Annotated in this window: 177 protein-coding genes and 1 tRNA gene (2 of these 178 running past the window's edge); 76 read left to right on the top strand and 102 right to left on the bottom strand. The window is 33.4% G+C overall.

The features are described 5' to 3' along the window. Both D1818_RS12980 and D1818_RS12975 read right to left on the bottom strand, forming a co-directional pair. Nucleotides 1-141: the 5' portion of an NAD(P)H-binding protein gene (locus tag D1818_RS12980; protein ID WP_118459432.1), read on the bottom strand. 528 nt of this gene lie to the left of the window's left edge; 141 of the gene's 669 nt are visible here — the first part of the coding sequence; it begins with the start codon at nucleotides 139-141; its stop codon lies off the left edge, out of view. A gap of 145 nt (nucleotides 142-286) precedes the next feature. Next, entirely contained in the window at nucleotides 287-799 is a 513-nt protein-coding gene (locus D1818_RS12975; protein ID WP_118459431.1) for a hypothetical protein, read from the bottom strand. Between the two features lie 215 nt (nucleotides 800-1,014). On the opposite strand from D1818_RS12975, the gene dinB reads away from it, so the two are divergent. Further along, nucleotides 1,015-2,112, top strand: a complete 1,098-nt coding sequence (dinB, locus tag D1818_RS12970; protein ID WP_118459430.1) for a DNA polymerase IV — start codon at nucleotides 1,015-1,017, stop codon at nucleotides 2,110-2,112. A gap of 60 nt (nucleotides 2,113-2,172) precedes the next feature. Then, complete coding sequence (locus D1818_RS12965; RefSeq protein WP_120752396.1) at nucleotides 2,173-2,916, top strand: hypothetical protein; 744 nt, start codon at nucleotides 2,173-2,175, stop codon at nucleotides 2,914-2,916. 6 nt (nucleotides 2,917-2,922) lie between these two features. Here D1818_RS12965 and D1818_RS12960 read toward each other — a convergent pair whose 3' ends face one another. The 3 genes from D1818_RS12960 to D1818_RS12950 all read right to left on the bottom strand — a co-directional run bounded on the left by D1818_RS12960 (nucleotide 2,923) and on the right by D1818_RS12950 (nucleotide 6,558). Beyond that, on the bottom strand, nucleotides 2,923-4,068 hold the full coding sequence (locus D1818_RS12960) for a methionine aminotransferase (protein ID WP_118459428.1): 1,146 nt from the start codon (nucleotides 4,066-4,068) through the stop codon (nucleotides 2,923-2,925). Between the two features lie 454 nt (nucleotides 4,069-4,522). Continuing rightward, on the bottom strand, nucleotides 4,523-4,681 hold the full coding sequence (locus D1818_RS25335) for a hypothetical protein (protein ID WP_158596908.1): 159 nt from the start codon (nucleotides 4,679-4,681) through the stop codon (nucleotides 4,523-4,525). Between the two features lie 182 nt (nucleotides 4,682-4,863). Beyond that, the gene (locus D1818_RS12950) at nucleotides 4,864-6,558 is read right to left on the bottom strand and encodes a tetratricopeptide repeat protein (protein ID WP_118459426.1); all 1,695 of its coding nucleotides are present in this window, start codon (nucleotides 6,556-6,558) and stop codon (nucleotides 4,864-4,866) included. Between the two features lie 383 nt (nucleotides 6,559-6,941). Here D1818_RS12950 and D1818_RS12945 point away from each other — a divergent pair, with 383 nt between their 5' ends. The 3 genes from D1818_RS12945 to D1818_RS12935 are packed head-to-tail and all read left to right on the top strand — an operon-like array spanning nucleotide 6,942 to nucleotide 10,385. Then, nucleotides 6,942-7,607: a succinate dehydrogenase cytochrome b subunit gene (locus D1818_RS12945; protein ID WP_118459425.1), complete on the top strand. Its 666-nt coding sequence runs from the start codon at nucleotides 6,942-6,944 to the stop codon at nucleotides 7,605-7,607. 10 nt (nucleotides 7,608-7,617) lie between these two features. Then, nucleotides 7,618-9,633: a fumarate reductase/succinate dehydrogenase flavoprotein subunit gene (locus D1818_RS12940; protein ID WP_118459424.1), complete on the top strand. Its 2,016-nt coding sequence runs from the start codon at nucleotides 7,618-7,620 to the stop codon at nucleotides 9,631-9,633. Between the two features lie 5 nt (nucleotides 9,634-9,638). Continuing rightward, a complete protein-coding gene (locus tag D1818_RS12935; RefSeq protein WP_118459423.1) occupies nucleotides 9,639-10,385 on the top strand; it encodes a succinate dehydrogenase/fumarate reductase iron-sulfur subunit in 747 nt (248 codons plus the stop codon). Nucleotides 10,386-10,464: 79 nt separating this feature from the next. Here the strand turns inward: D1818_RS12935 and D1818_RS12930 are convergent, their stop codons facing one another. From D1818_RS12930 to D1818_RS12920, 3 genes are all read right to left on the bottom strand, one after another. Then, on the bottom strand, nucleotides 10,465-12,657 hold the full coding sequence (locus D1818_RS12930; protein WP_118459422.1) for a T9SS type A sorting domain-containing protein: 2,193 nt from the start codon (nucleotides 12,655-12,657) through the stop codon (nucleotides 10,465-10,467). 344 nt (nucleotides 12,658-13,001) lie between these two features. After that, nucleotides 13,002-13,826 carry an NAD(P)H-binding protein gene (locus D1818_RS12925; protein WP_118459421.1) on the bottom strand — a complete coding sequence of 275 codons (825 nt, stop codon included), beginning with the start codon at nucleotides 13,824-13,826 and terminating at the stop codon, nucleotides 13,002-13,004. Further along, on the bottom strand, nucleotides 13,810-16,212 hold the full coding sequence (locus D1818_RS12920) for a M28 family peptidase (RefSeq protein ID WP_118459420.1): 2,403 nt from the start codon (nucleotides 16,210-16,212) through the stop codon (nucleotides 13,810-13,812). Before D1818_RS12920 ends, D1818_RS12925 begins: the two co-directional genes overlap by 17 nt. A 310-nt stretch (nucleotides 16,213-16,522) precedes the next feature. Here D1818_RS12920 and D1818_RS12915 point away from each other — a divergent pair, with 310 nt between their 5' ends. Further along, nucleotides 16,523-16,993 (top strand): CBS domain-containing protein, encoded by a 471-nt coding sequence (locus D1818_RS12915; protein WP_118459419.1) that lies wholly within the window; start codon nucleotides 16,523-16,525, stop codon nucleotides 16,991-16,993. A gap of 3 nt (nucleotides 16,994-16,996) precedes the next feature. Here D1818_RS12915 and D1818_RS12910 read toward each other — a convergent pair whose 3' ends face one another. The 6 genes from D1818_RS12910 to D1818_RS12885 form a co-directional block, all read right to left on the bottom strand. Further along, nucleotides 16,997-17,710 carry a GIDE domain-containing protein gene (locus tag D1818_RS12910; protein WP_118459418.1) on the bottom strand — a complete coding sequence of 238 codons (714 nt, stop codon included), beginning with the start codon at nucleotides 17,708-17,710 and terminating at the stop codon, nucleotides 16,997-16,999. A 1-nt stretch (nucleotide 17,711) separates the two neighbouring features. Next, entirely contained in the window at nucleotides 17,712-18,062 is a 351-nt protein-coding gene (locus tag D1818_RS12905) for a hypothetical protein (protein ID WP_118459417.1), read from the bottom strand. A gap of 148 nt (nucleotides 18,063-18,210) precedes the next feature. Then, nucleotides 18,211-19,710 (bottom strand): cellulase family glycosylhydrolase, encoded by a 1,500-nt coding sequence (locus D1818_RS12900; protein ID WP_118459416.1) that lies wholly within the window; start codon nucleotides 19,708-19,710, stop codon nucleotides 18,211-18,213. Nucleotides 19,711-19,978: 268 nt separating this feature from the next. Next, entirely contained in the window at nucleotides 19,979-20,881 is a 903-nt protein-coding gene (locus D1818_RS12895) for a histone deacetylase (protein ID WP_118459415.1), read from the bottom strand. Nucleotides 20,882-21,189: 308 nt separating this feature from the next. After that, nucleotides 21,190-21,744: a hypothetical protein gene (locus tag D1818_RS12890; RefSeq protein ID WP_118459414.1), complete on the bottom strand. Its 555-nt coding sequence runs from the start codon at nucleotides 21,742-21,744 to the stop codon at nucleotides 21,190-21,192. A gap of 205 nt (nucleotides 21,745-21,949) precedes the next feature. Then, nucleotides 21,950-23,446, bottom strand: a complete 1,497-nt coding sequence (locus D1818_RS12885) for a hypothetical protein (protein WP_118459413.1) — start codon at nucleotides 23,444-23,446, stop codon at nucleotides 21,950-21,952. 190 nt (nucleotides 23,447-23,636) lie between these two features. On the opposite strand from D1818_RS12885, the gene D1818_RS12880 reads away from it, so the two are divergent. Continuing rightward, the gene (locus D1818_RS12880; RefSeq protein ID WP_118459412.1) at nucleotides 23,637-24,893 is read left to right on the top strand and encodes an MFS transporter; all 1,257 of its coding nucleotides are present in this window, start codon (nucleotides 23,637-23,639) and stop codon (nucleotides 24,891-24,893) included. Between the two features lie 22 nt (nucleotides 24,894-24,915). Here D1818_RS12880 and metG read toward each other — a convergent pair whose 3' ends face one another. The 5 genes from metG to D1818_RS12855 all read right to left on the bottom strand — a co-directional run bounded on the left by metG (nucleotide 24,916) and on the right by D1818_RS12855 (nucleotide 33,829). Next, nucleotides 24,916-26,982: a methionine--tRNA ligase gene (metG, locus tag D1818_RS12875; RefSeq protein ID WP_118459411.1), complete on the bottom strand. Its 2,067-nt coding sequence runs from the start codon at nucleotides 26,980-26,982 to the stop codon at nucleotides 24,916-24,918. Between the two features lie 191 nt (nucleotides 26,983-27,173). Next, complete coding sequence (locus D1818_RS12870; RefSeq protein WP_118459410.1) at nucleotides 27,174-28,787, bottom strand: DUF1501 domain-containing protein; 1,614 nt, start codon at nucleotides 28,785-28,787, stop codon at nucleotides 27,174-27,176. 7 nt (nucleotides 28,788-28,794) lie between these two features. Beyond that, entirely contained in the window at nucleotides 28,795-30,255 is a 1,461-nt protein-coding gene (locus tag D1818_RS12865; protein WP_233558598.1) for a DUF1800 family protein, read from the bottom strand. Between the two features lie 387 nt (nucleotides 30,256-30,642). Further along, on the bottom strand, nucleotides 30,643-32,277 hold the full coding sequence (locus D1818_RS12860) for a DUF1501 domain-containing protein (RefSeq protein WP_118459408.1): 1,635 nt from the start codon (nucleotides 32,275-32,277) through the stop codon (nucleotides 30,643-30,645). 7 nt (nucleotides 32,278-32,284) lie between these two features. Continuing rightward, nucleotides 32,285-33,829 carry a DUF1800 family protein gene (locus tag D1818_RS12855; RefSeq protein ID WP_162897280.1) on the bottom strand — a complete coding sequence of 515 codons (1,545 nt, stop codon included), beginning with the start codon at nucleotides 33,827-33,829 and terminating at the stop codon, nucleotides 32,285-32,287. 102 nt (nucleotides 33,830-33,931) lie between these two features. On the opposite strand from D1818_RS12855, the gene D1818_RS12850 reads away from it, so the two are divergent. The 12 genes from D1818_RS12850 (at nucleotide 33,932) to D1818_RS25330 (ending at nucleotide 44,694) form a co-directional block, all read left to right on the top strand. Continuing rightward, entirely contained in the window at nucleotides 33,932-34,828 is an 897-nt protein-coding gene (locus D1818_RS12850; protein WP_118459406.1) for an LD-carboxypeptidase, read from the top strand. Nucleotide 34,829: 1 nt separating this feature from the next. Further along, nucleotides 34,830-35,189: a YraN family protein gene (locus D1818_RS12845; RefSeq protein WP_118459405.1), complete on the top strand. Its 360-nt coding sequence runs from the start codon at nucleotides 34,830-34,832 to the stop codon at nucleotides 35,187-35,189. A 28-nt stretch (nucleotides 35,190-35,217) separates the two neighbouring features. Then, entirely contained in the window at nucleotides 35,218-36,114 is an 897-nt protein-coding gene (locus D1818_RS12840) for an aldo/keto reductase (protein WP_118459404.1), read from the top strand. 139 nt (nucleotides 36,115-36,253) lie between these two features. After that, nucleotides 36,254-37,378: an AraC family transcriptional regulator gene (locus D1818_RS12835; protein ID WP_118459403.1), complete on the top strand. Its 1,125-nt coding sequence runs from the start codon at nucleotides 36,254-36,256 to the stop codon at nucleotides 37,376-37,378. Between the two features lie 135 nt (nucleotides 37,379-37,513). After that, nucleotides 37,514-37,912 (top strand): DUF4440 domain-containing protein, encoded by a 399-nt coding sequence (locus tag D1818_RS12830; protein WP_118459402.1) that lies wholly within the window; start codon nucleotides 37,514-37,516, stop codon nucleotides 37,910-37,912. Continuing rightward, on the top strand, nucleotides 37,893-39,239 hold the full coding sequence (locus D1818_RS12825) for a serine hydrolase (RefSeq protein ID WP_118459401.1): 1,347 nt from the start codon (nucleotides 37,893-37,895) through the stop codon (nucleotides 39,237-39,239). Before D1818_RS12830 ends, D1818_RS12825 begins: the two co-directional genes overlap by 20 nt. Before the next feature lie 201 nt (nucleotides 39,240-39,440). After that, nucleotides 39,441-40,364 carry a hypothetical protein gene (locus D1818_RS12820; RefSeq protein WP_118459400.1) on the top strand — a complete coding sequence of 308 codons (924 nt, stop codon included), beginning with the start codon at nucleotides 39,441-39,443 and terminating at the stop codon, nucleotides 40,362-40,364. Nucleotides 40,365-40,603: 239 nt separating this feature from the next. Beyond that, nucleotides 40,604-40,813: a hypothetical protein gene (locus D1818_RS12815; protein WP_118459399.1), complete on the top strand. Its 210-nt coding sequence runs from the start codon at nucleotides 40,604-40,606 to the stop codon at nucleotides 40,811-40,813. A gap of 273 nt (nucleotides 40,814-41,086) precedes the next feature. Continuing rightward, entirely contained in the window at nucleotides 41,087-42,205 is a 1,119-nt protein-coding gene (locus tag D1818_RS12810; RefSeq protein WP_118459398.1) for an AraC family transcriptional regulator, read from the top strand. Between the two features lie 85 nt (nucleotides 42,206-42,290). Further along, complete coding sequence (locus tag D1818_RS12805) at nucleotides 42,291-43,406, top strand: T9SS type A sorting domain-containing protein (RefSeq protein ID WP_158597051.1); 1,116 nt, start codon at nucleotides 42,291-42,293, stop codon at nucleotides 43,404-43,406. A 107-nt stretch (nucleotides 43,407-43,513) separates the two neighbouring features. Next, nucleotides 43,514-44,434 carry a hypothetical protein gene (locus tag D1818_RS12800; RefSeq protein WP_118459396.1) on the top strand — a complete coding sequence of 307 codons (921 nt, stop codon included), beginning with the start codon at nucleotides 43,514-43,516 and terminating at the stop codon, nucleotides 44,432-44,434. Between the two features lie 89 nt (nucleotides 44,435-44,523). Then, entirely contained in the window at nucleotides 44,524-44,694 is a 171-nt protein-coding gene (locus D1818_RS25330; RefSeq protein ID WP_158597050.1) for a hypothetical protein, read from the top strand. 160 nt (nucleotides 44,695-44,854) lie between these two features. Here D1818_RS25330 and D1818_RS12795 read toward each other — a convergent pair whose 3' ends face one another. Together D1818_RS12795 and D1818_RS12790 are read right to left on the bottom strand one after the other, a co-directional pair. Further along, nucleotides 44,855-46,051 (bottom strand): serine hydrolase, encoded by a 1,197-nt coding sequence (locus D1818_RS12795; RefSeq protein WP_118459395.1) that lies wholly within the window; start codon nucleotides 46,049-46,051, stop codon nucleotides 44,855-44,857. Nucleotides 46,052-46,138: 87 nt separating this feature from the next. Then, a complete protein-coding gene (locus D1818_RS12790; protein ID WP_118459394.1) occupies nucleotides 46,139-47,050 on the bottom strand; it encodes a helix-turn-helix domain-containing protein in 912 nt (303 codons plus the stop codon). 291 nt (nucleotides 47,051-47,341) lie between these two features. Between D1818_RS12790 and D1818_RS12785 the strand changes: the two genes are divergently transcribed. After that, entirely contained in the window at nucleotides 47,342-48,394 is a 1,053-nt protein-coding gene (locus D1818_RS12785; protein ID WP_118459393.1) for a hypothetical protein, read from the top strand. Between the two features lie 338 nt (nucleotides 48,395-48,732). Here D1818_RS12785 and D1818_RS12780 read toward each other — a convergent pair whose 3' ends face one another. The 9 genes from D1818_RS12780 to D1818_RS12740 all read right to left on the bottom strand — a co-directional run bounded on the left by D1818_RS12780 (nucleotide 48,733) and on the right by D1818_RS12740 (nucleotide 63,412). Further along, entirely contained in the window at nucleotides 48,733-49,011 is a 279-nt protein-coding gene (locus D1818_RS12780; RefSeq protein WP_118459392.1) for a hypothetical protein, read from the bottom strand. Between the two features lie 220 nt (nucleotides 49,012-49,231). Continuing rightward, nucleotides 49,232-51,757 carry a T9SS type A sorting domain-containing protein gene (locus D1818_RS12775; RefSeq protein ID WP_118459391.1) on the bottom strand — a complete coding sequence of 842 codons (2,526 nt, stop codon included), beginning with the start codon at nucleotides 51,755-51,757 and terminating at the stop codon, nucleotides 49,232-49,234. A gap of 289 nt (nucleotides 51,758-52,046) precedes the next feature. Beyond that, a complete protein-coding gene (gene mfd, locus D1818_RS12770) occupies nucleotides 52,047-55,406 on the bottom strand; it encodes a transcription-repair coupling factor (protein WP_118459390.1) in 3,360 nt (1,119 codons plus the stop codon). A 180-nt stretch (nucleotides 55,407-55,586) separates the two neighbouring features. Further along, nucleotides 55,587-56,381 carry a tryptophan-rich sensory protein gene (locus tag D1818_RS12765; protein ID WP_118459389.1) on the bottom strand — a complete coding sequence of 265 codons (795 nt, stop codon included), beginning with the start codon at nucleotides 56,379-56,381 and terminating at the stop codon, nucleotides 55,587-55,589. Nucleotides 56,382-56,489: 108 nt separating this feature from the next. After that, the gene (locus tag D1818_RS12760; RefSeq protein WP_118459388.1) at nucleotides 56,490-57,632 is read right to left on the bottom strand and encodes an aminotransferase class V-fold PLP-dependent enzyme; all 1,143 of its coding nucleotides are present in this window, start codon (nucleotides 57,630-57,632) and stop codon (nucleotides 56,490-56,492) included. A gap of 9 nt (nucleotides 57,633-57,641) precedes the next feature. Then, complete coding sequence (gene pdeM / locus D1818_RS12755; protein ID WP_255424755.1) at nucleotides 57,642-58,283, bottom strand: ligase-associated DNA damage response endonuclease PdeM; 642 nt, start codon at nucleotides 58,281-58,283, stop codon at nucleotides 57,642-57,644. A 7-nt stretch (nucleotides 58,284-58,290) separates the two neighbouring features. Beyond that, complete coding sequence (locus D1818_RS12750; RefSeq protein ID WP_118459387.1) at nucleotides 58,291-60,759, bottom strand: ligase-associated DNA damage response DEXH box helicase; 2,469 nt, start codon at nucleotides 60,757-60,759, stop codon at nucleotides 58,291-58,293. After that, complete coding sequence (locus D1818_RS12745; RefSeq protein ID WP_118459386.1) at nucleotides 60,756-62,387, bottom strand: ATP-dependent DNA ligase; 1,632 nt, start codon at nucleotides 62,385-62,387, stop codon at nucleotides 60,756-60,758. Before D1818_RS12745 ends, D1818_RS12750 begins: the two co-directional genes overlap by 4 nt. Next, nucleotides 62,384-63,412 (bottom strand): ligase-associated DNA damage response exonuclease, encoded by a 1,029-nt coding sequence (locus D1818_RS12740; protein WP_118459385.1) that lies wholly within the window; start codon nucleotides 63,410-63,412, stop codon nucleotides 62,384-62,386. The genes D1818_RS12745 and D1818_RS12740 overlap by 4 nt, the downstream gene beginning before the upstream one ends. 268 nt (nucleotides 63,413-63,680) lie before the next feature. On the opposite strand from D1818_RS12740, the gene D1818_RS12735 reads away from it, so the two are divergent. Beyond that, nucleotides 63,681-64,112: a TerB family tellurite resistance protein gene (locus tag D1818_RS12735; protein ID WP_118459384.1), complete on the top strand. Its 432-nt coding sequence runs from the start codon at nucleotides 63,681-63,683 to the stop codon at nucleotides 64,110-64,112. 40 nt (nucleotides 64,113-64,152) lie between these two features. Here the strand turns inward: D1818_RS12735 and D1818_RS12730 are convergent, their stop codons facing one another. From D1818_RS12730 to fbp, 5 genes are all read right to left on the bottom strand, one after another. After that, nucleotides 64,153-65,691 carry an ATP-binding protein gene (locus tag D1818_RS12730; protein WP_118459383.1) on the bottom strand — a complete coding sequence of 513 codons (1,539 nt, stop codon included), beginning with the start codon at nucleotides 65,689-65,691 and terminating at the stop codon, nucleotides 64,153-64,155. Nucleotides 65,692-65,695: 4 nt separating this feature from the next. Next, the gene (locus tag D1818_RS12725; protein WP_118459382.1) at nucleotides 65,696-66,187 is read right to left on the bottom strand and encodes a Rab family GTPase; all 492 of its coding nucleotides are present in this window, start codon (nucleotides 66,185-66,187) and stop codon (nucleotides 65,696-65,698) included. Then, nucleotides 66,174-66,998, bottom strand: a complete 825-nt coding sequence (locus D1818_RS12720; RefSeq protein WP_118459381.1) for a cell envelope biogenesis protein OmpA — start codon at nucleotides 66,996-66,998, stop codon at nucleotides 66,174-66,176. The genes D1818_RS12725 and D1818_RS12720 overlap by 14 nt, the downstream gene beginning before the upstream one ends. A gap of 17 nt (nucleotides 66,999-67,015) precedes the next feature. Next, complete coding sequence (locus D1818_RS12715) at nucleotides 67,016-67,369, bottom strand: fructose 1,6-bisphosphatase (RefSeq protein WP_118459380.1); 354 nt, start codon at nucleotides 67,367-67,369, stop codon at nucleotides 67,016-67,018. A gap of 312 nt (nucleotides 67,370-67,681) precedes the next feature. Then, entirely contained in the window at nucleotides 67,682-68,689 is a 1,008-nt protein-coding gene (gene fbp, locus D1818_RS12710; protein ID WP_118459379.1) for a class 1 fructose-bisphosphatase, read from the bottom strand. 176 nt (nucleotides 68,690-68,865) lie between these two features. Between fbp and D1818_RS12705 the strand changes: the two genes are divergently transcribed. The 4 genes from D1818_RS12705 (at nucleotide 68,866) to D1818_RS12690 (ending at nucleotide 73,829) form a co-directional block, all read left to right on the top strand. Further along, on the top strand, nucleotides 68,866-69,345 hold the full coding sequence (locus D1818_RS12705; RefSeq protein WP_118459378.1) for a GNAT family N-acetyltransferase: 480 nt from the start codon (nucleotides 68,866-68,868) through the stop codon (nucleotides 69,343-69,345). Nucleotides 69,346-69,389: 44 nt separating this feature from the next. Continuing rightward, nucleotides 69,390-70,643 carry an aspartate kinase gene (locus D1818_RS12700; RefSeq protein WP_118459377.1) on the top strand — a complete coding sequence of 418 codons (1,254 nt, stop codon included), beginning with the start codon at nucleotides 69,390-69,392 and terminating at the stop codon, nucleotides 70,641-70,643. Between the two features lie 53 nt (nucleotides 70,644-70,696). Next, on the top strand, nucleotides 70,697-72,505 hold the full coding sequence (locus D1818_RS12695) for a lysophospholipid acyltransferase family protein (RefSeq protein WP_118459376.1): 1,809 nt from the start codon (nucleotides 70,697-70,699) through the stop codon (nucleotides 72,503-72,505). A 367-nt stretch (nucleotides 72,506-72,872) separates the two neighbouring features. Further along, nucleotides 72,873-73,829, top strand: a complete 957-nt coding sequence (locus D1818_RS12690) for a mechanosensitive ion channel family protein (RefSeq protein WP_162897279.1) — start codon at nucleotides 72,873-72,875, stop codon at nucleotides 73,827-73,829. A gap of 22 nt (nucleotides 73,830-73,851) precedes the next feature. On the opposite strand, the gene D1818_RS12685 is transcribed toward D1818_RS12690, so the two are convergent. From D1818_RS12685 to D1818_RS12660, 6 genes are all read right to left on the bottom strand, one after another. Beyond that, on the bottom strand, nucleotides 73,852-74,274 hold the full coding sequence (locus tag D1818_RS12685) for an arsenate reductase ArsC (protein WP_162897278.1): 423 nt from the start codon (nucleotides 74,272-74,274) through the stop codon (nucleotides 73,852-73,854). An 18-nt stretch (nucleotides 74,275-74,292) separates the two neighbouring features. Next, nucleotides 74,293-74,790: a GNAT family N-acetyltransferase gene (locus D1818_RS12680; RefSeq protein WP_118459373.1), complete on the bottom strand. Its 498-nt coding sequence runs from the start codon at nucleotides 74,788-74,790 to the stop codon at nucleotides 74,293-74,295. Beyond that, nucleotides 74,791-75,276, bottom strand: a complete 486-nt coding sequence (locus tag D1818_RS12675) for a DUF6428 family protein (RefSeq protein WP_118459372.1) — start codon at nucleotides 75,274-75,276, stop codon at nucleotides 74,791-74,793. 33 nt (nucleotides 75,277-75,309) lie between these two features. Next, the gene (locus D1818_RS12670; RefSeq protein WP_118459371.1) at nucleotides 75,310-75,633 is read right to left on the bottom strand and encodes a helix-turn-helix transcriptional regulator; all 324 of its coding nucleotides are present in this window, start codon (nucleotides 75,631-75,633) and stop codon (nucleotides 75,310-75,312) included. A gap of 88 nt (nucleotides 75,634-75,721) precedes the next feature. After that, complete coding sequence (locus tag D1818_RS12665; protein ID WP_118459370.1) at nucleotides 75,722-76,168, bottom strand: TM2 domain-containing protein; 447 nt, start codon at nucleotides 76,166-76,168, stop codon at nucleotides 75,722-75,724. 152 nt (nucleotides 76,169-76,320) lie between these two features. After that, nucleotides 76,321-76,821 carry a MarR family winged helix-turn-helix transcriptional regulator gene (locus D1818_RS12660; RefSeq protein WP_118459369.1) on the bottom strand — a complete coding sequence of 167 codons (501 nt, stop codon included), beginning with the start codon at nucleotides 76,819-76,821 and terminating at the stop codon, nucleotides 76,321-76,323. 118 nt (nucleotides 76,822-76,939) lie between these two features. Between D1818_RS12660 and D1818_RS12655 the strand changes: the two genes are divergently transcribed. Continuing rightward, the gene (locus D1818_RS12655; RefSeq protein WP_120752401.1) at nucleotides 76,940-77,893 is read left to right on the top strand and encodes a hypothetical protein; all 954 of its coding nucleotides are present in this window, start codon (nucleotides 76,940-76,942) and stop codon (nucleotides 77,891-77,893) included. Here the strand turns inward: D1818_RS12655 and D1818_RS12650 are convergent. The 8 genes from D1818_RS12650 to D1818_RS12615 form a co-directional block, all read right to left on the bottom strand. Then, complete coding sequence (locus tag D1818_RS12650; protein WP_118459367.1) at nucleotides 77,888-78,271, bottom strand: VOC family protein; 384 nt, start codon at nucleotides 78,269-78,271, stop codon at nucleotides 77,888-77,890. The two genes, D1818_RS12655 and D1818_RS12650, sit on opposite strands and share 6 nt — an antisense overlap. 48 nt (nucleotides 78,272-78,319) lie before the next feature. After that, nucleotides 78,320-78,778 carry a DUF1801 domain-containing protein gene (locus tag D1818_RS12645; protein WP_118459366.1) on the bottom strand — a complete coding sequence of 153 codons (459 nt, stop codon included), beginning with the start codon at nucleotides 78,776-78,778 and terminating at the stop codon, nucleotides 78,320-78,322. A gap of 11 nt (nucleotides 78,779-78,789) precedes the next feature. Then, a complete protein-coding gene (locus D1818_RS12640) occupies nucleotides 78,790-79,311 on the bottom strand; it encodes a DUF4199 domain-containing protein (protein WP_118459365.1) in 522 nt (173 codons plus the stop codon). 148 nt (nucleotides 79,312-79,459) lie between these two features. After that, nucleotides 79,460-79,876 (bottom strand): response regulator transcription factor, encoded by a 417-nt coding sequence (locus tag D1818_RS25850; protein WP_118459364.1) that lies wholly within the window; start codon nucleotides 79,874-79,876, stop codon nucleotides 79,460-79,462. Nucleotides 79,877-79,901: 25 nt separating this feature from the next. Next, nucleotides 79,902-80,480: a hypothetical protein gene (locus D1818_RS12630; protein ID WP_118459363.1), complete on the bottom strand. Its 579-nt coding sequence runs from the start codon at nucleotides 80,478-80,480 to the stop codon at nucleotides 79,902-79,904. A gap of 35 nt (nucleotides 80,481-80,515) precedes the next feature. Continuing rightward, nucleotides 80,516-81,457: a 2-hydroxyacid dehydrogenase gene (locus tag D1818_RS12625; RefSeq protein WP_118459362.1), complete on the bottom strand. Its 942-nt coding sequence runs from the start codon at nucleotides 81,455-81,457 to the stop codon at nucleotides 80,516-80,518. 64 nt (nucleotides 81,458-81,521) lie between these two features. Continuing rightward, entirely contained in the window at nucleotides 81,522-82,139 is a 618-nt protein-coding gene (locus D1818_RS12620) for a glycoside hydrolase family 19 protein (RefSeq protein ID WP_118459361.1), read from the bottom strand. Then, nucleotides 82,136-82,918, bottom strand: a complete 783-nt coding sequence (locus D1818_RS12615) for a hypothetical protein (RefSeq protein ID WP_118459360.1) — start codon at nucleotides 82,916-82,918, stop codon at nucleotides 82,136-82,138. Before D1818_RS12615 ends, D1818_RS12620 begins: the two co-directional genes overlap by 4 nt. Nucleotides 82,919-83,335: 417 nt before the next feature. Between D1818_RS12615 and D1818_RS12610 the strand changes: the two genes are divergently transcribed. Beyond that, on the top strand, nucleotides 83,336-83,770 hold the full coding sequence (locus D1818_RS12610) for a hypothetical protein (RefSeq protein ID WP_118459359.1): 435 nt from the start codon (nucleotides 83,336-83,338) through the stop codon (nucleotides 83,768-83,770). Between the two features lie 69 nt (nucleotides 83,771-83,839). Here D1818_RS12610 and D1818_RS12605 read toward each other — a convergent pair whose 3' ends face one another. From D1818_RS12605 to serS, 12 genes are all read right to left on the bottom strand, one after another. Then, nucleotides 83,840-84,928, bottom strand: coding sequence for a Gfo/Idh/MocA family protein (locus D1818_RS12605; RefSeq protein ID WP_118459358.1), 1,089 nt, complete (start codon nucleotides 84,926-84,928; stop codon nucleotides 83,840-83,842). Between the two features lie 155 nt (nucleotides 84,929-85,083). Further along, on the bottom strand, nucleotides 85,084-85,449 hold the full coding sequence (locus D1818_RS12600; RefSeq protein WP_118459357.1) for a cupin domain-containing protein: 366 nt from the start codon (nucleotides 85,447-85,449) through the stop codon (nucleotides 85,084-85,086). 15 nt (nucleotides 85,450-85,464) lie between these two features. Further along, the gene (locus tag D1818_RS12595; protein ID WP_118459356.1) at nucleotides 85,465-85,860 is read right to left on the bottom strand and encodes a thioesterase family protein; all 396 of its coding nucleotides are present in this window, start codon (nucleotides 85,858-85,860) and stop codon (nucleotides 85,465-85,467) included. A 62-nt stretch (nucleotides 85,861-85,922) separates the two neighbouring features. Then, nucleotides 85,923-87,278: a magnesium transporter gene (mgtE, locus tag D1818_RS12590; RefSeq protein ID WP_118459355.1), complete on the bottom strand. Its 1,356-nt coding sequence runs from the start codon at nucleotides 87,276-87,278 to the stop codon at nucleotides 85,923-85,925. Between the two features lie 86 nt (nucleotides 87,279-87,364). Further along, a complete protein-coding gene (gene rsmA / locus D1818_RS12585; RefSeq protein WP_118459354.1) occupies nucleotides 87,365-88,231 on the bottom strand; it encodes a 16S rRNA (adenine(1518)-N(6)/adenine(1519)-N(6))-dimethyltransferase RsmA in 867 nt (288 codons plus the stop codon). Nucleotide 88,232: 1 nt separating this feature from the next. Further along, nucleotides 88,233-88,661: a hypothetical protein gene (locus D1818_RS12580; RefSeq protein WP_118459353.1), complete on the bottom strand. Its 429-nt coding sequence runs from the start codon at nucleotides 88,659-88,661 to the stop codon at nucleotides 88,233-88,235. Nucleotides 88,662-88,663: 2 nt separating this feature from the next. Beyond that, nucleotides 88,664-88,972 carry a DUF4286 family protein gene (locus D1818_RS12575; RefSeq protein WP_118459352.1) on the bottom strand — a complete coding sequence of 103 codons (309 nt, stop codon included), beginning with the start codon at nucleotides 88,970-88,972 and terminating at the stop codon, nucleotides 88,664-88,666. Nucleotides 88,973-89,295: 323 nt separating this feature from the next. Further along, complete coding sequence (locus tag D1818_RS25610) at nucleotides 89,296-89,544, bottom strand: AraC family transcriptional regulator (protein ID WP_233558513.1); 249 nt, start codon at nucleotides 89,542-89,544, stop codon at nucleotides 89,296-89,298. 2 nt (nucleotides 89,545-89,546) lie between these two features. Next, a complete protein-coding gene (locus D1818_RS12570) occupies nucleotides 89,547-90,167 on the bottom strand; it encodes an AraC family ligand binding domain-containing protein (protein WP_199726266.1) in 621 nt (206 codons plus the stop codon). A gap of 67 nt (nucleotides 90,168-90,234) precedes the next feature. Further along, on the bottom strand, nucleotides 90,235-90,537 hold the full coding sequence (locus tag D1818_RS12565; RefSeq protein ID WP_118459351.1) for a putative quinol monooxygenase: 303 nt from the start codon (nucleotides 90,535-90,537) through the stop codon (nucleotides 90,235-90,237). Between the two features lie 353 nt (nucleotides 90,538-90,890). Then, on the bottom strand, nucleotides 90,891-92,678 hold the full coding sequence (locus D1818_RS12560; RefSeq protein ID WP_118459350.1) for a tetratricopeptide repeat protein: 1,788 nt from the start codon (nucleotides 92,676-92,678) through the stop codon (nucleotides 90,891-90,893). Between the two features lie 83 nt (nucleotides 92,679-92,761). Further along, nucleotides 92,762-94,033 carry a serine--tRNA ligase gene (gene serS, locus D1818_RS12555; RefSeq protein ID WP_118459349.1) on the bottom strand — a complete coding sequence of 424 codons (1,272 nt, stop codon included), beginning with the start codon at nucleotides 94,031-94,033 and terminating at the stop codon, nucleotides 92,762-92,764. 311 nt (nucleotides 94,034-94,344) lie between these two features. Here serS and D1818_RS12550 point away from each other — a divergent pair, with 311 nt between their 5' ends. Further along, nucleotides 94,345-97,488, top strand: coding sequence for a CHAT domain-containing protein (locus tag D1818_RS12550; RefSeq protein ID WP_118459348.1), 3,144 nt, complete (start codon nucleotides 94,345-94,347; stop codon nucleotides 97,486-97,488). On the opposite strand, the gene D1818_RS12545 is transcribed toward D1818_RS12550, so the two are convergent. Together D1818_RS12545 and D1818_RS12540 are read right to left on the bottom strand one after the other, a co-directional pair. Then, nucleotides 97,468-98,220, bottom strand: coding sequence for a tol-pal system YbgF family protein (locus D1818_RS12545; protein ID WP_118459347.1), 753 nt, complete (start codon nucleotides 98,218-98,220; stop codon nucleotides 97,468-97,470). The genes D1818_RS12550 and D1818_RS12545 overlap by 21 nt on opposite strands. 1 nt (nucleotide 98,221) lies before the next feature. Beyond that, on the bottom strand, nucleotides 98,222-98,818 hold the full coding sequence (locus D1818_RS12540; RefSeq protein WP_118459346.1) for an RNA polymerase sigma factor: 597 nt from the start codon (nucleotides 98,816-98,818) through the stop codon (nucleotides 98,222-98,224). A 294-nt stretch (nucleotides 98,819-99,112) separates the two neighbouring features. On the opposite strand from D1818_RS12540, the gene D1818_RS12535 reads away from it, so the two are divergent. The 3 genes from D1818_RS12535 (at nucleotide 99,113) to D1818_RS12530 (ending at nucleotide 100,220) form a co-directional block, all read left to right on the top strand. Further along, nucleotides 99,113-99,355, top strand: a complete 243-nt coding sequence (locus tag D1818_RS12535; RefSeq protein ID WP_118459345.1) for a hypothetical protein — start codon at nucleotides 99,113-99,115, stop codon at nucleotides 99,353-99,355. Between the two features lie 26 nt (nucleotides 99,356-99,381). Continuing rightward, nucleotides 99,382-99,540: a hypothetical protein gene (locus D1818_RS25325; RefSeq protein WP_158596912.1), complete on the top strand. Its 159-nt coding sequence runs from the start codon at nucleotides 99,382-99,384 to the stop codon at nucleotides 99,538-99,540. Between the two features lie 98 nt (nucleotides 99,541-99,638). Next, on the top strand, nucleotides 99,639-100,220 hold the full coding sequence (locus D1818_RS12530; RefSeq protein ID WP_118459344.1) for a M23 family metallopeptidase: 582 nt from the start codon (nucleotides 99,639-99,641) through the stop codon (nucleotides 100,218-100,220). 442 nt (nucleotides 100,221-100,662) lie between these two features. Here D1818_RS12530 and D1818_RS12525 read toward each other — a convergent pair whose 3' ends face one another. The 6 genes from D1818_RS12525 to D1818_RS12500 all read right to left on the bottom strand — a co-directional run bounded on the left by D1818_RS12525 (nucleotide 100,663) and on the right by D1818_RS12500 (nucleotide 107,440). Next, nucleotides 100,663-102,561 carry a histidine kinase gene (locus D1818_RS12525; RefSeq protein ID WP_118459343.1) on the bottom strand — a complete coding sequence of 633 codons (1,899 nt, stop codon included), beginning with the start codon at nucleotides 102,559-102,561 and terminating at the stop codon, nucleotides 100,663-100,665. Continuing rightward, nucleotides 102,548-103,867 (bottom strand): HTTM domain-containing protein, encoded by a 1,320-nt coding sequence (locus D1818_RS12520; protein ID WP_118459342.1) that lies wholly within the window; start codon nucleotides 103,865-103,867, stop codon nucleotides 102,548-102,550. Before D1818_RS12520 ends, D1818_RS12525 begins: the two co-directional genes overlap by 14 nt. Beyond that, nucleotides 103,864-104,796, bottom strand: a complete 933-nt coding sequence (locus D1818_RS12515; protein WP_118459341.1) for a bifunctional riboflavin kinase/FAD synthetase — start codon at nucleotides 104,794-104,796, stop codon at nucleotides 103,864-103,866. Before D1818_RS12515 ends, D1818_RS12520 begins: the two co-directional genes overlap by 4 nt. 209 nt (nucleotides 104,797-105,005) lie before the next feature. Continuing rightward, nucleotides 105,006-105,638 (bottom strand): aminoacyl-tRNA hydrolase, encoded by a 633-nt coding sequence (pth, locus tag D1818_RS12510; RefSeq protein WP_118459340.1) that lies wholly within the window; start codon nucleotides 105,636-105,638, stop codon nucleotides 105,006-105,008. A gap of 210 nt (nucleotides 105,639-105,848) precedes the next feature. Next, nucleotides 105,849-106,472 carry a 50S ribosomal protein L25/general stress protein Ctc gene (locus D1818_RS12505; protein WP_118459339.1) on the bottom strand — a complete coding sequence of 208 codons (624 nt, stop codon included), beginning with the start codon at nucleotides 106,470-106,472 and terminating at the stop codon, nucleotides 105,849-105,851. Between the two features lie 26 nt (nucleotides 106,473-106,498). Then, on the bottom strand, nucleotides 106,499-107,440 hold the full coding sequence (locus tag D1818_RS12500) for a ribose-phosphate pyrophosphokinase (protein ID WP_118459338.1): 942 nt from the start codon (nucleotides 107,438-107,440) through the stop codon (nucleotides 106,499-106,501). A gap of 156 nt (nucleotides 107,441-107,596) precedes the next feature. Between D1818_RS12500 and D1818_RS12495 the strand changes: the two genes are divergently transcribed. Next, a tRNA-Leu gene (locus D1818_RS12495) sits at nucleotides 107,597-107,678 on the top strand. Between the two features lie 87 nt (nucleotides 107,679-107,765). On the opposite strand, the gene D1818_RS12490 is transcribed toward D1818_RS12495, so the two are convergent. The 4 genes from D1818_RS12490 to D1818_RS12475 form a co-directional block, all read right to left on the bottom strand. After that, a complete protein-coding gene (locus D1818_RS12490) occupies nucleotides 107,766-108,545 on the bottom strand; it encodes a prohibitin family protein (RefSeq protein WP_118459337.1) in 780 nt (259 codons plus the stop codon). 41 nt (nucleotides 108,546-108,586) lie between these two features. Then, the gene (locus tag D1818_RS12485; RefSeq protein ID WP_118459336.1) at nucleotides 108,587-109,027 is read right to left on the bottom strand and encodes a hypothetical protein; all 441 of its coding nucleotides are present in this window, start codon (nucleotides 109,025-109,027) and stop codon (nucleotides 108,587-108,589) included. Nucleotides 109,028-109,484: 457 nt separating this feature from the next. Beyond that, nucleotides 109,485-109,676: a hypothetical protein gene (locus tag D1818_RS12480; RefSeq protein ID WP_118459335.1), complete on the bottom strand. Its 192-nt coding sequence runs from the start codon at nucleotides 109,674-109,676 to the stop codon at nucleotides 109,485-109,487. Between the two features lie 197 nt (nucleotides 109,677-109,873). Further along, nucleotides 109,874-111,388 (bottom strand): NADP-dependent isocitrate dehydrogenase, encoded by a 1,515-nt coding sequence (locus tag D1818_RS12475; protein ID WP_118459334.1) that lies wholly within the window; start codon nucleotides 111,386-111,388, stop codon nucleotides 109,874-109,876. A gap of 367 nt (nucleotides 111,389-111,755) precedes the next feature. Between D1818_RS12475 and D1818_RS12470 the strand changes: the two genes are divergently transcribed. The 11 genes from D1818_RS12470 (at nucleotide 111,756) to D1818_RS12420 (ending at nucleotide 147,752) form a co-directional block, all read left to right on the top strand. Next, entirely contained in the window at nucleotides 111,756-113,381 is a 1,626-nt protein-coding gene (locus D1818_RS12470) for an AraC family transcriptional regulator (RefSeq protein WP_118459333.1), read from the top strand. Between the two features lie 213 nt (nucleotides 113,382-113,594). After that, nucleotides 113,595-121,295, top strand: coding sequence for a BspA family leucine-rich repeat surface protein (locus D1818_RS12465; protein WP_118459332.1), 7,701 nt, complete (start codon nucleotides 113,595-113,597; stop codon nucleotides 121,293-121,295). 4 nt (nucleotides 121,296-121,299) lie between these two features. Then, the gene (locus D1818_RS12460; RefSeq protein WP_118459331.1) at nucleotides 121,300-122,214 is read left to right on the top strand and encodes a PorP/SprF family type IX secretion system membrane protein; all 915 of its coding nucleotides are present in this window, start codon (nucleotides 121,300-121,302) and stop codon (nucleotides 122,212-122,214) included. 869 nt (nucleotides 122,215-123,083) lie between these two features. Continuing rightward, entirely contained in the window at nucleotides 123,084-126,446 is a 3,363-nt protein-coding gene (locus D1818_RS12455; RefSeq protein ID WP_118459330.1) for a cellulase family glycosylhydrolase, read from the top strand. A gap of 78 nt (nucleotides 126,447-126,524) precedes the next feature. Continuing rightward, nucleotides 126,525-128,366 (top strand): polysaccharide lyase, encoded by a 1,842-nt coding sequence (locus tag D1818_RS12450; RefSeq protein ID WP_118459329.1) that lies wholly within the window; start codon nucleotides 126,525-126,527, stop codon nucleotides 128,364-128,366. Between the two features lie 43 nt (nucleotides 128,367-128,409). After that, complete coding sequence (locus D1818_RS12445; protein ID WP_118459328.1) at nucleotides 128,410-130,641, top strand: polysaccharide lyase; 2,232 nt, start codon at nucleotides 128,410-128,412, stop codon at nucleotides 130,639-130,641. Nucleotides 130,642-130,730: 89 nt separating this feature from the next. Beyond that, nucleotides 130,731-132,872, top strand: a complete 2,142-nt coding sequence (locus D1818_RS12440) for an Ig-like domain-containing protein (RefSeq protein ID WP_118459327.1) — start codon at nucleotides 130,731-130,733, stop codon at nucleotides 132,870-132,872. 186 nt (nucleotides 132,873-133,058) lie between these two features. After that, nucleotides 133,059-135,728, top strand: coding sequence for an Ig-like domain-containing protein (locus D1818_RS12435; RefSeq protein WP_158596988.1), 2,670 nt, complete (start codon nucleotides 133,059-133,061; stop codon nucleotides 135,726-135,728). 32 nt (nucleotides 135,729-135,760) lie between these two features. After that, complete coding sequence (locus D1818_RS12430; RefSeq protein ID WP_118459325.1) at nucleotides 135,761-140,107, top strand: Ig-like domain-containing protein; 4,347 nt, start codon at nucleotides 135,761-135,763, stop codon at nucleotides 140,105-140,107. 81 nt (nucleotides 140,108-140,188) lie between these two features. Continuing rightward, the gene (locus D1818_RS12425; protein WP_118459324.1) at nucleotides 140,189-142,387 is read left to right on the top strand and encodes an Ig-like domain-containing protein; all 2,199 of its coding nucleotides are present in this window, start codon (nucleotides 140,189-140,191) and stop codon (nucleotides 142,385-142,387) included. 769 nt (nucleotides 142,388-143,156) lie between these two features. Beyond that, nucleotides 143,157-147,752, top strand: coding sequence for a carbohydrate-binding protein (locus tag D1818_RS12420; protein ID WP_118459323.1), 4,596 nt, complete (start codon nucleotides 143,157-143,159; stop codon nucleotides 147,750-147,752). Nucleotides 147,753-147,943: 191 nt separating this feature from the next. On the opposite strand, the gene D1818_RS12415 is transcribed toward D1818_RS12420, so the two are convergent. From D1818_RS12415 to D1818_RS12370, 10 genes are read right to left on the bottom strand one after another with little or no spacing between them, the layout of a single operon-like run. After that, complete coding sequence (locus tag D1818_RS12415; RefSeq protein ID WP_118459322.1) at nucleotides 147,944-149,239, bottom strand: TRAP transporter large permease; 1,296 nt, start codon at nucleotides 149,237-149,239, stop codon at nucleotides 147,944-147,946. 10 nt (nucleotides 149,240-149,249) lie between these two features. Beyond that, nucleotides 149,250-149,711 carry a TRAP transporter small permease gene (locus D1818_RS12410; protein WP_233558615.1) on the bottom strand — a complete coding sequence of 154 codons (462 nt, stop codon included), beginning with the start codon at nucleotides 149,709-149,711 and terminating at the stop codon, nucleotides 149,250-149,252. Continuing rightward, nucleotides 149,708-150,688 (bottom strand): TRAP transporter substrate-binding protein, encoded by a 981-nt coding sequence (locus D1818_RS12405; protein ID WP_118459321.1) that lies wholly within the window; start codon nucleotides 150,686-150,688, stop codon nucleotides 149,708-149,710. The genes D1818_RS12410 and D1818_RS12405 overlap by 4 nt, the downstream gene beginning before the upstream one ends. Before the next feature lie 4 nt (nucleotides 150,689-150,692). Then, nucleotides 150,693-151,358 (bottom strand): bifunctional 4-hydroxy-2-oxoglutarate aldolase/2-dehydro-3-deoxy-phosphogluconate aldolase, encoded by a 666-nt coding sequence (locus D1818_RS12400; RefSeq protein WP_118459320.1) that lies wholly within the window; start codon nucleotides 151,356-151,358, stop codon nucleotides 150,693-150,695. A gap of 25 nt (nucleotides 151,359-151,383) precedes the next feature. Then, nucleotides 151,384-151,647: a hypothetical protein gene (locus tag D1818_RS12395; protein ID WP_118459319.1), complete on the bottom strand. Its 264-nt coding sequence runs from the start codon at nucleotides 151,645-151,647 to the stop codon at nucleotides 151,384-151,386. A 1-nt stretch (nucleotide 151,648) separates the two neighbouring features. After that, complete coding sequence (locus D1818_RS12390) at nucleotides 151,649-152,893, bottom strand: DUF4861 domain-containing protein (RefSeq protein WP_118459318.1); 1,245 nt, start codon at nucleotides 152,891-152,893, stop codon at nucleotides 151,649-151,651. After that, on the bottom strand, nucleotides 152,893-153,687 hold the full coding sequence (locus tag D1818_RS12385) for a gluconate 5-dehydrogenase (protein ID WP_118459317.1): 795 nt from the start codon (nucleotides 153,685-153,687) through the stop codon (nucleotides 152,893-152,895). The genes D1818_RS12390 and D1818_RS12385 overlap by 1 nt, the downstream gene beginning before the upstream one ends. A gap of 8 nt (nucleotides 153,688-153,695) precedes the next feature. After that, the gene (gene kduI, locus D1818_RS12380; protein ID WP_118459316.1) at nucleotides 153,696-154,535 is read right to left on the bottom strand and encodes a 5-dehydro-4-deoxy-D-glucuronate isomerase; all 840 of its coding nucleotides are present in this window, start codon (nucleotides 154,533-154,535) and stop codon (nucleotides 153,696-153,698) included. Nucleotides 154,536-154,557: 22 nt separating this feature from the next. Next, the gene (uxuA, locus tag D1818_RS12375) at nucleotides 154,558-155,739 is read right to left on the bottom strand and encodes a mannonate dehydratase (protein ID WP_118459315.1); all 1,182 of its coding nucleotides are present in this window, start codon (nucleotides 155,737-155,739) and stop codon (nucleotides 154,558-154,560) included. Between the two features lie 11 nt (nucleotides 155,740-155,750). Continuing rightward, nucleotides 155,751-156,581, bottom strand: coding sequence for an SDR family oxidoreductase (locus D1818_RS12370; RefSeq protein WP_199726296.1), 831 nt, complete (start codon nucleotides 156,579-156,581; stop codon nucleotides 155,751-155,753). Nucleotides 156,582-157,168: 587 nt separating this feature from the next. On the opposite strand from D1818_RS12370, the gene D1818_RS12365 reads away from it, so the two are divergent. From D1818_RS12365 to D1818_RS12345, 5 genes are all read left to right on the top strand, one after another. Next, nucleotides 157,169-161,272 carry a two-component regulator propeller domain-containing protein gene (locus D1818_RS12365; RefSeq protein ID WP_118459313.1) on the top strand — a complete coding sequence of 1,368 codons (4,104 nt, stop codon included), beginning with the start codon at nucleotides 157,169-157,171 and terminating at the stop codon, nucleotides 161,270-161,272. Nucleotides 161,273-161,506: 234 nt separating this feature from the next. Next, nucleotides 161,507-164,548, top strand: coding sequence for a TonB-dependent receptor (locus D1818_RS12360; protein ID WP_233558506.1), 3,042 nt, complete (start codon nucleotides 161,507-161,509; stop codon nucleotides 164,546-164,548). 22 nt (nucleotides 164,549-164,570) lie between these two features. After that, nucleotides 164,571-166,118, top strand: a complete 1,548-nt coding sequence (locus D1818_RS12355; RefSeq protein WP_118459311.1) for a RagB/SusD family nutrient uptake outer membrane protein — start codon at nucleotides 164,571-164,573, stop codon at nucleotides 166,116-166,118. Between the two features lie 14 nt (nucleotides 166,119-166,132). Then, nucleotides 166,133-167,332 carry a glycoside hydrolase family 88 protein gene (locus D1818_RS12350; protein WP_118459310.1) on the top strand — a complete coding sequence of 400 codons (1,200 nt, stop codon included), beginning with the start codon at nucleotides 166,133-166,135 and terminating at the stop codon, nucleotides 167,330-167,332. Nucleotides 167,333-167,346: 14 nt separating this feature from the next. Further along, nucleotides 167,347-169,764 carry a glycoside hydrolase family 2 TIM barrel-domain containing protein gene (locus D1818_RS12345; RefSeq protein WP_118459309.1) on the top strand — a complete coding sequence of 806 codons (2,418 nt, stop codon included), beginning with the start codon at nucleotides 167,347-167,349 and terminating at the stop codon, nucleotides 169,762-169,764. Nucleotides 169,765-169,838: 74 nt separating this feature from the next. Here the strand turns inward: D1818_RS12345 and uxaC are convergent, their stop codons facing one another. Next, nucleotides 169,839-171,248 (bottom strand): glucuronate isomerase, encoded by a 1,410-nt coding sequence (gene uxaC / locus D1818_RS12340; RefSeq protein ID WP_118459308.1) that lies wholly within the window; start codon nucleotides 171,246-171,248, stop codon nucleotides 169,839-169,841. Between the two features lie 202 nt (nucleotides 171,249-171,450). After that, entirely contained in the window at nucleotides 171,451-172,266 is an 816-nt protein-coding gene (locus D1818_RS12335) for a mechanosensitive ion channel family protein (protein WP_118459307.1), read from the bottom strand. Nucleotides 172,267-172,483: 217 nt separating this feature from the next. Here D1818_RS12335 and D1818_RS12330 point away from each other — a divergent pair, with 217 nt between their 5' ends. From D1818_RS12330 to D1818_RS12310, 5 genes are all read left to right on the top strand, one after another. Beyond that, the gene (locus tag D1818_RS12330) at nucleotides 172,484-173,068 is read left to right on the top strand and encodes a HupE/UreJ family protein (RefSeq protein WP_118459306.1); all 585 of its coding nucleotides are present in this window, start codon (nucleotides 172,484-172,486) and stop codon (nucleotides 173,066-173,068) included. Between the two features lie 83 nt (nucleotides 173,069-173,151). Then, the gene (locus D1818_RS12325) at nucleotides 173,152-173,583 is read left to right on the top strand and encodes a dCMP deaminase family protein (RefSeq protein WP_118459305.1); all 432 of its coding nucleotides are present in this window, start codon (nucleotides 173,152-173,154) and stop codon (nucleotides 173,581-173,583) included. Nucleotides 173,584-173,603: 20 nt separating this feature from the next. Next, nucleotides 173,604-175,166 (top strand): S41 family peptidase, encoded by a 1,563-nt coding sequence (locus D1818_RS12320; protein ID WP_367183226.1) that lies wholly within the window; start codon nucleotides 173,604-173,606, stop codon nucleotides 175,164-175,166. Nucleotides 175,167-175,181: 15 nt separating this feature from the next. Next, nucleotides 175,182-175,400, top strand: coding sequence for a hypothetical protein (locus tag D1818_RS12315; protein ID WP_118459303.1), 219 nt, complete (start codon nucleotides 175,182-175,184; stop codon nucleotides 175,398-175,400). A 135-nt stretch (nucleotides 175,401-175,535) separates the two neighbouring features. Continuing rightward, nucleotides 175,536-175,850: a hypothetical protein gene (locus D1818_RS12310; protein WP_118459302.1), complete on the top strand. Its 315-nt coding sequence runs from the start codon at nucleotides 175,536-175,538 to the stop codon at nucleotides 175,848-175,850. 14 nt (nucleotides 175,851-175,864) lie between these two features. On the opposite strand, the gene D1818_RS12305 is transcribed toward D1818_RS12310, so the two are convergent. After that, on the bottom strand, nucleotides 175,865-176,065 hold the full coding sequence (locus tag D1818_RS12305; RefSeq protein ID WP_118459301.1) for a hypothetical protein: 201 nt from the start codon (nucleotides 176,063-176,065) through the stop codon (nucleotides 175,865-175,867). Then, nucleotides 176,066-176,638, bottom strand: coding sequence for a MarC family protein (locus D1818_RS12300; protein WP_118459300.1), 573 nt, complete (start codon nucleotides 176,636-176,638; stop codon nucleotides 176,066-176,068). It lies immediately after the preceding gene. 113 nt (nucleotides 176,639-176,751) lie between these two features. Here D1818_RS12300 and D1818_RS12295 point away from each other — a divergent pair, with 113 nt between their 5' ends. From D1818_RS12295 to D1818_RS12285, 3 genes are all read left to right on the top strand, one after another. After that, nucleotides 176,752-177,321: a DUF3109 family protein gene (locus tag D1818_RS12295; RefSeq protein WP_118459299.1), complete on the top strand. Its 570-nt coding sequence runs from the start codon at nucleotides 176,752-176,754 to the stop codon at nucleotides 177,319-177,321. Nucleotides 177,322-177,401: 80 nt separating this feature from the next. After that, nucleotides 177,402-178,028 carry a hypothetical protein gene (locus D1818_RS12290; RefSeq protein ID WP_118459298.1) on the top strand — a complete coding sequence of 209 codons (627 nt, stop codon included), beginning with the start codon at nucleotides 177,402-177,404 and terminating at the stop codon, nucleotides 178,026-178,028. A gap of 179 nt (nucleotides 178,029-178,207) precedes the next feature. Beyond that, nucleotides 178,208-180,943, top strand: a complete 2,736-nt coding sequence (locus tag D1818_RS12285; RefSeq protein ID WP_158596906.1) for a CHAT domain-containing protein — start codon at nucleotides 178,208-178,210, stop codon at nucleotides 180,941-180,943. Between the two features lie 8 nt (nucleotides 180,944-180,951). On the opposite strand, the gene D1818_RS12280 is transcribed toward D1818_RS12285, so the two are convergent. Both D1818_RS12280 and D1818_RS12275 read right to left on the bottom strand, forming a co-directional pair. Beyond that, nucleotides 180,952-181,686 carry a hypothetical protein gene (locus D1818_RS12280; protein WP_118459296.1) on the bottom strand — a complete coding sequence of 245 codons (735 nt, stop codon included), beginning with the start codon at nucleotides 181,684-181,686 and terminating at the stop codon, nucleotides 180,952-180,954. After that, nucleotides 181,687-182,229: an RNA polymerase sigma factor gene (locus D1818_RS12275; protein ID WP_118459295.1), complete on the bottom strand. Its 543-nt coding sequence runs from the start codon at nucleotides 182,227-182,229 to the stop codon at nucleotides 181,687-181,689. It abuts the gene before it with no gap. A 107-nt stretch (nucleotides 182,230-182,336) separates the two neighbouring features. Here D1818_RS12275 and D1818_RS12270 point away from each other — a divergent pair, with 107 nt between their 5' ends. The 6 genes from D1818_RS12270 (at nucleotide 182,337) to D1818_RS12245 (ending at nucleotide 193,500) form a co-directional block, all read left to right on the top strand. After that, on the top strand, nucleotides 182,337-183,692 hold the full coding sequence (locus tag D1818_RS12270) for an OmpA family protein (RefSeq protein ID WP_118459294.1): 1,356 nt from the start codon (nucleotides 182,337-182,339) through the stop codon (nucleotides 183,690-183,692). 90 nt (nucleotides 183,693-183,782) lie between these two features. Next, nucleotides 183,783-184,517: a hypothetical protein gene (locus tag D1818_RS12265; protein WP_118459293.1), complete on the top strand. Its 735-nt coding sequence runs from the start codon at nucleotides 183,783-183,785 to the stop codon at nucleotides 184,515-184,517. Nucleotides 184,518-184,953: 436 nt separating this feature from the next. Beyond that, nucleotides 184,954-185,931, top strand: a complete 978-nt coding sequence (locus D1818_RS12260) for a ribonucleotide-diphosphate reductase subunit beta (RefSeq protein WP_118459292.1) — start codon at nucleotides 184,954-184,956, stop codon at nucleotides 185,929-185,931. A gap of 380 nt (nucleotides 185,932-186,311) precedes the next feature. Continuing rightward, nucleotides 186,312-188,783 (top strand): ribonucleoside-diphosphate reductase subunit alpha, encoded by a 2,472-nt coding sequence (locus D1818_RS12255; protein WP_118459291.1) that lies wholly within the window; start codon nucleotides 186,312-186,314, stop codon nucleotides 188,781-188,783. 273 nt (nucleotides 188,784-189,056) lie between these two features. Next, complete coding sequence (locus D1818_RS12250; protein WP_118463700.1) at nucleotides 189,057-190,400, top strand: deoxyguanosinetriphosphate triphosphohydrolase; 1,344 nt, start codon at nucleotides 189,057-189,059, stop codon at nucleotides 190,398-190,400. Between the two features lie 439 nt (nucleotides 190,401-190,839). Then, entirely contained in the window at nucleotides 190,840-193,500 is a 2,661-nt protein-coding gene (locus D1818_RS12245; RefSeq protein ID WP_118459290.1) for a T9SS-dependent M36 family metallopeptidase, read from the top strand. 168 nt (nucleotides 193,501-193,668) lie between these two features. Here the strand turns inward: D1818_RS12245 and D1818_RS12240 are convergent, their stop codons facing one another. Then, complete coding sequence (locus tag D1818_RS12240; RefSeq protein ID WP_118459289.1) at nucleotides 193,669-195,438, bottom strand: 1-deoxy-D-xylulose-5-phosphate synthase; 1,770 nt, start codon at nucleotides 195,436-195,438, stop codon at nucleotides 193,669-193,671. 189 nt (nucleotides 195,439-195,627) lie between these two features. On the opposite strand from D1818_RS12240, the gene D1818_RS12235 reads away from it, so the two are divergent. The 5 genes from D1818_RS12235 to D1818_RS12215 all read left to right on the top strand — a co-directional run bounded on the left by D1818_RS12235 (nucleotide 195,628) and on the right by D1818_RS12215 (nucleotide 200,369). Continuing rightward, entirely contained in the window at nucleotides 195,628-196,077 is a 450-nt protein-coding gene (locus D1818_RS12235; RefSeq protein WP_118459288.1) for a nucleoside deaminase, read from the top strand. A 45-nt stretch (nucleotides 196,078-196,122) separates the two neighbouring features. Further along, nucleotides 196,123-198,042, top strand: coding sequence for a DUF294 nucleotidyltransferase-like domain-containing protein (locus tag D1818_RS12230; protein ID WP_118459287.1), 1,920 nt, complete (start codon nucleotides 196,123-196,125; stop codon nucleotides 198,040-198,042). Continuing rightward, nucleotides 198,043-198,705, top strand: coding sequence for a PolC-type DNA polymerase III (locus tag D1818_RS12225; protein ID WP_118459286.1), 663 nt, complete (start codon nucleotides 198,043-198,045; stop codon nucleotides 198,703-198,705). It begins immediately after the preceding gene. A gap of 70 nt (nucleotides 198,706-198,775) precedes the next feature. Next, the gene (locus tag D1818_RS12220; RefSeq protein ID WP_118459285.1) at nucleotides 198,776-199,555 is read left to right on the top strand and encodes a hypothetical protein; all 780 of its coding nucleotides are present in this window, start codon (nucleotides 198,776-198,778) and stop codon (nucleotides 199,553-199,555) included. A 34-nt stretch (nucleotides 199,556-199,589) separates the two neighbouring features. Continuing rightward, on the top strand, nucleotides 199,590-200,369 hold the full coding sequence (locus D1818_RS12215) for a hypothetical protein (RefSeq protein ID WP_118459284.1): 780 nt from the start codon (nucleotides 199,590-199,592) through the stop codon (nucleotides 200,367-200,369). Nucleotides 200,370-200,414: 45 nt separating this feature from the next. Here the strand turns inward: D1818_RS12215 and D1818_RS12210 are convergent, their stop codons facing one another. Together D1818_RS12210 and D1818_RS12205 are read right to left on the bottom strand one after the other, a co-directional pair. Further along, complete coding sequence (locus D1818_RS12210; protein ID WP_118459283.1) at nucleotides 200,415-200,612, bottom strand: cold-shock protein; 198 nt, start codon at nucleotides 200,610-200,612, stop codon at nucleotides 200,415-200,417. Between the two features lie 83 nt (nucleotides 200,613-200,695). Beyond that, entirely contained in the window at nucleotides 200,696-200,953 is a 258-nt protein-coding gene (locus D1818_RS12205; protein ID WP_118459282.1) for a hypothetical protein, read from the bottom strand. A gap of 177 nt (nucleotides 200,954-201,130) precedes the next feature. On the opposite strand from D1818_RS12205, the gene D1818_RS12200 reads away from it, so the two are divergent. Beyond that, complete coding sequence (locus tag D1818_RS12200) at nucleotides 201,131-203,080, top strand: alpha-amylase family glycosyl hydrolase (RefSeq protein WP_118459281.1); 1,950 nt, start codon at nucleotides 201,131-201,133, stop codon at nucleotides 203,078-203,080. Between the two features lie 97 nt (nucleotides 203,081-203,177). Here D1818_RS12200 and D1818_RS12195 read toward each other — a convergent pair whose 3' ends face one another. Together D1818_RS12195 and aspS are read right to left on the bottom strand one after the other, a co-directional pair. Beyond that, on the bottom strand, nucleotides 203,178-204,962 hold the full coding sequence (locus tag D1818_RS12195) for a chloride channel protein (protein ID WP_118459280.1): 1,785 nt from the start codon (nucleotides 204,960-204,962) through the stop codon (nucleotides 203,178-203,180). A 66-nt stretch (nucleotides 204,963-205,028) separates the two neighbouring features. Next, complete coding sequence (gene aspS / locus D1818_RS12190; protein ID WP_118459279.1) at nucleotides 205,029-206,777, bottom strand: aspartate--tRNA ligase; 1,749 nt, start codon at nucleotides 206,775-206,777, stop codon at nucleotides 205,029-205,031. Between the two features lie 244 nt (nucleotides 206,778-207,021). On the opposite strand from aspS, the gene D1818_RS12185 reads away from it, so the two are divergent. Both D1818_RS12185 and D1818_RS12180 read left to right on the top strand, forming a co-directional pair. Continuing rightward, nucleotides 207,022-209,952: a SusC/RagA family TonB-linked outer membrane protein gene (locus tag D1818_RS12185; protein ID WP_118459278.1), complete on the top strand. Its 2,931-nt coding sequence runs from the start codon at nucleotides 207,022-207,024 to the stop codon at nucleotides 209,950-209,952. Between the two features lie 10 nt (nucleotides 209,953-209,962). Next, nucleotides 209,963-211,303: a RagB/SusD family nutrient uptake outer membrane protein gene (locus D1818_RS12180; RefSeq protein ID WP_162897277.1), complete on the top strand. Its 1,341-nt coding sequence runs from the start codon at nucleotides 209,963-209,965 to the stop codon at nucleotides 211,301-211,303. Nucleotides 211,304-211,377: 74 nt separating this feature from the next. Here the strand turns inward: D1818_RS12180 and D1818_RS12175 are convergent, their stop codons facing one another. From D1818_RS12175 to D1818_RS12160, 4 genes are read right to left on the bottom strand one after another with little or no spacing between them, the layout of a single operon-like run. Further along, entirely contained in the window at nucleotides 211,378-214,920 is a 3,543-nt protein-coding gene (locus D1818_RS12175) for an efflux RND transporter permease subunit (RefSeq protein ID WP_118459276.1), read from the bottom strand. A 6-nt stretch (nucleotides 214,921-214,926) separates the two neighbouring features. After that, nucleotides 214,927-216,093, bottom strand: a complete 1,167-nt coding sequence (locus tag D1818_RS12170) for an efflux RND transporter periplasmic adaptor subunit (RefSeq protein WP_118459275.1) — start codon at nucleotides 216,091-216,093, stop codon at nucleotides 214,927-214,929. 9 nt (nucleotides 216,094-216,102) lie between these two features. Beyond that, nucleotides 216,103-217,467 (bottom strand): TolC family protein, encoded by a 1,365-nt coding sequence (locus D1818_RS12165; RefSeq protein WP_118459274.1) that lies wholly within the window; start codon nucleotides 217,465-217,467, stop codon nucleotides 216,103-216,105. Between the two features lie 3 nt (nucleotides 217,468-217,470). Continuing rightward, the gene (locus D1818_RS12160; RefSeq protein ID WP_118459273.1) at nucleotides 217,471-218,070 is read right to left on the bottom strand and encodes a TetR/AcrR family transcriptional regulator; all 600 of its coding nucleotides are present in this window, start codon (nucleotides 218,068-218,070) and stop codon (nucleotides 217,471-217,473) included. Nucleotides 218,071-218,252: 182 nt separating this feature from the next. On the opposite strand from D1818_RS12160, the gene D1818_RS12155 reads away from it, so the two are divergent. From D1818_RS12155 to D1818_RS12145, 3 genes are read left to right on the top strand one after another with little or no spacing between them, the layout of a single operon-like run. Next, nucleotides 218,253-219,227 (top strand): polyprenyl synthetase family protein, encoded by a 975-nt coding sequence (locus D1818_RS12155; RefSeq protein WP_118459272.1) that lies wholly within the window; start codon nucleotides 218,253-218,255, stop codon nucleotides 219,225-219,227. After that, nucleotides 219,220-219,576 carry a hypothetical protein gene (locus D1818_RS12150; protein WP_120752391.1) on the top strand — a complete coding sequence of 119 codons (357 nt, stop codon included), beginning with the start codon at nucleotides 219,220-219,222 and terminating at the stop codon, nucleotides 219,574-219,576. Before D1818_RS12155 ends, D1818_RS12150 begins: the two co-directional genes overlap by 8 nt. Nucleotides 219,577-219,591: 15 nt before the next feature. Then, nucleotides 219,592-220,218, top strand: a complete 627-nt coding sequence (locus D1818_RS12145; protein WP_118459270.1) for a hypothetical protein — start codon at nucleotides 219,592-219,594, stop codon at nucleotides 220,216-220,218. A 14-nt stretch (nucleotides 220,219-220,232) separates the two neighbouring features. On the opposite strand, the gene D1818_RS12140 is transcribed toward D1818_RS12145, so the two are convergent. Both D1818_RS12140 and D1818_RS12135 read right to left on the bottom strand, forming a co-directional pair. Continuing rightward, complete coding sequence (locus D1818_RS12140) at nucleotides 220,233-220,604, bottom strand: hypothetical protein (RefSeq protein WP_118459269.1); 372 nt, start codon at nucleotides 220,602-220,604, stop codon at nucleotides 220,233-220,235. Nucleotides 220,605-220,745: 141 nt separating this feature from the next. Beyond that, nucleotides 220,746-221,267 (bottom strand): alpha-ketoglutarate decarboxylase, encoded by a 522-nt coding sequence (locus D1818_RS12135; RefSeq protein ID WP_233558507.1) that lies wholly within the window; start codon nucleotides 221,265-221,267, stop codon nucleotides 220,746-220,748. 114 nt (nucleotides 221,268-221,381) lie between these two features. Between D1818_RS12135 and D1818_RS12130 the strand changes: the two genes are divergently transcribed. From D1818_RS12130 to lpxD, 3 genes are all read left to right on the top strand, one after another. After that, entirely contained in the window at nucleotides 221,382-224,165 is a 2,784-nt protein-coding gene (locus D1818_RS12130) for a 2-oxoglutarate dehydrogenase E1 component (protein ID WP_118459268.1), read from the top strand. A 64-nt stretch (nucleotides 224,166-224,229) separates the two neighbouring features. Further along, the gene (gene odhB / locus D1818_RS12125; protein WP_118459267.1) at nucleotides 224,230-225,447 is read left to right on the top strand and encodes a 2-oxoglutarate dehydrogenase complex dihydrolipoyllysine-residue succinyltransferase; all 1,218 of its coding nucleotides are present in this window, start codon (nucleotides 224,230-224,232) and stop codon (nucleotides 225,445-225,447) included. 343 nt (nucleotides 225,448-225,790) lie between these two features. Further along, nucleotides 225,791-226,780, top strand: a complete 990-nt coding sequence (gene lpxD, locus D1818_RS12120; protein ID WP_118459266.1) for a UDP-3-O-(3-hydroxymyristoyl)glucosamine N-acyltransferase — start codon at nucleotides 225,791-225,793, stop codon at nucleotides 226,778-226,780. 115 nt (nucleotides 226,781-226,895) lie between these two features. Here the strand turns inward: lpxD and D1818_RS12115 are convergent, their stop codons facing one another. Together D1818_RS12115 and D1818_RS12110 are read right to left on the bottom strand one after the other, a co-directional pair. Next, nucleotides 226,896-229,424, bottom strand: coding sequence for a glycoside hydrolase family 9 protein (locus D1818_RS12115; protein WP_118459265.1), 2,529 nt, complete (start codon nucleotides 229,422-229,424; stop codon nucleotides 226,896-226,898). Nucleotides 229,425-229,893: 469 nt separating this feature from the next. Then, nucleotides 229,894-230,686 carry the 3' portion of a GYDIA family GHMP kinase gene (locus D1818_RS12110; RefSeq protein ID WP_118459264.1) on the bottom strand. The gene runs 152 nt beyond the window's last position, so 793 of the gene's 945 nt are visible here — the last part of the coding sequence; the start codon falls outside the window, past its right edge — the gene reads right to left on this strand; the stop codon is at nucleotides 229,894-229,896.

Below are 230,686 nucleotides of genomic sequence, written 5' to 3'. Positions count from 1 at the left end.
TTCAATTTTGGGATGAGAGATCCCTATAGTTTTTCTAGAGAATAACTTAATTTTAGAATAGCGATTATCATCTAGTAAAGAGTCTAAAAGAATTCTTCCTGTTAATCCTGTTGCTCCTAATATGATTGCTGTTTTTGCCATTTTACAAATTAAACAAGAAGAATCATAGGTATTATGGGATGGTTAATACCTATCTCATATATCCTTTATACAATGTACATACTAAGAGCCTAAAAAGAAATTCGTAACTTATTTTTTTATTGTAGTAATAAAAATGATGTTAATGCTAATTTTGAGCTACCATTACTATACTGCTTGGTTTGCAGCCTTCATTTTCACCATCCTCAGTAAGAGATAGATTAACAGCAGCTTTATCTTTGTTTGCCGAATCTATATGTAAAACAATTTTATAACCTTGTTTGTTTTCTTGATATTTTTTGACTTCGAAAGAAGCTCCCTTATAACTATTCATAAAAGGTTCTTTACCGGGTTTTAATGCCGTAGCTTTTCCACCTATCGTAGTTTTTTTACAGTATTGATTCTCAAACACAAGTGTGTATTGTATAGTGTCTTCTGATAACCAGGAAACAGATAACTTCTGGGTGAAATCACCATTCTTATCTTTTTGTGTAGCTGCGTATGTTTTTTGGGTAAGAACTATTATGCTCTCTTCTTCATTTACGCTATCGACCGTTTCTACAGGGTCAGTTTCGCTTAATCCATTAAGGTTGTTAGAAGGTTTACTTTCTGATTTACAACATATAAAAGCAAAAAGTAGGAGTAGGGTGTAATTTTTCATTTTTTAAATATAATTAAGTTCAAATTGATTGGGATCAATAAAGCAAGATATTATTTTTATCTGATAAAATCCTTACAAATATAAGAATATCATTTTTTAGAAGTATTTAATACTTGAATATTTACTTATATGAGTTTGGTTACAACGATTTAAAGTTGATCTATTATGAGTTCCTTTGAATAGTTTATATCCACTATTTTTGTAAGAGACAAAGAATGAAAAGTCAGAGAAAAATCATACACGTAGATATGGACGCATTTTATGCGTCTGTGGAGCAAATGGACAATCCAGAGCTTAAGGGAAAACCTCTGGCGGTAGGTGGAGGAGGAAAGCGTGGAGTGGTTAGTGCTGCGAGCTACGAAGCACGTAAATTTGGTGTTCGTTCTGCAATGCCTGGGTTTACAGCTAGGAAGTTATGTCCTGATTTACTCTTTGTGAGACCAAGATTTGATCGCTATCAAGAGATTTCCAAACAAATCCGTAAAATATTTTTTGACTATACAGATCTGGTAGAACCTTTATCACTCGATGAGGCATATCTGGATGTAACCGAAAATAAAAAAGGAAACCCTAGTGCATCTTTGATCGCTCAGGAAATCAGACAACGAATTTTTGATGAAGTTGGGTTGACTGCTTCGGCGGGAATATCTATTAATAAATTTATTGCTAAAGTTGCTAGCGATTATAACAAGCCTAATGGTCAGAAAACTGTAAATCCAGAAGAAGTAATCGAATTCTTAGAAGATCTGGATGTTAAAAAATTCTACGGGGTAGGAAAAGTGACACAAGCTAAAATGTATCAATTAGGTATTTATACCGGAAAGGACTTAAAAACGAAATCGGAAGAGTTCCTAATCCAACATTTTGGCAAATCTGGAGGGCATTATTATAATATTGTTAGAGGTATTCATTTAAGCGAAGTGAAACCAAATCGAGAACGAAAATCTCTTGCTGCAGAAAGAACTTTTAGCGAGAATATTTCTTCTGAAATATATATGTTGGAGCGACTAGAAAATATTGCAGAGGAATTACAAAAGCGTTTAAAAAGAAGCAAAGTAGCAGGAAGAACATTGACGCTAAAGATTAAGTATAGTGATTTCACTCTTCAAACTAGAAGTAAGACATTACCTTACTTTGTAAGTGATGCTGATATACTTTTGGAAACAGCAAAGGAGCTTTTATATCAATCAGAAATGAAGAACTCAGTGCGATTGTTAGGAATTTCACTTTCTAACTTAAATACAACGAAGAAAGATCAAAAGAAAATAGAGAAAGAAGAAGTGGAGATCATTCAATTAAGATTTGATTTTTAAAAACCATAATTAGATGAGTAAGAGTTTCTAATTAAACTGTAATTTGCACATATCATGATTATGAGTAAAAAGACTAAATTTAAGGTTGCGATTACAGTTGTTTCATTGATACTTTCGTTTTTGTATCATCTAAGTCCATATAAATTAGAATTTCTTGGCCATTATTATAAAATATGGGCTCATAGAGCCAATAGTGCCGAAAAACTTGATTCGGCATTACAATATTTTGATGGAGTGGAATTAGACTTGATATATGATGTAGAAGGAGATTTTTTTGATGTAAATCATTTAACTTCGGAGTCGGTAGGTCTAAAATTCGAAGAGTACCTTAACACTTTGGATAAAACGCAACATCCATTGTTGTGGTTAGATATCAAAAACTTGAATAAGGATACAGCCGGCAATATATTAGATAAATTACTTCGGATTTTCAGGAAAAGAAATCATCCCTTGAAGAATATTTTAATCGAAACACGTTATGCGGATGCATTACCAATATTTACCAAAGAAGGATTTAGAACTAGTTATTATTTGCCATATGATTTAAGAAAAAGAGACGAAGAGAAGTTACAAGTTGTGATACGAAAGATAGAAATGATTCTAAGCGAGCAACCCAGTATTGGAATTTCTACGAATCATCGCGATTATCATATCATAAAAGAACATTTCCCGAATCGCAGAAAATATATTTGGATACTGGTTCCTTTTATTAATATAGATTTTTTTATCACAAAGGAGATTCTTAATGACGAAAAGGTTGAGGTTGTTTTGATAAACTATAATGCGCTGAAGGGAAATCGATAAGATTATTTATATGTTACATAAAATTTCCGCAGCTCTTTTCAAGGTGTCTTCTGTTTTAGCAAAACAAAATCGTAGCACTTTATCATCTTGTTGATTAAGATTAAATACCGAAACTGGAATAGAAGCAATTTTGTGTTCTTTTGTTAGTCTTTCGGCGAACGCCACATCACTTTCGTCAGTAATAGCTGTATAATCTAATAATTGGAAATAAGTTCCCGCTGCAGGAATGTATGAAAATTTGGAATCTTTGATTAATGATAAGAATACATCTCTTTTTTCTTGATAAAAATTGGGTAGGGATAAATAATGTTCAGGTGTTTTTAGATACGCTGCCAATGCATGTTGCACAGGATGATTACTACAGAATACATTAAACTGATGCACTTTCCTAAATTCAGTCATCAGATCTTTAGGTGCAATACAATATCCCATTTTCCAGCCAGTAGTATGAAACGTTTTACCAAAAGAAGCAGTAATAAAAGCTCTTTCTGCCAATCCGGGAAACCTAGCAATACTCTGATGTTCCTGACCATCAAAAATAATATGTTCATAGACTTCGTCACTTAATAAAATGATATCTGTATTCTTTAATAAAGCTTCTAGCTGGAGCATATCGTTTTTTGATAAAACAGTTCCGGATGGGTTATGAGGAGTGTTGATGATAATCATTTTTGTTTTGGAAGTAATTTTACTCGCAACTTCTTTCCAATCAATAGTAAAACTAGGTGCTGATAGTTGAATTGGAATGATCGTTCCTCCAAATAATTCTATAGAAGGTTCATAAGAATCATAGGCGGGTTTAAAAATGATCACTTCATCTCCAGGATGAATAAATGCTGAAATAATCGTAAAAATAGCCTGTGTAGCGCCAGAAGTAATCGTTATGTCGGTTTCGGGATGGTAATCACTGTTGTAAAGAGCATTCGTTTTTTCTACAATCACCTTTCTTAAAGATAATAAACCAGGCATAGGCGCATATTGATTATGTCCTTTCTGCATGCCAATGGTTACTAAATCAATTAATTTTTTGTCAGTTTTAAAATTTGGAAATCCTTGAGAGAGATTAATAGCTTTATAATCATTTGCCATTTTACTCATTACAGTAAAAATTGTTGTGGATACGTTGGGCAATTTTGTGTGGATATTCCTCATAGTTATACATCAAAAAAAGAGAAGGTATAAAAAAACCCTGAAAATATCAGGGTTTACTGATGACAAATTAAATTAATATCTAAAATATATGGCAATAACCTTGGTTACATCTATCCGAAAAATCACCTGTTACTTCCCAACAATCTTGTGATGTTTCGCAACGTAGATTTGTTCTGCAATAATAGCCTCCGTTGATAGATAACTGTTCTGTTTTGTCCAATTTGGCAACGTCTTTTAATTTTAGAATTTTTGATAACATAATTTTGTTTTTTAAACTATTGATGTTCTACCTACTCTATAAAAAGGTTTTCGGTTTACCCTTGTTAAAATCAAGTACTCATCATACACTGATTTTCAACTCAAGTTATATCGAAATGAAGGTGTAAAAAAATGAAACATCCGTATTTTGCGAAAAATACGGATGTAAAATAACAGTTAATTAAGAGGTTTGATTTTAATATACATCATTGCAATTACAGTGAGTCAAATGGCTTCCGGTATCAGGCTTTGTAGGATCACATTCTCCACCTTTTATTTTTATCATTGTATCGTGATTAATCTTAGCTATAGTAAGCTTTTTTAAGGCAATAGTGTTTTTTTGTTTTGTTTTCATAATCTTAATGTTTTTAAATGAGTTTTATTTATACACACTCCAACGAATATGATTTCAAGGTACTTTTTATACCCGGAAATTCATAAATAGGTAACCGTATTTTAAAGAAATTAAGGTGAGAAATATGGACTAAGTAACCATATTTTTATCTTTTGGAAAAATTCGCTTAATGCTATGAGATTTTAGGAGTTGTAATATTGATTATTTATTTTTTTGATATAGTAAGATGGGTTTAATCCAGTCTTTGATTTGAAGTGCTTTGTAAAAGAATTGTCGGTTTTATATCCAATTTCTAAGGCAATTGATTTAACAGAAAAAGATCTAAATTTTTTATCATTTTTTAATCGTTTTAACGCATATTCGATTCTTAGGTCGTTAATATAATCGTTAAAACTAGCTGCCTTATGTGTTTTAATAATTTTAGACAAATAGGTTGTATTCGTTTTTACTTTTTTAGACAGGGATCTAAGATCGCAATCAGTATTTAAGAAATATTCCTGATTTTCCAGTTTTTCCAATCCATCTAGTACAGCATTAACTTTTTTATCATTAATTATTACTGCTTGTACGAGGTTCTTTTCTTTGGGTTCTAGTGAGTTTATCTTTCCTAATAATTCATTAAATCGTGCATTGTTTGTTTTTTGTTTTTTGAAATATTTAAAAACAATAAAAATTAAGATAATACAAACGGATAATAGCAAGAAGAATGTATATTCTTTATAACGTTCTTCTTTCATTTCTTCATTTGTAATTATTTCCATTCGATTTTCTAATTCATGAATCTCTTGTTTATGTAATTTAGTAATCGTTTTATGTTTAGCATCTTCAAATTGATCTTTTAATTTTATGAGCTTTTGGAGCCAATGCATAGCTTCATTGGTTTTACCGATTTTAGAATAACAATTTGCTAATAAAATGTATGTATCAAGTACTCTACTATTTCGAGCATCTTTTTCCTCTAAGATGGGGATAGTGTTGTTTAGATAAGAAATTGCCTTGTTATATTTTTTTTCCTCATAAAAATGATTTGCTAGAAAGTAATTAATGTTTAAAATCGATTTTTTTTGAGTAATTTTCTTGTCAATGAGGATCTCTTCAGCTTTATGAAAGTATAGCAATGCTTTCTGATTGTCATTTTTATGGGAATACACAACCCCTTTTTTTGTATATAAATCAATGGATCCAATAGAAAAATCTAATGATTTGCTCATAATTAAACCGATGTCTGCATAATGATTAGCTGAATCGTATTTTTTTTGATCTAAGTAAATTTCACTTATAATATTAATAAGCCTGACGTGATTTTCGGTATTTTTATCAATTGAGTTTTCTGTAAGTTTTAATGAGTTTTTACAAACTTTAAGGGCTTTATCAAGCTGCCCCATTCTTCTTAGAATAATGGATATGCTAGAATTAGTAATAAATTCATTTCTAATATACCCATTACTTTGAGCAATATTTAAGGCTTTGTTATAATAATCCAGAGATTCTTGGTTTTTCCAATCCTTTAAATATGAATTGCCGGATGCGATAAAATATTTGCATAAAAGAGAATCATTTTTAACACCTTTAACTGATTTGATTGCTTTGTCTAAATAGTATATACTGCGATCGTATTTTCCTTTTTCATAAAAAGTATCAGAAACACTATAATAGTGCTCTGCTAAAATCGAATTGTCATTAAAAAGATTGGAAAGAGCAACTTCATAAGGTTTACTTTGTTTAGAATTAGAGGATTGTATTAGATGCTCTATTAATTCTTGAGGAGATTTGGTTGCTAAGCTATCTTGTGTGTTAGATTGATTTGCATTTGTTAGTGTATTTCCTAAAAGGAATAAAGGTGTTAAAAGAATAAATTTTAATAAGAACTGTTTCACCTAAAAGTAATGTGTTAAAAGTTTGATTGTTTTTCAAAAGTAGTGTTTTTCGTTTTTTAATATTTTGAAGAGACGATAACTAACAGCTTTATGACATCTTTTTGCAATATTAGTTTTGAAATATCAGTTTGATGATGTAAACGTAATAGTTGCAAGCCTGAATCCCATTATGATTTATGACATAAAATTAACATTTTAGTTATGAAGCTAATTACTTTTTGTTCAAAGTTAGCGCTATATTTCAAACGATTTCGTAATGAAAGCTAAACAAAATTTATAATCTATTTTAATTCATTATAAATACTGTATTACTGGTTCAAAATCTTGTTAAAAACAAGTTTGAAGCTTATTTTTGCTAATCAAATTTTTAAACATTCTTTATAATGAGTGGATTGATAAAATCTTCAATAGCTAGAAAGGTTGCGATGGCACTTTCGGGACTTTTCTTAGTATTTTTCTTATTACAGCATTTTACCATCAATTTTACTTCTGTTTTTAGCCCTGATACTTTTAACGAATTATCGCATTTTATGGGTACAAATCCGGTAGTTCAGTTTGCATTGCAACCAGTACTGATTTTTGGAGTAGTTTTCCATTTTATTATGGGATTTGTTTTGGAAATAAAAAACAGAAACGCAAGAGCAGTTAAATATGCTAAATATAACGGAGGGGCAGGTGCTTCCTGGATGTCCAGAAACATGATTCTTTCTGGATTGGTGATTTTAGCATTTTTAGGATTACATTTTTATGATTTCTGGATTCCGGAAATAGTACATAAATATATAGAGTTCGCACCAGAAGACCCATCGCGTTACTATCACGAATTGACGGAGAAATTTGTAAGTCCGGTACGTACTGGATTATATGTATTGTCTTTTGTTTTCTTAGCATTGCACCTGTGGCATGGATTTGCATCATCGTTTCAATCTGTTGGTTTCAACAATAAATTTTCTGTTGGAGCGACTAAGTTTGCTAAGGTGTTTGCTATTGTAATTCCTTTAGGATTTATAATTATATCCTTAGTACTTCATTTTAATCATAATCATTAAAACCACTATTATGTCAATTTTAGACTCTAAAATACCAGAAGGTCCACTGGCAGATAAGTGGACAAAACATAAAAACACAATTAACCTGGTGAATCCGGCCAACAAGCGTAATATAGATGTTATCGTTGTGGGAACTGGATTGGCAGGAGGAAGTGCTGCTGCTACGCTAGCAGAACTAGGATATAATGTAAAAACATTCTGTTATCAGGATTCTCCTCGTCGTGCGCACTCTATTGCAGCACAAGGAGGAATTAATGCAGCAAAAAATTATCAGGGAGATGGAGATTCTAACTACCGTCTTTTTTATGATACTGTAAAAGGAGGTGATTATCGTTCGAGAGAGGCAAACGTATATAGATTAGCAGAGGTTTCAGGAAATATTATCGATCAGTGTGTTGCTCAAGGAGTACCTTTTGCTCGCGAGTATGGAGGATTACTTGATAATAGATCGTTTGGGGGTGTATTAGTTTCTCGTACTTTTTATGCGAAAGGACAAACCGGTCAGCAGTTATTACTTGGAGCATATTCGGCCATGAATCGTCAGATCAACCGAGGGAAAATACAAGCTTTTAATCGTCATGAGATGTTAGATCTAGTGAAGGTTGATGGAAAAGCTAGAGGAATTATAGCACGTGATTTGGTAACTGGTGAGATAGAACGTCATTCTGCGCATGCTGTAGTATTGGCTACTGGAGGTTATGGAAATGTATTCTTCTTAAGTACGAATGCAATGGGGAGTAATGTAATGGCAGCTTGGAGAGCGCATAGAAGAGGAGCTTTCTTTGCAAACCCTTGCTATACTCAGATTCACCCAACGTGTATTCCGGTATCAGGAGATCATCAGTCTAAATTGACATTGATGTCTGAATCCTTACGAAATGATGGTAGAATTTGGGTTCCAAAAAGAAAAGAAGATGCAGAAGCGATACGTGCGGGTAAATTAAAACCAACACAATTATCCGAGGAGGAAAGAGATTATTACTTAGAGCGACGATATCCTGCATTTGGTAATTTAGTTCCTCGAGATGTAGCATCAAGAGCTGCTAAAGAACGTTGTGATGAAGGTTTTGGAGTAAATAAAACAGGAGAGGCTGTATATCTTGATTTTGCCGCGGCGATACAGCGATACGGTAAAGAAAAAGCATTAACTTCAGGTATTCATAACCCAACAGCAGAACAGATATTAGAATTTGGAGAAAAAGTTATCGAGGACAAATATGGTAACTTATTCCAGATGTATGAGAAGATTGTAGATGAAAATCCATACAAAACACCAATGATGATTTATCCTGCGGTTCATTATACAATGGGTGGTCTTTGGGTAGATTATAATTTACAAACTACGGTTCCAGGATGCTATGCTGCAGGAGAAGCTAATTTCTCTGATCACGGAGCAAATAGACTAGGAGCTTCTGCATTAATGCAAGGTTTAGCTGATGGATACTTCGTATTGCCGTATACAATCGGAGATTATTTGTCTCAGGATATTCGTACTGGGAAAATACCAACAGACACACCAGAGTTTGATGAAGCTGAAAAACACGTAAAGGATAGGATTGAAAAATTAATGAGTGGATCAGGAGAACATTCTGTTGATTATTACCATAAAAGATTAGGTAAGATCATGTGGAACAAATGCGGAATGTCTCGTAATGAAAAGGAATTGAAAGAGGCAATTGATGAAATTTCTGCCTTAAGAAAAGATTTCTGGAAAAGTGTAAAAGTTCCTGGAAATGCTAATGGCATGAATCAGGAATTGGAAAAGGCAGGAAGAGTTGCAGATTTCCTTGAGTTAGGAGAGCTATTTGCAAAAGATGCTTTGGATCGAAACGAATCTTGTGGAGGACACTTTAGAGAAGAATCTGTTGAACAAGATGGGGAACAGAAAGGAGAAGCACTAAGAGATGATAAAAACTTTAAATATGTTTCTGCTTGGGAATATAAAGGAGAGCCTAAAGATGCTGTACTTCATAAGGAAGATTTAGTATTTGAAAACATTGAATTAAAAACACGTTCTTATAAATAAAAGCTATGAATCTTACATTAAAAATATGGCGTCAGAGTGATGCTAAGTCACAAGGAAAGATAGTAGAATATCCAATATCTGGAATTGAGGGGGACATGTCTTTTTTAGAAATGTTAGACGTGTTAAATGAAGAATTAATTACCAAAGGTGATGAACCGGTAGTTTTTGATCATGATTGTAGAGAAGGAATATGTGGATCTTGTTCTTTACAGATCAATGGAGAGCCTCACGGACCGGATAGGTTAGTAACCACTTGTCAATTACATATGCGTAAGTTTAACGATGGAGATACTATTTTTATAGAGCCATTTAGAGCAAAAGCATTTCCTGTTGTTAAGGATTTGATGGTAGATCGTAGTGCTTTTGATAGAATTCAACACGCAGGTGGGTATATTTCTGTAAATACCTCTGGTAATACAATTGATGCCAATGCGATCCCAGTTAATAAAGATAATGCAGATGATGCGTTTGCTGCGGCAACCTGTATTGGTTGTGGTGCTTGTGTAGCAGCGTGTAAAAATGCTTCTGCAATGTTGTTTACCTCTGCTAAGGTATCTCAATATGCATTATTACCACAAGGACAAGTAGAAGCTACGGATCGGGTGATGGCTATGGTAAATCAAATGGATGAAGAAGGATTTGGTAATTGTACCAATACAGGAGCTTGTGAGATTGAGTGTCCAAAAGGAATTTCTTTAGAAAATATTGCACGTATGAATCGTGAGTATTTAAGTGCTAGTTTGAAAGGGTAAAACTTATCTATGTGAATAAAAAAACCCGAAGTATAGCTTCGGGTTTTTTTATTACTTTGAGCAAAGATAATACGTCAATTTACTTTTTAAGGAATCTTAATTTAGCACCTCCAAATATGGAAACAATATACATACCTTTCGATAGTTCAGATACTTCTAATTGTTCATCTGTTTCTTTAGCAATTACTGTTCGTATCAGTTTACCTTTCAAATCATAAATAGAGATATAATCTCCTGTAGTAAGTCCTACAACACTAATATAATCTTTTGCGGGATTCGGATATATCTGTATTGATTCATTTGTAGAAGGATCATTTTCTTTTTTGGAGGTAATACCCCAAGTGAATGTTTCCCATCCTGCAATCACATTACCTCTTGCGTAAAGAGGAGAATCATTTTGATTTTGTCTGGATTGCACATATTTGCCATTAATATTTGCTTTTAGTGCTACTCTGTTGTCTCCAAGATCAATCCATTCGAATTTTTCAGCGGAATTTATTATAGATTTATCCGCAACTAAAGGGTATGTGTTTGCAATGATTTTATCTGCTGAAATGTATTTTTTGTTTGGCAATGATTGTAATGCTATAAGATCGTTTCCGGCATCAATAACCGTGAATTTTTCCCAAGACCCTAAAGCTTTTCTGTCAGCTTCTAAAGGGGCGTTAGGTAGTTTTTGTTCTGCCACAACATATCGATTGTTTATTATAGATTTTAACCATATAAGCTGTCCGATTGGAGCGGTAGAGTTAGAGCCAATTTTGATATTTATGATAGCTTCCTGAACTCCTCCTTCATTATCCGTAGCAATAGCTTTTAAAGTGTATGTTCCTTCTTGTAGGTTTTTTAGCTGAGAATCTCTATCGCTTATATGTCCCCATTCATAAGGAGCATACTTTTCTTCTCTTATTAATTCGTTGTTTAAATATAACTTTACATTTGATATAGTTCCATCTGTATCGATAGCATTGACTATCGGCTTTAGACTTGTTCCCGGATCAAATTGAGCATCTTGATTAGGGTTAATAAAGCTTACTATTGGGATTTCATTCTGAGGGTTGGAGTCCTCAATCATAACAGGGTATAATGTTCCCCCACTTGGTGTTTGACTCGTAGGTAAAGCAGGAAAATTAGTAGCAGGATTGGCTGGTTTTACTTTTCTGGGGCCTTTGTACAATATTGAAGGATTTGACCAAGGTGTTGTACCATTATGATTCTCTTCTTTACATTGGTTTTTGAAAACAAAATTTGGATGATTAGAGTTTTGATGCTGTGTAGACCAAGGTCCCATAATTGCATAGTAGTTAGGTTCTTGATTATTATTGTAAGGAGCATTGGGAGTGTCTGCTTTAGAGTTAGGCATATCTTTAGGTAGGGTAATTCTGTTGTTCTCAATCAAATTATTTCCATTATCTCCACTATGAAAACTTACTTCTTGTCTAAAATCATTATCATAAACCACATTATATTCTACATTACCACCTTGCAATGAAATATGTCTTAAATGTGTTATTTCACATCCTGTAATTAAATTATAGGCACCTTGAATAAAAAAATAGCCTTGCGCACCTCCTGCTTTTTTATGAGCTCCATCCACTTTAAGATCTCGTAGCGTAATATGATTAGAAGGAACCCTAACAGGATCTTTTGCAGAATCATAAATATTTACTTTATCTAACCAACAATCAGAAGACTTTCTAAACTTTACAGAAATGTTATCATTATTAGGTAGTTCGTCATTGGCATTTAAACTATAATTCCATGGGTATTTTGGTTTTCCCCAACTACCTTGAATAGTTAAATTGTATATACCACTTTTACGCACTTGATTAAAATAGAAAGCGCTTCCTCTGTTCATTTTAATAACACATTTTACTCCATTTCTGGTTTCACCTATAAGACAAACATTGGATTTCATAGATATTTGTTGGTTGATAGTATAGCTCCCATTTTTTAATAAAACAGCTACTAAACCAGATTCTTTTGAAGCATCATTAATTGCTTTATTGATTGCAATACTATTGTCGCCGTTATTAAGAGTTTTTACAATTCTTAGATCATTCATAAAAGGGATGCCTCCTCTTACTCCAGCAGTTTCCCATTTTTTCATTTGCGGATATCTACTGTCATATTTACTTGGGTCGAAGGTGACTCCAGGGTCTCCAACCTTATTTTGAGAGTATACAGATGTTATGCAAACAGATAGAAGTATGATTGAGACAAAGGATATCCGTTTTTTGAATCCTTTAGCATTTGAATAGTTTAATTTCATGATTTGTTACTTTGTTAAAAATTGGCGATTGTTCTTTGATAAATCTAAGTCGTTATCTATAAGGCCTTAATCATGAATTAGTATTTGTTTGATATAAATTAGAATTAGTAATGATTTTTTAATGGAAGAGAATTGTTAAAAATATATCTACGAGAAGTTAAAAAGCTATTACAGGAGCTTATTATTAGGTTGTAATATTCAATATTTGAGAAAAGAATTTAAAAGATAATAACCTAAGAATTTAAAGGGAGGCAGAATGACCTAGATAGATGAGTGTTTCAATTGAGAAATTTATTGTACTTGTTATAGATACGTTGGTAGAAGTAATGAATTTCTATATAATTTTATTTAGTAGATATGCCTAAGCTATGAGTGAAACTATATTCTAATTCATTTTGTAAATTGTTACTATCAATCACCTTTCCTTTAGAAGAAGTTTCATAATCATAATCGGGGATTTTTAGTCCCATTTGTTTGCAGATTGTACTATAGTATTCAGCTTTTGGCGGATGTTCTGGATAGGATGCGTTAAAAGTATCATTCCAGTGATCTACTTCTATTATTCTTTTAATAATGCCTATACAATCTTCTCTATGAATTAGATTTACTGGTGCCTGTGGATTTTTGATATTTTTTCTTTTCGAAAGCATACTTGCAGGATGTCTTCGGGCATCAAACAAACCAGCAAAACGTAGTATAGTAGTTTCAAAATTTGGATTATCTCGCAGAACCTGTTCCGTTTGTATTAATTGTTTTCCTGCGTTTGAAGATGCATTGGGGATAGTTTCTGATGTAATCAAAGGAAATTCTTCCTGATCTGCAAAAACAGAAGTTGAACTAATAAAAAGTGTCTTTTTGATGGTTGATTTTGCTATGAATGGCATCAAATTTCGAATTTTATCTACGAAATTGCTTTCTGGGTTTCTTCTTAGTCCCGGAGGAATATTAATTATAAGAATCTCACTTCCTTCTAAAAATGAATCTATAGAACCTTTGGGACCACTTTCTTTAACTTTAATAAGAGATGGATGGATGCCTACATCTTTTAGATTAGTTAATTTATCCTCAGAGGTTGTAGAACCTTTAATGATATATTTTTCTTTTAGTAAAGCTTTAGCTAATGGTAGTCCTAACCATCCCGTACCTAGGATACTAATTTGTTTGTTCATTATCTTCTGATAAATTTGTAGATTGATCTTTTTGCAAAGATGTGGAATCCTGAGGTTTTTCAGTGTACTCGAATCTCAAAGTTTTCTTAATAGTAATGGCGTCATTCAGGATAAAGGGTTTTGGAATCATCGTTTCAGAACGTTTTGGAATAGAAAAAGCCTCATTTTCAAGCAGATCGTATGAGGATTCATATACAACGATTTCTGGCACAGAATCCTTATGAAACTGCATTCTTAACTCTAGGGGCTCATTATCTCTTAGGTGATATGTCAATAAACGATTATTCCAGCGATTAGTGAATGCATTATAAACAGATCCGTCTTTATTGGTTACATCTTTTGGAGCAACTCCGTTTGCCAATAAACTTTCAAAATTAAAAGATTTACGCATAAACAAATCAATCCTGTTGATATTGCGTTGTGGGCGAAGGCAAATATCCAGTATTCTTTTATCTCCTTGTATGCTGTCAAAAGAGGTTTCGACCTTTACCGATTTAAAATCTTTTAAGGAAGCATTATTCACATAGTTGAAAGCGTTACTATATTTACTTTCAATAGTGTTTTGATTCCAATCTTTATCTAGATTTTTAAGACGATCTATATGGTTTTTTGTCCAGGAATCTAATGTATGGTCATAAGATGCCCAATAAGCCTTATTTTGATCTTCGTGTATTATGTAAACTAAACTGTTTGGCTTTTGCCTTTCTTCGTTAAAATCGGATTTAAAGTGAGATGCTCCAAGGCATACTAATGCTAATACAAATACGACAGTACCTAGCATACTTTTTTTAGCATAAAAACCTACTACTGGTAGGAGTAATGTACATAGTAAAACGGTTAGTGCAGATGAGACAAAAGCAATTCTTAATCCTAAAGCAACTGGAAATGAGGCTATAAATGGTACAATCATAAAAATAGCTGGAAGGCATAAAATGAGCATCAGTATCGGAAATGGTCTTTTCTGATTAATCAAAACAAACTGGCATAAAAGACAGAGAATTACAGGAATAACAAAATAACTAGCACCTTCTAAATAAATAGCAGCACCTCCACAAATTACAATCCAGAAAAATAAAGGCGCTACCAATATACTGGGTAGTTCCTCTACATTATCAAAAATACTGTATACTTTAAAGAAAGCAGCAACAGCCAGTAATATAGCTGCTGCAATGTAATAATATCCGTTATAGGGGAAACCGTGCAAAATATCATTGTATTCCGGATAAATGATCAATATCAATTTCCAAAGTCCGAAACCTAAAGCCCCTGCTAAACCTACAGAAATAATAAATGCTAAAAACCCACTTCCGACTTCTCCTGCATTAATACGAAACCTAGCTTTTCCATACACTATGAAACCAATAAATAGAAAAATAGCCAACCCGAGTAAAGGGTAAATCCAGCTAAATGGATATTTAATAATCTTAAATATTGGAGCGTTAAAATATAAGAAGTCTTCTTCTGATTTCAGATTTGTAATATCAGAATTAGAAAAATAAGTTAATAGAGGCATTAAGTAACTACCTTGATGTTGTAACGTATTCAGATCTAGATTTTGCCATGTGTCATTGGCAGTATGATAATCAAAATGATCATCAATAAAAGCAAAATTATATCCTTCTATATCTCCGTGTCTCCTAAAAACGGTTAAATCAGTGTCATTAGGTAATAATTTATAAATGCTATATGCCAATGAATTTGTTACAGGAAATTGTGGATCTGCTTTTATGAATTCTTCAATCATTTTACCATTCTTACCATTGGTTTCCATCAACATATAAGAATTTCCCCCACTTCCTCTAGCTTCAAAATTTAGTACAAGGCCTACATTTTTCGTCCATGGATGTTCTGATACGAATAAATTAGCTCCATTTAGGCCTAACTCTTCTCCGTCTGTAATGCATATGATAATATCATTTTTAGGAGTTTTGTTTTGAGCTATATACGCTCTAATACCTTCTAAAATAGTTGCAACACCACTTCCTGCGTCACTTGCTCCATAGGAAGAATGTTGACTGCTATCATAATGTGAGAGGAGGAGTAATGCTTTGCCTTCTTCTGATGTGCCTTTGATTTTAGCAATTATATTTTGAGGTTTGCTCATACTACCTTTATCACCGATAGAAAAACCTTCCTGAATTTCGGGTGATAAGCCTAGTTTTTTGAGTTCTTCTATAATATAATCTTTAGCTTCATGATGTCCTGGGCTACCTAAGTAATGGGGTTTTTCAGATATTTTTTTAACATGTTCAAGTGCTCGCAAAGTAGAAAATTCTTCTTCAGGAGTGTCGAGACCAGAAATTTGCTGAGGCATACTACTATAAAAAGTATACCAAACAGAGAAAACAATTAATATAAGTGTGAGTACTGAAAGAATTTTTTTCATCAGTTATTGGTTGTTTGTGTTAGTTTGCGTGAAGAGATGTAGGTAAGTATTTATTACAAAAATGGAAACGTATAAAAGAAATGTTAGTAAACTCAATTTTATCAATTTGATTGCTATTTGTCTCATTTATTTAATATCTATTAAGATAAGTGTCACGAGTGTTAGTTTTTTTAGTAATAACTAATATTTATCTGTTTTATTAGTTGTGATAAAGGTAATAAAATAAGATTTTACTATTATAAATGTTAAAAATCCATTGAATAAGTAATGTAAAATGACTATATTTAAGATTCACTAAATCACTATTATTATGGGAATTATAAGTTTTCAGGGCGCTAGATCTAAGGTAAAAAAACAAGATAATACACCGATTAAAGTCTCGGATTATATGACCAGAAATTTGATTACTTTTTCTCCAAAACAGTCCGTTTTGGAAGTAATGGAGTCATTAGTAAAAAACAAAATTTCAGGTGGTCCGGTTGTCAATGAACAAAATGAATTGCTAGGTATTATTTCTGAAGGAGATTGTATCAAACAGTTAAATGAAAGTCGTTATTATAACATGCCTATTGATGATGCTAATGTAGAAAGGTTTATGGTAAAAAATGTGGAGACCATCGATGGAAACATTAGTATTTTTGATGCTGCAAATAAGTTTTTAGAAACTAAAAGAAGACGATTTCCAATTTTAGAAGATGGCAAGCTAGTAGGGCAGATTAGTCAAAAGGACGTAATGAAAGCAGCCCTAAAAATGAATAGCCAGAATTGGAGAGACAAGTAGGTTTTATTTCTTTTTTAACTCTTGTGCCTTAGGATCATCTGTTATGATTAGTTTGTTTTCACTATCACCAGATATATATAAACTTTTAGAAGAGTATCGATCAAGATTTTGATCGGACTCTTTCCAGTTTCCTGTACCCAATATTGTGATTTTTTCTCCTATTTCTATGACTCCTTCTCGATAACGTATGCTTTTATTAAAACCAAATAATCCAGTACTATCTTTACCGTGAGATTTTAAATATTGATCCAAAAAATTTGGGGGGTCATTCCAGGTTCCTGATGTATATTCTACGTCTTGATTAAGATAAACAGTTTTAGCGCTTTTCGGAATTTTTGTAGAGACTATAGCTTTATCACCCTGACTTTCAATGATAAAGTCCTGAAATTTCTCTTCTTTAATAATGGTTCTCCAGGAGCTGCTTTTTCCGTTGCTTCTTTTTTCTTCTACCTGTATTTTATAATACAAGCATTTCCTTTTTCCGATAGGAGATATAAAAGGTTCATTAATAGGAAAAGCTTTCCCTTTGATTTTTATATATTCATTTTCTTTGCAGAGTTGAATTTTCTTGAAAGGATACTCCTTTAATTTCCGGAGTATTCTGTTTTTCTTACTGTAAATTCGCGAAAAAATTAGAAATATAATAACTCCAAAGAGGAAAATAAAAAAGAAACCTCCGTTTCCCAAATCAAGTTTTAAAATGTTAAGTATATGCATACTAGCTATTTCTTTTAACTAAAGCGTAATATTCATTTTCTAGCGGAAGGTACCCTTGATCATATACAAAATAATATATCGTACCGACTTTAGTTGTGTAAATACTTGTAAAATGTTGAAAATCGAAGCCTTTGGCGATAAGTTTTGATTTTGTAGTTTTTGTTTTCTCGTTGGGATTGAGTTCTTCTAGTATCCTATAGTTTTTTCTGAGGCGATTATTAATATTTCTTACTAGATTTTTACTATCCTTATTAATTTTATTGTTAAAAGCATTTCTGCAGTAATCACTGCAGAATTTTTTATCGGCTCGACCGATAATTTTTTCACCACATTCCGGACAGTCTTTTTGCATTGTGTTATATTTAAATCAGCAAGATACAATAATCCGACTTAATCGTTTGTAAACGGCTTCTGTCTAGGCTTATTTCCTAAGCATCATAAACAAAAAAGCAACTAGTTCGGTAACTAGTTGCTTTTACATATTAGTTTAATAAAGTCTGTTATTGAATAAGTATTTTTTTAGTGAAAGTTTCTTTCGAATTTGCAAGAGTAACCTTAGACAAATACATCCCTAAAGCTAGTTTAGAAACATCATATGTATAGCTGTTAGAAGACAATACTTCATTGTCATCAAGTACGCTTATTTCTCTTCCGTTAAGATCATAAATACCTATTGATGCAATAGTTCCTTCTTTAAAGCTAAAGTTTATTATTTGGGTTGCAGGATTCGGATATACGCTAAATGAAATATCTGATAGATCATTTATACTTAATACGTTACCTGCAGAGCAGTTAGGGATTGGATTTGATAAAATTGGTTGTAAATAATCCATTTTCCATTGAACCACCGTACTCCAATCATTATCAAATATACCACCTGTATCTCCAGAATTAGGGTTTAATGCCCAAAATGTAAAATGTAGTTTTTTCTCTTTAATAAAGTCTATAAATTTCTGGAACCAGATTTCATCTAATCCTCCTTGTCCTTTAATTCCTAATTCTCCAATAAGTAGAGGCGAGGTTCCCTCTGTATTTAAGAAATTGAATTGTTCTTCCCATATCCCTGGCATATTATCTGGAAAATCTGCCGCTGTAAACCATTCTTGAGCAAATACTGTTGGGCCATATTCGTGCGGAGAATACATTAATTTTGTAGGATCACTAAGTCTTACAGGAAAATCTCGAGCACCTTGTAGGTTTCCTCCCCACCAGTAAGAAGTTTCGGTACCATCTGGTTTATTGTAAGCTTCAATACCTTCTACCATAATCAATACATTTGGGTTCGCTGCTAAAATGGCATTTCCACATTTTTCTGCAGCCAATCTCCAATCATATTGGTCATTGGTTCCCCAACGAGCTCCTTCAGGGTTATCTATTTTTCCATTAGGTTCGTTATTGATATCCATACCAATTACGGCATCAAAGTCTTTATATCTATTCGTCATAAATACCCAGTCCTCAATCCATTGTTCTTCTGATACGTTTTCAGTATACCATAGTTTTTCAACTAAATATGCATCAGGGTTTCTGGAATGACAGTCTAATATAACTTTCATATCATTATCCTGACACCATTGGATCAAATAATCCATAACCTCAATAGGTTTCGTAAGCCCTTGAAGCCCTAAATTAGAATATGGGCCGTTTTCTGGTGTTCCGTCATATGTATAAGGATCTTTTACCCAGTAATTTGCTTCTTGAAAAGTAGCACCGTCTCTTAGCATCATATTATGCCAAGGAATTCTAAGACAATTGAATCCTAAATCTTTTGTCTGCTGCAACATCCCTTCAATATCCCTAGCATATAATCCGTGAGGGATACTTATTTGAGTTTCGAAACCAAACCAGTTAACTCCAGCTAGAATTACTTCATTTCCATCGGAGTCAAGCAGTTTATTGCCACTAGTAGATAACCAATTGCCTTCGCAATTATCGGTTTGTGAGGTAGCATTGATGCATATAAGTAATGCACACAATAGGGTAATGTAAAAACTTTTCATTTTGATGATTTGTGTTACGGTTAATAAACATCTATAACGATTGCGTAAAAACTTTTAGTATTTCGTTATTGATTCTATTTTGTATAAATGGAATTTTTATCAAAAAACTTTTAACTGTATTGGTTTTTAGTTTTTTATGCACTAAAACGCTATGGTACTTGCGAATTTGTTAAAGGGAAGTGTTGAAATTGTTTATATGTAGGTTTATTATGTCTACAGGTTGTATTATAATACTTACAGTTTTAGCATTTTTTGATTTTCAATTATCTTAGAAATAGATTTCTTGAGCTAATCTAAAGGTATTTGCATGTGCATCAATTATGATTTTGATATCAGCGGAGTATCCACCACCCATAGAACACATTACTGGAATCGATAGATCCTTGCAAGTTTGCAGTACAAAACGATCTCTTTCTTTACAGCCATTAATCGTACAACTCAATTTACCTAGTTTATCCGAATCCAAAATATCTACACCACAGAGATAATAAATGAAATCTGGTTTTTGTTTTTCTATAAGTTGGGGAAGGATTTCTTTTAGGGTTTTTAAATAATCCACATCTTCAGTTCCATTATCAAGAGGAATATCTAAGTCGGATTGTTCTTTTTTAAAAGGGTAATTACTTGCTCCATGCATCGAGAATGTAAATACATCATCGTCATTCTCAAATATCTCTGCAGTTCCGTTACCCTGATGTACATCCAGATCAAGTATTAATACTTTTTTTGCCAATTGCTTTTGCAATAAATATTTTGCTCCAATCGCTTGATCATTTAATAAGCAAAAAGCCTCACCACGATCAGTATACGCGTGATGCGTTCCACCTGCGATATTCATAGAGATTCCATGTTGTAACGCATATTCTGAAGCTTTAATGGTGCCATCAGCAATGATTACTTCTCGATCCACCAATTCTTGTGACAATGGAAAACCTATTTTGCGAATAGCCTTGCGATCTAAGGTGAGTTTCGTAAGTTCATTATAATATTCTTGAGTATGAATTGCCAAAATATGGCGAGAATCAGGTATTTGGGGTGTAAAAAAATTCTCTTCTATACAAGTACCTTCATAAAGTAATTGTTTAGGTAATAATTCATATTTGATCATCGGAAAGCGATGCCCTTCTGGTAAAGGATGTTTATATATAGGATGATATGCTATTTTGAGCATGAAAAATTTATATTAATTGATCATCCATTTCATGAGTACTAACATGACCTGTCTTTTTAAATCAAATATACTCTATTCCCTGTGAACTAAATTTTTATTTTATCTTTTAAGAATGATATCAAGCTACACTATTAAGATGTTTTAAGATCCATGTTAGGGGCAAAACAACACAATAGTTATTTGAAAAATCAAGTTGTTGGGGGTAGATTTGAATATGAAAATACTCAAGTAATATGAACGTTAATTATAAATTAGATATAAAATGTTGTGTATAATTAAGCTGGATCTAATAAATATAAAATTAGAGCTTATCTCTTTTTACGTATTCTACGCTTGCTTTGTCGAATATTGTCAAACCAAAAGACTTCTTCGGACATATTTTTATCAGTAAATGTAGAAGGATCGCTATAATCTTTCAAGTCAAAGAATATTTCAATTTTTAGAGAAGTAGTAGATTTTGAAATATTTGAAAAATTAAAAACAGCTCTGCGCCAAGTGTTTGCTTTTCCTGAATAGATAAAATCTTTTTCGATATCTTTTCCAAATTTTAGAGTGATCATTCCCTTTGATTTAGGGGAAAGAAAATCAACACTGAAATATCTTCCATTTTTAAAATTTACCTTTCTTTGAAACTTATCAACTATTGTAGAACCCCAATATTCGGCTCCTGGTAATTCTATTACTTTTACAACATTTCCTGATGTATTGATCCCTTTAACTTTAGGGTTTGAATCCCTATAAGAGATTAGTTTGTCTGTATTAGAAACGACATTTTGATCCATTAAGGATTCAAAATTGATTTCAAACTGTGCACTTGTGACATTTATGTATAACAACGAGATGATTAAAATACTTTTTTTCATTTGTTTTCCGATATCTGATTTATGATTTTTTTGAGAGTTTTAATTCTCGTAAAAATATAAATAAGGTAAGGTAGCGAACGTATACATATGATTAATTATATACGATATATGTTTTTTAAATCTTATGGTTTATATGGGACATAAGAGTCAGACCATCTTTTTATAGTTATTTTATGTACTAATAGATTATTTTTAATGTAGAGGACTATTCTTTAAAGCTGTATAATTCATAGGTTCTTTTATTGGGATCGAAGAAACCATAATGTAACCTGTCCTTGTGTAAAAAGATATTAACCGCTTTGGTTTTGATATCTAAATTGTCCTCAAATTCAAATAGTCGATCATAGCCATTTTTCTTAATATCTCCTTGGATATGATCAAAGTTATTATCAAACAGGCAGTTGATATATGTAGACTTTGTGGTTGTATAACTACTATAGTTATAGAAGGTTGGATTAAAGCCTATCCACGCAACAGTAGAACCACCAACAGTACCTCCCATACCAAATCCACCACCAAATCCATTAATTCCAGTATATCCATTGCTAGTAGTAATTTCTTTTGTGCCCCCAAGTACGATATTATAAGCATTATCTACTTTGTACACGGATATCCCTAAATCAGAGGAAGAGATTTTCCTAAGATATTTGGATGTTTTTTCCATTTCTCTAACTCTATTCTCTGAAAAACCAGGAAGTATACCTCCTCCTTCCTGAATGATAGGCGAATTTTTAAATCGAATCGTATCTTCTTTAGTTACTTTATATTCTTTAATCATTTTTTCAGTCTTAAGATCCAATACAGTAAATTTCATTTTTTGATTGGAACTGGCGATCTGAAAAAGCTTATTATCGAATATATAAGAATTACTTTTACGATATCCCTCTTCAGTATTAGATGGCTTATCATAAGATTTCACAACGGTTTCAAAAGTCTCTAAATCAATAAAGCACAATTGAGTTTTCTTATGATTATAGTCAAAACTAAAAACCAATTGATTGTTAAACTGATATAACTTGTTTTCTTTTGAAGTAGTTTCAATAACGTTAGGGTTGCTTCCTTCGATTTTTTCAATATCTATAACAGAACGAGAAATTCCTCCTGTATCAGAAAGTAACAGATAGTATGCATTTATGGTGTGATTTCTGCTTCTAGGGTTAGGATATTCTAATTCTTTTAAAGAAACTGTATTTTTAGTAGGTATAAATTGTTTGTCAAAAGTGTAAATATTCAGATCCGATGATTTTTTTGTAATGGTGATTACATGAATTTTGTTGTTGTAAACAACACTTTCTACATATTTCTCTCCTTTAATTTTAAAGTCTAAAAATGTGTTTTTAGCAGTTTTTGTGTCAAAGTCAAAAGTTTGAACTCCAAATTTAGTACTCCAACTATCACTGAAGAAAATGGAATATGTATTTCCTTCAATATTATATCCTAGGATGTATCTGTATTTAGAAGGGATTGTTTTGGTAGAAATCTTAGATGTATTGGTGTAGCCGTTATCTAGCAAATGTGCGCGAAACTGTCTACCTTCTTCTAATAGAAGCATTAAATCACCAGTAAGCTGATTTGGTAATGCATAAGATTCCTTATTAGACTGAAATTTTACAAAACTATCTTTTAATTCAAATACTTTCTCTTGTGCCTTGGAGAAAAAGCATATGGATAGTAAGTTAATGAGTATTATATATCGTTTCATTTTTTTAATAAGTTGCTTTATATGTCAATAGTTTAGGCGATATCACATATTTAATCATCAAAAACCATACTATTAATACAAGTTTGTATAATGGATACTATGGTATTTTGGCCATTTCAGATAAGATAACAATTGGCTATATTTTGTAGACGAAGATACTATCTTTGTTAAAAAACTAATCGCCTTTTTAATGAAAAATGATCCATACTCAGCATTACGATATAAAGAGTTTACTATTTTTTTATTGATACGGTTATCGTTGGTGATGGCTTGGACTATGCAGTTTATAGTAATCGAATGGGAAGTGTATAGTCTCACAAAAGATCCTCTTTCTTTAGGTATCATTGGACTAATGGAGATAGTTCCTGCCGTGTCTTTGGCTTTATTTGCTGGCCATATTGTTGATCAAAAAGAGAAGAAAGGTTTACTACTAATATGTATTTTAGGGTTTTTGGCAATTAGTTTAGGTTTGTTTCTATTGACATTACCTAGTATTAGGAGTTCGCTGCCTGAATCTACTATCTTATATGGAATTTACTTTCTTGTCTTTTTAGGAGGTATTGTAAGAGCTTTTTTAGGTCCCACGATATTTTCTCTTCTGGCATTATTAGTTCCCAAAAAGATATACCCTAATGCTGCTACTTGGAGTAGTTCCACATGGCAAATTGGAGCTGTAGCTGGCCCAGCACTTGCTGGATTTACTATTGGTTTGATTGATGTGCATTGGTCGATGTTAGTTATTGTTGGTTGGGCTACACTAGCTTTCATTTGTTTGTTTAAGATCCCTAAAAAACCAATAATGAATCCCAACATAGGGGAACCTGTATTTAAAAGTTTGAAAGAAGGATTAAGATTCGTTTTTAAGACCAAAGCAGTTTTGGGGGCTCTTACTTTGGATATGATTGCTGTCCTTTTTGGAGGTGCTATTGCATTATTGCCTGTTTTTGCTCAGGATATTCTCAAAGTTGGGCCTCAAGGTTTTGGTGTTTTAAGAGCCGCTCCAGCTGTAGGAGCATTTATAATTATGTTTACCACAGCTTATTTTCCGATTAATAAAAAAGCGGGTATCAAGTTATTAGTAGCTGTTTTTGGATTTGGAGTGAGTATTATAGTTTTTGGTGTTTCTTCTGTTTTTTGGATTTCAGTGATTGCTTTGTTTTTTAGTGGAATTACAGATGGAATTTCAATGGTAATAAGGCAAACCATACTACAGCTTAAAACCCCTGATCATATGAGAGGGAGAGTATCTTCTGTAAATTCCATGTTTGTAGGATCTTCAAACGAGCTAGGTGCCTTTGAAAGTGGCATTACTGCTAAATACATGGGCACTGTAACTGCTGTTGTATTTGGTGGAAGTATGACACTATTAACTGTTATTTTTACGTCTATTATTTCACCAGCCTTTAGAAAATTAGACCTTAGAAAAGATATAGAAGAAAAAATTTAAGTAACTAGTGTTGTACTATATTTTAACTAATCACAGCTCCAGGATTCACTCCATCCTCATCTGGGTTCAGAAATACTAGTTTTCCATTGGGAGTTTCTGTCATAAGGATCATACCTTCACTTTCTACGCCTCTTAATTTTCTAGGAGCTAGATTTACGAGTACTGTTACCTTTTTACCAATAAGATCTTCTGGTTTAAAATGTTCTGCAATACCTGAAACGATCGTTCTAACATTAATTCCTGTATCTACTTTAAGCACTAATAGTTTTTTAGCTTTTGGCATTTTCTCTGCTTCTATAATAGTTCCTACTCTTAGGTCCATTTTAGTAAAATCCTCAAAAGTTGCTGTGTACTTTTGTGGTTCGATAATTTTATTTTCAGCTTCGTTGGTTTTTTTAGTAGCCTCTAGTTTGTCTAATTGCTTTTGGATATCAGCATCTTCAATTTTAGAAAATAATAGTTCTGCTTTTTCTATAGTATGACCTGCAGGAAGTAATACTTCTTTAGTTGCAATTTCGTTCCAAAGCGTCTCCAGTTCATTGGAGTTAACCGCTAGCATGTTTTTTAATTTCTGAGAAGTGAAAGGCAAAAACGGTTCTGATAAGGTAGCTAAGGCAGCTGCAACCTGTAAACCAACATACATAATAGTTTTTACACGTTCTGGATCGGTTTTCATTAATTTCCAAGGCTCTTCGTCCGCTAAGTATTTGTTACCTAATCTAGAAACATTTAGCAACTCCTGAGATCCTTCTCTAAATCGATATCGCTCTATAGAACTGCTAATAACACTTGGGTATGCCTTTAATTCAGTCAACGTTTGTAGATCTACTTCAGAAAATTCGTTTGGAGCAGGAACTACACCATTATAGTATTTGTTTGTCAATACAACTATACGATTGATAAAATTTCCAAAATTACCTACTAATTCGTTATTATTTCTATCCTGAAAATCCTTCCAAGTGAAATCATTATCCTTAGTTTCTGGAGCGTTAGCTGTTAAAGAATATCTTAATACATCTTGTTTATCAGGAAAATCTTCTAAATATTCGTGTAACCAAACAGCCCAGTTTTTAGAAGTAGAGAGTTTATTTCCTTCCAAATTCAAGAACTCATTAGCAGGCACATTTTCTGGTAAAATATAACTTCCTTCTGCTTTTAACATGCTTGGAAAAATAATACAGTGAAATACGATATTATCTTTTCCAATGAAATGTACAAGCTTTGTATCTTTATCTTTCCAATAAGGTTCCCAATCTTTTCCTTCTCTGGCTGCCCATTCTTTTGTAGATGAAATATATCCAATCGGTGCATCAAACCAAACATATAATACTTTTCCTTCTGCACCTTCTACAGGAACAGGAATTCCCCAATCTAAATCACGAGTAACTGCTCTTGGTCTTAATCCATCATCAACCCATGATTTAATCTGGCCATATACATTTGTTTTCCAATCTTTTTTATGCCCAACTAATACCCATTCTCTCAAAAAATCTTCATATTGATCTAATGGTAAAAACCAATGCTTCGTTTGTTTTAATGTTGGTTTTGCTCCAGAGATAGTCGATTTCGGGTTTATTAAATCTGTTGCGTTTAATGAACTACCACAATTTTCACACTGATCACCATACGCTTCTTCGTTTCCGCACTTTGGACAAGTACCAGTTACAAATCTATCTGCAAGAAACTGATCTGCTTCTGCATCATATAATTGTTCTGATGTCTCTTCAATAAATTTTCCATCTTCATATAATTTTTTAAAAAACTCTGAAGCTGTTTCGTGATGAATAGGGGCAGAGGTTCTGGAGTAATTATCGAAAGTAATTCCGAAGTCTTCAAAAGATTTTTTGATGATTGCGTGATACTTATCTATAATTACCTGAGGAGAAACTCCTTCTTTTTTTGCACGCATTGGGATAGCCGCACCATGCTCATCACTACCACAAATAAATGCTACATCATTCCCAGTGATTCTAAGATACCTGGAATAGATATCTGCGGGCACGTAAACTCCTGCTAAATGTCCAATATGAATAGGTCCGTTTGTATATGGTAAGGCTGATGTAATTGTATATCTCTTAGGTGCGTTCATAATGCTTTTAAAAATGAGGCACAAAGGTACTAAACACTGAGATAAAATAAGAAGGCTTTATTTAATTAATGTAAAACTTAAATAATGTGCAATTGCTAAAGGTATTAGAGGGTCTTTTACACATAAAAATAAAAAACAGTATCAGAAATTAATCCGATACTGTCTAACATAAAATAGGATGTTGAATCCAGTTATAAAATCATTACCGGTTTGCTATATTGTTGTTTACCTTTTGTTATTCTATACGCATAAAAGCCTTCAGATAATCTAGTCTTAGCTGCTTCTTTTACATTAATGACATGTTCTCCTTCTAAGAGGATTTCATTTTTTAATGTTGCTATTTTTTGCCCAGTAATGCTATATAAGTCAATATTAACGTGACCTACTTGGGCATTATTTATATGAAGAAAAGATTGACTACCGGTATAAGTGACGGTATGACTGAAGGTTTGAAAATCAGGAATTTCGTTATCGGTGCCAAGACTACTGCAATTAAAGCCTAAGTCGAGAGCATTATATTCTTGATCTAGAAGAACTTGATCTACAACATTACCATCTATACATAACCATTCTTTCATCATAGAAGCATAGACTTGTCTAAAATCGTTAGTGTTGTATAGGTTTCCGTTTCTATTCAAGTTAGATAAATCAGGATGCTCCCCGATAAGACCATTGCCGTCTAATCCAGTTCCAAAAAGCATCATCGGTGCAGCAGTACCGTGATCCGTTCCACGAGATCCATTTTCTTTTACCCTTCTTCCAAATTCTGAAATAGTCATAGCAACAACTTTATCATCCCATCCTGCATCTTTAAGATCATCATAAAAATGAGACATTGTTTCTGATAGTTGAGTAAGAAGCTGTTCCTGTCTATTTAACTGATCATTATGAGTATCAAAACCACCTAGAGTCACAAAATACACTTTAGTTCCTAAATTACCCTTTATTAGTCTAGAAACCACACTTAATTGTTGTGACAATCTATTATCGGGATAATTTCCAAAGTCAGATGTGCTTTCATAGGCATCATTAATGACACCTGCATAGGTAAATGTAGTATTAGCGACACCTTTTAGGTATCCTACTTTTTCTCCATGTGTACAATCCGGAAGATTACTTAAATCATAAAGAGATCCGTTTTGAGCAATTTCAAAGAGTTTCTTAGGATCAGCCACAGAAAAAGCAAAGTTATTTTGCTCTCCATTAAAAATGAGATTACCGCTGCTTCCAATTTGGATCGCTGCAGGACGTTCTGGAGGACTTAGTAAATAATCAGGATAGAGTTTTTCAAAATATCGTCCCATCCAGCCGGTTTCTTCTTGATCGGTTACATCAGAAGTTGCCCAAATGTCAGAACCTGTAAAATGCGATAAGGCACTTTCTTCGTATCCAACACCATGAACTATTTTCATTTTACCATCACCCCATAATCGCTCGAATTTATTGGCGTAATTAGGCATTCCATAATCGTCATTAAGATTAAATAACTGATTTTGTCGTATTCTTATATTAGGACGCGCGTTAGCATACGCATCGTATTGGTTTATTGGAATGACGGTATTTAATCCGTCATTACCTCCTTTAAGTCTAACAATAATAAGTACTCTATCCGTTTCTGATTGGTTTAGCGCAGCTGATAGAGGTGAGGGTTTTGATACGGATAACGCTGTATTCGCAAACGCTACAGTTCCTCCGCCTACAATACCTAAAGCTTGTAGAAATGAGCGTCTGTTCCATTTTTTATGCTCCTGATTATTACAACTATCAGGCTTAGGAGTGAAGTTTTTATAATGAGTATCACACATGATTTTTCTATTTAAGTTGGAATTCGGGAATTGTTATAAGAAATTCTAATAGTCTATAGACTTGTCTGGGAGCGGCATCCCAATTAAGATTCCAGGTACCATCTTCGAAATAGTTTTCAGGAACCTGATCTTTAAAAATTTCCAATCCCTGACTATATTCTGTGTCACTTAGTAACTCTTTAGAAAGGAAGTTATCTAATATAGATTTGGACACAAGCTCCACATCGTTAGAATCACTACCCATAATGTTTATTGCAAGTGTTCTAAACTGTTCTTCATTATGTCTCCACGATCTCCATAAATACCAACCAATTCTATCCCATCTTGTGGTTAACGTACTGGAATCAATCCAATCTTTATCTCCTTGCCAACCTGCTACATCCGTCGGTTTAAGTAAATCTTGCCCTAATTCTGTGCATCCACCTCTTATTTTGTTATTAAATTCAAAATCCGCAGGTAATTCGAAATTTAGATCTTTAAAGAAATTGATTTGTATATCAACGGGACTTTTAATAAGTACACCTTGACTCTTTTCGTCAAAAAAATGTTCACTTTTAAATAATTGTCTTAATACTGGTGCAATTTCGAAGTTGTTGTTCAGAAAAGTCTGTGCAAGTTGATCAACAATATCTTCATTCACAGAAGGACTAACAAAATAGCGATAGAATTTACCACAAATAAATTTTGCAATTTGCGCGGGTCTTTGCTCAAACAAAATCCGTATAACATCATTATAATCCCAGTTACCTTCTTGGTCAAAAATTATTTTATTTTCATTATCAAATTTGTTATTGTCAAAAGTGATGGCTCCCCAACGTTGTTCTCTTTCATTCCAACCGGTTAATGCTCTTGCAGTCTCTACAATATCATTTTGTGTATATCCATTGTCTACTCCTAAAGTAAAAAGTTCATAAAGTTCTCTTCCGTAATTCTCGTTAGGCCTATTTTTTGTGTTTTGATATCCATTTAAGTAAATTAACATGGCCGAAGAAAGTCCTATATCTGAAGTAAAGTCCTTAAAATTACCTAACGAATGAAATTGTAGTAGATTGTAATATTGAAACATATAAGCAGGACTTTGATATGTGTTATCTTCTGTTACAAAATGATTACTCCAAAATAAGGTAAGACGATCTCGGAGATTATTTTGAAACATATCTGCTACCATTTGATTTTTCCAATCCCTTCTATATGAAAAAGGATTTTCTGGTGTGGCATCAAAGTCATCTTTTATCCAATACCCCCATTCAGGTGCTGGAGTTGGGTTTAGATTCAAAGCTTCATCAATAAGACTATCAATTAAATTCGAAGGGCTTTGATTAAGAGCGCTGTCTACCATTTCAGGAGTAGCGCCAAAACCAAGTCTTCTATACAAATGATTAATCTTTTGTCTATTCCAGGGATTTGTATTAGTTGGAGAATAGACATTTAATGAAGCAACATTACACGAAGTATTTGTTGTCATCATAAGAATTTGTGTTAGTTAAGAATATTGTATTAGTTTAATTTTTGGAACGTAATTATTTGATAATTAGTTTCTTATTAAGAAACATTTAGCCATTATTATGAAAAATTTTGATTTTGTTTATTGTAAGAAGAGAACCCTTCTACTTACTATCAAAATTGACTTAAACTTATGAATTTAGGGAATGAATATACGTGTACTTTTAGTATACGCTGCTGGTCAATGAGTATTCGTTATTTTAATAATTTTTCGAATGTTAAAAAGTATTAAAATAACTTATAATTGTCTTAAAAAGAGAGGCTTGTTGTTTAATCTTTGAATTTGTGCTAAAACAAAAAGCTCCGGTTATTGATAACCAGAGCTTTTTAAAAAAAGAAGTATTTTTTCTTTCTAGGAAATCATCAGTGATCTACTAAATTCACCTGTTCCAGTTTCAATTCTATATACATATTGACCAGTACTTAATCTGGTTCCGGCAGATTCTTTTACATCTATAATGTGATCTCCTTCCAGAAGCATTTCATTTCTTAATGTGGCTACTTTTTGCCCAATGATATTGAACAATGTAATGTCTACATGAGTCGTTTCTGGATTATTAATATTAATAAAAGTTTGACCTCCATCATAGGTTACTATATGCGAGAGTGTTTCTCCATCTCCAGGTATATTGGGACTAACGCCACCACAAGTAAATCCTAGATCCAATGATTCAAACTCTGCACCAAGTAATGCCTGGTTTACTGTATCTGCAGGGATACATAACCATTCTTTCATTACAGTAGAATAGATTTGTCTAAAGTCATTTGTTTGTTCAGCATTATATCCTACTGATGGGTTTGTCGGAAGTTCAGGGTGTTCTCCAATGAAGCCGTTACCATTAAGCCCTGTTCCAAAAAACATCATAGGAGCAACCGTACCGTGATCTGTTCCTAAAGAACCATTTTCTACCAGCCTTCTTCCAAACTCAGAGATTGTCATAGTCAATACTTTATCATCCCATCCAGAAGCTTGTAGATCGGCATAAAAATTACTAATCCCTTCAGAAAAAGAATTTAGTAACTGTTGGTGTCTTTGTATTTGATTGTTATGAGTATCAAATCCCCCAAGCGTAACCATATAAACTTTAGTCCCAAGATTTCCTTTTATTAAACGAGCAACAATTCGCATTTGTCTCGCGAAACTATCATCTTCTAAATATCCTCCAAAATCAGTGGATCGGTTAAAGGCATCAAAAATTGCTTCAGCATAGGTGTAGGTTACATTGGTGCTTTCTCTTATAAAGTTTAATCGATCACCATAGGTACAATCAGGAGCAGGATCTAAGCTGTATCCCTGACTTTCGATATATTGCTCTAATCGCCCAGGGTCCGAAATTGCAAATGAGAAATCATTTTCCGGGCCTCTAAAAATTAGATTTCCAAGACTACCAATCTGAATAGATGGTGGACTTGGTGGTGGATCGGTTATGTAACTAGGATATAATCTCTGAAAATATCTACCCATAAAACCAGATCGCTCTTCTTCAGTCAGATTCGTATTTGCCCAAATATCAGTTCCTCTAAAATGAGATAATGTTTGGTCTTCATAACCTACTCCGTGAGCCACTTTCATCTGTCCATCTCCCCATAAGTTTTCTAACTTATTCATGGGTTTAGGCATGGCATATTCATTTTCTTCTAAGTTTATGAATTCACTAGGAGGAATTTTAATTAGGGGTCTGGCATTTGCATAAATATCGTATTGATTTACAGGAATAATGGTATTGTAACCATCATTTCCTCCTCCAAATCTGCAAATAATTAATATGTTATCGGTTTCAGCCTGACTTAAGGCTTGGGATAATGGTGAAGGTCTAGAAACAGTAAGGTTAGTATTTGCTAACATCATAGATCCACCACCTACAAGTCCTAACGCTTGTAAAAAAGATCTACGATTCCATTTTTTATGTTCGTCTGGATTACAAACTCCTTCTTTGGAGGTTGTTTTTGTTGCTTTTATATTGTTGGGCTGATGCGTATCACACATAGGTTTATTATTTAAGTTGGAATTCAGGCAATTCATCGATATGACTAAGTAGCGCATAAAATTGATCGGAAACTCCCGGTAAATCTAAGGTCCAAAGAAAAGGAGCTACTGCATCTGGTTCGTAATAATTCTCTGGATAAAATTCCTTAAAAATAGCTAAGGCTTCATCAAACAACGTTTGATCTTCTAATCCTCTAGGTAGAAAATAATCTAGAATTGCTTTTACCACGACGTTTACCTGTTCGCCTTGTAAAGTATTATTTACGAAACCATCTGCTAAGGTTCCGATAGGTAATTGATCTAGGAATAGACTAAATTGTGCCTGATTTTGGGAGTAAGAAGTATTAAGAATGTTTTGAACACCTTCCCATCTACCAATTAAATAATCCGGACTAATCCAGTCTTCATTTCCTTGCCAACCTTCTACATCAATTGGATTAAGCACCTCTTGTCCTATGGTAGTGGTTCTACCTAATAAGGAATTTAGCGAATCCAGTGTAGGTGGCGACTCGAAATGTAATTCGTTAAAAAAGGAAACAAATAAATCAATAGGACTTTTAATAATTGCACCGATTGCTTCTATGTTAAAAAAATGTTCACTTTTAAATAGTTGACGGAGTACAGGTGCAATCTCGAAATTATTATCAATAAATGTCTGTGCCATTTGCGCTACAATTGCTTCATTACAAGTAGAGCTTACAAAGTAGGTGTATAATTTACCACAGATATAATTGGCAATTAGGGTTTGTCTTTGCGTAAATAGGTGAGCAACTATATCATCTGGACTGCCAAGACCGTAATACCCAAAATTAGCAGTTTGCCCAAAAATATCTTTAGTATCATTACTAAACCGTGCTGGATTAAAGGTTATAGGTCCCCACGGAATATCATTGGTCTCTACCCAACCTGTAATGGCTTTGGCGGTTTCGATAATATCGTTTTCATTGTATCCATTATCCACTCCAAGTGTAAATAACTCATACAATTCTCGAGCATAATTTTCATTAGGTCTATCTCTAGTGTTTTCGTCACCATTTAGATAAACCAACATAGAAGAAGAAATACCTATATCATATACAAATTGTCTAAAATTACCAAGTGAGTGTAGCTGAAGAAGATTATAATATTGATATTGATAAGCAGGACTTCTGTATACTTGATCTTCGGTCACAAAATGATTACTCCAAAAAAGCGTTAATCGGTCTCTTAATCCGTTTTGAAGGAAATCATATATCATTTGTCTTTTACCTTCATCTTGGTAAAAATTGATATCATTATCTTCATTAGCTTCTTCTGCAGCTTCGAATTGATCTCGGTTCCAGAAACCCCATTCCGGAGCAGCATTAGGAGCCAACGCAATAGCGGCATCAATTAAAGAGTCTACTAATGCTGATGGATCGTTTTGGTTTAAAGCATCAGTTACTTGAGTCTTCGTAGCTCCAAAAGCAACACGACGGTATAAATGATTAATTTTACTGACATTCCAGGGGTTCTCGGATGTGGGAACATAGGGGTCCAAGGATGCTAAGTTACAAGAAGTATCAGAGATCATAGGCAATAGGTTTATTAGTGTTAAGGGACGATTTTCACTGTAATATAATAGTTTAGAACGAAAACATTTGTTAATTAGTATCATAAAATGAAATTTTAAGAAATGTTGAAGCCTGATTTTATAAGAAAAGGAGATAAAATAGCTATAGTTTCTACTGCAAGAAAAATTATAAAAAAAGAAATTGATGAAGCCATTGAGATTTTAAAAAAATGGGATTTAGAACCCGTTATTGGTGACACCATTGGCTTAGAAAACAATCAATTTGCAGGAACCGATGAAGAGCGAAGGCTGGATTTTCAGAAGATGCTAGATGATCCCGAAATCAAAGCTATTTGGTGTGCACGAGGCGGTTATGGTACAGTAAGAATAATAGATTTGTTGGATTTTTCTATCTTCATAAAACATCCCAAGTGGATTATTGGATATTCTGATATTACGGTATTACACACTCATATTCATAATTTTAATATAGCTACGATACACGCAGCAATGCCTGTTGATATTCATAAAGCTACGGAAGACTCAAGAAAATCGTTAAAGAGTGCTTTATTTGGAAAACCCAAGGATTATGTCATTCCAGTTTCAAAAAATAATAGATCTGGAAACTGTAAGGGAACACTTATTGGTGGAAATTTGTCGATTTTATATGCTTTATGTGGCTCGGTCTCTTCTATAGATACCAAAGGTAAAATACTTTGTATCGAAGACCTAGATGAATATTTATACCATATTGATAGAATGTTACAGAATCTGAAACGTAATGGATATTTTGATGAATTAAAGGGGTTGATTGTTGGAGGTATGACCAAAATGCACGACAATAATATTTCTTTTGGAAAAAATGCTAAGGAAATTATATTAGATATTGTAAAAGGGTATGATTTTCCTGTGGTTTTTGATTTCCCGATGGGTCATATAGAAGATAATAGAGCATTAGTTCTAGGATCTGAAGTTTCTATAGAAATGAGTCAGGATTCCGTAACGCTTAAATATATTTAGTATGGCAGAGCACAATACATTGGGCAAAGAAGGTGAAAAATTAGCAGTAGCGTTTTTACAGAAACATGGATATAATATTCTGGAAACGAATTATAGATACCTGAAAGCTGAAATTGATATTATTGCCCAAAAAGGAGATACTATTATAGTTGTAGAAGTAAAAACCAGAAGCACTCCCGAATTTGGAGATCCTCAGGATTTTGTAAAACCAAAACAAATACAGTTATTGGTAAAAGCAATTGATCATTATGTAGTGCAGAATGATCTGGATGTAGAAGTCCGTTTTGATATTGTTGCAATTATAAAGAATAAACTAGGAACTAGAATTGAACATCTGGAGGATGCTTTTTATCATTTTTAACAGTATTTAATTTAATAAGATCAAAGAAATGAACTATCATAAACTTGGTAATTCCGAATTGAAGATTAGTGAGGTGTCTTTTGGATGTATGTCTTTACAAGAAGATTTGGATATTACAGAAAAATTAATCCATCAGGCTTTTGATAAAGGAATTAATTATTTTGATACTGCTGATTTATATCAACATGGTCAAAACGAGTTAATGTTAGGCAATGCAGTTAAAGATTTTAGAGATAAGGTACTCATTGGAACAAAGGTTGGGAATCAACCGCGTAAAGACGGTAAGGGTTGGGACTGGAATCCTAGTAAGGAATATATCATAAAGTCGGTTGAAGAAAGTTTAAGAAGATTACAAACTGACTATATCGATCTTTATCAACTACATGGCGGTACTATTGACGACCCTATAGACGAAACTATAGATGCGTTTGAAATATTAAAAAAAGAAGGAAAAATAAGATACTACGGGATCTCTTCTATACGACCAAATGTGATTAGAGAATATGTAAAGCGGAGTAATATTTCTAGTGTAATGATGCAATACAGCCTCTTAGATAGAAGACCAGAAGAATCCTGTCTACGTTTATTAAAAGAAAATAATATTGGAGTACTGACAAGAGGATCCATAGCCAAAGGGTTATTGGCTGGAAAATCGCCAACAGACTATTTAAATTATACTGCTACAGAAGTAAAAAAGACCATTGACCTTGTGAAAAACATATCTAAAGATAATAGATCAATGTGCCAAACGGCTATTCAATTTGTATTAGAAAACATTTCTATAACTTCTTCAGTGATTGGTATTCGAACTGAAGAACAGTTACTGGAATGTGTGTTAGCTTCAAATGCTAAAAGATTGTCAAGTGAAGAATTAATATTGCTTCATAACAATCTGAAACCTAATCAATATGTGAATCATTTGTGATGTAAAAAGAGTGTTACATCTTTAAAATAATATATACCATTGTGTTTTTGATGAGGTAGTAAGCGGTATGATTGTGCCCAATCGGTCGCTTATATTTCTAAATTCTCTTAGATTTGAAAGGTAACTCTTAACCTTGTGTATGAATTCATTTGGAATTATAGATTTAATATTGTTTTTAGGAATTAGTCAAGGCATTTTTCTCGCTATTACATTGCAATTTTTGTCAAATAAGAATCGCTCTGCAAATTTCATTTTGTCTATTATTCTATTGATTTCTTCTATTATACTAATTGGAAGACTGTATTATTTTGTTTTTAAGGAAAGTGAGTTTTTAGCTAGGTTAGGAATGGTTGTGGATAGCTCTATATATTTATTTGGACCACTATTGTATTTATACGTTAGACGAATGGTAGTTAGTTCTAAAGAGAAGCCTGTTCTAAGGTGGGTAGAGTTTATTCCATCGGGATTACATTTTATATATGTATTGTGGACGTTCAGTTTATCGAGAAATGAAATGTTAGAGATGTACTACGATGGTTTCTTCGTAATCCCATATTTTATTGTAGAAATTTCTATTATCACTGTATTTACAATTTATATATTGAAATGTTTCATGCTGTTACGAAGATTTCGATTAGCAGAAGAAAGAGTTCTATCTTTTCATCAAGAAATATATTTTTATCTCATAGCATTAGTATCGGTTTTTTCTGTTCTAACGTTTTGCTGGTTTTTAAATCTTACCATAACTTTTGGAATGGGTGTATATAACCTATATTTTAATTACAACGTTGTTTGGTCATGTGTTCCTGTAATAATGTATGTTGTAGGTTTTTATAGTTTTAAACAACCAGAAATTTTTAGAGTACCTATTTTTTATCCCAAAAAAGATCTAACCAGAGATAGGCTTGGGAAAGATAAAATCGAAACACTTACTAGTTCATTAGAGCATTTGTTAATTGTTGATAAAGTTTATCTGAATCCAAATCTTACCCTCAGAAAACTAGCTGCAGAACTAAAAGTATCTTCTAACGATTTATCGTGGTTTCTAAATAAAATACATAAGTGTAACTTTTACGAATACATCAATAAATATAGGTTACAAGAGTTCATCGCTAAGATCCAAAAAGGAGAACACGAGCAACATACTATTTTAGCATTGTCGTTTGATTCTGGATTTAATTCTAAATCAACTTTTAACAAAGCTTTTAAGACAATATTAGAAGATACACCTAGCAATTATATCAAAAAGATGTCCAGTATTTAAGTCTTTATTTTTAGAGTGGATAAGAATAATCAGTCATTAATCAAAAAATAAAATCAATGAAGAAATCAAAAATCAAAAACTCTTTTTTATTAATGTTTGTGCTGCTTTTTAGCATGCTCTTTTCGCAAAAAAACAATGGCTCAAAAAGACATTTCTTCTTTAGAATTTAAAATAAGAAAAATGGACAGTTTACTTTTTCAGGTAGGGTTTAACGGATGCAATAAAGAAGTTTTTAAAACTATTTTGACAGAGGATATAGAATTTTATGATGATCGGTCAGGTTTAAACACTTCTCTAGAAAAGGAACTAGCCTCATTTAATGATAAATGTTCAAAACCTTTTTCTGTTACTAGAAGATTAGTTTCCCATACGATTCACGCTTTAGGAGATTATGGAGCTCTTCAAAAAGGGACGCACAACTTTTATGTAGACGATAAAAAAGTAGAGACGGCTAAATTCATTACTATATGGGAAAGAAAAGATACTATTTGGATTGTAAAACGTGCTATTAGTTATGACCATAAGAACCTATAATATGAGAGTAACATTATTCTTTTTCATACTACTCGGTATTATTATGACCTCTTGTAAAGATAAATATAATGTAAAACTAGATTCACTTATACCCAATCTTTTGTTAGAATATAAAGCACTATCGGTTGGTGTTGGTATTATAAACAAGGGCGAAATAGAGTTTGTAAAAGTATATGGAGAACATCAAAAAGGGATCAAAGCACCCCAAAACACTTTATTCAATATTGCCAGTATTACGAAACCAGTTGTAGCCACTACGGTTCTAAAATTAGTAGAACAAGGGAATTGGGATCTTGACGAACCACTTTATAAGTTCTATGTAGATCCTGATGTTAAAGAAGATAGTCTTGCTAGAATGATAACGACTAGACATTGCTTAAGTCATACCACTGGATTTAAGAATTGGCGATGGGATGAGAAAAATGGAAAGTTGCAGTTTAATTTTAAACCTGGAGAAAAATTTCAATATTCTGGAGAAGGAATGGAATATCTACGACGTGCTGTAGAGAGTAAATTTGGTATTGGTTTAGAAAAAATTGTTGACTCTCTTGTTTTTAAACCTCTAAAGATGAAAGATGCTACTATGGGTTGGATTAACGATAGTGATACCACAAGATTTGCAAAATGGTATAATAGTAAAGGGATACTTCATCAAATGCCCCATAAAACTGAAAAAATTAATGCAGCAGATGATATGATTCTAACAGTAAAAGATCTGGCATTGTTTGGTCAAGCCATCATGAATCAAACAATACTGAAAAAATCTATTTATGATGAAATGGTAAAACCACATTCCGCAATAAATAAAAAACGTAATCAAGGTTTAGGGTGGGTTGTTTATAATGAGTTGCCCAACGATGAGATGGTTTTAAACCATGATGGAGGTGATCCAGGTGTTGTTACAACACTTATTTTATTACCAAAAAGTGAAAACGGAATCATTGTCTTTGTCAATAGTGATAATGGTGCAGGTATAACCAATACTATTACAAAAGAAATAATGACTCATGGGATTGATATTATTGAAGGTCTTCATTGGGATAATAAAATACCCCAAGAGATAGCTATAGAAGATGAGTTATTGTCAAAATATACAGGTACATATCTTACTAATAGAGAGTTTTCTATAACTTTTGATAAATCAGGAAATACGCTTGTCACGGAAAGTGATGTTTTTCCTAAGCTAAAACTATATCCAAAATCGAACAATGAGTTTTTTGCACTTCCTTATGAGATCTATTTCAAGTTTATCGAAGAAGAAAATAATATGAAATTTCAACTTTTAACAAGTGAAAACATAGTAGAGTTAGAGGGACTTAAACAATAGTAATAAACTTCAAAAATAATATGTAGACATACACCTGTAATTTTTGGTTTTAGAGATGAATATTTCTCCTTGATCATTATAGTTTTTATATATCCACAATTTGTGGACATATAAAAATGAGAACAACGTCTTAGTGTGCCCAAAGCGTTGATTTGTAATGTGATTAGGAATTAATATTGGAGAAACTTTAAAATTATTATTATGAAACATTTTAAAAGAACATTCAAATGGATTTCCTTATGCAGTGTGTTAATAGCACTAATTTCTTGTTATGGAGATGGTATTGATACTAAATTAGAAGTAGAAACAATTGTCAGCAATTTTGCAGCGAATGGGGCTGTATCTGTTGACAGAAATGGAGATGTGTACGTTTCAGAGTATGGCAGATTCGTTGATACTGGTGGCAGTGGAACTCGAGTTTTTAAGTTAGATGCTAGAGGAAGAATCTTAGACACAATACAAGGTTTATCTGGTCCTATGGGTACAGCAAAAGACTCTAAAGGAAATTTATTTGTAAACAATGCAAATAATACGATTAATGGCCAGGTTCTAAAAATTACACCTACAGGAGAAAGAGAAGTGATTACTACAATTGATGGTTGGCCTAGTAGTATGACAATTGATAGACAGGACAATCTTTATATTTCTAATTATACTGTACCAACAGTACATAAAATTTCTGCTACAGGTGAAGTGATAGAATATGCGAACGATCCAAGGTTATTAGGAGGAGTTGGAATTGATTTAGATAGTAAGGGAAATGTAATCGTGGCAAATTTTTATACAGCTGACATCTATTCAATCGATAAAAATGGTGAAATTTCACTAATAGCGAATATTCCTGATATCGTTATTCAGAATTTTGGTATCGGTTATATCACTGTAATTAACGATGTTATTTTTGCTACTGGGATAGCTGTAAATTATGTTTATAAAGTAACCATGAATGGTAAAATTGAAATAATTGCAGGTAATGGAGAAGCTGCGCAAGTAGATGGACTATTACTAGAAGCATCTTTTAGTAATCCTAATGGTATAGCAGCAAATAAAAGAACAAAAACGTTATATATTTCAGAATATACGGGAGCCGGAGGACTACGTAAAATTGATTTAAAACCCTATTAATCCTGTATTACAAGGTAAAGGAGTTTGTGCAGACCAATTGGTGAACCTGTTTAATTAATGTAAGGCTAATTCGAATATTAAAAAAGATCGAGACATGAAGATTTCGATCTTTTTTTAGTTATGGGTAACAAAAAATAGTATTAGGAACTTTTAAGTAACAAACCTCATTCGCGAAGAGTAGACAAAATCCTGACTGTCTATAAAATGTTCGGAATTAATCATTTTTAAAATCAAAAATTATGTTACAAAACATTTTGAAATTAGAAGGTATAGAAATTCTTACCAAGAGCAAACAAAAAGTAATTATAGCAGGACAACGTTTTGTATGTACTTGCGGATTTGAGGGAGGTGGAAATGGCTATATCTATCTAGAAGGAACATTAATTGATGCGTTACAAGACATGAATTCAAACTGTGGTGGTGCAGGAGCGCAATGTGACGGAGTATAAGAAGCATCATAAATAAAACAAAACCTGAAGAATCGTTTATTATTCTTCAGGTTTTATGAAAAACTCTTTAAAAAAGGGGAATTCTCTTCTTTTGTACGTATCCTATTGTTGAATATAAATTAATCTTAAAACTAAATTATTAACTGTTGAATTAAGAACAACTGTGACTTTTATAGTATAAGATTGTTTATAGTAAGAAGTATTTGTGTACCCAATCGGTCGCTGATATATCTAAATTTATTTAGATTTGAAATATAACTTTTAACTGCATATATGAATTCTTTTGGAATAGTAGATTTATTATTTGTCTTAGGAATTAGTCAAGGGGTTTTTCTTGCTATTACACTTTCATTAATTCATAATAAAAACAAACCAGCGAATAAGGTTTTGTCTTTTATTTTGTTAATAGCTTCTCTAATGCTTGTAGGTAGAATATTTTACCCACGATTCTCAGGACCTTTGTTTTCCAGAATTGCAGGGTTTGTAGATACTTTGATTTTTGTTTTCGGACCTTTATTCTACACCTATATAAGAAGATTAACTTTTTATGAATCTCCAAATTATAAGATTCCGTGGTATCATTTTATTCCGGCTTTTGTTCATATAGTGTTTTTTAGTTGGACATTATTTTATACCACAGAAGAATTTAAAATCTTGGTTGGACAAGGAACTCTTAACTTTATATATTTCATTGTAGAGACTGTTGGTTTGATAAGCAATTTGGTGTATATGATTAAATCATATCATCTACTTAGAATTTATAAAACAGCAGAAAAAGCTAATCTTTCTTATTCGCAGAAAGTACAGACTTTCCTAAAGTTTTTTTTATTTGGAATTTCAATTTTCTTGATGCTATGGGTAATAAGCTATGCTAACTATTTTATGAGGTTTAAAGAGTTGCGTTTCATCAGCTATCATTTAATCTGGATGACCATTCCCATATTTATTTATATCGTAGGTTTTTTTAGTTTAAAACAGCCTGAAATATTTAGAGTTCCACTCATAAAGAAAAAAGAAGCCCAAAAAGGGAGATTGAATGGTGAAGAATTAGAAATACTAAAAAAGAACTTAGAAGATCTTATGGTTCGTAAAAAAATATATCTTAATAATGAACTTACATTAAAGGATCTCTCTGAAGAACTAAATACTTCTACGAACAATGTATCTTGGTTACTTAATAATATACATAACTGTAGTTTTTATGATTATATAAATAAGTATAGAGTCCAAGAGTTTATTTCTAAAATTCAAAAGGGAGAACACTTTAATCATACCATTTTGGCTTTGTCATTAGATTCGGGTTTTAATTCAAAATCAACTTTTAATAAAGCTTTCAAAATGATCAAGAATGATACCCCAAGTAATTATATAAAGAAAATGGGAATAGTATAATAAATTAGTATTACTGTATCCAAACGGTCGTTTATCATAGTTTTTGAAATTAGTTTCGAAGTTAATTTTAAAAATTATGAATGATATGAAAACTCTCTACGCTCTACTTTTTTTATTAGTAACCGCTAGCTTAAATTCTCAAACTGTAACTACTGTTATGGAAGGATTATTCCATGATGGACTTGCTTTGGATATAAATGGAAATTTATATGGATCTGATTATTCAGGTGATTCGGTTTTTAAATTGGATGTCAATGGTAATGTAAGCACGTTTGTGAGTGGTCTAAACACACCTAACGGAATTGGTGTGAATAGTAATAATGAAATTTACATATGTGATCATGAAAGTAATAGAATACTAAAATATAATGATCAGGGAGATGAACTTGCTAGCTACCCTACGCTTACTCCTGCTGGAATAAAAAAAATGCCGAACAGTGATGATATGCTTTTTGTTGGTTACGGTAATAATACCATTAACTTGCTTGCATCAGATGGGACAATTACTCAACTATTTTCCGGGAGTCCGTTAAATGGCCCGGCTGGTATAGCATTTGATGATAGTGGTACAATATTTATAGGAAATTTTAACGATAGAAGAATTCATAAGTACGATAATGGAGTATTGACATACGTAGCGCAATTACCCTCAGGGGGGATCAATAGCAATTTTTTAGGTTTCTTGACATATGCTAATGGATTTTTATATGCTACTCAATTGGGAGAGCATCGTGTTTATCGGATTAACCCTCAAAACGTGGATGATCTCGAGATATATGCAGGAAGTACTATTGGGAATGCGGATGGAAATGTTGCAGATGCTACATTTAATCTTCCTAATGGTATTTTGGCTAGCCCAGATGGGGCGACCATATATGTAAGTGATGCGGGAACAAAAAATCTCAGAATAATTTCTGATGTAACTCTTAGCATCAATGAATTAAAAGAAGCTGACTTTTCCCTACTATTATATCCAAATCCATCAACAGAAATGTTAACGATAAAAGGAGTACTTCTGGAACAAAGTAGTTTTGATGTAGCGGTATATGATACGCTTGGGCAAAGAATTTTTTCAGAATCAAATCCATTTGAAACCAAAGCTTTTGAAAGAAATATAAATACCAGCACTTGGAGTTCGGGAATATATACAGTGCTTATAACATCAGGTACGTATAGGACATCAAAAAAGATAGTCAAATAAAGCTTCTTTAGGAAAATATTCGTTAAAAAAGGTTTTACAGGATACACACGGTCGATTATTAAACGCTTTTGATTCAATTTTGAGCATAACTTTTAAAATTACATCAAATGAAACGAACAGTTAATTATTTTTTGACACTTAAAAAAGCAATGTATTCTTCCATGGTTATACCCGTTTTTCTTTTTTCCTTATTATTTATTTCCTGCAGACCGGGAGAAGTACCCAATATAACAACGACAGTAGAAACGGTTACAGACGGAGCTTTTTATGATGGGCTAGCTATAGATCGTAAGGGAAATTTATACGGGTCAGATTTTGTAGGGAATACAGTGTATAAAATGACTCCTTCTAGAGAAGTGACCGTTTTTGCAAATGGTTTAGTCTCTCCAAATGGAATTGGAATTAACAAAGATGATGAGGTCTATGTATGTGATAATTTTGGAAACGCAATTTATAAGTATTCAGAAGAAGGCACGCAATTAGATAGTATTCCTGCAATTTCTCCTGCTGGTATAAAACGAATCCCAGGGACTAATGATATGTTATTTGTAGAGTACAATACCAATACGATTAATATATTATCAGAAGACAATACAATTACTAAATTATACGAAGGAGCGCCTATTAATGGGCCTGCCGGAATAGCCTTTGACAGAAGAGGAAATACGTATATAGGAAATTTTAACGACAGAAAAATTTATAAATACAAGGATGGAAACCTGACTTTTATTGCTGAGCTTCCTGCTGGAGGGCCAAATGCTAATTTTTTAGGGTTTTTGACATATGCGAAAGGTTTTCTTTTTGCAACTCAGTTGGGAGAGCATAAGATTTATAAAGTCAATCTTAACAAAGAAAATGAAGTTGAGGTATTTGCAGGAAGTACATTGGGTAATGATGATGGAGATATTTCTGAAGCTACGTTTAATTTTCCAAATGGAATTTTGGCAAGTTCAAATGGTAAAGTTTTATATGTCTCGGATGCCGGTACAAGTAATCTAAGAATTATTGAAAGTAGCATTGAGTATTAATTTTAGATCATTAATAAATTAGGGGAATTTTCCTATTTTATTTTGTAACTTACTCTCACAATACAAATTAATCTTAAAACCAAATTATTATGTTAAAATCAATTTTAACTCAACAAGGAGTAAAAGAATTAAACAAAAAACAACAACAATCTGTTAATGGAGGAGGAGGTTTAAACTCTGAATGCCAATCAGATAGCGAGTGCGACCATCCATTCATCTGTGCGGGATGTTTATGCAGACCAGTTGGTGGACCGTTTTAATTAAAGAAGAATAATTTTTAGGCTAATTCAAATATTGAAAAGGGTCAGAATCCTAAGATTCTGACCCTTTTTTATTCTTTTAATATAAAAGTTTTGGTTTTTGATCTTCACATGCCACTCCTATTGGCTCTGGTTCAATTAAACAGTGAGAGATGACACTTCATTTTTTGGTTATAAATATTTTTGCTAGCTCGTATGAGTAGGTAAATAAGTCGGATGTGGCGCCACTTCGATTCATTAGTATAGATATTGATAGATTATATTCCGGAAATAGAATAAATACAGATGTAGAACCCGCAGCAGTTCCTGCGTGATGGATGATTTGTACTTTTTGATTATTGTCAAACATCTCCTCGGTAAAGCTGTTACGCCATCCAATGGCATAGTTTTGTTTATTGATTTCTCCTGTGTCTAATTGTACTGGTTCTATAAGGGTTTCAGTGGTGGCTTTATTTAAAAGATTATAGTTTAGAAAGGCATTCCCTAGTTTTACAAGAGCCGTTGGTGTAGCAACAAATCCGCCTCCAGCCCATTTATTACTATTGTTGACTTTAAAAGTTTCTTTATACATGTTTTCATCCACTTCATAAAATTTTGAAATATTTTCTTGTGATAAAGATGATGTTTCTCCATTGATGTGTTTAATACCTAAAGGATTAAAAATTGCGGCTTTCATAAAACTTAGAAAATCTTTACCAGACGCACCTTCCATCATAGCACTGAGCAAGGTATAGTTGTAAGAACTATAGCTAAAATCAGTTCCAGAAGGAAACAGCAGTGGAGAATCACTAAATATTCCTACACTTTCTTGCACCGTTGTATACTCATCATTGTTGAGATGTTCCCATATAGGAAAGCAAAAGCAGGTTCCATAATTTCGTATTCCTGAGGTATGTGATGCTAGTTGTTTTAATTTTATTTCGGCCAGTGTTTCGTTTATATAAGGTACGAATTCTTTGACCTTAGAATTTAGATTTAATTTACCTTTCTGTAAAAGCAAACCTACTCCAATGGAAGTAACTGCTTTGGATGTGCTTCCTATTCTGAATTTTGTATCAAGACTTATTTTTTTATCGTTTTTAATATCTTGGTAACCAATTGCATTAGACCAAATTGCCTTTCCGTTCATTCCTATAGCAACTGATAATCCAGGTGTTTTAAGATGCGTAAACATTTCTTTTAAAATACTATCTGCCTTTTTTGAAGTATCATCATTATGATATGAGATAGGCTCTAATTCTTTACTGTTTGGAAAAGAATTCCACCCCGTTGTGTAGGTCATGATAGGTTCAAAAAGGAAGAAGCTTAGCATAAGTATTGGTAAGATTACAGAAGTGATTATAATGCATTTTTTCATTATGATGTTCGTTTAAGATTTGACAAATGATTTCCTGTCATTGAATATGGATTCAATGATTCTGTAGATGAAGAAGTTAAAATTAAATTAATCGGCTAGTATAGCTTTCTCTTTAGCCTTGATCATCTCGCAGACTTTAAAAAGTAGAATGATTTCTAATAAAATAGTAGGTGTAAGAAATATCAATCCAACGATAGATAGTAATACGGTTGTCATAAATGCGTAGGTAATGATTTCGAAAATCCCCGTAACTGTAGCGATGGTTCCTAACCCATTCTTAAGCCTTAAAACAGATATCCCAAACAAGATTCCTATAATTCCGTAGGTCATTGCTTCTGCACCGATAACAATATGATAATCAAAATCACCAACGTATAGGGATATAATGTCAAATGCATAGAATACGATCGTAATAAAAATGAACATGAACGCAGTTATTTTTAGCAAGTAGTTTTTAAAAATCTTACCGGTAAGTACAAAACCACGAGTAAAAAGGACAATAGAAGTTACTAAAACTATTTTCAGAAAAATATATAGCCACTGATCAATTACCATTTCATTTTCCTCAATTCTGTAATAATCTACTATCATTTCTACAAAACCAACCAGAAAATATATGATACCACTAATCCAGGCAATGTTTAGTTGTCTTGTCAGAAAACTTGCTTCTTTTTCGTCATCTATTTCAAGTAGGAATATCTTTTTAAATTCTTTTGTTACTTTAGAATCTTCTGTTTGAATTTTTTCTAGGTCGTAATCCAATGCAGATAGAATTGTTTTTATCGTATAGCTTCTCGGTGTAACCTCTCCGGCTTCAATTCTTTGTATGGTTCTAACACTAATATTACATTGTTCGACTAACTCTTCTTGGGTAAGTCCTTTTGATTTTCTGAGTTCTGATATTTTTATACCTAATGCTGGCTGTTCCATGATCTTTAAGTTTTTAGTTTCTGTTGAAGTAGTATTCTCTGCAGTAGAATTACTAGAACTTGTTTTCATTTGATACAGCAATATTAATTGTAAGAGATATAATCTCAAATTTTTTGTTTTGACTTTGACCCGTCATTAACCCGACACTTCAATATAATATAGGGTTTCAGGAGTTTTGTGTTTTTTTTAAAGTTAGAAATATAGGAATTATTCTAATATCTAAACTCATGTCTTTTGATTAAGTGGGTAACAAAAATTTAGATAAGGAACTTGATAGTAATTAAACTCATTCGCGAAGAGGAGACAAAAACCTGATTGTCTTTAAATGTTCAGGTATTAACTTTTTTAAACCTTTATAAAATGAAAAAAATAAGAATACCAAAACTGCTTCAGATATTAGTAGTTTTTTTATCTATAATGATTGTTACCTCTTGTGACAATAATCAGGAAGAACTTTCTTTTGAGGAAGATTCTATAGAAATATCGACAGTCTCACAAAAGAGTACAGCATTACCAAATAGATTTCAATTTTATTGCGGAGCCAGTGGAAATGATAAGATTATTAGTTCTAATAGCATTCCAGGAACAGGAAGCTGGACATCTGGTAGATATGTTCCTGGTGCTGGTCTTACTAAAACACATATTAGTGGCACTCAATTTGGAAGTAGAGTAGCTATTGTATATAGAGGTCGTCGTAATACAGGTAAAATTTATTATACGGTTTCGAACAATGGAACTGATTTCGGTACAGAAAGAACAGTTCCTGGTGCGTTAACATCTGAGAAAGGATTAATTAGAACGGTATCCAAAAATGGAGAATTATATGTGTTTCATACAGGAAAAACATCTACTGGTCGCATTTTCATGAGCAAATTTGATGGTACTAATTGGACGACGAATAGACCAGTGACTCCAAGCATGAGTTTTAACGATTTTGATATTATACAAAAAAATGGAGTATTTCTATTGGCTATGATAGGCAGTGTGCATCTAAATTATTTGCGTAGTGTGGATGGGTTAAACTTTCAGGACTTAAACATTAATATTAGTATTCCTTTTCCTGCATTTCAGTCTCCTGGTAATGCTTTGGATATTGCCATAACTTCAAGAACCGATTCCAGAGGATTGAATCATGTTGTGATTAGAACAGATAAAAACGAAATGTGGACATCTTCTTTTGGCAATGCCTTAATTCCTAACACTTTCCAAAAAGTAGAAGTGAGATTTAGGGATTTAGCTAAAACAGATCAACGTCCAGGAATTGCTACTAATGGAACTCAAGTGATATTGGTATATGAAGGGAACAGTTCTAGTAATATATATTATGCTTTTAGAAACGGGATTTTTTGGTCACAGACTAAAACAGGTATAAAAACAAAAAATTCTGGAGTAGATCTTTTATACATTGATTGAAAATGAATGGTGTTTATTATTAGTTTCATATATACTAATAAGATCAGCCTCTACACTTGAATACTATCTCGTATTTTTTTTTGGTAAGATTCTCAAAAGGCAGATATAATCCTATTACCTGGATAAAAATGAATAGGTTAATCATTATCAAAACACAAAAAATGTAAACAGGTGGTTTTTGGACTGCCTGTTTTATCATAAAATTTAAATCCTTTTTATCCCTAGTAGAACTAATAGAAGTTGTTACTATTTAATTCAGCAATATTTTTACAAAAAATAGTGTCAGTTATGATAATGTATGGACCTGTTTTTATTAGAAACAGCAATGTACATGTGATTTATGCACACATTTTTAAGTTATTCAGATAACTCTTAACTTCGATAAACATAGCTTCTTTGCTATAAAGATCATCGATGTTATTACTATAATGATAACCAAATGAATAATTCATGGAAAATTCCTCTATATCGATAAGTTCAGGGTGATTTTTGTAACTTTCTAACTCTTCAGCAAATCTTATTTCGACATTCGAATAATTGATAGTATAAAGTTTATGATTATTTAGTTGTATTGCTAAAGATTCGTTTAAAAAACTGAATTTTTCTTTTCTTTTCATAATCTAAGTTGGTTTTGTCATTATAATTCGAAATAAAGTTAAAAATAAAATGAATGTTTTCTCAATTTTTAAAGACCATCATCAGTTGAACTGTCGATGAAATACATTTTTATATCGATGAAAAGCATTTATTGTAATGAAACATAACTAATGTTTACATCATTCGAGAATTTTCAGTACTCCTATGAATACAATAAAAAAGTTGTAAAGCTTTAACCCTTTATTCAATAATTACTTTCTTCACGATACTTCCTTTGCCGTCATTGTATCTTATTTGGAAAAAGTAAATGCCTGTTTGCAAGTTTTCGATATTTACAATAAAGGTATTTGTTCCTTTAGCTTCAAAAACTAAATCCTTAATAAATTTACCAGTCAAATCAGAAACAATAACTTGATGAACCTGCAAATTGTCGGCAGTATTTAAGGTGATACTATTTCTTGTAGGATTAGGATATAATTTTATGTTAGTGTCTTTTGTGCTAGTATCAGGGATAGATAACGTACCATTAGTAAATAACTCGACACGATGTCTTCCACTAGGAACAGAAACTTCAATGCTATGAGAAGAAGCCAATATAGGATTGACTTCGATACCATCTATCTGAACAGATGTTATATCCTCTTTAAAAAAAGTGATATTAGTAGTGTTAAAAGCATGGATATTTCCAGAGTTTTCTTCCATAACTATACTCACAGGCATAGCAGCCGTAAACCCATAGTCGTTAGTTGCGCTTGTATCTAAAAATGATGTGCCATTTGTGACTGAATAGGCAATCGTATTTTCGGATTTTTTTCTAAAAAAAGCGGTTTTTCCTTTAAAAGTAACATCATTATAGGTATTACTTATCGTATTTTTTGAACCCAAATACGTATCAATAAAACTAGCATTATGAGTTATAGTGATACCGCTGTAATCCGAATTTGCGATTTTTGATAAAGATCCTTTGCTATGTGTACCATCTTCAGGAAAAATTAAAGTAGTAGCACGAATGACGCCATCTGCAGGTGCTTGGTATACCGCTTTAATATTTTGAGTTGTTTTAAACCCTTGTCCAAAATCACCTTTAAACGAACTAGCAAGAGTTACGTTGGGATTGGAGGCAAAGAAAACAGTTCCTTTTTCTGTTTCATCTCGATTTTCAGAATTGATGATAGCATTAATAGGAAAATTGTATTCCTGATTATTAGTTATAGTCACAGTATTTCCATCCAATACATTTGCTTGAAAATTAATGGTTACATCATCTGAAGAGTTTGTGGGTTCTACTTCATCATAAATTACAAAGTACCCATTAGATTCTCCAGGAATAGGATGAATGAAGTGTAATGTTCTATAATGAGTTCCATTATTGATTGCAGGTCCAGCATCAGTCGTTCCAAATTCTACGTTTCCACCAACAAGTCCATCAATTAAACCATTTCCGTCTGTTTGGGAATGTTGTGTATCATCACCTATTAAAACTGTATTTTGGAGAGAAGCTCTTTTCCAACGACCTCCATCTGGAGCATATCCAGGATAATTAAAGCCTGATCCGTCGGCATTAGTGTATCTTACTCCTGAATTCAAGACGATATGTTGTCCATATGCTGTTATATCAAAAGAGTTTACATCTTCTAAATCATGACCAAGATTATCTTGACCAGGATCATTTTTTAAACAATACAATATTCCTTGTAATGCTTCTTCAGAATCTGTTTTATCCCAAAGTGCAGCCCCCGATTGATCTCGTAGTAAAGAAACTGGCATAATAGGAGTTGGTTTATTAATATCTTTAAGAATATAAATAAAAAGGTTACTACTATTAAAGGATCCAGGATTCTTATTTCCAAGATGCCAATAAGCCATTCCTCCAACATCAGTACCATGCCTTTCTGCATAATAGATCCCAGAGTGGTTTGCTAATCTATTTTCTGTAAGACCTGTATCACCAAATTTAGTGTACCCTCCAAAAGGAGTTAATGCAAAAGTAGTGGCCCATTCATAAAGCAAGTTCATTCTAGGGTCGTTATAATAACTTCCAAGACCTGTAAATTCCATAACATCTTTAATGTGTGTTTTTGACATACGTGTATCTAACATTCTAGCAAATACATATCCTGGGGATTGCCCCCAAGATCCATCTTGCATCATCGATTTATTAAATAAATAGGCATCGTATAAATCTTTCCACTTAGTTATCTCAGCGGTATTGTTTTTATAGATGGCATACAATAAATTTATCCCATAATAAGATAGCCTCCAAGCAGGTTCATTGTTTTGGTACCAAGTAGCTACAGTAGCTAAATTACTCTCGGCAGCGGCTAATTCTGTTGGTGTTAAATCGTTATATATAATATCTAATGCTATAATAGCATTGAATTGAGCTGATGCAGCATCTACATAGTTTGCATGGGCTCCTCTTCTTTCTAAAAAAGGAACTTGATCAGGCCATGTATTTAAGATACTTATTATTTTATTTTTGTACTGAACTCTATTACTAGGATTAGGCTCTAAGACATAAGAGAGCATATTATAGTTTAACGTACCGGACAAGGAGCCCCAATCGCCATCACTAAAGTCATTGTCCCATCTACTGAAAGCTGCATCTCTTATATATTTAAAAGGTTGTCGGTTACCTACAAATTTTTGCTGTAGATCAGGATACATGTCTTCAGTAATAATTAAAAAAGGATGTGTTTGTGAAAAACTGTAATGGCTTAAAGATAAAAGACATACAGTAAGTAATATTAATTTTAAATGTTTCATTTTGGCAGTTTTGGGAATTAGTTAGTTTCACTTGTGCCAGTGATTATTCTTAAAAAGTATTTATATATGAGTGTTTGTGATAAACAAATTTAATAAAAATGTATTGTCAATCTTCTCAACGTAAATTTAATTCAAAACGTATGTAAACTCCATTGATTTTCATTAAGATAAGGGAAGAACACGTCTAATAACCCTGAAAATAGAGTAGATTGAATAGGTGACTTGTAAAGTAAAACAAAAGATTTATCCTGAATCTTTAGATTGTCAATTTCTAATCAAATCAGAATTCCTAAGCTTCAACTTCTGTTTTGAGTTTTAAGGGCTGTAAAACTTTTAATGCTTTATTCACCGAATCTATGTTTTCAAAAGTCAATAATAATCGCAATCCGTTTCTTGTATTTTTTTCTTTCATTTTACATTTGTCTGGATTTTTCTGTACAAATTGTAATATTCTAGAAAATATAGGACTTTGATAAAAACTCGATTGTTGATCACTGATAAAATATCCAATCAGTTTATCTTGTTTCATAATGATCTTTTCTAAACCAATGGAGGTGGCAATCCATTTGATACGCACAGAATTTAATAAATCCACAGCTTGATCTGGGATTTCTCCAAAACGATCTACTAACCTTTTCTCATAGGCTTGCAGCGCTTCTTCATTTTTAATCTCATTGAGTTCTGTATACAGATTAAGACGCTCCGTAATATTGTTGATATAGTCATCTGGGAATAATAACTCAAAATCAGTATCAATCTGTGTATCTTTTAAGTATACTTTTTCCTTTTGATCATCTTCATATAAGTCAGCAAACTCATTTTCTTTGAGCTCTTCAATCGCCTCATTTAGTATTTTTTGATAGGTATCAAAACCAATTTCATTGATAAACCCACTCTGTTCTCCACCTAATAAATCTCCTGCACCCCGAATCTCTAGATCTTTCATAGCGATATTAAATCCACTACCTAAGTCAGAATGCATTTCTAATGCGGTGATACGTTTTCTGGCATCGTCTGTCATCGCAGAATATGGTGGTGTAATGAAATAACAAAAAGCCTTTTTATTACTTCGACCTACACGACCACGCATCTGGTGTAGATCCGAAAGACCGAAGTTATTGGCATTATTTATAAAAATAGTATTCGCGTTTGGTACATCTAATCCGCTTTCTACGATCGTAGTAGAAATCAATACATCAAATTCTCCATTCATAAAAGAGAGCATCAGACTTTCTAGTTTTTTTCCTTCCATCTGTCCGTGACCTACAGCGACTTTAGCATCCGGAACTAGACGCTGTACCATTCCGGCAACTTCTTTGATATTTTCAATACGGTTATGAATAAAATATACCTGACCACCGCGTTGTATCTCATAACTTACAGCATCTCTAATGGTTTCTTCTGTAAATCGAATTACATTCGTTTCTATAGGATATCGATTGGGTGGAGGTGTGGTAATGGTAGATAAATCCCTGGCGGCCATCAAACTAAATTGTAAGGTTCTTGGGATAGGTGTAGCGGTTAAGGTGAGCGTATCTACATTTTCTTTGATGGTTTTCAGTTTATCTTTTACCGAAACACCAAATTTTTGTTCTTCATCGATAACCAATAATCCAAGATCCTTGAATTTTACATTCTTATTGACTAATTGGTGTGTTCCTATGATAATATCAACTTTACCGGCAGCTAAATCTTCTAGCGTTTCTCTTTTTTGTTTTGCTGTTCGGAAACGGTTTACATAATCCACCACTACCGGAAAATCTTTAAGACGTTCCCTAAAAGTTTTTGCATGCTGAAATGCCAGAATCGTTGTTGGAACCAGTATCGCAACTTGTTTTCCGTTATCAACTGCTTTAAATGCAGCTCTAATAGCCACTTCGGTTTTACCGAAACCAACATCCCCACAAATCAATCGATCCATAGGTCGCTCGCTTTCCATATCCGCTTTTACAGCTTCAGTAGCAGTACTTTGATCAGGTGTGTCCTCGTAAATAAAAGAGGCTTCTAATTCGTGTTGTAAATAACTATCTGGATTGTATTGAAATCCTTTTTGTAGTTTTCGTTTAGCGTATAATTGAATCAGATTGAAAGCAATATGCTTTACTCTTGCTTTAGTTTTTTGCTTTAAGGTTTTCCAAGCTTTGGAACCTAACTTATAGATCTGTGGAGGCTTACCGTCTTTACCATTAAATTTTGAAATCTTATGAAGCGAATGAATACTCAAGTATAAAACATCTCTTTCTCCATAAATTAGTTTGATGGCCTCTTGTTTTTTACCTTCGACATCTATTTTTTGTAACCCGCCGAATTTACCAATTCCGTGATCGATATGCGTTACGTAGTCACCAACTTCGAGATTAGTAAGTTCTTTGAGCGAGATCGCTTGCTTTTTTGCATACCCACTCTTTAGATTAAACTTGTGATATCGTTCAAAAATCTGATGATCGGTATAGCAAGCTATTTTACGATCATGATCGATAAACCCTTGAAATGCAGAAAAAACGATCGTTTCATATTGTTTTACACCTAGGTCTGCATCATCAAAAATATCATGAAAACGTTTGGCCTGTTGATCACTTACACAGAAGATATAATTCTTATAGCCTTCTTCGTGGTTTTTATTCAGGTTTTTGATTAGTAAATCAAATTGCTTATTGAACGAAGGTTGCGGCTTTATGTCAAACTTAATCGCATAATCAGCTTTGGTCAGTGGTCGATTTCCTATTTCGACTAAGGTGAAATCCAGTAATTGTTTTTTGATTAATGCGGAAGAAGCAAAAAGTTCCTCTGGAGTTCCGTGTTTAATATCTTCAGACAGTGTTTTAAAAGCTTCTTTCGCTTTTTCTAAGTTTTTGTCAATTCTTGCAGAAAGTAGATCAATATCTTTAGCAAAAACCACAGTTTTAGAAGCGATATATTTCAGGAAACTCTCCCGAGTTTCTTGCATCGCTTTGTTTTCTACATTTGGGATAATAGAAATTTTCTTAATCTGGTCTGTAGATAATTGTGTTTCTACATCGAAGGTCCTTATACTATCTACTTCATCTCCAAAAAATTCTATACGATAGGGTTCATCATTACTGAAAGAGAATACATCTACAATACCACCACGAACGGAAAATTCACCAGGTTCTGTAACAAAATCTACACGCTGAAATTGGTATTCGAACAATACTTCATTAACAAAATCCAATGATAAGGTATCTCCAATTGCAATCTTCAGCGTATTTTTTTCCAGCTCTTTTCTAGTCACTACTTTTTCGAATAAAGCATCTGGATAGGTAATAATTAGGGCAGGTTTCTTTCTAGAATTGATTCTGTTTAACACTTCTGCTCTTAAAAGAACATTAGCATTATCCGTTTCTTCAATCTGATAGGGTCTGCGATAACTTCCTGGATAAAACAATACATTTTTATCTCCGAGTTGTTGTTCTAAATCATTAAGATAATATGCCGCTTCTTCTTTATCATCAAAAACACACAAAAAAGGGGTGTCCGCTTGCTCAAAAGCAGATGAAATAACAAAGGATAAAGAAGATCCGATAAGACCTTGTAGATGCGTTTTACTTTCGGACTGGGCAATAGCATTCCTCAGTTTCTGAAGAGATAGAGACTGTGCAAAGGTTTGCGTGATTATATTTTTACTCACGTAGCAATAATTTTAGACAAATATACTATCATTCTTTTAGTTATGACAACCCTCTATGTCGTGATACGTACTAAAACTAACTATTTTTTAAAGTTTTTGATGAGAAACTTCATCGTTTCCTGTTTTGAAGTTAAATTTTGACAACGTATCTAGTTAAAAGAGAAATAGTTGGCCAACAACTTAATTAAATCGCTCCATCAATTTTTTCCCAGGATTAGTGGCTCTATTCAAAAACCCATGAACACTGGCAGCAAGTACTAATATAATGGCACCTGTAAGTGCTGTGTAAGCGATGGAAGTATAGGCACCACTATGTCTTACATATATTGCTATTAGTGCCCAAGCACCGACCAAAGCAAATTCTCGCATATTTCTTTTAACAATCATAAATAGATTTAACAAAACGGCTACAATTACCATAATTATGGTCCAGGTAATCTCGTCTAAACCAAATCCACCCCAATTAATCTTGGTTAAATAAATAGAAAAATTAGCTATTGTAGCCACAGAAATCCATCCTAGAAATAGGCATATTGGCCACCATACAAAAGCTATAATACCCAAAGGAGCATCCCAGCGTTCCATTTTAGTATTGATAACAATCTTGCTAAGAGAGAAAACGATACCTAACATTATAAGTACTGATAAACCAAAGTATTCATATGTAAATACTATAACCCAACAACCGGTTAATAGATTTGCAATAAAAAACCAGTATCCTGTTTGTAGTACATGATCTGCTTTTTCTGGTTTAAAAAAGGCATTTCGGATTTGATAAATTGAATAAGCAATAAGACCTGAAAATATTAATAACCATATTGCAAAAGCATAGCTTGCAGGTGTAAACAGGTTGTCATATTTACTGCTGAGTTCCCCTACAGTAGTATTATTAAAACGTAATGTTTGTGAAATATAATTTATGCCAATTACAAATACAACAGATAGTAGATTAAGGATCGCTAATATTTTCTTCATGATATTATTTTACGCTTCTAAAGGTAGTGTAAAAGCCCCACACAGATTAATCCAAAAAGAATGAATTGGTGTCTTTACGACCTGATTTTTCTTATATCGAACGCAGGTTTATACAAAACAATTGATCAATTTCTCAAAATCTTCTTCGGTATTATACACATTACAAGAAACTCGCATTGCATTTCCACGATAGGATACGAAAATTTGTGCTTCCTTCAATTTTGCCTTAATCTCTTCTACATTGATATGATTAGGAAGGTAGATCCCAAATAGATGATGCGCTCTACATGCGTCATCTTCAATAAAACACCCTAATTCTCGGAGTTTTTGTATAGCATTTTTGGAAATATTTTTCCCATATTCCTGAATGTTTTTTGGTTGCCATTCTATCAATTGCTCGACGGCTCTTATCATCATCGGAGTTAATACAAAGTTACTTGATTCGCCTACAGAATATCGAGCTGCTTTTTCCTGATATCGATCTTCGTATTTGGTAAGTCCAGAAAAGTCTTCGCTATTATACCGGTTCATCCAATTATGTTCTATTGGTGTTCCATTATTAAAAGCATCACTGTAATAAGCCAGGCCAATAGAATAGGGGCCTAATAACCATTTATAACCACCACAAACCAAAGCATCTGGCTCAATTTCTTGTATAGAAAAAGGGAAAGCACCTACACTTTGAGTTCCATCGATGACTAACATCGCGTTTACTGTTTTGGTTTTCTCGCGAATGGCTTTCAGGTCAAATAAAGTACCATCTGCCCAGTGCACATGTGGCATGGCAATTACCACTGTGTTTTTACTGATAGCTTCCAGAATGTTTTCATTCCAGCGCTTACCTCTGTTTTCTAATTCAACAGGAGGTCTAACAATTTTGATTGTCGCTTCATTTTTTCTGGCAACTTCTTGCCAGATATACACATTACTAGGAAATTGTTCGTCAACCAGAATGATTTCATCTCCTTTTTTTATAGGAACATTATTAGCTGCGTTTGCAATACCATAAGAAACAGATGGAATGATCGCAGTATTTTTATAATTAGGAGCTTCAATGAGTGTGGCAAAACGCTGTTTTAGAATTTCTTTTTCAGTAAAGAAATCTTCTGGTAAAACTTCATTAGGATGTGCTTTTCTTTGGACAGATTTTAAACCTATTTCGGTAACAGATTTTAATTGTGGAGCCATATAAGCTCCATTGAGATAGGTGATTTCTGGTGATAGATCGAAGAGATGTTTCTGATTTTGCATGCTATCTTATTATTGATGCACTAAAATAACTTCCTTTTTTGTGATAGCATATATTTTAACTTTTTCTGTAGGTTCTAGTGTGTGATTACCAGTAAATTCTCCAAAAGCAGGAAGGATAAGTTGATTCTCTTTCTGATAAAAACATGGTAAACGTAGACGCTGTTTACCTAGTCCACCTAAAAGTACTCCAGGATGAATATGACCACAAAAATTAAATAGTCCTTCTCTTTCTTCAGGATGATGGCTAAGTAAAAAGTTGTCTAGAATCAATTCTGAACCTATTTTGATATCCAGTTCTTCGTATTTACGAGGCGAGATAATATCGTGGTTTCCTACGATAAGAAGAATTTCAGGATTTGTTTTAGAAACCCAATCAGAAAACAATACCCATTCATTATTAATGTAACTATGGAATAGATCTCCCAAGAAACAAATAGTTGAAGGGTTAAAAATAGTAATTACCGTATCTAATTGTTCAAAGTTTTTGAGAACGGCTTCTTGTGGTACTGCGCTACCGTGTTTTCTAAAATGAGATATTTTACCAAGATGTGGATCGGCAATCAATAACATGCTTTTTTCTTCCCAGAACATAACTCCAGTAGGATGTAAGGTAAATTTTTGATTTTGTATCTGTATAATTTGTGATTTCAATAATTCACTATTTTTTAGATAACAAAGCTACCATCTTTTTAATACGATCTTCTAGTTTTTCGCTTGATAATTTTTCTCGTAGTCTATCTGTAATAATTGGAAATGAAAAAGGAGTTGCTTTTTTACAGGATTTCCAAATAATAGATTGATTTTCTATTCTTTCTAAGGCTTTTTGTAATCTTCCTTCTTCTAATTGATGTTCAAAAGTCTCAATAAAGGCTTGTTGATATAAGAGGTTTTCAGGTTCGTAATCTCTAAATACGTTGAATAACAATTGTGAACTGGATTGCAGATGTTTGCTTTTTAGCATTTTATCTGGATATCCTGTAAAAACCATTCCGGATATGACTGCAATATCTCTAAATTTACGTCTAGCCATTTCTGTTGCATTCAAACTTTTTTGAAGATCACTATGCATATGATCCGAAGTAAAGAGATTATTGTCGATTACTTGTTGCATATCAATTTCCTGATTAGATAATAGCTCAAAACCATAGTCATTAAATGCTATGGAGAATGAAATTGGTGATAAAAGGCTTATCCTGTAAGCTAACAAACTTCCTAATGCTTCATGTACAAATCGACCTTCAAAAGGGTAAAAAATCGCATGATATCCTTCTCGTGTTTTGAACGTTTCTATCAAAAACTCATTGGATCCTGGAATAATACTTTCTTCTTTCTGTTTTTTAAATATATGCGAAAGTGCCTTTAGTTCAGTAGATTTTTTTTCGTCAGTAGTAGAGGAAACTTTGTATAATTCATTACGCAATAATTCAGACATTTGGGATGTTAGTGTCAATCTACCGCCCATCCAGCTCGGAACTTTAGAAGTTTTTTTTGAAGATTTACGTACTAAAACCTTCATCTCCTTTATTCGTACAAGTTCCAGGTTTCTTCCTGCAAAGGTAAAAACATCTCCAGGTTTTAATTTTGAAATAAACCATTCTTCGATACTGCCGATATAGCCTCCTTTTAGATATTTAACCGTCAAAACCGCATCACTAACAATGGTTCCGATCTGTAGCCGATGGCGCATTGCAATTCCTCTATTATTTACTTTGAATAATCCATCTTCTAGAATTTCTACTTTCTTATACTCATCATAGCTTTGGAGGCTTTGACTACCAATGGTTATAAAATTGAGGATCCACCTCCAATCATCTTCAGAAATCGCTTGATAGCAGAATGTGCTTTTAATTTCATGATAAATTTTATTAGGGTAAAATCCATCGGAAACTGCCAATGTAGTAAGATATTGAACTAGTACATCAAAGCTATTTAAATAGGGAATACGATCTTCTACTGTATTATGTTTTACTGCTTGTTGTAAAGCAGATGCTTCTATCAACTCTATCGCGTGTGTCGGTAAAAAATAAATAACACTGGTTTTACCAGGTTGATGTCCACTGCGACCCGCACGTTGTAAAAACCGAGCGACTCCTTTAGGACCTCCAATCTGAATAATGGTTTCTACAGGAGCAAAATCTACACCTAGATCTAGACTTGATGTACATACTACAGCTTTTAATGATTCATTACGGATAGCCTGTTCTACCCACAGTCTTGTTTCTTTATTGATACTGCCGTGATGCATGGCCATTTCTCCTGCAAACTCTGGATATTTTTGCAATATTTTCTGAAACCAAATTTCGCATTGACTTCTGGTATTGGTAAAAAGTAACGTTGTTTTACTTCTCTTTATAATAGGTATAACCTCGTCCAATAAATGAATGCCCAGATGTCCGCGCCAAGGAAAGGTTTCCATTTCTTTAGGAATGATACTTTTTACTTTAATCTTCTTTTTAATAGTAGCTTTGATCAATACTGAGTTTTGCAAAGCATCTGATTGATACCCAAGTAAAACTTCACGAGCTTGTTCTAGATTTCCAATAGTTGCTGAAATCCCCCAAATTCGAAGATCTCTCGAAACTGTTTTTAATCTTGATAGTGCTAATTCTATCTGTATACCTCTTTTTGTTCCTAATAATTCGTGCCACTCATCAATAATAATAGCAGAACAATCTTTAAAGGTTTTGTCATATCCCTTTGATGCTAAAAGTAATTGTAAACTCTCGGGTGTGGTAATGAGTAAATCTGGCATGGATCGTTTTTGCGCAGCTCTTTCTTTTTGGGATGTATCCCCAGTTCTTATTCCGACAGTAAGTTGTGTGCCTAAATCATCCGCAAACCTTTCTGTAGCTTGTTTAATTTCTTGCGAAAGTGCTCGTAAAGGTGTAATCCATATTGCTTTTAATCCTTTTTTGTGTTTCGTTTGATAATCAGGGTTATGTTTTATGTAGTTTAGAACAATAGGAACCCATAAAGAATAGGTTTTTCCACTTCCGGTTGGGGCATTTAGTAACCCGTGCTTTCCTTGTAAGAATGCTTTCCAGCTTTGCTTTTGAAAAGGGAAAGATTTCCATTGTTGTTGTTGGAACCAAGATTCTGCAATATTGAAGAGTTCTTTTTGGGTCATGGTGATTCCTTTATAGTGTTCGGAATTAGTACTTTCAGATCCTCTAATGTATTAGCTTCGTCAATTTTTTTGTCTTGTCTCCACCTTAAAATACGGGGAAATCGAGTCGCGATTCCACTTTTGTGCCTTTTAGATAAGGCAATTCCTTCAAAAGCAATTTCAAATACCAATTCTGGAGTTACACTTCTAACTGGGCCAAAACGTTCTAGTGTATTTGCCTTTATAAATTTATCAACCTCTTTAAACTCGGCATCGGTAAGACCGGAATATGCTTTTGCAAAAGTGACTAATTCTGTTTTATTATCGTTCCAGAGCCCAAAAGTGTAATCCGTAAATAGATTAGATCTTCGACCATGCCCTCGCATGGCATAGGTTAATACTGCATCTATGGTTAATGGATCTACCTTCCATTTCCACCAATCTCCTTTTTTACGACCTACTAAATAAGGAGATTCCTTTCTTTTTAGCATTAATCCTTCAGATCGTACTTCTCTAGATCGATTACGCTCACTAGCAACTGCTGACCAAGAGTTAAAAGTCATTTTTTCAGAAAGGTGAAGTGGTATTATGGATTCTGGATCTAGTCGAGAATGACTGGTCTCTTGAAATAATTTTTCCAATAGATCACGGCGTTTAGAAAAGGGTAGATTTCTAATATCATTTCCCTGCGATTCTAGCATATCATAGGCTTTTAAAATTACAGGAGTTTTTTCGAGTAAAGCTTTAGAAACTATTTTTCTTCCTATTCTGGTTTGTAAATCATTAAAGGTCCCGATTTCTCCATTTGGATATGGAAGAATTTCTCCATCTAGTACAGTGCCATTAGGTATAACGCCTAAAAATTTTTGAAATTCCGGATATTTGTCGGTTACCAATTCTTCACCACGACTCCAAACAAAAAGTTCATTATTTCTTATGATAACTTGTGCTCTAATTCCATCCCACTTATGTTCTGCATACCAGTCTTCAACATTTCCTAAATCTGAAGCATTATTTTCCACAGCATAAGCCAAATAAAAAGGATAAGGTTTCGAAAGGAAGTCGGATTCTTTTTCTTCTAACACCAGATCCTGAAACGAAATGGTATTTGGATCCCAGTTTCCCATGAGTTTATAGGCTAAAATATCTTCATCAATTTTTGTAGCTTTAGATAAAGCTCGTGTCATTAATTTTTGACTGACTCCAATTCGAAAACCACCAGTAATTAGTTTAGTGAATACAAAACGCTCATAGTAATTTAATACTTCCCAGTTTTTTAGTAAATATGTCTTTTTTTCTTCTTCTGATTGCTTCTTAAGGGCTATCATCTCTTCTAGAAATTGTGTAAGTGTCTTTATAGAGCTTTCTTTTGATGCTGGAATTACCAAAGCAATAGTTTCAGCAAGATCACCAACAATATGGTAAGACTCTTCAAATAACCAAAGTGGGATGTTTGCTAATTCTGAAGCCCAAGTTCTGAGCAATGTTGTATTTACAGGTCTTGGTGGTCTACGATGAGAAAGAATAGCAATAGTCCATACTTTATCTTTTTCGGGTGCTTGCGTAAAATAAGAAGCCAACGCATTTACCTTTACATTGGTTTTATTGGTGCTATCCAAAGTTTTAATGAGGTCTGCAAATAACTTCATTCGATAACCTCACTTTCTTTTTTAGATTCCATTTCAGTTAGTTCTCCTTCGTACTGAGTTTTTTCTGTACGAGCATCGTATCCAAGTTCTCGAAGATATTTGGAGAATATTTCTGTATATCCGTGCGTGCTTATAATTTTAGTAGCACCAGTTTCTTTGACAGCAGTTAATAATCCATCCCAATCACAATGATCCGAAAGCACGAATCCTTTATCAATAGCTCTTCTTCTTCGTGCTCCTCTAAAAGTCATCCATCCACTGGCAGAAGCAGTTACATAAGGCACCATTTTTCTTATCCAAGTACTACCATGAGTGCTTGGTGGAGCTATCACTATATTTCCTAAAAGATCTTCTTTTTTAGTCTCTTTTGTGATTAAGGTAGTTTCTGGAAAATCCATCATAGGTCTTATAACATTAGTCATATTCTCTATAGCGCCGTGTGTATAAATCTTACCGATTTCAGGATTTAAATATTTTAAAAGCCGTTGCGCTTTTCCTAGAGAATACCCAAATAGGATAGATGTTTTTCCGTCCACCTTGTTTTCTGCCCACCATTGATTAATATTTTTAAAAACTTCTTCTTGAGGAGTCCATTTGAATGCAGGTAATCCAAAAGTACATTCAGTGATGAATGTATGACACGTTACTGGTTCATATGGAGCAGAAATACCGTCATCTTCAATTTTGTAATCTCCCGTAAAGACCCATATTTCTCCTTTATGCTCAACTCTAATTTGTGAGCTCCCAATGATATGCCCAGCAGGATGGAAACTAAACGTTACATTATTTATTAAGAATGCCTCTCCATATTCTTTTCCGCTAACTTTAATATCTCCTAATCGATGCTTTATGATTGGGATATTGGTGTGATGCGTGATATACTGTTTATGTCCCCATCTACTATGATCTGCGTGTCCGTGAGTGATGATAGCTTTGTCTACAGGTTTCCAAGGATCAATATACACTTTGGCTTGTGCACAGTAGATTCCTTTTTCAGTAAATTGAAGTAAGGGAGGTTTACTCATTTTCGATAACAAAAATTGAAAATTATCAGAAAGTTAATAATAAGTAATCTTCTTATCGTACTTTTTTGAAAGTATTAGTAATTGTTCTACTTTTTTTAAATACAATAAGTAAATATTCTTCTTTACTCTATGATTGAGATATTCTGGAAATAGGTTAGTGAATAAAACTATATATTGAGAATAGGTTTTGATTATAAAAATCTGGTGTTTTAAATTTTAAAAGGTGCAGAGTTTAGTTATATTTGCGGCAAATTAAAAAAAGTACATGATGTCTATATCTGATTTATTTGATAGTGGTTTTCAAAAACGAAATCAAGATCATTTTGCTGCGATCGTTAGAGTGGCTATGAGTGATGGAATAATAACGGATGAAGAAAGGGCTTTCTTAGATCGATTAGCTCGAAATCTTAATATTTCTGAGAATGATTATAAGGAAATATTAAAAGATTACGCTTCTCGTCCTATCAACCCTCCAACAAGTTACGATGCAAGACTAGAAAGACTTTTTGATTTGGCTAGAATGGTATATGCGGATAATATAAAAGGAGATGATCAAGTTTTATTATTAGAAAAGTTATGTATAGGACTAGGTTTTAGACCAGATAATGCTAAGTATGTTGTAGATAAAGCACTTTCTTTAGTAGACAAAGAAGTAGACGTAGATACTTTTGCAGATGAAATTAAAAATATGAACCGATAATTTTTTGTCGTTTCGATGAATTATATAAAAAAAGCCGCTTTTATGAAGCGGCTTTTTTAGCTATTTGTTTAACTATTTTGTAAATTAAATCTTCTTGTTCAAACGGTTTGGCAATAAAGTCATCCATTCCGGATTTAAGACATTTGTCTCTTTCTATTTGAGTAGATTTTGCCGTAAAACCAATGATAGGTACTTCAGAAATTACTTTGTCTCCATAGTTGTTTCTTATCATATGGGTTGCCTGATATCCATCAACCTTGGATAATTTTAAATCCATCAAGACTAGATCATAATTTCTTCTTTCCAGATAGCTGATAGCTTCTTCTCCATTAATAGCTACATCGACAAAGAAACTTCCGTGAGTGATCAAAATTTTCATAATTAAAAACTGAGTGGCTTCTTCATCTTCTACTAGTAGTACTCTGAATTTCTTTTTGGATTCCGGGAGACTATATTTTTTCTTTTTCTTTTCGGGAGATGATTTCGTAATTTCAAACTTAAAAGGTAGTTTGATGTCGAAAGTGGTTCCGTGTTCCGGTTTACTCGTTACTTTAATTTCTCCACTTAGTAGATCTACCAGATCCTTTACAATTGCTAATCCTAATCCTGTGCCTGAAATTTGTTTGTCCTCATTAAAGCGTGTAAATCTTTCAAAAATATTCTCTAAGTTTTCTGCCTGTATTCCTAATCCAGTATCTTCAATCTTAAAACTAATGCTTAATTTATTGGTGCGTTGATAATTTTTAGTTACCGAAAGACTTACTTTGCCTTCTTCAGTGAACTTAAAAGCATTATTAAGAATGTTGTTTAAAATCTGAAACACACGTGTTCTATCTCCGATAAGATATTCTTGGATGTTGTGATCAATGTAGGTTTCGAATTGTATTCCTTTATCTTCGGCTAGCTTAGCATAAGTTTCTTTAAAACCCTCTACAAGATTCACAAATAGAAATCGTTCTTCGACAATCTTAATTTTACCGGATTCAATCTTAGCAATATCCACCATGTCCTCAATCAAGGCATTAAGATGTAAACTTTGCCTCTTTATGATCCTAGCTAATTCTTCTTGCTCAAAATTTAAGTTTGTTTTTTCTAATACTTCTATAAATCCTAAAATTCCGGTTAATGGTGTTCTAATTTCATGATTTATATTGGAAATAAAACTATTTTTAAATTTCTCTTTTTCAAGAAGATATTCATTCTTAAGTTCTAATTTCTTACTCTTAAGAATAGATTCGTTTTTCTGTTGGGCTATCTTATTAAGTTCGTGATATTTTGAAGAATAATCGAATAGAAGAATGACAACCTCCTGAGTGTTTATCTTTATTGTTATATCACAAATTTTTTCAATTTTACCATCTTCTAGATGAATACAAGGAAAATTATAAGTAGTCTCCTCTTTTTCTAATACTTCAATAAAGCTTTTTAATATTTCAAAAAAAGGATGTGCATCATAGATAGAAGTTCCTACTTTCCATTGGAATACATTGGCATCGGTTTCCTTGATTTTTCCATCGTGATAGACTACAGTACATTGTGTTTTTTGATTAAATAGCAACCTTTCTTCTTGATATGTCATAGTACTAGGCAGTTATTTCCTTGGCAAGATCTAAGAAGAAATCCTGCACGTTTTTATTAGTTTTCGCACTGGTTAAACAATCAACAACAATGTTTAGTTCTTTAAACTTTGTTATAGTTTCCTTTTCATTCACTAAATCTAATTTATTACCTATAACCTTAATCTTTACTTTCGGATGATTCTTAGTTAGATATGCTAAATCCTTATTAAGATCTTTATAAGTGTCGATTCTGGTTAGATCAAATACATAAATAAAAGCATTGGATCCTAATAGATAAGATTTTCTTGTATCTTCTATATCTGAGTGACCTTCGGTATCCCAGATAATCATGGATAGTTCACGTCCATCGGGCATTTCGATTACTTTCTTTTTTATCTGAACACCAAGTGTTACTTTATAATCTTCAGAAAATTCGTTGTCGATAAAGCGTCTGAATAAAGACGTTTTCCCAACACCAAAGTGTCCTAAAAGCACTACTTTTTTAGACAATTTCATCTTCAAAATGTTTTTTTAATTTTTTAGTGAAAAGCTCACTATTTTCTAAATCTCTTTTTGAAATATTATGTTGAGCAAAATTAATAATTTGATCTTCTAATACCTCTTTAAACATCATATTATATGCACCAGAAATAACAGCGGCAATATAATAAGAATAAAAATTTTGTACGTGTATAGTATATAACTCGTATTCGATTGTTTCGAGGTTTTGATTTCCTCCCTGAAAAGCATCTTCTACAAAGCTTTTAATTGCAGTTAGCATTCCAGCTACCATATCCTTATCCACAGTGTTTTCGGATAATGGGCTGTAGTCTGCTATCAATAACCCAGAGTCTTTTTCGATGACGAACATTTGGATCAACCTTGGTTTTGCATAATCTGTGATGACTAAGTCACCACTACTAATTCCTTGTGCTCTGGCTTTGGTTCTCTTGAACCAATTTTTAAAAGAAAATGCTTGCCTGGTCTTTCTATTAATATTTTCACTCAATAATTTCATCTCGTGAGCGATATATTTCTTTATCATCTTACCGATAATAGGAAACAACGCTTCGACAACAGCATCTTGTGAATTTTTGATTTCTTCTTTTAAGGCTTCTGTAATAGTTGGCCCCAGAGTTTTAGGAATTTCCTGAACAAATTGTTCTAATTTATCATCTATAATAGGATCAACCTTATGAGAAAGCTCTTGTTTTTGATGAACTATTTTACTTAGTTCGTCGACTTTTTTTGCAATGGAATCTGCATACTCCTTCTCTTCAGTAAGAAGAAGTTCTTTAAGAATCTTAAGTTTATCCTGCTCTTCCATAATCTAGGATAGACAGATTACTTCTTGTTGATTTTCTCGCCCATTGCGATTAGGAGATCACCTAATGTTTTTCTATCCACTTTTTTATCATCCAGCATTTCTACCTTATCTGCAAGATTGTCTTCCAATTCTGTGATTCTAATATTAATATCAGTACTGAGGTTGTCTATTGCTAGATTTAATTCTTTACGAGTATCTTCGATGAAATCTTCAAGCTCCTTTTTTTTAGAAGAAATATCTTTTTTTACTGCATCAAACTCAGAATTGTAAGCGGCAATATTCTCTCCGAAGATTAGGTTTTTTATTGCTTCTATTTTTGAAGATGGGTCGTTTACTACTTTTTCTTCAACAGCCTTATTTTCTTTCGCCATTTTGGTTAATTTATGTTTTTTTTTTTTGAGCTATACGTAAATTTAACATAAAAACATTAAAAACAGGTGTTATGGACTGATAATGTTAAATGTTGTTTGTTTCTACGACGAGTAAGATAGCTTTATTTAACCATAGAGCTTAAATTGGTTAGGCGGGGAGAACTCTTGTGATTTTTTACCATCTACGGTGCAAGAATAATAAAAATAACAGTATTCGAGGGGTTTTCGACTCATTTTTTCGTTAAATACCTTCAGTTAATTTATTCAAAGCATAAAAAAGTGGTCAAAAAAGCAGTTAGTTTTCGGCCTAAATTATTCCGATACTTTCATAAACGATTCTACTTTTTCTACCATATTTTTACTACCACAAATAAACGGAGTACGCTCATGTAATTCCGTTGGTTTGATCTCTAAAATTCTTCTGAATCCATCACTGGCTGATCCTCCTGCTTGTTCTGCGATAAAAGCCATAGGATTACATTCATATAATAAACGAAGTTTTCCATTAGGAGATTTAGACGTACTTGGATACATATAAATTCCACCTTTAATCATATTACGGTGTATATCACTTACTAAAGACCCAATATATCTAGAAGTATATGGTCGATCTTCTTTTTCTTCTTGGCAGTATTTTATGTAGTCTTTGATCCCTTGTGGGAAATGAATGTAATTACCCTCATTTACAGAATAAATGTTACCATCTTCGGGAAATGTCATATTAGGATGTGATAAATAATAGGTTCCTAAAGCGGGGTTTAACGTAAAACCATTAACGCCATGTCCTGTAGTGTAAACTAGCATTGTCGAAGTTCCATAAATAATATAACCCGCAGCTACCTGTAAATTACCAGGCTGTAGGAAGTCATCCATAGTAACAGGGGTTCCTGTCGGAGTTACTCTTCGGTAAATCGAAAAGATCGTCCCAACCGAAACATTAACATCGATATTAGAACTACCATCTAATGGGTCCATAAGAACAACGTAATTGTTTCTATGGTCACTTTTTTGACCTTTTATGGTAATGAATTCGTCATTTTCTTCAGAAGCTATTCCACAAACAATTTCTCGATTAGTAAGTGTATTAATAAAGGTTTCATTAGCAAGAACATCTAGTTTTTGCTGGTCTTCTCCCTGTACATTAGTTTCGCCAATCGCTCCTGTAATATCAACCAAACCAGCCTTGTTCACTTCGTGATTTACCATTTTTGCTGCCAAACGAATTGAATTGATTAATCGAGAAAGTTCTCCACTGGCATATGGGAAATCCTTTTGATTTTCAATAATAAACTCTCCTAAGGTTTGGTTTTTTCTTGCCATCTTGGTTATGTTGATTTTGTGCAAAAGTATTATTTTTTAGATAACTACAACGTTTTCGCTTCTCTAATTTGTTAAACTTTTTTAAGAATTATAAAAACTGAAATTAGATTGGTATAACATTGTAAAATTGTCTGGTTTCTAATACATATTTTATAGTTTTGATAAACTTTAGATCTATGGATTATATAATTAGAGATGCTGTGGCCGATGATATGCCACAAGTACTATCACTTATCGAAGAATTAGCAATTTTTGAAAAAGAGCCAGATGCTGTAGATGTAACAGTTCAGGATTTAATCAAAGATGGTTTTGGAGCACAACCACTGTTTCATTGTTTTGTTGCCGAAACAAAGGATGAAATTGTAGGTTTAGCATTGGTCTATTTTAGATTTTCTACCTGGAAAGGAAGAACAGTACATCTTGAAGATCTAATTGTTAGAGAATCCAAACGGGGAACTGGAATAGGAATGGCACTATATAAAAGAGTTATGCTATATGGAAAAGAAAAAGGAGTAAAAAGAGTTGAATGGAATGTTTTAGATTGGAATAAACCAGCGGTTGATTTTTACTTAAAAAGCGGAGCTAAAATTCTGGAAGGATGGCAAGTCGTACAAATGGATGAACAGGGATTAAACGAATTCGTTTCGAAAATTTAATATTGATCTATTGAATATGAGATCATCATAAAATTATTGTATTAATGAAAGTTTTTAAGTTTGGTGGAGCATCTGTGAAAGACGCTAAAGGAGTAAAAAATGTAATCGAAGTATTAAAGAAGGTAGGTAATTCTAATATATTGATTATTGTTTCTGCAATGGGTAAAACTACCAATGCTTTAGAAATTGTTGTAAGTCATTACTTAAACAATCATCCAGAACTTAAAAACGCTATAGACTTTATAAAAAAGTATCATATTGAAATTCTAAAAGACCTTTTCGATAATAAACAGCATCCAGTGTTTGAGAAGGTCAATTCACTTATTTCTGATATGGAAACCACATTAAAGAGAAATAAGTCCGTGCAGTATGATTATGTATATGATCAAATAGTTTGTTATGGAGAATTAATTGGTACAACGGTAGTTAGTGAGTATCTATCTTTAGAGGGATATGTCAATAATTGGTTAGATGCTAGAGAAGTTATTAAGACGGATGAGATCTATCGGGATGCAACGGTTAATTGGGAGATAACTCAACAAAGTATTGCCGAAAAAGTAAATAAAAAGGGGTTGACGATCACACAAGGATTTATCGCATCTGATACTAATAATTTTACTACCACATTAGGTAGAGAAGGTAGTGATTATAGTGCAGGGATTTTTGCATATTGTACAAATGCCAATAGCGTATCTATCTGGAAAGATGTTCCTGGAGTACTTAATGGAGATCCAAGAGTGTTTGAGAACACGAAGTTGCTTTCACAAATTTCATATGAAGAAGCTATAGAATTAGCTTTTTATGGGGCTTCGGTAATTCATCCAAAAACCTTACAACCGTTACAACGAAAAGAGATCCCTCTTTATGTTAAATCATTTATTAATCCATTAGATGATGGTACTTCCGTTAAAAAAGGACAAAGATTAGTGCCTCACATACCTTGTTTCATTGTGAAGAAAGATCAAATATTGTTGTCACTTTCTTCGTTAGATTTTTCTTTCATTGTAGAAGACAATATAAGTGAGATTTTTAGTCTTTTCCATACCTATCAATTAAAAGTAGATCTTATCCAGAATTCTGCAATAAGCTTTTCTGTTTGTCTGGATGATAAATTCAATAACTTCGAAAAATTGTTGTCACATTTAAAGGCAAAATTCAGCGTTGTATACGAAAAAAGTGTCTCTTTATATACGATTAGACACTTTGATGAAGAAGCAATACAATCTTTAGAAGAAAACAAGGATATTTTGCTTAAACAAAGTACAAAAGAAACTTATCAAATGGTTGCAAAACAGTAAGATGTCCTATAGCATGATTTTGTTATATTTGTAGTTAGCACAAAACTTATTTAATGGCGGTAGTCACCTCAAAAGAAGTAGCCAAAGGGCTTAAACTAGATAAACTTGGCTTTATTGGCACTTTTGTTGGTTGGATGATCCTCAAAACCACTAGGTTATCAAAGATTAATCGCCAATATGATAGTATTAGTCATTTAGAAGGTAAAGACTTTGTAAATAGTGTTTTAGATATGTACGGAGTTACTTTCGAGATTCCTCCAGAGGATCTTAAAAGACTACCTAAAAATGGAGCTTTTATTACATTGTCTAACCATCCTCTTGGTGGGCTTGATGGGATTTTGTTGCTAAAATTAATGTTTGAACATCGTTCTGATTACAAGATAATAGCGAACTTTCTTTTACATAATTTCACTCCTTTGAAGCCCTATATTATGCCTGTTAATCCTTTCGAAAATAGAAAGGAGGCTAAATCTAGTCTTAAAGGAATTAGAGAAGCAATTCTGCATCTTAAAGAAGGAATGCCACTGGGAATTTTCCCTGCTGGCGAAGTTTCAACTTTTAAAGAAGGTAAGCAATACGTTGATAAGCCTTGGGAAAAAGGAGCAATGCGATTGGTAAAGAAAGCTAAGGTGCCTGTAATTCCAATATATTTTCACGCTAGAAATAGTAGACTTTTTTATAAGCTAGCATCGATAAATGATACATTACGAACGGCAAAACTACCTAGTGAACTTTTTTCGCAAGAGAATAGAGTAATAAAGGTTAGAATAGGTAATCCAGTATCTGTTAAGGATCAGGAAGAGTACGGTAATATAGAGGATTTTACGAATTTTTTACGTAAAAAGACCTATATGTTGGCTAATCCTTATGAGAAAAAAACCTTGATGGAGTCCATACCTCAAAATTTAAAACTTCCAAAATCTCCAAAGGAAATTGCCTCTGGAGGGAGTATTAATTCTATTGAATCCGAATTAGAGTATTGTCGCAACAATGATAAACGTTTATTAACTAGTAAAAATTACGAAGTTTTTCTAGCAAAAAAAGAATACATTCCGAATGTTGTGCACGAAATAGGTAGATTACGTGAAATTACTTTTCGAGAAATTGGAGAAGGAACAAATCAATCCATCGATTTGGATCCATTTGATGATTATTATCATCATATGTTTTTATGGGATATGGGAGCTAAAAAGATAGCAGGTGCTTATCGTATGGGAATGGGTAATGAGATCTATGCTAACCTAGGTATTGATGGGTTTTATTTGCAAGATTTATTTAGGTTCGAACCGGAACTTCATAAAATGATGAGTGAATCTATTGAGATGGGAAGAGCTTTTATTATTAAAGAATATCAGCAACGCCCTATGCCATTGTTTTTGCTTTGGAAAGGTATTGTACATTGCACACTCCGTTTTCCGGATCACAAATACTTAATTGGTGGAGTAAGCATTAGTAATAAGTTTAGTAGTTTCTCTAAATCATTAATGATTGAGTTCATGAAATCTCATTATTACGATCCATATGTGGCTCAGTATGTTAGGCCGAAAAAGGAATTCAAGGTAAAACTTAAAGATGCTGATAAAGATTTTGTGTTCGATGAGAGTAGGAGTGATCTCAATAAATTCGATAAGATTATTGATGAAATCGAACCAGGAAGCCTTCGTATCCCTGTTTTAATAAAGAAATATATCAAGCAAAATGCAAAAGTGGTGGCATTTAATGTGGATCCATTATTTAATAATGCCGTAGATGGTCTGATGTATATTCGTATAGCAGATCTTCCTGACAGCACAGTAAAACCCGTTATGGAAGAGTTTCAGGCAGAATTGGAGCAGAAATACTTTAAAAATGGTGATAAGTAGTTGTAATTGATAGTTGTTTTGTGTAGTTAATCGTAAAATTCCCTTTTTTTCCTCTTTTATTTTTTTTAGATACTGATATATTTTCCTAATTTGAAGATTAAAATATCTTACTGTGGTGATACAATACATCTATTTTGCCATTGCATTATTAGGCATTATATTATTTCTATTTCTTAATAAAAGGCTTTTTAAATGGTTGCAGAGTAAAATAAGCAAATTAGAGAATAATATTTTCTTTAGGAAAACAAAGTTTTCTCAACTCTTTCGGTTTATTACTCCTAGAAGAGAAAGGCATATTCTCTCATTTGTAATACGGTTATTAAAAATTACGATTATCTTCATTTTTTTAATATTCTATCTTCCTTTTTTGTTTAGTCTGGTACCACAAACAAAAGAATATGCAGATGTTGTTTTAGGATATATAAAGAAACCATTACTTTTTTTATATGAAGGTTTAGTAGGTTTTATACCGAACTTGTTTTTTATTGTTGTAATCTTTTTTGTTACGAAGTATCTTATTAGGTTTTTGAAGTATGTCACTGCAGAACTGGAAAAAGAAGCAGTAAGACTAGAGGGCTTTCATGCAGATTGGGCAAGACCTACTTTTAATTTATTAAGGGTATTTATTATTGCTTTTGCACTTATTATCGTTTTTCCGTACATACCAGGTTCTGATTCTCCTGCTTTTAAAGGATTATCGATTTTCTTTGGTATTTTATTCTCTTTAGGTTCTACTTCTGCTATATCTAATATTGTTGCAGGTGTAGTGATTACGTATATGAGGCCATTTAAGGTAGGAGATAGGGTAGAGATAGGTAACACTATAGGTGATGTAACAGAGAGAAGTTTATTAGTAACAAGGATTCGAACTATTAAGAATTTAGACGTTACGATCCCTAATTCTTCAATTTTAGGAAATCATATCATTAATTTTACTAAGAATGCTTCAGAAGATGTAGGTGTTATTTTGCATACTTCGGTTACCATTGGATATGATGTGTCTAGTAATGAAGTAATAGAAGCATTAAAGAAAGGAGCAAAGAATACGGACCAAATATTGTTAGAGCCCGTACCCTTTGTTTTGATTAAGAGTTTAGATGATTTTTATGTGAATTATGAGTTGAATGTATACACTAAAAATCCTGAAAAATCAGCGGCTATTTATTCGATATTGCATAAGAATATTAAGAATGAATTGCATCAAGCTGGTATAGAAATTTTATCTCCGCATTATAATGCGGTTAGAGATGGCAACTCCCTTGCAGTTCCTCCATCAAATATTCCTGAAAATTATGCTAAACCAGGGTTTAAAATTGAAAAATAAGCCGTCTTTGAGTTAAAAAAGACTAAGTAAGCTTCAAAATACTATTATTTATGAATTCATTGCAATACTCCTTAATTTGATTCCTTGTTTTAGTAAAAGCAGCATGAATTTCCTCTTCTGTTCCTTCAACTTTTGAAGGATCAAAAAAGTTGTAATGTAAACGTTCTGCTTTACCTGGAAAAAAAGGACATCTTTCTTTTGCGTTATCACAAACTGTAAGGATATAATCAAAATTTATGTTCAGATATTCTTCAAGATTATTGGATGTATGATTAGATATATCAATTCCATCCTCTTTCATAATAGCAATGGCTCTTGGATTTACTCCGTGAGTTTCTACTCCAGCGCTATAAATGGTTGCATCGTTTTTAGCAAAATACTTTAGATAGCCTTCTGCCATTTGACTTCTGCAAGAATTTCCTGTGCATAATACTAAAATGTTCATTATTGTGATGTTTTGTGGTTATATTATTTTTTTACTTCTTCGCTCTAGAATGGTATTGTCATACCAAGTTCCTTGTAGTTTACCTATCTTTTCCCGATATCCAACAATCCTGAATCCCAAAGAGGTATGTAATTTAATGCTAGCCGTATTATTACTGAAAATTCCGGCCTGCAATGTCCAGAATCCTTCTTGCTCGCTTTCCTCAATAAGTTTTGTCAAAAGTAGCTTTCCTATACCTAAATTGTGATATTTTGATGTTATGTAAATGCTAACTTCTGCAACACCTTTATATATATCTCTCTTCGAAGCAGGTGCTAAAGCTACCCAACCTACAATTTCGTTGTTTATAACTGCTTTTAATCTGCAAGATCTAGTATGAGTTTGATCCCATTGATCCCAATCAGGTACTTGTGTTTCAAAAGTAGCCATACCCGTCGCAATTCCTTCCTTATAAATTCGAGAAATATGTGACCAATCCGATTGATTAAAAGGCTGTATTACAATTTCGGGATTCATCTAGCAACATCCGCTTCCTGGTGCACAAGAAGTAGCTTCAGCAGAAGTGGTTTCTGGAATACCGCAAAGTTCTTTTGCTTTACAATCGGTAGGGTTTACCGCAAGCTTTACGATTAATTGTCCATCATTTACATTAAATCCTGTAACGTGTAAATGTGCAGTGTGAAACATGGTATTTCCATATTCAATTTTTACTGGTGCATCCATATTATATGCTGTCATTTTTCCAACTTTACGAAGAATACCCAACGCTTTGTATGCACTTAAGTAGTCACGTTTTCCTAGTTCACTTGGACTTTCCCATAACTGAATAATCGTTTCTTTCCAGGAATCTGTTCCAGCTCCGCAATCTACAGAGTCAATAGAAACGTGTTTAACTTCTGTGATATGATAATTAGCACCTACTAACATTCCCGGAGCATATTCAAAGAGTAGGGGTTTATCTTGATGTTCTCCCAATAGCGAGATAAATTCTGATGTATTCATAAGATTCGTTTTATAATTAATTTCTTGTTGGTTCTAACAACAATTTTGTTTTGTAGTGTTAAAAAATGAGTTTAAGTTTTGCTGTAATTTATTCCATTTATCAATATTGATACAATAGCACATGCTTTTCCCTTCGACCTCTCCTTTTAGTAATCCAATACTTTTTAATTCTTTAAGGTGCTGTGATATAGTAGCTTGTGCTAACCCAATTTCTTCTACCAGATCATTGCAGATACAGGCATCCTGTTTACTTATATATTGCAGTATGGCAATGCGAGCAGGATGACCTAGTATTTTAAAGAGCTGAGCTAGCTCATTTTGTCTTTGATCAAAAATTTGAGTTTTGGTAATACCCATAGTTAATATTTTAATATCGCAATATTACGATATTAAAATAAAATAAAAAAGCTAGATTGTTACTTTCTAGCTTTTTTATATTTATTTTCTAGAACCAAGGTTTTTTTCCTACCTGGTAGGTTTGATAAAATTCATCGTCCGATTTGGTTAGGTAGATAATTCCTTCTATTAATCCAATTACTCCAGGAACCCATACAAAAAGATATCCGATAAGGAAACAGGAAAGAATAAAACCTGCTATAAAAATTCCTAATAAAATAAATCCTTCTTTGTTATAACCTAGAATGAATTTATGAACACCAAAAGCTCCCAATACAATCCCCAAAATTCCGGCAAGAACTTTTTTGTTTTCGCCATTGTCACTGCCAAATGTTTCTTTTACTTCTTCAACAAATTCTTCTGCGGTTTCTTTTGCTTCTTCGGCAAAATCACCTGCTTTTTCTGTTGCTTTTTTTGCAGCATCTTTAGCACCGTCTAAGGCATCTTCCGCTCCTTTTTTTAAATCGTCACCCAAATTGTTGTTTTCTTCACTCATAAATATATTTTATATATAATTGATTAATGCGTAGAAAGTTACAAAAAAAAATGATTGTACAGGATGATCCCGAAAATGTAACACTATAGAAATGATATGCTTTTGTTAATTTGATGATTTGTACGTTTTCAAAAGCTCCCTAAAAATGAAAATTAGGTATCTCTGGTTGCTGAAAACAATAGTTTTTTAAGCAATGGTACCAGTTTTTTTTGCTCTTTTTCGGAAAGACCACTAACAGCTTTACGTGCTTCAGCAAAACGAACTTCGATAGCTTTATCAATTATTGCAACTCCTTTTTTTGTTAGAGCGGCGGCCTTAATACGGCCATCTTTTGGATCCGGAGAACGATAAACCAGTTCCATTTTTTCTAGTCTGCCTAATAGAGCTGTCATAGCGCCAGATGTTACCAATACTGATTCTCGTAATTGTTTGGGTGTTAATAGATAAGGTTTTCCTGATCTTCTTAATGTAGCAAGTACATCAAGATCTGTATAATAAATGCCACTATCTTTCAAAGCTAGACCGGCACTTTTTTCTAGCTTTTTGCCAAGTTGCATAACTCTTCCTACTATTTCCATTGCAGATGGATCTAGCTCAGGACGCTGATTGTTCCAGTCGGAAATTAAATGATCAATGATGTCTTTTTCTATCATGTATAATTGTAAGTATTTGTTTTTCAGAAATAAAATTACAAAATATATCTCAATATTAAGATATTTTACATAGATTTGTAAAGTATCTTAATATTAAGATACTTTTTAACCCTTAAAAATGAAAAAAATGAAACATATCACTTTTTATTTATTTGGATTGGCTTGTACTTTTTTAGTTTTGGGATGCGAATTTTCTAAGACGAGTACTAAAAATACTATTGCGGAAAATACCGTTGCTGTGTATAAGGAACCTATAAAACATAATTATGCTCCAACAGTATTATCTAAAGACACTACTCAGTTGTGGTTAGCAGAGGGCTCCATAGAAAAAGATACGGTTCTTATTCTTGGAGACGGAGGACCTAAAAATCAATTAGATTATGAGTTTAATGGAAAGATTGCTATGGCATATTTGCCTAATTTTAAAAACTATTACAATGTAAATCTTCATCAAGCTACTACCTATAATGAAGAGATTTTTAACTGGAAACATGAATTTACTTTGGATATGGCTGAAAAAGAAACCACGAATACTTCAGAAATTATGTATCGTGCGATCAAATATTTTAAGGATCGTGGTAAATATGTTGTAGTTGCAGGTCACTCGTACAGTGCATTTGTAATTCCACATTATCTTGCTAATTATCCATCTTTGGCCGATAAATATATTATTACTGGAGGCAGGTTTAAGGCAGATTCTCTACAAACGGTCTATCAGCTCAAAGATGTAAACACAATTTTTGAAGAAAGTGGTAAGTCAATAAGAATACCAGATGAGAATCGACCACCTAATCCTAATCGTCCTAAGAAATACTTTCAGATAAGAACTGCAAAAAACCTTTTGAAAGCCGCAATTGGGAAACACGACTATACCCAATTATTGAAAGGTAAGAATTTGTCTAATATTACTTTTTTCTATGGAACTAAGGATAGAAATGTAGGTGTACCAACTGCTTACGAATTGGACTTTCTTCGGTCAAAAAATGTTCAAGTTATCGAAGCAGATAGTGATCACTATAATATCTGGAAAACAATGATCGATAAGATAGAGTCTGGAGATGTAAGCTTATAAAAATGCCTTGTCTATAGGCTCCCACAGTTCGATTTTGTTGCCTTCGGGATCCACGATCCATCCGAATTTTCCATATTCGTATTCTTCGATTTCGCCAACTACTTTTACTCCTTCTTCTTTTAGTACTTTTAAAAGTTCTACTAGATTTTCGACTCTAAAATTCATCATGAATTCCTTTTTGCTAGGAGAAAAATAGTTGGTGTCTTCTTTAAACGGGCTCCATTGTGTAGAACAATCGTTTCCATCTTTATCTTTCCACCAGAAAGTACATCCATAATCATCTACAGGTAATCCTAAATGCTTACCATACCATTCTTTTGTTGTTTTTGGGTCTTTTGTTTTGAAAAAAAAACCACCTAATCCTGTTACTCTTTTCATCTGTTTTTTTGTTTGTTATTTTTTATAGAAAGAATAATATTACTGTTTTTATTTGTTTTTTACATTAGCTTCATAAGTCTCAATCCACTTTTTTGGAGTCATTTTTGTTGCTAATTCTCCAATAAGCTGCAGTGGTATTTGATCAATTTTTTTAAATCGAATACAGCTTTTTCCCATGTCTAATTTTGTTTTTACATATTTTGGATATTCTCCTACAAACCAATCCATTAAATTTTTATCAGCATAAATCCCAGAGTGATACACGGCAATAAAATTCTTCTGAGAAGCAATATTCATAAAGGGTAAAGGTAATTTAGGATCGCAATGATATCCATCAGGATATAGTTCGTGCGGAACTACGTAACCGATCATTCCGTAACTAATTACTTCAGAAAATCCTTTTGGTAAGTTGTCCAAAATAACCTGTCTCAGGTTTTGCATTGTCTTTTTGCGTTCTTCAGGAATTACTTCAATATATTCATCCGGTGTATTGGCTTTGTATTGCATAGTGTTGGCTTTTAATTATTAGTTGAAGGTTTTCGTTGTAGAATGAGCCCTGAAATTAGTGAAATTATAAATCCTATGATAAGCACAGTAGCCGACATTAATAAAAAATTCATCAGTGGACTGGAGAACATTTCTTTCTGAGCTTCTAATTCGGCTAGTTTTATTTTAGATTCTGCTTCAGGAAGTGAATTGGATATTTCTTCGACCATGCGACCATAGTATTCTGTAGTAAAATCGGGATTTATGTATTTTATATAAATCACATCCAGAAGCCCGAATGCGATTGCTGCAAACAGAGAAATGAGCACGCCTATAGCTAATGCTTTTCCAAAAGATACGACTCCGTTATTTTCTTTATCGCGATAGTGTTTTATTCCAAAGAAGACAAAAAGTAAAGACACTACCATGGTGGTGTAACCTATAACCTCTTGCAAGCCGTATGATAGATTCTTACCTAAAAACAATGCTAATAGGAATAGTACAGATATGGTTATTGCTCCATATATCCCATAACGTAAAACAGTATTTTTCATTTGTATGTTTATTTAAAAGTTTAAGTCAAAAGTATCTTTTGAAATCAAAAATTCACTCATACTAAAGTATGAAATTATCATATTTTCAAAAAATTCACACATCTGTATAAAGTAAACGAATTGTATAGGACTCCTCTATAAAAACCTTTTACAAAGGGATAATCTGAAACTCTTTAGCAATTTGTATAGCTTGAGTTCTGCGTTTCGCATCTAGTTTCACCAATAGGTTTGATACATGAGTTTTTATGGTGCTTTCTGAAACAAAAAGCTTTTCTGCAATCTCTTTATTTGATAATCCTAAAGCTATTTCGCACAACACTTCATATTCACGTTTGCTTAATCCTAAAGTTTCTATTTTTTTGTGATCGATCTCTTTAGTGATAGTTTTATGTTTATGTAATACTTTTTTATTAATAATAACTCCAATAATAAAAAAGACAATGGCGATTCCTGCGATAATAAATTCTATGGAAGTATTACCAGAAACAAGACTATATGTACTTAACTGAAAAAGTATCAATAATGCTAAGACTAATGCCCCGAAGATGAATATGGTTTTCCTCACGATATAAATGTAATAAAACTGAAGTTTATTTAGAGAGTAAATGGATTTCTTGCCTTATATTATTTTTAGCCTGATTTTCTAACCTATGGTAGAAATAGTCAGTTTTAAAAATTCTGGACATATCTAGAAAGTTTTTAAGCACTTTAATTCGACCTTTGTTATACATAAAATCAGGATAGTATTTGTATTCTCTCCTCACGTCCGTATAATATGTTCTATAATCTTCCCAAGAACTTCCTAAAATAGAAAGGTCGGCATCGGTGAAATGATTGACGTCCTTATCCTTCGAAATTTGATGTCCTTTTGTTGCTAGAATAATCTCCTTACAAAGTTGTATTCTTTCAGGATCTATGGATAATGAACCAAGTATATCTATAGCTTTTTGTGCGCTTTTCTCTTCATTATCTTGTTTTAAAACATTGTACACAAAATCATGATAGAATATTGCAAATAAAATAATATCCCAATCCAAAATTTCTTCTTTTATCAAAAGTAAGTTCTGATATAAGTTTTCCAAATGCGAAAGGTTGTGATAATATCTACTTTTCTTACTATGATTTCTAGCGATTTCATCCCATAAAGAATCGGTATATTCTTTATCCACTGAATATTTAGAGACGAGCGATATAAAAACTTCTTTTAGCAAAATTCGGCTTTGATTTTATCCACAATGGTTTGGGCAAGTTTTTCTTTTGACTCTATAGTCCAACCAGCGATATGAGGGCTAAGAATAACATTATCCATTTTTATTAATTTTTTTAAAGGCTCTGGCATTTCCACTTCTGAAGAAAATAGTTGCTCAAAAGAAGATTTTTCGTATTCTAAGACGTCTAATCCAGCACCTAAGATTTTTCCGGATTTTAGCGCTTCTACCAAATCTTTTGTGACCACGCTATTTCCTCTTGCGGTATTGATAAGCCAGAAAGGTTTTTTGAACTTATTAATAAACTCTGTAGTAACCATTTTGTCGGTTAATGGCGTCCAGGGTGTATGCAAGCTCAGTACATCTGTTTTTTCGAAAAGCTCCTCTAAAGTTACTTGAGTAGCGTCACTATTTTCTATAGCTGACTTGATGTCATAACAGATAATTTCTACATCAAAACCTCTTAGTTTACGTGCAAAAGATCTACCCATATTACCATAGCCAATAATCCCAACTGTTTTTAGGTCTAGTTCTATGCCTCGATTTTCTTCGCGATTCCATTGTCCATTTTTTACCTGATGATCCGCGGTGTTTAATTTATTGAATAATGATAGGATCATTCCTAGCGCGTGTTCTCCAACAGCATTACGATTTCCTTCAGGTGCAGAAAAAAGTTTAACTCCTTTTTTTTCTGCATATTCAGTGTCGATACTCTCTAATCCCGCACCTACACGGCCAATAAACTTAAGGTTTGTTGCCTGATCTAAAAAAGCTTTATCAATTTTAAAACGACTTCTAATGATAATACCATCATACTCTTTAATTTTTGATTCAATTTCTGATTTGGTAGAAGTATAATCTTCTTCGTTTTTAAAACCTACATTATTTAGTTGCTGAATTAGTAATGGATGATTGGCATCTATGTGGAGTATTCTCATGATTCACTTATTGGTATTTCAAAAATAACCAATAAAAGATGAAATGTTTTTAATGAAAGTACAATTATAACGTATATAGTTTTTTAAACTCTTCTAAGAAATGTTGTCGGCTTTGTAATCCATTATATCCGCCATTAATTAGTTTAGTGACCATATGGATATCATCAGCATCAGCATATTTGTTGATCTTTCTTTTCTGCCAATACCAGCAGGCAGAAGTCAATGCCCACTCTGGATTAGAAACTTGATCAGGATTTGATATGAAATCCTGTTTGGTAGTGTTAGAAAGCGCTTGGTAGTTTGATTTTCCTGTTAATTGTATCAAACCTCTTCCTCTATATTTCCATCCATCACCACTGGATTCCGTTCCATTTCCCATTCTGTTGGCGTATACTTTATTAGCAATTTTTTCTGGCTGTCGCGCATAAATATTTGCAGCTTCTAGAGTGGCGAAGTATTTTCTAAAAACTCCATATAATGCCTTTGCGGAGTAGTTTAAGTTTTCTGAAACGAATTTAAAACCTCCACTTTCATAAGTTACTTGAGCAAGAAAATTTGCTTTTCTTAGTGGAGTATTAATATCGTATTCTGGTAACACTGTATCAAATAAAGACACATACTTACTGGCGTATTTCCAGTTTACATCTGGAATTAAAGTCTTGAAATTTTCTTGTGTGATCATGATGCTGAGCTTGAAGGGATGAAAATTGCTTTGATTCTATCGATAATACCTTGTAAAATGCTAAAAATAGCATCTGATGAAAATCCACCAATAAGAGCCATTAACCCCTTATTAAATAGGTTTATGTCTTGAGCATCTTTTTGATAAAATGAGATAATCTCTGAAGAAATCAAACCGGCAATAATACCTAATACAATTAATGCTATATAGTATATAGTATCTTCTGGTACTAAAGTGCCATTTTTTACGGCTACACTTACACTTTTAAGTAGGTAGAAAAGAACTCCTAAACCAGAGATGGCTGTTAAGAACCCGAGGTTTAGAAGTAGAGGAATTCCTTGATTATCCATAATTCCTTTATCCAGAGAATCATTGTTTACATCAGGAGAAAGACCAGTAATAATGAATGCAGCAAGAAAAAAAAGTGATAGAAATATTAGATTTCTTACAAGTGGAAGCGTACTGAATAATGTTTTTTCTTTCCCTTGTCGATACAATTTTTTAGTGTATTCAATGGATTTAGGAGTTGCAGGAGCAATATTTTTGCACAATAAATTGTGGGCATTTATCAAATCATCTACCGAGCTGTTTTGGATAAGAGTATTTACCTCTGTATTAATAGTGATACCGTTATAAATCGCAAACGAAAGCATATTATTTATCTCATTGCTTAACTCATCAATAATTTCTTTAGAAATTCCTGGAACAATTTCGGGTTTTGGGGAAATTGTTTTAGTTGTCTCTACAGGGGCTTTACTTGTATCGGTTGCAGTAGCCATAATTTTGGATTTTGAAACTAATTGTTTAGTGCCTTAAAACTATAAAATTTACACCAGCAAAAGACATAGTATTTATACGTGTTTTTTGGTTTTTGAATTAGTATCAGTAAAAATTAATTGCTTAATTCTTAGTAGTTTTTCCCTTGCTATTGACTGCAATCGTTTCTAAGAATGGTAAAGGTTAAATCGTGGTTGACTCTACAAACTATTAAATAAACCGACTATCCAGAGGGTTTTCTTTAAGATTTCATTAAAGTTTTAATGTAGAATTAAGACCTAGTGATAGTGGATTATAAAAAAACACTATATCACTTATGTGAAACGAGTAGTTTTATTTTGTAAATTGATCGAGAAATTGGAAAGCATTACGATTAAACCTTATTGAATTATTTTAATAAAACCCAAAATTAAAACACTATGAGATCATTATTACTATCATTATTTATTATTACCCTTCTTGCTTCTTGTAAGTCTCAGCAAAAAAGCGATACCTTAAGTGGAAATGAAGATATTGAAAACATTACGGAGGACGAATTGCTTACAGGTAAAGTTCTAGGTAAGAGAAAAAAGAAAATGCAGTATGTTGCTGTAAAATTAGTGGTTGATGAGAATACTTGCATGAAAGCCTATACTGACGAAGATGGGTTATATGATTTTTTAATCAATCCTAGTAAAATGAAAGCAGATAGCTATTTTGAATTTGTTTATAAAGGATATGCAAAAAAACAAGTTCCATATAGTGAAATAGCAAAAAAAGGTACTGTCACTCTTAGTACTAAAGGAGATGTGGTAACAAGCACGGATTATCGTCTTTTTTATGAGTCTGTACGTGCATGTAAAGATGAATTGTAGTCTTGAACAAAAATAATAATATTCATTTTTAGGCCTGAATATTAACCAATATAGTTTGTAGGATAATAGCTATATCAAATTGATTTTACGATTACTTTTAGCGGAGTTATAAATAGCTTCCACAATTCTAATATCTTTCATTCCTTCCTCACCAGGAACTAGGACGTTAGTATTATTAAGTATTGATAGTGCATCATCATCCATTTGTTTAGCTTGTTGATTTTCTATATAAGTATTGAGTAGTTTTCCATCACTAGTCTCTCCTTGTACACCAGAATACATAGAAAAAGGTTGCAGTTGATACCATCCATTATCGCTATCTACTCGTAGTCTATGCATATCGTGTCCCACACTAGTTTTTCCGTGAGCAACTGCTCCTGATGGAAATTCTAATGTAAAATGAGTAGTCTCATCAGTTTCGGTAAATATTTTTGGTCTAGTAGTCATTTGTTCTGCTATAACGGATATAGGCTCTTCTCCCGTAGTATATCTAGCAGCATTCAAAGAATATACTCCTAGATCATACATAGTTCCTCCACCTAATTCTGAATCCAATCTCCAACTTTTTGCCGGATTTCCAACGTTATAACCTATCTCAGCATAAACTGTTTTAATATCCCCGTAGGGTTTGGTTGTAGCCCATTTTATGATTTGTTGAGTATTAGGTTCATGTTGCATTCTATATCCTATAGAAAGTTTCACCTTATTTTTTTGACACGCTTTAATAATAGAAAGGCATTCTTCTTCAGTTTTTGCCATAGGTTTTTCGCACCAGACGTGTTTTCCAGTATTGGCAGCCTTAATAGCATATTTGGCGTGTAGACCTGTGGGTAATACAATATATAATATATCAATCTCCGGATTGTTAGCAATATGATCCATTGTATTATAACTGTACACGTTTTTATCTGGAATATTGTATTTTTTCTGCCAGATAGGTATTTTAGAAGGTGTTCCAGTAACTATTCCGGTTAATCGACAGTGTTTTGTTAATTGTAATGCTGGTGCAAGCACAGTAGTACTGTAGTTACCTAACGCAACTAAACATACACCTAATTGTTTCTTGCTTGAACTAGCAAATAAATTGGAGTAGGGAAGCAAACTGCTTCCTAATAATAGACTTGTGTTTTTTATAAAGGTTCTTCTATCTAGACTCATAACATAAGTTTGATTTTATACCATTTGTCATTTGATTTTACAGGAAATAAATGTTCTTTTTCATTAAATTCAAACAACAACTGATATTGTTGTAGAAAAGTCTAACTAATTTTGACCTCTTATCAGTACTAAGGTGAATGAGGTTTGAAAAGTTATTAAATGTCAATATATTGAGAAACAGTCCGCTCAGTGGTGGTCTCTCCTGTATGTTTAGTGCTTGCTTTTTCGAATAAAAGAAGATGTACTTCTTCATTATTTTTTGTAGTAGGACAGTGTTCTACTCCCTTTGGCACTACAATAATTTCACCAGCTTCGACCTTTACTGTTTTATCTCTAAATTTCATATAAAGTGTACCTTTTACTACCTGAAAAAGTTCATCTTCCTGATCATGTTTATGCCACACAAAATCACCACTAATTTTTGCCAGATATACTTGATTGTCATCTACTGTTGCAATTCGATGCGGATGCCAATGCTTTTCAAATTTTGAAAGTTTATCATTAATGTTAATCGCTTCCATGTTTTTATATTGAATTTATGAAAACAAGGTACTTATTTCTTGATTGATTCTGGTAGGCCTTAACGTTTCTTTATGGAGTAAACACCACATGGTTTTAGCGGTAACAATTACTTTTTGGGTAGAAGTATTTATAATTTTAGTATGTCTTTCACTTTTGGCTCCGTGATGATGATCAATCCATGTTTGGAGTATTAGCTCATCATTTTTCAGTGCAGGGTTATGATACTCTATATAATGATTTAATACTACCCAAACGTAGGTATTTCTTATTTCTTGATTGGTTTTAGTTTCCCAGTGCTGTTTGGCAATATCCTGTATCCATTGCAGATAGACAACGTTATTTACATGGTTCATATCATCGATTGCTGACTGAGGTACTATTATATGTGATTCGAATATTTTAGCGTTCATGATATACCTATTGCTGTGCTCTTTTTTTTTGATAGATATTCAAAAAAGAGTTAATGAAAATATTAAAAACCAAGGATTAATTTTGCGATATAGAAAAACAAGAAAATTCCAAAAATATCATTACTTGTTGTTATAAACGGACCTGTTGCAATTGCAGGATCAATTCCTCTTTTATCAAGAATTATAGGGACAAAGGTACCAATTAGTGCTGCTACAATAATAACACTCATAAGGGCTATAGCAATCGTTAGACTAAATGAAATTTCATACCTCATTATAATCCCAAATAATATTACTAAAAGTGCTAGAGCAGCTCCATTAATTAAGCTAAGTCCCACTTCTTTTAATAATCGATTCCAAAGACTACCTTTTACATTGTCATTAGCTAAACCTTGCACTATAATTGCTGATGATTGTACGCCTACATTACCTGCCATCGCGGCGATAAGTGGTGTGTAGAAAAACAAGTCGCGTATTCTAGGGTTGGTCATAACATCCTCAAAATCTTGCATAATAAATACACTACCTAATCCTCCAAACAAGCCTAATATTAACCAAGGTAAACGTGCTCTTGTAAGCTCCCAAACATTATCATCAGCCTCTACATCCTGAGAAATACCTGCTGCCATCTGATAATCTTTTTCGGCTTCTTCCTTTATGAAATCTACCATGTCATCAATCGTAATACGACCCATCAAAACAGTTTCGTGATCTACAACTGGGATGGCTTCCAGATCATACTTCTGCATAATTCTAGCAACTTCTTCGCCTTCTGTATCGACATTTACATAGTCAACTTTAGGTATATAAACTTCGCTAATGTGTGTTTTTGCTGAGGCGGTTAGTAAATCTTTTAGAGATAATCTTCCTTTTAACTTTCCTTCTTTATCTATAACGTAGATAGAGTGGACTCGGGTAACATTTTCTGCTTGACGTCGCATTTCTCGCACACATCCTGCAACTGTCCATGTTTCTTTTACTTTAACCAGCTCTTTAGCCATTAATCCTCCAGCAGTATCCTCTTCATACAAGAGTAACTCTTTTATATCTTCGGCGTGTTTTTCGTCTTCTATCTCCGCAATTACCTCTTCAGCACGATCTTCTGGTAGCTCGGCAATAATATCAGCAGCATCATCAGTATCCATTTCTTCTAACTCTTCTGCAATTTCTTTTACAGATAGGTTGTCTAGAATACGTTCTCTAAAATCTTCTTCTAACTCCATAAGAGCTTCAGAAGTTTTCTCACTATCAAACAATTTAATTAGGTAGGTAGCTTGATAAAGGTTGAGCTCTTCGATTATTTCTGCAAAATCGGCAAAGTGGATTTCTTTAAGCATTTCTTGCAAATGAGTATCACCTTCATCATTGATGAGGTGCTTCACTTGTTCGATAAGCTCATTGGAAATCTCGAATGACATAAAATAGTTGTTTATGGATTTCTTTACAAATGCTCACAAAGATAACCAAAGAAATCAATTGCAGTTTAGATAGGTGTTAAATGAAATTAATTTACTGATTTTTCAATAAGTAATGTTAATTCTATAAACTGATCAACATTTAATTGTTCTGGTCTTTTGCTTAACATGTCCATTTCCTTAATTTCATCAATTAATTGGAAAGTTTTTAGGCTGTTTCTTAATGTTTTTCTTCGTTGTCCAAAAGCAGTTTTTACTACTTTGTAAAAGAGTTTTTCATCACAAGGTAGTTCCTGTATTGGTTTTCTAATTAAACGTAACACACCACTGTCTACTTTGGGTGGTGGGTTAAAAACAGATGGAGGAACAGTGAATAGATATTCGGCATCATAAAATGCCTGAGTTAGTACAGACAAGATACCGTAGGTTTTACTCCCAGATGTTTCGCAAATTCGTTGGGCAACTTCTTTCTGAAACATTCCTGTAAATTCAGGAATTCTATGACGTTTCTCTAAGGTTTTAAAAACAATTTGAGATGAAATGTTATATGGGAAATTACCAGTAATTGCAAATTGCTCATTGTCAAATAATGTGTCGAGATCATATTTTAGGAAATCCGCTTCGATAACCTGAAATGTTCCTTTACCGTTTCTGATTTCAGGATGTTCTAAAGGGAAATTGGTGTTGAGGTACTCGATAGATTCGGTATCTAAATCCATAGCAATTAGGTCAACATCTTTTTGGAGGATGTATTTGGTAAGTACACCCATACCTGGACCAATCTCGATTACATTGGTATAGTTGTTTAAGGTTAGGGTATCCCCAATTTTTTTTGCAATGTCTTCATCTTTTAAAAAATGCTGGCCTAAATGTTTTTTTGCACGGACAGCAGTCTTTTCTTGGTGCCCTTTATAGTTTAAGGATTGGGCTTTGTTTTTTTTGAATTTGGAAGACATCCTATGATTGTTTTGTGGGTGATTGGGTTTTTTCTAAAATAATTTTTTCTATTTCAGCACGATCCTTTTTTCTAAACCATGAAATTTCAAGATCAATTTTATAATCATCTTTAGTCACAATATAGGGTTCAGAACCTCCTTTAGCGGGATAGAAATTTTTAATAAGATCGTACGTAACTTCTTGACGACCTATAATCATATAATCGTTATAGAAACTAATCGTTGGCTTATTGGATCTTATGATTAAAAACGCAGCAAAAACAAAGGCTATAATAAGAAGTATAAATATTACTTTTTCGAAAAATGAACTTTCTACAAAAAAGGTAACTATATCTAGAAATATACTAACTATAAAAATAGAAAAGCCAGCCCCAACTATAAGACCAAAAATCTTAATTGCATATAGAAATGTTGGTCGGTATTGTTTCATTTTTATTGTTCGCTAATGATTTCTAATTCTGTTCTGAAAGCAACAAAATGTCCTGCAAATTTATTTGTTTTAGCTCGAAGGCGTTCTGCATCCTCAGCGTAATATTTTTCGAGTGTTGTTTTAGTATCTGTAGTATATTGGACAGAATAAGTAAGACCTCCCATTTCTTCTTCTACTAGAACTTTACTCATTAAAGCCTTACTGAATTTTCCTGTAGCCAGCATATCCGGAATATGTTCATTTTTCATCCAGTCTAACCATTGCTCATGTTTGGTTTCTTCAATGTTGATAGTAACGTTATAAATGTACATTTATAGAGTATGATTTATCGTTGATAGTATTGTGAAATGCAAAGAAACGAAATTATAATGGTTATCATCTTGTTATAATGACACGAGTCTATTGCTTATTTTTTGTAGGAAAATGTTTTACTCATTTATGTATAAAACAAACTAAGACTCCAAGTTGTAAAATAGTGTATAATACCTTTAACCAAGATTTACTACTATTATTATGACTGTTATTATTTGTTTGTACACGGCTAGTTGCACGAATAGCACAACTAAAAATAGCAAAAGGATACTAAATATAATACCCTAGCAATTAATTAGGATACGTTGTTATGTGTTTTTAATTAACTCTCCTGCTTTGCAAAACCTACTGTTTTACGATAAATATTAGGAGAGACTCCTACTTGTTTTTTAAAAAATCTACTGAAATAATATTCATCTTCATATCCGAGTAAAAAAGCCACTTCTTTTACCGATTTTGACGTAAGATATAGTTCTCTTTTTGCTTCGACAACTATTCGCTGTGCTATTAGTTTGGTTAGTGTTTTGTTAAAATATTCTTTAACAAGTTTACCTAAAACACTAGAAGAAATGTTTAGAATTTCAGCATAGTCTTTTGGGGTATGTTTTTTTTGTAATTCGTTTCGATAGAATATATTAATGATTGTAAAATCTGGGGTTTACTATTCTCTTTAGATGATATTTTTGCACTATTTGTATCTAATTTTTTTATTCTTAAGATTGAAATAAGAAATATCTTCAAATAAGATACAAGTGATTCGTGTTGTCCTATTTTGCCTTGTGTAATTTCTAATTCCATTTGGGTAATAATATTTAGAAGTGTTTCTTCATTTGATAAATTGAAAAAGCAACGCCCAAAAATACTATGAAACAATACTCCTTCTGTTTCGATCTCATTTTGATGTTTATAGGTGCAAAAAAAGTCGGAGTGAAAATTTAATACAATTCCAGAAATGTTTTTGATGGATTTTAAAGAATAGGGTTGGTATGGAGAAATACAAATAACTGTTTTATTTGGGATTATATATTTTTCTAGTTCTATTTGTAACTGAGCTTCACCTATAAGAATAAGTATGATAGAATAATAATTATGCCTTTGAATATGGTCAAAATTACTATCATCACTAAATGAAAATAGCTTAAATGCTAGTTCTCCATTTGTCTCATTGATAAGTGTTGATGCCTTGTTTTTCACTCTGAAAATAACTTAAATAACTGAAGATTAAGTGGGTTAAGTTAATCTTCAGTTATAGATTTAAAAATTAACTCATTTGCTTTTTTGAAGCTAATATTTCCACTTTTTCAATTGTAGGTTCTTCAGCTAATAATTCAGATGCATTTGCCATAAGTGCATTAGCAATTTTCCCAGTTAAATGTGCTTGTCTTCCTTCTTCGTGAGGGAAAGTATCAAAGATACCAAAAGTAGAAGAATCAATTTTGATGGCATACCAAGTAATCGTATCGGGTTCATCAATAGCTAAAGGAAGCGCGTTTGTAATAAAGTTTGCTACTTCTTGCTCTTTTCCTGTTTTTGCTTGTAGTCTTACTAATAATGCGAATTTCATATTTTTTTTATTATAATTAATAATACTACAAAACTATAGCGAAGTTCTCCTTCTGAAAATAGATAATTTAGGATTAATGATGGACATTTTTTTCTGTATCGAATCAAAAAAAGTTTCTATTTCGACTTACTACTTTATAAGATTACTTTTGTAAATGCACAAGATTTATTTATACGATGAATTGCTCATATCATCAATATATTCGAAAACACTAGGTAAAAGAAATAGAATTGAAAATAATGAAAGCAACCTAATTACTATAAGCATGGATATTACTTTCACCATCTTTTTTAGAGCGCTATTTTTTCTGATAGCACGATATACTAAAAGAAAATTGGCAACTTCGTGACCTACTAATTAATGGCATCGCCTCGTAAGGTTCGGTATTTTTTTCTGGCATCTACAAAATAAATACTATCTGCATGATTAAAGATTAGTTTCTCGTATAATTCTTTAGCCTTTTCCGGTTGTTGTAGCACATTTACATATAATTCTGCAAGCCAATAATAGGCATCATCAACAAGAATGTCATCAGGGTAGAATTCTATAATCTTTAGGTAGTTTACTTTCGCTTTTTCAAACTGTTTTTCTTTTTCGAACAATTTTGCTTGTCGTAGAAATGTTTCATCCTCAATTTTTTCACCTTTATGATTGACAAGTATTTCTCCGTATTTGGCGATAGCTTCTTGATTTTTATTCTGAAAAGCTAATAAGTCACCTTTCGCAAAAATCTTTAATGCGGTCTGCGTTGAATCTTCTAATGAATTGTCACTTATGATAAGACTCAATTCCATTGCGTCATTGGCAATTAACTGAGAGGTAGATGATTTCAGTACATCTAATTGCGTTTGTGCCCATGCAAAATCACCTTTGTAATAACTTGTTTTTGCTACTTTGAATCTAGCATCTTGAGCTAGAAAATTATTTTTCAAAGCGTTTTGTACTTGGGTGTAATAAATAAGTGCCTGGTTAAATTTTTGATCTAAAACAAGAATATCTGCAATTTTCATTTTGGCCCTAGAAGATTGAAATCTGGAAAGTTTTTCTTTATCTAATAATCGTTTAAGAAAATCAGCAGCTTCCTGTTTCCTATCTTGATTAAAGGCTAGGAAATGTGCATAATCAATTTGCAATCCAATAGTTTCTCTGGATTTTCCATACGTCTCGAAAATCGTGTTATATTGTTGATTAATCGCTTTATATTCTTTCTTGTCGGCAAGGTCAGTTTTGGCTTTCAGAATAATTTTATGAGCGGTTAGTTTCAAGTCATTTCCGGCAGGTGCTTCTAGAATGTAATCTAAAATTTGTGTTGCGGACTTTATATCTTTAGCTCCTATAGCAATTCGAGCGAGTCCAATAATACCTTGTAATCCTTCATCTTTACGTTTGTAAATAGCTTTTTCTTGTACAAAAGCTTTTTTGAAATCTTTTTGCTGCACAAAAAGCCAGCTAAGCATCTCATTGTAAATAATATCTGGATTTTGTTGAAGCTTTTTTATTAGTAATTTTCTGAAAATAACATTGGCTTCGTTTAACGGGTCATCTGTAATATATTGATTAAAATTTCTCTGAACAACATTCTTATAGTTAGGTTGTAGCTGAAGTAGGGAAAGATAGCTATCAAACATTTTTTCTAGCTTACCTTGCTCACCGTATATTTTAGCAAGTTGGACATTAAAATTAGCGCCAGGATTAGAAGCCATTCCTTTTTCATAGATTAAAGCTGCCTGATCGAGGAGATTATATTTTTCGAAACTTTGACCAAGAGAATATGCTGCATTTAGATTGTTGCCATTAAATTTTTTTAAGGCTTTATCATAATATGTTTTTGCTTTTACAGCATTTTCCTGAACTTCGTAATGATGCCCTAATTCTACAAGTAGTTGTGCATTGTTAGGCTTTTTTTCAATTTGTTTTTGTAGGATTTTTTCTGCCTTATCGAATTGCTCTAATTGCTGGTGTGATTCCACTAGCCCTAAAAGATAGTTGGTGCGATTGGGGTTTTTATTATATAGCTTCTGATATACAGAAAGTGCTTTTTCGTATTTACCTTGCTGCATATAATTCTTTGCCAGCTGCTCGGATTGGCCAAACACTGGGATCGCAAAAAATAAGGCTATATAGAATACGATAAAGCGCATATTGCAAGTTTTTTTGTAAATATAGCAAAATGCGCTTTGATATTTTGTTATTGGGACTGTTAAACTATTTGTAGTCTAATTGACTAATCAATGTATTCGAATCCACAGTAAGGAACTAAAACATCCGGGATTTTGATACCGTTTGGAGTTTGGTAGTTTTCTAAAATACCTGCTAATACTCTTGGTAATGCTAATGAACTACCGTTAAGAGTGTGCGCCAACTGATTTTTACTATTGGTGTCTTTAAATCTCAATTTGAGACGATTAGCTTGGTAGGATTCGAAATTAGATACAGAACTTATTTCTAACCAACGATCCTGTGCTGTAGAAAACACCTCAAAATCATAGGTTAGGGCAGCAGTAAATCCGATATCTCCTCCACAAAGACGTAAGATACGATATGGTAATTTTAATTCTTTAAGAAGCTTTTTTACATGATCTACCATTCCGTCCAATGCTTCATATGAATTTTCTGGTTTTTCGATACGCACAATTTCTACTTTGTCAAATTGATGTAAACGATTCAATCCACGAACGTGAGCTCCATAAGAACCAGCCTCTCTTCTGAAACAGGGTGTATATCCTGTACAACAAATAGGGAGGTCATTTTCATTTACTAATTCATCTCTAAACATATTAGTAACTGGTACTTCGGCCGTAGGGATTAGGTAAAGATCATCTGCAGTAACATGATACATTTGTCCTTCTTTATCTGGTAATTGTCCAGTACCATAACCCGAAGCTTCATTAACCAAATGCGGAACCTGATATTCCTTATAACCAGCTTCTGTGTTTTTATCTAGAAAATAACTGATTAAAGCACGTTGTAATCTGGCACCTTTCCCTTTGTAAACTGGGAATCCAGCTCCTGTAATCTTTACACCAAGTTCAAAATCAATGATGTTATATTTTTTAGCCAATTCCCAATGAGGTAAAGCTCCCTCTTCCAGAACAGGAATATCTCCTTCTCTAAATACTTCTTCATTATCATCTTCACTTTGTCCATCAGGAACAGAAGCATGAGGAACATTAGGAATTGTGTATAATAAATTTGTTAATTCATCTTGGATACCAGATAAACTGTTCGATAAATCTTTAGAACTTTCTTTAAGTTGACTTGTTTTTTCTTTTAAAATAGTAGCTTTTTTTACTTCACCATTTTTAAATAGCATTCCGATTTCTTTGGATAATTTATTAGAATCAGCAAGTGTATTATCCAGTTTTGCCTGAGTAGCACGTCTTTCTTCATCCAGATTAATTACCTTTTCCAGAATAGGAGCAGCATCAAAATTCCTTTTAGCCAGCGCTTTAATATACTCCTCTTTGTTTGCTATAATTTGTTGTACAAGTAACATGTGATTTGTTTTGGGCGATTCCACTCGTTTCCTCGTGGCCGGGCTATCCGCTATATCTTTTGTTTTTGTAATCCTAGTTATCATAGGAAAAAACAAAAGGATGCCGCTGCTATCCCTTTCGCGTTAAAGCAGCAAATTTAAAGAAAAGTGTGGGTTTTGTATGAACTAGAAAGATTTTTTTAAAAAAAGTATCTTTCTCTTAAAAAGGTTTATGAAGACACACCGTTTTTTGTATACATAATAAGGTTTTAATAAATAAAAAATGAACTTTTAATTTTGGTTACTTTTACTTTATTTCTTAAAACTCATAAATGACACTTAAACTCACACAGGTTTTCAGCTGGACTCTTTTGATACTTATTTGTTTGATTTGCAAAACAGGGTATTCACAAATATCCAAAGACACTATTGCAGCTGATTCCTATTATAAAAAAGGAGATTCATTATTGTATTATAGAAATTATAAAGAATCAGTTATATATTTTGAAAAGGCGATATCGATATACAAAAACACTAGATCTTGGAGTCAATTAGCGGATAGTCATAATAAAATATCAGGGAATTATATTAGCACCTTCAATTTTGAAAAAACAATTTACCATGCGGAAAGAGCTTTAGCAATTAGTGAAACCAGAATACCTGATAATGCTAAGGTGAAAGCTGCCACCTTAGATAATATAGGTACTTATCACAGAATTAGTGGTTCTGATTTTGCAATTGCTCTGGATTATTACAACAAGGCTTTTCGGTTACGATCAGAAAACCTAACAAAAGATCATCTTGATTTTGCAATATCTTATTTTAATTTGGGAACGGTTTATACCAATAAAGGACTGTATAAAGAGGCCCTAGAATATTTCGAAAAAGCACTTGAGATTAGAAGAAAAACGAGTATCGAGGAAACTATAGAAATATCAGAAATTTATCGACAAATTGGTAATGTTTTTTACGAGCAAGGATTATATGATGATACCTTAGCATATCTGGAAAAAGCTTTGGGTATTGCTAACAAGATTTATAAATCAGATAATTTTTATTTTGTTGATTTATACAACAATATCGGATTGATGTATAATTACAAAAACGAATATAATAGAGCCCTGGAGTATTATATAAAATCCCTTCACTTAAGCGAATTACAATTGGGGGCAGATCATCCTGATCAGGTGCGAATGCATTATAATATTGCGAATATTTATTATGCTCAAAAAATCAAGGAAAAATCACTATTTCATTTAGATAAAACGATAAAGATATGCTTACAAGCTTTTGGAGATGATTTTCCTAACCTTGCTTTACCATATAGCTTAAAGGGTTTATTGATAAGAGGAGAAGAAGGAGTGTCTTACATCAAAAAAGCACTTGTTTTAGCACGAAAAGTCTATGGAGAAAATAATGTTAGAACAGCTTATTTCTATTCTTATTTAGGCGAGCTGTATCACGAAATTGATCAATATGAAAAAGCATTTGAATATGCGAATAAAGGACTTGATATTAGGTTAAAAATTTTTGGTGAGCATAATTTTTATGTAGTCGAATCTTATAACCTTATAGCTACTTTCGAAATATCTAAAAAACAATATAAAAAAGCATTAGACTATTTAGAAAAGGCAATTTTAGCAAATAAACAACCTGATAATATTGTTGGAATAGAGCAGGGAGAGTTTGATATGTTTTTAAGCCCAACAAGGTTACTGACATCTTTAGAACGTAAAGCATTTGTGTTAAACACGCTGCATAAGAAAGAAAACGATGTGCAAATGCTAAAAGAAAGTGCCACTGCCTACGAAAAAGCTAGTCGATTGATAGAAATGATTAGACGTACTCAATTTAACAAGGAGGACAAGATGACATTTGCACGAGATGCAAAGAATGTCTTTTTTGGGAATATCTCTACACAGTTATTGTTGGATCCAAACACAAACGAATCTATCAGCAGCGCTTTTAATTATTCTGAAAAAAGTAAAGCTGGTTTTTTAAAGGATTTGTTGAATGAAGCGAATGCAAAAGGATATTCTAATTTGCCTAAAGAGCTGTTGGTTTTAGAAAAGAACTTGAGAAAAGTAAAGGCAGATGCTACATCTAAATTATCTCAACAGAAAACGGAAAAGAGTAATTCGGATACAAATATTTCTGCGGTAGAAAATGAAATTCTCGATATTTCTAGAAAGCAAGATTCATTAAAAACTGTGCTGGAAAAAGAATATCCTAAATATTACCAACTGAAGTATGAAAGTGAAGTAGTATCGATTGTGGAAATACAAAATAAACTGAACGAAAACGCAACGTTCTTAGAATATTTTGTAGAGCAAAATACAGTATATGCCTTTATAATTACTAAGAATACTGCTGTAGTAGAAGAATTATCGATAGCTGAACTTGATAAAAAAATAGAAAACTTCAGAAAAAGTATTACTCTTAAAAACACAGATGAATATATAAAAGAAGGATTACAACTATATAACGAACTTATCAGCCCCATAAGAAAGAATTTTAGAGGAGAACATCTAATTATTGTTCCAGATGAATCTCTATGGTATCTTAATTTTGATTTGATGTTGACTACTGAACCCGAAAAAGATGTAATGAATGAATTACCATATTTGCTTTATGAATATGCAATTAGTTATGCCAATTCTGCGAATATTTTATTTCGTTCTCATAACAGAAGAACAAAAGAAAATCAACTTCGAAAAGAGTGTCTTGCATTTTCTTTTTCTAATGAAGATGACATTGGAGATGGAGATGTATTAGATTTTGAAAAGTTTAGAAATTCTAAAGAAGATTTACCAGGAACACGTAATGAAATAAGAGCTATAGCAAATATTGTAAAAGGAAATTATTTTTTCGGTTCAGAGGCGGTAGAATCAAATTTTAAGAAGAATGCTAATCAGTATAGTATATTACATTTAGCTTTACACGGAGAAGTGGACAATGAAAATCCAGGAAATTCTAGGATTTATTTTACTAAGGCCAAAGATTCGATAGAGGATAACTTGCTATACAGTCATGAGTTATACGCTTTGAATATTCCATCTGATTTAACAGTACTTACCGCCTGCAATACAGGTGTAGGAAAAATAGCCAAAGGTGAAGGTGTCCTTAGTTTAGGTACCGCATTTCAGTATGCTGGCACTAAGAGTCTTTTGTTAACTAGTTGGGAAGTTCCTGATAAAACGACACCTGATGTTATGAAAAATTTTTATCAGAATCTGAATAATGGAATGGATAAAGCCAGTGCATTACAACAGGCGAAAATTCAATATATAAAAACGGCAGATGTATTTACGAATCATCCATTGTATTGGGGAGCATTTTATGTGCTAGGAGATAATTCACCTTTAGAAATTGATAGTCCTGCATCATCCAATTGGATGCTCTATTTTATTATTGGTTTATCTAGTATCGCAATACTATTGATTTTTAGAAAAAAATTAATTAGAAGTTTCTTTTAATCGTATTTCAGAATTTTTGTCATTAGGAATATCAAGGTATTTTTTTGCCGATTCTAGATCTTTTATATCCATATAGATCAAACCTTTATACCATAATGCTTCTTTGTAAAGACGTTTTGATGGTAGATTGATTAATGAATCCAATGTTTGCAACGCAATAGTAGTATGGTCTGTTTTATGTTTTGATAATGCGCGTATGAGTAATGCATCTTCATAATATAATTGCGAAGTATTATATTTTTTAAGCGTACGAATTGTAAGATCGTATTCCTTTTTCTCAAAATATTTATAAGCTTCTAGTATTATTTTTTTAGAAGGTTCTGCATTGTTATTTCTTACCAAATAATTCTCAAATCCTACTTTTCTATTCCAGGCATAATCAGTCAATTTATCCAAATCGGTATTGTTAGATTGATGAATGTAATACCAAGAAGAAATTAGAATCACAAAGATAGCTGCAATGCCTCCGATCCATTTAAAAGCTTGATAAGATGTAGAAGTAGTTTGTTTGTCAGAGATTAGTTCCTTCCATTTATTAGTTCGTTGTTCCTGTTTTTTATTTTTAACAAATTGATTTACAAGGTTTTTGCTTTTTGAGAATTTTTTCACTTTAAGTTTAAAAGAAGGATCCTGGATCATTCTTTTATCAAATTCGATCATTTCTTCTTCAGAAAGATCAAGGTCAAAATATCTTGAAATAAGTAATATGTCTTCGGTGTCTCTTTCTTCCATCTTACTTATATGTTATTAACTGGTCAAATATCTCATAAACCTTTTTAATCAGTCTCTTTTTACAATTGTATTTTGCTTGTACTAAAGCTTGATAGTTCTGAAATCCGAGTCGTTGTTGTAAATCTTTTAATTTTATTTCAGGATCTATTTCTGATTCCATCAATGTTTTGCATTTAGGAGATAAACTTTCTAATGCTTCTGATAACGCTCTTTTTTGTAACCACTCTTGTTCTAAATCTTTAATAGTATCTTGTGTATTCTCATAAGTTACCTCCTCTTTATCTTTTAACTGGTTTAGATCATCTTTTAAAGTAAAAGAATTCCAAAGATTGCGTTTGGAGATTAACCAGGCATTCTTACACATAATATATATATATGCAGTGCTATTTTTAGGTAATTGTTCTTGATTTACAATAAATCGTTCCCAGAATTTTTGCATTGAAACTATAAAAACATCTTGAACTTCGGCTTCAGAATTAGTTAGGGATAAGAGTTGTGGCTTCAATTTTTTAAATACATCTTGAAGGAAATGATCAAAAGCTAATTCATTTCCTTGAATAGCTTGTTCTATTATCTTTTTTAACTTCTTGTCACTCATGTAAATAGTGATTTCCTCTCAAATTTTTGTATTGATTGTTCCAGCATTTTGTATGGAAATCTCTAATGTTTTTTAGATATGCTAAAAGTAATTAAAAAAAGAATTTGAAAAAAAAGTAAAAATTCCCTGTTATGTTTTTCAATTCTTGCATTGATGGTATGTAGACCTGTGAGTTTTTAAATATAAATGACAGTGATACAGGGAATAATAAATCAAATGTGGGGTATTGGAATGGACACAAACCTTGAGTGTCGTAAAATGTTCAGGGCTTAATCATTTTTTAAATTATTACTTATGAAAAAATCATTGTTAAACTTAGGGAAAGTAATTAGTAAATCCGAACAGAAAGAAATTTCAGGAGGAATGCGAGGAGGTTTCGAGGCTTGTGGATGTACTAGTAATTATGTTGTAGAATGGGTGGATTCAAGAGGAGAAGTTTGTTCATATGCCGCTGCTGGAACATCTAATGGATCTCCTTTTCCAGGTGGTAGATGTCTTGGTAGGGTTCAAAGTGGAATGTGTTGTCCTGAATATTAATTCCACAATTTTAAATTAAGTTACTCATGAAAAAATCAATTTTAGATTTCGGTAGAGTGCTAAGTAAATCTGAACAACAGCAAATTAAAGCTAAAGGAAATGTCTATTGGTGTACAGGAGGTAATTCTCATACCACAAATCAATGGTGTCCGGTTCCCTGTTTTATGGGAAACTGTTTGTTGTAGATTAATTGTTAGCGAGGTTTTCTGAAAGGGGGAACCTCGTTTTTTCTTCTAGTTTTATTAGCTTCAAAATATAGGAGTATATATCGTATATTTAGTATATGATCACTACTACGACCAGGCGTTTTTTAGCATCACTTTTAATCCTTATAGGTTCTTTGTATAGGAATAAAAGAACTCGAAAATTTACATTAATACCAATGTTAGTAATTGGTTTAGGGTTTCTATTACCACAAAAAATGATTATTCCGATAAAAGGAGCTACGACTAAGGATTGGGACGATAATTCCTTTTGGGCCTATCCTTGGGGAAGTTCCATTACGCATAAGGGTATTGATATTTTTAAGGAAAAAGGCACTGATGTGATCTCAGCCACTTATGGGATAGTAATCTATACGTATGAAGGTGGTAAAGGAGGGAAGACGGTTATGGTGTTAGGTCCTAAGTGGCGGTTTCATTATTATGCGCATCTGGATGAGGTAGATGCATTTCCGTTTCAGCCTGTAGCGTCAGGAACTAAATTAGGAACAGTAGGTAATACTGGTAATGCCGTAGGTAAACCACCACATTTACATTATGCCATCACGACACCCTTTCCATATTGGTGGTTACGAGATCCTGATATTATACAAGGAAATCGAAAAATGTTTTATTTAGATCCAGATACTTGGTTGAGAGAGTAAATCGTATTTTTATTTAAAAGAATTCTTTTCTGTAGAATAGGTGTTTTGATGTTAGGTTAATACTAAAAAGCTACGCTGTGAGGCATAGCTTTTGGGTAATATGACGATGTGAGGTTTTGGGGGCAATATTTTTAAGTTTGTATTATATGTTTCTTTCTAGAGGCAAATCTTAGTTGCTTATTTTATGTTTCATACTAACAACACTATTTTGTTATTTTCTCTGATGTAAAAATAGTGTAGGTTCTCTTAATATTTCTTTAGAATTGGATAGAAGTAAAGTTTCTGTAGATCAAGTCCAGTTTACTATCGACCAACTGAAATATTATTAAACAATCCGATAATTTGGATTTACAATCTCTATTTTTATTGGTTCATGACTAAGGATTAAAACGAAGATTATCCTGTTTGTAGTTAATAGATCTCTAGAAGATTTTTTTATTTGTTAGGATACCGGAATTTCTATATTGATTACAGTACCTCTATCAATAGTAGAATCTATGACCATATTACCTGATAGAGAATGAAGTCGGTTTTTGATGTTCTTAAAACCAATACCCTCAGCCATCTTTTCTGAATTAAAGCCGATGCCATTATCCTCAAAAAGAAGCTGCAGTATCGTCTGATATTGATTAAGATAAATATCTATTTGATCCGCTTTGGCGTGTTTTAATGTATTCGTTAATAATTCCTGAATTATTTTGAAAAGCTCCTCTTTTAAAGGGTTTTCTATTTCATTAATTTTTTCCTCAGGATGAGGATTGAAAGAAATTTTTTGTTTACTACCTTGTTCTATATTATTTACGTATTCCTTTATTAAGGTTGAAATTCCATTGTTTTGAAACTTTTTTGAAGCAAGATTATGAGATAAATCACGCACTTGATGATATGTTTCGTCTATTTGATTTAATATTTTAGTCTGTATACTTTCATTGTTACTAGTATTAGAAGAAAGTTGTAATTTGATACTTGCCAGATTACCTCCAATACTATCGTGTAATTCCCTGGCTAGACGTCTACGTTCTTTATTTTGTCCATCCATAGTTGCTTTCACGAGATTAAGTTCCTGATCTTTCATTAACCCATACACTTTTTGAGAATTCACCTCTTTTTGAGACTTGTTTAGTGCTATTTGTGTTTTTAATTTCTGGAAGTATAAAAATAACAAGGCAATTACAGGGATTAATACAACCAGAAAACCAATCAAAAATGCTTTTTTGATGGTTCGCTGTCTTTTAATCTCACTTTCTTTGAGTAGTTGTTCTTCCTTAAGGGATAGTATCTCTTTTTCTTTTTGTAACGTTTGATATTTAGCTTCCATTTCCTTTGCAATAACTTTATTCTGATTCTCCAGAATTTGGTTAGAAATAGAGACATATTGAGTCATAAGGTTATAGGCATTCTCATAATCTTTTTCTGCAACTTCTATATTCCTAAGTACCTTAATTACGTCGCGTTGTAGCTCGAGTTTATTCCATTGTAAGGTGTTTGCATAGGCAGTAGATAATACCATTTGCGAAGCCTCTAGATGTCCTTGTCTATAATAAATAATTCCGACTCGAATTACTGCATCTATATAAAGGTCATAGAAGTTATGTTTTAAGGCCTGGTCTTTCACGGATATAAAATGTTCTAGACCTTGTTCCAGTTTGTTTTCGAAAACATCAATTCTACCAAGTCTTATTTTAATGTCTAAATCAACTTTAATATTTTTTTGAGTAAGAAGAAGTTCTTGTGCTTTCTTATAGTTTTCTTTAGCTTCTTCCGTTTTTTTCTGAAATAAGAGTATATCTGCTTTATATTTTATTGCTAAAAGCAATACCTCTTTATCTTCAGTATTTTTTATGCAGGTTTCAAATATCGATAGCGCAGTTTCGACTTCCAATTGATGCAGATACACAACCCCTAAAGCAATCTGATGCAGATTATGCATTTTTTCCATCTCCTCAATAGGAGATATTTCAATGCCATCGAAGTGATGTTTCATAGCATCGTCATAAAGGCCTTTTTCCAGTTTTCCTTTTCCGAGAATATGATAGGCTTTAGATAAATAGAGATTACGATTTAGAAGCAATTCTTTTTGAGACATTACTTCATCTTGAAGCAGGTTTCCGTAATATATAATAGAATCTGTAATCCCTGTTTGAATATGAATGGATGCAATCGTATCGATTAATTTTGCTCTTGTCTGAAAATCTTTGGCATTTTTTAATTCTTTATAAAGATATGAATCTACAAGCGCAGGAGTCTTGCCAAAAGCAGAGTACCAGTCTTTCTTCTCCTGCGCATTCACAGAAAATGAAATCAGTATGATAAATATATAAAGATGTCTATTCCTCATCATATTTAATTACCCAAGGATTGGTTGTAAAATAATTCCACGCTACACTTGTTAAATCTACATCAGGATCGATTAAAACTTTTAGTTTTTTTCCATTAACAGATACATTACTCCTAACGTATACTGCTATATCCTTCCCTTCTTTTAGGTATTCTTTTTTTAGAAATTGTGCAAACTGCCAAATCGCATCAGGTTTAGTATTTACTAAACGACGCTGTTTTTTGGAAAGATATTGATTCTTATCTATTCTTAACTTTTTTTCGGGATTATCCTTATGCTCAATATAAAAATCAGTAGACCCTGATCGCCCACGAAGCATCATTCTCCAGCTTAATTTGTGACCTTCTTCTGTCCATAAAACATCGCCCGGAATGAACCAATGACGAATTGGTAAAGCAAGTTGAACCACAAACCAAATTGTCAATGCTGGGATCAAAAATTTCCGGTAAGAAGGAATGATTAACTCATTTGCTGTATAAAACTCTTTTTTCGGCATAAAAATGCGATGGATGCGTTCTTTGGAAAAGAAAAATACGGTAAATGCTAATGACAAGTATGGGAATATCCCAATCTGAAATACAATAGAATTAAACAGGTGAAAAAAGATACTGATAATAAAAGCCGTGAGACGGGTTCTCCTCCATAGTAATAAAGGAATGATTAGTAGATCGAATAAAATCCCAAAATACGTAATACTCACATGTGTCCAATGTTGTTGTAATAATTCTCCAACAATAGGATAATTTGCTCTGGAAAGCATTAAATTTCTTGCCACGGTATAATCTAACCAATCCGGATATAATTTAGCGACAGATGCATATGTGTATACAATCCATAATTGGATAATAATAAATAAAATACACCATCGAGGCATGGATATTCTTTTAAGCGCCGGATTTTTCTTAACATCTATAGAGAAATAATTCCCAGCAGGTAACGTACTCATAAGAATGCATAGCAGCAGTAATAGGTAATAATGATTGTTGTAGGATGACTTTTGCATATAGTAAACACCGGCCCATAGAACTGTATAGGCAATCATGCTCCAGCGATATTTAAAACCTATCATAATAAATATTCCGAAAATACCCATTAAGGCAAAATAGAAATACATCCCATTTCCGGGGAGCGGTTGCAGAAAATCTAAACCAATAAAGTTAAAAGTAAATTGAGGTTCTACAAGAGTTCTTCTAACCCAACCGGTAAGAATAGCTCCAAAGGATTCTGCTGCAATTAGAAATCCAAAAAAAATCCTAAATATGATTAAAGCACTATTATCTATTTGTGTAAATAACCAACGATTGATCATACCATAGAATTTATATAATCTCTAGAAAAGTCTTCATCTTCTTGCATTGCATTTTTTAAAGCTTCTATAGAATCAAATTTTTTCTCATCTCTTATCCGTATGAGCATCTCAATTTGAATCTTTTTCTCGTATAAGTTAAATGAAGCGTCAAAAAAATGGGTTTCGATGGTTTGGTGTTTTCCATTTACGGTTGGATTATTACCAATATTCATCATCCCAAAATATGTTTTATTATTGATCTGGGATTTTACAACGTATACTCCTTTTTTTGGAATAAGTTTATAATCTTCTTCTATGTGTAGGTTCGCTGTTGGATATTCTAATTTACGTCCTAATTCTTTTCCTTTTATTATTTTTCCGGTAAGCATGAAATTATATCCAAGGTACCTATTAGCCTTTATAATATCTCCGTCGAGTAAAGCCTCACGAATTTTAGTAGAGCTAACTGCTACATCATCTATGTCCTGTTTTGAGATTTCTTCTACCGTAAAATCATTCTGAATACCAAAAGAGGCTAGATCCGTAATATTAGAATTGCGATTACGTCCAAAACGATGATCGTAGCCAATAATAACGTGACGCAGATTTAGTCTGTTAACTAACATTTCTTCAACATACTCCTTAGCCGAAAGACGAGAGAATTCTTTAGTAAAAGGATGGATTACTAAACTATCTAATCCCGTTTTTTCTAATATCTGGATCCGTTCTTCGATAGTATTAATCAGCTTTATATTTGTATCCTTTTGCAAAACCATTCTTGGATGTGGAAAAAAGGTAAGAATTACTGACTCCAGATTGTTTCGCTTGGCGGCTTCAACCAATCTTTCGATTATTTTTTTGTGTCCAATATGAACTCCATCAAAGGTTCCAATAGTTACAACCGATGGTGTATGGTTATCATATGTTTTGGCGTCTGTATAGCGTTTCATCCTTCGTCTTTATTTGTGTTCGATTGTCAGGAAGAATTCATTATTATACACTATAATTAATGTCGATTCGATAGGTGTATTTCGTTTCAAGAAGACTGATTTTTGTAAAACCATTTATTGTAATCTAGGTTTATTTTGCTCTTAATACGTTGGTAATGTATTAAAAATTGTTAGCTATAAAATTAAGGAAATGTTGTGAGATCTACTACTTATTTTCCGTTAAAGGTATTCATAGTATTTGCTAATCCTGCAGTTGCAAAGGATTTGATCAATGCAATTCCTTTATCTAATCGTTCTGGCATAGCAGCTTCTTCTTCAGAATCCCACTCTCCTAAAACGTAGTCCACTTGTCTGCCTTTGCTGAATTCTGCTCCTACACCAAACCTAAATCTACAATATTTAGAGGTGTTGAGTTGAGCCTCGATATCCTTAAGACCATTATGTCCACCTGCGCTACCTTTTGCTTTTACTCTAATGGTACCAAAAGATAGATTGATGTCGTCTGTAATGACTAAAAGATTTTCAAGAGGAACTTTTTCTTTAGTTAACCAATATCTCACAGCTTTTCCGCTAAGATTCATATAGGTATTTGGTTTTAGCAATACTATTGTGCGCCCTTTATGTTTATAGGTTGTGAGGTCTCCTAGTTTTTCAGTTTCGAAAGACAAGCTTTCTTCTTTTGCTAATGCATCTAGAATTCTAAACCCTATATTATGACGTGTATTGTGATATTTAGGTCCTATATTACCGAGACCTACAACAAGAAATTTTTTCATGAGTTCTTCTTGAGTTTCTTCCTTTTCATCTTTTTTTGAAAACCATTTTCTAAAAATAGAAAGCATATGTGTATTGGTTTTGCGTAAGGGATAGCAGCGGCATCCTTTTTTGTTATGCTCTGAGGCTCTCGAAGAGTACAATAAAAAAGATACAGCGAATAGCCCGACCGAAGTGTAACGGAGGGAACGCCATCCTGAAATCAGTGTAAAAATAAAAAAAGCACTCTGAAAATAAAATCAGAATGCTTTTTGATTGTTTTCTTTTTAAAGAAAAGATTAAGCTTCAGCAGCTGGTGCTTCTGCAGCTGTTGCTTCTCCTTCAGTTTCTTCATCTTCCTCATCATCCGTAACTGCTGTACGAGAAGTTTTCACCATACAAATTACTGTGTTTTCTGGGTGTAGAATTGTAAAATCCTCACTAGCTACATCCGTAACATATAATTTGTTTCCTATTTTTAGATTGGTAATATCTCCTTCTAACACGTCTGGTAATTTAGAAGCTAGTCCTTTTACTGTGATACGTCTTAGGTTAAAACGTAATACACCACCATTACGAACACCTTTAGAATTTCCTGTCGTTTTGAAAGGAAGAGCAATGGTGATCGGTTTGTCATCAAAAATCTGAATAAAATCGATGTGTAAGATTCTATCGGTTACAGGGTGAAATTGAATATCCTGTAAGATAGCATTTACCTTTGTACCATTATCCAACGCTATTACCACGGTATGAACGTCCGGAGTGTACACTAAATTTTTGAAAGCAATTTCTGGTGCTGCAAAGTGTACAATAGTGTCTCCACCGTAAATAACACAAGGTACCTGTCCAGCATTACGTAAGGCTTTTGTTGCTTTCTTGCCTACGCTTTCTCTTTGAGATGCATTGATTGTTAATGACTTCATTTTAAAATATATTAATAGTTATTAATTTACATTATAAATTTAGAGCTGATAGACTTATTGTGATGCACTCTATTCATAACATCTGCAAATAAATTAGCACAAGTTATGACTCTAATTTTTTCACTTTTTTGTTTTAGAGGAATAGAATCAGTAACGATTAATTCTTCTAGTTTCGAATTTTTTAATTTTTCATAAGCACCTCCAGAAAGAATAGGGTGTGTACAAATTGCTCTTACGCTTTTTGCACCTCTTTCTATCATTAGGTCAGCAGCTTTTGTTAGTGTTCCTGCAGTATCTACCATATCATCTACTAATACTACATTTTTACCTGTTACATCTCCAATCAATTCCATATGCGAAATTGTATTGGCTTTGGCACGTTGTTTATAACAGATTACTACATCACTTTTTAGTGCTTTAGAATACGCATATGCTCTTTTGGAGCCACCCATATCTGGCGAAGCGATGGTTAGATTGTCTAAATTAAGAGATTGCAGATATGGTAAAAATATTGTGGATGCAAATAAATGATCTACAGGTTTCTCGAAGAATCCCTGAATCTGATCTGCGTGCAAATCCATAGTTATAATTCTTGTTGCACCTGCAGTTTCCAACATTTTAGCAATTAATTTTGCTGCAATAGGAACTCTTGGTTTGTCTTTTCTGTCCTGACGTGCCCATCCGTAATATGGTAATACGGCTGTAATATGTCTTGCTGAAGCCCTTTTTGCGGCATCCAACATTAATAACATTTCCATTAAATGGTCCGAACTAGGATGTGTAGATCCGATTATAAAGACTCTTGATCCTCTAACAGACTCTTCAAAAGAAGGTTGAAACTCACCATCACTGTATGTTGATGTAATTACATTACCTAATTTTGCCCCATATGCGGATACTATCTTTTCTGCTAGTTCTGTACTTTGGTTACAAGCAAAAAATTTTGCTTCTGTAATTGAATTAGGCATAGGGTAAATTGTTGTTTTGTAATGAGTTAAAACTTATTTTCTAAAAACAAGGTGCAAATTTAAAAATTTATTTCTACTCTTCGTCTTATTTTATTACTTATTTAATGGATGTGATCAAATATTTTTTTAATTTTGCCGTCCAATTTACTTGGAAAGGCTCAAGTGGTGGAATTGGTAGACACGTTGGATTCAAAATCCAATGTCGCAAGACGTGCGGGTTCGATTCCCGCCTTGAGTACTGGAAACCCTGATAAATATTTATTTATCAGGGTTTTTTCTTTGGATGAAATTAATTTATGAAAGTTCTATTAGATGTTTTTTAAAGTTAATCATCCGAATCAATCAATAAGGGAGTTTTTCCATCGGTGATAATTATTTTACTGTTAGGTGATTCAGATAATTTGTTAAATGCTTCAATACTTCTAATCTTAATAATTTCTTGTGTTAATCCCTCTGAAAGAATTTTTTGAGCATCTCTTTCACCTTCTGCATTTATTACTTTTCTTTCTGCTTCTAATTTTGCTTGTTGGAGCACAAATTCCATTCGCATTGCGTCTTGCTCAGCTTGTAATTTTCGCTCAATAGAGTTGGCTAATCCATTAGGTAATTGTATACGTTTCATCAAAACGGCTATAAGTTCAATACCATCCGCTTGCTTTTTGAGGTTTACTTCCATTTTGTCCTTGATTTCGTCTTCTATTTTTGCACGCATTCCTGAGTGCATATCTTTTGCAAAAAATTGAGCACAAACATCCGAGGAAGCAGATCTGAATACACTAGTAATTATAGATTCATATCCTTGACCTAAATTTTCTAATACTGAAGGTATTTTACTTTGTTGTAAACGGTATAAAATTGAAATTTCAGAATTAACACTAAGGCCCTCTTTACTTGGTAGGCTAAGAACTAACTTTATATTTTTCGTTTGAGTTGATTCTCTTATCACTTTACTAACAAGAGGATTATAAGCTACAGTTCCTTGGGTTGATACTTTATCCGAAAATTTACCTAATGTCTGTTTTACTCCAGCTTCACCAGGTCTTATGACTGCACAATTAGAGCATAGTATCAACACTCCAATCAAAAGGAAAAAATTAGTTTTCATGAGTTCATTTTTTAATAATTAAAAGTACTTATTGTTCATTTTTAAAATCGTAAACGTATTCCAAGGCCTTCCATCCTTGGTGTTTGAGTTTTATGATGATTTATTTCGTTATTTACAGGACTTGTTAATTGTCCAAAGATGCTTACTTTATATAATTGATATTGTGAACGTTTTCTTTCTAATAAAACATTTATATGCGCTGCCCGCGATTTTATTTTTAGAATTTCTTTATTATTTAAAAGTGCTGAAAGTATTGGATTTTTAAAGTCCATATCAGTATAGTCCAAATAGAGATAGTTTTTATAATTTTCACTCGATTCTCTTTTTAAACCATTATTAATAGGATATCCATATAAACAAAATTGGGTTATATCATCAGAACATTTAACAAGAAAAATTTTAGAAGAAGGATCGTTTGTATTGCCATAAGCAATAATATTTAGGGCAATAAAAAAAATAGTTAAACTGATTGATTTTTTCATCTTCTATAGCTTTTGATTAACTTGAAATTGATTTTTCATTTCTCTAAATTAATGAATCTAATTCATATATTTTTATTTATATTTATTATGATTTTAATTAAAATAATTTATGAAAATAAAGAATATGATCGTGTTATTTTATTTCCTGAAATAGCAAGGATTATAAAGAGAAGCCTAATCCTTTAAAGTAGGCTAAATCTGAAAAAAATTGTTAAAAAAAAGTGTATTAACAACAGAGGAACAAGCTTCGTTGTCTCCACAATAAATCATAAGTAGTTAGGTTTTTTTGATTCAGGAATATTACGCAAGCAAGTAATTAAAACCTCTTCTTGTTGTTAAGGAAACAATACCTATAGTAAGACTAAACTTGTTTAAACATTTCAATATTTATTATTCCATCAATTTTCATATGAAGTCCCTTGTCACGGGCTTGTATGATCAATTTGGTTACCAATTCTCAAGAAGCCTTTAGTTCGATAATTCTCATTTCGGCGTGAATTACCCGAAGATCGTTCTTATTCTTAGCACTTAAGATTTGCAAGTTATGAAACTTAATTTTATCTGCAATTAAAGATAAGAGTACATCTGCAGAGTTAATTGGAGAATATGTTCCTTCTACTAACTTGATACTGTTATTGATTGGGTTCATTTCTTATAAGTGTTTTGATTTGTTAGATATTATAGCTTGTTTAGATAAATGATTTAAGCTTCTTTTAGGTAGTAGCTAATGATTTTAGAGAATAAGATAAAAAAGGCACTAGATTATTCTGTTTGTAAAAAATTAGTTGAGTTTGTAGAATAATAAAGTGCCTTTGGATAAGCTAATTCGATTTTTATGATAAATCTCTATTCCCCTTGTCCAAGAGAGAATCGTCTTTTACCGTCAAACTCGTATAAGTTTTCGGTTTTGATTACATCGAATCCTGTGCTATGGAGTTTGGATAAAAGAGCTATTATTTGCTCTTGGTCAATAGGGTTATAATTTGGAATAATTTTTTGTATATCTGAATCCGAGGCTACGAATCTACATCTCCAATGATCCGTGCAGTATGTTTCCTCTAAGCCGTTAGGATATACTTTTACTCCTCTATTTGTTATCATTTTTAGTTTCATATTGTATGCATTAACCTTAGATAAGGCGTCACCAATTTCTTTTGGATTAGCACCAATCCAGTCGATAAATACATCGACACCAACCAGTAACTTATTTACTTTTTTTCTTTTGTATTCGAAGGTTTTCATAACTCCAGAACCTTTTGCTAATCTGCTTACGCATAATTTCTTAGGGGATAATCCTAATCTGAGTATTATTTCGTTGGCAAATTCTTGTGTCGATACCTTTTTCTTACTTATTCCGGATTGATAAATGTCTTGAGTATGATACCCATCTTCTATTGTCTTCAAGAGGGCATTTTTGATTTTATCTGCTATGTCGGATTGACCAATATGTGCTAACATTAATATTGCTGCGTTGATTAGCCCTGAAGGGTTTGCTATCTGTTTTCCTGCGATATCAGGTGCAGAACCATGTATAGCTTCAAACATAGCTACGTTGGTTCCGATATTTGCAGAACCTGCTAGTCCAACAGATCCTGCAATTTCAGCAGCAATATCAGAAATGATGTCTCCATATAGATTAGAAGTTACAATTACATCATAGTTTTCTGGATTAGCAGCTAATTTTGCAGAGCCTATGTCAATAATCTGAGATTCACTTTTTATTTCTGGATATTCTAATGATATTTCTTTAAAAACCTGATGAAATAATCCATCTGTTAACTTCATAATATTATCCTTCACCATGCAGGTGACTTTTTTTCTTCCATATGCTTTTGCATATTCAAAAGCATATCGAATTATTCGTTCACATCCAGGTCTTGTGATTAACTTAAGACATTGCACCACATCTTGGGTTTGTTGGTGTTCAATTCCTGCATATAGATCTTCTTCATTTTCACGAATGATGACAACATCCATGTTGGGAAAGTTAGTTTTGACAAAAGGATGTAAAGATCCTACAGGGCGAACATTGGCATATAGTCCTAATGATTTTCTAAGTGTAACATTTAAACTTTTATATCCTTTTCCCTGAGGAGTAGTTATGGGTGCTTTAAGTATTAATTTATTACGATTAATGATTTTCCAAGATTCTTCATTGATACCTGCAGTATTTCCGGATAAATATACTTGCTCACCTAGATCAATAAATTCAGGTTCAATTTTGGCTCCTGCTGCCTTAAGAATATCCAGAGTAGCGGTCATAATTTCAGGACCGATACCATCACCTTTGGCAATAGCAATTTTTACGGCTTTCTGAATGTTTTTCTTATTTGATTTTTGAATTAACGTGTTGTCTTCCATCTTATTTGATTTAGTATATGAGACAAATATCTGATTTTTTAATCATAAATTTTTATTTATATATATTATGTATTTAATAAATTTAATTTATTAAATACTAACAGAGTATTTGTTCAAAAGACATGTCTATTTTTTATTTAAATATTGAAAATCAATGTGTTGTATTGTATTTTTGTGCTAATGTTACTTGTGTAAATTTCATTTTAAGCTATACTTATGTATCAGTATGAATTACTGTTTTTACTCGTAATAATGATATTATTCATACTAACATTTGAATAAATTTAAATAGGATCGAATGTATAAGATTTATTATTTTAGATAAGTTTTATTTATATTACACTTCATTTATATTATAAATACCCCAATGTTTAAGCGTACTATACTTTTTTTGATATCTATTATTTTTTTTCATAATACGATACAGGCACAGATTTCCGATAATGATTCTATTGAGGTCAAAAAAGTAAGGACATTACAAAAAGTGTCTCAAGCTGCATATCGAAAAGGAGATTTTGAATTGTATAAGAAATATGTAGATTCTTTGCAGCTATTAGCGAAAGAATACAATCTATTAGAAGATGAAGTTTTAGCTGTTGTAGGACAAGGTATTTATTATAGTAATATAGATGTGTATGATGAGTCTCTTAAAAAATACCTTAATGCATTAGATATAGCAAAAGAATTACCCGAGGATTCTAAAACAAGAATTATTGTTCTTGCCAATTTGGGCAATATGTATAATAATCTTGGTCAATATAATAAAGCTTCACAAACCTTCAAGAAGGTCATAAAACTTGCCAAAAGGCACGAAAATCCGGAGCGAGTATTGATTGCTTCATATAATGCTTTAGGCATTACGGCGATGCATCAAAAAAAATATGAAGAGTCTTTAGCATATAGTCAAAAAGTAGATAGTTTTGCCACCGAGCTTTCTAGGAATGATCTAAAAATAACTGCTCTAAATAACATGGCGGATTCGTATGTGAAATTAGAAAGATACCAGGAAGCCATGCACAATGCAGAACTAGCTTTACAATTAATAACAGAAGAAGAATCGATAGAAAGTAAGGCTGAATCGCATTTGCATATTGGAGTATCATTTATAGGGCTTAATAAACTTCCGGAAGCAATTCATATGCTTACAATTGCCCAAGAAATTGCAAAAAACAACCAATTTCTAGAATTAGAAATGCATGTTCATGAATATCTTGCAAAAGCGTATGAATTAAAAGGTGATTTAAAAAAGAGTGTAGCGGAACATAAAAAATACAAAGGACTAAGAGATTCTTATTTAAATACCCTTTCTGAAGGTAAACGTATTATCGCAGAAAGAGAACTCGCAGAACAGACAACTCTTTTAAAAGAACAGAAGAAATCACTATCCAAACAAAATAAAGACATCATTATTTATGGTTCTATACTATGTGTTATCCTTATCTTGGGAATATGGGGATATTTTTTCAATAGAAGGATTTCGTTAAAAAAACAATCCACTGACTTAATACAATATAAGCAGCTTTTGGAAAATGAAAACCAAAGTCTTAGAGCTAAGCTTAATACTGTGCTGAAAAAAAATAATGAAAGTCTTGTATTAACATCGATATCAGACAATTCTTCTAAATACCAAAATTCTTCCTTAAGCCCAGAAGATCGAGATGTTTATGCTGAAAGAATATTACAGTATATGGAAGAGCAAAAACCATATCTGGATGAAGATTTGAAGCAATCTGATTTAGCTGAAGCATTAAATATGAACATACCTCAAATTTCTGAAGTACTGAATGTATGTTTTCAAAAGAATTTCAATAATTTTTTAAACTTATATCGGATAAATGAAGTTAAAAAATTAATGAATAATCCCAATTACGAAGAGTATAAAATCGTAGCAATTGGGTATGAAGCTGGTTTTAAAAGCAAAACTTCTTTTAATAGAGCATTCAAAAATTTGGTCGGCCTTACTCCTTCTGAATATAGGAAAAAGAGTGCTTAAAACACAATTTATAGGTTTCAAATTATAATTTGAAACGTCTCCACTAACATTTATACATAGTTTTGAAGAAGGCAGAATGAAAAACAACGGTTTTCAGGGTTGACCTATGTATTCTGTAATTCTAGTTTTGCCTATGTAAATAAAAGATGAATATAAAGGGAATGTTCATTTTAGTTCAGTTTACAGGGAAAAATTGATTTTTAAATATTTCATATGATAAAAAAAATACACCTGAGTACTTTACTGTATTTGTTAATTTTTGGTTTATTAATAAACCCAGTATCTTATGGGTTCTCCTTAAATTATATTATTGAAGAATCTGAATCCACTAGTTTTGTTGGAGAGTTTACCACCATCTGGGATACGACAAGGCTAGGTACTTCTGCGGATAATGAGATTACAATTCCAATAAATCCAGCCTATACTTATAATTACACAGTTGATTGGGGAGATGGATCTACAGATACGGGTGTAACAGCTGGTATTACACATGCCTATGCTACTTCTGGAGCCTATACTGTAAAAATAAGCGGTGATTTTCCAGCAATTTATTTTAATAATTCCGGAGATAGACGAAAGATTATAGAGATTCTGGAGTGGGGAGTTATCGAATGGCAAACCATGGAAAATGCATTCTTCGGGTGTGAAAACTTGAATTTTGATGCAATTGATACTCCGGATTTATCAAGAGTAACTAATCTTACAAATATGTTTCGTGGCTGTAGCTCATTTAATGGAATAATCAATGATTGGGATGTAAGTAATATTACTGATTTAACCGGTACTTTTTTAGGCGCACAAAGTTTTAACAGACCCCTTGATCGCTGGAATGTGTCTAATGTAACTTCTTTAAAAGGAACTTTTAGCAGCGCCATATTGTTTAACGAGCCTTTAGATAATTGGGATGTAGGTAATGTTACAGACATGGAAGGTCTTTTTGCGGGAGCTAGTGCTTTTAATCAAAATATCAACAATTGGGATGTTAGTCAAGTGACTATCATGAAGGATTTATTCGCCAGAGCAAATACTTACAATCAGCCACTAAATCTATGGAATATCAATAGTGTAATAAATATGTCGGGCATGTTTAGTACAACTTCATTCAATCAAGATATTACCAACTGGATCGTTAGTAATGTTACTGATATGTCTATAATGTTTGCTAATACTCCTTTTAATCAGGATATTTCAGTTTGGGATGTTAGTAATGTTACTAACATGTCTTTAATGTTTAGAGGTGCTACAGTATTTAACCAACCTATCGGAAATTGGGATGTTAGTAACGTCACTAATATGAGGCAAATGTTTTTAGGGGGTAGTTCGAGTTTTACACTATTTAATCAAAATATAGAGAGTTGGGATGTTAGTAATGTTACTAATATGCAAGAAATGTTCAAGCAGAGTGAATTCAATCAACCGCTAAATAATTGGAACGTTAGTAATGTTACTGATATGTCAGGAATGTTTGCCGGTGGTTTCTCTAGAGAAACTACTTTTAATCAACCGCTAGATATGTGGGATACGAGCAGTGTTACCAGCATGGCAACTATGTTTTCGTCTTCAGTTTTTGATCAGCCGATAACCACATTCAATATGACTATGGTGACAAACATAGCTCAAATGTTTTTTAGAAATAGAGAATTCAATCAATCTATTAATAACTGGAATATTGCAAACGTAGTAGACTTACAAGCCGTTTTCTTACAAGCTACAAGCTTTAATCAACCTCTAGATCTTTGGGATACAAGTAGTGTTGTGAGAATGGATAATTTGTTTGGAGGAGCTACCAGTTTTAATCAGAATATAGCCGATTGGAGCATATCTAATGTTACCAATATGACAGATGTATTTAGTAATTCTGGTATAGATCAAACTAATTATGATCAGATTTTAATTGGTTGGGGAGGTCAAGCTGTGCAGTCAGATATTAATTTTGGAGCTGCAACATTAACCTATTGTGATGGCCGTATCGCCAGACAAGATCTGATTGATAATTTTAATTGGACATTCATAGGAGATACTATTAATTGTCCTTTTGCTACTTGTACAACTTTTGCATCTCCAACAGATGGTGATACTAATGTTCCCGCTAATTTTAATTTAGTTTGGAATGCTTCTCCTGATGCTACGGGATATAATGTAACGGTAACAGTTGATCGAGGAGGTACAATAATTTCAGTTTTAGATAATGAAGATGTAGGAAACAATGTAGCTGTAGATTTTGTAGATGATTTTATGCCTGGTGATATCGTTACGGCATTAGTAGTTCCTTATAATGGTGATGGCCCAGCAGTGGGGTGTACATCAATAACTTTTACTGTCGTTCCGAATTGGACAAATGATACTAATGCATTTATATTTACAATAGACACTAGCTTGGCTCAGGATGTAGATGACCGTAGACTATTCGCCATACAGAGAAATAGAGATTTTACATATGACTATTCTGTAGATTGGGGAGATGGTCAGTTTAATAACAATGTTAATGCTGATATTACGCATAATTACTTAGTAGAAGGAGTATACACCATTTCAATAATAGGTACATATCCTGCTCATATTCTTGGAAATAGTTTCAGGGATAGTGCACAAAAGCTTACCAGTATTGAGCAATGGGGAACTAATAAGTGGCAATCTATGGAAGATGCCTTTAGAAATACTAGAGATTTTGCAATTAATGACCCTATGCCACCTGACCTTTCTGAAGTTACTAATATGCAAAGCATGTTTGAATCATCAAGTTTTAACCAAAACATCAATAATTGGAATGTAAGTAATGTTACTAATATGGCTAGAGCATTTATAGGCATGTCTAATTATAATCAGCCCTTAAATGATTGGGATGTAAGTAATGTTACAACTATGAGTGATATGTTTTTAAGTACTAGAAACTTTAATCAACCTCTTGATCAATGGGATGTGGGGAATGTAACCTCTATGAGGAGAATGTTTGATGGGTTTAATCAGAATATGGCTTTTAATCAAAACATTAATACGTGGGATGTTAGTAATGTAACAGATATGGAAACCATGTTTAGGAAGAATATAAACTTTGACCAATCTCTAGGTGATTGGAATGTAAGTAATGTGATCAACATGATGGGGATGTTTATGGACGCAATTGCCTTTAATCAAAATATTAATAGCTGGACTCCTGAGAATGTAACTAATATGGCTTTTATGTTTAGAAATGCAACAGCCTTTAATCAACCTTTGGATAATTGGGATTTGAACAGTCTAGAAAGTATGTCTTTTATGTTTCAAAACGCTACTAGTTTTAATCAAGATATTAATGCTTGGGATGTTAACTCGGTAGAGAATATGAGTGGAGTGTTTAATATGGCAACTGCTTTTAATCAACCCTTGGATAATTGGGATGTTACCAATGTTACAAACATGACGAGTATGTTTGAAAGTGCTACGGCATTCAATCAAGATATTAATACTTGGGATGTTAATTCATTAGTGAATATGACTTCTATTTTTAAGAATGCTACTAGTTTTAACCAACCTATTAATAATTGGGATGTAAGTGCAGTAGCTAATATGACAAGTTCTTTCGAAGGAGCAATAGTGTTTGATCAAGATATTTCTGCTTGGGATGTTAGCTCTGTTACCTTAATGTCTTCTACATTTAAAGATGCATCCGTTTTCAATAGTCTTATGAATGATTGGGATGTTGGATCAGTAACTCGTTTTGATAATATGTTCCAAAATGCGGTAATGTTTAATCAAGCATTATCAAATTGGGATACTGGAGAAGCTCAGAATATGCAAGAAATGTTTAGTGGTGCTACCTCATTTAATCAAAATATTAATCCTTGGAATGTTTCTTTTGTGATGACTATGGAAGAAATGTTTAAGGATGCAATAACTTATAATCAAACTATGGATTCCTGGAATGTGGCCTCAGTAGCTACGATGAAAGGAATGTTTCAGAGCGCTACATCCTTTAATGAAACTATTAACAGTTGGAATGTAAGAAATGTGACTACGATGGAATTTATGTTTGATGGAGCTACTGCATTTGATCAAATATTAAATAATTGGAGAGTTAGTGGTGTCGAAAATATGGATTACATGTTTAGAAATGCCAGTAGCTATAATCAGGAAATGAACAGGTGGAATATTGGTAGTGTTAGTATGCAATCTATATTCGAAAATGCCACCTCTTTTGATCAGTTTCTTGGTGATTGGAATATAAGTAGTGTTAATAATATGCTAGATATGTTGGATAATACGGCACTAACAAGAGAAAATTATGATAGTACATTGATAGCGTGGTCGGAACAAGCACTAACTTCAGGAATTAATCTTGGTGCTGAAACCCTTTTGTATTGTGATAGTATAGAAGAAAGACAATCCATGATTGATACGTATGGTTGGATATTTACTGGAGATATTCGTGATTGTCCGATACCCGTGTGTACACAGCTAACATCACCTGAGGACGGCGATGTAGATGTACCAATAAATACAAACCTTGTTTGGGAGTCAGTTCTGTATGCTACAGAATATGTACTGACCATTACACTTCAACCAAGCGGAACAATAACTAATGTAACAGTTGCTACAGAATCTTATGAATTTGCGGCGAATGAACTTGTTGGTTCAACCAGTGTAACCGTTCTTATAGAGCCTAGAAATGATGAAGGTACCGCCACAGGTTGTGTTGCCGAAACATTTTCTCTATCAACAAATCCTGCTACAGTGCCAGATTGTACTAATTTGACAGATCCAATAACCGGTGCAACCGATGTTTTAATAGATACAGATATTTCTTGGGATGCAATTGCGGATGCAGATGGTTATTTCCTGACTATAGGTACTTCTACTGGTGGGAGCGATATTTTAAATAATGAAGATGTTGGTAATGTCACTACATATGATTTGACAAATGATTTACCAGAAGACACCGAAATCTTTGTAACATTAATTCCTTACAATGAAGAGGGTAATGCAGCTGGATGTTCAGAAGAAAGTTTTACTACAGAGTTGATTGCTGTTGCGCCTTCCTGTACTACTATTTCAGAACCTTTGAATGGAGCAACTAATGTAGCGATAGGTACAAATTTAAGCTGGAATAGTGTAGATGGGGCAACTGGTTATTTAGTTTCTGTAGGTACTACTCAAGGAGGTATCGAAATCGCCAATAGTATAGATGTAGAAAATGTAACCATCTATGATTTTCCAACAGACCTTAGTGAGAACAGAACATTCTATGTAACAATTATACCCTATAATGATGTTGGGGATGCTGCTGGATGTGCAGAGGAGAGTTTTACCACCGAAACTATAGCAACCATTCCAAGTTGTACCACTTTATCGATTCCTTTGAATGGTGCTACCGATATTCCTGTGAATACAGATTTAAGTTGGAGTTCAATTTCTGATGCTACGGGATATCGATTAACGGTTGGTACAAGTTCTGGAGGTACAGATATTATCAATAATCAGGATGTTAGTAATGTTACTACTTTTGATTTGCCGACAGATTTACCAGAGAATACGGAGATTTTTGTAAATATTACACCATACAATGCAGTTGGCGATGCTACGGGATGTACAGAAGAAAGTTTTACTACAGAAACTATAACAACACCGACCGGTCGTCCATTTATCACAACTTGGCAGACTACCACAACTAACGAAAGTATTACTATTCCTACCGAAGGGACAGGCTATGACTACACAGTAGATTGGGGTGATGGGATCACTACTACTGGTGAAACGGGTGATGCTACTCATACATATGTTACTCCAGATATATATACCGTAAGTATCACTGGTAATTTTCCTAGAATTTTTTTCGATACTAATGGAAATCCAACACCAACAGACAATTCTGCCAAAATCTTGACAATTGAACAATGGGGTAGTAACCCTTGGACTTCTATGAGAAGAGCTTTTACCGGATGCATTAATTTAACCGGGAATTTCTCTGATACTCCTGATTTGTCAAATGTTACTGATACCACAGGAATGTTTGCTACCTGTAGACTTTTTAATTCTAATATAAACAATTGGGACATGAGTAATGTAACTGAAATGGCATTTATGTTTCAAAATAATGCTAGTTTCAATCAACCTTTAAACAATTGGGATGTTTCTAAAGTAACAAATATGTTTATTTTGTTTCAAGGAGCTGTAATTTTTAACCAACCTCTGGATAATTGGGATGTTTCTAATGTAGTTAATTTATCGAGTGCGTTTTCATTTGCACGAGCTTTTGATCAAAATATTGGAAGTTGGAATGTCGAACAAGTTGCTGATGCTACAAATATGTTTCAAGGGGTAACCCTATCCACAACTAATTATGACGCACTTTTAATTGGTTGGAACGCTCAAAATCTTCAGCCCAATGTTGTTTTTAGTGGAGGAAATAGCCAGTATTGTGAAGGTGAAGTAGCAAGAACAAATATGATCTCTTCAGATGGATGGGTGATTACCGATGATGGTATTGCTGGGCCTACAGTTGATGATCTGGCAGATCAAATTCAAGTAGATTCTTATACGTTACCTACTATAAATGGGACACAATTGACAGGTAATGAAGCGTATTTTACTGAAACAAATGGAGGAGGAACAAGATATGAAGTAGGTGATACAATCAATTTCGCAGATTTTCCGAGCTATCCGATTACAATTTATATATATGATGGTGCTGGGAGTTGTACTAGTGAACAAAACTTTCTTTTAACTATAACAACATCTAGTGTTGTTCCTAATTGCACTTCTCTGTCTGCTCCAACAAATGGAACTACTAATGTAGTGGTTGGTACAGATATAACTTGGAATTCTGTTTCTGATGCTACGGGATATCGATTAACAGTTGGCACAACTTCTGGCGGTACAGATATTATCAATAATCAGGATGTAAACAATGTAACTACTTTTGATTTGCCGAATGATTTACCTGAGAATACCGAGATTTTTGTAACCGTCATTCCTTATAATGCGGTTGGGGATGCCACAGGTTGTTTAGAAGAAAGTTTTACTACAGAAACTATAACTACAATTCCAAGTTGTACTACCTTATCGATTCCTTTGGATGACGCTACGGATATTTCTGTTGGGACTGATATAAGTTGGAATTCTATTTCAGATGCTACGGGATATCGATTAACAGTTGGTACAAGTTCTGGCGGTACAGATATTATCAATAATCAGGATGTAAACAATGTAACTACTTTTGATTTGCCGACTGATTTACCTGAGAATACCGAGATTTTTGTAACCGTCATTCCTTATAATGCGGTTGGGGATGCCACAGGTTGCGTAGAAGAAAGTTTTACTACTGAAACATTAGCGACTATTCCTAATTGTACTACCTTATCTATTCCTTTGGATGGCGCTACGGATATTTCTGTTGGTACAGATGTAACTTGGAATTTTATTTCTGATGCTACAGGATATAGATTAACGATTGGTACAAGTTCTGGCGGTACAGATATTATCAATAATCAGGATGTAAACAATGTAACTATTTTTGATTTGCCAACTGATTTACCAGAGAATACTGAGATTTTTGTAACTATTATTCCGTACAATGCAGTTGGTGAAGCTATAAGTTGTATAGAGGAAAGATTTACTACAGAAAATCCAATAATTGTAATAGATGATGATACTAAATATGGGTTTTCTCCTGATGGTGATGGAATTAATGAGTTTTGGGAAATCGATGGTATCGAAAACTATCCCGAAAACACCGTTTCAATATATAATCGTTGGGGAGATATGGTGTTCGAAATTTCTGGATATGATAATGCCTCAAGGGTTTTCAGAGGAGATGCTAACCGTTTGACCAATCTAGGTGGTGGCCAATTACCAGAAGGTACTTATTTCTTCAACATTAATATCCCCCAAAATAATTCTCTAAAAAAACTAAAAGGATTTTTAGTTTTAAAACGATAATCACATGACAAAATATATACTTCAGATACTGACAATACTGATCTTGTCATTAAATAGCAATGCGATACAAGCTCAACAAACACCTGTTTTTTCCGATTACTACTACAATCCAGTATTAATAAATCCCGCTCACTCTGGATATTCTCCAGAAACAGAAGTAAGCATAAGTAATTTTGGTTATCTAAATGAATTCGAAGGAAGCCCAAGAACATTCTCAGGAATTCTTAACACAAGTGTTTTTAATGATAATGTTGGAATTAGCGGAGGTTTTATAAGTGATCAGATCGGTGTGACATCAGCAACAACCCTTTTTGCATCGTATGCGTATAAAATAATACTGGATGAGAATTACAATCGAGCGAGATGGTGGAATTATAATCCAAATGTATTGTCGTTTGGTCTTACTACGGGAGTACTGTTTTTTAATGAAGATCTAACAAGATTAAATATACAAGGCGATCCAAATTTTGAAAATGATGTGAACGTAACTGTTCCAACTTTTGGTTTTGGGGTTTTGTATAATCATAATAAACTCTATGTTGGATTTTCGGTTCAAAATTTATTTTCTGATAGTATTGCTTCTGATCAGAATGTAAATATTCAGACACCTTATTATGTATACGGAGGCTACAGATTATACCTCAGTAGATTTGAAGAAATACGAATACAGCCGAGTATGTTGGTTAAGTTTGAAGAAGATGCACCGGCTCAGTTTGATTTTAATGTATCTGCAAATTATAAAAATAGAATAGAGATTGGAGCTGGTTATCGCAGTAGTTCTTCATTTAATGGACTAGTAGGACTCTATTTTTTGAAAAATTGGCGGTTTGCATATAGTTACACCGCTTTTGGAAGCAATACTCCTTTTAATAATACTAATGGTTTTATTCTTACCTATAAAGGAGGTGAAGGATTTTGATTTTTAGGGTACCAAGATTATAAGTGCGATAAAAAAGTACGGTCTATCAAATTATACGTATAGGCCTAAATATTCATAGTTGGGAATAGCTATTTTGTATGAGTAAAGATCATGTAATAGTTCTAATTTTTATATTGAATTTAAGAAAAATAAAATACTGACAATCAAGTATCTGTATTTATTTACCCCTAAAAGTGTATTATAGAAATCTTATTTAGTTATAATATTACATTGTCTAAGTTACGACACTTTTACTGTGATTTATATATGTCTTAAATAAGTAAAATGTTTAGTATATCATCTAATTAAAAGTATAAATGACTTAGATACTAAAAGTAATTAAAACAAGTTAATAAAAGATCGTCTGAATTACTACCCTTTTTGGACGTAAAATAGTAAGATTTGTAAGTTTTCTCCATTTAAAAGGAGAAAAAAATAATGGCTTTAATCAGAAATTGGGAAATTAAATTATTAAGTAAAAATTAAAAAAACTATGAATTTTAATCGCTCCAAAAACCAATAACCTGTATTAAACAAAAAAAGCAAGTAGTAAATATCGATTTCTAAATTCTATCTCCCACCCTTCCGGAATTTGGATATATCATTTTTTAAATATTGGATCGTACCAGAAGAATTTCTGGCTCGTAAGTAATGGTTATAGACCAGCTTGAATGTATTCGTTTAGCGTAAGGAGTATAAAACTTCCTTAAGTTAATCTTCGACATTACTTGTCTACTATCAGTTACTAACAGTTAGCCTATATCTTCTTTGGTAAATATTATGTATAGAAACTTATATAGTTATTGCTATTTGGGTTGCATACATCATTTGATTTAAAAATAATAAATAACACACAATTAAATTTAATTATGAAAATGTACTACACACACAAGAAACATTTTTCAGCTAATCAATTATTCTGGTTAGTTATGCTATTATTTATTTGGGCGGGTGGAACCGCTCAGACAGTTGTCCAAAAACATGGAAGATTAAAAGTGCAAGGCAATAGGATTGTTGATAAGAACAATCAAGAAGTAAGTCTTGCTGGAAACAGTCTTTTTTGGAGTAATGCAGGAGATACTTCGGATTTTTATGATGCTGAGACGGTTGAGCATCTAGCAAGTAATTGGAATAGCTCCATAATACGAGCAGCAATGGGTGTTAAAGAAAACTGGGATGGAGGGACTGGTTATATTGACAGCCCTAATTTGCAAAAAAATAAAATCAGAAAAATAATTGATGCAGCTATCGATCAAGGAATCTATGTAATCATTGATTGGCATACTCACGAAGCGGAAGATTATACCTCTGAAGCTGTAGATTTTTTTAAAGAAATGGCTTCTATCTATGGAAATCAACCAAATGTGATCTACGAGATCTACAATGAACCTATAAATCAATCTTGGTCAACAGTAAAAAATTACTCAGAAACTGTAATTGCGGCCATTAGATCTGAAGATCCAGATAACCTAATTATCGTAGGTTCTCCAACTTGGTCTCAGGATGTCGATATTGCTTCTAACAATCCTATTAATGATTCGAACACAGCATACACATTGCATTTTTATGCAGGAACGCATACAAATGGTTTAAGACAAAAAGCAACAACGGCGATGAATAATGGGATAGCGTTATTCGCTACAGAATGGGGTGCAGTAGACGCTAGTGGTGATGGAGCTTTAGAAATTCCGGAAACGGAAAGATGGATGCAATTTTTTAAAGACAATAATATCAGTCATGTTAATTGGTCAGTTAGCGACAAGCCTAGTAATAATGATCCTACTAGAGCAGAAAGATCTTCTGTAGTAGAATTAGGGAAAGGAATTAATGGATTGAAAAATGATCAGCTAACACAAACGGGAGACTATATAAAAGATCTTATTAAAAACTGGTCAGAAGATGATGGAGGTGATCCTGATGGTCCTAGTGGAACAATCAACTGTAATTCTGTAGATTGTATTAGAAACGCTATGCAAAATGCACAACCTGGAGATGAAATTATAGTAGCTCCAGGAACATATACTGCCACTGATAAGTTCAATTTTGGGAACAAGGCAACTAGATTTGGCTCAGATAAAAATGGAACTGCATCACAACCAATAACAATTAGAGCGCAAAACCCTTCGAACCCTCCAATTCTTAAAGGAACCAATGGGGATTATGATGGATATGTAATGTTTATTTTAGGTGATTATTGGATACTTAAAGATTTAATATTAGAAGAAGGTTCTAAAGGACTTGTTCTAGACAATGCTAATAATGGTGTTATAGAAAATGTTGTGGTTCGCGAATTGGGAGAAGAAGGAATTCACTTAAGAGATGGCTCCAGTAACAATTTAGTAAAAAATTGTAAGGTATATAACGTAGGAATTAAAAAACCCGGTATAGGAGAAGGTTTGTATGTAGGATCTGATAAAGGACAACACGAAAGTGCTGGACAAGCAGGTGATATTTTTGATAATAAATACAATCCTAGATGTGATAATAATACTATAGAAGGATGTATTGTTGGCCCTAATGTTACAGCCGAAGGAGTAGATGTAAAAGAAGGAACAGAGAATACGATTATACGTAATTGTACTTTCTCTGCAGATGGTATTTCCGGAGAGAACAGTGCAGATGCCTTTATTGATCTTAAAGGAGCGTATGGTTTTGTATATAACAATACTTTTAATTTGGATGGATCCACGATCATCAATGCTGGAGTAGATTTCTTAGACAGAGGAACTGGATTCAATACTGGTTTCAGAAATGCGATTTTTGATAATACTTTTAATTTAGGTAGTAGAGCAAACGAAATTCCAACAGCTAGAAAAAAACAAGGAAATCCTTCAGAAATTCATGTATGGAATAATACACGTAATCCAAATTCACCTGATTTTCCAGTGAGTGATGGCACCATAAATTTTGTTACAGAATCTTGTCCAAGCTGGAATATTGTTCCTTGTTCGGGAGGAGGAAACCAAAATCCTTCGGCAAGTATTACTTCTCCTTCTAATGGAGATAGTTTCGATACAGGAGCAAATATTCAGATCAATGCGAATGCAAGTGACCCTGACGGATCGATAACCAAAGTGGAGTTTTTTAGAGGGAGTTCGAAATTAGGAGAAGACACTAATGCTCCCTATTCTTACATAATTAATAATGCCCAAGCCGGTAATTATAATTTAACCGTTAAGGCAACGGATAATGATGGAGCAACGACAACTTCTAGTAATGTAAATGTTTCTGTATCTAGTGATACCGGAGGAGGTAACACACCTCCTGCAGTTTCTTTTGCAACACCTTCTGGTAATCTAACGGTGGATGAAGGATATAGTAGTCTTTATGTTAAAGTAAATGCATCTGACAGTGATGGAAGCATAGATAATGTAAAACTTTATATCGATGGTAGTCTTGTACGACAAGAAAGATTCGACCCTTATGAATGGGGGCACAGTACATCGCCTAATCCTGGAGAGACAACTGGTTTAGCAGTTGGTGATCATATATTTAGAGCTGTGGCTACGGATAATGAAGGAACAACGACTGAAACTACTTTTACACTTACTGTAAAAAGTGAAAATACAGGTGGAGGCAATGACTGTTCTTTTGGCACTCCACTTAATAGTGCATTGCCAGCATTCGATAGTGTTTCTTATTCTGAAGTGTACGTTTTAGGAAATGGTGGACCAGCTTTAAATAATTTCAGAAAATTTAGTATTAATTGGAATCCACAATACAACGGGTTATATCAATTTGCAATGAATACTAATAATGGTGTACCTAATTATTATGTAGACCTAAGACCCTTTAGTAATACTAGATTTAATACTAGTAACCCAGAAATAACTATTAGCAACTCTGGATTTAGTGGTTTGGATGGATCTTATTGGGTAGCAAAAGATGGTGCTAATTTTGTTATGGTTTCTAAGAATGGAGGCTTTACAATATATTTTAGTAATTCAAATACGCCTCCTAATTGTGATGATAAATCACCAATAGATGAGGATAAATTAACGAGCATTAAGTTATTTCCAAACCCGGTAAGTGAGGATATCTTAAATGTAACCGGTATTGCTCAGGAAAAATCAACATTAGAAATTGCCGATATGCAAGGAAAAGTTGTGCTTCAGAAATTTATCGAAAATACAGAAACAGACATAGATGTTTCTAGTCTTAAATCGGGGATGTATGTCCTGATCATAAAGGGGTTAAAATTCAGAAAATCTATGCTGTTTACTAAGCAATAATGTGTCTTAGCCAATATAATCATCAGGTAGTTTCTATACCTACCTGATGATTATTCTAACAATTCAAACACACACACAATGAATTACAAATACATAAGAAACGTATTTACATTAGTTTCACTTTGCTTTACCTCATTTTTATTTGCTCAGGAAAACTATGTATACCAAAATGATTTTGATCACCTATCTTCTGGTCAATACAATAGAGATCAGATTAAAGAAGCTTTGAATGTTTCATTTTGCAAAGGTGCGGATGAGGGGAGAGTACATATTTCTGATTTTGAGAACCGCGGTAAGGTATTGGATGTTAAATATCCTGAAGGACAAGTTAAGACTGGACAAAGTGGGATGCATACCAAAGTTCCTTTTGATGTTGAAGGGGAATATGACGAATTATACATCAGTTATTGGGTTTATTTTCCAGAAGATTTTGAATTTCGAGCAGGAGGTAAATTACCAGGTTTAGCGTATCAAACTTCAGAAAGGAATATGTCTTTACGATTGATGTGGAGGTATGATGGACTTATTGAGTTTTATGTGCATTATAATACAGAACCTACTTGGGATGGATGGCACGCATCTATTAATTGGAGTTTAACGGATCCTTATGAAGAACCTAATGGAGAACCTCAGGCAGATCAGGTTAAATTTAAAAAAGGACAATGGAATCATGTCGAAATGTACAATAAGTTAAACACCCCTGGGCAGAACGACGGAATTATGAGAGGTTGGCTAAATGGAGATTTAGCTATAGATATTACAGATAATGGTGATTATCGACAAGCAGATGAAGGAGATATCCATCTTAATATTATATACTTATCAACTTTTTTTGGAGGTAGTGATGAGACTTTTCAACCTACCAAGGATCTAGAGGCTTATTTTGATGATTTTATTGTGTCAACCAGTAGAATTGGAGACTCTGGAGGAAATGGTGGAGATGGAGGAAATGAAAACCAAGCTCCGATAGTCGAATTAACATCACCAACAACAAATAATGAAAGTTATACTCTTGGTGAAACAATTACACTAAGAGCGAATGCATCAGATCCTGATGGTGATATTGATAAAGTAAATTTCAAAATTGATGGGACATATTACAGATCAGATGCTTCAAGTCCATACAGTGCGTCTTGGACTCCTACCGAAGCAGGAACGTATGTAATCGCAGCAAGAGCTTTTGAAAAAGATCAAGAAGGATTGTCCATAGAGACTTCTAAGACGGTAGTAATTCTAAATTATGATGATGGCGGAGATTCGGGAAGAGGTTGTTCTTTTAATACACCTGTATCTAATAGTATCTCTAATATTGAGAAGACATCTTTTACAGAAGTTTATGTGCTAGGATCTAATGGTCCATCTATGAGTAACTTTAGAAAGTTTACCATAAATTGGAATGCAGCTAGCAACGGATTATACCAATTTGCAATAAATACTAATAATGGGATTCCTTCTTATTATGTAGATCTAAAAAATAAACTAACGCATACGCTTGGACAATCAAACCCTTCGGTAACCATTAGTAATTCAGGAATATCTGGATTAGATGGTTCTTATTGGATAACTAGAGATGGAGATAGTTTTGTAATGGTATCAAAAACTGAAGGATTCACATTATACTTCAGTAACGATGATCAGGCTCCTTCTTGTACCAACCGGTCAAGTACAGGATTAACTAAAGTAGATTCATTTTCATACTATCCAAATCCTGTTAATAATTCCATTTTTATGAATGGGATAGACGCATCCTTTCATGAAATAGTGATTTATAGTGTGAACAGTCAGATAGTTAAATCTATAAAACTGGGTAAAGAAAATTCAATCTCTATTAACGTGGACTCTTTAAATGCAGGACTTTATTTTATTGAATTGAGGTCTTTTAAAGGTGAATCTAAAAGGTATAAACTAGTAAAAATTTAATCATACAAACTTAACTTATTAACTAATCAGAAATTTTACAATCATGAAAGAAAAGGTTATTTATAAACGGAATAGGAATGTTTTTACGTTATCACTTCTGATAGTAATTTCATTTCTTTTTAACAATCAACGAACTTTTGCTCAATGTAATTCTATAATCGATGTAGATTTTAATAATTGGAATAACAGAAGATATTCTATTGCTGATATAAAAAGTGATTTTAACAATAAAGTAAAGCCGTGGACTGCATCTACCTACAGAGGAGTAGAAGGTCCTGGTGCTCCGAGTAATTTGATAGAAAATACACCACAGGAGACGAGAATTGTCAATGGAACTTTACGAGCGCAGTATTTAAAGAATGATGCATCAGGAAGATCAGGTGGTTTTCTCTTCGATCCTTATTTTGATGCGGTAGATGAAGCGTATTTAGAGTACAAGGTGAAGTTCGACGATAACTTCTTTTGGGCTACAGGTGGTAAATTACCTGGTCTGGGAGGTTCGACAAGCGGTGTTAATAGTGAAAGTACTGGTCGTGGAACCATTCCGTCTGGATGTAAATACAATACAAATGGATGGTCTGCAAGGCTAATGTGGAGAAGAAATAGAGCACAAACAACAAAACCCTATCTTATTCTGTATAGTTATTTTGCCGACAAGACAAATGGACAACCCAGACAAAATGGAGATTGTGGAGATGGAAAAAGAATTTATTCTGATCTGAAGGATGATAGATGGTATACTATCCGTCAATATATAAAAATGAACACGCCTGGACAAAGAAACGGAAAAGTGATTATGTGGATTGATGGAGAGGAAACATATCGTGATGATAATGCCAAAATTCGTAATTCAGGAAAAGGTAACTTAAAAATCAATGCCTTGATTATGAATACGTATCGCGGGGGAAGTAGAACAGACCCTGTTTGGCATTCACCAAGAACAGAATATACTTTTTTCGACGATTTTAAAGTGTGGACAGGATGTGGCAATCCACCCGGAGGAGAAGATAATAAACCGCCAACGGTTTCATTAACGAATCCATCACAAAACAATCAAGTTTTTACTTTAGGAGAAACGATAACACTAAGAGCAAATGCATCAGATCCGGATGGAGATGTAGATCGTGTTAACTTCAAAGTAAATGGAGGATATTATGGTCAAGATTATACGGCGCCATATACAAATTCTTGGACACCAACAGTAGCTGGGACATATACAATTGGTGCTAGAGCTTTTGAAAAAGAGCAAGAAGGACTTTCTACAGAAGTTTCCAGAACAGTAATTATAAAAGCACCAACCAGTAATCAGGCTCCAAATGTTTCTTTTGCAACACCTTCAGGAAATATAACAGTACAAGAAGGATATGATCTTGTAGTGCGAGCTAATGCTTCGGATGCTGATGGTAGTGTATCTAACGTAAAACTGTATATTAATAATAGTTTGATACGTCAGGAAAATGTGGCTCCTTATGAGTGGGGTCATGATAGTTCTCCGAATCCACAAGAGGTAAATGGAAGATCAGCCGGAACGTATACAGTTAAAGCTGTAGCTACTGATAATGAAGGTAAAACAGCTGAGGTAACTTTTACTTTAACTGTTCAAAGCACTAACACTGGTGGGGGAGATAATAATTGTTCGTTTGGTGCCCCTGTGAATAGTGGTTTAAGCGCTATGGACAAAATTTCTTATTCCAATGTACATGTTTTAGGAGCTAATGGTCCTAAACTAGGTAATTTCCGAAAGTTCACTATTAATTGGGTACCTGCTAATAATGGGCTGTATCAATTTGCGATTAATACGAATAATGGATCTCCAGAATGGTATGTAGACTTTAAAAACACAATGATCTTTCAGCTTAAAAACGCAAATCCAGAGGTGACTCTTAGTAGTACAGGTTTTGAAGGATTAGATGGTACGTATTGGGTAGCTAGGGACGGAGATAATTTTGTGTTAGTTTCTAAAACCAAGAATTTCACATTATACTTCAGTAACTCATCATCAGCGCCAGGATGTAATCGATCATCAGGTTTTGAAGAATTTGAAAATAAGATGTTAGTATATCCTAATCCTGCCAAAGGAGATATTATTTACGTTAGTGGATTGTCTGCTAAATACAAAGTACTTCAAATTGTAGATTTTCAGGGAAGAGTGATTAAAGAGTTGAATTCGGAAAATACATCCGAAACTATAGATATTTCCGAACTTCCATCGGGCCCATATCTTCTTATTAGTAGAAGTAAGAACTCTAAACAATCCTTATTGTTTGTGAAATAAGAATTCGTATATACCCAAAATCTAACCTTGTTATACATAGGTTGATCGATGAAAAGATCAACCTATGTATAATAATAACACCATGAATTATGAAACATTATGAAATTAGAAATATTATTTTTCTGGTAACATTTCTATTAGCAGGGGTTTATGCACATAGCCAAGTTCTTTGGTATGGAGACCCTAATAAAAGTGTAAATAGTAGCTTCAGAAGATTTGATGCCGGAAATTTTCCTCAAGACTATTGTAATAGTCAATCTAATAATTCATCTACAGCTACTACTACGAACGATTCAGAATATGGAAAAGTATGGAGAATTCGTAAGCCCAAAGGACAAAAGAGAGGAGAGTTTGCCAGAACAACAGGTACAGTTAATAATCATGTACCTAAGGATGGAGATGTGCTATATTATGGATGGAGATGGAAAATAAATTCAACTCCCAATATTACTAATGGAATTGCTGTATGGCAATGGAAGACTGATGCGGGCAATCAGAACAATACTCAAAACTATCCACTTAATATGGGATACGGAAATGGGAAACTGAGTCTCAGTGCTTGGGGGCCTTGTTATCCCTCATGGAATTCTTGTAACGGATCTATTAGTAGACGGAAAACCACCCTATGGAATAAATCTATTCCGGAAAATACCTGGGTGAGTTTTGTTGTAAAAATAAAGATGTCCAGAAATAAAGATGTAGGATATGTAGAATTTTGGTATAATGGAGAGAAACAAACATTAACCAATTCGGGATTTCAGGATTATAAGGTCAAATTATCTTCTGATGGTAAGAGAGCATATCACAAAACGTTTGATGGAACTGTGGTATATCCAAAATGGGGATCATATAATTCTAATGCCTGTAACTTTGATGTTACTACTTATTATGATGAAATGAGAGTTGCTACAACTTTAGCAGCAGCAACTCCTTCTGGGAGTTCTTCTGATCCTAATAAACCACCAACAGTCTCATTGACGAATCCATCTCAAAACAATCAAGAGTTCACCTTAGGAGAAACGATTACTTTACGAGCAAATGCATCAGATCCTGATGGAGATGTAGATCGTGTTAATTTTAAAGTAAACGGTGGATATTATGATCAAGATCAAACAGCTCCTTATAGTGTTAGTTGGACACCTACCCAAGAAGGAACCTATACAATTGGTGCTAGAGCTTTTGAACAAGGACAAGAAGGACTTTCTACAGAGGTTTCTAGAACGGTAATTATTAAAGCAGAAACAAGTAACCAATCTCCAAATATCTCTTTCACTTCACCATCTGGAAATATTACAGTGCAAGAAGGATATGACCTTACGATAGTTGCCAATGCTTCCGATTCAGATGGAAGTATTTCTAATGTGAGATTATATATAAACAACGGTTTGATCCGTCAGGAAAACGTAGCCCCTTATGAGTGGGGACATGACGGTTCTCCGAATCCTCAAGAGGTGAATGGACGTTCTGCAGGAGAGTATACGGTAAAAGCAGTTGCTACGGACAATGAAGGTAAAGAAGGAGAAGCAACCTTTATACTAACTGTACAAGGAGACGATGATAATGGAGGCGATGGAGATGGCGACAATAATTGTTCATTTGGAACACCGGTAAACAGTGGTCTTGCAGCGATGGATAAAGTCACATATTCTAATGTTCATGTATTAGGTGACGATGGTCCTAAATTAGGGAACTTCCGTAAGTTTACCATTAATTGGGTACCAGCGAATAATGGATTGTATCAATTCGCATTTAACACGAATAACGGAGCTCCTGATTGGTATGTAGACTTCAAAAATACCATGACTTATCAGCTTAAAAATGCACAACCAGAGATTACATTAAACAATACCGGTTTCGAAGGATTGGATGGATCTTATTGGGTTACAAGAGATGGTAATAACTTTGTACTAGTTTCTAAAACAAAAGACTTCTCTTTATACTTTAATAATTCATCTTCAACTCCAGAATGTAATAGATCTTCTGGTATTGAAAATATTGAAGAAAAAATGTTGGTATACCCCAATCCAATAAAAGATAATGTAATGTATGTCAGAGGGTTGAATTCTAAAACAAAGGTGTTGCAGATCGTTGACCTTCAAGGACGAGTGATTAAAGAATTAAATTCAAAAAACACATCAGAAACTATGGATGTTTCGGAACTTCCGTCTGGACCATATTTGTTGATTAGTAGAAGTAAGAACTCAAAACAATCCTTTTTATTTATTAAATAAAGGAATAGGTATGACCCCAAACTAGTCAAGACATAGGTTGATCTTCAAATATTCAACCTATGTATACTATATCATGTCGCAAATTAAAACTTCAACCTCAAAATACTTTACACAATCATGATAAATCACTTAAAAAAAACAAGAATAGTCTTGCGATTCTTTGTTTCCTCATTCTTGCTCTTATGTATGAGCAATTCGGGGATGGCGCAGGTAGAATTAGTTGATGAAATTAAAATTTCAAATCTCGGTTTACATTTTGACGGTTCTAAAGTTCCAGAAAGTGAAAGACTTACATTTCCGAATAGAGCGAAATACGATTTTGCATTTGGAAGTAGAATTACTCCGCATGGTGATTGTATTTATAAATACAAAGAATACGTATTCATGACTTGGTATAAAGGAGGAGAAAGTAATAGACATGTAATGCTGTCAAGATACAATACTAATACTAAGAAGACAGTTACTATTCAGTTTCCTCATAGACATACAGGTTTTCAGAATCGACCTCATATTGGAGAATCACATAATACGATAGCTGTTGGTATTGCCCCAACAGACGGAACCGTACATTTATTATATGATATGCACGCTTATTCCAGAACTCGACCATCTAATGGAAGTTTAAGAAGTGATTATTTTAGGTATAGTTATTCAAAAAAAAACGTAGCGACCCTGCCAGACAATGAATTCACGTTGGATAAATTTTTTCCGAAGCGTTTGTATTTAAAAAATGGCGATAATTATGAAGGATTGACCTATCCCAGATTTTTCAATAATGAAGTGGGAGATCTTTTTGTATCCATGCGTAAAGGGGGAAACAATAATGGAAAATACATGACTGCCAAATATAATGGTACTTCATGGAGTAGTTTCAAAGATTTCAATGTATTAAATGCTAGGAGTAAAGGCATAAGTTATAATTGGGGGCTTTATGGAGATTTTAAGTTTATCAATGGTAAAATGCACATTGGTTTTCATACTAGAAGAAACATCAACAATGATAAATTTTCTCTTAATAATGGATTTTATTACGCATATGCAAACAACTCAAATAATCTAACAGATTGGAGAGATCATAAGAACAGAAGCATAGCCACTCCAGTAATTGATCCGCAAAAGATATTTATTTCAGAACCAGGAAACGAAGTAAGTTCTTCTGGAGCTAACTCAGTTAAAATATCTAGTGGTGCCGATTGGACGGTAACAGAAAATGGTAGTATTCATTTTAGAACAAGGGTAATAGGACCAAATGGATCTAAAAATGTGCATACTTACAAGAAAGCTGGAGAAAACAATTTTAGAACATCTACGAATTTTCCTGGAGGAGATTTTCATAGTATAGGAAATGACGTATTCTTGATTGGATTGAAGTCAGGAAGACCAGTTGTTTATAGAGCTAATGCTGGAACCAATAACTGGGAAACCTTATATACAACTAATTCTGGAAAAACTTTTAGACATGGTGTAGTTCATATTAGAGATGGTATGTTATACTATTATTTAATGGAGAAAAGATCTGGAAGCGCTCAGCCAATTTATCTTCAGATATATGATCTTGGAGTAGAAAATCAAGATAATAAACCACCTATAGTTTCATTAACCAATCCTTCTCAGGATAATCAAGAGTTTACTTTAGGTGAAACGATTACTTTAAGTGCAAATGCATCTGATCCAGATGGAAATTTAGATTATGTCAATTTTAAAGTAAATGGTTCTTTTTTCAAACAAGATCAGGATAGGCCTTTTAGTGTTACCTGGAATCCTACAGTTGCGGGAACATATACAATAGGAGCCAGAGCTTTTGATAAAGAAGAGCTTTCTACAGAAGTAACAAGAACAGTAATTATCAGAGAAGAAATTGGTAATCAATCACCTAACGTTTCTTTTGCTACTCCATCGAATAATATTACAGTACAAGAAGGATATGACCTTACGATAGTTGCCAATGCTTCTGATCCAGATGGAAGTATTTCTAATGTGAGGTTATATATAAACAACAGTTTGATCCGTCAGGAAAATGTAGCTCCTTATGAGTGGGGACATGACGGTTCTCCGAACCTTCAAGAGGTGAATGGACGTTCTGCAGGAGAGTATACGGTAACAGCAGTTGCTACGGACAATGAAGGTAAAAAAGGAGAAGCAACTTTTATACTAACTGTACAAGGAGACGATGATAATGGAGGCGATGGAGATGGCGACAATAATTGTTCATTCGGAACACCGGTAAACAGTGGTCTTGCAGCGATGTATAAAGTCACATATTCTAATGTTCATGTATTAGGTGACGATGGTGCTAAATTAGGGAACTTCCGTAAGTTTACCATTAATTGGGTACCAGCGAATAATGGATTGTATCAATTCGCATTTAACACGAATAACGGAGCTCCTGATTGGTATGTAGACTTCAAAAATACCATGACTTATCAGCTTAAAAATGCACAACCAGAGATTATATTAAACAATACCGGTTTCGAAGGATTGGATGGATCTTATTGGGTTACAAGAGATGGTAATAACTTTGTATTAGTTTCTAAAACAAAAGACTTCTCTTTATACTTTAATAATTCATCTTCTGCTCCTACTTGTAGTGATAGGAGTAATACTTCCGAAATTCCTGATGATTCTCAAATTGTTGTATTCCCAAACCCTGTCAATGATAATGTATTAAATATTTCAGGAATGGATTATGAGCTTTCGTCAATTGAAGTAGTAGATATGTTAGGGAAGATAATAATTCATAAAGAAGAACAAACAAATGATACACAATTAAACGTATCTACACTACCAACAGGTACTTATGTTTTGATTATTAAAAGCTTAAAATCTAGAAAATCCATGCTTTTTACCAAACAATAATTTATTAACCTCAAAATACTCTTAAAACAATCATGAAAAATCATTTTAAAAATGCAAGTAGAATCACAGTATTCCTTGTAGCCAACCTATTATTTCTGTATGCCAGTTCCAGTATAGCAGGAGAGAAAACGATAAATGGAACATATAATAATTCTCCTACTGTATCCATAACAGGAATTAATAACACTTACTCGATAGGAGCAAACATATCAGTAAATATTAATGCGAATGATGCTGATGGAACGATAACAAAGCATCTGGTTTTCGTAAATGGAAATTTGGTAGATACAGATGGAACAAATTACACACCTCATCAAATATCGAATGTCCAGATAGGAAGTTATACAGTTAAAGTAGTAGTGACCGACAATGATGGAGCAACAGATGAAGATGCTAAAAGTTTCACCGTAACTGGTTCTGGTGGAGGCGGAAGTAATTGTGATACTGCATACGAAGAGAAAAATGGACTTGTTGTTATCGAAGCAGAAAACTTATCTACTTCAGGGAATTGGCAAAAAAAGAGCGCAATTTCGGGATTTACAGGAGGAGGTTATATTGAATGGACAGGTCCTGACCATTTTAATGACCCTGGTAATGGAGTGATCAATACAAAGATCAAGATCAATTCTGCAGGACGGTATAAGTTCCTTTGGAGATCTAAAGTAGGCGAAGGAGATAGTCCAACCGAAGCAAATGATACTTGGTTAAAATTCCCCGATGCAAGTGAATTTTATGGGCAAAAAGGTAGTGAAAGAGTATATCCTAAAGGATCTGGTCAAACACCTAATCCGGAAGGAGCAAGTGGTGAAGGATATCTTAAGGTATATTCTACAGGAACCACAAATTGGACCTGGGCTACAAAAACCAATGATAACGATCCTTATGATATCTTTGTGGAGTTTGATTCACCAGGTGTATATACAATGCTAATATCAGGTCGTTCAAAACATCATATTGTAGATCGAGTTACACTAAATCGTACGAGCGCTAATGCTACAAACTTGTCTTTGGAAGAAACAACTTGTGATGATGATGGAGGTGGTGACAATAATAGCAGCGCATCGATTACAGGTGAGCGAAGAAAATGGCATAAAGTAACACTAACTTTTAATGGACCTAATACTTCGGAATCAGCGGGTGATAATCCATTTCTAAATTATAGATTGAATGTAACCTTTACACATGAAAGTGGATCTCCATCGTATGTCGTACCAGGTTATTACGCTGCAGATGGGAATGCAGGACAGACATCTGCATCTAGTGGAAACAAATGGAGAGCTCATTTTGCACCGGATAAAACAGGAACTTGGAACTATTCAGTTTCTTTTAGAAAAGGAAGCAATGTCGCTGTTAATGATGGTGCTAATGCCGGAACTGTAGCTGGATTTATGAATGGAGAAACAGGATCATTCAACATCAGTGCGACGAATAAATCAGGTAGAGATTTTAGAGGAAAAGGCCGTCTGCAATATGTAGGAGAACATTATCTGCGTTTTGCGGAGACAGGTAAATATATGATCAAACAAGGATCTGACTCGCCAGAAAACCTGCTAGCATATGATGATTTTGATAATACACCGAACGCTGGAAATAGAAGAAAAGATTATCAACCGCACGTAGGAGATTGGGAACCTGGTGATCCTACCTGGAAGAGTGGAAAAGGAAAAGGATTGATAGGAGCTGTAAATTATATTGCTAGCGAAGGGTTAAATGCCATGTCATTCTTAACCATGAATATTAATGGAGACGATGAAAATGTATATCCATATGTAGGAAGCAATCAACGTACTCGAATGGATGTTTCTAAATTAGAACAATGGGCAATTGTTATAGAGCATATGCAGCATAACGGAATTTTTGCGCATTTTAAAACACAAGAAACGGAAAACGAGATGTTACTGGATAATGGTAATGTAGGAACACAACGTAAATTATACTATCGCGAACTAATCGCTAGATTTGGACATAATTTAGCACTAAATTGGAATTTAGGTGAAGAAAATGGAACTTTTGGTAGTACTAATCAAAGTACTGCACAGAGAAGAGCCATGACCCGTTATTTCTGGGATAACGATCCGTATCGTCATCATATAGTTATTCATAATGCACCTTCTTTTCTTCCAGATGATTTGCTAGGAAACACCTCGAACCTTACTGGACTTTCTTTACAAACTAATAAAGCCAATTTTAGTAATGTTTTTGGTTGGGTAAAAGAATGGGTAGATAATTCTAGAAATGCTGGAAAAAAATGGGCTGTAGCCTGTGATGAGCCAGGAGATGCTGAGGATGCAATTCGCCCGGATAATGACGCTGGAAACTCCCATACAAATGGTCGAAAAAATGCTATGTGGGGAACTCTACTTGCTGGTGGATGGGGTAATGAATGGTATTTCGGATATGGACATGCTGATTCTGATCTTTCTTTGCAGAATTTTAGAAGTAGAGATAAATGGTGGGATTATGGACGTCACGCAATTAGGTTCTTTGATATTGCAGATCTTCCTTTGACACAAATGCGAAATAATAACTCATTATCTTCTAACAACAATGATTATTGCTATGCGCAACAAGGAGAAGCCTATGTTGTATACTTAAAAAATGGAGGATCAACAAATCTTAATTTAAATGAACAAAGTGGACAATTTACAGTGAAGTGGTATAACCCTCGAAATGGTGGAAATTTAGTAAATGGTTCCGTAACCAATGTTAGCGGAGGAGGAAATAGATCGCTTGGTAATGCTCCAAACAGTACAGGTAGCGATTGGGTAATTTTAGTAACTAAAAATAATTCTAACCCTACAGAAAATGAAGCTCCTATAGTATTTTTTGCATCGCCTGCAGGAAATACTTCGGTGCAAGAAGGGTATACAAATTTTGAAGTAACCGTGAATGCTACAGATAGTGATGGTACTATTAGTGATGTAAAACTATATGTAGATGGAAATTTAATTCGTCAGGAAAGTGTTGTACCATACGAATGGGGTATGGGTGATAATGCTGCTGAACTTTTAAACCTATCCGTAGGTACTCATACTATTAGGGCTGAAGCTACAGACAATGATGGGGCAAAAGCCAGTAAATCATTTACACTAACAGTAAGTGGAGTAAATAGTAATCAAACACCACAAGTTTCTTTAACAAATCCTCCTCAAAATAATCAGGAATATACACTTGGGGAAACCATTTCCTTAAGTGCCAATGCTTCAGATGCTGAGGGAAGTATTGAAAAAGTAAATTTTAAAATTAATGGATCATTTTTTAAACAAGATCAAACTGCGCCTTATGAAGTGTCTTGGACACCAACTGTTGCAGGAACGTATACAGTTGGAGCTAGAGCTTTTGAAAGCGAACAAGAAGGGCTTTCTACAGAAGTATCTAGAACAGTAATCATTAAGGAAGAAACCAGTAATCAAGAACCACAAGTCTCATTCTCTAATCTTTCTGGTGATCTTACCGTGGATGAAGGATATGATCTTACAGTGGTTGTAAATGCTTCGGATCCCGATGGATCAGTAGCTAATGTGAAATTATATATCAATAATACTTTAATCCGTCAGGAAAATATTACTCCATACGAATGGGGTCATGATGGATCTCCTAATCCAAATGAACTTAATGGACGTCCAGCCGGAATCTATACAATTAAGGCAGAAGCTACTGATAATGAAGGAAAAAAAGCTGAAACTTCGATTACACTAACAGTTCAAAATGCTGATACTAGTGGAGGGTCTTCTTGTTCTTTTGAAACTCCAATAAATAGTGGTCTAACTGCTATGGATAAAGTCACTTATAACAACGTACATGTATTAGGAAACGAAGGACCTAAACTAGGTAATTTTAGAAAGTTCACAATTAATTGGGTTCCACAGAACAATGGATTGTATCAATTTGCAATCAATACAAATAATGGATCACCAGATTGGTATGTAGATTTTAAAGATTCCATGAGTTTTCAGTTACAGAATTCTAATCCAGAAGTTACTCTGAATAATACTGGTTTTGATGGATTGGACGGTGCTTATTGGGTAGCTAGAGACGGTGCTAATTTTGCATTGGTTTCTAAGTCTGGAAATTATACAATTTATTTCAGTAATTCAGCAACCGCTCCTAATTGTAATAGATCAAACCCAGAAACAGATTTTACACAAATAAATGCATTTCCTAATCCAGTTTTAGATTCTTATTTATCAGTTACTGGGATGATGTCTGAAGAATTAAAAACACTTCAAATAATAAGTGTAGATGGAAGAGTTGTAAAAGAAATTACTACTAAAAATGAGAGAGAAACTATAGATGTTTCTGAATTGCCATCAGGTTCTTATTTCCTTTCGGTTAAAGCAGTTCGATTCAAAGAATCACTGTTATTTATAAAAAAATAGAATCTATAATTAGCATTAGGATGTTTTGTTAAACAGAATGCCCTAATGCTAATAACTGCACGTTAAAAACAGCTAATCACAATGAAAAATTTTAAAACAAGACTTAATCAAAAGTTATTTTGGTTGCGAGAATATCTCGCTACTAATGAGCAGCAATTAAATGTAAATATTAGAAGACAAAAATTATTTTCTGATCTATTTATCAATAGGTCTGGTGCATTCCTTTGGTGTATCTTATTTGCCAATATACCCTTGCTTCAATCCCAAACTACTTCTTCTGCTACTTCCAGTTCAGGCAGTGGGTATTCTGTTATAAAAAATGATGGGTTTGGTATAGAAGATCCAGATTGTAAGCACAAGAGTTTTGGACCTCATATTACCCAAAGGTTTGATAATGAATTAGACAAGAATGTATTTGTTTTTCATAGTCATATCGATGACGATGATGATCGATGTAAAAATGATGATCGTGTGCGCATTGAAATAAAAGGAGGACCAGGAGCTAGTTCCAATACTTTGCGTCACCCCAGAAATTCTACGAGCTACTATAGGTGGAAGTTTCGTTTAGCAAGTAATTATAAAGCTAGTAATAGATTTTGTCACTTCTTTCAATTAAAGGCTAAAGGAGGAAGTAATGATAAGCCACCAATACTAACTTTATCAGCACAAAAAGATAAATTTGAGTTGGTACATAATAGAAAAAATCCGAATTCTGTTTATGTTGATCTAAAACAAGAACCACTATCTAGATTTAAAGGAGAATGGATCGAAGGGTATGTGAAAATAAAACATGGGGATAATGGAACACTCAATGTGGTGCTGAAAAAAGTGTCTAATGGACAAACTGTTTTTTCTTATTCTAATTCTAATATAGATTTATGGAGAAGTGGAGCAGATTATAATAGACCTAAATGGGGTATTTATAGAGGAAAAACGAGTGGATTAAATGATGAGCAGGTACGATTTGCTGATTGGTGTGTTTCCGAGTCTTCTGAGAGTCAATGTCCTTCTTCAATTGGTACAGGAGGATCCAATCAAAAACCAAACATTTCTTTTGCTTCACCATCAGGAGATATTAGTTTGCCTGAAGGTTATGATGAACTCGAAGTTACTGTAAATGCATCTGATAATGATGGTTCTATTAGTAATGTAAAACTATATGTAGATGGAAATTTAATTCGCCAGGAAAGCATAGCTCCATATGAATGGGGGATGGGCGATAATGCAACCGAGCTTTTAAACCTCTCTGTAGGTACTCATACTATTAGGGCTGAAGCTACAGACAATGATGGGGCAAAAACGAATAAATCATTAACGTTAACTGTAAATGGAACTGCTGGTAATCAAAAACCAATCGTTTCTTTAACAAATCCATCTCAGGAAAATCAGGAATTTGTTTTAGGACAGACTATAACGCTTAGTGCAAACGCTTCTGATCCAGATGGAAATTTAGATTACGTTAACTTCAAGGTAAACGGTTCTTTCTTTAAGCAAGATCGTACGAGACCTTTTAGCATAACTTGGACACCCACATCAGCTGGAACATATAGTATTGGAGCCAGAGCTTTTGATAAAGAAGGGTTGTCAGAAGAAGTATCAAGAACTGTTATAGTCAAAAATGGCGGTACTACTAATAATTGTGGATTTGAAACACCAGCGAATAGTGGTCTAAGCCCTATGGATAAAATCACTTATAGTAACGTACATGTGTTAGGAAGTGAAGGGCCTAAATTAGGAAACTTCCGAAAATTTACAGTTAATTGGGTGCCTCAAAATAATGGATTGTATCAATTTGCTATTAACACTAATAATGGATCTCCAGACTGGTATGTAGATTTTAAAGATACAATGATTTTCCAATTACAGAATGCTCAACCAGAGGTTACCTTAAATAATACTGGTTTTGAGGGATTAGACGGATCGTATTGGGTAGCAAGAGATGGAGAAAATTTAGTATTAGTTTCTAAAACAAAAGATGCTACTATTTACTTTAGCAATTCTCCGACAGCGCCGAATTGTAATCGTGAAAGACCAGAAAACGATTTGGTACAGATCAAGGCATTTCCGAATCCGATTTTATCATCTTCATTTACTGTGTCAGGTATGTCATCTGAATTAAAAACGCTTCAAATAGTAAGTCTGGATGGACGCTTAATAAAAGAGATAAGTACAAAGAATGAAACGGAAGTTTTGGAGGTTTCAGAATTACCTTCAGGCTCTTATTTCTTATTAGTAAAATCAGTTAGGTTTAAAGAATCATTATTGTTTGTTAAAAAATAAAATTGAGCTAATAACAACCAGGATATTTTATTGAATTAAGTGTCTTGGTTGTTAAATTTTCATCAAAAAAATATACCATTTTAATTGTAGTATAAGCATTTACTCATTTTTAATAAAAACAATATCACTTTTTAATCGAAATATCACAGAAGTGTTCTTTGCGAAATCTATAAAAAATATTGAAAAAATAAATTTAAATATATGATATACAGTATTTTATGTTTTTTGAAGATTGATTTAATATAAACTAAGTCAATAATTTCGTTAATATTGTTAAGTCGTAAAAACAAGAGAATCCAGACACTTCTTTTTACGATTTTTACAATGGATTATAGACAAATATTATTGGGACAATATGTATAAATAATTTTACATAAAGTAATTTTTGTTTTTAAAACGTTGTATCAAAAATTAAGCAATATTATCTGCTTAGTGCCTAAAAAATATTTCTTCCCTTAGATCTTTAATATTTGATGTGCATTAGCGCACCAGGCATTCCTTTTATGAATTTTTCATAGAATGGATCGCTAATGTTATGTAATTAAAAAAATTAATGATTTCAATATAGAATTGAATATTAAATCTTACCAATGCTTTAGACCCTTTTGGGCTGATTAATGCGATACCTATGATTTGTGTTCAGCTATATCAATTACAATTTTTAAAATGACAAATGTAGTATTGATGAAGATTAATAAATATTAGAGTTAAAAGAATATACTCTTATTATAAACCTTAAAAAATCAAACCAACGTAAACTCAACAAATCATGAAAAAACTAACAATCCCAATAACCATACTGAAACGTATAGCAAAACGGAATAATTTAGCAACAGTTGTTATACTAATATTTCTTACGTTTTGTGTTGGTAGACTTTTTGCTACTAATACCGTTCCATCGTCTAAGATTTCCTCTTCGTATGATTGTGTTCCTCCGACTAACTTGGCTACGATTAGACCAATTAATTCTGGTTTATGGACAGATGCATCTACCTGGCCCAATGGTATAAAACCTACATCAAATGATGATGTAGTGGTTCCTTCAGGTATAGACTTAAGAATGGTAGGAATCTGCAGAGCAAGGAACATCAATATACAAGGAAAATTAAGTGCTGTAAATTATCAATCCGAAGGTGCTTGGATTGATTTAGAAGCCAGAAGTATAATGGTTGCCAATGGGGGTTATATGGAGATTGGAACCGAAGCCCAACCTTATAATGCAGATAAGGGCCCTGGAGGTATTAGATGTCAAATCACACTTACTGGTAATAAAATAAACAATGCTCCTGCATCCTATAAGGCTATTATGGTGATGGGTGGAGGTCGATTAGAACTCCACGGAAAGGAAAGAATGAGTTGGACTAATCTTGTGACTACGGCTAATGCTGGAGCTACTCAAATCACTTTAAAAGATGAGGTAGATTGGGAAGTAGGCGATAAGATCGCATTGACTTCTACAGGGTTGGCTAGTTCGCAATCAAAAGCATGGAACGATGTAGATGAAGCAGAGATCACTGCAATTAGCGGTAATAGAAGAACTCTGACATTAGCATCTCCTCTTAAATTCAAACATATTGGTGGATCTAAGACATATACCAGAGATAGAGATGGAAAAACATGGAATGTAGATATCCAAGGAGAAGTTGGGTTGTTATCACATTATATTAAGATTCAGGGTAAGATGGATGGAAATAACGAACAAACAGGATTTGGTGGTCATATCATGCTTATGAAGAATTCTACTGCTCATGCAGAACATGTAGAACTCTACAAGATGGGACAGAAAGGGATTTTAGGAAGATATCCATTCCATTGGCATTTAAATGAAGATAAAGCACAAGGCAGTTATTTAAGAAATAGTAGTGTGCACAAATCTTTTAATCGCGCAGTAACAATTCACGGTACGGATTATGTAACTGTAGATGGAGTATTTGCGTATGATCAGATCGGTCATGGTATTTTTTTAGAAGATGGTGGAGAACGATTTAATACCATTAAGAATAATGTGGTATTTGTCACCAGAAGGCCAAAACCAGGAGAACAATTGACACCTTCTGATAATGAAGCTAATGAAGCCCAAAATAGAACACCCGCATCTTATTGGATCACTAACCCAAATAATTATTTTGAGAACAATATTGCTGCAGGTACCGAAGGAACAGGGTTTTGGTTTGCTTTTCCAGAAAAGCCTATGTTCGATTCTGGTAATTTACCTTATTTTCAAGGTTTAAACCCAACCACGGAGCCTTTAGGACGATTTGATGGTTTTGTAGCACATACCTGTATGACGGGTTGGGATGTTTTTGACCAACTGAATCCTGATCATTCCTTAAAAAAGAATTTTGGATGGAAAGTTAATACTAGACAATTGATTAAAGATGGTTTGTTTTATGGTAATGATCAAGCTTTGTATAGTGGATTAGGTGTAGGAGGAATAAATAAAAATACAGTTTTCTATAATTGTGCTTTTAGTGATAATAAAACTGTTTCTATGCTTGCCGGTGATCTTACAATAGAGAACAGCCTTTTTAATGTAGATACAGATTTAGGTGTTTTTAATGGTACGCGAGAATTCTTTAGATTTTATGATGGCCCTGGTAGGCATTTCGATTGTCATTTTGAAGGATGGAATCGATCAAATTCTCAAATGATTAAGCAAATTACTGGAGGGGGAGCTACCGAGAATTTTAATCCTACATTTAGAGGAACCACAAAAGGGTTTTCTGAACCTTTTCCGTTTAGATTTTTTCCTTTACCAAATACAGATGATACTCGTGCAAGAAAGGTTGGTCAGTTTTTTAAAGATTATGATGGAGGATTAACTGGTAAAGCAAATACCACAATGATTAGAGACATAGCATTCTTAAGAGATGGACATGAATACAGACATCCTTCTTGGAGAAATGCTGCTCGATCCGATTATTTCTTCGCGGGATTATGGCTTGCAGGTATTAACTCTAGTGGAACCCGAATATCAGTAGTTCGTTCTAAACAGGGAACAGAGGATGTTTGTTTCTATGAATCTGGAAATGCATCTTCAGGAACTTATAAATTCCCTACAATAGTTAATGAAGGTTTTATGTATACTTATTATTTAGATAGAGCCCCGTCAAATAGAAGTATTCATCTCATTTGGAATAGAGGAGATGTTGGTGATTTAGGATTTGTACGTTTTAAAGGTTTAGGAAGACTAGGTAATTTTAGAGCAAGGGGACATAATTTTAATCTGCCGCGTCTAAATTCTATTGCAGCGGTAGAAAATGCTACCGATAATGCTTATTTTATTGCAGGAAATGGAGATGTATACCTTAAGCTTAGAAATTTAGGCGGTGATGATAGATCTAATATTTTCTTTAATTGGGATAATAATGGAAGTTTTCAGCCCACTTCTCTTCCTTGTACGACCAATGATCTTGATGGTGTCACTGCCATTGATAGCGACGGAGATGGAAGACCAGATATAGTCGAAACAGATAGTTGTGGTAATCCTAATAACGCCTTTGATTTAAATTTTGGGTTTAATAGAACCTCAGAAAGTTTTCAGAAAGTTAACATTGCGGCAGATAACACCAGCAGTGATCAACACTGGCTGTTAAGAGCGGATAACTCTAATGATCCATATATAATAAGAATTGGATTAAAGTTTAATGGTAGTCAAGTGCCACAATTAAGGATTAGAACAAAGTCTGAAGCTGCTGGTACTTTCCAACTGTTCTGGGCAACTACAGACCAACCTGGTTTTGCGGCAAATCGTTCCGTAACTGTTGCTCCACAAACCACAAACGTCTTCGAAGAACTTGTGTTTGATATGAGTAATCTCAACACCTGGATGGGAAAAACAATTACTAAAATTCGATTGGATTTCCCACCGGATACATCTGCTCCAAGGCATACTTGGATAGATTATATTCATGGTCCGAATGCATCAGATGATCCTTGTGATAATACGCCGGATATTGCATTTACGAGTCCTACTAATACACAGTTAGAAGTGGGTGACGATTTAGGTGTAGTTGTTTCCGTTACCAGTGGAAGTGTTGCTAACATTAGACTATATCTTAATAATTCATTAGTACGACAAGAAAATGCAGCACCCTATGAATGGGGAACCGCAAATCCCGGTGCTAATGATACCGACTTATTAAATTTAGCAGCTGGAAACTATGACTTAAAGGCTATAGCGACTTCATCTAATGGACAAACTGCCACCAAAACGAAAATGATTACCGTAAGTGGTGGAAATGCAATTCCAATACCAGGAAATTTTGAAGCAGAAGCATTTACTGATGTATCAGGAAGTGTACGAACTGAGAACACACCTGGAGGAGGTCAAAACTTAGGATTCATTCTTAATAACAATTACACAGAGTATCAAATTAATATTACAGAATCAGGAGCCTACGATGTTGCGGCATATGCTTCAAGTAATACAAGTGGAGGTACAATAGAGATTTATGCGAATAACTCCTTAAAAGGATCCGTGCAGATTCTAGGTAATGGTAATTGGCACTCTTATCAACCATATTCAACTTCTATATCACTTTCTGAAGGAAATCAAACATTGCGATTAGTATATAGTGGAGGAACTACATATCTATTCAATTTTGATAGAGTGGAAATTACAAAACCTGCACGTATAGAAAGAACGACAACCCTTTCTGTTATTCACGATGCTTATCTAGATAATAGTATGCGATTTAATAACGCTATGGTACGTATAGAAAGTGGTAGGCGTACTGGATATTTGATGTATGATTTATCTGAAATTAGTGGTGAAATCGATAGTGCAATGTTACAGTTCGAAGTATTTGGCGATTCTGGAAATGGAGAATTGCTTGTACACGAAGCAATTCATAATGGTTGGACAGAAACTAATATTTCTACGCAGAACCGTCCCGGAATTAAGACACGAAGTATTGGTTCAAAAACAGGCACTTATGCTATAGGTTCTACAATACAGATTCCAGTAGATCTTTCTAAAGTTTCTGCCAATAGAGTGAGTCTTATTATAGAGATGAACGGAGGAAATGATTTTGCTTTCGGATCCAAAGAAAACTCAACAACAGGAGCTCCAGAGTTGATCATTAACTATCTAGAGAATAAAGAACCAGAGAACCAAGTAAATAGACCTGAATTGTATCCTAACCCGGTGAAAGATATAGTGCGTATTTCATCAGGTAATTTTCCTAAAATCATAAAGGTATATGATCTTTTAGGTGCCGTAAAAATCAGTAAATCATTGGGCGAGAATGAAACTGAAATTGATTTTAGTGAATTATCTAATGGAATCTATATGGTTCGAATTATTGATATTAATAATCGTCGAGCCGAACCGATGATCTATAAAATTGTGAAAACTAATTAATGTAATAACATAAATCCACTAAAAGGATAAGTTGTCAAATTGAGTTTGTCAAAGTTTACATTTTTGAATAATCAAAGTGTATTTGACAAGCTCAGATTGACAATAGTATCATCATTTTTTTTAAACTCAAATTGTATCTAAAACTTAGCTGCAATAATTGTTAATAGAAAATCCGTTTTTTGAATTAAACCTTACAAGTCAAATATCTTTGGTAACCATAAACTAAGTTGTGGTATATAGGTAATTAAAACCAGTACCAGAATCATAATTAAAAACAATGGCATTAATGGTCTAATCACTTTTTGAATACTTAATTCGGCAACACTACATCCTACAAAAAGTACAGAGCCCACCGGAGGAGTGCATAATCCAATACAAAGATTTAAAATCATCACGATACCAAAATGAATAGGATTCATTCCTAAATCAGTAACTATAGGTAAAAATATAGGCGTAAAGATTAATATCGCAGGAGTCATATCCATAAAAACACCGACAAATAGTAAAATGAGATTAATAAGAATCAAGATTATTATTGGGTTTTCACTTACAGAAAGTAAAGCATTGCTAATTTCCTGAGGGATATTTTCGTAGGACATTACCCAAGACATTGCGATAGAAGTAGCAATCAATAATAGCACAATTGATGAGGTTTTTATAGTTTCCAAAAGTATGGATGCAATACTTTTAAAAGAAATTTCTTTATACGCCATGGCTAATACAAAAGTGTAAATCACGGCAATAGCAGAAGCTTCTGTAGCTGTAAAAATTCCAGCAACGATTCCTCCAATAACTACAACTAGTAAAAGAAGGCTTGGTAACGCATCTAAAAACCTTTTGAAAAACTCCTTAAAACTCACTAGCTTTTCCGTAGGATACTTTTTGATTACTGAATAAACACCAGCAACCATCATTAGAGCAAATCCAATAAGCAATCCAGGTAGATATCCTGCTACAAATAAAGCAGCAATAGAAACTCCACCACTTGCTAGAGAATATATGATCAAGACATTACTGGGAGGAATTAATAATCCTGTTGTAGAACTCGTAATATTCACGGCTGCACTAAAAGGTTTATCATATCCTTCTTTTTCCATCATTGGATTCATAAACCCACCAATTGCTGAGGCTGCAGCAACTGCGGAACCTGATATGGCACCAAAAAGCATACAAGCAAATATGTTTACAAAAGCTAATCCTCCAGGAAGAGGTCCGACAATTGCCTTTGCGAAATTTATGAGGCGTACAGCAATACCTCCTTTATTCATAATCTGGCCAGCTAGAATAAAAAAGGGAATAGCAGAAAGCGTAAAACTATCTAATGAAGTCGCCATACGCTGTGCTAATGTTGTTACTGAAGGCATAAATGGCATAGCAACCATAAGTGTAAATAGTCCGGAAAGGCCAATAGCGTAAGCAACAGGGACACGTATGGAAAGTAATACTAGAAAACTAAGGGTCAGGATTAAAACTTCAGTATAATTCATAAAACATATTTTAAAATCTTTTTTTTCGAAGTAGAATTTCGATGGAGTAGTAACAAACTAATAATCCACTGATAGGTATTACCAAATAAATAAATCCTAAAGGAATCTCTAGTGTGGCCGATTTTTGTTGAAATACAAACGTAAGCCAACAAAGCCTCGTCCCACCGACTACCATGACTAAAAAACCAAAAATCAATACAGCCCCGTGAATAATTCCATCATATAGTTGTTGCTTTTTTGCTATAATGTGACCGGGTATTAAATCTATAGCCAGATGTAAGCGTTTTCCTGTGGCATATGCTGCTCCCAAAAGACCTAACCATATTAGAGAAAAGCTCGAAATTTCATCCGTAATTGTACTAGGAGACTTTAATAAAAACCTCGAAAACACTTGCCATATAACACTAAATAACATTATTGAAAATATAATGATCAGGGCTTTTTCTAAAAATGTATCGATTACCTTTCTCATTGATTCGTGTTTTTGATATTGTTAATCAGAGATAGCATTTCAGGTTGATCTTGAAACATGGCTTGGATGCTTTCTGTTTGTTTTTCAAACAAAACCTTATCAGGCGTTATAATTTCGACCCCTGATACTGTTATAGCATCTAGAGACTCTTTTTCAGAATCTGCCCATAATCTGCGTTGCTCGATAGTAGATTCTTTAGCAGCTTCTTTTAACCAAGCCTGTTCTTGTTTAGACAACCTTTCCCAGGTATCTAAACCAATTAATAGAACATCTGGGACAGCTGTATGTTGATCCAAACTAAAATATTTACATATTTCATAATGCTTGGAGGTATAAAAGCTAGGAAGATTATTTTCTGCACCATCTACAACACCTTGTTGCAGCGCGGTATATAATTCTCCCCATGAAATTGGAGTAGGGGAACCTCCTAAAGAGTTAACCATCGCCACCGCCATATTACTTTTTTGCACTCTAATTTTAAGACCCTTTAGATCTCCCGGAGTATTTATTGGTTTTTCTTTAGTATAAAAACTACGACTTCCTGCATCATAAAAAGTGAGTCCTCTTAATCGGTATTTATCACCTTTGGTAAGCATATCATCTCCAATAGAACCATCAAAAACCTGAAACGCATGCTTTCGATCTCTGAATAAATAAGGAATACTGAAAACTTTGTACTCAATAATAAAATTTTCTAATACAGCTGATGAGACTTTGGTGATGTCAAGACTTCCTATTTGTAGTAATTCCAGGCATTCGCGTTCTGCACCTAATTGACCACTTGGATATAATTTAACTTGTAAGGTGCCATTAGATTTTTTTTCAAGTTTTTCTCCTAAAATTACCATTGCCTTGTGCACAGGATGTTTGGTGTCTAAAGTATGCGCAAGTCTGAGTATTTTAGTTTCTTTTTCTTTAGAACAAGATCCTAATATAAATAATCCTATAAAAAGTAATAATAGTTTCTTGATCATCATGAGTTTATATGTTTTTGATTTTTTGTATATGCTGTAGCGCTTCTTTAATGTCTTCAGTCAGTTTTGGAAAGTTTTTACTTTTAATATCATTTTTATTGAAAAGCTGTGACCCCATCCCAACACAACTAACATCGGAATTAAACCAAAGTTTCAGGTTTTCTAAAGTTGGTTCCACACCTCCTGTAGGCATTATTTTTACTTGTGGCAAGACTGTTTTAACTGCTTTTATAAAATTGGGGCCAAGAATATTCCCCGGAAAAGCTTTAATGAGTTGTGCACCTAATCGATGAGCAGTATATACTTCGGTGATGGTAGCACATCCCGGAATCCATACTATTTCTTTTTTGTTACAAAAATCAGCAACTTCATGAATCAGGGCTGGAGAAACGATGAAGTCTGCGCCAGCATTCAGAAATCGTTCGCTTTGAGTTTTAGTAAAAATGGTACCTATACCCAAAATAAGATCATCATATTTAGATGCATATTTTCGTAATTCAATAAAAACGTTTAATGCTTTTGTGTCTCTATTTGTAAATTCAAATACTCTAATACCTGCTTGATAGGAAGCATCTAATACTTCTTTTGCTATGCTAATGTCTGAATGGTTAAAAACAGGAATCAATCCTGTGTCTTCCATTACTTTAATTATATGGTCATTTGTGTATTTCATTTATCCTAATAATCTTCCGATGTTATCACTCTGTAATAACTGCTCCACTTATCCTATCAGAAAGCAAATTTGCATCACCAAGAATACTATGTTTCCGTACAGATGATGCGACGGCAAATTCCATTGTGTGTTGATCATCTTTGCATAGTAGGCTATAAATTAATCCTGTCAAATTGGCTTCTGTTCCAACCAAATTAATAGCATATGAAACCGACTGCTCGAAACGCTCATTAGATGCATTGGTGAGACGCATTAAAACTTCGTCTAAAGTGACAACTCTTTTTTCCATATTATTGAGTCAGTATTGGATTTGATAGTCTTTCAATCTTGTTGTCAATCATTTTTTTAAACCCGTTATACGTTTTAAACTGTTGATCAGATTGTTCCCATCCAGAAAGAACATAAAAAGCGGTAGACTTTTTATTCGAAGCACTCATGATTGTGTAATATGTTTGTTGGATATCTGCTTTTTCCTGTAGAGCTTCACCTTTATTTATAAAATCTTCTTTTGATACTATTATTGCCATTCCCAGAGCATCATTATTTTCTGATTGTGGGCCAAAAGTTTCCAGAGCGTAATAGTTTTTTAAAGTCTTTGAATACGGCTTGTTAGGTTTGAGATTGACAATACCACTTACTAATTTCATGTCATCTGTAACACCGCTAAAAAAAACTTCACTTTGATATCCCCATTGTCCTTTCCAGATTGTAATTCTATGAGTTAGATCGATATTTCGTTCTCCAATTTTTGAATTCTTATAGATCATGTCAAAAATTGATCTTACTGGACCTTCAGCAATGACTTTAAATTCGGCTTGATCTTTTCCAGTGATTCTGATAAGTGAATCATTATATTTTATGGCTAATGCTCCGGCACCAAGTGAGTTTCCAACTTTTAGAATATCCATTCCCCAATCATCTAATTCGTGATAATTTGCGTCTCCCAGACCAACTCTGTCAAGAACTAGTTCTGAAGTTGTTTTTCCAAAAATGTCTATACCATTTCGTGGATCGAAATAAAATCTAAATCCAACTTTATCGTTCTCCCATGCAGGGCCTTCCATTTGATAAAAAAGACTATCATTAGCTCTGGGATCTCCAGTACGATTTTGCTTTAGAACTTCTTTTACATTGGTTTTGTTCGTTCCGATTCCGAATCTAATATTCGTTCTTGGGGTGAATGAAGGAATGCTTTCTCTAGCGATAGTAGTTAATTCTAACTTGACCGTTTGATTTGATGTAAAGTCAAGAGCTAAGCTGAGTTCATCCCAGATACCATCTTTTTCTAAGTCATCTAGTTGAAAAGGAATGATTTTCCCAGATGAGTCTTTGATTAAAGGAACTTTATTATTAGGAATACTATCCAGTATAGATAATATTTTATCTCTGCTTATAATAATACTTTCATCTGTTCGGTTAACATCCAGAATGTTCTTAAAGCTTATGTATTTTGTTTTTATGGTATGCTTTTCGGTCTTTTTACAACTTGAAATAATCAAGATAAATATGGAGGTAATAATAAATAGATGTTTCATTACTTTTCATTTGCTGGTTTACCTATGGTAGCTAGAATACCACCATCCACATAAAGAATATGACCATTTACAAAATCACTTGCCTTAGAGGATAAAAATATAGCTGTACCCGCTAGATCATTTGGATCTCCCCACTTTGCTGACGGTGTTCGATTGATTATAAAATCATTAAAGGGATGTCCGTCCACCCGGATTGGAGCCGTTTGTTCGGTTGCAAAATATCCTGGTCCGATACCATTAACTTGTATGTTGTGTTTTGCCCATTCGGTTGCCATATTCTGTGTAAGCATTTTTAATCCTCCTTTGGCAGCAGCATAGGCACCAACTGTATTGCGACCCAGCTCACTCATCATAGAACAGATGTTTATAATCTTTCCTGATTTTCGTCTGATCATTCCTTTTACAACATGTTTAGAAACTATAAAAGGGCTCACCAGATCTACATCAATCACTTTTTTGAAATCGGTGACTTCCATTTCTTCAAGCGGAACACGTTTAATAATTCCAGCATTATTAATTAAAATGTCGATGGTTCCAATTTCAGTTTCAATTTGCTGTATAGCTTGTATTACAGCTGCTTCATTAGTTACGTCGAATTTATATCCTCTGGCGTGTATACCTAAACCCTTGTACGTTTCGACTGCGCGGTCTATTTTTTCTTGAGAAGAATTACCATTTACTATGACAGTTGCCCCGGCAAGTCCTAATCCTTTTGCCATTGCCATTCCTAAACCGTGAGTTGCTCCAGTAATCAGTGCATTTTTACCTTTTAAATCAAATAGAGATAATGACATAGTTGTATTTATTTAAGAGCTGTTATTTCACATTTGTCCATATCGCCATAATCCAAATTCTCTCCTGCCATTCCCCATATAAATGTGTAATTAGAGGTTCCTGAGCCGGAATGGATTGACCAAGGTGGAGAAATTACTGCTTGTTCATTTTGCATCCAGATATGTCTGGTTTCATCCGTTTGACCCATAAAATGACAAACAGATTGGTCTTTTGGCACTTCAAAATAAAAATACACTTCCATTCTTCGGTCATGAGAATGAGCGGGCATTGTGTTCCAAACACTACCTTTTTTCAATTCTGTCATTCCCATTTGTAACTGGCAAGTCTCTACGATGCCACCAACAATCAATTGTAATACTGTTCTATGATTAGAGGTTTCTAAAGATCCTAGCTCTATTTTGTTAGCTTTTTCTTTTGTTACTTTGACTGTAGGATAATTACGGTGAGCTGGTGCAGAGTTGATATAAAATTTAGCAGGGTTGGATTCGCTCTGACTTTTAAACAATATATCTTTATTTCCTTTTCCTATGTATAAGGCTTCTTTATATTCTAGATCATAAGAAGTTCCGTCTACAACAACTTCTCCTTTTCCACCAACATTAATGATCCCAAGCTCTCTTCGTTCCAAAAAATACTCAGCTTTTAGAGGATCAATTGGCTCTAGTTTTAAAGTATCTTTTGGCACTGCAGATCCAGCAATGTACCTGTCGTAATGAGAATACGTCAGATTGATTTGTCCCAGTTGCATAAGATTTTCTATCAAAAATTCATCTCTAAGTTCTGTGGTATCCATAGCTTTAACAGCCTTAGGATGGGATGCATATCTGGATTGGTAAGCAGTAGCCATAATTATATATTTTAATTTTTTATTAAAGTGATTTTCTAATTCCCAGCTCGAGACCTCTTAGTTCAGCGAGACCTCGAAGCCTTCCGATACCGGAATATCCGGGATTTGTTTTCTTATGTTGATCGTCTAACATTTTGTGACCATGATCTGGCCTCATTGGGATGTTTAAGTCCGATCTACCTGACTTTTGTCTTTTGTTTTGTTCGTTGATTAAAGCTTTCATCACTTTATACATATCAACATCTCCTTCGAGATGATTGGCTTCATAAAAATTACCTTCTTCATCTCTTTTCGTGCTTCTTAAGTGTATGAAATGTATTCGATTTCCTAGACGCTCGATCATTGCTGGTAAATCATTATCCTTCCGTAACCCAAAAGATCCTGTACAAAACGTAAGTCCATTATTAGGAGAATCCACTGCGCTATATAAATCGAGAATATCTCGTTCTGTACTTACTACTCTTGGTAAACCTAGAATTGAGTACGGTGGGTCATCAGGATGGATACACATAAGTACTCTTGATTCTTCTGCAATTGGGATGATTTCTTTTAAAAATGAGTATAAATTTTCCTTTAATTCTTTAGCTCCAATATTTTTATAAGTATCCAAAATAGTATTAAAGTCTTCTAAAGAATATCCTTCTTCTGCACCTGGCAAACCTGCGATGATATTGTTCACAAGCAGTTTCTTTTGAGCATCAGACATTTGCTTTTCTAAAGTTTTTGCTGCCTTTACTTGGGTATCTGTATATTCTTTTTCTGCACCCGGTCTTTTAAGTAGTAATAAATCAAAAACAGTAAACTCTGTAGCATCAAATCGCAATGCTGTAGATCCATCAGAGACTTCATATTCTAAATTGGTTCTAGTCCAATCCAGAACAGGCATGAAATTATAACAGATAATATTGATTTTACAAGTGCTTAAGTTTTTTATAGTAGTTTTATAATTTTCTATGTATTCTTGATATTTTCCGGATCTAGTTTTGATATTCTCGTGTATGGGTACACTTTCTACCACCGACCAATTGAGCCCAGATGCTTCTATGATATTCTTTCTTTTTAGTATTTCTTCTATAGTCCAAACTTCTCCATTAGCAATATGATGTAATGCAGATACAATACCCGTTGCTCCCGCTTGTTTTATGTCTGATAATGAGACTGGGTCATTGGGTCCATACCATCTCCATGTTTGTTCTAAATTCATATTTATGTATTTTAAACACCACTAAATGCACTAAAACCGCCATCAATTGGCACTACAATGCCTGTTACGAATTTGGAACCGTCGCTACATAACCACTCTGTTGTTCCAATAAGATCTTCGGGTTCTCCATATCTACCCATTGGGGTGTGTTCTATAATTGTTTTACCTCTTTGTGTTGGATTTCCTTCGGAGTCTGTTAGCAATGATCTGTTTTGATCCGTTAGAAAAAAACCAGGAGCTAATGCGTTCACTCTAATACCTACTTTTGCAAAATGTACTGCAAGCCACTGAGTGAAATTTGAAATTGCTGCTTTTGCACCACTATAAGCTGGAATTTTGGTTAAGGGTGTAAAAGCATTCATCGAAGAGATATTAAGAATACTACAACCATCTTTTCCGATCATGTCCTGAGCAAAAACCTGAGTAGGTAATAAAGTACCGATAAAATTAAGATTAAAAACAAATTGAATTCCTTCAGAATCTAAATCAAAGAAAGTTTTAAAGTCATTTTGTTTATTTTCGAGATCTTCTAAAACCAAATGGGTATTGGATGTAGTTCCTTTAGGATGATTACCTCCGGCACCATTAATTAAAATATCACAGCTTCCTAATTTGGAGTTGATTTCGGTCCGTGCTTTTAATAAAGATTCTTTGCTAAGTACATCTGCAGCAATACCAATTGCAACTCCTCCTTGTGTTTTAATTTCTTTCACTACCTCTTCGGCGGCATCTTTTCTCAAATCTAAAATGGCAAGTTTAGCGCCTTTTTTAGCTAAGGCCAAGGCCATTGTTTTACCTAAAACACCACCGCCACCTGTGAGTACTATTACTTTATTATCCATATAGAAAAGAGAAAAATATTCAACTATCTCAAATTTGAAGCTTTTATGACAATTACAAATCAATTTTCGGAAAAGGATCATACAGAAAACAGGATAGAAAAGTACAATAATCTGATTATTAGATTTTTATGCGTTTTGATTGTTAAAAACAGTTTTTATTAAAAATTTGATTATTTGATTGGTGCCTTGGGGTTAGGATAGAATAAATATTAAATTTTTAAGACTTTTTTTGATTATTTGAACAATTGACACCCTTAAACTGAACTACTACTAGTATAAGTTTTAATAGTTTTGATGAGATATGTTTTTTAAAATCCCATTCTTGATCAACACTCTAGGATTAATCATCAACATCTTTTAGACAGAATAACAGTTCATTTGGATCCTTTGAGAAATAAATCATATGCTCTTTTTGCTAACGCGGAGATGGAATTAATACCTTCGTTGTATTATTATCAACTAGTGAAGGGACTGAATGATTGACAAGAAATTAATAGATTAAAGAATAGGGATAAGGTTAAGTTATTAACATTTTTTTAATATTTTGAAAAGCTTAACGTTATTAAGAGAAAATTTTAAGGGAATTGATGAAATATATATACGCATTACTTTTATTTTTTATTTCTGTCGTATCTATCGCTCAAGATAATTTTTACAATAAGTTTTTACATTTATTTACTTCCGATGGCTTATCACAAAGTTCGGTAATCGCTATTCATCAGGATCGGTTAGGACTCATGTGGATTGGAACCAGAGATGGATTGAATAAATATGATGGAGATAATTTTACCGTATATAGAAATATACTTAATGATTCTACCTCAATTAGTAATAATGATATTTTATCCATACAGGAGGATCAAGAAGGTTATATTTGGATAGGAACTTATAATGGTTTAAATAGATATGACCCGAAACTTAATGTGTTTAAATCATATTTTCATTCTAGCAAAAAGGGAAGTATTTCGGATAATACAATTTGGTCTATTAAAATGTTACATAATGGAGAACTTTGGTTCGGTTCTTCTAATGGTCTTATGATATATGACAGAGAATCCGATTCATTTATTACTATTAAAAATGATCCTACTAATGCTTCAAGTCTGTCTAATAATTATGTTTTGAGTATATATGAAGACAAGAAAAGAGATATTTGGATAGGTACTGCAAATGGTTTAAATAGACTGAAAAAAGGTAATGAGAATAGTTTTAGTTTTGAAAGATTTTATAGTAGCCAAAGGTCAAATAACTTAAGTGATTCTTATATTCAGGCTATTGTCGAAGATGACAAAAATAGATTATGGATTGGAACTAAATATGGAGGCCTTAATTATTACGATCTAACCTCTGGTTCTTTTAAACATGTAGAAAGAACTAGTAAAAATCAAATAATCAATAAGGATGTTAGGAGTTTGTCCATAGATAATCGTGGAGTCCTATGGATAGCAACCTATGATGGGCTTTGTATAAAAAACAATGATGATGCTATTATTTCTATTAAACATCAACAGAATAACCTAAAAAGTCTTAGTAGAAACTCGATCAAAACAATTTTTATCGATAAGAAGGGTTCAACTTGGCTTGGAACATATTACGGAGGGATTAATATCTGGGATGAATCTAATTCTAACTTTATAGCGCTTAGAAAGAATAATAATGACGATATTGAATATGGCGTGGTTAGTAGTATTTTACAGGATGATTCTGGTAAAATATATTTTGGTACAGAAGGGAAAGGTATTAGTATATTAGATTTAAAGAAAAATCAATCTTTTGATATTCAAAAAGTTTCTGATGATGAACTTCCTAGTCTCAATATAAAATCGCTATTTCTGGATGACCAAAAACTTTGGATCGGAACATATAATGCCGGTGTAGCTTTATACGATATAAACGCTAAGAAGTTTGTTACTAATTCATTAAGTAAAGATTTACGAGTACTTCTTAAAGATATCGGAGTATATACGATTAAAAAATCCGAACAATTTATGTATTTGGGGACTTTTGGAAAAGGTCTTATTCAATATGATTTAATAAATAAAGACTTCAGATTTATAGATCATAACGGAATAAATAAAAAATCACTTTCTAATGATAGAATTAGAATTTTATTTGTCGATAAAGGTTCTAATTTATGGATCGGTACTCAGAATGGCCTTAATTATATAGAAAAAGATAAGTTAAATGATAAACAAATAATTACTGTAAAGCGTTTCTTTTTTAATGAAGAACAATTATCAGGAGATGATATTTTAAGTATATATGAAGATAGAAAAGGAGTGCTCTACGTTGGAACCAAGGCAAATGGGATTTATAAGTTTGATGGTAATAAGTTTAATAGATTAGAGCTTAATGTAGTAGGAACAAAAATTAGTACAGTTTTTAGTATTATAGAATATGATGATAATGTTATATGGATAAGTTCCAACAAAGGTATTGTGGCGTATAATCCTGATAAAAAAACTTCAATTCTTTATAATCAAACAGATGGACTGATCAGTAATGAGTTTAATAATAATTCGTGCTTAAAAGCTAAGAATGGGGATATCTATTTTGGTGGTCCATCTGGTGTCTCTTTTTTGAATCCTAATCAGATAAAAAAGAACACTTTCGTACCGCAAGTAGTCTTAACAGATTTTAATGTTCAGGGTAAGAGAATTGATACATATGGAGATGAAAAAGTATTAAAAAAGAGTATTTCATATACTGATAAATTAACATTGTTGTATGATCAGGCTTCTTTTGGGATTAGTTTTGCTATGCCTAATTTTATTAACCCATTAAACAATCAATATGCATATCGATTAGTTGGGTTAGATGATCAATGGCAGTATACAAAAAATACAGAAGTAAATTATGCAATACAAAAACCAGGGAATTATACTTTTGAAGTAAAAGGAGCGAATAATGATAGTATTTGGAATGACGAAGCAACGCAATTAAAAATATCATTGAAACCGGCTCCTTGGAAAAGCCCAATTGCCTTTGCAGGATATGTATTAATGATAGTTTTGGCATTGTTCGGATTAAACCAAATTAATAAGGCAAAAACGAAACTGAAGCATAAATTAGATTTAGAACATCTAGAAAATATTAGGAAAGAAGAAATGAACCGTTCTAAGCTAGAGTTTTTTACTAATATTTCTCATGAATTCAGAACGCCACTCGCATTGATCATAGCACCTTTACAACAACTAATAGAAAATTATCAAGGAAGTAATAAGATGTATAAACGGTTATTGGTTATAGAACGTAATGCCGATCAATTACTGAAATTGATTAATCAATTGCTGGATTTTAGAAAGTTTGAAAATAAACATTCCAAGCTGGAAGTCGCAGAAGGTAATTTGGTTAAATATTTAAAGGAAATTTATCTGTCCTTTAACGAATTTGCAAAAGCAGGATCTTACAACTATACATTCGAAGCTTCTTCGGAAATTATTGAAGTATATTTTGATAGATACAAATTAGAAAGAGTATTCTACAACCTAATTTCTAATGCATTTAAATATACTTCGGAAGGAGGGGAAATTAATATTAGAATTTTTCAGAAAGGAAAAGAAGCCATAGTGGAGATACAAGATAATGGAAAAGGTATCGATAAAGAGTTTGTAGATAAAGTGTTTGATCGTTTTTATGAAGTAGCCGGAGATAAAGATTATCAAAAACAGTTTAATCAAGCGAGTGGTATTGGACTGTCTATAGCAAAGAAAGCGGTTGATCTGCATAAAGGTGTGATTGAAGTTGTAGAGACTAATGTAGATAAAGGATCTATTTTTAGAGTAAAACTGAAAATAGGAAAGGAACATCTTAATGAATCCGATATCATAAAAGATTTTAAAATAAGTGATGATATCAGTCAGTATGAGAATCAAATCTCCTCGGTTAGAAGAAGTAAAGACGTGGATCTAGAAATGGTAGACAAGGATGATCAAAAACCATTGATTCTGATTGCAGAGGATAATGATGAATTAAGGAATTTTATTGGTGACATGCTTAAGGATTATTATCAAGTTATTAAAGCAGAGAACGGGCAAGTAGCTTTTATAAAGACACTGCAGAAGCTACCGGATCTAATTATAAGCGATGTGATCATGCCAAAAATGGAAGGAACCGAGCTGTGTGCTAAAATTAAGAATGATATCAGGACGAGTCACATTCCTTTTATTTTGTTGACTTCTAGAACATCATTAATATATAAATTCGATGGTTTGGAATCAGGAGCAGATGCCTATATCAATAAACCATTTAACGTAAAAGAGTTTTTATTAACGATTAAAAACTTACTTTCTTCCATACAAAAACAAAAAGAAAAGTTCTCATCCAATGACTATAAATCATCAGATATAACGGTGACTTCTGTTGATGAAGAGCTGTTGAAAAAAGCAGTGAAAATCGTGGAAGATAATATAAGCAACACGTCTTTTGATATCCCATACTTTAGCTCAGAGCTAGGAGTAAGTAGGACAATGTTATTTTCTAAGATTAAAGGATGGACAAATTTAACACCTAATGAATTCATTCACTCTATAAGAATGAAAAGAGCATCTCAATTATTGGAATTAGGTCAGATAAATATTTCAGAGGTTTGCTACAAAGTTGGTTTTCGAAACCCAAAATATTTTACAAAATGCTTCAAAAAACATTTTGATCAAACACCTTCAGAATACGCTTCAAAATTCTTTTCTTAAAAAAAGGTAGTTTTTATAAGAATATCTCTTCTTATCTACTAATAATCAGCGTTTAGTACATAAGTATACCCTTTTTTGAACTTTTAGATATAGTGTTTTAACTAGGTTTGAGTATGAATTGGAAACAAAACAGATATATTTTTTTACAGCTTCTTTTCTCGCTGTGTATTGTATTTTTTTGTCTTCTGATTATATACCTCTATTAGAAATACTCACTAACATAAATCAACACTCATGAATGAAAAGTATACGTACTTAAAGTTACTAAGAAAGTGTATCCCAATTCTTTTAATTATGATGGGGTCAGGTTTATCTGCTCAAATTGATGTTAGCGGTATCGTTACCTCAGATAATGGAGTACCTATTCCTGGTGCTAATGTTAAAATAAAAAATACAACTAATGGAACCACCACTGATTTTGATGGATTGTATACTATAAGCGTACCTGATGAAAATTCAATTTTGGTATTTTCTTATGTAGGGTTTACTGATCAAGAAATAAAGGTGGGAAGCAATAAAAATATTAATGTTACTTTAACTACTTCTGTAGAGTCTTTAGAGCAAATTGTTGTAGTAGGATATGGATCTCGACGAAAAAGTGATGTAACAGGTTCGGTATCTTCGGTAAATTCAGAAGAGTTGAATGCTTTCCCTGTGTTAGATGCAGCACAAGCACTCCAAGGACGTGCAGCCGGTGTTGTAGTTCAATCTAATAATGGAGGAGAACCTGGTGCTCCCATAAATGTAAGGATTAGAGGAAATACTTCTATTAATGCCAGTAGTGCTCCTCTTATAGTTGTGGATGGGTTTGTTGGAGGTGTTTTTCCACAAGCAAATGATATAGAATCCATAGAGATTCTAAAAGATGCATCGGCTACAGCTATTTATGGTTCTAGAGGTTCTAATGGTGTTGTTTTAGTGACTACAAAAAAAGGTAGAAAAGGTAAGTTATCTGTTGAGGTGAATACTACCTATTCTATTCAGAATACAGCTAATCGATTGGATTTATTAAATGCCGATCAATTTGCAGCATATCAACAAACGATCAATTCAGGATACGTTCAAGGACCTGTTAATACTGATTGGCAAGATTTGTTATATAGAAGTGGTAGTACTGCGAATCATCAATTTTCTTTTTCTGGAGGAAGTGATAAAATAAATTTTTATGCTTCTGCTACCTATTTTAAACAAGAAGGTGTGATTATAAATTCCGAATTCGAAAGAATCTCTTTCTTGTCCAATATCGATGCACAAGTAACAGATAAGTTAAAACTAGGAGCCAATATATTTGGTAGTCGAGGAAATAAAGATGGTGTTCCTACACAATCAACTGGTTCCACGGTAAATGGTGGTGGAGATGATGTGGTTTCATTATTATTTCGATTTGCACCAGATCTTGGAGTACAAGATGCTAACGGTCTCAATACAATTAATTCTGTTGGTGATAATGTAGATAATCCATTTGCAATTGCTACAGAAAGTATCGATGAGACAAAAACAGATAATTACAGAGCAAATTTATATGCCAATTATGATATTTTTGAAAATCTTACTTTCAAAACAACATTTGGTTTTAGTACCATTAATGGTACTCAAGGAACATTTAGTCCTTCAACTTTAATAACTACAGCTGGAGCTGGTACCGGTGGAAGAGCAACGATAACAAACTCTAAGAGTACAAGTGTCTTAAGTGAAAACTATTTAACCTATAAGGCAGAAATAGGAAAAGGGAATCTTACTTTATTAGCTGGATACTCATATCAAAAAAATGCTACAGATAGATTCTCTGCAGGAGCTGAAGGATTTACTTCAGATTCTTTTTCTTATCACGCATTGCAAACAGGTTCTAATCAATTGATACCTACTTCCTCTTTTTCTGAAATAGAGATTCAATCTCAATTCGGTAGGTTAAATTTTGATTATGATGACAAATATTTACTAACAGCTACAGTTAGAAGAGATGGATCATCGAATTTTGCTAAAAATGAAAAATATGCAATTTTCCCATCAGGTGCCTTTGGTTGGAAAATATCAAACGAAAACTTCTTAAAAGATAATCAGACTGTTTCTAATCTAAAGTTAAGGGCGAGTTACGGTGTTACTGGTAATCAGGCAATTGTTGCATATGGGTCACTAGCCAGTTTTGCATCTGTCTTTACTCCTATCAATGGACAGACTGTAATTAATGTGACTCCAAATCAAGTTGCAAATCCAGATCTAAAATGGGAATCTTCTTATCAAACTAATATCGGTTTGGATCTAGGAATGTTTTCTAATAGAATCTCTCTTTCATTAGATTACTATAACATCAACACTAAAGATCTTATCATCGCAGATTCTAGTCAACCAGAATATTTAGGGTTTCTAACGGCAGCTAGTTTAAGAAACGTAGGAGAGATTAATAATAAAGGATTTGAGATTACCTTAAACACAAGAAATATTAGTAATGAAAATTTTAGTTGGACTACAGATTTTAATTGGTCTACAAATAAAAATGAGTTTGTTAGTTTATTAAATGGTGAGGATATATTTCAAGATGCTTCTCCAGGGTATTTTAATATAGACCAAACACATGTTTTAAGAGAAGGAGAAGCTGTTGGTGTTTTTTGGGGATACGAATATCGAGGTGTTTACCAAGGGGGAGCTTTACCAGAAGGAACGGCTGTTTTTGAAGGTGGAGAGGCAGGAGATCAATTGTTCACGGATTTAGCGGATGAAGATGGTAATTTAGACGGCGTAATTACTACGGATGATCAACAAATAATAGGAGATCCTAACCCGGATTTTACAATTGGTATTACGAACACTTTTACCTATAAAGACATTGATTTAAGTATCTTTTTTCAAGGTGCGTATGGTGGAGATGTTATGAATCTTACTAATGTACAGCTGTTTAATGGAGATTCTAATACTACTACGGATGTATTAAATGCCTGGACACCGACAAACACAAATACAGATATACCTTCTGCTAAACTTAGAGGAAAACAAATTTCTTCTCGTTTTGTAGAAGATGGAAGCTATATCAGATTAAAGAACATAGCTTTAGGTTACAATTTACCTTCACAGGTTACTGATAAGTTACGTATGGATTCTATCAGGGTATCTATAAGTGCTCAAAACTTAGTAACATTTACAGATTACTCCGGATTAGATCCTGAAGTGAATTTTTTGGGAGGTGGCGGTTCAGGTAGTCAAAACACATTTAATGGATTTGATTTTGGGAATTATCCAACGGTTAGATCTGTGAATTTTAGTCTTGGTGTAAAATTTTGATCAATAATTTAAAGCATATATTATGAAACAATATAAATATTTATTCTTATTGATAGGATTATCAATAATAGGGTGTTCTGACTTAGAAGAAGAACCAATAGGACTATTAGCTCCAGATGGTTTTTTTAATAATGTAAATGATATAAAGACAGCAGCAAATGGTGCTTATGGGCATATGACTCATGAAAATTTTTGGGGTAGAAGAATGTCTTTAGCATTAATGTTACGTGGTGATATGGTTGCCATTGGTGACCCGACAACAGCACCAAGAAGAATTGAACATGATGAGTTTAATGTTTCTACCGACAACGCAATGATTGACAGATCTTGGCTTAAAACTTATCAAATGATAGCGGCAGCCAATCAAGCAATTGCTGGTGCAGAAGAAGTAAGTGTAGAAGACGAAATAAAAAATCCAGTTACTGCTCTGGCATATTTTGCAAGAGGATTTGCTTATTTTCATTTAGTAAGACAATTTGGTGATATTCCTTATTTAGATACACCAGTAACTGATTTAGAAGCAGCAAGTTCTATTAGTAAAACTCCAGTTGAGGATGTGTATGAAAATATTATTGCAGATTTCGAGTTTGCTAAAACTTGGTTACCTGATAATCAAGCGGCCAGATCCATACCTGCTAAATCTGCAGCGCAGTCTTATTTAGCATTAGTATACTTAACTATCGGTGAATACCAGAAAGCCTATGATGAAGCCAAAGGAGTCATTGATAATGAAGGAACGTATAACTTAGGGTTAGAGCCAGATTTTCAAGATTTATTTGATTCTAGTAAAATCGATAGCTCTTCGGAACCCATTTTTGTATTAGATTTTATCGGAGCTAGTAATGGAGACGATGGAAGGGATTATCAAGCAGCATTGACTGGTCTTAGAGATGACCAACAATATGGTCTTGGTGGTGGTTGGTCTGTTGGTGTTCCTTCTTTAGAAGTCTTTAATACCTGGGATGAAAGAGATTACAGAAAGCGAGTTAGTCTAGATGTTACAGGGGTTTTTAAGATAACAGATCCTGTTACAGGCATCCAAACATTAGAGGAAAGACCCTTTACTGTTTTTCGAGAAAGTGGGGCCGGTAGAGGTGTAAATCGTCCACATATAGCAAAGTATACCCGTGCCATAGGAGCTACTGCAACTGGAAATGGTAGAGGATCAGAAGCTAACTATATGATGATGCGTTATGCAGAGGTATTATTAATCGCTGCAGAAGCATTAAATGAAATAAGCCCAGGATCAAATGAAGCTCATGGGTATATAAATAGAGTAAGAGCTAGAGCAAGAAGTGGTAATGGTTCTGATTTTCCGGCAGATATCTCGGGATTGTCACAAGATGACTTAAGAACCGTGGTTTTAGAAGAACGTAAATGGGAACTCGCTTTTGAGTTTAAAAGGTGGTATGATATTGTTAGAAGAAGACTTGGTAATGAGGTGTTTAGTGCAACGGGTTTAGAAGGGATAAAAGTAAATTTTGATCCAAATCAAGATTATTTATTACCATTACCCGCAGATGAGTTAGTAAGAAATCCGAACTTATTGCCACAAAACCCAGGATATTAATCGATATCTATGCTATGATAAAGGAAAAAAGATTTAGACCTCACGTATTCTTAGTCATCTTGTTAGTATTTTTTATAGGATGTAAAAATACATCTTCGGATAATAAAGAAGAATTGATAATACAACAAGACTCTGTTATCAAATATGCTGATAGGTTTTCTTATTTACTAGAGTATCCATTAGATTCATTAGCTTTTCCAAGAAGCGCTGGTGAGAATGGATCTATAAAAAAAGTACCATCAAAAGATTGGACAAGTGGCTTTTTTGCAGGTAGTCTATGGCTTATATATGAAATTACAGGAGATGACAAATACAGTGATAAAGCTAAGAAATGGACGGCATTTATAGAGAAAGAAAAAAATAATGATAGAACCCATGATATGGGTTTTAAAGTGTTTTGTAGTTTTGGAAATGGATATAAGATAACCAATGACGAATCTTATAAGAGCATCATTCTAGAAAGTGCTCAGACGTTATCTACTCGATACAATAGTACTATTGGTTCTATCCGATCATGGGATTTTAATAAAGAAGAATGGCAGTTTCCGGTGATTATTGATAATATGATGAATCTGGAATTACTTTTTGAAGCATCCAATTATTCCGAGGACTCTAAATATTATGAAATAGCAGAGCAACATGCCAAAACAACATTAAAAAATCACTTTAGAAACAACAATAGTAGCTATCACGTGGTGGATTATGACACCATAACGGGAAATATAAGATCTAAAGTTACACATCAGGGGTTTGGAAATGAATCTTCTTGGGCACGCGGACAAGCTTGGGGACTTTACGGATTTATAATGGCATATAGATACACCAAGAATGTTGAATTTCTAGAACAGTCTAAAAAAATTGCAGGTTTTTTAATGAATCACATAAATCTTCCTGAAGATGCTATACCCTATTGGGATTTTGATGCACCTAATATTCCTAGCGAGCCTAGAGACGCTTCTGCGGCAACAGTAATTGCTTCAGGATTGATTGAGTTGTATGAACATACGGGTGATAAAAAATATTTAGATTTTTCTGATCGAATTATGAGTAACCTTTCATCCATTAAATATATTATACAAAATGAATCAAACATACCATTCATTCTAAATCATAGTACAGGAAACTGGCCAAAAAATGACGAGATAAATGGTCCAATTAGTTATGCGGATTATTATTTTTTAGAAGCAATTCTAAGAAGAACAAGTATTAAATAAAGCTCTAGAAACCTATGAATAATGCTGTTTTGTATTCTTGTAATTTAATTAGGATTGTAGTATTTGTTTTTCTCTCTGCATATTGTTCTGCACAGGGATACAGGTCAAAAGAGAATATTAATAATGATTGGGAATATCTGGAATTGAATTTAGAGGATGTAGATCAGGTACATAAACAAACTGATTGGATGTCAATTAATTTACCACACACCTGGAATAATTTTGATACCATGGATCTTCAACCTGGATATAGAAGAAGTGCCAGTTGGTATAGAAAATACATCCAGATAGATACTATAGATGAGAAGTTAGCATATCAATTATATTTTGAAGGCTCAAACATTACTACGCAACTGTATGTAAATGGTAAACTTTCCGGAGAACATATCGGTGGTTATATTGGTTTTTCTTTTGATATTTCGGATCAGTTAAAGAATGGGAAAAACGAAATATTGGTTCGTGTAGATAACAGTTATAATCGAGAAATAATACCTTCTCAGAAAAGTGACTTTTTTATTTATGGTGGAATTACCAGAGATGTATGGCTTATTAAAAAGCATACATCTAGTATTTCGAATCTAAAAATTACTACTCCAGATGTTTCTAATGAAAAAGCATCGCTGAGGTTAGATTTGGAAATAGGAGGAGTAAATGCAAAAGAAGGATATGAAGTCATTGCACAGCTATTTGAGCCAAGTGGGAAAAAGATACAAACTGTTTCGAAAAAAGCAAATAGCAACCAATTAACAATAAATTTCAAGAACACCAATAAACCATTACTTTGGGATATTGATACTCCTAATTTATATAGGGTAGAAGTTTTATTATTAAAATCCGGAGAACAAGTTGATAAATTAGTAGATCGGTTAGGTTTTCGTTGGTTCGAATTCAAGAAAAATGGACCATTCTATCTAAATGGCAGGAGAGTATTGTTACGGGGAACACATCGTCATGAGGAGCATGCAGGATATGGTGCTGCTATGCCAAATACGTTACATCGCAAAGATATTAAAGCGATTAAGGAAATGGGGGCTAACTTTATAAGGTTAGCGCATTATCCACAAGATCCTGAGGTTTATAAAATGTGTGATGAATTAGGAATTCTGGTATGGGATGAATTGCCATGGTGTAGAGGAGGTATCGGGAATGAAAAGTGGAAAACCAATACTAAGAATATGTTATCCGAGATTATTAATCAAAACTATAATCATCCAAGTGTGATTATATGGTCTTTGGGGAATGAAATTTATTGGTTACCAGATTTTGAAGATGGTGATAACGAAGAGGAACTAAATAGTTTTTTAAAAGAATTAAATACATTATCGCATACCTTGGATCCAACAAGAATGACAGCTATCAGGAAATATTATGCGGGTTCTGATATTGTGGATGTATTCTCTCCTTCAATCTGGTCGGGTTGGTATTCTGGTAGTTATACAACGTATGAAAAAGCGCTAAAAAAGTATATCAAAGAATATCCTCATTTTCTTCATGCGGAATATGGAGGTTCTAGTCATTATGGGCGACATACAGAAAACCCAATTGATGGTCAGGGAGCTATGGACCCTGATGGTTGGACGGAAGCAATAACACAAACTTCGGTTACCAATATTGCAAAGATTGGTGATTGGAGTGAAAACTATATTGTAGATCTTTTTGACTGGCACCTAAAAATATCAGAAACTAACAAGTCTTTCGTTGGTAACGTGCAATGGGCATTTAAAGATTTTGGCACTCCATTAAGACCGGAAAATGATATTCCATACATGAATCAAAAGGGTATTATGGATAGGGAAGGAAACCCTAAAGATGCATACTATGTTTTTAAAAGTTACTGGGCAAAGGATCCTTTTGTATATATAGAATCACATAGCTGGACAGAAAGACAAGGCCCTAAAGACGAACCAAGGACAGTGAACATATATAGTAATTGTGATAATGTGGAACTATATTTTGAAGGCAAGGCCTTAGGTCAAAAGAAAAAGGATATAAATGTGTTTCCTGCTTCTGGACTTACCTGGGATGTGCTTTTTAAGGAAGGAGCCAATAAGCTAAAAGCAGTTGGTTTTAAAGATGGAGAAAAAGTGACAGATAGTCTTAGTATTCATTATAGATATAAAAAGAATGATATAGCTAATTCGTTATCACTTTCTTATAAAAAATTAGAAAATGGAAATTACCTAGTTATAGCTACAGCAAGAGACAAAGATGGTTTAAGATGCTTAGACTATGAAGAAAGAATATATTTTCAATGTTTGTCTGGAGGAAAAACCAAAAAACATTTAGGTACTCCTATGGGTAGCGAATCCATAAAAATGTCTAATGGACAAGCTTCTATTGAAGTTGTTCCGGACAAAGGGGATGATATACTGGAAATGATGGTGTTAAACCAAAGTTTTAAAGGAACGTATGTAACGATACTTAAAGAATAATAAGAGTTCACATTTTGTTAGTTTTTGAATTGTTTGTGGGGAAGGTGTCTTGTGTTACATCTTCCCTACTTTTTTTAAAAGGGAAAATACTCTTTAGCATTGTTATAGCAGATGTCAGAAACAATTTTTCCTAACCACTTTTCATCTCTGGGGAGCATTCCATTTTTTACATCTTCACCAAGTAGATTACAAAGAATGCGACGAAAATAATCATGTCTTGGAAACGATAAAAAACTTCTTGAATCAGTTAGCATTCCCACAAAACAACTTAGTATACCAAGATTAGATAAAGTGTTTAAATGTTTTTCCATACCATCTTTTTGATCTAAAAACCACCACGCAGCACCATATTGAACTTTTCCTTTAATGCTACCGTCATTAAAATTACCTACCATAGAGGCAAAAACTTCATTATCTGAAGGATTTAGATTGTAAATAATGGTTTTAGGTAATTGATCTGTTTTATCCAAAGAATTTAAAAAACCACTTAGATGCTTAGCTTGAGAATAGTCTCCAATAGAATCAAATCCGGTATCTGGACCAAGCTTTTGTAAAAGCCTTTCGTTATTGTTTCTAATAGCGCCTAGATGGAATTGTTGTACCCATCCTCTTTCATGATAACAAATACTCAGATAAGATAAAACTTCGAATTTAAAATAATTGGCCTCTACGGCCTCAAGTGGTTTTTTAGATTGTATTTTTTTGAAAATTTGTTCGATATTATAAGCACCTTTAGAGAAATGGTATAAATTCTCTAAACCATGATCAGATAACCTACATCCAGCAGCATGAAAGTAATCAATTCTGTTTTCTAGTGCTAACAAAAGATCCCCAAAGCTTTTAATCTGTATATTGGATTTTTCACCTAGTTTAATAAGATAGTCTGTGTACGATAAAGAATCTTCTACAGCGTACGATTTGTCTGGTCTAAAAGTAGGTAATAGCTTCATTGATTTTTCTTGAGTACCGTATGCTTTATGAAAATCAAGAGTATCAATTGGATCGTCAGTGGTGCAGACTACATCAACCTTATTCATTTTCAATAATCCTTGAGTTGAATGACCACGATTTTGTAATTGCTCATTAGTAGAGAGATAAATTTTTTCTGCATTATCTGAGGATAATAGATCATTGATCGAGAAGTGTTTTTTAAGTTCTATATGTGACCAATGAAATAATGGATTTCTTATTGTATATGGAACGGTTTCTGCCCATTTTAGGAATTTTTCTTTATCCGTGGAATTTCCTGTAATAAAATACTCGCTAATACCCAGTGTTCGCATAGCTCGCCACTTATAATGATCACCTTGCAACCAGACTTCCGTAATAGTATTAAATTTTCTGTTGTTGCAAATATCTTCTGGAGATAAATGATTATGATAATCTATGATAGATAGATTTTTAGCATACGTATGATAGAGAATTTTAGAAAATTCATTTTGCAGTAAAAAGTCATCATGGATGAAAGTGGATATTGCTTTCATATGGCTATAAAGGTTTGTTTATATTACCATTGCAATATACCTAGCGTTTGGTGTCTAATGATATGCTTTTAGGTAGGTAATAGTACAATACCTCTAATATTCCTAAGTAAAATAACTAAAATGATTTTTTTTAGTATATAAAGAATGGAACGTTGTAAAAGAAAAAAGACCTCTTATAAGAGGCCTTTTTTTGTTTGTATGATTATTTAACATTATGGACGTGAATATCTCTTTGTGGATAAGGGATTGAAATTCCAGCAGCATCCAATGCGTTTTTAGAATCTTCTAGAGCTTTAAAATAAACATCCCAATAATCCGCTACATTTACATTAGGTCGTACTACTAGATTTATTGCGTTATCTCCTAGCTCACTAACGGCAACTGTAGGAGCAGGATCTTTTAAAACTTTAGGATTGTCTGTAAGGACTTTCATAATAACGTCTTTTGCCTTTTTAATATCATCTCCATATCCAATACCTATATTAAGATCCACTCTTAGTGTTCCTTGAGAAGTATAATTGATAATATTACCATTGGATAAGGTTCCGTTAGGAATAATAGCTTCTTTATTTTCTGGAGTAGACAATTTAGTAGTAAAAATTTCTATTTCCTTTACAACACCTAAAACCCCTTGAGCTTCTATTAGGTCTCCAATTTTAAAAGGTTTAAAAATCATAATGAGCACACCTCCGGCAAAATTCGCCAAAGATCCTTGCAAAGCTAGACCAACAGCTAAACCAGCAGCAGCTAATATTGCAGCAAAAGAAGTGGTTTCTACACCTACTGTGCCAAGTACGGCAAGTATTAATACGATTTTTAAGATCCATCCTAGTAGATTAGTAAGGAATTTTTGCAAGCTTTCATCATAATTTCTTGCGGTCATTATTTTAGAGATTCCCGTCATTAATTTTTTAATAACCCAGGAACCTATAATCCATATGAGAATTGCTCCTATAACCTTTGGACCAAAATCTATAATAAAATCTAACCCTTTATCTAACCATTTTTGAATATCCATAAACAAGTTTTTTAAAATTTATAATTTGTGAATCTTAAAATTAATGATTTATGTATTCGAAAGTTTAATATGTTCTTTAAGAATGATAAAAATTCGATAAATGACCAAGCAACTCCTTTAAATGGTCAATATTCCTAAAATTTTTATAAGACTTCTTACAAAACTTCTAAATTGTTCTTTTTAATTGTACATTAGGCCACCTCAAAACCTTAAAATTATGTCAGAATTTTGGCTTTATGTAAAGCTCGGCTTATACCACGTTCTAGATTGGCAGGCCTATGATCATATCCTATTCTTAATAGTACTAACTGTTGCGTATACTTTTGATAACTGGAAAAGGATTCTTTTACTGGTAACTTTATTTACTCTGGGGCATACTACTTCGCTGTTTTTAGCCGTGTATGATGTGGTTTCTGTAAACTCTAAATTAGTAGAGTTTTTAATTCCGATAACTATTTTAGCAGCGGCAATATTTAACGTTTTTACAGCAGGAAAAACTGCAGGTAAAAACAAAGTTAGTGTATTATATGCTACCACAATTTTTTTCGGACTTATTCATGGATTGGGTTTTTCTAGTTTTTTTAATGCAGTTAGCAGTAATGTTAGTTCGAAAATTTTACCACTGATTGAATTTGCTTTGGGGATAGAACTAGCACAACTTATTGTAGTGATCATAGTTCTTATAATCAGTTTTATTATTCAAACGATTTTCAGATTCTCTAAACGAGATTGGATACTAGTCGTTTCTTCAATAGTAATAGGGATGGTTGTTCCGATGATAATTTCAAACAAAATATGGTAATTTATTGTCAATTAGGGTTGTATTTGACACATAGTCATAATATATTCGTATTTTAATAAATACAGTTGCCATCCAATTTTTATATGTCAAAAAAAAAACAACTAAAATATGACAAAGCGTATCTTAGGATAGCAAGAGAGTGGGGAAAGTTATCCCATTGTGAGAGAAAGAAAGTTGGTGCGGTTATTGTTAAAGATAGAATGATTATTTCTGATGGATTTAATGGAACTCCAACGGGTTTCGAAAATTATTGTGAAGATGAAGAAGGATATACGAAATGGTATGTGCTTCATGCCGAAGCTAATGCAATTTCTAAAGTAGCTTCTTCGACACAATCGTGCAAAGGAGCTACGTTATATATTACACTATCACCTTGTAAAGAGTGTAGTAAGTTGATTCATCAAGCAGGAATAAAGAGGATAGTGTATCAAAAAGGATATAAAGATAATTCAGGACTTTCATTTTTAGAGAAAGCTGGAGTGGAAATAGAACAGATTAGTGATTTAGACGATTAATGGGTTATTCAAAAAAATACTTGCCATTATTTATTGGTTTGGCGATGGGAGCGGGAGTTTTTTTAGGAAGTAAACTCGATTTTAGCAATCCATCAGCTAAGTTATTTTCCTATAATGCTAAAAAGGAAAAATTAAACCGTCTTATTGATTATATAGATTATGAGTATGTTGACGAAATCAATACCGATAGTATTGTAGATGTTACCGTAAACAGAATTCTTGAAAATCTGGATCCACATTCTGTATATATACCTCCAGAAGAACTAGAAGGGATCACAGAAAGTATGCAGGGAGATTTTATTGGTATTGGAGTAAGTTACTATCCTTATAGAGATACCATTTCCGTCATTAATACCATAAAAGGAGGTCCAAGCGAACGATCAGGAATTATGGCAGGTGATCGAATTCTTATGGCAGATAATGATACGCTGTATGGAGAGCGTTTAAGAAGAGATGGATTAGCAGATAAGCTAAAAGGAGAATTAAACAGCCAGGTTCAATTAAAGGTTTATAGAAAAGGTAAGGGTATATTTGACGTAGTCGTTAAGCGGGGTAGAGTGCCGCTACGAAGTGTGGATGCTAGTTATATGCTAAAAGAAAACTTAGGATATATAAAAGTAAATCGCTTTGCAGAAACTACGTATAAGGAGTTTAAAAATGCATTAGATTCTTTACAGGATCTAGGAGCAGAGACCTTAGTTGTTGATCTCAGGGACAATGGAGGTGGTTTTATTGCTCCTGCATTAAAAATGGCAGATGAGTTCTTAGAAAATGATAAGCTTATCATGTTCACTAAAAACAAAAAAGGATCCATAGAGAATAACTATGCCACACGTAACGGAAGTTTCGAAAAAGGAAATGTCTATGTGTTAATTAATGAGAATTCTGCGTCTGCAAGCGAAATTTTCGCTGGAGCTATTCAGGATAATGATAGAGGAACGATTGTCGGCAGACGTTCTTATGGAAAAGGATTAGTGCAAAGAGAGATGGCCTTAGGTGATGGCAGTGCGATTAGGCTAACAATTTCTAGATATTACACCCCGACAGGGCGATCCATTCAGAAACCATATGAGAACGGCAATAAAGAGTATTTTAATGAATACTTAGAGCGTTATAAAAATGGCGAATTGCAAAATGCAGATAGTATACAAGTTGCAGATTCTTTGAAGTTTAAAACACCAGGAGGCAAAACCGTATATGGAGGAGGAGGGATTATACCTGATATTTTTGTAAGTAAAGATACGACCAGAGTTGGAGAGACGCTAGATTATATGCTAAGATCCGGAAGAATGGGTGGGTACATATTCGAAGAGCTTGATAAAAAAAGAGATTTTTATAACAAGCTTACCGAAGAACAATTTAAGCAAGAAATAGAGATTGATGATGATTTTGCAGATGGATTCTTAGCTTACACAAGAAAAAGAGGTGTAGATATTAATTTGCAAAATTATAGAGAGCAATTAAAGAAATATCTGAAAGCTATTATGGCTCAGCAGTTATTCGGAACTAGTGCGTTCGAAAAGATTATTAATAAAGATGATAAAATGATCCAAAAAGTTTTATCGATATCCGATAGCTCTTAATTAAAACAAAGCGATATGTTAATTTCTGATGATTTTCTTATTGTTACAGCATTTATATCTTTTATTGCTGCTGCAGTACTTCGGTTAATGGATAATAGTGGTTCTATTTTACTTAAACATAGTATCTATATAGAATCCTCATACGTATCACGATCATTGCTAAAACAATACATCTTTAATGATAATGGAATAGATTTTTTAAAAAAAAAGCCTGAAAAGAGTTCTCGTAATTAAAAGTATTCATAATTTTTGTTTGCTAGTTTCGATAATGGTTATTAGTTGGGTGATTACAAAAAATGTTTTTTTTCGGATAGTTTTGACAAAAATAGAATACAAGTGTAAATAAATATAAGCCCCCAAAATCAAAATATGTCTGAACTAACAGAGTATCTAATAGCAATTGCAATTTGCTCTCCACTTTTTTTCTTTATTGTGGCTGTGGCGTTTAGGTTGTTAGACAATAGTGCATCCATCTTTTTAGATAATGAAATTCTTGTCGATTCTTCATATGTGTCTGGAGATTTAATTAGGGAGCATATTGATAATACCGAAGATATAAAACTAAAAAAGTCTTTAAAAAAGGCGCTTATCTTTAGGAAATTACATAACCTTTTTATGATCCTCGCAGTTATATCACTGCCGCCAGTAATTATAGCCTGTTTCTTAATACCATTTATTGCTTAGATACCTTTACTAATTTATCTGTTACCACGTTTTTGTTGGATAGCTCTGGAAACTAATAAAATCAGTAGTAAAATAATAACACAGGCAGAGGCCAGAATGCTAATAAGCGCAGTTTTACTATCCCCTTCTAGGAGATTACTAAAATTTAAAACAGTAGCATTGTATAGTATCAAAGAAGTAGCTACTACAATTAGGAGATAAATAAAATACTTCATTTAGAATAAGCCTTTTATATTAGTTGCAAATAATTTTACGGCAATAGCTAACAAAATTACACCAAATATCTTACGAATAACATTAATTCCTTGTTTACCTAAAACTTTTTCAATTCTTCCAGAAGATTTTAAAACGATATAAACAAAAATAATATTGATAACAATGGCAATTACAATATTAATCGGTTGATATTCAGCTCTAAGAGATAGAATAGAAGTCATTGTTCCTGCTCCAGCTATAAGGGGAAATGCTAATGGAACAACAGCAGCAGTTTCTGGTTCATCATCTTTATATAATTGAATACCCAGTATCATTTCTAGTGCTAGAAAGAATATGATAAACGCACCAGCAACCGCAAAAGAATTGACATCAATACCGATAAGATTAAGTATTTCTTTACCTACAAATAAGAATAGTATCATTAATATAGCCGCTACCAGAGAGGCTTTTTCACTTTGTATATGCCCTACTTTCTTACGCAGATCAATAATAATAGGAATGCTACCTACAATATCAATTACTGCAAAGAGGATCATACTCGCAGTCAGTATCTCTTTTAAGTCAAAGTTCATTTTAGTAGATTTTTAAGGTTGGCGCAAAAGTAAATAGACTTCGCATAGTAAAAGTAGCATAAAAAGATAAATAATCAGTAAAATTTATCTTTCATAAAAACTATCTTCGCAATATGTTTCAATTAGGAAAAACCATAGTTTCAGAAGAAATCATAGAAAAAGATTTCGTATGTAATCTTTCTGCATGTAAAGGAGTCTGTTGTATTGATGGCGAAGCAGGAGCACCATTAGAAGAGTCAGAGGCTCAAAAACTTGAGGAAATCTACCCTATTGTAAAACCGTATCTTCGAAAAGAAGGAATCGAAGCGATTGAAAAACAAGGAACTTATATCAAAACGCCACATCAGGAATTAGAAACTCCGCTAATTGATGGAGCCGATTGTGCGTATGTGATATTTGATAAAAAAGGCACAGCATTGTGTGCTATTGAAGAGGCTTATAATCAAGGAGAAATAGATTGGAAAAAACCAATATCCTGCCATTTATATCCTGTTAGAGTTCAGGATTACACAGAGTTTTCTGCCGTAAATTATCATAAATGGGAAATATGTGATGATGCCTGTACACTGGGCAAAGAATTACAAGTACCAGTGTATAAATTCGTAAAGCAAGCATTGATCCGCAAGTTTGGAGAAGATTGGTATATGGAGTTAGAAAAGGTAGCTGCAGATCTTAGAAAATAAAATTTCATTATTTTTATTGTCGTTAATGTTGACCTTGTAGGGAAAAGGGATACTAACAAAAAAACCAAAACAATAATTTTATGAAAACAATTCAAGTATGTATCGGACTTTTTATGCTTGCCACAGTTCCATTTGGCTGCGGTGATGATGACTTAGAAATAGAAGTTATCGAAGAAATTGCAAGTGGAGAAACTGTTTTAGAATTACAGTTTGAAGATTACGCATTAGGTGTGGAAGAAATAGGGCTTAACCAAAGAAAAGAAGAGCTTCTTGTTATTTTGGAAAATGATCCTCAAAATGATAATGCGCTCGGAGAATTAGAAAGTGTAAACAATAGGTTAAGTTTTATTGAAGAACGAGGAGGTGTTATCGAAGAAAGATTGGTAGGGTTTGGTCTGGGGCCAATTCCTCCACTTCCTCCATGTTTCGATCCGGGACCAGACAATAACTGTCCTGTACCGCTTAATGTTGTGAACACTATTTTGGTAGAACAGAATCTTAATAATTTTGGTTTTCAGCTTGTTGATCCTCAAAGTGAAGAAGTTTTATTTGCTTTAGAAGAGTTTGAAACTAGTGAATTGAATGAAAATTTATTAGAAAGCCCATTTCTTACTGAAGGAATACAACTTCCTGAAGAGTTTTTGGTGGTTGTTAAGAAATCTGAAGGGGGAATGGATCTATCATATAATTTTTATGGTACTTTGTAGCTGATAAATTAATATTAACTATAAATTATTAAATTAGCCTTTGTTCATACAAAGGCTTTTTTATGAAATATATACCACTTGTGATTTATTGTTTTTTATCGAGTCTTGTATTTTCTCAGCAAGAAACTCAGATAGATTCAGTTTTAGTTAGGAAAATAGAAAGACTTAACCGGAAGGGAATGAGCTTTTTGTATAGAAATCCTGATAGTACTCGTTTTTACTTACAGAAGAGTTATGATTTATCTAATCAAGATATTAATGGTTTAGACAATAAGTTAGGAACGCTTAGTTTGTTGATTAATTCTGATGGTTTTCATTTTGATTTGAAAAATCTAAAGAAAGATATTAATACCATGGATTCAATCATGGTCCATGATCCTTTAATTAACTCTTTAGTTTCAAAAAATGATTATCTGAAATTCCTTAATACTAATAAAGGAAATTATCATTTTAAATTGAATAACTTATCGAAAGCAAAAAAGTGTTTTAAAGAACTTTTAGATACATTTTATCCGAACGTAAATGATTTATCTCCTTTTGATATCGAAACAAAAATTAATATACAACAATACCTCGCATCAATTTATAGAAGAGAAGGTAAAAATGATTTAGCAGAAGAATATTACAGCAGAATTATAAGTGATATAGAAAATCATAAAATTCCAAGATGGCAAACACAATCCGTTGGAGTTAAGTATAGGCTTTCTCAAGTTTTAATGGCGCAAAAAAAATATGATGAAGCAAAAAAAATACAGCTAGAATCTTTAGATTTTTTTGAAACGATGGAGAATAAACCTGGAGCCATTAATTCAATAAAAGCTATTTCTCAACTTTTAATCAAAAACTACCTATCACAGGATAGCGTTCTGGTTGCTATAAAGTATATTGAGAAGAGTAAGAATCTTTATAAAAAAGAAGACATTTTGTTCGCTAAATTAGAAGTGTTAAAGGGTGATGCTTTTTTACAAAATATGGAATTCGAAAAGGCAGAAACCTTTTACCAATCATACCTTTCTAAAACCAAAGTGTATAGCCAAAATAAAAAAAACCGGGATGTGGCGGATGCTTTTTCCAAATTAGGGAAGTTGTATATAGCAAAGGAAAATCCAGAAAAGGCGTTAGAGTTTTACCAAAAATCTTTAATACAGATAGCACCTGGTTTTAATGATACGGATATTAAAAGTAACCCTAAACCCAAAAAAGTACTGTCTAAATTAGAGTTAGTTAAGATATTGAAGGAAAAACTAGAGGCATTTCAATTATTGCATAATAAAAGTAATCGGTTAGAAGATCTTAAAATGGCGTTGACAACATCTTATGCCATTATAGAGACATTAGATTTATTGAAACCTGAATTCGAAAGTAAGGTTGATAAACAATTTCTATTATCAGAAATGTATCCCGCTTTTCATAGGATGGTAGAAGTGGCATTTGATCTTTTTAATACTACTAAAGAATCATCTTATATTACAGATGCTTTTTACTTTATGGAAAAAAGTAAAAGTGTATTGTTGTTAGAAGCTGCTAGGAGTACACAAGCCAGTTCTTACGGAGGTGTGCCAGAAGAAATTATAGATAAAGAACAGCAGTTTAGAGCGAATATCATTCATTTAGAGAAGAAATTTTTTAATCAAAAGTCTAATATGGTAGTTTTTGATTCGCTGTTTCAATTAAAAAACAGATACTATAATTTTATCTCTGATATTGAGAATAATTACCCTAAGTATTATGATTTAAAATATAATTCGGAAGTGATTAATTTGGAAGAAATTACCTCTGAAATTATAAAAAAGAAAGCCCTGTTGAGTTATTTTTCTACGGATACAAATTTGTTTTTGATTGCTATAGAAAACGATTCAAAAAACTTTTATAAAATTCCTTTCGGAAAGAATCATCGAGAAAAGATCACTAAACTTTATTCATTATTATCAAAAGTGAATAGTAAAGGGTTACCAGATATTTATAAAGAAGGGTATTCGATATATGAGAACATTCTAAAAGAACCTTTAAAAAAGATTGAATCAAAAGAATTGATTATAATTTCGGATGATATATTAAATTATTTACCGTTTGATGCTTTGTCAACATCAAAAGACAAACCAGATTATTTGATTAAGGAATATCAGATTTCTTATACAAATTCAGCGACACTACTTAAAGAACAGCAAAATAAAATAAAAACTGCTAAGAATCGGCTATTGGCATATGCTCCGACTTTTGGTAATACGAGTATAAACACACAGCAAGATAGATCGGATTTTGGTCCATTGTTGTATAATACAGATGAGGTAAATCAAATAACCAAATTCTTTAATGGAAAAGCAGTTACAGGTAATGAAGCTTCTTTAGTATCCTTTTCAGAAAATTCTCGAACGTATAATATGCTTCATTTTGCGACACACGCAGCTGCAAATGATGAGCATCCTGATTATTCCTATCTGGCATTTGCTCCGAATAACAATGAAGCATCAAGTTTGTTGTACGTAAAGGACCTCTATGGATATAATATCAATGCGGATTTAGTAACGCTAAGTGCTTGTCAAACCGGTTTAGGAAAGCTTCAGAAAGGTGAAGGCATGCTTAGTTTGGCAAGAGGATTTAGTTATGCAGGAGCTAAATCTCTAGTGACCACTTTATGGAAAATTAATGATCAGACTACTTCAGAATTGATGCAAGACTTTTATGAAAATCTGGATGCGTCATTACCAAAAGATAAAGCGTTACGCGAAGCAAAACTAACTTATTTAAAAACAGCAGAAGACGAATTGCTTACCCATCCTTATTATTGGTCAGGATTTATGATTTCGGGTGATACTACAGCAATTCAAGTAGATAACTCTTATTTTTGGTGGTTACTATTACTAGGAATTCCGGTATTGTTTGTAGTGGTTAGAAAAATAAAAAGTCTATTATAGTAGTTTTACTATTTTAAATCTTTTAGAAGTTTTTCGGCTGTACCTTTTTTAAAACTACCTTTTTCTACAATTTCTTCCAATAAAAGAATAGCTTCTTTTTTTCTGTTCTCTTTTAAATAAGCAAGGGATAAATACCATTTCCCTCTTTCTGATAGCTCATCCTTTAATCCAATATGTTGCTCTAATAATGGAATTGCTTCTTTTATTTTGTCGGATGCCAATAAAGAATTTGCTTGATATAAAAGAAAATAAGGTCTTTTTGTTGTTTTATACAATTTTGCAAATTGATCTGTAGCTAATTCATATTCTTTGCTTTCGTAAGATGTGAATGCAATAATTTCTTCATTTTCATCATTCTCACCTCTAACAATTGGGGTTACCACGTTTTTATATGGTTCGAAATTATCTGCATACAACTCATTAGTATCCACTCCAAAAGGATTTAAGAGTGTTATTCCGCCAACGGCAATTATTAATAATATAGAAGCTGCAACCAATAATTTTTTGTAATTAAATAAGGGTACTACTTTAGTTTCGTTAGCTGCGATTTTAGCTTCAAAATCAGCCATACTTTTCCTTAACTGATCTCTATCTTCAGTACCAGAAACTACCTTTAAGTTTTTATGTAATTCAACATCTTCTCTGAATGATGCGTCATTTTCTAATAAGCTGTCAAACTGATCTTTTTCCTCCGGAGTCAGTTCCGACTGCAAATATTTGTCTATTAACTCTTCTCGTTCCATTTAAGCGGGGGTTTTAATTAATTCTTTTAGGGATTTTAAACAACGAGACTTCTGGCTTTTTACTACATTTTTACTTTCATAGCCTAAACTTTCCGCAATCTCATCAATAGTTAGTCCCCGATAATAGAATAAGGTTAACATTTCTTGACAACGTTTCCCCAGATTTTTAAAATGCTGTCTTAGTAATTGTTGTTCTGGAGTTAACTGTGGTTCTTCAAAAATTTCTGTTGTATCAGAAGTTTCTTTATAATCCAGGCTGTTTTCATAAGAAATAGTTTTTTTCTGCTTTTTAAGCTGATCATAGATCATATATTTCCCAATACTGAATAAATACGTTTTGACAGAGCTTTTTATATGGTCTAGTTTGCCATTTATTGCATGCTCACGTAATGCAATAAACGCTTCTTGGTATACATCTATAAGAGCATCGTGATCTAGATCATATTTTTTAGCAAACTGCAAAAAAGCATTACGATATTCATTATAAATCTTTTCTAAAGCTTGATTGTGACCTTTTTTTAGCGTTAAGAGTTCTTCCTTCATACGTTGTAACCTGACTATAGGGTAATAGGTTCATTCTTATTTTCCGAAGATAAAGTTAACCTTTTTTATAAAAAGCACACAAAGAGACAAAACCAAACATAAGAATTATGAAAACTATAAAGCAGATCATTGGGATATCAGTACTATTTTTTGTTTTACTAATCCCTCAGCAAGCGGAAGCACAGTTCTGGAAAAAAGTAGCAAAAACAGCTGAGAAAGCTGCTGAGAAAACCGTTTTGAAGAAAACAGAAGAAAAAGTATCAAAAAAAACAAGTAAGACAATAGACGATACAGTTGATGGAAAACCCAAAAAAAAGAAGAAAAGCAAGAATAAAAATAAGAAGACAAAAGGAGCTGTCATTTCTTCTAATAATGAAGAAGAGAGTGTGATACACGAAACAGAAAGCCTAGAGCCTTTGTTTGCTGCATACTCTAAGTTTGATTTTGTGGCTGGAGAAAAAATAATCGCCTTCGAAGATTTTAGTCAGGATGAAATCGGTGATTTGCCTGCACGTTGGAACTCCTCTAATTCAGCTGAAGTAGTTACTCTTAATAATCAAGAAGGACGTTTTATCCAGATAGGAACTGGAACCGGATCTTATGTTCCAGAATTCATAGAAGAATTTCCTGAAAACTTTACTTTAGAATATGATGTAGTATTTGATTTTGATGTCTCTAAATATGCTTACAAACGTGATCTTCATGTTGTGTTTTCTGATGTAGAGAATTCAGGATATGAATTACAAAAAGGTGCTCCCGGGAAAAATGGGTTCTCTTTTATTATTCGTGGAGGAATAAGCGGTGGCGGACAGGTTGATATTCAGAAATATTGCGCTGATCGTAATTTTAATTTACGTTCTGAGAAAAAATTCGGAAAACTAAATAAGGATAATAGTGGTCGAGGTAAAAAGATGCACGTTTCCATTTGGAAACAAAAACAAAGAATGAGAGTGTATATAGATGAACAAAAGGTGTTTGATATACCCAGAGCATTTGAAAAAAATGTAGTAATTAAGAATTTAAAATTTTTCTCAGAAACGACACCAGAAAACACATTTTACTATTTGGGTAATGTTAGATATGCAGTTGGTAAGCCTGATATGCGAAATAAACTAATTACAGAAGGTAAGCTAGTTACATATGGAATTACTTTTGATACAGGAAAAGCCACTGTAAAACCGGAATCTTATGGTACAATTAAAAAAATTGCCAATGTTCTTTCTGAGAATGCTGGGGTAAAAGTTCGAATCACAGGTCATACAGATACAGATGGGGATGATACTTTTAATCAAAAGCTCTCCGAAAAAAGAGCTGCATCAGTTAAAGAGGTGCTCGTCAATGAATTTGGGATTAATTCTTCTAGATTAAAAACGGATGGTAAGGGTGAAAGTGTTCCGATTGATACAGGAAATACTCCAGAGGCGAAAGCAAAAAATAGAAGAGTAGAGTTTAAAAAGATTTAATTTTTCTCAAAAAAATACTATAAGAATGTTTACCTCAGAACTTCTGAAGATACTAAGTAGTAAATTATCTAACAATTAAAAGAAAAAACAATGAATTTAAGATTAAAGAGAATAAGCGTGTTATTGATGATAGCTATTGCTGCTATATTTCAATCTTGTAGTAGCGAAGACGATGGATTAGTAATAGAAAACGAAAATCAATTAGAGGATATTCAAGGCCGCATAGAACAATATCAGACATCTATTGAGAATATTGAAGCTCCTGAAGGTATGGAGCAATATGCTCAGGAAAATACGTATGCATCTAACGCTGTTTTTTCACTAGCATCGTTACAAGTACAGGCTTTAGTATATTCTTCTGTTTTTTTGTCAATTCCTGAGGATGCAGAAGAGCAAAGCATTATAGGTAAGAATAGTCAAAACAATAGAACGTGGGTGTGGAGTTTTGGTGGTGTTACATTGTATTATACAGTAACTTCAGATGCTGCTTTTGATTATTTCACATATGATATTGAAGAAGGTGGTATTCGTAGAACCTTTTATGAAGGTAGAATTAGTAGAGATGGTACTTTTTTTGAAGTAAAGTTTAATGGAGAAGATGGAGAGTTCTTGTTAATGACTTACAATAAAACAGGAAGTATTATTAATTTTACAATAGAAGATGGGAATAATGACAAGATAGAACTTGTTTTTAATGAAACAGATCAATCCGGATCTATAAAAGCTTATGAGTCGGGAGTTTTAACAGAAAGTTTTGTTTGGTCATTTGATGGAACAGGTTTGTATACAAATCATCTTACAGGAGAAACTTTTTCTTGGCCTTAGAATTTAAAATGTATTAAAAAGATTATTAAGAAAAATCATGTACATCATTTGTATATGATTTTTTCTTTTTTTAGTTGTAAATATTAAAAAAAAGTAATTTTTTTTCGCATTTATTAACCTGTGGTTTTACCGTAAAATTGACGGTTTTTGGGTTTTGTTTTTTTAATGTAAAAAACCTTGTTAGTAGGTGAAAAATAAGTGGTTGATGAGGTTACTAACAACGTTGTTTATATCTTTTGTATAAAGACTAAATAATTGATAATCAGTATTTTAAATAGAAGTTGTGAATTGTTGTGTTTTAACGGTTAATTCCCGTCGTGTTGAAAACTTTGTTGAAAACGTTTGCTAACTTTTTGTGAAACTTCTAGCACATTTTTTGATCTTTGTTAGTCCGTAGCGGAAAAGAAAAAATATAAAACTAGCTAAAAGAAAAAAGATGAATGCAGTAGAGCCAATCTTGCAAGAAAATAAAGACCGATTTGTAATTTTTCCTATCAAACATCATGATATTTGGGATTGGTATAAAAAATCAGAGGCTAGCTTCTGGACAGCAGAAGAAATTGACTTACATCAGGATATTACTGATTGGGCGACTAAGCTAACAAATGATGAGCGATATTTCATCAAACATATTTTAGCATTTTTTGCTGCTTCAGATGGAATTGTAAATGAAAATCTCGCGGAGAACTTTGTAAATGAAGTTCAGTATAGCGAAGCAAAATTCTTTTATGGTTTTCAGATTATGATGGAGAATATCCATTCTGAAACTTATTCTTTATTGATCGACACTTATGTGAAGGACGAAAAAGAAAAAGACATTTTGTTTAAAGCAATTGATAACTTTCCTGCTATTAAGAAAAAAGCAGATTGGGCTTTAAAATGGATCGAATCTGATTCTTTTGCAGAGCGTTTGATCGCGTTTGCTGCGGTAGAAGGGATATTCTTTTCTGGGGCATTTTGTTCAATTTTTTGGCTAAAAAAGCGTGGTTTAATGCCTGGACTTACTTTTTCTAATGAATTAATTTCTAGAGATGAAGGAGTGCATTGTGATTTTGCTGTGCATTTACATAATAAACACTTGGTAAATAAAGTGCCGAAAGAAAGAATTCGCGAAATTATAGTGGATGCTTTAAATATAGAAAGAGAGTTTGTTACTGAATCACTTCCTGTAAGTTTGATCGGTATGAACTCTAAATTAATGACGCAGTATCTAGAATTTGTTACGGATAGATTATTAATGGAATTAGAATGTGAAAAGGAGTATGGTACTGCTAATCCATTTGATTTTATGGATATGATCTCATTACAAGGAAAGACTAATTTCTTTGAAAAACGAGTTTCAGAATACCAGAAAGCAGGAGTACTTAATAAAGATACAGAAGAAAATAAAATAAGTTTTGATGCTGATTTTTAATTAAAAAGATTTTCACCGATTAAGGTGGGTATCCAATAATTTGTCATTCCAGCGTAGGCTGGAATCTGAAAATCATTTCAGAATAAAAATACATTCATTCTGAGCTAATCAAGAATAGGACTTCTATTTAAATAGCGATTAGCTCAGTTTGATAAAGCTTTCTAAAAGCTTTGCGAACAAAACAAAAGAAGGCGAAAGTCATATAATTATATTTTACTTAATAAGAATAACTCTGGTTATTATAACACAGAGGTTTCTTTTTAGTATCCGATTTCGGGGGAAATCATTTGTGAATTTTAGTTTTCAATAAATAAAGGGAATAGTAACACAGATTAATATCACGTTCTTCAGAAGAAGAATTTTATAAAAACCAAAAGCGTATGTATGTAGTAAAAAGAGACGGTCACAAGGAGCCAATTATGTTTGACAAAATTACCGCGAGGGTAAGAAAGTTATGTTATGGACTAAACGCTCTAGTCGATCCGGTCAAAGTAGCAATGAGAGTGATTGAGGGATTATATGATGGAGTAACTACTAGTGAACTGGATAATTTGGCTGCAGAAATTGCTGCTACGATGACAATTGCACATCCTGATTACGCTAAATTGGCAGCTCGTATTTCGGTTTCTAATCTACATAAAAATACGAAAAAGACGTTTTCTGAAGTAGTTACGGACTTATATGAATATGTAAACCCGAGAACAGAGAAAAAAGCTCCATTGATCTCTGATGAGGTGTATGAAGTCATTATTGCTAATAAAGAGAAGTTAGATTCTACAATTATCTACAATCGTGATTTCGGTTACGACTATTTTGGTTTTAAAACATTAGAACGTTCGTACTTGCTAAAGATTAATGGTAAGATTGCAGAACGTCCTCAGCATATGTTGATGAGAGTTTCTATAGGAATTCATCTAAATGATTTGGATGCAGCCATAGAGACGTATGAGTTAATGTCTAAGAAATATTTTACACACGCTACGCCTACATTATTTAATTCTGGAACACCAAAACCACAAATGTCATCTTGTTTTCTTTTATCAATGAAAGATGACAGTATAGATGGGATATATGATACGCTAAAACAAACCGCTAAGATTTCTCAATCTGCAGGTGGAATTGGATTGTCTATACATAATGTGCGTGCTACAGGTTCATATATTGCAGGTACAAATGGAACCTCTAATGGGATTGTTCCTATGTTACAAGTGTTTAATGATACTGCACGTTATGTAGATCAAGGTGGAGGAAAACGTAAAGGTTCTTTTGCTATCTATGTAGAACCATGGCATGCGGATATCTTTGATTTCCTTGATCTTAAAAAGAATCATGGTAAAGAAGAAATGCGAGCACGTGATTTATTCTATGCAATGTGGATTCCGGACTTATTCATGAAACGTGTGCAGGACGATGCAGAATGGACTTTAATGTGTCCTAATGAATGCCCTGGATTATTTGATATCCATAGTGACGAGTTCGAAAAAGAATATTTACGTTTCGAAGCTGCTGGAAAAGGGCGTAGAACTATAAAAGCAAGAGAATTGTGGGAAAAGATTCTAGAATCTCAAATCGAGACTGGAACGCCATATATGTTATATAAAGATGCTGCGAACCGTAAGTCTAATCAACAAAATTTAGGTACCATTCGTTCTTCTAACTTATGTACCGAGATTATGGAGTACACAAGTCCTGATGAAATAGCAGTTTGTAATCTAGCTTCTATTGCATTGCCGATGTTTGTGAAAAATGGAGCATTTGATCACGAAGAGCTTTTTAGAATTACAAAACGAGTAACTAAAAACTTAAATAAAGTAATAGATCGTAATTATTATCCTGTAAAAGAAGCAGAAAACTCTAATATGCGTCATCGTCCTATTGGATTAGGTGTGCAAGGATTGGCAGATGCATTTATTATGTTACGCTTACCTTTTACTAGCGATGAAGCTAAGAAATTGAATCAAGAGATTTTTGAAACTTTATACTTTGCTGCTGTTACTGCTTCTATGGAAGAGGCTACAGCAGACGGACCGTATCAAAGTTATGAAGGATCGCCTATTTCTAAAGGAGAATTCCAGCATAATTTATGGGGAATTAAAGATGAGGAATTAAGTGGTCGTTGGGATTGGGCTAGTCTTCGTAAAGAGGTTTTAGAAAACGGAGTGCGTAACTCATTATTAGTGGCGCCAATGCCAACCGCATCTACTTCTCAGATTTTAGGAAACAATGAAGCTTTTGAACCATATACAAGTAATATATATACAAGACGTGTATTATCAGGAGAGTTTATCGTAGTAAATAAGCACCTTTTAGAAGATCTTGTGCAGTTAAATCTATGGAGTGATGACCTTAAGGATGCAATTATGCGTGCCAATGGATCTATTCAAAATATAGATATCATTCCTCAGGATCTTAAAGAGCTTTATAAAACTGTTTGGGAATTGAGTATGAAAGATATTATAGATATGTCTCGTCATAGAGGTTATTTTATCGATCAGTCTCAGTCGCTAAATCTATTTATGGAAGGCGCTACGATGGCGAAGCTTACTTCGATGCATTTCTACGCTTGGAAGAGTGGATTAAAAACAGGAATGTATTACTTACGAACTAAATCTGCGGTGGATGCGATTAAGTTTACACTTAAAACGGAAAAGAAAGAGCAGCCACAAGCAGAGCAAGTAGCGGTTGCTGCAGCGCAAGTAATGGAAGCACAATCTGCTCCCAAAACACAACCAGAACCAGAAGCAGTGCAAGTCGCTGTTGAAGGCACAGCCTTGACTCCAGAAGAACTTCGTGCGATTATTGAGCAATCTAAAGAAGCTGAAGGAGATGATTGTTTAATGTGTGGGTCTTAAATAGACCATTTATATAGGGTAAAAGGGAAGTTTTCTGCGAAGAAGCTTCCCTTTTTTATTTGAGATAAGTTGTTAGAAGAACTAGATATTTAGATATTTAGAGTTTTTTAGTTTTTTAGATGTAATATCTTTGTTTTTTAAATCTAGGGTATTTACGACATAAATACAATACTTTATGGATCGGAATGATAATTCATTTCGTACATAACTTCATAGTGTTATATTTGGACTATTATTATTTTGATAGCACATTGTTAGAATTCTGATTTTATGATGAACTGGGAACAGCTCCTATCCTTAAAAAGACAGGGAGATACGAATAAGAGATTGCGTAAAGAACAAGATGAAACCCGATTAGGTTTTGAAGTAGATTATGATAGAATTATATTCTCTTCAGCTTTTAGAAGTCTGCAGGATAAAACTCAGGTAATTCCTTTGTCCAAAACCAGTTTTGTGCATACTAGATTAACGCATAGTTTAGAGGTTTCTGTAGTGGGGCGTTCTTTAGGGCGAGTGGTAGGAAAGAAGATTTTAGAAAAACACCCTCATCTTTCCACAATTCATGGGTACCAGTTTAATGATTTTGGAGCGATCGTAGCAGCAGCTTCGTTGTCTCATGATATTGGTAATCCTCCCTTTGGGCATTCAGGAGAAAAAGCAATTGGAGAATATTTTGCTACCGGAAAAGGTAAAAAGTATCAAGAGTTTTTAACTCCAAAGCAATATCAGGATCTTATAGATTTTGAAGGAAATGCAAATGGGTTTAAAATCTTAACTGAATCCAGACAAGGAATAGAAGGGGGGTTGAGATTGTCTTATGCTACACTCGGTGCTTTTATGAAATACCCAAAGGAATCTTTGCCTAAAAAACCAACTTCACATATCGCACATAAGAAATTCGGATATTTTCAGAATGAAAGTACTTTCTTTAAAGAAGTAGCACAAGAAGTAGGTTTACTTTCGCATCAGATAGGGAATGAAACTACTTACAGTCGACATCCGCTAACGTTTTTGGTAGAAGCGGCAGATGATATCTGTTATACAATCATAGATTTTGAAGATGGTATTAATCTAGGGTTGATACAGGAAGAATATGCTTTAGAATATTTGATTAAGTTAGTAAAAGACACGATTAATACTGCAAAATATAATAGTTTAACCACTACAGCTGATCGTCTGAGTTATTTAAGAGCATTAGCCATTAATACTTTGATTCAAGAAGCCGCACGTACTTTTGTTCAGTATGAAGAGGAAATTTTATCAGGAAATTTTGCCGAAGCACTTATTGATAAAAGCAAGTATCAGGCACAAATTGATGATATTATAAAAATTAGTATAACTAAAATTTATCAAAGTTCTGAAGTAGTAGAAAAAGAGATTGCCGGATACGAGATTCTCGCTACTTTGTTAGATCGCTACTGTATAGCAACCGATAATTTTAATAAAGAACGCGCCTCTAATTACGATAAGCTTATTCTAAAAGCTGAGGGGAACAATTTTGACCATAAAAATGACGACCTATATACCAGATTAATTAGTATTAGTAATTATGTGGCCAGTCTCACGGATGGAAATGCGTTACTGAAATTTCAGAAGATCAAAGGATTAGAGATTTAGTGTTTTGTATTTATAAAGTATAACAGTTTTCTAGTTAATAATAATTGTTTTTCTAATGCGTTTGAGGATAATTGTTTGCTCTAGTCTTAAACAATAAGTGAGAAGAAGATTTAGTGGTATTTGCATCAATATAGCTTCCGTAATACAGTTGATGCTTAATGTAAAAAGGGCTATCATAAGTTACTCTTCTATAACAAATTGACTTAATACAATTATTTAGAATGTTGATGATTCTTTTAATTTAGGCATATTTCGTTGAACATATGTTAATTTTTAAGGCTTTTCGGCCTTATAAACAAAAAATATTCAATAAAAGTGGGTAGTTGAAAGGGAATTATATATTTTAGCAATTAAAATTTAGTACTTTTTTAAGAAAATTTTGGTTAGTCAATTCTTAAAAAATATATTTTGTCATAAAAATTTAATTACTTTTTTTGTTATGAATAAAAATTATTTTAAACTCTTCATTTTTATAATTGGAGTACATTTTGGTTTTGCCCAAAATCAGGATAACGTTAGTGTTATTAAAGACTATTTAGTCACATCCGGAATGGATCAAAAAGATGTTAGTGATCTTGAAATACAGTCGCAATCTTTTTCAAAAAGCATGAACTTAACGAACGTTTATGTAGTGCAAACATATAATGGAATTCCTATAAAAAATACAATAGGTAATTTTGCTGTTAAAAATGGAAAAGTTGTACATTTTTCCGGAAAGCTTATCAACGATCTACAGTCTAAGGTAAATACAGTAAGTGCTCAGTTATCTGCGACAAATGCTGTTCAAAAAGCAGCAATTGCTCTTAACCTTACTGATGTTGGTAATGCAACTATCATAAATAAGTCGAGTAATTCTAAATTTACAGTATCGAAGTCTAATGTTTCGGTAGATGAAATTCCTGTAGAACTTATATATGAATTTAAAGATGATCAATTATTATTGTCTTGGGATTTAAGTATACATGCTAAGGACGGTGAGAATTGGTATAGTGTTAGAATAGATGCTAACAGTGGAGAAATGATTAGTAAGGACAATTGGATGACAAAATGTACTTTTGATCATAATACTTCTATTAAAAAGAAAACGAATACTAAAGCGAATACCAATAAGACACATTCATTTGGATTTGGTTTTAACAGCAAGTCCGAGAGCTCTCCTCTGTTAATGGAAGGTACTTATAATGTGTTTAAGATTCCAGCAGTAGAGAGTCCTAATCATGGTGGCAGAACAATAGAAACGAATCCTGCAAATGTGGTGGCTTCTCCATTTGGATGGCATGATACAGACGGAGCAGCGGGAGCAGAATTTACTACTACTCAAGGTAATAATGTACGAGCGGCAGAAGATTTAAATGGAAATAATTTTCCTGGAAATCAACCAGATGGAGGTGCTAATTTAGTGTTTGATTATCCCTATGATCCTACAGCTACGGTATCTACTTATCAAAACGCATCTCTAACCAACTTATTTTATGCAAGCAACGTTGTCCACGATGTATGGTATCAATATGGTTTTGATGAGGCTTCAGGTAATTTCCAGCTTAATAACTATGGAAATGGCGGAGCAGGAGGAGATGAAGTAATCGCAGATGGTCAGGATGGTTCTGGTTTTAATAATGCAAATTTTGGTACTCCACCGGATGGAGCTAATCCAAGAATGCAAATGTTTTTGTGGTCTCCTTTGAATTCGGAAGTGAAGTTGGAAGTTAACAATACAAGCTTAGCTGGCGAGTATAGAGCATTAAATAATAACTTTGATCCTGGTAAGGTTAATCCTCCAGATGAAGCAAGTCCACTAACTGCGGATTTGGTATTGGCGATAGATGATAGTCCGAATCCAGATCCTAACGATATTTGTTCTACTATTGTTAATGCAACCGATATTAATGGTAATATCGCTGTGGTACGCCGAGGATCGTGTGATTTTACTGCCAAGGTGATTGCTTGTCAAAATGCAGGAGCACTGGCGGTTATAGTAGTTAATAATGTGGCTGGAGATATTACAATGGGAGGAGGTGACGATCAAGTTGCTATTCCTGCAGTAAGTATTAGCAGTGCTGATGGAGAAGCTATTATTAATTTAATAAGTACCGAAACAATTAATGTTAGTTTAGGTTTTGTCGGAGAAACGGCACCGGAAGATTTAATAGTAACAGCAGATGGATCTTTTGATAATGGTATTGTAATTCACGAATATGGACATGGAATTTCTACACGTCTTACTGGAGGAGCAGCTAATTCCGGTTGTTTGTCTGGTGATGAGCAGATGGGAGAAGGTTGGTCTGATTGGTTCGCATTAATGATGACGATTGAGGCTGGTGATACATCAACGGATATTAGAGGAATAGGTACTTATGCTACGGCACAGCCTACTACTGGCAGAGGAATTAGACCTTTTCCGTATAGTACAGATATGACAATAAACCCTGTTACCTATGATAATGTTAAAGATGAGGATGATTTTTCTGTTCCTCATGGAGTAGGTTCAATATGGGCTTCTATATTGTGGGATATGACGTGGGCTTTTATAGAAAGGGACGGATTTGATTCGGATTTATATAATGGTACAGGAGGTAATAATTTAGCAATGCAGTTGGTTATCGATGGCTTAAAATTACAGGCGTGTAATCCAGGTTTTGTGGATGGTAGAGATGGGATTCTTGCCGCTGCCGATTTGTTGCCTAATAGTGATGACAATAAATGTCTTATTTGGAGTGTATTTGCGAAAAGAGGAGTTGGTTTTAGTGCAAGTCAAGGTTTCCCTACAAGCAGAACGGATCAAACACCAGCGTTTGATGTGCCACCAACATCTGAGTTGGATTGTACTAATTTCACTTTAGGTGTTGATGATGTAAATGAAGGTGTATTCCAAATCTATCCAAATCCTTCTACCGGAGCGTTTGATATTAGAGTTGCTGAAAATGTAGGTAATAGTACAATATCGATATTTGATATAAACGGAAGAGTAGTTTATAAGGATGAAACGGTACTTACTAGTACTCATAGAATACAAACAAATCTTAGATCTGGAATCTATTTATTAAGAATAGAAGCAGAAAATGGTACTGCCATTTCAACATCTAAAATTGTGATACAATAAGAAAGATTCTTATGGTTTAACATACAGAGGCTGTCTTGTAAAGACAGCCTCTTTTTTATTCTTTTATTTGAGAAAAATAATTTGAGGCTTGCAGCGCTAATAGAGTGTTAATAATTTGAAAACTAAAAACCGCTGAACATCTTTTGGGTTTAGCTGAAGGATTGTTTATTAAATATATTTCAGGATAGTATTAGTGATTCCCTTAGCAGAAATACCACAAATTTCTTGTAATTCTTCTGTAGTTCCGTGATGAATGAATTGATCAGGAATTCCAAGATTTATAATTTTTGTCGAAAAATTATTTTTATTGGAAAAAACCATAATTGTATTTCCAAAACCACCCTTAATCGCACCATCTTCAACAGTAATAACGGTTTTGTACTTTTGTAATATTTCTTTTATTAAATCTGAATCCAGAGGTTTTATAAAGCAAAAATGGTAATGACTTATTTTCTTTTCAATAGACTTTAAAGCACTAGTAACATTAGTACCAATAGTGCCAGTAGATATTATTGCAATTTCTGATGTTGATTTAGTAAGACATTTCCCTTTCCCGATAGGCGTTTTCTGCATAGGTACTTGCCAATCTATAATTGTACCTCTTCCTCTTGGATATCTAATGGCAATTGGGTGTTCTAAACGCAAAGAAGCAGTGTAGAGAAGGTTTCTTAATTCAATTTCATTAGCAGGAGCAGCTATAAGCATATTTGGAATACAGTTTAGATACGAAATATCGAAAATACCATGATGTGTTGCCCCATCGGCACCAACTAAACCAGCACGATCTATGCAGAAGATAACAGGTAGATTTTGTAGAGCAACATCGTGGATCAATTGATCATATGCACGTTGTAAAAAAGTAGAATAGATAGTGCAAAATGGCACTAATCCCTGGGTTGCCATTCCTGCAGCCAGTGTAACTGCGTGTTGTTCGGCTATACCAACGTCAAATGCTCTATCTGGCATCTCTTCCATCATATATTTTAATGAACTACCAGTCGGCATAGCTGGGGTAATACCAATAATTTTTTTATTTTTCCTTGCTAATTCTAGAATTGTATGTCCAAATACATCCTGAAATTTAGGAGGTTGTTGTGTGTCTTTTTTGGGAAGTAAATCACCAGTAGTAGCATCAAATTTTCCAGGAGCATGATACGTTACTTGATTTTCTTCAGCTTGTTTTAATCCTTTACCTTTTGTGGTTATAATATGTAGAAGCTTTGGGCCATTAATGGTTTTTAACTTTTCTAAAGTTTCCAAAAGTTTAGGTAGATCATGTCCATCAATAGGTCCGAAATATGCAAAGTTTAACGCTTCGATTATATTATCGGTTTTGGGTTTGTACCCAACAGTTGCTTTGGTTAAGTATTCTTTTAATGCTCCTACACTTGGATCAATTCCGATAGAATTATCATTAAGTATGATAAGCATATTGGCATCTGTAACTCCTGCATGATTGAGTCCTTCAAAAGCCATTCCGCTTGCAATGGATGCATCTCCAATGACAGCAATGTGTTGTTTTTCAGTCGCTCCTTTTAATTTTGAAGCAATTGCCATACCCAAAGTAGCAGAGATAGAAGTAGAAGAGTGGCCAACACCGAAAGTGTCATATTCACTTTCGCTACGTTTTGGGAAACCGCTAATGCCTTCTAATTGTCTATTGGTATGGAAAGATTTTTTTCTTCCGGTAAGTATTTTATGAGGGTATGCTTGATGTCCCACATCCCAAACTAATAAATCATTTGGAGTGTCAAAACAATAATGCAAAGCAATCGTAAGTTCTACAACACCTAGACTTGCTCCTAGATGACCTTCTTTAGTTGCTACAATATTAATCACAAAATCTCGTAACTCTTTGGCTAAATCAGGCAACTGATCCGCAGAAAGTTTACGAAGGTCTTTTGGAAAATCAATATGTGAAAGTAATGTGTCTTTCATGATGCAAAAATACTATTTTGAAATGAGCTGTAACAATTAAGTTCATAACAACTATAGATGCTTATAGACGAGCGATATTAGACTTAAAAAGTATTTAAAAGTGATCCTGATAATACTTAGATATAAATTTTTATTGAATAGAAATAAGAAGGATTATATTTATTAGCTTTACTTAAAATTCAATTTTATATGTTTGATCCATATGACGATTCGCATTTTATGAGAAAAGCACTTCAGGAAGCTGAGGCTGCTTATGATAAAGGAGAAATACCTATCGGAGCGGTAGTAGTAGTGGCTGACAGAGTTATCGCAAGAGCACATAATCTAACGGAATTACTAAACGACGTTACAGCTCATGCAGAAATGCAAGCGATTACAGCAGCGGCTAATTTTTTAGGGGGTAAATATCTTAAAGAGTGTACGTTGTATGTGACTATTGAGCCTTGTCAAATGTGTGCAGGCGCTTTATTCTGGTCCCAGATAGGTAAAATTGTATATGGCGCCAGAGATGAACAACGTGGATGTATAAATATGGGAACAAAACTACATCCCAAAACTAAAATGACGGGTGGGATACTTGAGGAAGAGTGTGGTGATATACTGAAACGATTTTTTGTTGAAAAACGTAATTTGAATTGATGTCAGTTTTGAAAGTATGAAACAAATATTAAGAAATTTAAACGTGTGAAAAATACAATTGCAGAGCGAATTCAGGATTTTTTAAAACAATTCCCTCCTTTTAGTATGTTGGAGAAGGAAGAGCTTCTTATGATTTCCAGTCAAATCAGAGTATTGTATTTAGAAAAAGATACGTATGTTTTTAGGCAAGATGAAAAATGTCATGATGAGTTTTATATTGTAAGGGAAGGTGCTATTGGATTATATAGGAGTGCCGGTAATGAGCAAGATTTGGTTGATATATGTGATTCGGGTGATCTTTTTGGGCTTCGTATTATGATTATCAAGAAAGATTACAGAATGTCCGCTAAGGCAGATGAAGAATCTATAGTGTATGCAATTCCATCAATGGTTTTTAAACCATTTATAGATGAAAATAAAGAGGTAAATAAATTCTTGTTAGAAACTTTTGCGGCACATGCTAGGAACTATTATACGGAGACAACAAAAGGTAACAGAATTGATAATACAATCTCGATTGATACCGCAAAAGACCTTTCTACATTACGTACTATTTCTTATCGAAAAAAACCACTTACTTGTTCACCAAATGCCATCGTAAAAGATATTGCCTTAAAGATGAATCTTTATAGGACAAACTCTATAGTGGTAGTGGACGAAAATAAATATCCTTTGGGTATTATAACTGATAGTAACCTTAGAGCAAAAGTAGCGACAGGTTTGTTTCCTGCTACATCTATAGTTACTGAAATAATGACCGCCCCTGTAAAAACATATTCTAAAAAAATTACTATTGCCGAAGCTCAAATTGCATTGATCAAAAATAATATTAGTCACTTATGTATTACCAAAGACGGAACTCGTAATACAAAATTGGTTGGTGTTTTTTCTAATCATGATTTGTTAGTGTCTTTAGGAAATAATCCGTCGGTATTGATAAAGGAAATTAAACGTGTAAAGAAAATAGAAAGGCTTCGGTATATAAGAAAACAAGTAGAAAAGTTACTTAAAACATATTTAGAACAGGATATACCGACACTTCATATATTAAATCTTATTTCTGAAATAAACGATGCGTTGGTAGTAAGAACTATAGAACTATCATTAAAAGAAATGTCTTCACCATTACCTGTAAAATTCAGTTTTTTGGTATTAGGAAGCCAAGGCCGAAGAGAGCAGTTATTAGTAACGGATCAAGATAATGCAATAGTATTTGAAGATGTTAGCGAAGAGAAATATGAAGCTACTAAAGGGTACTTTTTAGAGCTAGCCAGAAAAGTTACTAAAAGTTTGCATACTATCGGTTTTGAATATTGTCCGGCAGAAATGATGGCGAGTAATCCGAGATGGTGTATGTCGGTTTCAGAATGGGAAGCACAATTTAGAAACTGGATGACAACTCCTACAGAAGAAAGCACATTATTATCATCTATTTTCTTTGATTTTCAGTTGGTTTATGGAGATTCTAATCTGGTGAATCGGCTGTCAGATGTAGTTTTTGATGGTGTAAATAAAAGTGACAGATTTTTGGCTTTATTGGGAGTTAGTGCGTTGCAAAAGCCTTCACCTTTGGGGTTCTTTAAACAGTTTTTAGTAGAGCAAAACGGGGAACATAAGGATACTTTTGACATCAAAATCAGGGCAATGATGGTGCTTATTGATGGTGCTAGAATTTTAACCTTGTATCATAACTTAAAAGGAGTAAACAATACGTTACTCCGCTATGAAAAACTTGCGGAACTAGAACATAATAATAAGGAACTTTTCGAGAGTTGTGCCAAAGCATTTAGGGTGTTGCTTAAATTTAGAACTCGTCAGGGATTAATGCATAAGGACTCAGGCAGGTTTATTAAGTTAAGTACACTTAGCAAAAGAGATAAACTAAGACTTAAAAGGTGCTTTAGACCAATACGAGATATACAAGAGGTATTAAGAGTTCGTTTTCAGCTTAAAACATTCATGTAGATGGGTTTATGGTCTAGAAAAAATGATAAAGAATTTCCTGGTTTCTGGGTAGAGTATCTTGCTTTTTTTGATAAGAAACAACAAAAAACACCAATCGAGAAAACTCGTTTTATTGCTTTTGATACAGAAACTACTGGTTTTGACTATATAGATGATAGAGTTTTGTCTATTGGGGCTGTTGCGGTCAATAATACCTCCATTGAAGTGGCAGATCAGTTGGAATTGTACTTAGAACAGGATGTTTTTAATTCTGATACCGTAGAGATTCATGGAATTCGAAAAAGTAATAATTTAGATACGATATCAGAGTCTGAGGCTATTGAGATCTTTATTAAGTATATTGGAAATTCTATCTTGATAGCGCATCACGCTAATTTTGATAGAAATATGATAAATAAGGTTCTACAAAGAAACGGATTAGGAACATTAAAGAATAAGTTTTTGGATACTGGGGTTCTCTTTAGTAAAACAAAACACTTGGTATATCGTAGTAATCGAAAACACATGCATTATAGTTTAGATGAATTATGTGATGATCTAAAGATATCTAAAAGTGATAGACATACTGCTTCTGGGGATGCATTTATTACCGCTATAGCATTTCTCAAAATTATGGCAAAACTAAAAATAAATAAAACGGATAGAGTATCGATTCTTTTTTAATATTCGAATAGTTAAAAGCTATTTGCAACTGTGCCTAAAGATCTACGTCTTTTTTGTAGAATCAACTTGAATGCAAAAGGCGCTATATTTTGTGATTTCTCTATTAAGTTTTGTTGGGTTTTCTCAAGATCAAGACATACTACGTGGTAAAATAAGAATGGACACACTCCCATCTAAATCCATAAACATCATAAATGTTACTAAGGGTATTGGAACGATTAATGATCGCGCTGGTTTTTTTCAGATAAAAGCTACAAAAGGAGATACAATTATCTTCTCTTCTGTCCAGCATCAACAAAAAGCACACATTGTTACTAAACAAGATTTAAAAAAGGCTGATCTATTCATTCAATTAGAAGTTAAAGTAAATGAATTAGATGAGGTTACGATTTCACAATACAATCTTTCTGGAGAAGTCAAAGAAGATGTAAAAAGTATAAAAACCTATGAAGACAAGCTACCAATGTTTAATGCAAAAATGTTAGACGAAACTCCATTTGTTCACGAAAAAGGAGCTGCTACAGTAAGGAATACTACGGTGGATCACAGAAAGAATGCAACAGCTTTTAATTTTATTGCAGCCGGTAGAATGGTTGCAAGTCTTTTTAAGAAAAAAGATAATCGAAAATCAAAAGAGATACGTATTCCAGAGGTGTCGGATTTTTATAACAGTGATTTCTTGGTAAATGAATTAAAAATACCCGAAACCGAGTTGTATAATTTTCTTGACTATATAAATCTGCAGTCTGAAACAAATGAAATACTTAAATCTGGAAACAAATTAATAATTCTTGAATATTTAATTAATCAAAGTAAACTTTTTAATAGTAATAATGGTTTGAAAAATTAAAGACTGATACTACCATATATTATTCTAATAACGAATGCAGAAAATCACTTACGTTTCTTTCTTATTAATTACTTTTTCAAGTTTTAGTCAGAAATCTTCTGAGCTTAAAGGAAGGATCATTGCAGCTGCATTGGAATTAGAATTCGTAAATATTGTAAATCTTACCAAGGAAATAGGTGCCGTAAATGATGAATCAGGATATTTTGAAATACTTGCAAATGTAGGAGATGCAATTGTGTTTTCTTCTGTTCAATTTCAATTAAAAAAGTATATCGTAGAAGAAGAAGATTTACAATTGGGTAATTTGCTCATTTTTTTGGAACCAGCCATTAATGAATTGGATGAAGTGCACATATCTCAATATTCTTTATCCGGAGATATACAAAAAGATATTCAAGAAATTCCAACGTATGAGGATAGATTACCACTATGGAATGCGGCTCAGATTAAGAAAATGGGGTTTGTTTGGCAAGATGATGCTCAGTCACCAGTAAAAAATATTGCTCTAGGAGGAGGCAGTAGCCAAGCCTCTGTGTCAATCGATTTGGGACTAGTAATTAATCTAATTTCTGGAGTATTTAAAAATAAATCAATACAAATTGATTCAAAAACTCATGCCCTGGATTTTTATAAAGAAGATTTTTTTATTAAAGAATTGAAGATTCCTGAAACTGAGTTTTATAATTTTCTAGATTTCCTAGATGAAGAAACAGGAATAAAATTTATTCTTATGTCAAACGATAGTCTAAGAATATTAGAATTTTTGATATATCAAGGCGATAAGTTTAAAGAAAAATATAATATTGGTGAATAAAAAAAGCGCTATAAATAGCGCCAGTGAAACTTAAAGATTTTTATCTTAATCGTGAATTACGCGAACTTGTGCTGCGATAATTCCTTTTCTTCCTTCTTCTTCCTGGTACTCTACTTTGTCACCTTCATTAAGTGCTTCGCCATTTAATCCTGAAGCGTGTACAAAGATGTCTTTTCCTGTTTCGTCGTTGGTAATGAACCCGTAACCTTTGGATTCATTGAAAAATTTTACTGTTCCTTCCATTGTAATGAGATAATAATATGAGTTATAAAGGTAACTTTTAAAACAATAAAATTTGTTATCAAAATGTAAATATTTGCAGAATTTTAGTTTTTGTCAGATTTTTCTTTATTATTAAAATCTCTCATTTTTTTGATATTTTCTTCGGTTAACATATAGTCTTTTACATTTTTGTTTTTCCACCTATGATAGATGAATAAAGGCATTAGAATAAAAGTAGCACCCAATATTCCGATTCCAACCCATTTATCTCCATTGGTGTGATCTCCTGAATTCTTATAATAATACCCAACAGCAACAAGAATAACAACAGCGATAAATAATATTCGAATAAGGTATTTCATGATATATGATTTACTTTTTTTAGTGATTTTAGGGTAATTTATTAACAATCAAAGGTTTTCGTAAAAACTTAATCTAATAGATTTATAAAAAAGCCGTTTTCCAAAATGTGATTCAAATTTAAACTAATTCGACTTTATACATAAATCAAACACAAACTAAAATTAAAAATTCGCACAATGAAAAAAAGTTTACTAATTGTAGTAATAGCAATACTTTCTACAGTAAAATGGGGTTATTCGCAAGTTGATAAGAATCTACCATTTATATGGGAGAGCGCAACAGTTTATTTTGTCCTTACGGATCGTTTCGAAAATGGAGACACTACGAATGATCTTGCATATAGTAGACCACAAGATGGTCCGCCATTAAGAAATTATGAAGGAGGAGATCTTCAGGGACTAATTAACAAGATAGAAGAAGGATATTTTGATGAGTTAGGAGTAAATGCTCTTTGGATTACGCCACCTATCGAAAATATTTATGGGTCAGTTCCGGGAGCCGGATATGGGTTTCATGGATATTGGGCAAAAGATTGGACGAACATAGATGCTAATTTAGGAACCAATGCGCTTTTTGGGACTTTTGTAGATATTGCTCATGAGCACGGAATTAGAGTATTACTCGATGTGGTGTTAAATCATGTTGGGCCAGATACCAGTACGGATCAGAATCAATCTTGGCCAGACGAATGGGTACGAAGAGATCCTGATTGCAATTTCCAAGGTCCTGAAGGCACAATACCTTGTGAGTTAGTTAATAATCTACCAGATATTAGAACAGATTCTAATGAGAATGTGAGTGTACCAGGTTGGTTATTGGATAAATGGGATCAGGAAGGTCGAAAAGAGATACAGGAAACGGAGCTCAATGACTTCTTTACAAGAACTGGAAAAACTAGATCTCCTAGAAATTATATTATCAAATGGTTAATCGATTATATTAGAAAATACGGCGTTGACGGATTTAGAGTGGATACAGTTAAACACGTGGAAGAAGATGTTTGGAAAGAACTAGAAACTGAAGGTGTTATTGCTTTAAGAGAATGGAAGGCTAATAATCCTGATAAAAAATTAGATGATCTTGATTTTTGGATGACAGGTGAAGTTTTTAATTACAACGCTCCAACTATGGGAAGAAACTTTACAGGAGACGGTTTTAATGTGGATTACTATAATAATGGTTTTGCAAATTTGATCAACTTTGAGTTTAGGTTTAATGCAAATGACGGATTAGAAAGTATCTTTAGTAGATACGATAATCTATTACAAAATCAACTTGTAGATGGCAAAAGTGCTATGAATTTTTTAACGAATCACGATACTGAAGAGGTGTTTGATCGAGATAGACAAAAAACTTTTGAAGCAGGAACTAAGTTATTATTGACCCCAGGACCGGCACAGATTTATTATGGAGATGAAACCGCTAGAACATTAACACCAGGAGGAGGTGCCAGTGGAGATGCTACGCTAAGATCTAATATGAATTTTGATGAATTGAATAATTCAAACTCATTAGCATCCCAAACCTTAAGACACTTTCAGAAAATCGGGAAGTTCAGAAGAGAACATGTTTCCGTAGGAGCAGGGAAGCATAATAAATTACAGGATAGTCCATATGTATTTAAAAGAGAGTATAATAAAAATGGTATTCAGGATGAAGCCCTTGTGTATACTGGTAACGATAATGATTTTACCGGAGCATTAGATGTGTTCGGAATTTGGGATGATGGAACAGAATTACAAGATTACTTTTCTGGGACGTTTGCAACAGTTTCCAATGGAACCGCTACATTCGGAACAACGTTTGGATTAGTATTAATCGGAGAGCCTACATCTAGAACACTTGGAGTTGATGAAGTTGATACATCGAATCTGGATTTTGTAAAAGCTTGGCCTAACCCTTTTACAAATTCATTAAAAGTTTCTTTTCAATTAGCCGACATAAAATTGAACGAGGTAGAAGTAGCAATGTATGATATTTTGGGTAAAAAAGTTCTAGGAAATGAACAGATTGATATACAACAAAATACTATTGATATTGCAGTGCCTAATCTCACAAAAGGAATGTATTTGATGAAAATAGCTTTTAATGGTAGAACACAAGTAGTTCAATTAATCAAAAAATAATTTCAATTTTATTAAGTGTTAAATAACCTGTTAAAAATTAGTTTTTAGCAGGTTTTCTTTTGTATTAATTATAACGATTAGTGTAAAGGCAGTTAATTTATCTTGTGAAGTTAATAAGTTTTCTTCTGTAGGCAGTTAATAATTTGGATTTAGAGATAAAACCGTGATATTTTCCATTTTTAATGACAGGTAAGTTCCAGGCTCCAGTATCCTGAAATTTACGCATGGCAGTTTTAGGGTTATCATCTTCATAAATAATAGCTGTAGCTACTTGTGTCATTACCATTTCTACAGTGGTTTTATGATATAAAGAAATGTCAAACATAATATCTCTTATATCATCAAGTGTCACGATTCCTATCAAAATATTAGATTCATCAATAACGGGAAATAAGTTTCTATTAGATTTAGCCACTGCTTCGCTCAGTAAGTGCTTCAGTGTATGTTCTGGGTTTACAGGGATGAAATTAGTTTCTATACAATCATCTAGTTTCATAAGAGTGAGTACAGTTTGATCTTTATCGTGAGTAAGTAAATGACCTTGCTCTGCTAATTCTCTAGTATAAATATTATGTTCAATTCTATTTTTTGAAATAATAAACGATATCGCTGTCGTTATCATTAGTGGTACAAACAGTTCATAACTGGAAGTGATTTCCGCGATAAGAAATATCGAAGTAAGAGGAGCGTGTAACACACCAGCAATTAATCCTGCCATTCCTAATAAGGTAAAGTTAGCTTCAGATACTTGAAACCCCATACCTAGATTATTTATGATTTTAGAAACCACATTACCTAACGCACTACCCATAACCATTGTAGGAATTATAATTCCTCCTGATCCTCCCGCGGCAAAGGTAGCTGTCATTGCAATAGCTTTGAATATTGTTATTCCCGTTAATAATCCTATGATCATCCAAATATTACTGGTCATGTTATCAAAAGGAGTATTTCCAATTGCCGCTAAGTGATTTCCATTAAGAAGATCATTTATAAAACCTAATCCTTCTCCATAAAGGGGAGGAATAAAATATAGCATACCTCCGATAGCAAAACCACCTATTAATAAGCGATGAATTTTTTTTGGAAAGCGATCAAAAAAATGCAAAATACCAAAATACATTTTAGTAAAATAAATAGAAGCAATAGCAGTCCCAACTCCTAGAATTATATAAAAAGGGGTGTCATAAATATCAAACTTTTCTATAACATCAAAACTAAATAATACTTCATCTCCAAGAAAGAAATAAGACGTAATGATCGAAGATACAGATGCAAATAATAATGGTAATAATGAGGCTAGGGTTAGGTCAAGACTAAATACTTCTACAGCAAAAACCAAACCGGCTAAAGGGGATTTAAATACTGCAGAGATAGCACCTGCTGCAGCGCAACCGATTAATAAAAATCGAGTTTTACTATCTAGTTTAAATAACGAACTAATATTTGAACTCAAAGTTGAACCCGAGCCAACTGCGGGCCCTAATAAACCAACAGAACCTCCAAATCCAACGGTTATCGGAGCGAGGAGGAGTGGTAAATATCCGCTTAATGGTTTTATCTTCCCCTCTTTTTTGGAAAGAGAATATAAAATCAAAGGAATGGCTGATTTTACGTCTTTTTTGATTATAAATTTAGTAATAACATATACAATAAGAAGTCCAATTATCGGAATGACAAAATAGAATGACGTTTGCCAAGAAATGATATCACTTTCCAGAACTACCTGGATTAAATGCGTGATATTCTTAAGAAGAAGAGATATAAGACCAGCACAGAATCCAACAAATATACTTAGTATAAGGACAAAGTTTTTATTAGAAATATGACGATATCGCCAAATCAAAAACCTATGAAGCAGTGTCTTTTTTTTAGTTGGCATGTATAGGTTAGTCTTGGTTTAGACTAAAGGTAACAAAAAATCCCGCTTTTGGCGGGATGTTTTGTTTTATAAATCTAGTTGAATATGTAATTCCTTAAGTTGTTCTTTATCAATATTAGCAGGAGCATCGATCATTACATCCCGACCACTATTGTTTTTGGGGAATGCTATAAAATCCCTAATGGTTTCCTGGCCTCCAAGAATAGCAACCAATCGATCAAACCCGAACGCAATTCCTCCGTGCGGAGGAGCACCATATTGAAATGCATCTAGTAAGAAACCAAATTGTTCTTTCGCTTCTTCTGGAGTAAACCCTAAATGATCAAACATTAACGCTTGGGTTTCTTTATCGTGAATACGAATGGATCCTCCACCTATTTCATTTCCATTTAAAACTAAGTCATATGCATTAGCTCTAACATCACCCGGTTTAGAATCTAAAAGAGGGATATCTTCTGGTTTTGGAGAAGTAAAAGGGTGGTGCATTGCATGATAACGCTCTGTATCTTCATCCCATTCTAATAAAGGAAAGTCTACTACCCACAATGGAGCAAATTCTTCTGGATTTCTCAAGCCTAGTCGCTCAGCAAGTTCCATTCTTAAAGCACTTAATTGTCCTCTAACCTTAGTAGCATCCCCCGAAAGTACGCAAATAAGATCTCCAGCTTTTGCTCCAGTAACTTCTGCCCATTTTGAGAGATCTTCTTGATCATAGAACTTGTCTACAGAGGATTTGAAGCTTCCATCTTCATTGCATTTAGCATATACCATTCCAAGTGCTCCTACCTGTGGGCGTTTTACCCAATCAATAAGCTTATCGATCTCTTTTCTTGTATATGAAGCGCCACCCGGAACTGCAATTCCAACAACCAATTCGGCATCGTTAAAAACCTTAAAGTCTTTATGTTGGGCAACCTTATTAAGTTCTCCGAATTTCATTCCGAAACGAATATCCGGTTTATCATTACCATACGTGCGCATAGCTTCATCATAGGTCATTCTTGGGAAATCACTAATTTCCTGACCTTTTATATCCTTAATCAAATGACGAGTAAGCCCTTCAAAAATATTCAAAATATCTTCTTGTTCTACAAAAGCCATTTCGCAGTCAATCTGTGTAAATTCTGGTTGTCTATCTGCTCGAAGATCTTCATCTCTAAAACATTTTACAATCTGGAAATACTTATCCATTCCACCAACCATAAGCAGCTGCTTAAAAGTCTGAGGAGATTGAGGTAATGCATAGAATTGACCTTCATTCATACGAGAAGGTACCACAAAATCACGTGCTCCTTCAGGAGTAGATTTGATAAGATATGGTGTTTCTACTTCAATAAATCCTTCTTCGGATAGATAGTTACGAACCTTCATCGCTACTTGGTGACGAAACATCAAACTATTTTTTACAGGATTTCTTCTTATATCCAGGTATCGATATTTCATTCTGATATCTTCACCACCATCAGTTTCATCTTCTATAGTAAATGGAGGAACCAGTGCTTCATTAAGAATTTGTAATTCTGTAACTAAAATCTCAATATCACCGGTTGGCATATTTGGATTTTTAGACTCACGTTCAATAACGTTCCCTTTAACCTGTATTACAAACTCACGACCCAGAGTTTTGGCCTTTTCTACAACATCTACGGGTGTACGTTCTTCATCAAAGATTAATTGAGTAATACCATATCGATCTCTTAGATCAACCCAAATCATAAAACCCTTATCTCGTGCTTTTTGCACCCATCCTGATAGGATAACTTCTTTATTAATATCTGAGGTGCGTAATTCACCACAAGAATGACTTCTATACATAGCTAGTTGTTAAGGCTGCAAAAATAAGAAGTTTAATATTAAATAGATGGAGTTTTTGCGAAAATGAAGGTCTTAAGTTAAAATGAATTTGGAATTTAAAAAATATGGTTTTACTATAAAAATATTATGGTTTTTACTTATATTTATTTGAAAGTCAATTAGTTCGGAACTAACATATGTTAGCTTTAACTTTTTTTTGTAAGAATGTTTTAATAGATTTAGCCAAACTTATAAACAAATCATTATGAAAAAAAAATCACAAATTAGCAAGGGGCTTTTGCTATTCTTGTTTTTCTTTCCGGTTGTGCTATTGGCACAAGAGACAATTACTGGAAAGGTAATTAATGAAGGTACTGGAGAAGGAGTACCTTTTATCAACATTGTGGAAGACGGAACTAGTAACGGAACTGCAAGTGATATTGATGGTAATTTTTCACTTACTGTCAGTAACCTTCCTGTAACATTGAGAGTGTTTTCTATCGGATTTACTACTAAAAAGGTTAACGTTGATAATGCGGGTGCAATTACAATTCAGGTAGAAGAGTCATTAGAAGCATTAGATGAGATAGTTGTTACCGGATTAGGTTCTTCTATTAAAAGGAAGAATCTAGCAAATGCAGTTTCTACTGTATCTTCAGAAGAGCTTGTTGGTAATACTAGTCAAACTACTGTAGACGGAGCGCTATATGGTAAAGTGACAGGGGTAAATATAACAGCTTCTTCTGGTGCTCCTGGAGGAGGATTTGCATTAAGATTAAGAGGGATATCTTCTATTAATGGAAATAATCAACCGTTAATTATTGTTGATGGTGTATATATAAACAACGTAGAGATTCCATCTGGATTACGTTTTGCATCTGGAGGAAACAGAGGAAATGAAGAGAATTCAGGAAATAGATTAGCGGATTTAGATCCAAACGATATTGAGAATATTGAAGTTTTAAAAGGATCTTCGGCTGCAGCCATTTATGGACAAAGAGGTAATGCTGGGGTAGTAATAATTACAACAAAAAGAGGTAAAGGAGGAAGGACTAAAATTAGTTTTAGTCAGGACACAGGAATTACCGTAATTCAAAATAGACTAGGACTTAGACCTTGGACAGCACAATCAGTAGAAGATACATTTGATGCTACAGAACGACAAAGGTTTGAAGATGCTATAGCTAATGGAGGTCTAATTGATTATGAAGACGAAATTTATGGAAATACAGGTTTTATTACCGATACAAGATTAAATGTAACAGGAGGAAATGAAAAAACGCAGTTTTATGTAGGTGGTTCTTTTCGTGATGAAGAAGGGATTATAAAAAATACAGGATTCGATAGATTGTCTTTAAGAGCAAATATTGATCATAAGATTTCTGATGTATTTGATTTTACATCTACTACCAACTTTGTTAGAAGTAACTCAAGCAGAAGTTTTACAGGTAATGAGAATGAAGGTGGATTAAGTTATGGTTACACCTTGGCATTTACGCGTCCTTGGGTTAATTTATTTCCTGATGCTAATGGGAATTACCCAAATAACCCAAATTATCCAGGAAATCCATTATTTGTAAGGGATCAGGCAAAAAATGAAGATACAAATAATAGAATCATCCAAGGATTTAAATTAAATACAAAGCTCTTTACGAATGAAAGAAATAGAGTTCGATTCCTAATTAATGGAGGTATAGATTACTTAGCAAATGAAACCTATGTTTTTGTTCCAAAGGAGCATCAAGCACAAGTAGGTGGGCAAGAAGGATTTATTTCTCAAGGTAAAAATAATTTTACTCAAATCAATGCTCAGGCTATTGCAATTTGGGATCACGATATGTTAGGTGATGATCTAGATTTAACAACACAACTTGGTATTACATACTTAGATCAAGAAGCTAATTTAGTAAATAGTAGAGGTTCTGATTTATCCGTTGGTCAAACTAATGTTGATCAATCTGTAAACCAGGTTATTGACCAGTTTTTATCTAGTGAAGAGGATTTTGGTTATTTTGGTCAAATAGAAGCTAACTATAAAAATCAATTCATAGCAACATTAGGGTACCGTTTAGATAAATCTTCTAGAAATGGTGATCCAAATGAGTTTTATGGATTTCCAAAAGCATCTTTAGCTGTAAATGTTTCTAGTTTTGACTTTTGGAATATAGAAGCAATGAACCAGTTAAAGTTAAGAGCTGCCTATGGTGAGACTGGAAATCCAGCTGCTTTTGGTGCAACTTTTACAAGTTTAGGTTCTTCTAATATTGGAGGAAACGGAGGTTCATCTGTTGCTGGTCTTAATGGAGATCCTGACGTTGAGCCAGAAACAGCTAGCGAATTCGAGGTTGGTTTTGATCTTGGATTTTTGAATAGTAGAGTTTCTTTGGAAGCAACGTATTATAATAAGAATGTTAAGGATTTGATCTTATCGAGATCTTTACCAGCATCATCTGGTTTTACTACAGAGACTACCAACTTAGCGGACTTAAAGAATGAAGGTGTCGAATTAGCTTTAAGAGCAGATGTACTTGATTCAGATAATTTTTATTGGAATACTGGGATTCAGTTTTACTTGAATAGATCCGAAGTAACGAGATTAGATGTACCTGCTTTTGCACAACCAGGTGCTGGATTTGGAACTGGATTGGGTACATTCTTTATAGAAGAAGGTCAGCCTGTAACACAGTTAGTGGGTAATATTGATGGGACTCTTACTCAAGTAGGAAACGTAGAACCAGATTTTCAAATGGCTTTTAATAATCAGCTTACCTTATTTAAACAATGGGATGTTTCATTCTTATTACAGTGGAAAAAAGGTGGAGATAACTTAAATTTGTCTAGATTCCTTACCGATTTAGGAGGAACAAGTCCTGATTTAGAAACTCCAGAAGGGCAGGCTCGTTTAGCAACTCCTGCAAATGCAGAACGTTTTGTTGAACCTGCAGGTTATGTAAGATTAAGAGAAGCTGCAATTTATTACCGTATTTCGTCGGATAATATTAAGTCACTTTTTGGAGATACTGTAAGTGATATTAAACTTGGGTTGTCTGGAAGAAATTTATTTACGATCACTGATTATAGTAGTTATGATCCAGAAGTTTCCGTAAATGGTGGAGCAGGTCTGTCTAGTGGTATCGAGGTAACTCCATTCCCAAGTTCGCAACAATTTTACTTGCATTTAAATGTTAATTTTTAATAGAAAGAAGATGAAAAATATATTTAAAATCGCGACTAGGTATGTAATTGTATTATTCCTTTTCGCTTTTGTAACTACTTCTTGTTCGATAGATGAGGTAGTTGATCCTAATGGTCCTAGTGTTGGAGGAGTTCTTGCTAATGCTACTGTTGCTCAATTAAATGAATTAGCAGTAGGTGTGGAGTCTACAACCAGAAATGGTTTAGGAGTAGATGTCACAGCAAGTGGAACTATGGCAAGAGAATTGTATTTGTTTGATGCAGATCCTAGAAATACTGGGGATTTGTTAGGTAAAGAAGGAATAACTCTTGATAATAACTCTTTTTATAGTACTTCTCAATGGAACGGGAGCTATAGATGTATTAAAAATGCTAATATTTTAATAGATGCAGCAAGCAATACTAGTACAGTTACAGATGCGGAAAGAAATGGTTATTTAGGATTCGCTAAGACAATAATAGCTTATGAATTAATTCAAATTTTGAAGTCTTATGGAATGGCTAGAGTAGATGTAGCTGATCCAAATAACTTGGGACCTCTTCTTGAAATCGGAGAAGTATTAACATTTGTCAGGAATTTATTGAATGAAGCGAATACAGATTTAAGTGCTGCTGGATCATCATTTGCATTTTCTTTAAGTAGTGGTTATGATGGTTTTAATACACCAACAACATTTGCTCAGTTTAATAGAGCAATATCATCAGTTGCAGCAGTTTATGATGGCGATGGAACTACAGCCTTAGCAGCATTGAATGCTTCGTATTTTAGTCTTTCAGGTGATTTGGATTTAGGTCCGAAGTATGTTTTTGGATTAGGCGGTGGAGGAGATCGAGCAAATCCTGTTTTTAGAGTTGCATCAGTCTCTGCAGCAGAACCTAATAATGGAGATCAAATTATTGTACACGATAGTTGGATTAATGAAGCAGAAGCTGGTGATACAAGAGTGACTACGAAGACTGCGGTTAGACCGGATCCAAGTATTCAGGATGGACTAACAGGAACTAATGAGACAAGGTTATATGTCTCTAATATATCTGATATTGATATTATTAGAAATGAAGAGTTAATTTTAGTTTACGCCGAAGCAAGTATATTAGCGAATAACTTACAAGATGCTGAGGATGCGCTTAATGTAATTCGTAATGCTGCTGGTTTAGCAGATTATGCAGGTTTACAAAATACAGCAGATTTAACAACTGAACTTTTAAATCAGAGACGTTATTCTTTATGGTCAGAAAACCATAGAATGTTTGATCTTAGACGATATGGATTGTCTAATACTTTGCCTATTGATAGAGCTGGTGATCAGGTGTTTAATGTTTTACCAATACCATTATCAGAAAACCTATAAACATAATAATATGTTGAGTAGTAGAAAACGCCGCAAATTTTGCGGCGTTTTTTGGTACAATTAGGTTTTCTCAATTATGTGGCTGAAGGTACAGGAACCTCAGTATTTCCATCACTTTCAAAATCTTGATCATTAATTATTATAGTATTTGCGCTTTTCTTTCCGCTAAATCTAGCTTTTACTTTATGTACAATAAAGAATAAACATGGTACAATAATAAGCGTAAGGAAGGTAGCGATGATCAATCCATAAATAACTGCCCAAGCCAATGGTCCCCAGAAAATTACATTATCTCCACCTATATAAATTTTTGGATCAAACGAAGAAAATAAAGAGAAGAAATCAATATTAAATCCAACCGCTAATGGTATCAAACCTAATACTGTTGTAATAGCTGTTAAAATTACAGGTCTAAGACGGGCTCTACCTCCTTTTACTATTAATTTCATCACTTCATCATTTGGTAGTAATTCTTTCTCGGGAACATTAAGTTCTCCCTTCTTACGATCGATCAATAATTGTGTGTAATCCAGTAATACTACACCATTATTTACTACAATCCCAGCAAGAGAGATAATCCCCATCATGGTCATCATAATTACGAAAGGAGCCCCTGTGATTAATATACCGCCAAAAACCCCAATAAAGCTAAGGAATATGGCAAGCATTATAATGGTGGGTTTTGAGATGGAGCTAAACTGAAAAATCAATATTAGCATTATTAATCCTAGTCCAGCGAAGAAAGCACCCATTAAGAAAGACATCTGTTTACCTTGTTCTTCAATTTGACCAGTATAATCAATTTTTACACCTCTGGGTAAATCGGTAAAACTAGCCATTTCGGTTTGAATTTGAGCTACAATAGCTCCAGCATCTGTATAGCCAGGTTGTAATCCAGAATACACCGTTACTACTCTTTTAGTATCTTTGTGCTTCACGGCACTAAAAGAAGAGGTGTTCTTTTTAGAAGCAACAGCGGAAACAGGAATCTCTTTAAGTCTACCGGTTGCCTGATCTCTAAACGTAATATTTTGATTGAATAAAGCACTGGTATTATAACGATCATTTTTATCAAAACGGACATATATATCGTAGTCTTCTCCTTCTTTTTTGTAAACACCAGCTTTTTCACCAAAAATAGAACGACGTAATTGATTTCCTACTTGACCTGCTGCTACTCCTAGTTCTCCAGCTTTTTGGCGATCAACCGCTACTTGCATTGCAGGTTTTCCTTTGTTTACATCTATTTTTAGTTCTTCGATACCCGGAATATTCTTTTCATTGATGAAGTTTCGCATACGTTCTGCTACATTAATCAATTCATCATAGTCCTTTCCTTCGATTTCGATGTTTATAGGATATCCAGCTGGTGGACCTACAGCATCTTTTTCTACGGAAATAGCAACTCCGGGATAAATTCCTTTTAAGGCATCTTGTACTTTTTGTCTAAGTACTTCAGAATCTTTTCCGTTTCTGAATTTGTATTCTCTCATCGCGGCAATAATTTTTGCACGATGTGGCATTTCTGCACTGCTACCTCCGTCTGTTAAGGGATTTCCGGCACCTTCTCCTACCTGAGATACAGCAGCTTCTACCAGAAAGTTATAATCTTCACCTTCAATATATTCCTGATCATTTATGATGGCATATACACGGTTTTCAATTTCTTTAGTAATCCTATTAGTTTTATCAATATCTGTTCCTTGTGGATATTCTATATAAACAATAATCTGATTAGGAGTGTTATCTGGAAAAAATTCGATTTTAGTGCGCTGACTTCCTACAGATGCACCAAACATCATAAATACAACAATGAGGAAAGCAAATGTTCCTAAAAAGAACATTGTAGGTCTCCATCCCTTTAATGCAAAAGATAAAAATCTTTGATAACTATTCTCTAACCAGGTTAAAATTCGTCTTTGGAAAAAATTTGCAGCACCTTTTAACAAGTATTTATAAATCCAGAACATAATCGCCGTAAAGATCATTAAAGTACCAAGTCCTCTCGCTGCACCTCCAACAATTAGAATAAAAATTCCGAATCCACCAAGTATAAGAGTTACTCTAATTAATTGCTTTAAGGTTAATACTTTTTCGCCAATCTCCATGAATCGTGAGACTAACATAGAGTTGATGAATATTGCAACAAATAATGAGGAACCTAATACTACAGAAAGCGTTATTGGAAAATATTTCATGAACTGCCCCATTACGCCTGGCCATAATGCTAGCGGAACGAAAGCGGCCACAGTAGTTAATGTAGAGATTATGATTGGGAATGCAATCTCACTGATACCTTTTTTAGCAGCTTCAATGCGAGACATTCCCTCTTCTTCCATTAGTCGATACACATTTTCTACAACCACAATACCATTATCTACCAGCATCCCTAATCCCATTATCAATCCAAATAGGATCATAGTATTCATGGTATATCCTAATAAAGATAGGATCATAAAAGACATAAACATGGACATAGGTATGGCAAATCCAACAAATAATGCGTTTCTAAACCCTAAAAAGAACATTAGAACACCTACGACCAAAATGATTCCAAAGATGATATTGTTAACCAAGTCATCTACCTGGTTAATAGTTTTAGATGACTGGTCGTTTGCGATACTTATGTTTAGATCGGTTGGGAATACATTTTCCTCGGCATCAGCAACGATTTTCAAGATTTTATCTGCGGCTTCTACCATGTTTTTTCCAGAACGTTTCTTTACTTCTAACATCACTACATTATCACCAAATTCTCTGGCATAAGTTGTTCGATCTTCTTCTTTAAAAGTTACTTTTGCTATATCTCGTAAATACACAGCTCCATCTTGGGATTTTACTACAAAATTATCTAATTCTGATGGTTGATCGATTTCTCCAAGAATTCTAATAGTTCTTCGTTGTCCACTGGTAATCATATTTCCGGCAGACATGGTAATGTTACCATTTCTGATAGTATTCAGTACATCGTCAAAACTCACTTTTGCAGCCATCATTTTATAGATATCAACAGCTACTTCTACTTCTTTTTCCTGTGCACCTCTAATATCTACGCCTTTGATCTCTTTTAGATCTTCAATTTCATCCTCGAGATATTCTCCAAACAACTTGAGTTTATCAACTGGATAATCTCCAGTAATATTGATGTTCATTATTGGAGTTTCTTCAGAGATACTCAAATCAAAAACATTAGGTTCTACCTTGGCTCCATTAAATGTCGGCCAATCTTCATTGGATTTTTCAGAATCTACCTCATCCTTAACCTTTTGTTTTGCTTGCGCTACGGTAAATTTTTCTTCGAACTCTACTGTTATGATTCCATAATCTTCCTGTGATGTGGATACGATTTCTACAACACCTCCAAGGTTTTTTAGTTTATCTTCTAATGGATCAACAATCAATCGCTCTATATCTTCTGCAGTATTTCCCGGATATGGAACACTAATATAAATTTTAGTTTCGTTGATCTCAGGAAAATTTTCTCTAGGCATAGAAAAGTATGCTGATAACCCTAAAACCAGGAATATACCAATCATTACATAGATTGTAGTAGGATTATCTATCGCCCAAGATGATAATCTAAACTCCTTATCTACTTTTTTCTTTTTAACTTCCATAGGATTTTAGTTTATGATTTCGACTTTTTGACCATCTTTAACACTTCTGGCTCCTTCACTTATGATAGCGTCGCCATTGTTAATACCCTCAAGGATTTCAATAAAATCCCCTTGTGTTTTTCCAGTTTTTACAATAGTACGTTTTGCTTCTGCAATATTGTTAGTGTTTTTTTCAGAAGTAACATATGCGTACTGATCTCCTTCAGAGTTTTCTGAGATGATACTTTGTGGGATCAGAATTGCTTTTACGCTGGTGTAATCATTGATTTTTACTTTGGCAGTAAGATTAGGTTTAATAACACCATCTTTATTTGGTACAGCTACTTCAACTGTAAATGAACGATTATTAGGATTTATATAATTACCAACTTGTCGGATTTTCGTGTCGATAGTTGTTCCAAGTATTGGAAAATGAACTTTTGCTTCTTTTCCTTTTACAATACTAGAGATGTAATTTTCAGGAACTTCTATCTCAATATACATGTCATTTAGGTTAACAATACGAATCAATTCTGTTTGCCCAGGAGCGACTACACTTCCTTGCTCAGCAATGACATCATCAACAATTCCAGAAAAAGGTGCAGTTACAACAGATCTGGCTAATTGTTGTTTCATCTGATTAACCCCATTTTTTGAAGATTCGTAATTCGTTTTTGCTTGTAAGTATTGAATTTCAGAACCTATTTTTTGTTCCCATAATTTTTTCTGACGCTCATAAGTAGTTTTAGCTAATTCTGCCTGAACTTCCATTTGAGCTACTTGTTGGCTAAGACCACCATCATCAATTCTAGCTAATGTTTGTCCTTTAGAAACACGTTGTCCTTCTTTGACCAATACTTTTAGTAGTGTTCCAGAAGTTTCTGGATATAAAACAATATTCTTTTTAGTTTCTACACTTCCTTGTAATTCTAAATAATGAGTAAACAAAGTGTCTTTTGCGCGTATCGTGGTAACCAACGGAAGTTTTTTGATGGTATCCAATGATGCAATTGCTTGATCTAATAGTTTTAATTTATCAGCAACGGCTTGCTGCTCTGCAACAACTTCACTTCTTTTAGCTCTAATAGCTGTTAAATCACCTTTTTCAATGACTTTTTCTATAGATTTTCCGCCTTCTTGCCCACAAGAAACGATAAGAAGAAATACAGATAATATGATAAGTATCTTTTTCATGGGTATATTTTAGTTTTTTGGTGTATTTAAAATTGATTCCAGTTTAGCTTTGTTATTTATGATTGTCAACATTGCTTGGAGTACTTCTTGCTGTACGCTGTACAACTGTAATTGAGCTTGCCTTAATTCAAAACTGGAAGCTAATCCTTCAGTATATTTGATTTGATTTTTGTTTTCTATTCTTTCCGCTAGAGAAAGGTTTTGTTTAGAAGTTTCATAAGTTTCTAAAGAAAGTTGATAATCGCTTAGTGTACTATTATATTGAAGCTGAATTTGCTGTTGCGCCTCTATAAAAGAAGTGTTTGCTTGTTCAAAAGCAATTCTGGCTCTCTGTGTCTTAGCGCTTCTTCCTAAAGAACTAAAAATGGGTATGTTAAGACTAACTCCTAAAACAGAAGATTGAAACCATCTTGTTTCACTTTCAAAAAACACGAAGTCATTATCGAAAGCGGCTGTTCCGTAATTAACAAAAGCAGATAAAGTTGGTAATGCTCTACTTTTCTCTAATTTTAACTCTAATCTTCGTTGTTCAGTTAACAGATATCCCAATCTGTAATCAATATTGTTTTCGATCATAAAGGGTTTTGTCCCTAAAGATTGATCTGTATTTTTAACAGTCAAATTATCAAGAGTATCTGATAAAACAGTATTAGAATCTACATCAACACCAATCGTAAGATTAAACATCTGTAATGCAATCTTGGCCAATCGTTTAGCGTTATTTAATTGGTTTGTGATTTGTAACAATGTAATCTGTAATTGTTCTACATCTTCTTCTTCTGCTAAGCCATTTTCGAAAATCTTCTTTCTTTCTTCATAGTTCTTCTCTAGTGCTTCTTTATTATTTTGAAGAATTTTTACACTTTCGTCTGATACTAAAACGCTTCCATATGCATTAATAACACTTTCACGCACTGTAAGCAGAGTTTTTTCCTCAGAGTCATTACTGAATTGTAAGAAACTTTTGGCTGCTTCTAATCCAACAAGATAGGATCCATCAAACAAAAGCTGTGATAATGTGGCGGTTGCTGAGGCCTGTTGTTGAGGTGTGAAAAATTCTTGAAACTGACCATCAATAGGTTGCCCCGTATCTTCATCAATTGCCGGAAATAAAATCGGTTGTTGTTTTAGTTGATTTTGATAATCAATTGCTGCACTAATTTGTGGTAGCCCGGTTGCCGTAGTTTCCCATTTTTGTTTTAAGGCTTTAGCCACATCACGCCTGGCGTTGATGGACTGATAACTATTCTCTAGTGCAAATTCAATAGCTTCATCTAGTGTAAAGGAATACTGAGAGGAAACTGGGGTTTCCTGTGCAAAACCAAATACTGTGAATAGGCTAAAGAAACATAAAGACCAAAGGTTGTTTCTCATAATTTATTGTTCTTTTATTAGCTTGTTTAAAATTTTTAATCCTTTTTCTGTGGCAATACCACGTACGTGATACTCTAAGTAATCTGCCATTAACTTTGATACCGGAAAACCTTGTCTTGGAAACATTTCCTGATCTTTTATTCCGATCATTCCCATAAAATAGAGTCTTGATATAATTTGAATATCAATATTCTCTCTAAAAACTCCCTTTTTGATGCCTCTTTCGAGATTTTCGATAACGCATTCTTGCATAGTTTCGAATTGCTTTACTTTAAGGTTATTATGTATTTTTGGGTAATACTTTTGAAGCTGGTATTGAGGAGATGTTTTCTCATCCTTCAAGTGATACATTACAAAAGCTTTGATCGCATATAATTCTTCAATAGGTTCTTTATTTTCTTCTAAAATAGCATCTATACCATCACTAATTGTACAAAACAGATGGTCAGTAGTAGCTTCCACCAATTTTGTTTTATTCTGAAAATGTGCATAAATAGTTTTCTTAGAAATCCCCATTTCCGAAGCAAGATCATCCATAGTAACGCTTTTGAAACCAAAGTTCAAAAACATATCATTTGCTTTTTCTATTATTTTTTCCTTCATCTAAGGGTAATTTTAGTTTGGCAAATATATATCAGGAAACTTTAAAAACATTAAAAGTTTCCTAAGTTTCACAATTTTTTAACATTGCCTTAATGTTCTGTTTATTAGCTAAATAGTGGTGAAGTTGATTTTTAGCATATCTCAATTGAAAAGATTCATTTACTTTAGCATAAAAAATTACAGTGCATACCATTTCAGATTATCAAGGATATTTTTTAGACTACCTATCAAGAAATACAATACAAAAAGAGCCAAAAAACCTTTATGAACCTATCTCATATATTCTAAATCTTGGAGGAAAAAGGCTTAGGCCAACATTAGTATTAATGACTTCTGAAATTTTCGGAGGTTCATACCAAAAAGCACTTGATGCAGCTTTGGCGATAGAAGTTTTTCATAACTTTTCTTTGATACATGATGATATTATGGATGATGCTCCATTGCGCAGAGGTAAGGAAACAGTACACGAAAAATGGGATATTAACACAGGTATTCTTTCAGGAGATGCTATGTTGATTAATGCGTACCAGCTTTTCGAAAACTATAGCGGAGATACATTTAAAGAATTAGCTAAATTATTCACTAAAACTGCTATAGAGGTATGTGAAGGGCAGCAGTATGATATCGATTTTGAAACTAGAGACGATGTCACCATTCCGGAGTATCTAAAAATGATTGAGTATAAAACGGCAGTACTAGTTGCTGCTGCAATGAAGATGGGTGCAATCGTAGCCAATGCTTCTGAAACTTGTAAATGCTCTATTTATGATTTTGGGAGGTTGTTAGGTCTTGCATTTCAATTGCAAGATGATTATTTGGATGCGTTTGGTGATCCGGCTACGTTTGGCAAACAAGTTGGTGGAGATATTATTGAAAACAAAAAGACTTTTCTGTATCTTAAGGCAATGGAAGATGCAGATAGTAGTGTGAAAAAACAGTTAGAAGGTTTGTTTTCTTTAAACCCTGAAAATCCGTCAGAGAAGATTCAGACTGTTAAAGGTATTTTTGAAACTACTGGAGCTAAAGAGAAAACAAGATTGGAAATCGAAAAATATACAAATAAGGCTTTTAAGGTTTTGGATAATTTGTCTATTTCAGAAGATAAAAAGAAAGTTTTGCAAGCTTTTGGGGAGCAATTAATGAATAGAAGTGTCTAAACACCCAAATATTGTATCGGTTGAGCAGTTAATGGAACAGGTTGGGGGATCTGATCTATATCCTCAATTAATTTTACAACTTCAGAAAGACCTTAATAGAGCTGGTATTGATTATGAAATAAACAAGAACTCAACTTTTAAAGAACTCTTTTTAGATATTGAACAATTGCTTTTAGAAAAAATAAACAATGCATTTAATGATTTTTTAAATTTATTATATGCTGTTGATGTTTCAGAGAGAGAGATAAGAAATTGTGATTCGGAAGAAAGTGTTGCTGTCGGACGATATGCGACATACTTAATTTTGAAAAGAGAATGGCAAAAAATATATTACAGAAATATATTATGAAAATTTATTAAACCTATGAGGCTTTATAGTGGTATCTTATTTTTGTTTGTATTAAATGTTGGATATTGTCAGGATGTTTTTGATAAGACCAATGATGTTTATGAGGCTTTCTTAGGAAGAATAACTGATAAGGATACTCTAATAGAAAACAGGACAAAATATTATAAATGTTCTGAAGATTTGTCCGGAAGAATTGAGTTTTATTATCAAAATAAAGAGTTACTATTAATGACTCATGTTTATAAACAAGGTTTTGGTAATGAAACATTTTTAGAAAATTATTTTATTGAGAATGATACGCTAAGAATAAAGACTTCAATTTCTGAAGAAACCTATATGAATACCTTGTATAAACAAAGTAGTCAGGGGGTATCATCAACAAGTGTAGAGAAGGTAATTGAAGTTACAGAACAACGAATGTTTTTTAAAAATGAGCATAGTAATACATGCTTTGAGAGGAAACACGGAGAAAAACTCTCAGAGTGGGATTCGGAGTATTTTAATGCTCTTGCATTTGAAAAAGGCAAATGCATTGAGGATGCTGAAGAAATACGTTATAAGTATAGGTTACTCAGAAAGGCTGAGAAGAAATTAGTGAATTATTCTAATCAAAAACGTAAATGTATTTTTCATATCTGGTAGCCTGATTTAGTTTTTTAAAAATCAGATACTTGGGTGTTTGTTTTTTTGTTGTTCTTTATTATTTTAACAGATTCGAATTTAAGATCAGTCGATCCGGTAAAAGTTTTACCATTTCTTACATTCATAAATTTCCAATGATAACCCGAATCAGTTAATGTTATAGGAGATATAGCAATAGAAGATATAGAGATACCAAGGTGTTTTTCTATGATAGTATTAATTTTCCCTTGCACCTTTGGGTCGTTTACTTCATTTAATCCTTTTTGTTCTTTCTTTACATAATAAGGATTGTTAGCAGGATCAAATTTTGTGGTAACAGTCTTTTTGTTACTGGAGCAAGATGACATGGCTATCCCAATGGATAGCATTAGAATATATTTTTTCATTGTATTTTGGGGTTTTAATCGTAAATAATACCTAAAAATAGAGAAAATACAGTAAATCCATTGTTATTCTGCTGGATATTAGATAACTGGTATTTTTTCATAGATAAAAAACGCACTTTTGATGATGTTATTATATTTTTTTTAGAAAAATACTCTGATAAAAGGAGCATATGCACTGGCATAAATACTTTTATCATCATCATATAAAACATCATAACGAAGACCAACACTTACAAAACCAACTCTATAACCTGCTCCAATAAATAAGGCAGGATACCAATAATCGTCATTAATATCTAGTCCTTCAATCTCAAAACTTCTACTAACCCCCATTTGCTCAAATTCTGCAGATAGTTGTAGTGAAGGGAAGGGATTGTATAATGTGATTAGGCTAGCACCATAATTGGTGGCGGTAAAATTGCGTGAATCTGTATATCCAAAGTTAAGTCCAAACCCCATACTGAATTGATTATTAAAATCATAGACCGCAGAAGGAGCTAGGATGCCATTAAAAGTGTCATTAGTAAACCCAATTCCGATATTCCCTCCAATTCTAACGTTGGACCAAAAATTATCATCTTGAGAATACCCATTTTGTAAGGAAAAGAAAATTAAAGAAACTAAGATCAAGAATCTGATTTTCTGAATAAGAAACACTTTCATTGTTAAATTTATAAAAAAATGTTACAATAAATATATATAATTCGATACTCAATATACTGTAAATATTGTATTTTTGTGTTGTTTTATAATAAAAAGACGGTTGAATACTTACATATGGATAAATATTCATTTTTGAATGCGGCTAATACCGCATTTTTTGCAGATTTATATGATCAATATTTGCAAAACCCAGATAGCGTAGAACCTAGTTGGAGAGCATTTTTTCAAGGATTTGATTTTGGATTAGAGAGTGCAGATGACTCCGGTGAAACCATTTATATAGAAAAAGACTCGAAGGAAACAGTTACAGTTCCCGAGAATGTTCAAAAAGAATTTCAGGTAGTACGCCTTATTGATGCCTACAGAACTCGTGGACATTTATTCACCAAAACAAACCCAGTAAGAGAACGAAGAAAATATCATCCTTCTCTAGCATTAGAAAACTTTGGCTTAAGTCAAGGTGACCTTAATACTGTTTTTAATGCTGGAGAGATTATTGGTGTAGGTCCTAATACGCTAAGTAATATTATTGTTCATTTAGAGCAAATATACTGCGATGCTATTGGGATTGAGTACATGTATATTCGTAATCCGGAAGAAAGAGAATGGATACAAAGTCGCGTGAACTTTAATACCAATAGAACTAAATTTTCTTCAGACCAGAAAAAACATATTCTTAAGAAACTAAATCAAGCAGTTTCTTTCGAAAGTTTTTTACATACTAAATATGTTGGTCAAAAGCGCTTTTCTCTGGAAGGAGGAGAGTCATTAATTCCTGCTTTGGACGCTTTAGTAGAGAAGGCGGCAGATATGGGAGTTAAGGAATTTGTTATGGGGATGGCACATCGTGGTCGTTTAAGTACATTAACAAACATTTTTGGAAAAAGCCCTAAAGATATCTTTAGTGAGTTTGATGGTAAAGATTATGAGGAAGCTGTTTTTGATGGAGATGTGAAATACCATTTAGGATGGACTTCTAAACGTGAAACCGATTCTGGTAAAGCAATTAATATGAATATTGCTCCAAATCCATCACATTTAGAAACAGTTGGTGCAGTTCTAGAAGGTATAGCTAGAGCAAAACAAGATAAATATTATAAAGATGATATCTCACAAGTTTTACCTATTGTAGTTCATGGTGATGCTGCAATTGCAGGACAGGGACTGGTGTATGAAATAGTGCAGATGGCACAATTAGATGGATATAAAACAGGGGGTACTATTCATATTGTGGTGAATAATCAGATAGGATTTACTACTAACTATTTGGACGCACGTTCATCTACTTATTGTACAGACGTTGGTAAGGTTACATTATCTCCAGTACTTCACGTAAATGCAGATGATGCTGAGGCAGTAGTGCATGCAACCAATTTTGCATTAGATTTTAGAATGAATTTTGGACGTGATGTGTTTATTGACCTTTTAGGATATAGAAAATACGGACATAATGAAGGAGATGAACCTCGTTTTACACAACCTAAATTATATAAGGCCATAGCCAAGCACAATAATCCAAGAGATATTTATGCAGAAAAGTTGATTTCTGAAGGTATTATCAATAAGGATTATGTAAAAGAGCTTGAGAAAGAATATAAAGCATCCTTAGAAGAAGAATTAGAAGATTCCAGAAAGTTAGAAAAAACTGTAATCACTCCATTTATGCAAGATGAATGGGCTGGTTTTACTAGAGTTCAGGAAGATGAAATGATGGCGGTTGTTGATACTACTTTTGCTAAAGAAGATCTTACTGAAATTGCAGAAGTGATCACTAAATTACCTTCTGATAAAAAGTTTCTTCGTAAAATAGAACGATTGATTGATCAAAGACATAAAATGTTTTTCGAGAAAGATCAATTGGATTGGGCTATGGGAGAATTGTTAGCTTATGGATCATTGCTTAAAGAAGGTTATGATGTTCGAATGAGTGGACAAGATGTAGAGAGAGGAACTTTTTCACATAGACATGCCGTTATAAAAGTTGAAGATAGTGAGGAAGAAGTATTGTTACTAAATAATTTGAAAGGCGATCAAGGAGATTTTTATATTTATAACTCTTTACTTTCTGAATATGGAGTAGTAGGGTTTGATTATGGGTATGCAATGGCTAGTCCGAAAACCTTGGCTATTTGGGAAGCTCAATTTGGAGACTTTAGTAACGGAGCTCAAATTATGATTGACCAATATATTTCTTCAGCAGAGGATAAGTGGAAACTGCAGAATGGACTGGTAATGTTATTGCCTCATGGATACGAAGGACAAGGAGCAGAGCATTCTTCTGCTAGAATGGAACGATATCTTCAGTTGTGCGCAAAAGATAATATGTTTGTCGCGGATGTAACAACACCAGCAAATATGTTTCATTTACTTAGAAGACAAATGAAAGCTGATTATCGTAAGCCTTTGATAATTTTTACACCAAAAAGTTTATTGCGTCATCCTAAAGTGGTTTCTTCTGTAGAAGAATTTGCTAATGGAAGTTTCCAAACCGTAATTGATGATCCAGTTGCTAAGGCAAAAGACACTAAAACCTTAGTGTTCTGTACAGGTAAGTTTTATTATGACCTTTTAGAAACTAAAGAAGAATTAAAAAGGGACGATGTAGCCCTTGTAAGGTTAGAACAATTATTTCCACTTCCAGTAAAAGAGATGGATGCCTTGATCAAAAAATATAAAGCAGATGATATTGTTTGGGCTCAGGAAGAACCTCGAAATATGGGAGCACTAAGTCATATATTAATGCATTATGATGATGCGAATACATTTAGATTTGCTAGCAGAAGACCCTATGGAGCACCTGCAGCTGGTAGTGCAACAAGATCTAAAAGAAGACATCAGGAAGTGATTGATTTTGTTTTTGATAAAACAAAGAACAACCAAAGACGAAAAAAGAAATAATAGGATAAAATAACTATAAATAGAAATATTTTCGCGAAAGCGATATAAGTATAAATTTAGAATTATGGCTTTAGAAATGAAAGTCCCTTCTCCGGGAGAATCCATTACAGAAGTAGAAATAGCGCAATGGCTTGTAGAAGACGGTGATTATGTAGAGAAAGATCAGGCAATTGCAGAGGTAGATAGTGATAAAGCAACATTGGAACTTCCCGCAGAAGCTAGTGGTATTATAACACTAAAAGCAGAAGAGGGAGATGCGGTAGCTGTAGGTGAAGTTGTATGTCTCATTGATACAGATGCAGCTAAACCAGATGGAGATACTTCAGAACCAGCAAAAGAGGTTAAGAAAGAAGAAACTCCTGCTCCAGCTGCGGCACCAGCTACTCCTGCTAAAACTGAAACGTACGCTACGGGTACTGCTTCTCCAGCTGCAAAGAAAGTATTGGCAGAAAAAGGTATTGATGCTTCTCAGGTTAAAGGAACCGGACGTGATGGTCGTATTACCAAAGCCGATGCCGTAGATGCTACTCCGTCTATGGGAACACCAGGACCTGGAAGTAGAGGAGAATCGCGTAAAAAACTATCAATGCTTCGTCGTAAGGTGGCAGAAAGATTGGTTTCAGTTAAGAATGAAACTGCTATGTTGACCACTTTTAATGAAGTGGATATGCAGCCTATTTTTGACTTGAGAAAGCAGTATAAAGAAGCTTTCAAAAGTAAGCATGGCGTGAGTTTAGGGTTTATGTCATTCTTTACATTGGCTTGTGTACGTGCATTAAAAATGTATCCGTCTGTAAATTCTATGATCGATGGTAAAGAGATGCTTTCTTTTGATTTTCAGGATATCAGTATTGCCGTTTCCGGACCAAAGGGATTAATGGTACCAGTAATAAGAAATGCTGAAAACCTAAGTTTTAGAGGTGTTGAGTCCGAAGTGAAAAGATTGGCGATTAGAGCACGCGAAGGACAGATTACTGTGGATGAAATGACAGGAGGAACTTTTACTATTACCAATGGAGGAGTTTTCGGAAGTATGTTGTCTACTCCAATCATTAATCCACCTCAGAGTGCTATTTTAGGGATGCATAATATTGTAGAAAGACCAATAGTAAGGGATGGGCAAATTGTAGTAGCTCCTATTATGTATGTAGCATTATCATATGATCACAGAATTATTGATGGTAAGGAATCTGTTGGATTTTTAGTAGCAGTTAAAGAAGCATTAGAAAACCCAGAAGAATTATTAATGAATAATAATATAAGCAAGGCATTGGAAATGTAATATTGTTTAATATAATATGAATACCTCAGTTCCTCTACAGGAATTGAGGTATTTTTATTTATAGAAGGTTCATTCTAAAAAATGAAACGATTACATAAATGAGCGTTTATTCTGGATATGAATAATAATTAGTTTTTACAATAAATTAAGTATTAAGAAAAATTAAAATTAAAGGATGTTTTTTTTCGTTTTTAAACGATTTTTGTTAAAAAAATTAACTAAATTAATTTTTTTGTATTGTTTTAGTGTTTCATTACTTTTTTAAAGCGTTATTTTTTATTAGGGCTCTGTGAATTTCATAAAATGATAAATTAAGGAGTTCAATAACATATAATAAAATATAATGATATCATATACAATAGAGGAGATCAATACGATTTTACAGGGAAAATTAGTAGGTAATACAAAGCAAAGAATAACAGGGGTCGACCAATTAAAGAATGCGAAAAGTGACCAAATCACCTTTATCAGAAGTGTAAAATTTGCGCGTTTGTGGGAGACTTCTAGTGCTTCTGCTGCTATAGTAAATGAAAGCTTAGATATAGAGCCGGGTTCGGATCGAGCATTTATTATGGTTAAGAATGCAGATTTTGCAATGTCTAAGTTGTTAGAAATATTTCGTCTTAAAGATCCTGTTTTTGATATTGATATTCACCCAACAGCTGTGGTCGATAAATCTGTTATTATAGGAGCTGGAAGTAAAATTGGAGCGGGTTGTTATGTAGGTAAAGATGTTGTTTTAGGAGATGGTGTTGTACTTTATCCTAATGTTACGGTTTTTGATGATTCTGTAATAGGTAATAATACCGTTATTTGGTCTGGTACTGTAATTAGAGAGCGTTCTAAAATAGGCAGTGACTGTATTTTTCACAATAATGTAAGTATTGGTGCGGATGGTTTCGGATATCTTCCTTGTGCAGATGGTCGTGGACTTATGAAAATACCGCATATTGGTAATGTGGTAATAGGAAACGGAGTTGAGATTGGTGCTAATTCTTGTATAGATCGAGCTAAGTTTAGTTCTACTATATTAGGCGATGGTTGTAAGATTGATAATTTAGTACAAATAGGACACAATTGTGTGTTAGGACGTTTCTGTATTATGGCAGGAAGTAGTGGTTTGGCAGGTTCTGTTACATTAGGTGATGGAGTTGTTATCGGTGGAAGTGCTTCTATAAAAGATCATACTACAATTCATTCTGGAGCTACAGTGGCTGCAGGTTCTGGTGTTATGAATGATGTTCCAGCTGGAAAGACCGTTTTAGGCTATCCTGCTTGTGATTCAAGAGAAATGCTTAAGCAATGGGTTACTTTACGTAAGCTTTCGAAATAGTAATCATGCTTTAAAATATAAAAGGCTCAAAACATACTTGTTTTGAGCCTTTTCTGTTAGAATTTTGATAGTATTACTTTTCTAATAGATTAGAATTGCATTACTAATTTAAGTTTTACTGTTTTATGATTTTCGTTGTATAACTGCGACCTTGAGTCGTTATTTTTACTAAATAGAGCCCAGAAGTTAGATTGCTAAGATCTATACTGGATTTTGAGTCTTGCAATTGTTTAGACAAGATTTTTTTACCTTGAATTGAATACATCTTGATATCGGAAGATCCTTTAGAAACAGGGAATTTTATATTTAAAACCTGACTTGTTGGATTTGGGAAAATTTCAAATATTTCTGAAGCTTCTTCAAAAGTGTCAACCGATAAAGTAGCAGCTTGTTTTTGATAAAAATCTAAAGCGTGCATAGCATATACCAAAGGCGCATTCCAGTTAATGGTAATTTCATTTGTAGAATATGAACACCAGTGATCTACATATTTTGAAGCCGGTAGATTCGATGGAAAACTCACTCCAGAACCAGAACAATCCCCTGTGTCTGGATTGTTTTCATTCTGTGGTCCACCTACAATCATTCCGGGAATTGGCGCAGAAATACCATCCGCATCGGATATTCTATGATGAGGTTCGAATACTTGTCTGTCTCCAAACCCAGTTACATAAGAGTATCCAGTTCCATTTCTACCGAAAATATAATCCATGGATGTATAAGCAGCATTTAAATATGACTCATCCTGAGTAAGCTCATATGCTCTTATCAGTATTATCAATTGATTACCAACAGCTCCATTACTACCCCAAGCATAGTCATTAGAGCCCATAGTAATTTTCATAGGAGAAGAATTAACTCTGTCTCTTAATTGATCAGCTGCACCCAATAAGGTATTATTGGCGGCAGTAACATTAATGGAACTTTCCAAACTAGTAGTATGCTGAGCGATTGAAATTAATGCTAGTGGGTCACTATATGGCCAGCTTGGAGTTCCGCCTCCGATAGAATTTACATCAATATCATCTCGGTATGTGTTTTCTCCGGTCGTAATAAATAATTCGACAGCTGCCCATTGGAATTCGTCTGTTACGTTATTATCTCCATATTCTCCTGTAGTAATATCTGAAACTGGCGTTCCACTACCTTGACTGTAATAAATCGCAGGATTATCTTTTGCCCAAGCATAGGCGTCTTTTGCGGCTTGTTCTAATTGTGCACTAAATCCAGGTTTTACACTTTCATAATCAGAAAATATTCTTGATGCTACCGCTGTTACTGCAGCAAAATTTAAAGCTGCAGCTGTAGATTTCTGTACAACGAATCTTTCTAGATTATAAGCAGCTGGCATGATTCTTCCAGAGAAGTTTTTAGCCGTTAATTTATGATACACTCCACCATCGTTTGGATCTTGCATATCTAACATCCAATCTAAGTTCCATAAAACTTCATCCAAAATATCCGGAAGGTCTCCGCCTTGTTCGGGAATGTTATATTGTAAACTTTCCCATTCGGTTTTATAGTGTTCAAAAGCTGCTAATAAGGTATAAGTGCTAATTCCACTATTTACAATATATTTATTATAGTCTCCTGCATCATACCAACCTTTTGGAGCGGAAATGATTGTTCCCTCAGGTCTTGCTGATGTAGCTGCAGACGAATGTACTCGGACAACATTATCAGGAGTTCCTGCTGGTCTTGCATATATGCCAGCGTGAGTTGATTCTAATGCAGTAGAAGAGCGATTATAATAGTAATATTTAAAAGCTTCTTCTCTAAGCTCGGCATATCCATCCGCGCTTACATTGAAAGTAATTTCCTCTTGATCGATTTGAAAACGATAGGTTCCTTCTGCATCTACTTCAGATATATCTACGTTTGCAATATGTTCTCCAGAATCATTCCATAAAGAAGATACTCCTGTTGTTCCTGATAATACAACATTGTCAGAACTATCTAGGATGGTGTATGTTTGGTTGCTAAAACTACTTTGAGCTGCAATACTAACCGTTTTGTTTCTACCTGTCAAATACGCTACCTGATTATAACGGATATCAAATGTAGAAGGCGGAGGTAAGGCTTCTAAAGGCTCTCCAAAAGAAATCCAGTCGATTTCGATAGTTCCAGCATACCCTCCTTGAGCGGCATTTACAAAAAATTGAACAAAAGCTACTTTAGAGGGATCAACAGGACAGGGTGCTGTAGCTTGCGTGCAATTAGAACCTCCAAAACCTCCATCTTGTAAATTGGCAGAATAATCTAATTCGTAAATAGTAAATCCATTATCTATTCTAACAGACAGTGGACTTAGATTGGTCACAAAACCATCTTGGTCTTGTATGTCAATCCTTAAATCGGGATTAGAAGTGCCTTTTACCTTAATAAAAAGTTTGATTTGATTTGATATATCTACAGAGGTATCAGAACCGTTATTATGTAATGTATAGATAAAAGGACTAAAGGTTCCTGCTGTACCATTGGCATTAATTAATAGGTTATTGCTGGATAAAGAAGCAGAATAGGCAGATGTTGATTCTGCTGTGAGTATACCTTCATCAAAATCATCACTGTAGGTAGTTTGTCCTTTAATTAACGGAACTACAAATAATAAAAAGGCAATGGTGAATAGAATTCTCTTTTTCATTGGGACAATTTTAGGGTGAATTTTTTAAGTTTTTTAATTAAACATTTTTAATACCTCACAATTGATATGTTAAATTAGACTATTATCAGGTCATTAATAAAATAAAATTTAAATAATCACGAAAGATTCTACTTGATTTTAAGTAAATATTTATTTTCATTTTATTTAAAAAACCTATCAGGCAATATGTTTAACACATTAATTAATAGATATAGTGGTTAAGTTAAGAGGTAAAGTTATAAACAATAACAGTATTATATTTGTATTAATATCTTAACATTTTATGTACAGAAAGTTTTTTCTAAATCAATGTAGTGAAAATTCCCCTATTAGTTAATTTCTCTAAGGTTTCTGGAAAAAATGCGAGATATATAAAATGTCTAAATTAAAGATATTTTATATAGAGAAAAGATGTGCTTTATAATAAAAAGCCAGAGTAAGTACTGTTGTTTTATCTGAAATAGGTTGATTATAAAACCATTTCTGTATATGGGATTATTATATTGTATCCTTTATTTTTGAAATATTCCATTTCAGATACAGAACCTGTGGCTAATACAAAATCACCACCCCAGCCACCTAAGCTCTTAATGCTGCCCATATAGTCAGGGAATAAAGTAGATTTTACAGTCGGTGTTTTAATGATTTTAGAAATTACTTCTTCGTGCTGATCGATAAGCTCGCAGAATTCTGATAGTGAAGAGCAATTTAATATAGTATCGGTTATTTGTTTTACTATTTCTGCAGCTTTATCAAAATCTTTAAGTGGTAATGATTGATAATGCTTAATACATTGTTTACTATCTTGTTTTTGATTTAAATACACAAAAAATAGATGGTTTTTAAAAGCTGGATTGAAGCTAGCCTCTTCTACCAAAGGTTTATCTTCTTTACGTGTATAAAGTATAGGTGTTTTGTGCTGCGCACTTGCAATATCATAACCACTTCCCCCAAAGCTTTTCTTTAAGAGTAAGAAAGCATCTACCTCCGCCCATTGAGCAATATTGTTAATAAGAGTAGAAGAGGAGCCTAGTCCCCATTTACGGTCAAATTCTAATCGAGTTTCGACGGTATATCCTTTTTCTTTAGAAAGGAAATTAGGATTCAGCTCTTTAGCAGCTTGTAGAATTTCCAGAAGTGTTTCAGAAATACCTAGTCCCTCCTCATCGGTTAGAATTGATTTTTCGGATGTATTTGTGGTTTCAGATAGATGTAAAGGCAGTTTGATTTTGGTTTCAAACCAATAGTTACCTTCGTTATCA

This window comes from Aquimarina sp. BL5, assembly GCF_003443675.1.
Taxonomy (GTDB): Bacteria; Bacteroidota; Bacteroidia; order Flavobacteriales; family Flavobacteriaceae; genus Aquimarina.
Note: the sequence above shows the minus strand (reverse complement) of the source record. Positions and strands in the feature narration are given on the sequence as shown.

Excerpts from the sequence above, each read along its gene's own strand:
- D1818_RS12975 (WP_118459431.1), bottom strand. The coding sequence starts at position 799 with ATGAAAAATTACACCCTACTCCTACTTTTTGCTTTTATATGTTGTAAA.
- dinB (WP_118459430.1), top strand. The coding sequence starts at position 1,015 with ATGAAAAGTCAGAGAAAAATCATACACGTAGATATGGACGCATTTTAT.
- D1818_RS12965 (WP_120752396.1), top strand. The coding sequence starts at position 2,173 with ATGAGTAAAAAGACTAAATTTAAGGTTGCGATTACAGTTGTTTCATTG.
- D1818_RS12960 (WP_118459428.1), bottom strand. The coding sequence starts at position 4,068 with ATGAGGAATATCCACACAAAATTGCCCAACGTATCCACAACAATTTTT.
- D1818_RS25335 (WP_158596908.1), bottom strand. The coding sequence starts at position 4,681 with ATGAAAACAAAACAAAAAAACACTATTGCCTTAAAAAAGCTTACTATA.
- D1818_RS12945 (WP_118459425.1), top strand. The coding sequence starts at position 6,942 with ATGAGTGGATTGATAAAATCTTCAATAGCTAGAAAGGTTGCGATGGCA.
- D1818_RS12940 (WP_118459424.1), top strand. The coding sequence starts at position 7,618 with ATGTCAATTTTAGACTCTAAAATACCAGAAGGTCCACTGGCAGATAAG.
- D1818_RS12935 (WP_118459423.1), top strand. The coding sequence starts at position 9,639 with ATGAATCTTACATTAAAAATATGGCGTCAGAGTGATGCTAAGTCACAA.
- D1818_RS12930 (WP_118459422.1), bottom strand. The coding sequence starts at position 12,657 with ATGAAATTAAACTATTCAAATGCTAAAGGATTCAAAAAACGGATATCC.
- D1818_RS12925 (WP_118459421.1), bottom strand. The coding sequence starts at position 13,826 with ATGAACAAACAAATTAGTATCCTAGGTACGGGATGGTTAGGACTACCA.
- D1818_RS12920 (WP_118459420.1), bottom strand. The coding sequence starts at position 16,212 with ATGAAAAAAATTCTTTCAGTACTCACACTTATATTAATTGTTTTCTCT.
- D1818_RS12915 (WP_118459419.1), top strand. The coding sequence starts at position 16,523 with ATGGGAATTATAAGTTTTCAGGGCGCTAGATCTAAGGTAAAAAAACAA.
- D1818_RS12910 (WP_118459418.1), bottom strand. The coding sequence starts at position 17,710 with ATGCATATACTTAACATTTTAAAACTTGATTTGGGAAACGGAGGTTTC.
- D1818_RS12905 (WP_118459417.1), bottom strand. The coding sequence starts at position 18,062 with ATGCAAAAAGACTGTCCGGAATGTGGTGAAAAAATTATCGGTCGAGCC.
- D1818_RS12900 (WP_118459416.1), bottom strand. The coding sequence starts at position 19,710 with ATGAAAAGTTTTTACATTACCCTATTGTGTGCATTACTTATATGCATC.
- D1818_RS12895 (WP_118459415.1), bottom strand. The coding sequence starts at position 20,881 with ATGCTCAAAATAGCATATCATCCTATATATAAACATCCTTTACCAGAA.
- D1818_RS12890 (WP_118459414.1), bottom strand. The coding sequence starts at position 21,744 with ATGAAAAAAAGTATTTTAATCATCTCGTTGTTATACATAAATGTCACA.
- D1818_RS12885 (WP_118459413.1), bottom strand. The coding sequence starts at position 23,446 with ATGAAACGATATATAATACTCATTAACTTACTATCCATATGCTTTTTC.
- D1818_RS12880 (WP_118459412.1), top strand. The coding sequence starts at position 23,637 with ATGAAAAATGATCCATACTCAGCATTACGATATAAAGAGTTTACTATT.
- metG (WP_118459411.1), bottom strand. The coding sequence starts at position 26,982 with ATGAACGCACCTAAGAGATATACAATTACATCAGCCTTACCATATACA.
- D1818_RS12870 (WP_118459410.1), bottom strand. The coding sequence starts at position 28,787 with ATGTGTGATACTCATTATAAAAACTTCACTCCTAAGCCTGATAGTTGT.
- D1818_RS12865 (WP_233558598.1), bottom strand. The coding sequence starts at position 30,255 with ATGATGACAACAAATACTTCGTGTAATGTTGCTTCATTAAATGTCTAT.
- D1818_RS12860 (WP_118459408.1), bottom strand. The coding sequence starts at position 32,277 with ATGTGTGATACGCATCAGCCCAACAATATAAAAGCAACAAAAACAACC.
- D1818_RS12855 (WP_162897280.1), bottom strand. The coding sequence starts at position 33,829 with ATGATCTCTGATACTTCTTGTAACTTAGCATCCTTGGACCCCTATGTT.
- D1818_RS12850 (WP_118459406.1), top strand. The coding sequence starts at position 33,932 with ATGTTGAAGCCTGATTTTATAAGAAAAGGAGATAAAATAGCTATAGTT.
- D1818_RS12845 (WP_118459405.1), top strand. The coding sequence starts at position 34,830 with ATGGCAGAGCACAATACATTGGGCAAAGAAGGTGAAAAATTAGCAGTA.
- D1818_RS12840 (WP_118459404.1), top strand. The coding sequence starts at position 35,218 with ATGAACTATCATAAACTTGGTAATTCCGAATTGAAGATTAGTGAGGTG.
- D1818_RS12835 (WP_118459403.1), top strand. The coding sequence starts at position 36,254 with ATGAATTCATTTGGAATTATAGATTTAATATTGTTTTTAGGAATTAGT.
- D1818_RS12830 (WP_118459402.1), top strand. The coding sequence starts at position 37,514 with ATGGCTCAAAAAGACATTTCTTCTTTAGAATTTAAAATAAGAAAAATG.
- D1818_RS12825 (WP_118459401.1), top strand. The coding sequence starts at position 37,893 with ATGACCATAAGAACCTATAATATGAGAGTAACATTATTCTTTTTCATA.
- D1818_RS12820 (WP_118459400.1), top strand. The coding sequence starts at position 39,441 with ATGAAACATTTTAAAAGAACATTCAAATGGATTTCCTTATGCAGTGTG.
- D1818_RS12815 (WP_118459399.1), top strand. The coding sequence starts at position 40,604 with ATGTTACAAAACATTTTGAAATTAGAAGGTATAGAAATTCTTACCAAG.
- D1818_RS12810 (WP_118459398.1), top strand. The coding sequence starts at position 41,087 with ATGAATTCTTTTGGAATAGTAGATTTATTATTTGTCTTAGGAATTAGT.
- D1818_RS12805 (WP_158597051.1), top strand. The coding sequence starts at position 42,291 with ATGAAAACTCTCTACGCTCTACTTTTTTTATTAGTAACCGCTAGCTTA.
- D1818_RS12800 (WP_118459396.1), top strand. The coding sequence starts at position 43,514 with ATGAAACGAACAGTTAATTATTTTTTGACACTTAAAAAAGCAATGTAT.
- D1818_RS25330 (WP_158597050.1), top strand. The coding sequence starts at position 44,524 with ATGTTAAAATCAATTTTAACTCAACAAGGAGTAAAAGAATTAAACAAA.
- D1818_RS12795 (WP_118459395.1), bottom strand. The coding sequence starts at position 46,051 with ATGAAAAAATGCATTATAATCACTTCTGTAATCTTACCAATACTTATG.
- D1818_RS12790 (WP_118459394.1), bottom strand. The coding sequence starts at position 47,050 with ATGAAAACAAGTTCTAGTAATTCTACTGCAGAGAATACTACTTCAACA.
- D1818_RS12785 (WP_118459393.1), top strand. The coding sequence starts at position 47,342 with ATGAAAAAAATAAGAATACCAAAACTGCTTCAGATATTAGTAGTTTTT.
- D1818_RS12780 (WP_118459392.1), bottom strand. The coding sequence starts at position 49,011 with ATGAAAAGAAAAGAAAAATTCAGTTTTTTAAACGAATCTTTAGCAATA.
- D1818_RS12775 (WP_118459391.1), bottom strand. The coding sequence starts at position 51,757 with ATGAAACATTTAAAATTAATATTACTTACTGTATGTCTTTTATCTTTA.
- D1818_RS12765 (WP_118459389.1), bottom strand. The coding sequence starts at position 56,381 with ATGAAGAAAATATTAGCGATCCTTAATCTACTATCTGTTGTATTTGTA.
- D1818_RS12760 (WP_118459388.1), bottom strand. The coding sequence starts at position 57,632 with ATGCAAAATCAGAAACATCTCTTCGATCTATCACCAGAAATCACCTAT.
- D1818_RS12750 (WP_118459387.1), bottom strand. The coding sequence starts at position 60,759 with ATGACCCAAAAAGAACTCTTCAATATTGCAGAATCTTGGTTCCAACAA.
- D1818_RS12745 (WP_118459386.1), bottom strand. The coding sequence starts at position 62,387 with ATGAAGTTATTTGCAGACCTCATTAAAACTTTGGATAGCACCAATAAA.
- D1818_RS12740 (WP_118459385.1), bottom strand. The coding sequence starts at position 63,412 with ATGAGTAAACCTCCCTTACTTCAATTTACTGAAAAAGGAATCTACTGT.
- D1818_RS12735 (WP_118459384.1), top strand. The coding sequence starts at position 63,681 with ATGTCTATATCTGATTTATTTGATAGTGGTTTTCAAAAACGAAATCAA.
- D1818_RS12730 (WP_118459383.1), bottom strand. The coding sequence starts at position 65,691 with ATGACATATCAAGAAGAAAGGTTGCTATTTAATCAAAAAACACAATGT.
- D1818_RS12725 (WP_118459382.1), bottom strand. The coding sequence starts at position 66,187 with ATGAAATTGTCTAAAAAAGTAGTGCTTTTAGGACACTTTGGTGTTGGG.
- D1818_RS12720 (WP_118459381.1), bottom strand. The coding sequence starts at position 66,998 with ATGGAAGAGCAGGATAAACTTAAGATTCTTAAAGAACTTCTTCTTACT.
- D1818_RS12715 (WP_118459380.1), bottom strand. The coding sequence starts at position 67,369 with ATGGCGAAAGAAAATAAGGCTGTTGAAGAAAAAGTAGTAAACGACCCA.
- fbp (WP_118459379.1), bottom strand. The coding sequence starts at position 68,689 with ATGGCAAGAAAAAACCAAACCTTAGGAGAGTTTATTATTGAAAATCAA.
- D1818_RS12705 (WP_118459378.1), top strand. The coding sequence starts at position 68,866 with ATGGATTATATAATTAGAGATGCTGTGGCCGATGATATGCCACAAGTA.
- D1818_RS12700 (WP_118459377.1), top strand. The coding sequence starts at position 69,390 with ATGAAAGTTTTTAAGTTTGGTGGAGCATCTGTGAAAGACGCTAAAGGA.
- D1818_RS12695 (WP_118459376.1), top strand. The coding sequence starts at position 70,697 with ATGGCGGTAGTCACCTCAAAAGAAGTAGCCAAAGGGCTTAAACTAGAT.
- D1818_RS12685 (WP_162897278.1), bottom strand. The coding sequence starts at position 74,274 with ATGAACATTTTAGTATTATGCACAGGAAATTCTTGCAGAAGTCAAATG.
- D1818_RS12680 (WP_118459373.1), bottom strand. The coding sequence starts at position 74,790 with ATGAATCCCGAAATTGTAATACAGCCTTTTAATCAATCGGATTGGTCA.
- D1818_RS12675 (WP_118459372.1), bottom strand. The coding sequence starts at position 75,276 with ATGAATACATCAGAATTTATCTCGCTATTGGGAGAACATCAAGATAAA.
- D1818_RS12670 (WP_118459371.1), bottom strand. The coding sequence starts at position 75,633 with ATGGGTATTACCAAAACTCAAATTTTTGATCAAAGACAAAATGAGCTA.
- D1818_RS12665 (WP_118459370.1), bottom strand. The coding sequence starts at position 76,168 with ATGAGTGAAGAAAACAACAATTTGGGTGACGATTTAAAAAAAGGAGCG.
- D1818_RS12660 (WP_118459369.1), bottom strand. The coding sequence starts at position 76,821 with ATGATAGAAAAAGACATCATTGATCATTTAATTTCCGACTGGAACAAT.
- D1818_RS12655 (WP_120752401.1), top strand. The coding sequence starts at position 76,940 with ATGAAAAAAATGAAACATATCACTTTTTATTTATTTGGATTGGCTTGT.
- D1818_RS12650 (WP_118459367.1), bottom strand. The coding sequence starts at position 78,271 with ATGAAAAGAGTAACAGGATTAGGTGGTTTTTTTTTCAAAACAAAAGAC.
- D1818_RS12645 (WP_118459366.1), bottom strand. The coding sequence starts at position 78,778 with ATGCAATACAAAGCCAATACACCGGATGAATATATTGAAGTAATTCCT.
- D1818_RS12640 (WP_118459365.1), bottom strand. The coding sequence starts at position 79,311 with ATGAAAAATACTGTTTTACGTTATGGGATATATGGAGCAATAACCATA.
- D1818_RS12625 (WP_118459362.1), bottom strand. The coding sequence starts at position 81,457 with ATGAGAATACTCCACATAGATGCCAATCATCCATTACTAATTCAGCAA.
- D1818_RS12620 (WP_118459361.1), bottom strand. The coding sequence starts at position 82,139 with ATGATCACACAAGAAAATTTCAAGACTTTAATTCCAGATGTAAACTGG.
- D1818_RS12615 (WP_118459360.1), bottom strand. The coding sequence starts at position 82,918 with ATGGCTACTGCAACCGATACAAGTAAAGCCCCTGTAGAGACAACTAAA.
- D1818_RS12610 (WP_118459359.1), top strand. The coding sequence starts at position 83,336 with ATGAGATCATTATTACTATCATTATTTATTATTACCCTTCTTGCTTCT.
- D1818_RS12605 (WP_118459358.1), bottom strand. The coding sequence starts at position 84,928 with ATGAGTCTAGATAGAAGAACCTTTATAAAAAACACAAGTCTATTATTA.
- D1818_RS12600 (WP_118459357.1), bottom strand. The coding sequence starts at position 85,449 with ATGGAAGCGATTAACATTAATGATAAACTTTCAAAATTTGAAAAGCAT.
- D1818_RS12595 (WP_118459356.1), bottom strand. The coding sequence starts at position 85,860 with ATGAACGCTAAAATATTCGAATCACATATAATAGTACCTCAGTCAGCA.
- mgtE (WP_118459355.1), bottom strand. The coding sequence starts at position 87,278 with ATGTCATTCGAGATTTCCAATGAGCTTATCGAACAAGTGAAGCACCTC.
- rsmA (WP_118459354.1), bottom strand. The coding sequence starts at position 88,231 with ATGTCTTCCAAATTCAAAAAAAACAAAGCCCAATCCTTAAACTATAAA.
- D1818_RS12580 (WP_118459353.1), bottom strand. The coding sequence starts at position 88,661 with ATGAAACAATACCGACCAACATTTCTATATGCAATTAAGATTTTTGGT.
- D1818_RS12575 (WP_118459352.1), bottom strand. The coding sequence starts at position 88,972 with ATGTACATTTATAACGTTACTATCAACATTGAAGAAACCAAACATGAG.
- D1818_RS12565 (WP_118459351.1), bottom strand. The coding sequence starts at position 90,537 with ATGAAATTCGCATTATTAGTAAGACTACAAGCAAAAACAGGAAAAGAG.
- D1818_RS12560 (WP_118459350.1), bottom strand. The coding sequence starts at position 92,678 with ATGCGCTTTATCGTATTCTATATAGCCTTATTTTTTGCGATCCCAGTG.
- serS (WP_118459349.1), bottom strand. The coding sequence starts at position 94,033 with ATGTTACTTGTACAACAAATTATAGCAAACAAAGAGGAGTATATTAAA.
- D1818_RS12550 (WP_118459348.1), top strand. The coding sequence starts at position 94,345 with ATGACACTTAAACTCACACAGGTTTTCAGCTGGACTCTTTTGATACTT.
- D1818_RS12545 (WP_118459347.1), bottom strand. The coding sequence starts at position 98,220 with ATGGAAGAAAGAGACACCGAAGACATATTACTTATTTCAAGATATTTT.
- D1818_RS12540 (WP_118459346.1), bottom strand. The coding sequence starts at position 98,818 with ATGAGTGACAAGAAGTTAAAAAAGATAATAGAACAAGCTATTCAAGGA.
- D1818_RS12535 (WP_118459345.1), top strand. The coding sequence starts at position 99,113 with ATGAAAAAATCATTGTTAAACTTAGGGAAAGTAATTAGTAAATCCGAA.
- D1818_RS25325 (WP_158596912.1), top strand. The coding sequence starts at position 99,382 with ATGAAAAAATCAATTTTAGATTTCGGTAGAGTGCTAAGTAAATCTGAA.
- D1818_RS12530 (WP_118459344.1), top strand. The coding sequence starts at position 99,639 with ATGATCACTACTACGACCAGGCGTTTTTTAGCATCACTTTTAATCCTT.
- D1818_RS12525 (WP_118459343.1), bottom strand. The coding sequence starts at position 102,561 with ATGATGAGGAATAGACATCTTTATATATTTATCATACTGATTTCATTT.
- D1818_RS12520 (WP_118459342.1), bottom strand. The coding sequence starts at position 103,867 with ATGATCAATCGTTGGTTATTTACACAAATAGATAATAGTGCTTTAATC.
- D1818_RS12515 (WP_118459341.1), bottom strand. The coding sequence starts at position 104,796 with ATGAAACGCTATACAGACGCCAAAACATATGATAACCATACACCATCG.
- pth (WP_118459340.1), bottom strand. The coding sequence starts at position 105,638 with ATGCTTTCTATTTTTAGAAAATGGTTTTCAAAAAAAGATGAAAAGGAA.
- D1818_RS12505 (WP_118459339.1), bottom strand. The coding sequence starts at position 106,472 with ATGAAGTCATTAACAATCAATGCATCTCAAAGAGAAAGCGTAGGCAAG.
- D1818_RS12500 (WP_118459338.1), bottom strand. The coding sequence starts at position 107,440 with ATGCCTAATTCAATTACAGAAGCAAAATTTTTTGCTTGTAACCAAAGT.
- D1818_RS12490 (WP_118459337.1), bottom strand. The coding sequence starts at position 108,545 with ATGAAAACTAATTTTTTCCTTTTGATTGGAGTGTTGATACTATGCTCT.
- D1818_RS12485 (WP_118459336.1), bottom strand. The coding sequence starts at position 109,027 with ATGAAAAAATCAATCAGTTTAACTATTTTTTTTATTGCCCTAAATATT.
- D1818_RS12480 (WP_118459335.1), bottom strand. The coding sequence starts at position 109,676 with ATGAACCCAATCAATAACAGTATCAAGTTAGTAGAAGGAACATATTCT.
- D1818_RS12475 (WP_118459334.1), bottom strand. The coding sequence starts at position 111,388 with ATGGAAGACAACACGTTAATTCAAAAATCAAATAAGAAAAACATTCAG.
- D1818_RS12470 (WP_118459333.1), top strand. The coding sequence starts at position 111,756 with ATGTTTAAGCGTACTATACTTTTTTTGATATCTATTATTTTTTTTCAT.
- D1818_RS12465 (WP_118459332.1), top strand. The coding sequence starts at position 113,595 with ATGATAAAAAAAATACACCTGAGTACTTTACTGTATTTGTTAATTTTT.
- D1818_RS12460 (WP_118459331.1), top strand. The coding sequence starts at position 121,300 with ATGACAAAATATATACTTCAGATACTGACAATACTGATCTTGTCATTA.
- D1818_RS12455 (WP_118459330.1), top strand. The coding sequence starts at position 123,084 with ATGAAAATGTACTACACACACAAGAAACATTTTTCAGCTAATCAATTA.
- D1818_RS12450 (WP_118459329.1), top strand. The coding sequence starts at position 126,525 with ATGAATTACAAATACATAAGAAACGTATTTACATTAGTTTCACTTTGC.
- D1818_RS12445 (WP_118459328.1), top strand. The coding sequence starts at position 128,410 with ATGAAAGAAAAGGTTATTTATAAACGGAATAGGAATGTTTTTACGTTA.
- D1818_RS12440 (WP_118459327.1), top strand. The coding sequence starts at position 130,731 with ATGAAACATTATGAAATTAGAAATATTATTTTTCTGGTAACATTTCTA.
- D1818_RS12435 (WP_158596988.1), top strand. The coding sequence starts at position 133,059 with ATGAGCAATTCGGGGATGGCGCAGGTAGAATTAGTTGATGAAATTAAA.
- D1818_RS12430 (WP_118459325.1), top strand. The coding sequence starts at position 135,761 with ATGAAAAATCATTTTAAAAATGCAAGTAGAATCACAGTATTCCTTGTA.
- D1818_RS12425 (WP_118459324.1), top strand. The coding sequence starts at position 140,189 with ATGAAAAATTTTAAAACAAGACTTAATCAAAAGTTATTTTGGTTGCGA.
- D1818_RS12420 (WP_118459323.1), top strand. The coding sequence starts at position 143,157 with ATGAAAAAACTAACAATCCCAATAACCATACTGAAACGTATAGCAAAA.
- D1818_RS12415 (WP_118459322.1), bottom strand. The coding sequence starts at position 149,239 with ATGAATTATACTGAAGTTTTAATCCTGACCCTTAGTTTTCTAGTATTA.
- D1818_RS12410 (WP_233558615.1), bottom strand. The coding sequence starts at position 149,711 with ATGAGAAAGGTAATCGATACATTTTTAGAAAAAGCCCTGATCATTATA.
- D1818_RS12405 (WP_118459321.1), bottom strand. The coding sequence starts at position 150,688 with ATGATGATCAAGAAACTATTATTACTTTTTATAGGATTATTTATATTA.
- D1818_RS12400 (WP_118459320.1), bottom strand. The coding sequence starts at position 151,358 with ATGAAATACACAAATGACCATATAATTAAAGTAATGGAAGACACAGGA.
- D1818_RS12395 (WP_118459319.1), bottom strand. The coding sequence starts at position 151,647 with ATGGAAAAAAGAGTTGTCACTTTAGACGAAGTTTTAATGCGTCTCACC.
- D1818_RS12390 (WP_118459318.1), bottom strand. The coding sequence starts at position 152,893 with ATGAAACATCTATTTATTATTACCTCCATATTTATCTTGATTATTTCA.
- D1818_RS12385 (WP_118459317.1), bottom strand. The coding sequence starts at position 153,687 with ATGTCATTATCTCTATTTGATTTAAAAGGTAAAAATGCACTGATTACT.
- kduI (WP_118459316.1), bottom strand. The coding sequence starts at position 154,535 with ATGGCTACTGCTTACCAATCCAGATATGCATCCCATCCTAAGGCTGTT.
- uxuA (WP_118459315.1), bottom strand. The coding sequence starts at position 155,739 with ATGAATTTAGAACAAACATGGAGATGGTATGGACCCAATGACCCAGTC.
- D1818_RS12370 (WP_199726296.1), bottom strand. The coding sequence starts at position 156,581 with ATGGATAATAAAGTAATAGTACTCACAGGTGGCGGTGGTGTTTTAGGT.
- D1818_RS12365 (WP_118459313.1), top strand. The coding sequence starts at position 157,169 with ATGAAATATATATACGCATTACTTTTATTTTTTATTTCTGTCGTATCT.
- D1818_RS12360 (WP_233558506.1), top strand. The coding sequence starts at position 161,507 with ATGAATGAAAAGTATACGTACTTAAAGTTACTAAGAAAGTGTATCCCA.
- D1818_RS12355 (WP_118459311.1), top strand. The coding sequence starts at position 164,571 with ATGAAACAATATAAATATTTATTCTTATTGATAGGATTATCAATAATA.
- D1818_RS12350 (WP_118459310.1), top strand. The coding sequence starts at position 166,133 with ATGATAAAGGAAAAAAGATTTAGACCTCACGTATTCTTAGTCATCTTG.
- D1818_RS12345 (WP_118459309.1), top strand. The coding sequence starts at position 167,347 with ATGAATAATGCTGTTTTGTATTCTTGTAATTTAATTAGGATTGTAGTA.
- uxaC (WP_118459308.1), bottom strand. The coding sequence starts at position 171,248 with ATGAAAGCAATATCCACTTTCATCCATGATGACTTTTTACTGCAAAAT.
- D1818_RS12335 (WP_118459307.1), bottom strand. The coding sequence starts at position 172,266 with ATGGATATTCAAAAATGGTTAGATAAAGGGTTAGATTTTATTATAGAT.
- D1818_RS12330 (WP_118459306.1), top strand. The coding sequence starts at position 172,484 with ATGTCAGAATTTTGGCTTTATGTAAAGCTCGGCTTATACCACGTTCTA.
- D1818_RS12325 (WP_118459305.1), top strand. The coding sequence starts at position 173,152 with ATGTCAAAAAAAAAACAACTAAAATATGACAAAGCGTATCTTAGGATA.
- D1818_RS12315 (WP_118459303.1), top strand. The coding sequence starts at position 175,182 with ATGTTAATTTCTGATGATTTTCTTATTGTTACAGCATTTATATCTTTT.
- D1818_RS12310 (WP_118459302.1), top strand. The coding sequence starts at position 175,536 with ATGTCTGAACTAACAGAGTATCTAATAGCAATTGCAATTTGCTCTCCA.
- D1818_RS12305 (WP_118459301.1), bottom strand. The coding sequence starts at position 176,065 with ATGAAGTATTTTATTTATCTCCTAATTGTAGTAGCTACTTCTTTGATA.
- D1818_RS12300 (WP_118459300.1), bottom strand. The coding sequence starts at position 176,638 with ATGAACTTTGACTTAAAAGAGATACTGACTGCGAGTATGATCCTCTTT.
- D1818_RS12295 (WP_118459299.1), top strand. The coding sequence starts at position 176,752 with ATGTTTCAATTAGGAAAAACCATAGTTTCAGAAGAAATCATAGAAAAA.
- D1818_RS12290 (WP_118459298.1), top strand. The coding sequence starts at position 177,402 with ATGAAAACAATTCAAGTATGTATCGGACTTTTTATGCTTGCCACAGTT.
- D1818_RS12285 (WP_158596906.1), top strand. The coding sequence starts at position 178,208 with ATGAGCTTTTTGTATAGAAATCCTGATAGTACTCGTTTTTACTTACAG.
- D1818_RS12280 (WP_118459296.1), bottom strand. The coding sequence starts at position 181,686 with ATGGAACGAGAAGAGTTAATAGACAAATATTTGCAGTCGGAACTGACT.
- D1818_RS12275 (WP_118459295.1), bottom strand. The coding sequence starts at position 182,229 with ATGAAGGAAGAACTCTTAACGCTAAAAAAAGGTCACAATCAAGCTTTA.
- D1818_RS12270 (WP_118459294.1), top strand. The coding sequence starts at position 182,337 with ATGAAAACTATAAAGCAGATCATTGGGATATCAGTACTATTTTTTGTT.
- D1818_RS12265 (WP_118459293.1), top strand. The coding sequence starts at position 183,783 with ATGAATTTAAGATTAAAGAGAATAAGCGTGTTATTGATGATAGCTATT.
- D1818_RS12260 (WP_118459292.1), top strand. The coding sequence starts at position 184,954 with ATGAATGCAGTAGAGCCAATCTTGCAAGAAAATAAAGACCGATTTGTA.
- D1818_RS12255 (WP_118459291.1), top strand. The coding sequence starts at position 186,312 with ATGTATGTAGTAAAAAGAGACGGTCACAAGGAGCCAATTATGTTTGAC.
- D1818_RS12250 (WP_118463700.1), top strand. The coding sequence starts at position 189,057 with ATGAACTGGGAACAGCTCCTATCCTTAAAAAGACAGGGAGATACGAAT.
- D1818_RS12245 (WP_118459290.1), top strand. The coding sequence starts at position 190,840 with ATGAATAAAAATTATTTTAAACTCTTCATTTTTATAATTGGAGTACAT.
- D1818_RS12240 (WP_118459289.1), bottom strand. The coding sequence starts at position 195,438 with ATGAAAGACACATTACTTTCACATATTGATTTTCCAAAAGACCTTCGT.
- D1818_RS12235 (WP_118459288.1), top strand. The coding sequence starts at position 195,628 with ATGTTTGATCCATATGACGATTCGCATTTTATGAGAAAAGCACTTCAG.
- D1818_RS12225 (WP_118459286.1), top strand. The coding sequence starts at position 198,043 with ATGGGTTTATGGTCTAGAAAAAATGATAAAGAATTTCCTGGTTTCTGG.
- D1818_RS12220 (WP_118459285.1), top strand. The coding sequence starts at position 198,776 with ATGCAAAAGGCGCTATATTTTGTGATTTCTCTATTAAGTTTTGTTGGG.
- D1818_RS12215 (WP_118459284.1), top strand. The coding sequence starts at position 199,590 with ATGCAGAAAATCACTTACGTTTCTTTCTTATTAATTACTTTTTCAAGT.
- D1818_RS12210 (WP_118459283.1), bottom strand. The coding sequence starts at position 200,612 with ATGGAAGGAACAGTAAAATTTTTCAATGAATCCAAAGGTTACGGGTTC.
- D1818_RS12205 (WP_118459282.1), bottom strand. The coding sequence starts at position 200,953 with ATGAAATACCTTATTCGAATATTATTTATCGCTGTTGTTATTCTTGTT.
- D1818_RS12200 (WP_118459281.1), top strand. The coding sequence starts at position 201,131 with ATGAAAAAAAGTTTACTAATTGTAGTAATAGCAATACTTTCTACAGTA.
- D1818_RS12195 (WP_118459280.1), bottom strand. The coding sequence starts at position 204,962 with ATGCCAACTAAAAAAAAGACACTGCTTCATAGGTTTTTGATTTGGCGA.
- aspS (WP_118459279.1), bottom strand. The coding sequence starts at position 206,777 with ATGTATAGAAGTCATTCTTGTGGTGAATTACGCACCTCAGATATTAAT.
- D1818_RS12185 (WP_118459278.1), top strand. The coding sequence starts at position 207,022 with ATGAAAAAAAAATCACAAATTAGCAAGGGGCTTTTGCTATTCTTGTTT.
- D1818_RS12180 (WP_162897277.1), top strand. The coding sequence starts at position 209,963 with ATGAAAAATATATTTAAAATCGCGACTAGGTATGTAATTGTATTATTC.
- D1818_RS12175 (WP_118459276.1), bottom strand. The coding sequence starts at position 214,920 with ATGGAAGTTAAAAAGAAAAAAGTAGATAAGGAGTTTAGATTATCATCT.
- D1818_RS12170 (WP_118459275.1), bottom strand. The coding sequence starts at position 216,093 with ATGAAAAAGATACTTATCATATTATCTGTATTTCTTCTTATCGTTTCT.
- D1818_RS12165 (WP_118459274.1), bottom strand. The coding sequence starts at position 217,467 with ATGAGAAACAACCTTTGGTCTTTATGTTTCTTTAGCCTATTCACAGTA.
- D1818_RS12160 (WP_118459273.1), bottom strand. The coding sequence starts at position 218,070 with ATGAAGGAAAAAATAATAGAAAAAGCAAATGATATGTTTTTGAACTTT.
- D1818_RS12145 (WP_118459270.1), top strand. The coding sequence starts at position 219,592 with ATGAGGCTTTATAGTGGTATCTTATTTTTGTTTGTATTAAATGTTGGA.
- D1818_RS12140 (WP_118459269.1), bottom strand. The coding sequence starts at position 220,604 with ATGAAAAAATATATTCTAATGCTATCCATTGGGATAGCCATGTCATCT.
- D1818_RS12135 (WP_233558507.1), bottom strand. The coding sequence starts at position 221,267 with ATGAAAGTGTTTCTTATTCAGAAAATCAGATTCTTGATCTTAGTTTCT.
- D1818_RS12130 (WP_118459268.1), top strand. The coding sequence starts at position 221,382 with ATGGATAAATATTCATTTTTGAATGCGGCTAATACCGCATTTTTTGCA.
- odhB (WP_118459267.1), top strand. The coding sequence starts at position 224,230 with ATGGCTTTAGAAATGAAAGTCCCTTCTCCGGGAGAATCCATTACAGAA.
- lpxD (WP_118459266.1), top strand. The coding sequence starts at position 225,791 with ATGATATCATATACAATAGAGGAGATCAATACGATTTTACAGGGAAAA.
- D1818_RS12115 (WP_118459265.1), bottom strand. The coding sequence starts at position 229,424 with ATGAAAAAGAGAATTCTATTCACCATTGCCTTTTTATTATTTGTAGTT.